We start from the raw sequence: 230,686 nt of genomic DNA, 5'->3' as shown, positions 1-230,686 counted from the left end.
ATCCGCAGCATGTTTCCTCTCCTTCCGGTCCTTTTCTTCTTCACCGGCAAAGTAGATCTTCGCGGGCGATGGCGGCTGATACCGCGCCGGACCTTTTATGGTTTCGGAGCGTATGATAAGTGCGCTTTACACGCAATATGCATTTCTAGGGACGAGATCACGATGACCCGCCGCCTTCTCCTCGGAGCCGCCTGGCCCCCGGCCCTCGTCGACCGCCTGCGCACGCTTCTCGGCGGGTGGGACATCCTCTTGTGGTCGGAGGCGAGCGAGGCCGAGCGCAAGACGGCGGACGCCGTGGTTCCGGCGGCGGCGAAGGTCGATCGCGCGCTCCTCGAAGGATCGTCGATCCGCCTCGTCCACCAGTTCGGCGTCGGGCTCGACACGGTGGATCTTGCGGCGGCGAAAGACCTCGGCGTCATGGTGGCGAACGCGCCGTCGAACCTGTCGGGCGGTGCGGCGGCGGTCGCCGAGGGTGCGGTGCTCCTCGTCCTGATGTGCGCACGCTTGCGGCCCCAGCAGGCGCGCTTCATCGCCGAGCAGCGGTGGAATTGGCAGGTTCCGCTGAACCAGGGCCTTGCCGGACGCACGGTCGGCCTCGTCGGGTTCGGCAATATCGGGCGGGAGATCGCCCAGCGCCTCAAAGCCTTCGACATGACGGTGCACGCCGTGCGCCGCTCCGGCGATCCCGACGGCGAGGCGGCGGCGCTCGGTCTCGCCTCGCTCGGCACGATGGACGATCTCAACGAGATGCTTGCGGTGAGCGATGTCGTGGTGATCTGCGCGCCGCTGAACGCTGGAACGCGCAACCTCTTCGACGCCAGGGCACTCGCCCGGATGAAGCCGGAGGCGAGCCTCGTCAATGTCGGCCGCGGCGGGATCGTCGACGAGGCGGCCTTGGTCGCGGCGCTCGATGCGGGCACCCTCCACGCCGCCGGTCTCGACACGGTCGCGGCCGAGCCCTTGCCGCTCGACTCCCCGCTCCTCTCCCACGATCGCATCGTCGTCACACCGCATGACGCGGGCGTCTCCGACGTGGCGTTCGACGGGATCGCGGCGATCCTCAAGGAGAATTTGCGGCGGATGGAGGCCGGCGAAGACCTCCTCCATCGCGCGGCCTGAGCTTCAGCTTTTGCGCACCATGTAAGCGGGCGGCTCGAAGTCCGGGTGCGGCACCTTGAGCGTGTGCTGGATGATCTCGCGCGCTGACTTCAAATGCGCCGCGAGGGCCTCCGCCGCCCCCGCGACGTCGCCGTCGGCGAGCGGGCGCAGCACGGCGAAATGCTCCGTCGCGGTGTTGTGGAGGACGCCGCGAGCTTTCTTGTCCTTGAGGGAAAAGTTCGTCGCCATCAGCGGGAGCTGACTGCGCCGTATCGCCTCCGCCATCTGCCGGCTCGGCGCATGGAGGACGATGGTGCGGTGAAGGTCGGCCTCCATCTGGTCGAGCATCTCGACCGTGATGGCGCCGGGTTCGGCGAGCGCCGCCTCCGCGTTCCGCACCGCCTGGCGAAGGACGGCATCGGGCAGCGTCGCGGCCGACTGGACGAGCGCGGACGGCTCCAGGATCCAGCGCATCTCATAATGTTCATCGATATCGCGCTCGGTGAGTTGGCCCGCATACCATCGCGCGCCCTGCTGGCGGATGAGGCCGAGACGCTCGAGCCGCACCAGCGTCTCATGCGCGAGCGTCCGGCTGACGCCCTTGTGCGCGGCGAACTGGGACACGTTGATCGCGAAGCGGCCGAAGGGAAGACAGGCCGCAATCTCCTGCTCGGTCTGCGAATAGGTCCGGGATCGCCAATTGCGCTGGCTCACGGAGCGGCGCGTGCGCGCCGGAAGGCGCAGGCCCGCGGCCGCGAGATCCTCGCGAAACGGAACGCCCGCCCGTCCGACAGCGACGCCCCGCCCCTCCGTCGGCCGGACGAGTTCGGCCTCGAGAAGGCCCTGCAACGCCTCCGTCACGGGCGTGCGCGACAGGTCGAAAAAGCGCGCGAGCGGGGCCGCTTCGAGAATGAGGCCGGCCGGCAACGTCCCGTCCTCGATCTGCTCGCGCAGCGTGACATAGACGAGCTCCGATAGCCGCGGGCGATGGTTCACGATCTCGCTCAGAAGTGGCTCCCTTGGCATGGCGACAGACGCCATCATGCGCCCTTGTCGCCATCTTAGGTAAGGATCGGCCGGCCGGCGATCGAGACGTGGCCTAACCGGAAACGGGTGCACGATTTCTGAACGGGCCGCCGGTGCGCCGTTTCGCGCGGCGGACGCGCTTCGTTCATCCGATGGCCGGCGCCGTCGGCCTTACCCGGAAGGCGAGCAGCGATGCCGCCCCGGCGACGAGGCCGAGAACGAGAAAGGTCGTGTCGAGGCTGGTCGCGGCGGTGAGCCAACCGGCCAGCAGATAGACGACGAGAAGCGCCGCATTCTGGAGGGCGAGCCCCGCGCCGAAGGCGACCTGGAGGCTGGCCGCGCCGACATTGCGGCCGATCGCGAACGCCGCCGGGGTGTGGATCAGCATCACGCCCGCGCCGATCATGATCCAGAGGACGATGAAGGCCGGATAGCTGGCGGCGACGATCCCGCCGAAGAGCCCGAGCGCGACGAGCGCGGCGCCCGTCATCATCAGCGCTCGTTCGCCGTGCCGGCGCGCGAGCCACACCCAAAGGAGCGCGCCGACGACGGCGCCGCTGCCGAACCCGGCGAACGCGACCGCCGTCGCCCGCGCGCCGAGGCCGAGGACGCCCTGAACGATCACCGGCGTCGTCGTCATCACCATCGCCGTGCCGGCGGCCATGACGAAAGCGAGATAAGGCAGCGCGCGAAAGCGCGGCTCGGTGACGAGGAGGCGGATCCCCGCAAGGCTCCGCGACACCGGCGATGCGGTCTTCGCGTGCGACAGATCGGGAAGCCCGGCCGACGAGATCCGAGCTGCCGAGATCGCGAAAGCCGCCATCGTCAGAACGAGGACGCCGCCGAGGGGAAGGAGCAGGAGGAGCCCGGCGGCGAGGAGCGGACTGGCCGCACTTTCGAGCTCGTCGACGATCTGGCTCTTCGAGAGCGCCCGCGCATAGTCCCCCTCCGCCGGCAGGAGATAGGCGACATATTCGTGATAGGTCAACTTGAAGGCGGCCGAGGCGGCGAGGAATACCGCGACGAGCACGACAAGAAGCCATTCGCTCGCCACGAAGGCGAGTCCAAGGACGGCAAGCCCCCGCAGGACGTCGATCAGCACCAGCAGGCGACCGCGCGAAAAGCGCTCGACCACCGCCGCGACGAGTGGCGGCGCCACGATGGAGGCAAGGGCTTTGATGGCGAGGGCCGTTCCGAGAAGCGCGCTCGCGTCCCGCCCCGCAATGTCGAAGGCGAGGATCGAGAAGGCGACCGTCGTCACCCCCGTTGCGACGAGGGTGAGGAGCTTCGACTGGAAGAGCCTCGCATAGCCTCTGCTCGCCGCCATCGCCCCGACGTTCCCCGGCAAGATCGCCCGACATCGCCATCAGAGCGACACAGGTCAGCTATTAGTGCAATGCGAGCAGGACGATGCCGTCATGCACAATTCGCATAACGACCAATTGCCCGCGATTCCTCTATGCATCGCCTGTCATCGCAGCCGCGTTTTCGCGGTGCAGCACCGCCGATCGCGTGCGCGACCGAGATGGAGTGTGATATAATAGATTTCTAATTTGGCGAATAATTTGCCAATTAGCAGTCATTAAAATGATAGTTAACTGGCACCCGGTGGCAGATATGACCGTTCGGCAATTCCTCACTTTCGCGGGTTTGGCGGCGGCGGTCCTGCTCGCCTCGGGCTGCACCCCGGAAGAGGAAGAGGCCCCGGAGGCCCCTCGCCTCGTCCGCGTCGTGACGGTCGAGCCCGAGGAAGAGGGGCGCACCGTCAGCCTCACCGGCACCGTGGAGGCCAAACGCGAAGTCGATCTCGCCTTTCGTGTTGGCGGGCGGATGACGGAACGGCCGGTGAATGTCGGCGATATGCTCGAAGCGGGCACGACCGTCGCGCGGCTCGATCCGATCAACGAACAGAACGCGCTGTTGTCGGCCAATGCGAACCTTGCGGCCGCCGAAGCCCGCCTCGTCGAGGCGCAACTCGATTTCGATCGGCAGTCGCATCTTTACGAGCGCAATGTCGTCGCGCGCGCACGGCTCGACAACGCCTCCCAGGTGCTGCGCTCGGCCCAATCCGCCGTCGACGACGCGCAGGCCCGGTCCGACCTCGCCCAGACCCGCCTCGACGACACCGAGCTGCGCGCCGACGCGCCCGGAACCGTCATCGCCCGCGGCGCGGAGATCGGCGAGATCGTCCAGCCCGGCCAGATGATCGTGCGCGTCGCCCGCGATGATGGGCGCGACGCGGTCTTCGACGCGCCGGCGAACCTCATGGGAACGGTGCCCCCTTATACCGAAATCGGCATCGCCCTCACGATGGATCCCGCCGTCACGGCGAGCGGCCGGATCCGCGAGGTCTCACCGCAGGCGGACGCCACGACGGGCACGTTTCGGGTGCGTGTCGGCCTCGACAATCCACCGCCCGAGATGCGGCTCGGCTCGACCGTCACGGGGCAGGTGCGGCTCGGCGGCGCGGCGGGCGTGATCATCCCGGCGACCGCCCTCACGAGCCTCGACGGCGCGCCGGCGGTCTGGGTCGTCGACCCCGCCACATCGACCGTCGCGCTGCGGCCGGTCGAAGTGGCGGAGCATCGGCCGAGCACTGTTATCGTCGCCACCGGCCTCCAATCCGGCGAGCTGGTCGTCACCGCAGGCGTTCAGGCGCTGCGGCCCGGCCAAGCCGTCCGCCTGCCCGACGCCCGGTCATGATCGGCCCCAACCTCTCCGCTTGGGCGATCCGCAGCCGGTCGCTCACGATTTACCTCATGCTCATTGCGGTGATCGCCGGAGCCGCCGCCTTTGTCGGCCTCGGGCGGGACGAGGATCCGACCTTCACCATCAAGACGATGCTCGTGACCGCCGTGTGGCCGGGCGCGACGCTCGACGAGACGTCCGATCAATTGACCGAGCGGCTCGAGCGCACGCTTCAGGAGGTGCCGGGTCTCGATGCGCTGCGCTCGATCACCCGGCCCGGCATCGTCACCATCTATGTCGATCTTGAGGGCGCATGGCCGCCCGAAGAGGTCGCCGATTCCTGGTACGAGGTGCGAAAGCGAGTCGGCGACATCCGCCACACACTCCCGCAAGGCGTCCTCGGCCCGTTCTTCAACGACGATTTCGGCGACGTCTTCGGCATCGTCTACGGCTTCACCGCAGACGGCTTCACCTTCCGCGAGCTGCGTGATGCGGTCGACGGGGTGCGCTCCGCCCTCCTCGCCGACGTTCCGGGGATCGCCAAGATCGAGTTCATCGGCGCCCAGGACGAGCGGATCTATGTCGACCTCGACCCGCAGCGGATCGCGACGCTCGGCCTCGATTATGGCCAGGTCTTCAGCGCCGTTGCCGCCCAGAACGTCGTGCGGCCGGCGGGCACCATCAACACCGGGCTCGAAAATCTCTCTTTGCGCGTCACCGGCGCGTTCGACACCGAAGCCGACGTCGCCAACGTCTCGCTGAATGCCGGCGGGCGGATGATCCGCCTCGGCGATATCGCCGATATTCGGCGCGGCTTCGTCGACCCGCCGAGCCCCCTCTTCCGCGTCAACGGCGAGCGCGCGATTGGGCTCGCGATCTCGATGCGCGAAGGCGGCGACGTTCTGGAGCTCGGCCGCAATGTCGAGGCGGCGATGCGCGGGATCGTCGCGAACCTTCCGATCGGGATCGAGACGATCCTCGTCTCCGACCAACCCGAGATCGTGACCCGCGCGATCGGCGATTTCACCGCCTCGCTGTGGCAGGCGATCGCGATCATTCTCGTCGTCAGCTTCCTGACGCTCGGCTTGCGGCCTGGCGCGGTCGTCGCGATCGCGATCCCGGTGACGCTCGCCACCGTGTTCCTCGTGATGCAGACGCTGGGGATCGACCTGCACCGGGTCTCGCTCGGGGCGCTCATCATCGCGCTCGCCCTCCTTGTCGACGATGCGATGACGACGGTCGATTCCATGCTGCGCCGCTTCGCGGCGGGCGACCGGATCGACGAGGCGGCCACCTACTCCTACCGGATGCTCGCCGCGCCGATGCTGACGGGAACGCTCATCACCATCGCCGGCTTCATCCCGATCGGCTTTGCCGAGAGCATTGCCGGCGAATACACGATCTCCCTCTTCCAGGTCGTCGCGATCGCGCTCATCGCGTCGTGGTTCGTCGCGGTCCTCTTCACGCCGATCATCGGGTCGGTGCTCCTGAAGGCCCCGCCCCGCGGGAGCGAGACGACCCGGCCGGGCGCGATCCTGCGCGCCTATCGCCGCGTGCTCGACCTTGCGATCGCCGCGCGCTGGCTCACGATCGCGATCGCAATCGGTCTCTTCGCCCTCGCCCTCCTCGCGCTCGACAGGGTCGACCGGCAATTCTTTCCGCCGTCGGATCGCAACGAGCTGATCGTCGACTTCCAGCTTCCCCGATCGAGCTCGATCTTCGCGAGCGAGGCGGCGGTGGAGACGATCGAGGCGTGGCTCTCCCAGCAGACGGAGGTCGATTTCTACTCGTCCTATGTCGGCCGGAACGCGATCCGCTTCTATCTCCCGCTCGCGATCCAGCCGCCGAGCGACCATCATTCGCAGATCGTGGTGATGGCGAACGACGTCGCCTCCCGCCTCGCGCTGGAGGACCGGCTCGCCGACTTTCTGGAGACGGCATTTCCCGAAGCGATCAGCCGCGTCAGCCCGCTCGAAATGGGGCCGCCGATCGGCTGGCCGCTCCAATATCGCCTCACCGGCCCCGATATCGAGATCCTGCGGACCGAGGCGCAGACGCTCGCCGGCGTGATCGCGTCCCACCCTGGCGCGACGCGGGTCCACTTCGACTGGATCGAGCCCTCACGCGAGGTGCGGATCGTGATCGACCAGGATCAGGCCCGGCGGCTCGGGCTGACGAGCGCGGCGCTGTCCAACGTCCTCAACGCCGCCGTCTCGGGGATGCCGATCACCCAGCTTCGCGATGGGATCTATCTCGTCGATGTCGTCGGGCGGGCGAGCGCAGGAAACCGGGTGACGCTCGACACCTTGAACACGCTGCAAGTGCCGGTGCCGGGCGGGCGCACGGTGGCGCTCAGCCAGTTCGCGACCTTCGAGCCCTCACAGGAGCAGCCGATCGTCTGGCGGCGCGACCGGATGCCGACGCTCACGGTTCTCGCCGACGTCGCCCCCGGCACGTCGCCGGAGACCGTCGTCACCGATATCGACGCGGCCGTCGCCGCGTTCGGCGCCGACCTTCCCGCGGGCTATCGGGTGGAGCTCGGCGGCACGGCTGAGACGAGCGCGGAAAGCGCGGCGGCAGTGTTCGCGGTGGTGCCGCTGATGGTCATCGTCATGGTCACGCTCCTGATGGTGCAGCTCCAAAGCTTCCGCCGCGTCGCGATCGTCGTCCTCCTCCTGCCGCTCGGGCTCATCGGCGTCGTCGCCGCGCTGCTCGCGTTCGGTCGGCCGCTCGGCTTCGTCGCGATTCTCGGTATCCTGGCGCTGATCGGGATGATCGCGAAGAATGCGGTGATCCTGATCACGCAGATTGTCGACGAGGAGCGGAACGGGCTCACGGCGCGCGAGGCGGCCGCGGTGGCGGCGATGGCGCGTCTGCGGCCTTTGATGCTGACGGCGCTCTCGACGGTGCTCGGCCTCCTGCCGATCGCGCCGACCCTCTTCTGGGGGCCGATGGCGTTCGCGATCATGGGCGGGCTCCTCGTCGCGACGATCCTGACATTGATCGTGTTGCCGGCGCTTTATGTGATCCTCGCCGGTGGCCGGCGTGGCACGCCGCTTGAAGGCAACCACAGCGAGTCGCTCGCCCCCGCCACCCCGGCGGGGGACCAGACCGACGGTGGAGCTATGGGACACGGTCCGTCATCATGACGGCCAACAGAAAATGGTCCGTCATCATGACGGACGATGGAACAGGGTCCGTCGCGACGACGGACGAGGCGGGAGCGCCCGCTTTGCGCATGGGAAAGGTCTAGCCGATGGGGCTTTTCGGCATTCTCGTCGCCCTCGCGGTCTTGATGGCGCTCGCCTTTCGCGGGTGGACGATCCTCCTCCTCGCGCCATTCGCCGCGCTGGTCGCCGCCGCCTTCTCCGGCGAGCCGCTGCTCGCCCATTGGACGCAGACCTTCATGGGGGCCGCGGCGGGCTTCGTTGCGCAGTTCTTTCCGCTCTTCCTGCTCGGCGCGCTGTTCGGCAAGCTGATGGACGATTCGGGCTCGGTGAACGCGATCGCCGCGTTCATGACGAAGACGCTCGGGCCGAAACGGGCGATCCTCGCGGTGGTGCTCGCCGGTGCGCTCGTGACCTATGGCGGGGTCAGCCTGTTCGTCGCCTTCTTCGTCATCGCCCCGATGGGCCAGGCCCTCTTCCGCGCCGGCGCCGTGCCGAAGCGCCTCCTGCCGGCTGCGATCGCCCTCGGCACGTCGACGTTCACAATGTCCGCCCTTCCCGGCACCCCAGCGATCCAGAACGCGATCCCGATGCCCTTTTTCGGCACGACCGCGTTCGCCGCGCCGGGGCTCGGCATCATCGCTTCGGTGGTCATGTTCGGCTTCGGCATGTGGTGGCTCACCCACCGCAGCCGCCGCGCCGCCGCGGCCGGGGAAGGCTATGGCGAGAGCACCGCGCCGGTGTCCGACGACGTGACGGTGCGCGAGCTCGCCACCACCGCCCGCGAGTTCGACCCCAAGGAGATCGACGCTTCGCCGAAGGCCGCCTCCGTGCCGCCCTTCGGCCTCGCGGTGCTGCCTCTCGTCGTCGTCGTCGTCACCAACCTCTTGATGGCGCAGCTCATTCTGCCGCGGCTCGACTTCGCCTTCCTCGCCGAACCGGGTTGGGGGGGAACGAGCCTCGGAGCGGTCGGCGGCGTCTGGGCGGTCGCGGTGGCGTTGTTGTCGGGCATTATCGTTCTCGTCGCGACCGCCTTCGCCCGCCTGCCGAAGATCCGCGACACGATCGACGCGGGCGCGAACGCCTCGGTGCTGCCGATCATGAGCGTCGCGAGCCTCGTCGGCTTCGGCGCGGTGGTGGCGGCGCTGCCGGCCTTCGAGCTGGTGAAAGCGTGGGTTCTCGGCATCGAAGGCGGACCGCTCGTCTCCCTCGCGGTGGCGACCAACATCCTCGCCGCCCTCACCGGCTCGGCCTCGGGCGGCATGACAATCGCGCTCGAAGCCCTCGGGCCGACCTTCATGGACATCGCCGCAACGACGGGGTTCGACCCGTCGGTGCTGCACCGCGTCGCCGTCATCTCCTCCGGCACGCTCGACAGCCTGCCCCATAATGGCGCGGTGGTGACGATGCTCGCCGTCTGCGGCTGCACCCACAAAGAGAGCTATCTCGACGTCGTGATGGCTGCCGTCGTGGGCGCGCTCCTTGCCCTCATCGTCGTGATCGTACTCGCGAGCCTCTTCGGCAGCTTCTGAACCCGCACGCCTCGGCCGACCTCGATCGTCGCGCCGATCCGCGGGATCATGGCGGAATAATTATTGTAAAGGCGCTCGTTTCTGCAATTATCAGTGCCGGGGTTCCGCGATCGATTGGAGCCCATCGATTGCGCGCGATGGCGACGCCCGCCGTCGCGCGCCGGACGTGGCAAACGAGGCGGTTGTGAAAAAAGGGTCGGCACCGAGGGACTATGAGGCCCTGATACGCGTCATTCATGAGCGTTACAGCACCATGAGCAAGACGCACCGGCGAATCTCGGAATATCTGACGCAAAATCCGAACGACGTCGCGGTGCTTTCGGTCAACACCATCGCCTCGCGCTGCGAGATCCATCCGTCGAGCTTTGTGCGTTTCGGCCAGTCGCTCGGCTATTCCGGCTTCAAGGATCTTCAGACTGTCTTTCAAAAGCGCCTGTCGACGGCTGCGCCCGGCTTCGAAGCGCGCATCAAGGCGCTCGAGCACGAGTTGATCGGCTCCAAGGAGAAGCGTCCGGCGGGCTTCCTCGCCGACCTCATCGTGCGCGATGTCGAATCCCTGCGCGGTCTCCTCTCGGACGTCACCGACACGCAGATCGACGAGGCGGCGGAGATGATGAAGCGCGCGGAGACGATCTATCTCGTCGGCCAGCTTCGCTCCGCGCCGGTCCTCGTGCTCCTGCGCTATGTCCTCACCATGCTCGCCAAACCCTCGGTGCTGCTCGACGAGAGCGGCGGCCTCGCGACGCATCGGGCCCGCCTTGCCGGCCCCAACGACCTCGTGTTCGCCGTGTCCTTCCGCTTCTACGCGCAGGAGGTGGTCAATATCGTGGAGGAAAGCGCCCAGCGGGGCGTGCCGGTGCTGGCGATCACCGATTCCACCCTCTCCCCGCTCGCGCGCGATGCCAACGTGCTGTTCTGCGTGCCGGAGCACGAATACACCTTCGCCCGCTCTCTGGCCGCGCCGATGTGCCTTGCCCAGGCGCTGACCGTGGCGCTCGCCGCCCGCCTTCAGGACGGCGACACGCCGCGGATCCCGACGGTGACGTCGCCCTAAAGGTGCATCGGCTGGGTCGGCGTCGGCGGGGCGAACGAGTAGCCGCCCCAGACCGACTGGTCATAGTGGATCACGGCGCCGGTCATCATCCCGGCATCCTCCGAGGCGAGATAGGCCACCGCCTTCGCGACCTCTTCCGGCGCGATGAGGCGGCCGAAGGGCTGCTCGGCGCCGGCCTTTGCGAGCCAGTCGGCGTCCGCCCCGTGATACTCGCGCTGGATCCGGTCCTCCCCGTCCGACGCCATCCAGCCGATATTGAGCTGGTTGACGCGGATGCGGTTGCGCAACAGCGCATAGGCGGAATTGCGCGTCACCGTCGCGAGTGCCCCCTTCGAGGCGCAATACGGCGCGATGAAGGGCTGTCCGGCGAGCGCGGAGGCCGAGCCGATATTGACGATCGCGCCCTCGACCCCCTCGCGGATCATCACCTTCACCGCCCCCTGCATCAGGAAGAACGGCGCGCGCGTGTTGACCGCGAACATGCGGTCGAAGAGCTCCGGCGTCGTGTCGATCAAATTGCCCCGGTCGGTGAGCCCGGCCGCGTTGACGAGAATGTCGATCCGGCCGAACGCCTTGTCGGCCGCCTCGACGACCTTGAAGGCGGCGTCGGTCTCGGCAAGGTCGGCGGCGACGAACTCGGTTCGCGCGCCGGTGATGCTCGAGGCGACCGCCTTCCCCTTGTCGGCGTTGCGCCCACAGATCACGATGCCTTCGGCGCCCGCCGCCGCGAACTGCCGCGCGATCGCCGCCCCGAGCCCTTGCGTGCCGCCGGTGACGACCGCGATCTTTCCATCCAGTCGGTTCATGTCATCCCTCTTTGCGCAGAGGCCACCGTGTAGCCGGCGGCGTTCATGACGCGCACGAGCTCCGCGTGACCGATTTTCGCCATCTCGAGCGGCGGGCTGACCTTCGGATCCTGTTCGGCCTCGACCACGAACCAGCCTTCATAGCCGGCCGCCTTCAGCGCCTTCACGATCGCCTCGAAGTCGAGCGAGCCGTCGCCGGGGACGGTAAAGGCGCCCTTCACGATGGCGTCCAGAAAGCTCTCTCGGCGCCGATCGAGACCGACCACGATCTCGGCCCTCACGTCCTTGGTGTGAACGTGATTGATGCGCCGATGATGGTTTTCGATGACCCGCATCACGTCGCCGCCGGCGAAGGCCATGTGGCCGGCATCGAAGAGGAGCGGCACGGAGGAGTGCTTCATCAAAAGGTCGAGCTCGGCTTCCGTCTCGATCACCGCGGCCATGTGGTGATGATAGGACAGCTCCATCCCCTCGCCCGCACACCAGTCGGCGAAATCGGAGATCTTGCGGCCATAAATGGCGATCTCCGCTTCGGTCAGCGTGGGCTTGGTCGCGAGCGGGGCGCCGCGGTCGCCCTGGATCGACCGCGCCGTCTCTCCATAGACGATCACCGGCGCGCCGGCCGCCTTGAAGAAGGCGAGCTGGGTGGCGATGCGCTCCTTCTCCCGCTCGATCTCCCCGTCGAGGAGGAGACCGGAGAACCAGCCGCCACAGACGGAAATGCCGTGACGGGCGAGGACCGGCCCGAGCTCGTCCATGTCCATCGGGAAGCGCCGGCCGGTCTCCATGCCGGTAAAGCCCGCCTCCGCGGCCTGCCGCAGACACTCGTCGAGCGAGACGTCGTCGGAAAGGTCCTCGAGGTCGTCATTCCACCACGCGATCGGCGCGATACCGAGCTTCGCCGTCGCCATCGGATCAGACCCCGACGCGCTGCTTGGCGCGGATCGCGAGCTGCGATGCATAGGCATCCTTGACCGCCTGCCGGTCGGACACCTCCGGCACGCCGACATCCCAGTCCGCATCGCCCGGCACCCACGCATAGGCGTCGCAGGCGATCGACAGGACGCTTACCCCCTCATTGCCGAGCGCCCACTCGATCGCGTGTTCGAGATCGGCGAGGCTGTCGCACGCGCGTCCCTTGGCGCCCATCGCCTCGGCGTGCTTGACGAAATCGACGTGAAGCGGCGCCTCCGGCGTTGCGATCCGACAATCGGCGAGGAGGTTGTTGAAGCTCGGAACGCCCTTGAAATTCTGTAGCCGATTGATGACCGCGAACCCGCCATTGTCGCAGACGACGACGATCATCTTGTGGCCGGTGAGGACCGCCGAATAGATGTCGGAATTCATCATCATGTAGGAGCCGTCGCCGACCATGACGATCGGTGTCCCGCCCGTCGCGCCCGGCCCCGCCTGAGCGATCGCGTTGCCCCAGCCGCCGGCGATCTCGTAGCCCATACAGGAGAAGCCGAACTCGCAATCGAACGTGTTCGGCGCCTTGACCCGCCACCCCTTCGTGACTTCGCCGGGAAGCCCGCCCGCCGCGGTGATCAGCGTATCGTTCGGGCCCGCCGCGCGGTTCACCGTGCCGACGATCTGGGCGTAGGTCGGCACCGGCGCGTTGGTCGGCGCCTGGTGCTCGTCGAGGAGCCGGTCCCACGCGGCGAAAAGGCTCTTGGCGTGCGTCAGACGATCGGCGCCGAGCGACCAGTCGCCGAGCGCGGCGTCGAGCTCGCCGACACACTCCAGCGCGTCGCCGACGACGGCGTGGGCGCGGTGCTTCACCGCGTCGAACCGGGCGGCGTTGATCGAGACGAACCGCGCATCCGCGGCGAAGGCGGTCCACGATCCGGTGGTGAAGTCCTGGAGCCGTGTGCCGATCGCGAGCACGACGTCCGCCTCCTCCGCGAGCTGGTTCGCGGAGGTGGAGCCGATGATGCCGATCGGGCCGGCATGAACGTCGCTCGCATGGGTGAGCGTGCCCTTTCCGGCGATCGTCTCGACCACCGGGATGCCGCGGCGCTTGGCGAAATCGGCCACCGCCGCCTCGGCGAGCGAATAGCGCACGCCGCCGCCCGCGATGATGATCGGCGTCTTCGCCCTTTTCAAAATCTCCGCCGCTTCGGCGACGGCCGCCCGGTCGGGGCGCGGGCGCGGGACGGCCCAGACCTTCGGCTCGAAGAAGGCGGCCGGGTAGTCGAACGCCTTTTCCTGCGTATCCTGTGCGAGGGCGATGAAGGCGGGTCCGCAATCGGCGGGATCGAGCATCGTCGCGATCGCGTGCGGGAGCGAGGACAGGATCTGCTCGGGCAGGACGATCCGGTCCCAATAGCGAGTCACCGCCTTGAAGGCGTCGTTCACCGTGACGGTCGGGTCGGAAAAATGCTCGACCTGTTGGAGGACGGGATCGGGTAGCCGGTTCGCAAAGGTGTCCCCCGACAGGAGGAGGATCGGCAGCCGGTTCGCCATCGCAACGCCCGCGGCGGTCACCATGTTGGTCGCGCCGGGGCCGATGGAGCTTGCCGCGATCATGATCTGGCGGCGGCGCTTGGCCTTCGCGAAACCGATCCCCGCGAGCGCCATCGACTGCTCGTTCTGGCCCCGATAGGTGGGCAACCGATCCTGCACGGCTTCGAGCGCTTCGGACAGGCACGTCACGTTGCCGTGACCGAAAATGCCGAACACGCCCGCAAAGAGCGGGACACGCTCGCCGTCGATCTCGATGAACTGATTGCAAAGATAGCGGACGAGGGCCTGCGCCATCGTCAGCCGGATCGTTCCCTCACGCATCGCGGCGGCCTCCTCCCCGAGTGGTTGTTCACCACCGGCAAAACCTCGGGTAGTCTTACGCTACCCTCAAAATGTTTATTGACAACTCTGACATGCTGCAATGATCATTGCAAGCAACAAGAAACCGGGGGGAAGCTCATGGTCGCCGTCGCCGTTCTGGGCTGTGGCCGCATCGGCCAGATGCATGCGCGAAACATCGCGCGCCATCCGCGCACCACGCTCGCCAGCGTGTTCGACGTTCATGGGCCGTCGGCGCAAAAGGTGGCGGAGACGCTCGGCGTGCCGGTCGCGGCGAGCCCGGAGGCGATCTTCGCGGATCCGGCGGTGGATGCGGTGGTGATCGCCTCCTCCACCGACACCCATGTCGACCTTTTGAAGATGAGCGTTGCGGCGCGGAAGCCGGTCCTGTGCGAGAAGCCGATCGACCTCAGCCTTTCCCGCGTCGAGGATTGTGCGAAGGCGATCGCGGGCACCGATATTCCGATCTTTCTCGGCTTCGTGCGGCGCTTCGATCCGACCCATGCCGCCGTCGCGCAAGCGGTGCGCGACGGGACGATCGGCACGCTCCATCAGGTGGTCGTCACCTCGCGCGATCCGGGCCTTGCCTCCGAGGCGTATCTGACGGTCTCCGGCGGCATCTTCCGCGACATGACGATCCACGATTTCGACATGGCGCGCTTCGTTCTCGGCGAGGAGGTGAGCGAGGTGGTGGCGTTCGGCGCCCGCCTCGTCGACCCGGCGCTGATGGAGCGGATCGACGATATCGACACGGTGTCCGTCCTGATGCGCACCGCGGGCGGGCGGCAGGCGATCATCAACAACTCGCGCCGCGCGGTCTACGGCTACGACCAGCGGGTCGAGGCGTTCGGATCGGCCGGAATGGTCGCCTCCAACAATTGCCGCCCCAACGCGATGACGGCGTGGGGTGAGGGCTTCACCGAAAAGGCCGCCCCGCTCCTCGACTTCTTCATCGAGCGCTACACCGAGGCGTTCAACACCGAAATCGCCGCCTTCGCCGACGCGGTCGAGGGAAAGGCCGCCCCGGCGGTCACCTTCGAGGACGGCCGGCAGGCTCAGCGCCTCGCCGAGGCCGCCACCTTGTCGGCCCGCGAAGGGCGGATCGTGAAACTCGCAGAATTGGGCTGATCCGATGTATGGCACGTTCGGACTTTTCATCTCGGGCGCATGGCGCCCCGCCGAGGGTGGCGCGACCATGGATGTCGTCAGCCCCGTCAGCGAGACCGCGCTGGGCGCCGCCGCCGCCGCCACGGTCGCCGACACCGAAGCGGCGATCGAAGCCGCCGGCGCCGGCCTCGAAGCCTGGCGCGCGACCGGCGCGTTCGAGCGCGCCGACGCCCTCCACCGGATCGCCGACGAGATGCTGTCGCGCAAGGACGAGGCGGTGCGGATGATCTCGCGCGAGACGGGCAAGCCGCTCGCCCAGTCGCTGCGCGAATGGGGCCTCGCCTGCGACCAGTTCCGCTGGTACGCGGAGGAGGCCCGGCGGATCTATGGCCGGATCATCGAAAGCCGCGTTCCGGGCGGGCGTTTCGAGGTGCATCACGAGCCGGTCGGGATCGCGGCGGCCTTCACCGCATGGAATTTCCCCGCCGCCCTTCCCGCCCGCAAGGCGGCGCCGGCGCTCGCGGCAGGCTGCTCCGTCATCATCCGGCCGTCGAGCCAGACACCGGGCACGGCGATGGTGCTCGTCGACTGCATGCGCGCGGGCGGCCTGCCGGATGGCGCGGTCGGCCTCCTCACCGGTTCCACCGCCAACACCTATGGCCCGATCATGGCCGCGCCCGAGGTGCGCAAGGTCTCGCTGACGGGCTCCACCCGCGTCGGCCAGCAGATGCTGAGGGACGCCGCCGACACGGTGAAGAAGGTGTCGATGGAGCTCGGCGGGAACGCGCCCTGCATCGTCTATGACGACGCCGACATCGAGAGGACGCTCGATATCATCGTGCCGACGAAATTCGCCAATTGCGGCCAGGTCTGCGTCAGTCCCGACCGCTTTTTCGTGCACGAATCCGTCCATGACCGCTTCGTCGACGGCTTCGTCGCCCGCGCCGAGGCCCTGACGCTCGGCGACGGGCTCGACGAGGCGACCGCGATGGGACCCCTCATCAACGGCAATCGCCTCGCCGAGATCGAGAGCGTCATCGCCGACGCGGTCGCGAGCGGGGCAACGGTCGCGACCGGCGGCAAACGGCCGAGCCAGTTCAACGCCGGTTTCTTCCACCAACCGACCGTCCTTACCGACGTCGCCGACGACATGCGCGTCTTCGCCGAGGAGAATTTCGGCCCGGTCGCCCCCATCACCCGCTTTGGCGGCGACGATGAGGTGATCGCCCGCGCGAACGCCACCCATATGGGCCTCGCCGCCTACGCCTTCACGACCAATGCGGCGCGCGCCCGCCGCACCGTCGCCGATCTCAAGGCCGGGATGGTCGGCATCAACAGCCCCGCTTTGGCCGCCTCCGAGGCGCCGTTCGGAGGCACGAAATATTCTGGCATGGGCCGCGAGGGAGGCGCCGAGGGGATCGCCGACTATCTCGACACCAAGCTCGCCCAGCTCGTGTTCTGAGGGAGCGACATGAAGAAGAACGCACTCAAGGAGATCTGGGCCGCCGGCCGGCCCGTTCTCAATGGCTGGCTGTCGATCGGCAACCCCTTCACCGCCGAGATCATGGCCGCGCAAGGCTATGACGCGGTCTCGATCGACATCCAGCACGGCGCACTCGATTATTCGGCGATGCTGCCGATGTTCCAGGCGATGCGCGCCTCCGGCGTCGTCCCGATGGCGCGGGTTCCCTGGAACGAGGCCGGCATCATCATGAAGGTGCTCGATGCCGGCGCCTATGGCGTGATTTGCCCGATGGTGAACACGCCCGAAGAGGCCGCCCGCTTCGTCAAGGCGATGCGCTATCCGCCGATGGGCGAGCGCAGCTTCGGTCCGACCCGCGCGAACTTCACCCAAGGGGCCAACATCCCCTACGAGGCCAACGAGGAAGTGCTCGCCTTCGCCATGGTCGAAACCGCCGAGGCGATGGCGAACCTCGACGCGATCGCCGCGACGCCGGGCCTCAACGGCATCTATGTCGGTCCGGCCGACCTCACCTTCTCCCTCTATGGCGGCCGGTTTCCGCCCGCCTTCGACCGGGAGGAGCCGGAGATGATCGAGGTGCTGCAGACGATCGTCGCCGCCGCGCACAAGGCCGGCATCAAGGCCGCGCTCCACTGCGGCGCCGCCGACTATGCCGCCCGCGCGATCGGCTGGGGTTTCGACATGACGACGGTGTCGGGCGATGCGCGTCTTCTCGCCGCCGCCGCCGCCGCGAGCGTCGCGCGCTTTCGCGAACTCACCGACGCGCCGGCCGAGACGGCCGCAGCGACCGGCACCGGAGCCTACTGATGGCGCACGTCCTGGTGGCTGGCAAACTCCATCCCACAGGGCGCGCTCTTCTCGATGGCGCGGCGGGCCTCACCGCCCGCTATGTCGAGGAGATTTCCGAGGCGAGCTACGCCCCCTTCATCGGCGAGGCGGACGCCCTTCTCATCCGCACCCAGCCGCTCAGCGCGGCGACGGTGGCGATGGCGGAGCGGTTGAAGCTCGTCTCCCGTCACGGCGTCGGTTACGACGCGGTCGACGTCGCCGCCCTCAATGCGCGCGGCATCGCGCTCGCGATCTGCGGCGACGTCAATTCCACCTCGGTCGCCGAGCACGCGATGATGCTGATGCTCGCCGCCGCAAAGCGCGCTTTGCGCGCCGATGGCGCAGTGCGTCGCGGCCCCTGGGATTGGCGCCAGACGCTCGAAGCGGCGGACGTGAAGGGGCGCAATCTCCTCCTCGTCGGCTATGGCCGGATCGGCCGCCATGTGGCGCGAATGGCGAGCGGCTTCGACATGACGATCCGCGCCTTCGACCCCTTCCTCGCGCAAGCGGGATGGCCGGACGGCCCCGTCGCCCCGGTCGCGACGCTCGCGGAGGGTCTCGCCTGGGCCGATATCGTCTCGCTCAGCGTGCCGCGCGGCGATCGCGCCGTCATCGGCCGTGAGGAGATCGCGATGATGCGGGACGGGGTCGTCATCGTGAACACGGCGCGCGGCGGTGTCGTCGACGAGATGGCGCTCGTCGACGGGCTCGCCTCCGGCAAGGTCGGTGCGGCGGGGCTCGATGTCTTCGAGGCCGAACCGCTGCCCGACGGTCACCCCCTCACCCGCTTTGACGAGGTGATCCTCTCCCCGCACATCGCCGGCGTCACCGAAGGCGCGGCGGAGCGCATGGCCGTCGGCGCGGTCCAGAACATCATCGACTTCTTCGCGGGACGGATCGACCCGGCGCTCGTCGTCAACAAGGACTCGCTCGATGCCCGCGCCCAAGCCTGAACTCAAGATCGGCCTCATCGGCACGGGCTTCATGGGCAAGACGCACGTGTTCGGCTTCGCGAGCGCGGCAAAGGTCTTCGACCTTCCCTATGAGATCGTCCTCCATACCGTCGCCGACGTGACCGACACGCTCGCCGAGACCGCCGCCCGCCGCCTCGGCTTTCGGCACGCGACGTTCGACTGGCGCACGATCGTCGCCGATCCGGCGATCGACCTGGTCGACATCACCGCCCCCAACGCGCTGCACAAGGAGATGGCGCTCGCGGCGATTGCGGCGGGCAAGCACGTCTATTGCGAAAAACCGCTCGCGCCGCGCGCCTCGGACGCCGCCGAGATGGCGCGCGCGGCGGCGCGGGCGGGCGTCAGGACGCAGGTCGGCTTCAACTATGTCTGCAATCCGATGCTCACCCTCGCCCGGCGCATGATCGAAGCGGGCGAACTCGGCACGATCGTCAATTATCGCGGGATCCACGCGGAGGACTATATGGCCGACCCCGCCGGCCCGTTCACCTTCCGCCACGATCCCGCCGGCGGCGGCGCGCTCGCCGATATCGGCAGTCATGCGCTCGCGACGGCGGAGTTCCTGCTCGGCCCGATCACCGAGGTGATGGGCGACACGGTGACGGTGGTGCGCACACGGCGCGACGCGACCGGCACCGATCGGCCGATCGAGGTCGACGATATCGGCCGCGCCTTCCTGCGCTTTTCCTCCGGGGCGAGCGGATCGATCGAGGCCAACTGGCTCGCCACCGGCCGGACCATGCAGCACGATTTCGAGCTCTACGGCACCAAAGGCGCCCTCGCCTTCAGCCAGGAGCGGTTCAACGAGCTCCACCATTACGACGCCGCCCGGCCCGATGGCCGCCGCGGCTTCGCCCGTATCGAGGCCGGGCCGGCCCATGCGCCCTATGGCGATTTCTGCGTCGCGCCGGGCCATCAGCTCGGTTTCAACGACCTCAAGGCGATCGAGGTGCTCGGCTATTTGCGGGCGATCGCCGGGGAGATCGACGAGCCGTTCGGCTTCGCCGCCGGCGCGCGGGTGCAAACCCTCGTCGAGACCATTGCCCGATCGGCACAGGAACGGGTGTGGCTCGCCGTGCCCAATCCGGCGGCGGCGGTGCGCGGAGAACCATAGAAACCAACCAAGGAGGATCGAACCAGAATGGACAAAGTCCGCTATGCCGTCGTCGGCGCCGGGTGGATCTCGCAGGAGGCCTTCCTTCCCGGCGCGAGCGTCGCCGACAATTCCGTCGTCACCGCGATCGTGAGTGGCAGCCCCGACAATGCGCGGCGCCTCGCCGATTTTCACGGTGTCGAGCACGTTTTCGGCTATGATCGCTATGACGAGATGCTGGCGGCGGACGTCTGTGATGCGGTCTATATCGCCCTGCCCAACTCGATGCATGCCGACTATACGATCCGCGCCGTCAAGGCCGGCAAGCACGCGCTCGTCGAAAAGCCGCTCGCCGTCAGCGTCGACGAGTGCGACGCGATGATCGCCGCGGCGAAGGCGGCCGGCGTCCATCTGATGACCGCCTACCGCCTTCATTGCGAGCCGGGCACGATCGCGGTGCTGGAGGCGATCCGCGCCGGGGAGATCGGGACGCCGCGCGTCTTCACGTCCACCTTCACGATGACGGCGGATCCGGCGAACCACCGCCTCCTCGCCGAGCATTGGGGCGGCCCGCTCCAGGATATCGGCGTTTATTGCCTCAATGCGGCACGGCATGTCTTCGCGGCGGAGCCGGTCGAGGTCTCGGCCCTCACGGCGCGCGGCGAGGATGCGCGCTTTTCCGAGGTCGAGGAGACGATCGGCGCGACGTTGCGCTTTCCGGGCGGGGCTCTCGCCCAATTCACGGCGAGTTTTGGCGCCGTCGACGTCAATTCGTACCGGGTCGTCGGCACCGAAGGCGATATCGTCCTCGAGCCCGGATACAAATTCCAGGTCGCGACACGGATGATCGTGCGCAAGGGCGACACCGTCACGATCCGCGAGTTTCCGCAGATCGACCAGTTCGGGGCGCAGACGGTCTATTTCTCCGATTGCATCTTAAGTGGAACGGCGCCGGAGCCGGACGGCGCGGAAGGTCTCGCAGACGTTGCAATCATGCGCGCACTCGAGCGGAGCGCTGCGACCGGAGCGCCGCAGCCTGTCGACCTTCCGCCGCGGCCGACGCACCCCGGGCCCGACATGGTCCGCATCACGCCGACGACGCACAAGCGACTCTTGCTGAGTTAAGGTTGCAGCATGGCCCCGCGCCGTGCAATCAGTCTTGCAAAATCTATGCGTGTACCGATGCTTAGGCCGGTGACGCCGAACAAGAACGCACACTCGCGTGCGCATATCGAAGGGAGGGTTCCGTGGCGACATTGCGTCTGACCGGGATCACGAAGAGCTTCGGCGCGATCCACGCGCTCGCCGGCGTCGACCTCGAGGTCCAGCGCGGCGAGGCGGTCGGGCTGATGGGCGACAACGGCGCCGGCAAGTCGACGCTGATGAAGATCATCGCCGGCAACTTTCGCCCCACCGCCGGAAAGATCGAAATCGATGACGAGCCGGTCGATTTCTACAAGCCGATCGACGCGCGCAACAAAGGCGTCGAGATCGTCTACCAAGACCTTGCTTTGTGCGACAATCTCACCGCCGCGGCGAACGTCTTTCTCGGGCGCGAGATCAAGCGCCGGCTCGGCCCGCTCAAGGTGCTCGACTATCCGGCGATGTACGCCAAGGCGGCCGAGCTCTTCGGGGAATTGAAATCGGAGACGCGGCCGCGCGATCTCGTCAAACAGATGTCGGGCGGTCAACGGCAGGCGGTGGCGATCGCCCGCACGCGCCTGTCCGACCCGAAGCTCGTCCTGATGGACGAGCCGACCGCGGCAATCTCCGTGCGGCAGGTGAAGGAGGTGCTCGGCCTCATCAATCGCCTCAAGGAGACCCATCACGCCGTCGTCCTCGTCTCGCACCGGATGCCGGACGTGTTCGAGGTCTGCGACCGCGTGATCGTCATGCGGCGCGGCCACAAGGTCGCCGACAAGCACATCGACGAAACGAGCCCTGAGGAAGTGACGGGCCTGATCACGGGGGCGATCGCGACCGCATGAGCACCAATCAGCAAGTCTCACCCACCGCCATGAGCGAATCGGTCGACCATGCGGCGATCGACGACACGATCACCTCGCGCCAGGAATCGTCGAGTTTCGCCGCGATCCTGAAGACGCAGCCCTTCTGGGTGTTCATCGCGATCCTCGCGATCGGCGTCGTGATGACCTTCGCCTCGGACGTCTTCCTCACCGAGCGGAACATGTTCAACGTCACGCGCAACTTCGCCTTTTTCGGCATCATGGCGCTCGGCATGTCGGCGGTGATCTGCACCGGCGGGATCGACCTTTCGGTCGGCTCGCTGATGGGCCTCACCGGCATCGTCACCGGCCTCATCATGCAGACGGGTTATGGCATCGCCTTCGGCTTCGTGGGCTGCATGGCCGCGGCGGCGACGGTCGGGCTCATCAACGGGGTGCTGATCGCCTATCTGCGGCTCGCCCCGTTCGTCGTCACACTCGGTATGCTCGCGATGGCCCGATCGATCGCGATGGTGATCTCCAACAACAAGATGATCTACGATTTCGGCCCCGATCAGGAGCTGTTCGAGTGGATCGGCGGGGAGAGCATCTTCGGCATTCCGAACCCGGTGATCGTGCTCGCTGTCCTGACGCTCGTCTTCCTCTTCGTCTACCGATACACGACCTGGGGCCGCTGGGTGGTGGCGATCGGCGGCAACGCGAAGGCCGCCAAGCTCGCGGGAATCCCGGTCGAGCGGATGGTGGTCTCGGTCTACGTCATCTCCTCGATGACGGCGGGCATCGCCGCCTTCCTCATGGTCGGCTGGTTCGGCTCCGTCACCAACGCGCTCGGCCTCACCTATGAGCTCAATGTCATCGCCGCCTCGGTGATCGGCGGGGCGAACCTCATGGGCGGCGTCGTCTACGCGGTCGGCGCGCCGATCGGCGCGGCGCTCATGGAGCTGATCCGCAACTCGCTTCTGCTGGGCGGTATCGATGCGCTCTGGCAGCAATTCTTTGTTGGCCTGTTCCTGGTGCTCGCCGTGCTCCTCGAACAGATCCGCAATCGCGAGCGGAGCGATTAATCCGCAATAACCGAATAAAACCGGAGGAAACACATGAAGAAAGTCGTATCCCTTGCGATACTCGCCGCGGTGGCGATGGGCGGGACGGCCTATGCGCAGGACAAATTGCGTCTCGCGCTCGTCCCCAAGGCGATGAACAACCCCTTCTTCGATCTCGCCCGTGACGGTTGCTACAAGGCGCAGGAAGACGACAGCTCGATCGAGTGCGTCTATATCGGCCCTGGTGAGCACACCGAAATGGAGCAGATCCAGATCGTGCAGGATCTGATTTCCCAAGGCGTCGACGGGATTGCGGTGTCGCCCTCCAACGCCCCGGCGATGGCGAAGGCGCTCAGCGCGGCGAAGGACGCCGGCATTCCGGTGATGACCTGGGACGCCGACCTTCTCGAGAAAGACAAGGACATCCGCGCCACCTTCGTCGGCACCAAGAATTACGATATCGGCGTGAACCTCGCGGAGATCGCGCAGAAGCTTCATCCGGATGGCGGCAAGCTCTGCCTTCAGACCGGCGGCGCGGCGGCGGCGAACCACAATGAGCGCCTTCTCGGCATCCGCGAGACGCTGTCGGGCGAAAAGCTCGGCGATGCGCCCGGCTCCCCGCTCGACGGTCAGAATGGATGGACCGAGATTTCCGGCTGCCCCCTCATCACCGACGATGACGGCAACAAGGCGGTCCAGGGCCTGACCGACATTCTGGCCGCCAACCCCGACCTCACCGCCTTCATCTCCACCGGCGCCTTCACCCAGTGGTACGACAACGCGTATCGCCAGGCGGTCGAGCCCTACAAGGACAAGCTCGCCTCGGGTGATCTGTCGATCATCGTCGCCGACACGCTGCCGATGCAGATGCAGCAGCTCAAAGACGGGCTGTCCAACGGCCAGGTCGGCCAGCGTCCGTTCGAGATGGGCTATAAAGCGATGTTCATCCTGAAGGATCTCAAGGACGGCAAGTCGGTCGAGGATCCGATCTATACCGGCCTCGACGTTTGCACGCCCGACAACGCCGACAACTGCGTCAGCGGCTGAGCCCCCTTCCGATGGGCGCTTCGGCGCCCATCCCTTTCGCCTCGCGGCGCCCGCCGCGTGATGACGACCGGACGATGCGCCATGCCCATCGTCGAATTCCGGTGAACGCGATGTCGACGAGAATTGCCGTGATCGGTGCGGGCGTGATGGGCGCCGACCATGCCCGCATCCTCGCCAGCGAGGTGGCCGGCGCTGTTCTCCAGGTGGTCTGCGATCAGGACGCGGAGCGCGCCGAAGCGGTCGCCGAGGCGACGGGCGCCGTCCACGCCGCCACCGACGCAGCCGCGACGGTCATCCGCGAGGATGTCGACGCCGTCCTCATCGCGAGCCCCGACAAGACCCATGCCGCCCTCACCATCGCCGCGATCGAGCGTGGCAAGCCGGTGCTGTGCGAAAAGCCGCTCGCGCCGACCTCAGCTGAAGCCTGGCCGGTGATCGAGGCGGAGGTGCGCGCCGGCCGCCGCCTCGTCCAGGTGGGTTTCATGCGCCGCTTCGACCCGCCCTATCGCGATATGCGCGCAGCGGTCGAAGCGGGCGCGCTCGGCCGGCCGATGCTGATGCACAACGTCCACCGCAACGTCGAAACGCCGTTCGCCTGGTTCACCGCGGACATGGCGATCACCAATTCCGCACCGCACGAATTCGACATTGCACGCTTCGTGCTCGGCTCCGAATTTCGCGCGATGTCGGCCTTCAAGCCGCAGCGAGACGGCGAGCGCATCCCGCCGGTCTTCATGGTGCTCGAGACCGAGGCGGGACAGCTCGTCAATGTCGAGATCAACAACAACGCCGCTTATGGCTATGACGTGCGCGGCGAACTCGTCTTCGAGAAGGGCTCCGTGCTCCTCAACGCCGCGGCGCCCACGCGCACCTATGCCGACTTCAAGTCCTACGAGCCCTACGCCCCCGACTGGCGCGACCGTTTCGCCGAGGCCTACCGCCGTCAGGCGATGGCGTGGCTCCGATCGATCGAGACGGGAAGGCCGAGCGATATCGCGGCAAACGCCTGGGACGGCTTTTGCGCGACGTTCGTCGCCGAGGCCGGTGTCGCAGCGCTCGCCGGCGGCGGACGGGTTCCGATCACCTACCCGGCGAAACCGGCGCTCTACGGGCCCGCCTGAACGGCGGGGGCGCTGACGCGCGCCCTCTCTCTGACGGCGGCGTGACGGCCGGGCCGGCGGAGGCGGTGTCACCCCCACGCGAACCAATGTTGACCGCTTTGCGTTGTTGGAGATGCGTCGATCTTTTCGGATGTTGCGCGGTTTCCCCCTGTCGGATTGGTTCAGCGACCTTATATCCGCGGACAGCCGCGCTGGCCTCGGACCGCACCTTGGTCCAAGCCACCGATCGGGTCGGCCGCGCCGTGGTCAAACCGGCATCGCCGAACGGTCGGCATGTTCGGTCGCAACACTCCATGCCCTTCGGGCGACATAAGGACGACGACGATGCTTCGCACACTCATGGTCGCAACTCTGGCTGCCGGCACCATCGCCACCGGCGCACTCGGCGCCGCAACGAGCGCTTCGGCGCAAGCCGGTGTGGAGGCGGGCGAACTGCGTTGCCGCGTGAGCGGTGGCCTGGGCCTGATCGTCGGCTCGCGCAAATCCCTGGAATGCACCTATAGCGGCGTCTCCGGCGTCACGGAGGTCTATGACGGCACGATCACCAAGCTCGGCATCGATATCGGTGAGACCCAGGAGGGCGAGCTCGTCTGGGGTGTGCTCGCACCGGCCTCCAGCGTCGAACCGGGCGCGCTCGCCGGCAAATATTACGGCGTTTCGGCGGACGTGACGGCGGGCGTCGGTGTCGGCGCGAACGTGCTCGTCGGCGGGTTCGACCGCTCGATCAGCCTGCAGCCGGTGTCGGTCCAGGGCCAGGTCGGCGCCAACATCGCCGCCGGCGTCGCCGAAATGAGCCTCGAGGCGCGCTGATCGATTGCGGGCGGCGTCTCGGGCGCCGCCCCTCTTCACTTCCTCGCGCGGCATCCCGCGATTAGGGTTCCATGCCGCGCGCCGCGGCCGCTTTACTGCAACGCCGCGCGCCGCGACCGCTTTATTGATTGACGGCGATAATCTTCACCGCCTCGTCCTCCCCGACCGGTGAGAACCAGACTTCGCCGTCGCCGACCATCGCGCCCTGATAATTGGCGAAGAGATTGTCATAATCCTGCGCGGCGATCGCCTCTTGCACGGCGGGCGTCATGATCCCGTCATAGTGATCGACGAAGCCGCTCGCATCGTCGATCGTGACGGCCTTTCCCTCGATCTCGGTCTTGAACGGATAGTCGACCATCGCTGCGACGGCCTGGTGATCGCCATCGGCCACGGCGGTTTTGAGGTCGGCGAGGAAGGCGCGGATCGGCTCATGCTCGCCGAACAGCGTGTCGAGCCGTTCGTCCACCGCCGTGTCGGCCTCTACGGTCGCGACCAGCGCGCTCCCCGCGACGAGAAGGCCCGCGAGCACGGCGACGCGCAACACCCCGGCAAGGCGATGGGCGTGAGAGACGGACGCGGACGCCGCCGGACGAGCGAGTTTGTAAACATCAATCATGGGCCGTCTCCTGTTTCTTGACGGAACAGCCCCGAGCTTGCCTGATGATGGCGGCCACGTCAGCCTCGGCGCGGCATTCTTTAGGCTGGGTCGACACCCTTTCGGCCCGAAACAGCCGGTGCCAGGCCGACCGCCGATGCCACGCTGCGATGCGTCAGGGCTTGGCGGAGGTCGTGGTCTCCGCCTCGCGCAAAGGCGCCGCGGGCGGGTGGCCCTCCATCGCGTTGGGCTGATGACCGGGGACGCCATAGGCGTTCCCGATGATGCGAATGAACGCCATGTAGAGATGCTCGAGGCGATCGAACGCGCCGGCGTCCTGGGTGATCGAGCCGGCGCTGTCGATGATCGCGATCAGTTGGACGGCGATATCGTCGACGGGAGCGCGACGGTCGATCTCCCCGCGCTGCTGTGCGGCGAAGACCGAATCCGTGACCCATCGGTTCAAGGCTTCGGTGAAACGCCGCAACACCGCCTTGCTGCGATCCGTCAGTATTTCCGATTCGAGACGCGCGCGGGAAATCATACTCCACTGCCGGCCCTTCTCGTCCTCATTGAAGGAGGAGTACCGACGGAAGTTGAAATTCTTGGTCTCGATCGTCTTCTCACGAAAGGTGAGGCTGTCGTTGGTCCACACCTGCTCGAGCTGCGCCAAGGTGTCGTTGATGTAATCCTCGATCAGCTCGTCGACGAGGTTTTCCTTGGTCCCATAATGGTAGTGAATATTCGCACGCGTCGTCCCGAGTGTCTCTGCAATGTCACCGAAGCGCATGCCACGATAGCCATGGAGGATGAACAGCCTCGTTGCCACCTGCTTGATACTGTCTCGCATTTTACTTCACCGACAATCGCTGTGAGCAAACGTTGCTCGCAGATCTCCGCATCAACTCTGGCCGAATCGGCCGATTTCGCGGCTTCCGACGCCGCGTCCTCCCTTGCCACAAACGGGCGTCGGAATGCCAGCCGACAACAAGAGGCTGTATAGAGCCGCCGGCGGAACGAACCACCGGCATCCTTGCACATGCGACGCCAATGCGCTATCTGACTTGTCAGTCAGGGCCGAAAAATAAAAGAATCGGCCGACCGTCTTGGGATTGCGGAAACGCTGGCCCGGCCCGGCCGGTGCCGCGGGAGGATATATGCGGCTCGAAGGCAAAGTCTGCCTCATCACCGGAGGTGGCTCCGGTATCGGCCGCGCGACATGCGAGTTGTTCGCCCGTGAAGGCGCGCGTCTCGTCATCGTCGAGCGGAACGAAGCGGCGGCCAAGGAAACCGCGGCGCTTTGCGGTGGCGACACCACCATCATCGTCGCCGATCTCGGCAAGGAAGACGACATCGAGCGCGCGATCGCCACCACGCGGGAGCGCTTCGGCCGTATCGATATCCTCGTCAACAATGCCGGTTACGGCATCGCCGGCAGCGTCCTCGAAACCTCCCGCTCCGACTGGGAGGCGTTGATGAACGTCAACGTCACCGGCCTCTTTTTGATGTGCAAAGGCGCCATTCCGATCATGGTGAGCGGCGGCGTCATCGTCAACGTCGCCTCGGTCGTCGCGCAGGTGGGGATCGCCAATCGCGCGGCCTATTGCGCTTCGAAAGGCGCAGTCGCCTCGCTGACTCGCGCCATGGCGATCGACCATGTGGACGACAAGATCCGCGTGAACGCGGTCGCCCCCGGCACGATCCACTCCCCTTATTTCGACGAAATCCTCGAAAAGGCGCCGGACCCGGCAGGCACCCTCAAGGGCCTTCAGGACCGCCAGCTCATGAAGCGTCTCGGCACGCCCGAAGAGATCGCGAACGCCATCCTCTACCTCGCCGGCGATGAGTCCTCGTTCTGCACCGGAGCGATTTTGACCGTCGATGGCGGCATGACAGCCTACTGACGAGTCAATGAGCATGTATAATCTATCTGGGAAGACCGCTTTTGTGACGGGCGGCGGCGGCGGGATCGGCCGCGAGATCGCCCTCCAGCTCGCCGAGCATGGATGCGATATCGGTCTTTTCGATCTCAACGCCGACGGCGTCGCGTCCGTCGCCGGCGAAATCGAGGCGAAGGGCCGCAAGGCCGCTTATGCGATCGGCGACGTCGCCGATCGCGCCTCGGTCGACAAAGGCGTCGCCGCGTTGAAGGATGCGGTGGGCACCCCCGACATTTTGATCAACAATGCCGGGATCTTGCGGGTCGGGCTGTTCCTTGAACAGTCCTACAAGGACTTCAACGACCAGTTCCGCATCAACGTGGATGGAACTTTTCACGTCTCCCAAGCGGTGATTCCGTGGATGCTCGAGAAGGGCAACGGATCCGTCGTGAACATGGCCTCTTGGCTCGGGAAGCGTGGCATGGCCCATTATTCCGGCTATTGTGCATCGAAGTCCGCGGTGATCGGGATGACCCAGACCATGGCGCTCGAGTTCGCCAAGAGCGGCATCCGGGTCAATTGCGTCTGCCCCGGCACCATCACGGAGACGACGATGCGGACCGAGGCGGAGGCGATCCACAAGAAGATCGGCTTTCCGAGCGCGGAAGAGCGGGTCGTCAACATTCCGATCGGGCGCCTCGGCAAGCCGGATGATGTCGCGCGCGTCGTCTGCTTCCTCGCGTCCGACGAGGCCGACTATATGACCGGCCAGTCCATCAATATCACTGGTGGTCTCTGGCTGAACTGAGCCCTAACGGGATGGGGTGGTCCCGTCGAAGACAACGAAGAGCGAACGGCGGCCCCCCTCGCAACGTCCACCGTCGCTAGAGTGAAGGAAACGGAACATGGCTCGCTTCAAGGACTTTTCGCCCAAAGGCGTGATCCCCGCGACGCTCCTCGCCTTCAACGAGGATTATTCGATCGACGAAGCGCAATCGCGCAAGCACCTGCGTGACGTCGCGACGACGCGCGGTCTGTCCGCCGTGACCGTGAACGGCCACGCCTCGGAGGTGCACGCCTGCTCGTTCGACGAGCAGAAGCGCATTCTGGACTTCTCGCTCGACGAGGTCGGCGACGAGATCCCGCTGATCAACGGCGTCTTCGCCGACGGCAGCCATTATGCCGCCGAGATCGCGAAGATGGCCGAGCAGGCCGGCGCATCGTGCCTTCTCGTCTTCCCGCCCCAGTCTATGTCGATGGGCGGCCAGCTTCGGCCGGAAATGGCGGTCGCGCACTTCAAGATGATCGCCGACGCCACCGATCTGCCGATGATCCTCTTCCAATATCCGATGGGCTCGGGTCTCGGCTATCCGTTCGAGACGCTCCTCAAGCTCTTCGAGGAAGTGCCGAACATCAAGGCGATCAAAGACTGGAGCAATGACGGGCTCCTGCATGAGCGTCACACGCGCGTCTTCCAGGCCCTGCCCCGCCACGTGACCGTGCTTACCACGCACTCCGCCTGGCTGATGTCCTCGCTCACGATGGGCTGCGAAGGCCTTCTGTCGGGCGCCGGCAGCGTGATCCCCGACCTTCAGGTCGAGCTCTTCGAGGCGGTGCAGGCGAAGGATCTCGCCCGCGCTGAGGCCGTCAACGACCGGATCTATCCGCTCTCCCAGGCCTTCTATTCCCCGCCTTTCCTCGACATGCACAACCGCATGAAGGAATGCCTCGTGATGCTCGGCAAGCTCGACAAGGCCGTCGTGCGCCCGCCGCTCATGAAGCTGTCGGACGCCGAGCTCGCCCGCCTGCGCAGCGCGCTGACGGAAGCCGGCCTTCTCGGCCAGGGTGCTTTCGCCCACGCGGCCGAGTAAGACTGACGACGATGCCGCGGCGCCCGCGCCGCGGCATTCCATCGAGCCCCGAACGAACGAGCCGACGATGCTTGACCTTCTGGACGGCGTGCGCGTCGTCTCCTTCAATCACTTCCTTCTCGGTCCCGTCGCGATCCAGGCGCTCGGCGATCTCGGTGCCGACGTCATCGCCGTCGAGCCCAAAGGCGGGGCGTTCCAACGCTTCTTCGCCGGGGCCGGCACATGGGTCGATGATCAGAGCGCCCTCCTCCTCACCGGCAACCGGAACAAGCGCAGCATCGCGCTCGACCTCAAGACCGACGAAGGGCGCGCGGTCGCCCGCAAGCTCGTCGAGCAGGCCGACGTGGTGTGCGAGAATTTCCGCCCCGGCGTGATGGAAAAGCTCGGCCTCGGTTATGATGCGCTGAAGGAAGCCAATCCCGGCATCATCTACGCCTCGGCCTCCGGCTACGGCTCGGACGGGCCCTATGCGAAGCTCGCCGGACAGGATCTCCTCATCCAGGCGATGTCCGGCCTCGCCAAGATCACCGGTGAAGCCTCGACCGGCCCACGCTCGGTCGGCGTTTCGGTTGCCGACCATCATGGCGCGGCGCTCCTCGCGCTCGGCATCACCTCGGCGCTGGTGCGTCGCGGACGGACGGGCAAGGGCTGCAAGGTCGAAGTCAATCTCCTCTCCGCGGCGATCGACCTGCAGATGGAATCCTTCATCTGCTACCTCAACGCCAAGCAGAAGCACGACATCACCGCCCCGGCGCGCGTCGGCGGCTGGTATTATTCGGCGCCTTACGGCATGTATCCCGTCAAGGACGGGCACATGGCGATCTCGCTCGCCAAGATCGACGATCTCGCCCGCGCGCTCGACGCGCCGGAACTGCGCGAATTCAAGGACGAGGAGGCCTTCGAGAAGGGCTCCGGCATCGTCGAAATTCTCAACCGGGTCTTGCCTCAGAAAACGTACGACGAGTGGCACGTCTCGCTCGCCGAGAACGACATCTGGCACACCCGCGTCAACGACTATGACGACGTGGTCGCCGATCCCCAGGTGCAGCACAACGGCTCGTTCATGACCGTGAAGGGCGCGAGCGGATCCGACATCACCCTCGTCAACCATCCGGTGCGCTATGACGGGCAGACGGCCGAGGTTCGCCTTCCCCCGCAGCCCCTCGGCGCCCAGACGCGCGACATCCTCGGTGAAGCCGGCTATAGCGACGCCGATATCGACGCGCTGATCTCGTCCGGCGTCGCCGTCACGACGCCTTGACCCACCGATGAGCGAGCCGTTTTTCGTCACCGCCGCGGGGCGCCGTCTTCGGGCGGTCCTCCACGGCGAACAGGCCGCCGGCAGGCCGACCATCGTGTTCTTGCACGAAGGTCTCGGCAGCATCGGCCAATGGCACGATTTTCCCGCCCGCCTCGCCGAGAAGACGGGCCTCCCGGTGCTCGTCTATGAGCGCCATGGCTATGGCCAGTCCGAGCCGCTCGACGCCCCCCGCCCGATCGACTTCATCGAGCGGGAAGCCGACACCGCGCTGCCGGACGTCCTCGCCGCCTGCCACATCGACCGGCCGATCCTCTTCGGCCACAGCGACGGCGGGACGATCGCCCTCCTCTACGCCGCCGCCTTCCCGGACAAGCCCGTCGCGGTGATCACCGAAGCCGCGCACGTGATGGTCGAGGCGGAGACCAGCGGCTCGCTCAAGCAATTGCGCGCGAAATGGAGCGAGGACGAGCGGCTGCGCAGCGGTCTCGGCCGCTATCATGGCGATCAGACCGAGGCCATGTTCTATGGCTGGATCGATGCTTGGCTGCGCCCGCAGAACCAGGCGTGGCAAATGCTCGGCCGCCTGCCGTCGATCACCTGCCCCGTCCTCGCCGTTCAGGGCATGGACGACGAGCACGGCACCCCGGCCCAGGTCGACCATATCGTCGACGACACGGCCGGCCCCGCCGAGCGGTTCATGATCCCCGAATGCGGCCACGTCCCCCATCGCGAGGCGCCCGACGCCGTGCTCGACCGCGTCGCGGCGTTCATCGCCTCGGTGGGCGCCGAGGCCTGACCACGGGGGAACGGGAGCGAAGCGCGCAGCTTCGCCCCCATCCGGGACCGACGTCAGGCCATCGCCATCAGGCCGCCATCGACGGTCAAGGTCTGTCCCGTCAGATAGCTCGACGCGTTGGAGGCGAGGAACACCGCCGCCCCCGCGATCTCTTCCGGCTGCGCCCAACGTCCGAGCGCGGTGCGGGAGGAGACGAACGCATTGAAGTCGGCGTTCTCGGTGAGCGCGGTGTTCATTTCCGTCGCGAAGAAGCCGGGCGCGATCGCGTTGACGTTGATGCCGTGCGGGCCGAGCTCGGCGGCGAGCGTCTTGATGACGCCCATCACGCCCGCCTTAGCGGCGGCATATGGGTTCACGGTCGGCCGGCCCACCTGGCCCATGATCGAGCCGGTGAAGATCAGCCGGCCATGCTTGTTCGCCACCATCGGCCGTGCGGCCTCGCGCGCGAGCGTCATCACCGAGATCAGATTGATCTCCAGCACCTTCCGGATATCCTCCGTCGAGAGCTCCAAAAACGGGGTCCGATTTTGAATGCCGGCATTGGCGATGGCGATATCGAGGCGACCGTGCGTCTTCGCGATCTCGGCGACGGAGGCGACCATCGTCGGCTCGTCGGCGGCATCGAACGCGGCATATGACGCGCTGTAGCCCTTCGCGCGCAGCGATTCGACGTTCGCCTCCAGCGCATCGACGGAACGCGCGTTGAGGACGACATGCGCCCCTTGCGCGGCGAGCCCCTCGGCCATCGCGAGCCCCAGCCCGCGCGAGGCACCCGTTACAAGGGCAACCTGCCCGGTTAATTTAAACAAATCTGGCATTCGTTCCTCCCTGGGATGGACATGGCCGTCTTTTCGGCTAACTTGCCCTACAGACTGACATGCAAGTCAGCAACAAAGACCGCCCGGATATCGGGCGTTGACGAGGAACTTAACGTCGCTTCGAGCGACCCAAGGAAGGAGAACCTGACATGCGCAGGACGAATCCGATTCTTCTGACGACACTTTTCGGGCTCGCGCTCGCGGCCTCCCCGGCTGCCGCGGAAACGCTCCGCCTCGGGCACGATCAGCCGAAGGCGCACGGCTACCAGCAGGTCGGCGTCTATCTCGACGAGAAGCTCAAGGAAGCCACCAACGGCGAATGGGGTGTCGCGATCTTCCCGAGCGCGCAGCTCGGCAACGAAATGGCGATGCTCGACAGCGTCATGTCAGGCAATCTCGACATGTCGGTCGCCGCATCGGCGAACGCCTCGACCTTCATCCCGGAGCTCGGCCTTTTCTCGGTCAGCTATATCTTCGCCGACGCCGACCATTTCCGCCGCGTCCTGAAGGATCCGGAATTCAACGCGCTGGTCGACGAGGTCGTCGCCTCGCACGATCTCGGCCTGAAGCGCCTGTGCACGTTCACCGCCGGTGTCCGCAACGTCTACAACAACGACCATCCGGTCGCCTCGCTCGACGACCTCAAGGGCATGAAGATGCGCGTGATGGCCTCGCCGGTCGAGAGCCAGGTCTGGAACCAGCTCGGCACGCTGCCGGTTTCGATCCCCTTCGGTGACGTCTACACCGGGATGCAGACCGGCCTCGTCCAGGCCGCGGAGAACGCCGCCGCCGTCTACGGGTCCAACAAGCATTACGAAGTGGCGCCCTATTATTCGCTGACGGGGCACCAGTGGCTCGTCGCCTTCCTGTTCACGAACGAGGAGGAGTTCGCCAATCTTCCCGACAACGTGAAGCAGACGATCGAGGAAAATTGCGAAGGTCTGACGGACCATGTCGTCGACTACGTGATCGAAAGCGACGCTCAATTCCTGAAGGATCTTCAGGAGGAGTATGACGTCCAGGTGAATGAGGTCGATACCGCCCCGTTCGTCGAAGCGCTCTCCGAAACACAAGACGCCGTGGCCAAGCAGCTCGGCGCGGAAGGCCTGCTGGAGCGTGTTCGCGCGCTGCAATAAGCCGCCCGCGAGCAGCTGAAGCCGTATACAGAGTGGAGGAAACATATGAACACTAGATCGATTACACGCATGGGCGCGAGCGTGCTCCTCGCAGCGGGCATGTTCTCCGCTGCGACCGCCGCGCAGGCCGAGACGCTCCGTCTCGGCCACGACCAGGTCACGAAGCATACCTATCACGCGACGACGAACTTCTTCGCCGACAAGGTCAACGAACTGACCGACGGCGAGATCACGGTGAACGTCTTCCCGTCCGGGACGCTCGGCACCGAGACGTCGATGCTGCAAGAGGTCGTCGACGGCAATCTCGACATGTCCGTCTCCACGACGGCCAACGCCTCGAGCTTCGTGCCGGCCTTCGGCATCTTGTCGGTGAGCTACCTCTTCGAGGATGCCGATCACTTCCGCCGCGCGGTGGCCGACGACACGTTCAACAGCCTCATCGACGAGATGATCGCAAACGTTGACCCGGGTTTCATCCGCGTCGCGACGATCACCTCGGGTGCCCGCTCCATGTACAACTCGCAGGGGCCCGTCACCGGCCTCGACGATTTGAAGGGCAAGAAGATGCGCGTGATGGCCTCGCCGGTCGAATCCCAGGTTTGGGGCTCGCTCGGCACGCTTCCCGTCGCCATCCCCTTCGGTGACGTCTACACGGGCATGCAGACCGGCCTGATCGGCGCCGCCGAGAACTCGCCGGGTTCCTACATCCTGAACAAGCACAACGAAGTCGCGCCCTATTTCTCCCTGACCAACCACCAGTGGCCGATCTCCTTGATCATGATGAACAAGGAAAAGTTCGAGGCGCTGCCGCAGGAACAGCAGGACGCGATCCTCGAAGCCGGCCGTGAAGCGTCCGTCTTCGGCGTCGACAACGCCATCGAGAGCGACAATGCGCTCATCGAAGAAATGGCGGACTATGGCGTGAAGGTGAACGAGGTCGAAACGGCCCCGCTCGTCGAGGCGGTTGCGCCTTTGCAGGACGAGACCGCGAAGAATCTCGGGACTGAGGACATCCTCGCTCGCATCCGCGAACTGAAAAACTAGCATCGTGGAAAGGCCGGATCGGGAGACCGATCCGGCCCGCTCGATTTCCAACAGTCCGAGTCTTTGGGAGATCTCCATGTCCACCAGCAGCGACGGCGCCGAACAGAGGCCCGTATCGCCATGGTTTCACCGCTTCCAGGCGTTCAACTATGTGATTGAAAGGCTGTTCTCGCATCTTGCGGGCGCCTTTCTCGCCCTCTTCACCGTCGTTGTCTTCATCGACGTGATCTATCGGCAGGTGCTGCAAGCACCGATGATGTGGCCTTCCGAATGGTCCGTGATGAGCTTCGTGTGGTCCGTGATGCTCGGTGCGAGCGTGGCCGCCCGGCGTAACATTCACTTCGTGGTGGAGCTGATCCCAGAGACCCGCGGCATGCTCGACACGATCCTCAAGGTGATCGTCGGCTGCCTGTCCGTGCTGTTCGGGATCATCCTGTTCTATTTCGGGCTCGAAATGGCCATCAACGGGATGCGCCGCTTCACGCCGATGATGGGCTACCCGATGGTCTACGTCTTCTCGGCTTTCCCCGTCGCCGGCGCCGCCATCACCCTCTTCACCCTCGAACGGCTGATCGGCGCCATCGTCTATCACGCCTACACCGAAGACCATGACGCGAGCGGAGGCGTCTCGTGAACCCGATTGCGATCCTCTTCATAACCTTCTTCGTGATGATCGCGATCCGTGTTCCGGTCGCCTATTCACTCGGACTGGCCTCACTCTTCGTGATCTTCCTCGAAGGACTGAAGCCCTCCCTGGTCGTCCAGCAGATGTTCCAGGGCCTCAACTCCTTCACGCTTCTCGCGGTCCCCTTCTTCCTGCTCGCCGGTCAGCTCCTCAATACGGGCATGATCACCGAGCGGCTGATGCGGCTCTCCCAGGTGCTCGTCGGTCATATTCGCGGCGGCGTCGCCCACATCAACGTCGTCGTGTCGATGATCTTCGCCGGCATGTCCGGTTCCTCGACCGCCGACACGGCGGGCGTCGGCTCGGTCATCATCCCGTCGATGATCCGCAACGGGTTCGACCGCAACTTCACGGCGGCGCTGACCGCGGCGTCCTCCACGATGGGCTCCATCATTCCGCCGTCGATCATGATGGTGGTCTATGGCGCGCAAGGCGGCGTCTCGATCGGCGGGCTCTTCCTCGCCGGCGCGATCCCCGGCATCCTCATCGGCCTGTCGCAGATGGTCTACGTCTACATCTACGCGCTGCGCCACGATGTGCCGGCAGAGCCGTTCCCGACGTTGAAGGAGGCCCTCGGCGCCATTCGTGGTGGCTTCTTCCCGCTCCTCGTTCCGGTGATCATCATCGGCGGCGTGATGACGGGTAAGTTCACCGCGACGGAATCGGGCATGGTCGCCACCGTCTATGTGATGGTGCTGATGTACCTCATCTACCGCTCGGCCAAGTTCCGGAACCTGCCGCACATCCTCTCGGAAGCGGCGGTCCTCTACTCCCAGCCGCTGCTCGCGGTGGCGACGGCGACGGTGTTCGGTTGGCTCCTCGCCTACTATCAGGCGCCGCAAGCGATCGCCGGCCTCGTCGGCGGGCTGACGGACAGCGTGACGATGACCCTGATCGGCATCATGATCCTGTTCCTGATCCTCGGAACGTTCATGGACGCCATTCCGGCGATCATCATCTTCCTGCCGATCGTGTCCGAGCTCGTGGAGCAATCCGGGGCGAACGGGATCCACGCCGGTATCGTCGTCATCATGACGCTGGCGCTCGGGCTGTGCACTCCACCATACGGGCTCTGTCTCCTCCTCTCCTGTTCGATCGCGAAGATACCCGTGATCAAGGCGATGCCGCAGATGTTCGTGTTCTACTCGTTCTTCATCGCGGTGATCCTCTTGATCGTCTTCGTGCCGTCGATCGCGCTGTTCCTGCCGCGCCTGGTGATGCCTCAGTTCGTCAACTGAGCCGGCACGACAACACCCCTCGGGGCGGGCGCCTGCCCGCCCCGAGCCGACCGCTCCGGCGGTCTTTTTTTTGTCCCGATCCCGCGCTTGCTCCGGCGAGGCGGCTGCACTATCCCTCGCGGAACAGGCTCGGCCCGCGCCTCCCCCCTCCCAAGCGGGGAAGTATCCGCACATACGGGGCAAGGACGATCATCGGACCATCCGTTCGAGCGCTCGCATGAGGGAGGGATTGCGAACACGGCTCGCAAGGAAGGTTCGCAGATGCGGTTGTCCGCTCCGATCTACCAATTGAAGCGACGCGCCAAAGCGCTCGCCCGCCAGGCCGGGATCCCGCTCCACGCCGCGCAGGATCGCCTCGCCCACGATGAAGGCTTCGCCACCTGGAGCCTCCTCGCAGCCCGCCATACGCCAGCGATCAACGCCGCTTCCCTGCTCCCGGCGCTCCGGGAGGGCGAGATGATCCTCGTCGGCGCGCGGCCCGGCCACGGCAAGACCCTCTTCGGCATCGAACTGCTCGTCGAGGCGGCCCGGGCCGGGCGGCGTGCGGTGTTCTTCACCCTCGAATATAGCGAGCGGGAGGCGCTGAGGCGGGTCGGCACGCTGGGCGGCGAGGAGGCCCGGCTCGAGATCGTGGCTTCGGATGCGATCAGCGCCGATTTCATCGTCCGTCATCTCGACGGTGCGCCGCGCGGCACGGTCGCCGTCATCGATTATCTGCAGATTTTGGATCAGCAGCGAAGCAAGCCGGTGCTCGCCGAACAAATGCGCGCCCTCAAGGCCTTCGCGGCACGCTCGGGCGTCATTTTCGGCTTCATCTCGCAGATCGATCGATCCTTCGATCCGCGAGAGACTGCGCTACCAGGCGTCGCCGATGTGCGTCTGCCGAACCCGGTGCCGGACGGCCTCTTCACCAAGGCCTATTTCCTGCACGGCGGCATGAGCCGGCTTCACGATCTCGCCTGATCGTCCCGCCCTCGTCGGGCCGGCTTTCCGATCAGCCGATCGAACGCGCCGCGTTGGCGCCGGCGATCCGGCCGGAGGTGAAGGCCCAGCCGAGATGATGGCCGTGCCCGTCGAGGATGAGCCCGCCCTGCCCGGCCGAGCCGGCCGCAAAAAGCCCGTCGATCGGCGCATCGTCGGCGCCGAGGACTTGGAGGTCGGTGTTCACCGCAAGCCCGCCTTCGGTCATGAGGATGAAACTGCGCGCCGGGCCGAGGATCGTGTAGGGCCCGCCCGACAGCGCCGGACGCTCGCCGCGCGCATCGGCGTCCGCGTTGTAGGCGGCGACCGTGTGGGCAAGGCCCGCCGGATCGACCCCGGCCTTCCCCGCCACCGCCTCCAGCGTATCGCCCTCGAAGGTGATGTCGCGTCGGTTGCGGCGATAATCGGCGAGATAGGCGTAGGCGACGCCGGGTGCGGTCGAAATGAAGTTCGGCCAGACCTCGAACCGCTCGGCGATCGCCTTGTCGAGGAGGATGAACGCCTCGCGCCCCGTCTGCTGCGGGATCGCGTCTTGCGGCCCGTCGCGTTCGTCGCAAAAGCGCGCGCCGTCACGGTTCACCAGGATCGCGCCCTGCGAAAAGAGCGTGTGGGAGGGCGCGAGATAGGTCGTCACGAAGCTCATGAGAAACGGGCGCAAGAGCCTGTCCGGCATCGCCTTGAAGGAGGCTTTGACGAGCTTCGCGAAGGGTCGGCTCGGCGGGATCTTGGCGATCAGCTTCGGCTTCGGCGGCGCGACGAAGCGGATCTCGGGACCCCACACGATGTCCCCGTTGACGATATGACCGCCGGCCGCCTCGCCGATGCGCTGGCCGTCACCCGTCGACAGCGGATTGACGCCCTCGATCTCGGCCGCTTGGGCCGCACCGAGCTTGCGTTTGATGTCGGGCGAGGAGCTGTAGTCGCCGCTCGCGAGGATCACGGCGCTCGCCTTGATCTCGACCGGGCCGCTCCGCGCCGTGGCCCTGAGGCCGGTCACGTGGCCGCCCTCCATCAGGACCTCATCGGCGCTCGTCTCCGTCATCACGGTGACGCCGAGCCGGCGCGCCTCACGCAGAAGCTGGCTGATATAGGCGCGGGAGTGCGGGACGATGTTGTGCATCCGCGGGACGCGATGGGGCGGCTCGGGCATCGGGCCGATGAACTCGATCCCGAGATCGGCGAGAAAGTGCACCGTCTCGCCGGCATTCTCCACATAGAAGCGGCGCAGAGTGAGATTGTCCCGCTCGGCGCGCGGACCGGCGAAAAGGGCCATGTCCTCGAAATGGGCGTCGGTCGTGTCGTCGACGCCCGCCGCCTTCTGCCAGCGCGTGCCCGAGGCGGTGATCGAACCGACCGAACGGCCCGTCGTCCCGCCGGGCGTCGCCCCCTTTTCGAGGAGCACGACGCGCGCTCCGGCGCGCCCGGCACCGATCGCGGCGGCAAGGCCCGCCCCGCCGGCCCCGACCACACACACGTCCGTCTCGATCGGCGCCATGAGCGTCTCCTAAAGGTCGTGTCGGCGTTCAGCCCGCGGGCTTGCCGAGAAAGAAGTCGATGAACGCCTCGACCTGGCCGATCAGCATGGCCGGCCCCTGCTGCGTCGTGCATCCCTTCGCGGCGGCGGCCGTCAGAAGCGGCGACATCGCGGGCTTGGTGATCACGTCGACGACGAGCGTGCCCGGCGTCAGGCGATCGGGATCGACCGGGAGAGGGTCGCCTTCGCGCATACCGAGCGGCGTCGCATTGGCGACGACCACGAAGCCCGACGGATCGGGCGGGCCGGTCTCGAGCGCCAGCGCGGGATGGGCGCGGGCAAGGTCGCCAGCGACCCGCGCCAGGCGGCTTTCGTCGAGGTCGGCGAGGCGAAGGCGGCTCACCCCGGCATCGGCGAAGGCATGCGCGATGGCACTGCCCGCCCCACCGCAGCCGACGAGAAGCGCGGACTTGCCGGCGATCGAGTGACCGGCATCGGTGAGGCCGCGCACGCAACCCTCACCGTCGAAATTGTCGCCCGTCCAGGTGCCGTCCGCTTCGGGGCGGATGACGTTGACGGCGCCGATCGCCTGCGCGCGCGGGGTGATGGTGTCGACCACGTCCATCGCCGTCTGTTTGTGCGGGATGGTGAGGACGATGCCGTCGAGATTTTCGAGCGGACGAAGACCGGCGAGAAACGCCTTCAACCCTTCGGGCCGCACATGGGCGGGAAAGAGGACCGCCGGAACGCCACGCCGGCGGAAGGAGGCGTTGACGAGACCCGGTGAGCCGACCTGTGCGATCGGATCGCCGATGATCATGTAAAGCCGCGTTTCCCCTGTCAGAGGCAGGGGAAGACCGAGCGGGGCGGTGCCGGTCTCAGCCATCCGTGTTGCGACGTTTGCGCGCGACGCCGACCGCAGCGTCGAAGGCGTGGAAGTAGGTCTCGATGCCGAGACCCAGGAACACGGCGACGGCCGCCGATGCGGTGACGGAATGGATGCCGCGCGCATAGTGGTTCGTCATGTGCAGCTCGACCACGGGGACCGTGACGCCGACCATGCAATCTCTCAGCGCATAGCCCGCATAAGAGAAGCCGCCGGGATTGAGGACGACGGCGTCGACCCCGTCCCGCTCGGCCGCCTGAAGCGTGTCGATCGCCTCACCTTCAATGTTGTGATAGCGGATCTCGATCTCGACATTTTGGGCCTGCGCGTGGGCGCGCAGGCGTTCATCGAGTTCGTCGGCGGTCGTGGTGCCGTATTTCTCCGGCTCGCGCTTGCCGAGCCAGTTCATGTTGGCGCCCTGGAGGACCAGAATTTTCATCTCGCTCGCGCCTCAGCTATGGGTGAAGCGCGGCGTGTCCTTCGCCAGGAAGGCCCGGACCCCCTCGCGGCTGTCGGCCGTGCGGAACACCTTGTCGCTCAGCTTGAGCGCGCCTTCGATCGCCTCGTCCTCGGTCATGTCGAACGACATGTCGATCGCCGCCTTGCAGCATTGAAGGGCGGGGTTCGACCGGCTCGCGATCTCACGGGCCAGAAGTTCCGCCTCGGCGATCACACGGTCCTTCGGGACGACGCGGTTGACGAGGCCCCAGGCGAGCGCCGTCGTCGCGTTGATGGGCTCGCCGATGAACATCATCTCCTTCGCACGGCCCTCGCCGATCCGGCGCGTCACGCGCACCGGCCCGCCGCTGCCCGGAAACCAGCCAAGCTTGATCTCGGGGAGCGAGAGGCGCACGTCCTCGTCGACGACCAGAAGATCGCAGCAGACCGCGAGTTCGAGGCCACCGCCCATCGCGAGCCCCTTGATCGCGCAGATCGTGGGCTTCGGAAAGTCGTCGACCTTGCTGTAGACGCGGTTTTCGCGGATCAGCTTCCGTTCGAGAATGACGCCCGGATCCTGCATGTCCGGGAACTCCTTGATATCGGAGCCGGCGCAGAAGCCGCGATCGCCGGCACCGGTCAAGATCATCACATGGACGTCCGGATCGGCGGCGAGACGGTCGAGCGTCTCTTCGAGCATCGCCGTCATCGGCAGGGTGACGATGTTGAGCGGCGGGTTGTTCAGTGTAACAGTCGCAATGCCGTCTTTGACATCGACCAGAACTGGATCACTCATCCTCTTATTCCTTTCGGGATGTCAGGCGGCGGGACGGGAACGGGCGCGGAAATGCGTCGCAAGGTTCATCGGCTCTTCGCGGAAGATCGCTTCGTCCATCGTCTTCAGATTGTCGGAGACGATGACGTCGAAGCCGATGCGGTCGAGAACGTCCTTCTGGAGGTCGATCCCGGGCGCAATTTCTTGCACCTCGAGCCCTCCCGGGGTCATCCGGAAGACGGCGCGGTCGGTGATGTAGAGGATCTCCTGACCCTGCTCCAAGCCGAAGCGGCCGTTGAACGTGATCTGCCCGACATTCGGGAGCCACTTCTGGACAGCCCCGTCCTTGCGGATCGTCAGCGAACCGTCGCCCGGAACGATGTCGAGACCGCCCGCCGTCAGGGTGCCGGAGAAGATCACCTTCTTCGCGCCCTGCGCGATATTGATGAACCCGCCGGGCCCGTTGATCGACTTCGCGTACCGGCTGACATTGACGTTGCCGTTCGCATCCACCTCCGCGAAGGAGAGGAAAGCGAGATCGAGTCCGCCGCCGTCATAGAAGTCGAACTGGAGCGGCTGGTCGGCCATCATGTCGTAATTGACGCCCGCGCCGGCATCTTTGCCGACGGCCGGCACGCCACCGATGATGCCCTGCTCCACGGTGAGGGTGAGCTCGCGATAAAAGCCCTCCTCCGCCGCGACGGCAGAGATACCGTTCGACACGCCGAAGCCGAGATTGACGACTGCGCCGGGGAAGAGCTCCATCGCCCCGCGCCGCGCGATCACCTTGCGCACGTCGAAGGGGATCGGCTTGATGCTCTTGTCGGGCACGCGGATCTCGCCGGCATAGGCGGCGCTGTAGCCGGTGAGATAGGTCTGCCGCTGCTCCGGCTCGACGACGACATAGTCGACCACGGCGCCCGGCACCTTGACGTGCCGGCCGTGGAGATTGCCGGCGGTGGCGACCTGCTTCACCTGCGCGATGGTGATTCCGCCATGAAGATGCGCGGCGGCGGCCATCGAGAAGTTCTCGCCGTAGAACGCCTCCTCCTCCATGGAGATGTTGCCGTTCTCGTCCGCCGTCGTCCCGCGGATGATCGATACGTTCACCGGGAAGCTCTTGTAGAGAAGGAACTCCTCGCCGTTGATCGTGATGAGATCGATCAGATCCTCCTTGGCCGAGGGCGATTGCCGCCCGCCGGACTGGCGCGGATCCATGAAGGTGTGGAGGCCGGTGCGCGTCAGAAGGCCGGGACGGCCGGCCGCCATGTCGCGGCAGAGCATCGAGAGGACACCCTGGGGCAGCGTGTAGGCCTCGATCTCGTCGGCGAAGGCGAGCGCGGCGAAGCGCGGGCAGTTGTTGAAGCCGCCGGAAATCACACGCTTCGCGAGCCCCGGCTCGGCGAGGATGTTGAACCCGGTCTCCTGCCAGTCGCCGAGCGAGACGACGCTGACGAGCGTCAGCCCCTTCGGATCCCCGGTCGACTTATACCGCGCCGCGAGTGCTTCGATGATGGCTTCCGGCACGGCGTGACCGCCGCCGGAGCCACCAAAAAGCACAGTGTCGCCCGTCGCCACGAGGTTTGCGGCCTCCGCAGCGTCGATAAACTTGACCATGATGGAATTCCGTTACTCGGCAGCGCGCAGGTCGCTGCTGTTCGGGACCCACTTCAGAATGTGGTTCGCGACGGCGACGGTCTCGCCGCGCTGGTTCGTGATCTTGATCTCCGAGTTCGAGCGACGCTTCACGTCGTCGATTCCGATGATCGTGTAGGTCACGGTGATCGTGTCGCCGAGGAAGACGGGGCCGATGAAGCGGACCCGGTCATAGCCGAGCGAGACCGGCGTTTCGTCGGCCGGAACGCCGCCGCCGCACTTCTCGACCATCAGCGTCGACGCGGTCGACATGAAGCCGACCATCAGCGCGCCGTGCGCGATGCGGCCGCCATAGGCGGTCTTCTTCATGAAGTGTTCGTTGACGTGGTTCCACGACAGGTCGCCGGTGATGCCGGCATACATGTACACGTCGCTCTCGCCGACGGTCTTCGTCACGGAGACGGTGTCGCCGATCTTCACGTAGAAATTGGACATTTTACTCCCCAGCCATTTCTGTCTTCACGGCCGGCTCATGGATGACACCGGCGTCGAACAACGAGTTGATCTCGGACGAACCGAAACCAAAATTTTCAAGAATTTCGCGCGTGTTCGCCCCTTGCTCCAGCGCGAATGGGCGATGGTCGGGGACCTTGCCGTCATAGCGGAGGGGATGGTTGAGGAGGCGAATCGTGTCGTCGTGGACGGGCACCTCGCGGAACACTTCCATGTGCTGCACCTGCGGGTTCTCGACGAGATCGTCGAAATCGTCGACGCGCGCGTACCACATATCCGCCGCATCGAAGCGGGCCGACAGATCGGCGATCGTGCGGTGCTTCAGCTCCTCGGCGAGGGTTTTCGCGTAGGCATCGCGATTGTCGTAGGCGCTCTTGCCGATGAAGGCGGCGATCGCCTCGCTTTCCAAGACCCGCGACAGCTTCTCGGGCGGATTGAGCGACACGGCGATGAACCCGTCCGCGGCCTTGTAGACACCATAGGGCGCCTCGTGGAACCAGGTGGCGAGGTGCGGGTCGCGCTTGAGAATGTCGCGCCCACGCTTCGAGGCATAATAGGTGACGAGGGATTCCATCTGAAGGTCGATCCCCGCGCCGAGGAGCGTCGACTCGACCCGCGTGCCCTCACCCGTCGTGAGCCATTTCACGTACGCGCCGAGGACGCCGAGCGCCATCAGCGCCGCGCCGTGCTGATCGGCAGCGGCGCAGCCGACGGCGACCGGCGATTCGCCGCCGCCATTGGCCGCGATGAGGCCGGACATCGCCTGGATGACGAGATCCTGGCCGGGCTTCTTGACGAGCGGCCCCGTGCGGCCGAACCCCGAGGCGGAGGCGTAAATGATGTCGGGTTTGCGCTCGCGCACGGCGTCGTAGCCGAGGCCGAGCCGATCGAGCGTGCCGGGCCGGAAATTCTCCGTCACCGCGTGGCTCTGCTCGATAAGACGCATGACGAGCTCGCGCGCCTCGGGCTTCTTGAGGTCGATCGCGATCGATTTCGCACCGCGATTGGCGGACAGATAAAAGGCCGACACGCCCGCGACCTTGGCGCGATCGGCGCCCGCCCAATGGCGTTCATACGCCCCGTGCGGCGGCTCAATCTTGATGATCTCAGCGCCCATGTCCGCCAGATACTGCATGGCGGCTGGTCCCTGAAGAAAGTGGCAAAAGCTCACGACCTTCATGCCTTGGAGAAGCAAGGATCCGTCCCCTTTCGTCGACCGGGCGTGGCCGGCGTTTCGTCCCATCTTCAGCGTCGGAGCGTCTCTCGGCTCCGATCACCAGCTCGTCTTACACGTGCATTATGCGTGTCGCCGCGTCCATGTCAGATCGAAAAAGATCGGCTCATGGGCGTTCGGAGTCTTGCCCCTACTTACATATCAGTAAGCGTGGTTCGCCAACCATTGTCAATGGGCGTGCGAGGGCGCATCGAGGCGTGCGTTCAGACGAGATGGTGCCGGTGGGAACGCCCCCGCGCATGCGCCGAGATCGAGCCGCCCCAGGGCGCCGCGGCCGTGCCGCTTCAAACCGTCACGGCATCCAACGCATCGAGCGCTTCGAGGATCTTTTCGAGCGCTTCCTCGCCGACCCGCGGCAGGCGCACATCGGACCGGCTGATCAGCCAGACCTTCATGCGGATGGGATCCGCGAGCGGGCGGTGGACGACGTCGGGATCGTAGGGGCCGGCCTGCATCAGGCTCGGCAGCAACGCGACGCCATAGCCCTCGGCGACGAGGGCATTCGCCGCCTCGGCCATCTGCACCTCCGCAACGGGTCGTAGCGGCACCCCGTCCCGCTCGAAGGCGGCGGCGGTCGCCCCATAAGACAGGTCATCCCGCCCGAGCGAAATGATGCGCTCGTTGCGCAGGTCGGCGAGCGCGATCGACTTCTCGCCCGCGAGACGATGATCACTCGGCAGCGCGCAGATGAACGAGATCTCCCGCACCGCCACGGAGTTGAGCGCCGCGCTCGGCGCCGGCAGAAGCGACAGGCCGAAATCGGCCATACGCGACAAGATCACGTCCTCCACCGAAACCGACGTCCGCGTCAGGAGCGTGATGCGGACATCGTGGCGGTCCGCAAAGAGCCTCGCGAGGACGCGCGGCACGAGCTGCATCGCGATCGCGGGAAACGCGACGACGGAAATCTCCCCCCGCTCGCGGTCGCGAATGGCGCGGGCGGCCCGTTGGACCCGAACGAGCCCGGTCTCGAGCGTCGCCGTCTCGGTGAAGAGCTGGCGCGCCTCCCGCGTCGGCGTCAGCCGGCCAGGCCGCCGCTCGAACAGGGGAAAGCCGCACGATTCCTCGAACGCCTTCAACAGCCGCGTCACCGCGGGCTGACTGACATAGAGCGTCGCGGCGGCGCCCGTCACCGAGCCGACCTTCATCACCGCGTTGAAGGCTTCGATCTGCCGAATGTTCGCCCGCGCCATGACCGCACCAACCCGATTAGAGTCGCTCCAGCCTATAACTCAATGTTATGCCAATGCCACAACTTCTGATTTGAAAGCTATGGCCGATGCTCATTTCATTCGCCTGCCCATTTTGAAGACAAAATGAGATGGAGGGGCTCTTGAACAAACTTCTCACGACCGTTGCAGCCGGCGTCCTCGTCGGCATCCCCGCGGCCGGATTGTCCGTCGCCGCCCAAGCTCAGGAAACCTTGACCGTCGGCAGTTATGGTGGCTCGTTCGAGACCCTGATGAAGGAGCTCGTCATTCCCGAATTCGAGAAGTCGCACAACGTGACGATCGAATTCGTGCCCGGCAACTCCACCGAGAACCTCGCCCGTCTCGTCGCCCAGCGCGGCAATCAGGAGCTCGACGTCGTCATCCTCGACGATGGGCCGATGTATCAGGCCGACGCGCTCGGCTTCTGCGCCCCGATCGCCGACGACGTGATCAACGCAGACATCTACGACAACGCCAAATTCTCCGACAACGCGGTCGGCCTCGGCTATGTCGCGACGGGCTTCACCTACAACACCGAGTGGTTCGAGCGCGAGGGTTGGGAGCCGCCCTCCTCGTGGATGGACCTTGCGGATCCGAAGTTCGAGGGCCTTCTCGTGGTGCCCCCGATCTCGAACACCTACGGCCTTCACACGCTCGTCATGATGGCCCGTCTCAACGGCGGCAGCGAAGAGGATATCGATCCGGGCTTCGAGGTCATGGCCGACAAGGTCGCCCCGAACGTCCTCGTGTTCGAGCCCTCCTCAGGCCGGATGTCCGAGCTCTTCCAATCCCAGGAGATCGCCCTGTCGATCTGGGGCTCGGGCCGCACCAAGAGCCTCGCCGATACCGGCTTCCCCGCCGCCTTCGCCTATCCGAAGGAAGGCGCCGTCGCGCTGATGCTCGCCGCCTGTCCGGTCGTCGAGAGCAACGCGCCGGACGAGGCGCAGGCGTTCGTGTCCTATATGCTCACCCCCGAGATCCAGGAGCGCATCGCCGACGCGATGGGCGTCGGTCCGGTGAACGCGAAGGCCGAGATCTCCGAGGATCTCGCCGCGATCGTTCCCTATGGCCCGGACGAGGTCGCCGCGCTGGTCTCCGTCGATTGGGACGTGATCAACCCCAAGCGCGAAGAGTGGACCCAGCGCTGGGCGCGTGAGGTGGAGCGGTAAGCCGCTCCCGACCCTTCGTCAGTGCGGGCGGCCGGTGCGTTCTCGCCGGCCGCCCTTCCCGCGGTTGCGGCCGCCACCATCGGCAGAGACCCGCCCCATGGCCTATCTCGAACTCGACAGCCTCACCAAGGCGTTCGGACACACCCTCGCCGTCGATCATTTCTCGCTGAATGTGGAGCGCGGCGAGTTCGTCTCCCTGCTCGGCCCGTCCGGCTGCGGCAAGACGACGACGCTTCAGATGATCGCCGGCTTCGAGGAGCCGACCTCCGGCACGATCCACCTCAATGGACGTGATCTGTCCGGCGTTCCGGCGCGCGAGCGCGGTCTCGGCATCGTCTTTCAGACCTATGCGCTCTTCCCGCACATGACCGTCTCGGAAAATGTCAGCTTCGGCCTCGAGATGCGCTCGATCCGGCGGCGCGAGCGCAAAGCGCGGATCGCCCGCGCGCTCGATCTCGTCCACCTCTCTCCGTTCGCCTCGCGCTATCCGCGCCAGCTCTCCGGCGGACAGCGCCAGCGCGTCGCCCTCGCCCGCGCGCTCGTCATCGAGCCGGAACTTCTCCTCCTCGACGAGCCCCTGTCCAATCTCGACGCCAAGCTGCGGGAGGAAATGCAGCTCGAACTGCGCCGCATCCAGCAAGAGGCCGGTGTCACGACGCTGCTCGTCACGCACGACCAGAACGAGGCGATGGCGCTCTCCGACCGGATCGCCGTCATGCAGGCCGGCCACCTCGTGCAGGAGGCCGCCCCGTTCGAAGCGTACGAGAACCCGAGCAACGTCTTCGCCTCCACCTTCCTCGGCAAGTCGAACTCGATCGAATGCCGGATCGAGAACGGTGCGATCGTCACGACCGCCGGCGTGCGCCTCGATTGCCCGGCCGGCGCCGCGCACACCGGGGCCGCGCTCGCGGCGCTGCGGCCGGAGCGGATCTCGTTCGTCGACCCCGGCGAGGCGATCCTCTCCGGGACCGTCACAGAGCGCGTCTTCCTCGGCGATCAGTGGCTCTTCAAGATCGACACGCCGATCGGTGAGCTTCTCGTCACGCGGCGCAATGCGGGACGTTCGGAGCCCGATACCGGGTCGACCGTCCACCTCGCCTGGCAGGCGGAGCACCTGCGGATCCTCGCCACCGGGGACGCGGCATGAACCCGTTCCTCCTCTCCGCCCCGGCGCTCGTCCTCTTCGCCATCATGATGGTGGTGCCGCTGGTGATGACGTTCATCCTCTCGTTCAACTCGTTCGGGTTCTACACCGGCATCGAGATGACGCTCGGACTCCACAACTATATCGACGTCCTCACCGACAGCTACTTTTACGAGATCTTCGGCCGCACCTTCGCGATCGCCCTCGCAACCACGATCATCTGCGCCATCATCGGCACGCCGCAGGCTTATTTCCTCACCCGGATGCGGCCATTCTGGCGCTCGGTGATGGTGCTCGTCACGCTGGGGCCGCTTCTCATCTCCGTCGTGGTGCGCACGCTCGGCTGGGCGATCCTTCTCGGCAATAACGGCGTCATCAACAACGCGTTGATGGGCCTCGGCCTCACCAACTCGCCCTTTCGCATGATGTACACCTCGGGCGGCATCGTGGTGGCGCTCGTGCACGTCATGGTGCCGTTCATGGTGCTCGCGGTCTGGGCCGCACTTCAGCGGCAGGATCCGGCGACGCAGAGCGCGGCCGAGTCGCTCGGCGCGAAGCCCTGGACCGTGTTTCGCCGCGTGGTGCTGCCGCAGGCCATGCCCGGCGTCCTCTCCGGCTCGCTCATCGTCTTCTCGCTCTCCGCCTCGGCCTTTGCGACCCCCTCCCTCATCGGCGGGCGGCGGGTGAAGGTCGTCGCCACCACGGTCTATGACGAGTTCCTCAACACGTTGAACTGGCCGCTCGGCGCCGCGATCGCCGTCATCCTGCTCGTCGCGGTCCTCGTCATCATGATCTCGTGGAACCGCATCGTCGAACGTCGCTTCGCCGGGGTGTTCCAATGAAAAATGGACGCTTCGCGACGGTCTGCACCATCCTGTTCGCGATCTTCATGCTCGCGCCGATCGTCGTCGTCATCGCGGTCTCGTTCACGCCCGAGGGCTATCTGGAATTTCCGCCGAGCGGGATCTCGCTGCGCTGGTACCGGGCGATCCTCGACAACCCGGATTTCATCGACGCCTTCATCATGTCGTTGAAGCTCGGCCTCGTCTCCGCGACGATCGCGACCGTCCTCACGGTGCCGGCGGCGCTTGCGATCGGGCGTGGCTCTTTCCGGGGCCGCGAGGCGCTTCAAGCGCTGTTCCTGTCGCCCCTCACGGTGCCGACGGTCGTGCTCGGCATCTCGTTTTTGCGCTTCCTGTCGATGCTCGGCGCCAACGGCACCTTCATCGGCCTTGCGCTCTGTCACGCGGTGATCATCATCCCGTTCGTGCTGCGCCTCGTGCTCGCTTCGGTGATCGGCATGGATCCGTCGATCGAGAAAGCCGCGGTCTCGCTAGGCGCGAAACCCGGCACGGTGTTCCGGCGGGTGACGTTGCCGGCGATCACCCCCGGCGTCGTGGGCGGCTTCGTGCTCGCCTTCATCACGAGCTTCGATGAGTTGACAGTCTCCATCTTCATCGTAAACCCCTCCACGACCACGCTCCCGGTGCGCCTCTTCTCCCACATCGCGCAGACGACCGATCCGCTTGTCGCTTCGGTGTCGACCATCGCGATCCTGTTTACGGTTGCTGTCATGCTCTTCGTCGACCGCCTCTACGGCCTGGACCGTCTCCTCATCGGGGAGGGCAAGCGATGAGCGACGTTCTCGTCGTCGGCGGCGGCCTCGTCGGCGCGGCGACCACCTACGGCCTCCTGCGCGAGGGCCTCTCGGTCACGATGCTCGACGAAGGCGATATCGCCTTTCGTGCCTCGCGCGGCAATTTCGGCCTCGTGTGGGTCCAGTCGAAGGGCGACGGGCGGCCGGAATACGCGCAATGGACCCGCCGGTCGGCCGATCTGTGGCCGGGTCTGCAGGATGCGCTCGGCGAAGAGACCGGCATCAACACCCATTATGAAAAGCCCGGCGGGCTGCATTTCTCGCTCTCGGAGGAGGACTTCGAGAAGCGTTGCGCGCTCATCCACCGGATGCACAATGTGCACGGCGCGGCCCATTATGGGGCCGAGATCCTCGACGCCAAACAGGTGCGGGAGCTCGTTCCGGGGCTCGGGCCGGATGTCGTCGGCGGCACCTATTGTAAGCATGACGGGCACGCCTCGCCGCTCTATCTCCTGCGCGCCCTCCACACCGCGATCGAAAAACGGGGCGGCAAGATCGTGCCGAACGCGTCCGTCAGCGCGGTCGCTCCCGACGGGAACGGCTTCCGTGCCGAGACCGCGAAGGGCACGATGCGCGGCGACAAGCTCGTCCTCGCCGCCGGGCTCGGCAATCGAAAGCTCGGCGGAGGCGTCGGCCTCGACGTGCCGGTCGCCCCGGAAAAGGGGCAGATCCTCGTCACCGAGCGCGCCCGCCCACTCCTTCCGATGCCGACCCATGTGGTTCGCCAGACCTCGGAAGGCACGTTCATGATCGGCGACAGCCACGAGGATGTCGGCTTCAACCTCACCTCGACGACCCCGACCATGTCGATGATCGCCGCGCGTGCCGTGAAGATGTTCCCGTTCCTGAAGGATCTGAGGCTCGTCAGGTCGTGGGCCGCGCTGCGCGTGATGGCGCCCGACGGCTACCCGATCTACGAGGAGTCGGCCGCCCATCCGGGCGCCTTCACCGTCAATTGCCATTCCGGCGTCACGCTCGCCGCCGCCCACGCGCTCGGGCTCGCCCCGATGATCGCGAAGGGCCAAATCGGCGACGAGCTGTCCGTCTTCACCGCAGGGAGGTTCGATGCCAACGCGCATTGACGCTTCGGGCGAGCGCATCGCCTTCACCTTCGACGGCCAGCGTGTCGAGGCCCGCTCGGGCGACACCGTCGCCGCCGCCCTGATCGCCGCCGGGATCGATGCGACGCGTCGCTCCGCCCTCTCCGGCATGGCGCGCGGTCCCTATTGCATGATGGGTATCTGCTTCGACTGCCTCGTCGCGATCGACGGGGTTCCGAACCGGCAGGCCTGCATGGTCGAGGCGCGCGAAGGCCTCGTCGTCACGACCCAGGACGGTGCGATGGAGGCCTTGTCATGACGCGCTATGATCTCGTCGTGATCGGTGCCGGTCCGGCCGGAATGGCCGCCGCGATCGAGGCCGACAAGGCCGGCCTTTCCGTCCTCGTCCTCGACGAAGCCCCCGCCCCGGGCGGTCAGATCTATCGCGCCGTCGAGGCGACCGACGCCGCGCGCCGGACGATCCTCGGCGCCGACTATGCGCACGGGGCGGAGCTCGCCAAGGCGTTCCGCGCCTCGGGCGCCACCTATCGGGCCGGCGCCTCGGTCTGGAACGTGTCGCCGGAGAAGGTCGTCGACTATTCGACCGGCGACGGGTCGCGCCAGGTCGAGGCCGGGGCGATCATCATCGCGACGGGTGCGGTCGAGCGATCGACGCCGATGAAGGGCTGGCTCCTTCCGGGCGTCACCACCGCGGGCGCGATGCAGATTCTCCTGAAGGCGCACGGCGTCGTCGAGCCCGATACGGTGTTCGTCGGCTCCGGCCCCCTTCTGTGGCTGATCGCGAGCCAGATGATCGCCGCCGGAGCCAAGCCGAAGGCGATCGTGGAGACGGTGCCGCGCGGCCGGCTCCTCGCCGCGGCGAAGCATCTTCCGAAGGCGCTGAAGGCCCAGAACTACCTCGCCAAGGGCTTTCAGATGATGAAGGCGGTGCGCAAAGCGGGTGTGCCGGTCCACCGCTATGGCGAAGATATCGTCATCGAGGGGACGAACCATGTCGAGGCGGTGACCTTCACCGCGGACGGCGAGCGTCAGCGGATCGAAACGCGGCACGTCGCGCTTCATCAGGGCGTCGTTCCGAACCAGCAGATCACGCGCCTCCTCAATTGCGAGCACCGCTATGACACGGTACAGCGCGCGTTCGCGCCGGTGCTGAGCGAGGACGGCGAGACGACGCTCAAAGGCGTCTATGTCGCCGGCGATGGCGGCGGCATCTCCGGCGCGCGGGCAGCGGCATTGACGGGCCGCCTCGCCGCGATGGCGGCCGCGACGGCCGCGGGTCGCTCCGTCGACGGCGCGATGGTCGCCTCGGTGCGCGCCGCGCTCGGCAAGGACCGGGCGATCCGCCCGCTCCTCGACACGCTCTACGCCCCCTCGCCCGAGGCGTTGGCGCCGGCCGACGACGTCGTCGTCTGTCGCTGCGAGGAGGTGACGGCCGGCGACATCCGCGCCGCCGCCAAGCTCGGCGCGCCGGGCCCCAATCAGGTGAAGTCCTATCTGCGGGCCGGCATGGGGCCGTGCCAGGGCCGGGTCTGCGGGCTCGTCGTCGCCGAGATCATGGCGGTGACGCGCGGCGAGAGCCTCGACGCGATCGGCTATTACCGGATCCGTCCGCCGCTGAAGCCTCTCCCGCTCGCCGAGCTCGCGGCGCTCGACGAGCCGATCGCCGCGGAGTGATCGGGTGACGACCGGCGCCGACCTCATCGTGATCGGCGGGGGGCTGCATGGCACCTCCGCCGCGCTCTTCTGCGCCCAGAAGGGCATGTCGGTCATCCTGATCGAGAAGGACACCGCGGGCCGTCACGCCTCCGGCGTCAATGCCGGCGGCGTGCGTCAGCTCGGACGGCACGTCGCGGAGATCCCGCTGTCGATCCGGTCGATGGCGATGTGGCACCGCATCGCCGATATCGTCGACGACGATTGCGCCTTTCAGGCCGCGCCGCAGATCAAGGTCGCGGAGAACGAGGCGGAGCTTCAGACGCTGTCGGAGCGGGCCGCTACGCTCAACCGGCTCGGCTATGATCACGAGGTCGTCCTGTCGGAGGACGAGCTGCGGCATCATCTGCCCGCCGTCGCGCCGCATTGTGTCGGCGGGCTCGGCAGCCTTGGCGACGGGTTCGCCCAGCCTTATCGCACCGTGTTCGCCTTCCAGCGCAAGGCGATCGCCGAGGGCGTCCGGGTCTTCGAGGAGACGCGCGCCAACACGATCAAGCGGGAAAACGGCCGGTTCGTCGTCGAGACCGACAAGGGCACCTTCACGAGCGACAAGCTCCTCAACTGCGCGGGCGCCTGGGCCGGCACCCTCGCCGCGCAACTCGGCGAGCACGCCCCGGTCGAGGCGATCGCGCCGATGATGCTCGTCACCGCGCGAATGCCGCATTTTTGCGACGCCGTCGTCGGCGCGACGGGCCGGCCCCTTTCGTTCAAGCAGATGCCGAACGGGACGGTGGTCATCGGCGGCGGGCGACGCGGACGCGCCGACCCGGCGACCAACGAGACGCATCTCGATTTCGCCGAGCTGAAACACACCGCCGCGACCGCGAAGGAGATCTTTCCGATCATGGCCGGCGCGACCTTGGTGCGCGCCTGGTCGGGGATCGAGGGCCGGATGCCGGACGACATTCCGGTGATCGGCCCATCCGCCACCGAGGACGGCGCCTTTCATGCGTTCGGCTTTTCCGCGCACGGCTTCCAGCTTGGGCCGGGGGTCGGCTCGGTCATCGCCGAACTCATCGTGGACGGGCAAACGAACGCGCCGCTCGAGCCCTTTTCCATCACCCGATTCGCCCACCACGCCTGACGGCGGGAGGCCGAGCAACGGCGGATCCGAGACTGAATCCGCCGCCCATTCCGACGAACCAAGGAGACATTCGTGATCAAGCGGCACTTCCAGACCCGCATCAACCACCGGGTCGTGGAGCACAACGGCGTCCTTCATTTCGGCGGCCTCACGGCGGACGACAAGACGAAGGACATGAAGGGCCAGACCGAGGAGATCTGCGGCAAGATCGACAAGCTCCTCGCCGATCTCGGCACCAGCAAAGAAAACCTCCTCACGGCGATGATCTACATCTCCGACTTCGCCGCGAAGGACGGGATGAACGAGGCCTGGCTCGCCTGGCTTCCGGCCGACCACCTGCCGACGCGCGCCACCATCGGCGTCGCCGATCTCGGCAAGGATTGCCTGATCGAAATCGTCGTCTCCGCCGCCGCGGCGTAAGGCGTCGAGGCGTCGCGGCGATAACCGCGACGCCTTTTTCTCACGACACCCCCGGCTCCGGCGACGGCGGGGTCGTGCGGATCGGGTCCATCTCGCGGATCGGTCGGCGTGATCGCTCGATCAGCCGCTCGAACTCGACGTGGAAGACCTCGAAAAAGCGGTGGGCGAAGGCGGTGTCGTGGCTGCGCCGCGGGCGGACGCAGACGAAGGTGAAGTCGGCGGGCTCGGCAAGCGGGATCGCGACACAGCCGAAGGCGGGCGCGGCCTGCGCGGTGAACCCCTCCACGATCGCCCAGCCGAGCCCCGCGCCGACGAGCCCGATGACGGCGAACGACCAGCGCGCCTCGAGCCGCATCACCCGCTCGACATTGTGCGAGGCGAAGAGCGCGTCGATGCGCTGGCGGCTCGACGTCCCCTCACCCATCGACACGAAATTCTCGCCCGGCAGCTCCCGCACCGAGACGACGTCGCGATCAGCGAGCCGGTGGTCGGCCGGCAGGATGGCGAAGGACGGCACCGTCATGACCTCGCCGACAAGAACGCGCGAGGGCGCGACCGGCGTCATCGCGTAACCGATATCGCATAACCCGCTCGCGACGAGATCGACGGCCTCTTCCGAATTGAAGGACTGGATGGACAGGCGCACCGTGTCGTCGCGCAAGGTGAGCGTGCGCACCACCCGCTGGATGAAACCGCCCGAAAAGGCCGGCAGGGTCGCGATGCGCAGCGCGCCGGAGGCACGGCTGCGGATCTGCGCGGCCGTCCACGCGATATGGTCGAGCCCGGCATAGGCGCGCTTGACCTCCTCGAAGAGGATTTCCGCCGCCTCGGTCGGCTTCAAGCCGCCATCGCGGCGGAAGAGCGAGAAGCCGAGCTCGTTTTCCATCTGCCGCAGGATCTTGCTGACCGCCGGTTGCGTGACGGACAGCATGCGCGCCGCCTCGGTCATCGACCCGCTGATCATGACGGCGCGGAATGCCTCGACCTGACGATGCGTGAAGCCGTGCACGTCGCGCGAGCCCTCATGAGTTTCAGTTATGATATCGCGATTTTTCGTCCTTTGACAGCGAGGGACAGCACTTGGATAGTTTTTAAGCGAGTTCTTAATGCGCTTAAAATCCAGGCAGCGGAGAGACCGCGAGACCTGGCCGATTGACCCCGACCCCGCCTTTCGCGGGGCGTTCCGAGAGGAGTTCGCGCTTATGGTCAAACTTGCTCCACTGTGCACCGCAATCGTCGCCGTCACGGCCGTCGTCGGTACCGCGCCGGCCTTCGCGCAAGACATGCCGCCGCTGCCCACCTCGATCGAAGAGGCCGGCGTCGTGCGTGTCGGCACGAAATGCGACTATCCGCCGGAAGGCTATCTCGACATGTCCGGCACGCCGGTCGGCGTCGAGGTCGCGATGGGTCACCAGATCGCGAAATACGCCTTCGGTGACGACGCCGAGGCGGAAATCGTGTGCGTGACCGCCGCGAACCGTATCCCCTCGCTGGTCGGCGGGAAGGTCGATCTCGTAATCGCCACGATGGGCATCAACGCCGAGCGCGAAGAGGTCATCGACTTCTCCCAGCCTTATGCCTGGTCGTCCTCCGGCGTCCTCGTCCGCGCCGACGACGACACGAACACGCTCGCCGGCCTCAACGGCAAGACCGTCGCCTTCCTGAAGGGCGCCTGGCAGATCCCGTTCTTCGACGAGAGCTATCCCGAGGTCGACAAGCTCCTCCTCGACGGCGTTTCGGACTCGCTTCAGGCGCTGATGCAAAACCGGGTCGACGGCTATGCCCACGACACGCCGGTGCTGATGTCGATCGCGGCCAACAACGACCAGGTCCGCCTGATCGACGAAGTCTACAAGATCGGCACGCGCGGCGCTGCCGTCCGCCCCGGCGAGACCGAGTGGCTCGATTATGTGAACGCCTCGCTCACCCGCATGGCCGACGAAGGCAAGTTCGTCGAGTGGTTCAAGGAACATGCGGACGACGAGAACCTCGAGGACAAGCTGAAATTCTGGGACATGTCCCAGATGCCGCAGGACTGAGACCCCGTGCCGGCGCTTCTCACCAAGCGCCGCACGCCCCGCTGCCGGACCGACAGGGTCCGGCAGACGCTCCGCTCGCCCCGTAGGCGACCGCCGGCGATCGTGCCGCCGCCTGAGTGCCCGCGAGCCCGCTCCGCATCCCCGCCGCAAGCCGCCCCGGACAGCCCATGAATTATTCGTTCAGTTTCGCGTATATCTATGGGGCCTGGCCGGACCTGATGGCCGGTCTCGCGATGACGGTGTTGATCAGCCTCCTGTCCATCGTTCTCGCGGTGATCATCGGCGTTCTGTGCGCCTCGGCGCGCCTCTTCAAGGTGCCCGTGGCGAGCCAGATCGCCACCGGATATGTCCACTTCATCCGCTCGACGCCGCTTCTCGTCCAGATCTTCTTCATCTTCTACGGCCTCGCCTCGATGGGCCTGCCGCTCGGCGGGTTCTGGTCCGGCGTCCTCGCCCTCACTTTGTGGGGCGGGGCGTACATGACGGAAAATGTGCGCGGCGGCTTCGCCGGCGTCTCGGAGGGGCTCAAAGAGGCCTCCTCCGCGCTCGGCCTGTCACGCGGGCTCTATCTGCGCTTCATCGCGCTCCCGGTCGGCCTGCGCATCTGCATTCCGACGATGCTGAACACCTCGATCTCGGTGCTCAAGAATTCGTCCTATCTCCAGGCGATCGGCGTCGCCGAGCTCACCTTTGCTGCGACCACCCGCGTCGCGATGGATTTCCGCACGCTCGAAATGTTCGCCACCATCGGCGCGCTCTACCTCGTCCTCGTCGTCGTCCTGTCCTGGTGCGTGCGGCGGCTCGAGCATCGTCTCCACAAACCCTTCCGGACGGCCTGACGCCATGGACATCATCATCCAGACCTTGCCGCTCCTCTGGCGCGGGCTCATCACCACCTTCCAGCTCGCGCTGATCACCCTCGCCCTCGTCGCGGTGATCTCGGTGGTGTTCGGCATCATGTCCGTCTCCCGCCATCGCTGGGCCCGGTGGGTGACGACGCTCTATGTGGAGTTCTTTCGCGGCATCCCGCTGATCGTGAACCTCCTCTTCACCTATTTCGGCGCGCCGCTCGTCGGCCTGTCGCTCGATCCCTTCTCCTCGGCGGTCGTCTCCCTCACTACATGGGGCGCGGCGAACGGGGCGGAGATCGTGCGCGGCGGCTTCGCCGCGATCCCCCGCCACCAGGGCGAGAGCGCGGCCGCCCTCGCGATGCGCCCGTGGGAGACGATGTGGTACATCCTCCTGCCGCAGATCATTTTGCCGGTGCTCCCGTCCTTCACCGGCCTCTTTTCGATCCTCATCCAGGCGACCTCGCTCGCCTCCCTCGTCGGCGCGATGGAGTTCCTGCGCACCTCGCAGATCATCGTCGAACGCTCGACCCTGATGACCGGCCACAGCCCCGCCTTCGTGGTCTTCGGCTTCGTGCTGATCGTCTATTTCGTCATCTGCTTCAGCCTCAACCTCTTCACGGCATGGCTGGAGCGCACCATCGGGCGACGCCGCACCCGCCGCGTCTCCGCTTCCCTCCAGACGGCTGAAACAGCATGAACGCGCCCTCGAAAGTGTCCGGCTTCCTCTCCGAGGCCCTCGCGCCCGAAATCATCGAGGGGCTTTATAAGCCTCTCCTCGAGCGCACCTTCGCCCCCTCGCTCCCCGCCTTCACGGCGATCAACCGCGCGCATATCGTGATGCTCGCCGAGGCCGGCTTGATGCCGGGCGACGTCGCCGCCGACCTTCTGCGCACCGTCGACGCCCTCGCCGCCGAGGGCCCCGCCGCCTTCACGCTCGATGGCGAGCGGGAGGACGCCTATTTCAACTATGAGGCGGAGGTTTTCGCGCGGATCGGCCAAACGGCCGGCTGGCTGCACATGGCCCGCTCGCGCAACGACCTGAAATCGACCGCCGATCGCCTGCGCGCCCGCGACCTCGCCGAGCGGCTCTATGCTGGAACGCTCGCGCTCCGCGAAGCGCTGATCGCCCGCGCCGCCCCCCATTTCGCGACGGTGATGACCGGCTACACGCACCTCCAGCACGCCCAGCCGATCACCTGGGGCTGGTATCTTCTCGGCATCGAAGCGGGCCTGCGCCGCGACAGCGCCCGGATCGCCGATGCGCTCGACCGGCTCGACGAATGCCCGCTCGGCGCCGGCGCGCAGGCCGGCACGGGCTTTCCGATCGACCGAGAGCGCACGGCGCGCCTTCTCGGCTTCGAGCGCGCCCACGCCCATCCGCTCGATGCCGTCGCCAACCGCGACGGCCTCAACGAGCTCGCTTATGCCGCGACCTCGACGGCGACGACCACGGGCCGGATGGCGCAAGACTTCTATCTCATGGCGACGTTCGAGTTCGGCACCCTCGCCTTCCCGGACCGGATCGCGATCACCTCCTCGATCATGCCGCAAAAGAAGAATCTCGCCGTCCTCGAACATTTGAAAGCGCGCCCGGCGGTGCTTCTCGGCGCGCTCACGACCGCGGTGGGTGCCGCCCGGTCGGTTCCCTTCGGCCACAGCCAGGAGGTCGGCGCGGAGGCGACGCGCTGGGTGTGGGACGCGCTCGGCGAATATGCCGACCTCTTGTCGATCGCGCGCATCGTCGTGGAAGCGGCCGAGCCCAAGGTGGAACGCATGGCCGAACTCGCCGGCGCCAATTTCGCCACCGCGACGGCCCTTGCCGACAGCCTCGTCGCGCACGGGATGACCTTCCGGGCCGCCCATCACGTGGTCGGCCGCTTCGTCCGCCTCTCGCTCGAAGGGCGCCCCCTTTCGCCGGTCGACCGGATCGCCGAGGCGGCGCGCGAGGTGGGCGAAGACTGCCCGCCCCTCGATGCGGCCGCGATCGAGCGCGCCCTCGATCCGGCGGGGATCATCACCCAAGCGGCCGGCTCCGGTCCGAGCCTCGTCCAGTCCGAACGCCTCAGCGCGGCGGCCGAGGCGGCGCTCGCCGCCGACCGTCAGCGTCTCGATGCCTGGCACGCCCGCCGCGCGGAGGCCGCCGCCGCCCTCGACGCAGCGGCCGCCCACATCGTCACGGCGAACGAGGCCGCGCCATGAGCGACAAGGTGATCGAAGTCGCCGGGCTCACCAAGACCTTCGCCAATGGGGTGACGGCGCTCGCGGGGATCGATCTATCCATCGCGCGCGGCGAGGTCGTCGCGATCCTCGGGCCCTCGGGCTCCGGCAAGTCGACGCTCATCCGGTGCATGAACGGGCTCGAGACGATCACCTCCGGCACCGTCATCGTCGAGAACGAGCAGGTCGATGGCGGCTCGGATCGGAGCTGGCGCAAGGTGCGGCGCGAACTCGGCATGGTTTTTCAGAATTACGCGCTCTTTCCGCATCTCGATGTGAAGACCAACGTCACCCTCGCGGCGATCCGCGCCGGCGTGCTCAAGAAAAAAGACGCCGAGGCACGGGCGCGCGAACTCCTCGCGATGGTGGGCCTCGAGGACAAGCTCAACTCGCGCGTTTCCGAACTCTCCGGCGGTCAGCAACAACGCGTCGCGATCGTGCGTGCGATCGCGATGGAGCCGAAGGCGATGCTCTTCGACGAGCCGACCTCCGCCCTCGATCCGGAGATGGTGGGCGAAGTCCTCGCCGCGATGCGCCGCCTCGCCAAAGACGGGATGACGATGGTCGTCGTCACCCACGAGACCGGCTTCGCGCGCGAGGTCGCCGACCGTGTCGTGCTGATGGAAGCCGGCGCGATCGTCGAGATCGCGCCGCCCGAAGCGTTCTTCACCGCACCGAAATCGCCGCGCACCCAGCGCTTTCTCGACCTCATCATCCGCCACGACTGACCACGAGCCCCGACATGCCAGGCCCTACCCCCGTTCCCGTCACGCCGGACGCTTTCGCGCAGGCGCGCGCCGCCGATATCGTCGTCATCGGTGGCGGCATCGTCGGCGCATCGACGGCGCTCGAACTCGCCGAGCGCGGGTACAAAGTGGTGTTGTGCGAGAAGGGCGAGATCGGAGCCGAGCAGTCGAGCCGCAATTGGGGCTGGGTCCGCCTCACCCAGCGCGACCCGCGCGAGATGCAGCTCATGGTGGAGAGCGTCCGCCTCTGGCAGGATCTCGACACGCGCATCGGAGGGGACACCGGCTATCGCCGATGCGGGATCACCTTCGCCTGCGCCACAAAGGCCGATCTCGACGTGATGGAGCCATGGCTCGCACGGCTGAAGGAACACCAGCTCCCCGCCCGCCTCGCCTCGGCGAAGGAGGCGTTGGCGCCCTTTCCCGGCCTCGATGTCGACATCGCCGGCGCGCTGGTGAACGAGGCGGACGGCCGGGCCGAGCCGCAAAAGGCGGCGTCCGCGATCGCGATCGGCGCTCAGCGGCTCGGCGCGAAGATCCTCACCAACACGGCCGTGCGCACCGTCGAGACGACGGGCGGCAAGGTTTCCGCCGTCCTCACCGAGCACGGGCGGATCGATTGCGGCGCGGTCGTCGTCGCGGGCGGGGCATGGTCGCGCCTCTTTCTCGGCAATCTCGGGCATCGCCTGCCGCAGCTTCGCCTGCGCAACACCGTCCTTCGCACCGCGCCGGTGCCGGGCGGGCCGGAGATGACCTTCAAGCATCCCGATTTCACGCTGAGAAAGCGCGACGATGGCGGCTACACCATCGCGAGCGTGCTCGCCAACCGATACGCGATCACACTCGATTCGATGCGCCTGATGCGGGCCTTCATTCCGGCGATCCGCAATGAGTGGCGGACGCTGAAATTCACCGTCAACGGCGACCTGATCGACGAGCTGAAGCGCAAGCGACACTGGTCGGGCGACGAGCGCAGCCCCTTCGAGGACGTGCGCATCCTCGATCCGAAGCCCGAAGAGAAGGCGATCCGCGCGATCCTCACGAACCTTGAAAAGGCCTGGCCGATCTTTGCCGGCGTGAAGGTCGAGCAGACCTGGGCCGGGATGATCGACGTGACGCCCGACGCCGTGCCGGTAATCTCTCCGGTCGAAGCAACGCCCGGCCTTTTCCTCGCGACCGGCTTCTCCGGCCACGGCTTCGGCCTCGGCCCGGCGGCGGGCCGTCTTGCCGCCGATCTCGTGACGGGCGCGGCGCCCCTCGTCGACCCGCATGCATTTCGCTTCGGTCGCTTCTTCGACGGCACGCCGATGACCCCGGTGAGCGGCGTCGCGCGGCGATAGCCGGCCCCGCTCGACCAGACGGGCGGGCCTAACGCCGATCGCCTCAAAACGCGCTGGTAGGCTGAGAGATTAGCGCCGGCGCGAGGCAAACGTTCTCCTTCCATCGACCGTCTCCCCGCCCGGCCGGGCGCGTGAGCGACGCCTTCCGTCGCCCGCGCGAAGGCGGTCGCGCAGACGATGGATCGATCCTAAATTGTCGCTGGACAGCAAAAAAGAACGATGGCAGCATCGCCTCGTCATCGTGATCTGTGATCACAGACGGGACGGGGAGGTTCCTCTCATCGTGCGCCTGACATGGGGCGGTCCGGCCCTCTTCTCGCGCATGCAGCTCGACGGGCGAGGCTTCGCGCTTCGCCGTCGCGGCCGCGCGACGACCCTCTGCCAAGGTCGAGACAAAAGAAGAGAACATGGCGAAATCCAACAAAGTCATCATCAGCTGCGCGATCACCGGGGCGATCCACACCCCCTCGATGTCGCCTTATCTTCCGGTCACGCCGGATGAAATCGCACAGTCGGCGATCGAGGCGGCGGAGGCCGGTGCGGCCGTCGTCCACCTTCATGCCCGCGATTCCGAGGACGGCAGCCCCGTCCAGACCGCCGACGACTTCATGCAGTTTTTGCCCCGCATCAAGCAGTCGACCGATGCCGTCATCAACATCACCACGGGTGGCGGACCCGGCATGCCGGTCGAGGAGCGCGTCGGCCCCGCGGCGAAGCTGAAGCCGGAGCTCGCCTCGCTCAACATGGGCACAATGAACTTCGCGCTCTTTCCGATGCTGAACCGCTTCAAGGATTTCAAATACGATTGGGAGCGCGAGCATCTCGAAAAGAGCCGCGCCGGGCTCTTCAAGAACACCTTCTCGGATATCGAGTATATTTTAACGACCTGCGCCGATAACAACAGCAAGTTCGAGTTCGAGTGCTACGATATCGGCCATCTTTATAATCTCGCGCACTTCCTCGACCGGGGCATCGTCAAGCCGCCGCTCTTCGTCCAGTCGGTGTTCGGCATTTTGGGCGGCATCGGCACGCACCCCGACGACGTGATGCACATGAAACGGACCGCCGACCGCCTCTTCGGCGACGACTATCGTTGGTCCGTCCTCGGCGGCGGCCGCAATCAGATGCCGATCGCGGCGATGTCGGCGGCGATGGGGGGCAATGTCCGCGTGGGGCTCGAGGATTCGCTGTGGGACGGGCCGGGCAAGCTCGCCGAGAGCAACGCCGCCTTGGTGCGCCGCGTGCGTCAGATCGTGGAGGGCCTCGGCCGCGAAATCGCAACGCCCGACGAAGCCCGCGAGAGCCTCGGCCTCAAAGGCGCGGACGCCGTCGGCTTCTGATCTCCCCGCTAGAAAGGACAAACCGCAATGGAAAAGATCGCGGTCATCGGAGCGGGGCTCATCGGCCGGAGCTGGGCGATCGTCTTCGCCCGCGCCGGCCATGAGGTCACGGTCTACGACCTCTTCGAGGAGGCGCTCGCCCCGTCACGGGAGACGATGCGCGGCAATCTGGACGATCTGGCCAAAATCGGCCTGCTCGCCGAGGCGCCGGAGACGGTGGCGGCCCGCGTCCGGTTCACCTCCTCCCTTCCCGAGGCCCTCGACGGCGCGGATTATGTGCAGGAAAGCGCCCTTGAGCGGCTCGACGTGAAGAAGAGCGTCTTTGCTGACCTCGACCGGCTCACCCCGCCCGAGACGATCCTTGCCAGCTCGGCCTCCTTCGCGCCGGTCACCTCCTTCGCCTCCGACCTTCCGGGCCGGGCGCGCTGCATCGTCGCCCATCCGGTGAACCCGCCTTATCTCGTCCCCGTCGTCGAGCTGGTCCCGGCCCCGTTCACCGACGAGGCGGTCGTCGAGCGCACGCACGCGCTGATGACGAAGGTGAAGCAAAAGCCCGTCATCATCCGCAAGGAGACGTACGGGTTCGTCCTCAACCGCTTGCAGGCGGCGCTCCTCAACGAAGCGTTCCGCCTGATCGAGGACGGGGTGACGACGCCCGCCGAGCTCGACATCACGGTCAGCGACGGGCTCGGCCTGCGCTGGTCGTTCATGGGCCCGTTCGAGACGATCGATCTCAACGCGCCCGGCGGCGTCGGGGACTACACCGAACGGGCAAAGGGCCCGTTCCGCCGGCTCGCCGAGGAGCAGAGCGACGTACGCGAATGGTCGCCGGCATTTCTCGAGGCGATCTTGCAGGCGGCGCGCGCCGAGCGGCCGGAGGCGATGCTCGGCCCGTTGCAAGACTGGCGTGATCGCCGGCTGATGGCGCTCGCGGCCCACAAGCAGACGGCGGAGACGGAGTTCAAGAAAACGTCGAACTGATTGGACGGATCGGCGCCGATTGGCGCAGACTTTGGACCGCGCCGCAAAATAGAACACAGGCGCGGTCCGACCCCGAGAAGAAAAAATAATCGGAGGAAACACACATGACCAAAAAAACAAGCCTCATGAGCGCGATTTCCCGCCGGTCTCTGCTGCGCGCCGGCGTGGCGGGTGGCGCGGCCGGTGCGGCCTTCTTCGGCCCCTTCAAGCACAACCGCGTCCTCGCCCAATCCGAAAAGCCGATCAAGATCGGCCTCACGATGGACGCGAGCGGCATGTACGCCAACAGCGGCCAGTCCGAGCGGCGCGGCGCGATCATGGCGATCGAGGAATTCAACGACAATGGCGGCGTCCTCGGCCGACCGATCGAGCACGTCTGGTACGACACGGAGACGACGCCGCAGACCGGCACCCGCGTCGCCGAGCGGATGATCACCCGCGACAATGTCCACTTCATGATGGGCGCGATCCAGTCGGGTGTCGCGAACGCGATCTCGCAGGTGGCGCAGAAATATGGCTGCATCTACCTCAACACCAATTCGTCTTCGCCGACCGAAGCGGGCGAGAATTGCCACCGCGTGAAGTTCGTCTTCGACGGCAATGGTGAGAACTTCACCCGCGCGACCAGCAAGAACGCGATCGAGACCTTCGGCCCGCGCTGGCTGATCATCTACAGCGACTATGTCTGGGGTCAGGACACCAAGGACGCGACGCGCGAGGTCGCGACGAGCTACGGTGCCGAGATCATGGACGAGGTGCCCGTTCCCGTCGGCACGCGCGATTTCTCCGGCTTCCTCCTGCGCATCCAGCAGGCCAAGCCCGATGTCGTCGCGACCGCGATCGGCGGCGATGACTATAAGGTGCTGCGCCAGCAGGTCCGCGACATGGGGCTCGAAGACCAGATCGCCTGGGTCGGCAATCAGCAGGACTGGCCGGACATTTACGGCCTCGGGACGGACGCGGCCTTCGGCGTCTTCGGCACGACCTTCTATCACTATCTCGACCTGCCTGGCGTTCCGGAGTTCGTCGCCAAGTACAAGGCGCGTTATCCGGAGACGCGCGTCGATGTGCCGGGCAATGTCTTCCACCAGGGCTATATGGCGGCACGCGAGATGCTGCGCGTCATCGAGGAGGTCGGCAGCACCGACAACATCAAACTGATCAAGGCCATGGAAGGACGCCGTTTCGCGGCGGAGGACCGCCTTCAGCACTTCGATGCGGTGATGGATCCCAATTCGCATCACCTGCAACAGACGATCTACCTTGCCACCGGCAACGACGCCCCGCGCGACGATACCGATTACTTCAAGATCCTCGCGCAGGCGAAACCGGAGGAGGTCCGCTCGGAGGCGGAAGCCATGTGCAACCTCGAATCCTACGAGGACACGCCGAGCTACGACCAGGGCTGAGTCCCGCGTCGGCAACGGGGCGCGGCCTGCCGGGCACGCGCCCCACCCCTCCAGTTCGAAGTTGAAGGTCCAATGTCCACCGCCACCTGGCTATTGCCGCACCTCATCAATGGTGTCGCGCTCGGCCTCCTGTTCGCGCTGATCGCGCTCGGCTTCATGCTGATCATCGGCGTGATGGAGGTCATCAACCTCGCGCACGGGTCGATCTTCGCGCTCGGGGCCTATGTCGCGCTCGCCATCATGGCGCCCGATGGCGGGCTGCCGTTTGCGTTCATGGAGCCCTTTTATGCGCTGCCCGCCTGGCCGCGCTACGCGATCGCCCTCGTCGTCGCGCCGATCCTCGTCGGGGCCGCCTGTATGCTCCTCGAGCTTTGCCTGAGACCCACTTACGGCAAGGATCCGCTCTACGGCCTTCTCCTCACCTTCGGCGCCGCCCTCGTCATCGAGGAGATGATCCGCGTCGTGTGGGGCTCGTCGGAGTATTATCTTCCGATCCCGCGGGACATCTCGGGTGGCTTCATCTTCGCCGATCTCATCTATTCGACGTATCGGATCTACGCGGCGATCTTCGCCTGCGCGATGATCGCGCTGCTCTGGTTCTTTCTCAACCGGACGCCTTATGGCGCGGTGATCAAGGCGGGCGCGCACGACAACGAGATGGTGCGCGCGCTCGGCTTCAACCTGTCGCGCCTGCGCCTTCTCGTCTTCGCCTTCGGCGCGGGGCTCGCAGCGATCGCCGGCATCATCATGGCCCCGATCTGGGGCGTGCGGCCCGTTGTCGGGATCGATGCGGTGATCCCGGCCTTCGTCATCATCGTGCTCGGCGGCGTCGGCTCGTTCTGGGGCGCGGTCACGGCGGGCGTGCTCGTCGGCCTCGCGGTCGCGCTGACGGCGGCCTTCGTGCCCGACTGGTCGATGATCTCGATGTATCTCCTGCTTCTCGCCGTCGTCACCTTCCGGCCCCGCGGCATCGCCGGCCGCGCCAGCATCCTGGAGCGTTGAGGATGAGTGACGCACGCAATCCGGTCGGCCGCTGGATCACCCTTCCGATCCTCGCGAGCTTCGCCGTCTTCGGCACCTTGCCCTACTGGGTGGAGGCGGTCGGCCTCTACCAATATCTGGGGCTTGAAATCATGGTCTGGGTGATCTTCGCCCTCGGCTACAACCTCCTCCTCGGCTATGGCGGCCTCCCGTCCTTCGGCCACGGCGCCTTTATCGGGATCGGCGCCTACGCCTTCGGCGTCGCCCAGTTCCACTTCATCCCCAATCTGTGGATCTGCCTTCTCGCCGCAATCATCATCACGGGGCTCTGCGGCCTTGCCGCGGCGCTCCTCGTCTCGCGCCGACGCGGCATCTACTTCGCGCTGATGACGATCGCGATCGGTCAGGTCTTCTTCTTCATCGCCTCGAAGTGGACCTCGGTGACGGGGGGCGAGGACGGGCTCCTCAACATCCAGCGCCTGCCGGTCGATTTCGGGCTCTTCTCGATCGACATTCAGGACACCGCCTCGCTCTATTATCTCGCCTTCGCGCTCTATGCGGTGGTGGTCGTCCTGTTGTGGCGGCTCGTCCACTCGCCGTTCGGCCGCATCCTCGGCGCGATCCGCCAGAACGAGGAGCGGGTGCGCTTCCTCGGCTACAACGTCTTCATCTACAAGGCGATCGCCTTCATCTTGTCGACGATGGTCGCCGGCCTCGCGGGCGGCCTCTTCGCGATGGCCCAGGAAGGCGCCTACATCCAGATCATGAACCTCCAATGGTCGGGGACGGTCGTCCTGATGACCCTCATCGGAGGCGGTCTCGTCTCCTTCTGGGGGCCGGTCTTCGGCGTCGTCCTCTATTTCATCGCGCGCGACATACTGGGCGCCTACACCGAGGCCTGGCTCCTCTGGTTCGGCCTCATGTTCATGCTCCTCGTGATGTTCAAGCCGGAAGGCCTCGCCGGGATCTGGCGCGACACGGTCGGCGGCCTCGTGCGCCGCAAGCCCGCCGCCGCGCCCTCTCCCCACCCCAACCAAAGCCCGGCGGAGTGACCATGGCCCTCTTGGAAGCTCATCACATCCACAAGCGCTTCGGCGATCAGGTCGTCCTCGAAAACATCACGCTCGCCTTCGAGGAGAACCGCCTCAACGGCATCATGGGACCGAACGGGGCGGGCAAGACGACATGCTTCAACGTCCTCACCGGGCGCTACAAGCCCGATCGCGGGCGCATTGTCTTCGACGGGGAGGACATCGGCGGCCTTCCCCCGCACAAGATCGCCCGCAAGGGCATCGCGCGGTCCTTCCAGCTCATGAACCTCTTCGATCAATATACGGCGATCGAAAACATCACCCTCGCGCTTCCCGAGGTCCGGGCGCGCGGCATGAGCATGATGCACGATCTCAGCACCGACGGTGAGACCGGCGACAAGGCGGCGGGGATCCTCGCCCGCATCGGCCTTGCCGGAAAGGAACGGGTCGAGGCGCGGGATCTGTCCTATGGCGAACGGCGTGCGCTCGAGATCGGCGTCGCTCTCGCCGCAGCGCCCCGGATCCTCTTTCTCGACGAGCCGACCGCCGGGCTCGGCGCGGAGGCGACCGGCAGCATCGCGGAGCTGATCGCCGAGATCCGGCGCGATCTCACCATCGTCATCATCGAGCACGACATGCAGTTCCTGTTCGGCCTCGCCGACAAGATCACCGTGATCCATTGGGGCCAGGTGATCGCGGAGGGAACGCCGGCGAGCCTGCAAGAAGACGAATGGGTGAAGCGCTCCAGCCTCGGAGGCCTCGCATGATCCTCGAGGTCGACAACATCCACACCTTCTATGGCGAGACACAGGTGCTGTTCGGCGTCTCCCTGTCGGTCAAAAAGGGCGAAGTGGTCGCCCTTCTCGGCCCCAACGGGGCGGGCAAGACGACGACGATCCGTTCGATCCTCGGCCTCACGCGCGCCCGCCGCGGCAGCGTCCACTTCAACGGGGCGGACATCACCCGCGCCCCGACGCACAAGATCGCCCAGGCCGGCGTCGGCTGGGTGCCGGACGATCGGCGGATTTTTCCGACCCTCACCGTCCGCCGCAATCTCGAGATCGCGCGCAAGACAACGGGCTTCGCCAACTGGACGATCGACGACGCGTGCAAGATCTTCGCGCCGCTCGAACACCTCCTGCCGCGCGAATGCGAGAACCTGTCCGGCGGCGAAATGCAGATGGTGGCGATCTCGCGCGCGCTCGTCGGCGCACCCGGCCTCATCCTTCTCGACGAGCCGAGCCAGGGCCTCGCGCCCAAAATCGTCAACGACGTGATGAACGTCATTCGGCGCCTTCGCGAAGAAGGTCTGTCGATGCTGATCGTGGAGCAGAACGTGAATATCGCGCTGTCGGTCGCGGACCGTGTGTTCGTGATGAATCACGGGCGGATCGTGGAAGAAGGACCGGCCGAGAATTATCGCAAACAAGGCGCCGCGCGCGCCGCGACCTTGGCGGCGGCGACATGAGCGCCCCGCTTCTCGCGGTCGACGGGCTCGTCAAGGAGTACCGGATGGGCGTCTTCAAGCCGAAGACGACCTTTCGCATCGAGGCCGATTTCACCATCGAAAAGCCGACCGTGATCGGCGTGATGGGCCCCAACGGCTCGGGCAAGACGACACTGTTCGAGTTGATGACGGGATCCAACGCGCCGACGGCCGGCCGCGTCATGTGCGCGGGTCAGAACATCCACCGGGTGAAGACGGGCGAGCGCGACCGCCTCGCGATCCACTATCACCAGTCCTATCAGGTGCGCCATTTCGATCGGTCGCGGCCCGATTTCATGCTGGAAAAGGCGAAGTCGGACTATCCGCTCATCCATCTGTTCGACGAGCCGCAGTTCAACACGCAGGACGGCTATATCGGCTTCATGCTGAACTTCTTCCGCAAATTACGCGCGGAAGAGCGCCTCGTCTTCATCTGCCTCCATCCAACGGAGACTTACCATATCGAGCTGCTGAACGACGTTTGCGAGCAGTTCATCTTCGTCCACCACGGGACGTTGACCCATGCCGACTCGCTACCCACGCTCGCCGCCGATCCCCGCTTCCAGGACTATCTCGGCAATCTCGTGACGGCGGTCGCCTGATGGGCCCGGCGCCGTCAGTCCGCGAGGCCGCCCTGATCGAGGATCACCTCGGCGGCCATATGGATATCGCGGGCGATGGCGGCACGGGCGCCGGCTTTGTCCTTCGTCTCGATCGCTTCGAGGGCCTGGCGATGGCGGTCGGTCGCGCCGCCGACCGCCAGCCATTGCGGGTTGCCCTTCGCCTCCAGGATGATGACGGGACCGGCGCGCAGCCACATCGATTCGATGATCTCGACGAGTTGGGGCAGGCGCGCGGCGCGGTAGACGGCGAAATGGAAATTCTTGTTCTGCCGCATCGCCTCGGCGAAGTCCGGCTCGTCGATCAGACAGGCGTCGCGGTGGCGCACGTCCGCCTCCGCAATCTCGCGAATGTCGTCCTCGGTCCGGGTGAGTGCGGCGGTCTCGGCGGCGAAGCCTTCGATCTCGGCGCGGATGGTGGCGAGTTCGCGAAAGGCGTTCTTGGTCATCAGCGGCACGTGGATCGCCCGGTTGGGCATGACGATCAACGCATGTTCGGCGACGAGGCGGGAAACGGCGTCGCGCACCGGCATCACCGAAACGCCGAGCGCCTCGGCGGTCGCCCTCAAAGACAGCCGATCCCCCGGCGCGATCTGCCCCGACATGATGAGATTGCGCAGATCCCGGTGAACCCGCGCGGCGAGCGTGTCCCGCTCGAGGCGGGGCAGCTTTCGGATGGCATCAATCGTCGACATGCCCCATCCCTTACGACCCCACACAACACATTTCAAGTTCTTTTAGCATTTCATCCCGAATTTTACAATTTACTTCCAGGTTTTATAAAAGAAACTCGATGAACTCCGGCAATGAACCAAAGAAACCGTAAACACATCGGAAGCAACGGATACCATGTCGATCACGTATAATCTCGGCGGCAAGGCCGCGCTGGTCACGGGCGGGGCGTCGGGCATCGGCCTCGCCACGGTCGAGCTTCTGGCACGCGCCGGCGCAGCGGTCGCCGTCAATCATCTGCCTGACGATCCGCGCGGGCTGGAGGTGGTGGATCGCCTCACCGCGGAGGGATGCACCGTCATCTCCGCCCCCGGAAGCGTCGCGGAGGCCGCCGCGGCGACGCGGATGGTCGACACGGCGATCGACGGGCTCGGACGGCTCGATCTTCTCGTCAACAATGCGGGAACGCCCGCCACCAACCGCACCATCGCCCCGACCGATCTCGATCTCATCACCGAAGCCCTGTGGCGAACGCTGATCGACACGAACCTCATCAGCGTCTTTGAATGCACGCGCCGTGCCGCACCCGCTCTGAAGGCGGCGGGCGGCGCTGTCGTCAGCACGGCCTCGATCTCCGGGCTCGACCAGGTCGGCAGCTCAATGGCCTATGGCGCCACAAAGGCGGCGGTCATCAGCCTCACCAAGAATCTCGCCCGTGCGCTCGCCCCCGAAGTGCGGGTCAATGCGATCGCGCCCGGCGCGGTCGATTCCACCTGGATGATCGACTGGACCGACAAGCAGCGCCAGGACAGCATCGACCGCGCGCTCCTCAAACGGCGCTGCGTGCCCGAAGACCTCGCCGCAACGATCGCCTATCTCGGCTTCGGCGCGCCGATGGTGACGGGACAGACCATCGTGGTCGATGGCGGCCTCAGCCTCGGCGGCTGAGCGCCCTCAGCGCGGGACGCCCTCGAACATCCGCTCCTGCGCCGCGCCGATGTGATGGCGCATCGCCGCGGTCGCCGCCTCGGCGTCGCCGCGCGTGATCGCATCGATGATCGCAGCGTGCTCGGCCTGGACGAGCTCGATCCGCGCCCCGTGATGGCGCATCGACAGGCTGCGCGACAGGTTCATACCGAACGCGATCTGCGCGGCGAGCGAGGCGAGAACGCCGCTGAAGAACGGATTGTGCGCCGCCTCGGTGATCGCCCGGTGGAGCGCCGCGTCGGCGTCCGCGCCGAGTTCGCCCGCCGCCGCCTCGGCATCCATCCGCGCATGTGTGGCGCGCAAGGCGGCAAGGTCGGCCTCGGTGCGGCGCTTCGCGGCCCATCCGGCCGCCGCCCCTTCGACGTCGATGCGAAACTCGTAGCAGCGCTGGATGTCGCTGATCGAGCCGATCGGCACGACGGAAAAGACGGCGGGGCTCGGCCGGCGCACGACATAACTGCCCGAACCGCGGCGGGAGGCGACGATGCCGTCCTCCCGCAGCCGGGCGAGCGCCTCGCGCACCACCGGACGGGAAACCGCATAGGACCGCGCGAGCGTCGCCTCGGCCGGGAGGCGGCCGTCGGCATAGGCACCGTCGGCGATCGCGCGCATGAGGTCGTCATAGACGTGGCCGGCGCGCGAGGCCTCCGCCAAGGGGCGGTCGGCGGCCGCGTTCCCGCTTCCGGCCCGCGAACTCTCCGCGTCGAACATGTACACCTCCGATCAGGATCCGATGTCCAAATGCCGATGCCGCGCCATGACAAATCTTGACCGACCTCCCCGAAAGGATCACAACTTCAGACAAATTCTGTTCGAGGGAGAATGCCATGCGGCGGACCGTAACGAAAGTGGATCTCGCACAATCAGTGATGGCGGTCCCGCCGCTCGCACTCGACAAAGACGGCGCCTTCGCGGACGAGGCGAACGCCAAGATCATCGCCCATCTCGAGGCCGGCGGCGTCGACACGCTGCTCTATGGCGGCAACGCGCTGCTCTATCATTGGCCGATGTCGCGTTATGGCGACTGGCTCGACCGTCTCGAGGCGATGTCGGGGGCCGATAGCTGGCTGATCCCGTCGGTGGGCGCCGATGCCGGCCGCCTCGTCGACCAGGCGCCGATCCTGCGGGCACGCGGGTATCCGGCCGCCCTCTTCCTGCCCGCCGCCGGCCCGACGACGCCGGACGGTGTCGTCGCCGCGCTGCGCCGCTTCTACGATGAGAGCGGCACGCAGCTCATCGCCTATGTGAAGACCGACAATGCCTTCACGCCGGATATGCTCGCCGCGCTCGACAAGGCCGGCGCCCTCCTCGGCGTCAAATATGCCGTGCCGCGCGAGACGCCGGAGACCGACCCGCTCCTCACCGCCTTCATCGACACGATCGGCGCGGACCGTATCGTCAGCGGCTTCGGTGAACCGCCGGCGGTGAACCACCTCCTCAATTTCGGGGTTGCCGCGTTCACCTCGGGCTCGGTGTGCATCGCGCCGGCTTTGTCGATGGCGATCCTCGCCGCCCTCAAGGCGGGCGACAAGGCCGAGACCGAGCGCCTGATGGCGCCGATCATGCCGCTCGAGCGCCTGCGCGGCGAGATCAACGAGATCCGCGTCCTCCACACGGCCGTGGCGCTCGCCGGAATTGCCGAGACCGGCGATCCCCTCGCCTTCTCCTCGCCGGTGCCGGAGGCCGAGCACGACCGGATCCGCACCGCCGCCCGCACCCTCCTCGATGCCGAGATGGCGCGCCGCTCGGCGGTGGCGGCTTAGAACCGACGCGGCCGCATCCGCCCGCAGCGCGCGGGCGAATGCGGCTTTCCCGTCGAGCCTCGGCCCGGCAGGTGCGCCGCCTCAAATCGTGACGCAGATCTTGCCGAAATGCCGGCCCGCCGCCTCATGCTCGAAGGCGGCCTTGAGGTCGGCAAGGTCGAAACGACTGTCGATCACCGGGCGCAGCCCCGTCGCATCGATCGCGGCGACGAACTCCTGCTGGTGCTTCCGGCTGCCGACGATGAGCCCCTGAAGGCGCTGTTGCCGCGCCATCAACAGGCCGGTCGGGACCTCGCCGGCCCGCCCCGTCAACACGCCGATCAGCGCGATGTGGCCCGCCACCTTCGCCGCCGCGATCGATTGGGCGAGCGTTCCCGGACCACCGACCTCGACGACATGATCCGCCCCGCGTCCGCCGGTGATCTCCTGGACGGCCGCGCCCCATTCGGGTGTCGTGCGGTAGTTGATCATATAGTCCGCGCCGAGCGTCTTCACCCGCTCGAGCTTCTCGTCCGAGGAGGAGGTCATGATCACCGTCGCGCCCATCGCCTTCGCGATCTGTAGCGCGTAGACCGACACGCCGCCGGTCCCGAGCGCGAGGACGACGTCTCCCGCCTTGAGCCCGCCATCGACCACCAGCGCGCGCCAGGCCGTGAGGCCGGCGGTGGTGATCGTCGCCGCTTCCTCGTGCGACCAGCCGGCGGGGCTGTGGGTGAACCATGTCGCGGGCATCGTCACCGCCTCGCGGGCATAGCCGTCGATCCCGTCGCCCGGCGTGCGCAGGAAGTTGCTCGGCGTCTCTTCCCCCGTCTGCCAATCCGGAAAGAAGCACGAGACGACGTTGTCGCCGACCGAGAACGCGGTGACGCCCTCCCCGACGGCCTCGACGACGCCCGCCCCGTCCGACATCGGGATCCGACCGTCGGCGAGTGCGCCCGGCGTCGAGACGACGCGATAATCGTGATAATTGAGCGAGCTCGCATGAATGCGGACGCGGATCTCGCCCGGCCCCGGATCGGCCGGGCCCGCCGCCTCGCCGAGGGTGAGGGCGTCGAGCCCGCCCGGTGTCTTCACCGTCATTTGCCGCATGATGGGTCTCCTCTTCGCTCGCGCATGAGCGGCCGCGCCGGTGGGCGCGCCCGTCTCCTTCAGCCATCTACGCTGGTTCGGCGAAAAACCAAGGCGGGGGTGCACACACGGGCGCCCCCGCCGATCGCCGCGCGGCGACGCCCGCCCCGAAGGACGGGCGCCTCACCTAGGGGGCGAAGCCGAACATCCGCGGCGCCCACATGAAGGTCGCCGGGAAGTAGGTGATGATCATCAACACGACGAACATGATGCCCAGCATGGGCATCAGCGGCCTCACGAGTTCCACCATCGAGATCCGCGCGATCCGGCACCCGACGAAGAGCGCCGTCCCCACCGGCGGGGTGATCAGACCGAAGGTGAGGTTCACCACCATGATCACGCCGAGATGGATGAGGTCGATCCCCATCGCCTCCGCGAGCGGCAACAGGATCGGCACCAGCATGATGAGCGCCGGCGTGAGGTCGATGAAGAGACCCGTCACCAAGAGGAGGATGTTGATGATGAGAAGCACCAGATAGCGGTTGTCCGTCAGGTGCAGGATGTTCTCTGAGATCCATTGCGGCACGTTCTCGTAAGTGAGGATGAACGTGAAGATGGATGTCGTCGCGATCAGGAAGAGGACGACCGCGGTGGTGCAGATGCTCTCCCACATCAGACCGGGAAGATCCTTCACCTTCACCTCACGGTAGATCACCATCGTCAGGAACAACGCGTAGACGGCCGCGATCGCCCCCGCCTCCGTCGCCGTGAAGACGCCGCTGGTGATGCCGCCGAGAATGATGACGAGCGTCATCATGCCGAGCCCGCCATCGACGACGCGCCAGAGCTTTTCGCGTGTCGAGAGCGGCGGCGTGCGGGTGTTGTGATAGAGCCGGCCATGGACATAGGCGACGAGAAGAAGCCCGCCGCCGATCATGAGCCCCGGCGTCAGCCCGGCGAGGAGAAGCCCGCCGACGGAGACCGAGCCCGCGATATAGGCGTAGAGGATCATCGAGATCGATGGCGGGATGATCGGTCCCATCGTCGCCGAGGCGAGCGTCAGGGAGGTCGCGAAGCGGCGGGTATAGCCGTCCTTCTCCATCGCCTCGATCATCATGCGCCCGATCGAGGAGACGTCGGCGACCGCCGAACCCGAGACGCCGCCGAACAGCATCGACGACATCACGTTGATTTGCCCGAGACCGCCCGGCAGGCGGCCGACGATCACTTCGGCGAGGCGCACGAGCCGCCCCGCGACGCCGCCATTGGCCATGATGACGCCGGTGAAGACGAAGAAGATCACGGCGAGCAGCGGGAACGAGTTGATCCCGAAGATCATCCGCCGAACGATCGTCATGTTGGTCATGACATCCATCGACATGGCGGCGATCGCCGAGGCGATCCCGATGGCGAAGGCGATCGGCATCCCGATCAGCATCAGGACGACGAAGATGGAAACCAGAACGAGGACTGTCATGGCGTCACTCGTAAAGGGGGTCGATGAGGGGACCGTGATCGATCCCGCACCAAGCGTTGAGCTGATTGCGCACCGCGAACAGGATCATCAGCGCACCCGAGACGGGCGCAGCGGAATAGAACCAGACATTCGTGTACGGAAGCGAGGTCATATAATCGCCGCCAAAGCGCTCCGTGAGCTCCATCCCGTAGATCAGGATCACCGCGCCGAAGGCGACGATGCCGAGATCGAGGAAGGTGGACAGAAGGCGGGCGGGAAGACCCTTCAGCTTGTCGAGGAGCAGCGTGAAGGCCACGTGATCCTTCGCGTCGACACCGGCCGCGGCGCCGAGAAAACCGACCCAGATCATGAGATAGCGCGGGACTTCCTCCGACCATGCGAAGACGTCGTTGAAGACGTAGCGCATCACGACGGTGACGATCACGATGAGGAACAACGCCGTCGCCTGGCACAGTGCGACGAGGCGCACCAGCCAGACGATGGCGTCGACGAAACGGTTGAACAACGCCATCGCGGCGTACGGCGGGCTAGCGCTTAAAACTGTTTGCCCTGCTCCAGGAGATATTGAACCTCGTCGGCGACGCCGAGTGCGGCGCCCTGCTCTTCGAGGAGCGGCGTCACCGCATCGATGAAGGGCTGCTTCTCGGGCTCCACGATCTCGGTGAAGAGCGGCCGGAGCTGCTCGAGCGACATTTGCGAGGATGCCGCCCAGGCCCCGCGCATATAGGCCTCAGCCTCGTCGGCGGCCTTCAGAACGGCCTCTTTCTCCTCGTCGGAGAAGCTCTGGAAGACGTCTTCCGAGACGAGAAGCATGTCCGGGATCCGGGCGTGCTCGTCGATCGTGTAATAGTCCGAGACTTCGTAGAATTTCATCGAATAGATCGACGGATGGTTGTTCTCCGCACCGTCCACGACGCCGGTCTGCAGCGCGTTGTAAAGGTCGCCCCAGGCGATCGGGACGCCGGTTCCACCCATCGCTTCGACCATCTTCACCTGAACGGGCGAGGCCATCACGCGGATCTTCTTGCCCTCGAGATCCTTGGGCGTGCGGATCGGCTGATCGGAGAAGAAGTTGCGCGCGCCCGAATCGATGAAGGCGAGAACGCGGATCCCGCGATCCTGCAGCGGGGCGACGAACTCTTCGGCGCGATCGGACGTCAGGTAGGTCCAATAGTGATCGGCGTTCTTGAAGACGAAGGGCAAGGAGAACATGTCCATGCGCCGATCGATCTGGGACAGGTTCGAGGCCGAGACGGTGACGAAGGCGAGCGTTCCGTCACGCAGGCTCTCGACCGATTCCACCGCGTCGCCCAGTGCGCGGGCGTGGTTCACGTCGATCTTGAGCGCACCGTCGGTGAGCTGCTCCACCCGGTCGGCAAAGAATTCATGTGTCATCGACACCGGGTGTGCGGGCGGCTGGACGCCGTTCAACTTGAGCACCCGTTCCGCGCTCGCCGTCGACACCGACGCCGCGAGCAGTGCGGCGATCGCCAAAGTCCGCGTCATCTGCATAGGACATTCCTCCAGAATATGTTTGCGCTGCCTTTTTTCGGCCGCTTGACCTCCACAAGAGCAAATTTGAGACGCGTCGCCAACCTTAAAGAGAGGCGAGGCGCGGCACTTCAACATCAGTTGTGTGACATCCGACCACATGCCACGCGCTCTCCGGCCCTCGCGTCGTCCCCCGCCGGGGCGAGGCCGTTCGTGGATCCGCGCCTAAGCCGTCCCCGCCGGCTCCGCGAGCGCCCGTTGGGCCGACCGCCGGCGCAGCATCGCACTGAGGCGTGCCCGCACCGGCTCGTCGAAATAGACGAGCGCGAAATAGGAGAAGGCGACCACTGCCGCGATCTGCGCCAGGTCGAGGTAAAAGGTCCATTCCGGCGCGAGGAGCGCCCGATGCTTGACCTCAAGCCCCATCCGCAACATCGGCGCCTGAAGGATATAGACCGGATAGGACAGCTTCCCGAAGATCAGAAGCACCTTCGTGACCGGCGCAATGGCATAGACCGCCCCGCCGAACCACACGAGCGCCGGCATCAACACCGCCACATAGACGACATCCATCATCCCGCCCCCCGGCAGACGCGTGAGGAGAAGGACGGCGAGCCCGGCCAACAGAAGACAACTCCACCCCGTCGATTGGCGGACGCCCGGCCGCAATCGATAAAGAAGCACGCCGAGGAAGAAGGGAAAGATCGAGCGGCTGAATCCGAAGGCCCAATTGTCCTGGTCGTACCCGCCGTCGATACCCTGCTGGAAGATGGCGTTCGCGAGGAGTGCCGCGAAGCTCAGGACGAGCGTGATCGTCAGCACGATCGCCGACAAGAACCGCGCGATGAAGGCATAAAGAATATTCACGAAGAATTCGAAGAAGAGCGACCACTCCGCCGCGTTGAACGGATAGGCGGTCGGCCATTGCGGGAAGACATAAGAGGGCAACGCCAAGAGGCCCAGCACGCCGGCGACGGCGATATCGTCCATCGCCGGAAATCCTTGCAGCACCGCCGAGACAGCGGCGAGTCCGATGCCGAGCGACACGCCGAGAAACAGGAGCGGATAAAGTCGCACCGTGCGCACCACAAGAAACCGGCGCACCGACATGTCCCCGGTCAACCGATGCTCATAGGAATAGGCGATAATAAATCCGCTGAGGATATAGAAAAAATCGACGGCAAGGCGCGCGCTGGGGAAAGCAGAAAGATCGTTCTGCTGCTCGACATGGAAGACAAGAACCACGAACGCCGCGACGCCGCGCATACCGTCTAAGACGGCATAGTGATGCTTGGTTTGCATGGGCCCGAACTTCCTCATGGGTCCGCCCGATCGCTTTGGCGGATGAAGACCCGTTACGTCACGATAGTAGAACTGAGGTCGCGACCCCGGTCTATATCGTAGATTCCGCATGCGTCTTTTAAGTTGTGCGCTCGATACTGAACCGCTTGAGACAAGACACTGACTCGGCAGAGCCGAAGACCGGGCGCGGCCCCGGCGAGCGAAGCGAACCGGCCGCGCCATAGGGGCGACCGCCTGACGCGCCGCACCCGGACGGTGTCATGTGTCGAAGGCACCGCGCGACGATGCGACGGTGATGGATAAGGCGGCCTCAGACCGCGAGCCCGACCCCCTGGCGACGGGCCCGGTCGACAGGCCGTCCCCCGAACGATCCGATCACGCCCGATCGGACGAGCGCGAGGAGGCGCCGTGTCAGCCCGGCGCGTCCTCGTTCGTTGGCATTGCCGGCGCCGCCGCGTATCCGCCGCCGGCCTTGAGGCTCGCCGCGACCGCGAGCCGTGCGAGCGCCGGCAACGAAGTCGCGCCGGTCTTCGCCATGATCGCCGCGCGATGGGCCTCCACCGTGCGCTGACTGATCCCGAGCTTGGCCGCAATCACCTTGCTCGGGTGGCCGGCGAGCACGGCGTCCATGATCTCGCGCTGGCGGGGTGTCAGAGCTGCGATCTGATGCGCCGCCTCGTTGCCCCACGCGCCGCGTTTTTTGGAATTTTCCGCATTTTCCAGCGCCTGCTTCACCGTATCGATCAAGGCGCGCCGCCCGATCGGCTTTTCGATGAACTCGAACGCCCCCGCCTTGATCGCCTCGACGGCGAACGCGACATCGCCATTGTCGGCGATCATCACGACGGGAAGCGCTCCACCCTGACGGCGCAGCTCGTGCAACAAAGCCATCGCGGCGTCATGGTCGTCATGGTCGTCGTCCGTGCCGAGAATGAGGCAGCCGATCTCGGCGGGGCGATAGGCCGAGAGGAAGGATGCCTCGTCGGCGTGAACCGATGTCGAGAAGCCCGCCGCCGACAGGATCGCCTTCAACCCCTCCCGTGTCGCCGGCCGCTTGTCGACGATATAGGCCCACGGAATCTGCGCATATCCGCGCATGTCGACCCGCTGCGCGCCGGGTGCGCCGGGCGGCAGGAGGCGGGCGATCGTATCGAGGATCTGCTCGACCCGGACCGGCTTTCCGAGCCGTTCGCAGTCGCATTTCACCCCGTCGAACGCCTCATAAGAGGGGTCGGCCGCCAGGATGACCGCATCGACGGCATCGCCGAGATAGGCCCGAACCTCGTTCACCAGTTCGACGCCGCTCATGTCCCCCGGCAGATCCTGGTCGACCAAGATGAGATCGGGCCGCGTCGGCCCATCGCGAACGAGATCGAGGGCGCTCTTCGCGTCGGCCGCCTTCAAGACGTAGTGCCCTGCCCCCTTGAGGGCTTCGCACAGCAGCCGCCGCAGGTCCGCGTCCCCCTCCACCAGCAAGATCTCGCCGATGGCCGTCTTGTCCGCGATCGGACGGTTCGAGAAATCGAACCGGGCGCCGTCGACGCGCAAATTGCGCGCCGAGAACGGGACCGTGACCGAGAACACGGACCCGAGGCCGCTTTCAGAACTCACGTCGAGCGTATGGTTCAAGATCGCCGCGAGCTTTCTCACGATCGCGAGCCCGAGGCCGAACCCCATCCCGCTCTCCTCGCCCGACGCCACCTGCTCGAACTCGTCGAAGATCGTCGGCAGCTCGGACGCGGAGATCCCGATCCCGGTGTCGAGCACCTGAATTTCGAGCCCACTCTCGCGCCGCCGACACCCGATCAACACCTTACCCTTCGGCGTATATTTGATCGCATTGGCGAGGAGATTGCGCAGGATCGCCTCGAGGAGCTGCGGATCCGTCGTCACGATGGCGTTGGACGGCAAGACCCGCAGGCACAGCCCCCGTGCCGCGGCCACGTAGGTAAATTCGTCCCGCAAGCGCTTCAGGATGACATTGACCGGCGCGTCCGAAATCTTCGGTGTGATCTCCCCCGAGTTGATGCGCCGGATATCGGTGAGCACGTCGAGCATCGACGACATCGTCGACAATGTCCGATCGACTTGCGAGAGGAGCTCGCTGCCCCGCTCGTCGGTCACGCACTTCGACAGCATCGAGCTCAGAATATTCAGCGACTGAAGAGGCTGGCGCAGATCGTGGCTGATCGCGGCGAGACCTTGGCTTTTCGCCCGCGCCGCGGCCTTCTCGGCCTGCTTGGCCGCCTTCAACTCTTCGGCGCGGCGCTTTTGGTCGGTGATGTCGACGAAACTCACCACGACACCGTCCGGCTCTTCCAGACGCGAGCCGTAGGTGCGGATCTTGCGGCTATACCAGGTGCCGTCATGGGCCTGGATCTCGCGCGAGATCGGATAGCGTGTGTGGAGGACCGCTGTCGCATCCGGGATCAGCGAATCGTCCGGCGCGAGCGGCCGCAGGTCGTCGAGCGGCCGGCCGATATCTTGGGGCCGCACACCGAAAATCGCCCGCATCGCCTTCGTGAAAAGCCGGATCTTGAGGTCCCCGTCGAGGAACAAGGTCGGCTGATCCACGATGTCGAGGAGATTGCGCATCTCCTCATTGTTGCGACGCTGAAATTCGAGCGCGGCCTGGAGCCGGCCGACATGCTGGACGAGACCGTCGACCTGATGGCGCAGATCGGTGTCGGCGAGCGAGAACTGGGTGTTCGACTGTTGGAGCTCGTCGATCAGCGAGACGGCTTGGTCGAGGAGCGCGGCGTGCTCCTCTTCGATCGACTTCTGGCGCGCGTCCCGTGTGTCCAACTCCGCACGGAGCGATGCGACCTCCCGCTCTAATGTCTCGGCGCGGTCGCTCTCGAAGTCCCGCTCGGCGGGGCGACTCTTGCCGTCCCAAGTGGGAAAACACACGAGCGCGAGGCTTCTGTTTCGCAGCCGCAGGTGATGGATGACAATATTGCGGGCGCCGCCATCGCCGGCGTCCCCACGCGGCAGCGGCACGTCGACCCGTTTGTCCTGCGACAGGGACGTTGCGATCGCCGCGTCGAGACCGGGGCAGAATTCCGGCGGGAGCATATCGATGACGCTCCGCTCTCCGCGCCGGGTCGACAGGTCGAGATAACGTTCCACCGGCCCGACATAGAGCCGGGGCATGCATTGCGCGTCGACGAGGACGGCAGCCGAGGCGTCGGTCGCTGCCGCCATCGAGCGGGCGAGCGCCTCCCATTCCTGCAGCGCGACGATGTCGCCCCCCTCGCCGACATAGCCTGTCCCGCGAACGGCATGGTCGCCCGGCGAGCGCCCCTCGCCCGGATCCGGCAGGTTCGCGTGGCGATAGAACGCGCCGCCGGCCTCCGCCGCGAAGCGCTTGCTGGCGTCGAGCACCGGCTCCGGCTCGCCGGTCCACAGCACGCCGTGTCGGTCGAGCACGCGGCTAAAGGTGGCCGTCAGGCTGTCCTGACTGCGGGGGTCGAACGCGCTCAACCCATTCCGGCACGCGATCAGGTTGGCGTGCGAGAAGAACGGCGCGTTCAGCCGGCTCTGCACCATATAAAGGATCGAGCGGCGCAGCTCGCCGCGCACCCGAAAGCCGGCCACCTCCGGCGTGAAAAAGCGCGAAATCCGGTCGGGATCGAGGTCCGCGACCGCGTGATGCGGATAAAGTCCGGCCCGTGCCGCAGCGATCGCGAGCGGATCCTCGTCCGAGGCGAGGATCCGAAAGCGGATGTCGCGCCCGGACTGGGTGATCGCATCCGACAACAGGATCGCGAGCGTGAACACGTCCTCACCGCGGCCGCAATTATGGACCCAGACCCGGAACGGCACGTCGACCGGGTGGCGGGCCAGGAGATCCGGAAGGATCTTCTGCGCAAGGCCGTCGAATGCTGCCGGATCGGACAGGAATTTTCCCTCCCGCCCCCGCGCCGATCGAGGCACGCGTTGCTGATCGATCGTCAGTTTTCGCTCGATCCCGGCAGGTTCTGCCGGGATGGGCGCCGTGTGCGGTCCTTCGTTCCAACTGAGGTTGGACTTCAGGTCAGTATAAAGGTCCATCGAGACGAATAAGCCAGATGTCTCTGCATTTCTTTTCATCACCTCACACCCCGCACGACAAACAGAACGCGAGCCGCAACGAGAAAAGGGCCCGAGAAGAACCATCTTCACGACGAGTAAATATAAAACCCCATAGATCGAACAACATTTTTACAAACTCGCTATGCAACAACTATAATATCACACAGACGCCTCGAGAATGATCGATGAGCTCTAGCTCTAAAAATTTATTTCTGCAGTGATCCGCCGATGATTCACATTTTTCAAATCATCGAAACCGGAAATAGGCGATCAATCCTATAACATCACCGCGTCACACAATCGATACTTAAGTATGAACTCCCCGCCTTAAAGTGGACGAGAAAAATTCCCATTTCCACGAGGGCGGCCGACCCAACCTTCCCATCCCGGGAAACTTCTCCCGTGGTGAGACTAGGTGAATACCGATCGCCACATTTCGACCATCTTTATTCCACCATTGGTACAATTTTATCTTAGGAACGTTTTTAACGCTTTGGCAACCAATATTGCCCTGGCAGCGCGGTCACGAAGCGGTGCACTCGCCCCGATGGCACGCCATTTCGGGGCCGCCTCCGCCCCACTCGGCCCCCGCTCCACGCCTCGTAAACGCTTGGGAATAGACGCAATTCCGCCCAGAGAAACGGGGCGGGGCCGGATCAACTTGGGGCTATTCGTATACTCCGAGTCTATGCCCGCCGCGTGGCGACACGCTACGATCCCAGTCGACTGATCAAGCCGGAAGCATCCTCAAGGCAACACAACAGAACGCCCGTTTCCTTACAAAGATTTCATTACGACGCTTCCCGAGACCAACCTAAATACGACTCCGATTTACGTTGATGAATACCTTTATAGCGATCCACTTCATTGAACGACTTTAGACGATAAAGCAGTTACGCCGATGGACCGGCAGGCCACCCACAAGCGGCCCGCGATCGCTCCATCGACCTCGACCGGCCTCGATGCCGAGAAATCTGTTTTCGCCCGCTGCGAGCGCCGCCGATGGCGTGCGTTCGCCGCAACGACCCGTCGCGCCCCATGGACCTCGAATTCTTTGCGAGGCGCCGGCGGATCGATCCGTTTGTGGCTGGAGAGGGACGATGTCTCAGCGGTTTTCCGACAACCAATTTGACAAGAGCGCAGTTGAGGAAATCTTCCTACTCACCGACACCGCCCCTCTCAAATTGTACCCGACGGAACCGCGCGGCATCTATCGCAACGGTCTCAAGCGGGCGCTCGACCTTCTCGGTGCGGCAAGTCTTCTCCTCGTTTTCGCGCCGTTCTTCGTCGTGGTCGCGATCGCCATCGCTTCGTCCGACGGGCGCCCCCTCTTCTTCGGCCACGAGCGCACCGGCCGGAACGGCAAGACGTTCCGCTGCCTGAAGTTCCGCACCATGGTGCGCGACGCCGACGGGCAGCTCACCCGCCATCTCGATGCCAACCCGGACGCGCGCCGCGAATGGAACGAGACGCGCAAATTGCGCAACGATCCGCGCGTCCACCCGATCGGCCGCCTCCTGCGCATCTCGAGCCTCGACGAGCTCCCCCAGCTCTTCAACGTCCTGCGCGGCGACATGAGCCTCGTCGGCCCGCGCCCCGTCCCCCGCGACGAGCTCTTCGCCCACTACGACGCCGACAGCCGGCACGCATACCTGTCCGTTCGGCCGGGAATGACCGGGCTCTGGCAAGTCAGCGGCCGAAGCAACACGACGTATCTCCAGCGCACTCAACTCGACGAGACGTATATCCGCACAATCAGCTTCAGTGGAGACCTGTCTATACTATGGAAAACAGCAAAAGTTCTGATTTCGCGGGATGGGTCATGCTGAATCATCCGCACGCCTTCGAGGCCGGCCACAGCGCCCTCACGAGGAATACGCCAACGATGCCCCAAGACGACGACCGCCCTGCGAGCGGCCGGGGCCGCGTGACCCCACCGCGCCATCGCCACGCCAAACCCGCGGAACGCGAGCGTTTCGGCTACGATCCTCGCTTCACCGTCCTCCAATGTTTCGAGCCGTGGGTGCGCGCGACACCCGACGCGGTCGCGATCCTCACCAAGTCCAGACAGGTCACCTACAAGGCCCTGTCCGACCGCGCCGAGGCCATCGCGGAGCGGCTTCTCGCGGAGAATGTCGCCCCCGGCGATCTCGTCGCAATCGCGGTCGGCCGCTCGGTCGATGCCGTCGCCGCGATGATCGCGGTGTTGCGATGCGGCGCGACCTACGTGCCGCTCGACCCGGCCTATCCGGCCCATCAGCTCCGCTCGATCGCGTCCGACTGCAAGCCGAAGGTCGGCCTCATGGCGGAGGGGTCGACGTCGCTGTCCGAAGCGATCGACCCGGCGGTCACCACTCTCATTCCGCTGGAGGCGATCCCCTCCAAGCCGATCGGCGCCCCCACCGCGCCGCCCGCCATCAACGCAATGAGCGCGGCCTACGTCATGTACACGTCCGGCTCGACCGGCCGGCCGAAGGGCGTCCTCGTCCCCCATCGCGGCATCGTCCGTCTGGTGCGCGAACAGACCTATGTCGACTTCGGGCCCGAGCAGGTGATGCTGCACACCGCCCCGCTCGCCTTCGACGTCAGCACGTTCGAGATCTGGGGCGGGCTCCTCAATGGCGGCCGTGTCGCGATCGTGGAGGACGCGCAACCTTCGCTCGACGAGATCGCCAACGCCGTCACGCACTTTAAAGTGACGTTCGCGACCCTCACCGCCGCCCTCTTCCACCTCATCGTCGACCATCGGCTCGACGCCTTCGCCAACCTTCGCCAGCTCGTCGTCGGCGGTGACGTGATGTCGCCGCGCCATGCCCGGCGGGCGGTCGAGGCGTTGCCGGGCTGTCGTCTCGTCAACGCTTACGGGCCGACCGAGAACACCACGATCACCTGCACGTTCGAGGTCTCGCGCTCGGGCTGGGCCGACGGGCCGGTGCCGATCGGCACGCCCATCGCGCACGACGAGGTGGTGATCCTCGATGATCGCCTTCGCCCACTGCCGCAAGGCACGGTCGGCCAGCTCGCCGTGATGGGGGACGGCCTCGCCCTCGGTTATTTCGACCGTCCGGCCGAGACCGGGGCGAAGTTCATCACCTTCGAGCGCAACGGCAAGCGGGAGCGCGCCTATCTCACCGGTGATCTCGCCTGGCAGCGCGCGGACGGCGTTCTCGAATTCTGCGGCCGGGCCGACCGGCAGGTGAAGATCGCCGGCCGCCGCATCGAGCTCGGCGAGGTCGAGGAGGCGATCCGCAAGGACCCGGAAGTCGCCGAGGTGTGCGTCCTTGCCGAGGTCGACAAGGAATATTCCAAGGAGCTCGTCGCCTTCGTGCGACGCCTCGATGCCGGGGGGACGACCTCGGACGAGGCGTTCATCTCCGGGCTCGCGACGCGGCTCCTTCAGAAGCTGCCCGCCTTCATGGTCCCCTCCCGCTTCGACATCATCGACGAGTTTCCGCTGAACACGGTCGGGAAGATCGACCATGCGAAGCTGTCGGAGCGCTACCGCACGGCGCGCGAGGACAGTTACGCGCCGGGTGCCTCCGGCGGCTTCCAGTCGAACGGTCTCGACACGATCGAGGGCCTCGAGCGCGCCATCGCCCGCGTCTGGCGTTCCGTCGTCAACTGCAGCGACATCCGGCCCGACCAGTCCTTTTTCGATATCGGCGGCCGCTCGATCCAGCTCATCGAGGCCCACGTCCTTCTCGAGCACGTCATCGGACGGCCGTTCGACATCGTGTTGATGTTCAAGCATCCGCGCCTCCACGACCTGGCCGAGGCGCTGCTCGAGAACCTGCGCCAGGGCAGCATCCGGCACGCCGGTCATACGGGCGACGCGGACGGTTCGGGCGACGGATCGGCCCGCCGGCTCGGCGACGTGCGGAGGCGTCGATGAACGCGGCGCCCCCTCTCGCGCACGAGCGCGCCGAGCCGATCGCGATCGTCGGCATGGCCGGACGCTTTCCGGGCGCGGCGGACGTCGCCACCTTCTGGCGGCGGCTGAAAGCGGGCGACGATCTCATCACCCGCTTCACGCCGGACGTGCTCGAGGACGATCCAGCCCAACGGGTCGGCAACGGCTATGTCCCGGCTCGCGCGGTGATCGACGGCATCGAAGCGTTCGACGCCGAATTCTTCGGCATGTACCCGCGCGAGGCGGCGATCACCGACCCGCAGGCTCGCCTTCTGATGGAGGTCGCCTGGGAGGCGCTGGAGGATGCCGGGCTCGTTCCGGCGCGGTTCGGCGGCGCCGTCGGCATCTTCGCCGGATGCAGCCTCAGCACCTACTTCCTGCACCACATTCTGCAGGATCGGGCGACGCTCGAGAATTGCACCACACACTATCACACCCTCGAAGCACCGACGCTTCTCGGCGCGATCACCGACACGCTCGCGACCCGCATCGCCTACAAGCTCGACCTGCGCGGCCCGGCGCTCACCGTCCACACCGCCTGCTCGACCTCGCTCACCGCCGTGGCGCTCGCCTGCGAGAGCCTTGCGAGCGGGGCGAGCGACGCCGCGCTCGCCGGCGGCGTCTCCGTCACCTTCCCCCAGTACCGCGGCTATGTCGCGCAAAGTGGCGGCATGGTCTCCACCGACGGGGTTTGCCGGCCGTTCGACGCGGCGGCAAACGGCACGGTCTTCGGCCATGGCGCCGGCATCGTCGTCCTCAAGCGGCTCGCGGACGCGATCGCGGCGGGCGACCGGGTCCACGCGGTCATCCGCGGCTGTGGCATCAACAATGACGGGAGCGACAAGGTCGCCTTCACCGCCCCCAGCGTCGGCGGCCAGGCCGAGGCGATCGCCCTCGCCCATGTCCGCGCCGGCATCGATCCGGCTGATATCGGCTATATCGAGTGTCACGGCACCGCGACGCCGCTCGGCGACCCGATCGAGTTTCGCGGCCTCCTCGACGCCTTCGGCGAGACCGGCACGATCGGCCGCTGCGCCCTCGGCTCGGCAAAGGCGAATGTCGGCCATCTCGACGCCGCCTCCGGCGTCACCGGCCTCATCAAATGCGCGCTCGCGGTCTCGGAAGGCGCGATCCCGCCGATGGCTCATTTCGAGCGGGCCAATCCCGCGATCGATCTCGACGCCTCGCCCTTCTTCGTCCCGACGACCTTGCAGCCCTTTCCCGAACGCGCCGGTCCGCGCCTTGCGGGCGTCAGCTCGTTCGGCGTCGGCGGCACCAATGTCCATGTGGTCGTGGAGGCCGCCCCGGTGGGTGAGGCGACCGACCGGACGGATGATGGACGCGCGGCGATCCTCCCGCTGTCGGCCCGTTCGGCCGATCAGGTGGACACGATGCGCGCGGCGCTCGCCGAGCGGCTCGCCGATCCGGCCGTGAGCCTCACCGACATCGCTCACACGCTCGCTTGCGGGCGCACCACCTTCCCCGTCCGCTTCGCCGCCGCCGCGCGAACCCGCGACGCTGCGATCGCGGCACTGCGCGATCCGGCGCAGACGCCCCGCAAAGCAGCGGATGCGACGCGCGTGGTGTTCCTCTTTCCGGGCCAGGGTTCACAATATCCGGGCATGGGGAGCGGGCTTTATCGGAGCGAGCCCGTGTACCGCGAGGCGATCGAGGCGGGGCTTGCCGTCCTCGACACGGAGACGGCGACGGCGCTGCGCGCGCTCCTCGACGCCGATCCGGCGGACGACGAGGCCGCCCAATCCCTCGCCGCGACGCACCATGCCCAGCCCGCCCTTTTCCTGACGAGCTACGCCCTCGGCAAGCTCTGGCTCTCGCGCGGCATCGTACCGTCCGCCATGGCCGGCCACAGCGTCGGCGAGTTCGCCGCCGCCGCGCTCTCCGGGATCCTTCCCTTCGAGACGGCGCTTCGCCTCGTCGCCGCGCGCGGCAGGCTGATGAGCAAGGTCGAACGCGGCGCGATGCTCTCCGTGCGGGCGCCGATGGAGCGGATCGAGCCCTTCCTCACGGACCACGTCGACGTCGCCGCCCGCAACGCGACCGATCTCGTCGTCCTCGCCGGCCCCTTCGATGCGATCGAGGCGATGGAGGCCGCGCTCACCACGGCCGACATCGCCGCAAAACGGCTTCAGACCTCGCACGCCTTCCATTCGGCGATGATGGACGAAGTCGTCGGAGCGATGCTCGCCGAAGCGGACGGGATCACCTACGCCGCGCCGCAGATTCCGATGGTCTCCTCGGTGCACGGTCGCTGGATCGATGCGGCGGATCCGTGGTGCGCTCCCTATGTCGCGGACCATTGCCGCGCCACGGTCGCCTTCGCCGACGCGGTCGAGACGCTCGCGGAGGGCGCCCCGCCCATCTTCCTCGAGGTCGGCGCCGGACGGACGCTCCTCACCTTCGCGAGCCGCGCGCTCGGGCGCGAGCGGGCGTCGGGCTTCGTCGCCTCCCTCCCCGGACCGGCGCGCGAGAGCGATGACGCCACGGCCTTCGCCGCCGCGCTCGGCCAGCTCTGGAGCCTCGGCGCCGGCATCGAGACCACCGGCCTCGCGCCGCAGAATGGCGGCCGGATCGTGTCGCTGCCGACCTACCCGTTCGCCCGCAAGCGCCACTGGATCGACCCGCCGCCACACGCGAGCGGCCGGCCCGCCGCGCCGACGCCCCCCACCATGGCGACCGAGACGCCGCCCGTCGCCGCCTTTTCATCGTCAGAGAGCCAAGCCGCTCCCCTTCCAATGGATCAGCCCATGACGCTCGCTTCATCGACGGCGGATGCGCTCCTCGCCGCCATTCGCAACCGCCTCGTCGCGATCCTCGAAGATCTGTCCGGCGAACCGCTGGAGGAGGAGAACGCGAATGCGAGCTTCCTCGAACTCGGCTTCGATTCCCTCTTTCTCGGCCAGTTCGCCCAGCGGATCGGACGCGAGCTGAAGGTCGACGTGACCTTCCGCCAGTTCCTCGCCGAGCTGCCGACGATCGGCGCGATCGCCGCGCATGCCGCCCCGCTGGTGCCGGCAGAGATCGCCGCGCGTCTCGCCCCACCCGCCGCACCGTCTCCGGCCGATCCCGCCACCCAGACCGTCGCGGCGGTGGCGATGGCCGTCACGGCTGCGCCGACAAGCGCCATTCCAGCCGCCCTCCCAGCCGAGACCCGGCCGTTGCCGGCGGCGGTGGGATCGGGCGTCGAAGCCGTGCTCCTCGCACAGCTTCAGACCATGCAGACCCTCTTTCACGAACAGCTGAGCACCCTCGGCGTGGCCCCCACCGCGCCCGCTGGGAGCTCAGCCCGGGCGTCCTCCGGCTTGCCACACCCGGCGGACGCTCCTTCCTCCCGCCAGATTGCGACCGCGCCGCACACCCCGGACGCCATCGCAACGGCCGAGGAAGTGGCGAGCGCGGAGCCGGTCAATCCGCGCTTCGCGCTCGCCAGGATCACCTCGCGTCAGACGAGCGAGAGGTCGCCTTCCCAGGACCGTTTCCTGCAAGACCTCATCGCCCGCTATGCGAGCCGACACGCCGGGTCGAAGGCCTATACCGGGCGTCACCGTCAGACGCTCGCCGACCCACGCGCCGCCGGCGGATTCCGCGCCGAATGGAAGGAGATGACGTTCCCGATCATCGCCGAGCGCTCGAAGGGCGCGCGGATCTGGGACGTCGACGGCAACGAGTTCGTCGACCTCGTGAACGGCTTCGGCCAGACGGCGTTCGGGCACGCGCCCGATTTCGTCCTCGAAGCGCTCGCCCGGCAGATGGAGAAAGGCTTCGCGATCGGCCCGCAGGCCGAGCTCGCCGGACCGATCGCCGCCCGTATCGCGGCGATCACCGGCATGGACCGCGTCACCTTCTGCAACACCGGCTCAGAGGCCGTGATGGCCGCGATGCGCGTCGCCCGCGCGATCACCGGGCGCGAAAAGGTCGTCGTCTTCCAGAACGACTATCACGGCCAGTTCGACGAGGTGCTCGTGAAGGGACGGCGCGACAACGGCGCTCTGCCGATCGCGCCGGGCATCCCGAAATCGTCGGTCGGCAACATCGTCGTCCTCGCCTACGGCGATCCGGCGAGCCTCGATTTCATCCGCAACGCGGCCGACGACATCGCCGCCGTCGTGATCGAGCCTGTCCAGAGCCGGCATCCCGAGCTGCGCCCGGCCGAATTCGTGCGCGAGTTGCGAACCCTCGCCGATCACGCCGGCTGGGCGCTCGTCTTCGACGAGGTCGTCACCGGTTTCCGCGTGGCGCGCGGCGGTATGCAAGAGCTTTGGGGCATCCGCGGCGATCTCGCGACCTACGGCAAGGTGGTGGGCGGCGGCATGCCGATCGGCATTCTCGCCGGCTCCTCCCGCTTCATGGACGCGCTCGACGGCGGCAACTGGTCCTACGGCGATCAGTCGATGCCCGAGACGCCGCCGACCTTCTTCGCCGGCACCTTCGTGCGGCATCCGCTGGTTCTCGCGGCGGTCGACGCGGTCCTCGACCATATCGAGACGAGCGGCGCCGCGCTCTATGACGGCACCATCGCCCGCACCAAGTCGCTCGTCGAGACCATCAATCGCGACCTCGCCGCCCGCGACGTGCCGGTCAAGGCGGAGACCTTCGCGAGCTGGTTCATCATCGATTTCGGCTCCAAGCACCCGCTCGGCAGCCTCGTCTATCCGACGATCCGAATGCGCGGCGTCCACGTCCAGGAAGGCTATCCCTGCTTCCTGACCACGACGCACGGCGATGCCGAATGCGCCCTCGTCGCCGAGGCCTTCCGCGAGGCGATCGACGAGGTGCGCGCCGCCGGCATCTTCGCGTCCGAAGGCGCCGCCCCGATCGCTCCGAAGGCCGCCACCGAGCAGCCGGTCGCCCTGGCGACGCCGGAACCGGAGCCGGTGCCGGGCGACATCCCCCTCACCGAAGTCCAGACCGAGGTCTGGCTCGCGGCGCAAATGGGCAACGAAGCCTCCTGCGCCTTCAACGAATCCGCCTCGATCACCTTTGACGGGCCGCTCGACGCCGAGGCGCTGCACGGCGCGCTCGACGCGCTGATCGCGCGGCACGACGCGCTGCGCCTCGTCTTCGCCCGCAACGGCGAGACCTTCCGCGTCGCCGAGCCCGGCCCGATGCCGTTCGAGGCCGTCGACCTCTCCGCCTTGGCGAACCCCGAGGCGGATCTCGCCGACCTCCTCCACGAGGATGCCGAGACCGCCTTCGACCTCACCGTCGCGCCGGTGCGGGCCATGCTCATCACCCTCGCGCCGGAGCGGCACGTTCTCGTCCTCACCGCGCATCATATCGTGTGCGACGGCTGGTCGACGACGATCCTGATCGAGGATCTTTGCGCCCTTTATGCCGCGAGGATCGAAGGGCGCGAGGCCGCGCTTCCTCCCGCGCCGAGTTTTGCCCGCTACGCCCTCGGGCGCGCTGCGGCGGGGCCGGACGCCCACCGCGCCGAGGAAGAGTATTGGCGCGGAACGTTCGCCACCGTCCCGAGCCTTCCCGAGATGCCGCAGGACCGGCCGCGCCCCGCCGTGCGCAACTTCGCCGGCGCCACCACCACTGCCTTCATCGACCGCGACCTCTATCGCGCGATCAAAAAGGCCGGAGCGCGCCAGGGGGCGACGCTGTTCACCACCCTGTTCGCGACGCTTCAGGCCCTCGTCGGCCGCCTATCCGGCGAGAGCGACGTGGTGCTCGGCTGCCCGACCGCCGGTCAAACGCTCCTCGACGATCAGCGCCTTGTCGGCCACTGCGTGAACTTCCTGCCGATCCGCGCGCCCTTCACCTTCGAGACGACGCTCGCCGATCACCTGAAGGCCGCGCAGGACAAGATCCTGGGCGCCTTCGAGCACCAGGATTTCACTTACGGCACCCTCGTCCGCGCGCTCGGGATCGAGCGGAACGTCAACCGCCTTCCCCTCACCGAGCTGCAATTCAACCTCGAACGGGTCGCCTCGATCAACGATCTGCCGGGCCTGGCGGTCCACGTCGCGCCGAACCCCAAATCGCGGTCCAATTTCGACGCCTTCTTCAACGTGATCGAAAGCGCCGACGGGCTTCGCATCGACGTCGACTTCAACACCGAGATCTTCGACCGGGAGACGATCGAGCGCCGGCTCGGCCATTATCGCACGCTCCTCGCCGCCTTCGCCGAGGACGCGGCGCGTCCGATCGCCGACATGCCGATCCTCTCGGCAGGCGACCTCACGGCGATCCTCGACGTTCCGAACCGGACCGAGGCGAAGGTCGATCGCACGGCCAACGCGCTCGACCTCATATTGGCCGAGATCGCCCGGACGCCGGACGCCGTCGCCGCCGAGCACCGGGGCGAGCGCCTCACCTATGCCGAGCTCGGCACGCGCATCGATGCGCTCGCCGGCGCTCTCGGCGACGCGCTTGGCGAACGCGAAGGCCCGGTCGCCGTCGCGCTCGAACGTTCGCTCGACATGCTGGTCGCCCTTCTCGCCGTGTGGCGGAGCGGGCGCGCCTATGTGCCACTGGATCCCCGGCACCCGCCCGCACGCCTTGCTGCGATCCTCGAGGAGGCGGCGCCCGTCGCCCTCATCGCCGACCGCGAGGAGATCACCGCCCTTGCCGGCGATATCGCGATCGTGCGCCCCGATGCGGCAGGCGATGCGATCACGGCCTCCCGCGCGGCTCCGTCGGATCCGGCCTATGTGATCTTCACCTCCGGCTCGACCGGAAAGCCGAAAGGGGTGGTCGTCCCGCATCGCGCGGTCGTCAACTTCCTCGCTTCGATGGCGCGCGAGCCGGGCATCACGGCAGAGGATACGCTCCTCGCCGTCACCACCGTCTCCTTCGACATCGCCGTTCTCGAGCTGATGCTTCCCCTCACCGTCGGTGCCCGCGTGGTGATCGCCGACACCGCCGACGTCCTCGACGGCTTTCGCCTCGTCGCGATGATCGGCGAGACCAATGCGACGATCATGCAGGCGACGCCGACGCTCTGGGGAATGCTCCTCGAAGCGGGGCTCAAGGCGCAACCCGCGCTCAAGATCCTCGCCGGCGGCGAGCCGCTTCCGGCCGACCTCGCCCGGACGCTGTGCGGCATCGGCCGCGAGGTCTGGAATATGTACGGCCCGACCGAGACGACGATCTGGTCCTCGCTCGAGCGGATCGTGGACGGGGCGCCCATCACCATCGGCCATCCGATCGCGAACACCGAGCTGCACATTCTCGGCGACGGGCTTGCCCCGGTGCCCTTCGGGGTCGTCGGCGAGCTGTGGATCGGCGGCGACGGGCTGGCGAGCGGCTACCACGCCCGTCCCGACCTCACCGAGGCCGCCTTCCAGATGGTGGCGCTGCCCGGCCACGCGCCGCGCCGGCTCTACCGGACCGGCGATATCGGCCGCCGCCTGGCAGACGGAAGGGTTCAGCTTCTCGGCCGGCGCGACAACCAGGTGAAGCTGCGCGGCTTCCGCATCGAGCTCGGCGATGTCGAGACGGCGATGCGCGGCATGGAGGGCGTCGCCGCCGCGGCCGCCGACGTGCGCACGAACGCGGCCGGCAACCGCCAGCTCGTCGGCTACTATGTCGCCGCCGACGGCGCGGACATCGCACCGGCCGGCCTCGCGGCCCACGTCGCCGGGATGGTGCCGCAATACATGGTGCCGACGGCCTGGGTGGCGCTCGACGCGCTCCCACAGACCGGCAACGGCAAGCTCGACCGCAAGGCGCTGCCCGATCCGTCGAGCGGAAGCGTCGAGACGGAGCGGACCTATGTGGCCCCGGCGACGCCGCTCGAAGCAACGCTTGCCGAGATCTGGAGCGAAGTCCTCGGCATCCACCCGATCGGGACGACGGACAATCTCTTCTCCCTCGGGGCGGACTCGCTGAACGTCTTCCGCATCTCGGCCCGGATGCTCGACCGCAATCTCGGCCTCGAAGCCCGCCACCTCATCCAGCACCCGACCATCAAGGAACTCGCCGCCTTCGCCGAGACGGGTGCGCACACCTCGACCGCCCCCTCCCTCAAGGCGTTCCGCGGCGGCCAACGGCGCAAGGAGGCCGCTGTCGCATGACGACCCCCGAACGCGATCATCCCGTCGAGGCGCCGGCGCCCGACAGTCTCGGCACCTTCCCGCTGTCGGCCGGCCAGGAGCGCTGCTGGTTTCTCGACCAGCTCTCCCCCGGCAACCAGGCCCTCAACGTCGCGATCCGCTGGCACGTCAAAGGCCATGTCGCCGCCAAGAGCATCGAGGGCGCCTTCCGCGCCGTGATCGCCCGGCACGAGATCCTGCGCACCCGCTTCGTCGAGAAGGACGGGCGGCCGGTGCAGGAGGTCCTGACGCGCGCCGATTTCGTGCTCTCCGAGATCGACATGCGCGGCACCCGCGGACCGGCCGACGAGGCCCGCGTCGACGAGATCGCCCTCGCCGACGCCGCCAAGCCCTTCGACCTCACCAAGGCGCCGCTGATCCGCGCGATCCTGATCCGCCTCGACGCCGAGCGCGCGATCCTCGCGATCACGATCCACCAGATCTGTTTCGACGGATGGTCGATCCGCCTTCTCGGCCGCGAGATCGGCGCGTTCGCCGCCGCGATCGAGGCCGGACGCCCGGCCGAGCTCCCCGAACTCCCGCTCCAATACGCCGATTACGCCCTCTGGCAGCGCGACTATCTCGATAGCGGCGCCTTCCAGGAGGACGCCGACTATTGGCGGCAAAAGCTCGGCGGGATGACCTATTTCGAGCTCCAGCCCGATTTCCCGCGCCCGCTTCAGCGCACCACCGAATGCGGATCGGTGCACGCGGACGTTCCCGTCACCTTCGGCGCGCGCATCGAGGAGGCGGCGAAGGCGCGCGCGATGTCGCCCTTCGCCTTCGGGGCCGCCATCCTCTCGGCGATGCTCGGACGGCTGACGGGCGCCAACGACGTCATCTTCGCGACCCAGGTCGCCGGGCGGATCGATGTCGATATCGAGGCGCTGATCGGCGTCTTCATCAACAATCTCGTGCTGCGCTTCGACGTGCCCGGCGAGCGGACCTTCGAGGACCATCTCGCCCACGCCAAGGCGACCGTCCAGGATGCGGTGACGCACCAGAGCGTCCCGTTCAACCGGCTCGTCGAGATCATCAATCCGGCCCGCGATCCGTCCCGCACGCCGCTCGTCTCGGTGAACCTCATCCAGCAGAACGCCTTCATGGAGACGGCGCGCTATGGCGGCTTCGAGCTGTCGAGCGCCCCTTCGCACGCGCCGGGCGCGATCTACGATCTCAATTTCATGGTGGTCGGCCGGCCGAGCGGCTGGCGCATCTCGATCGAGTACAAGTCCGACCTCTTCCGCAAGGAAACGGCCGAGACCCTCCTTGCGATGTGGCGGGACACGATCGCCTTCGCGCTCGACCACCCGGACCGCCCCCTCGCCGATCTTCCCCGCCCGGACGGCTTCGGCGAAAGCGGCGCCCCGGCCGGCGAGATCGGCCGGATCGAGGCGGCGCTTCGCGCCCATCCGCTCGTCGAAGACGCCGCGGCCCTCGCCTTCGCCGCGCACGACGGAACGGCGAAGCGCTACGCCTTCGTGACGCCCTCGGACGCTGCGACGATGCCCCTCGAAACGCTCCCGGCCCGGCTCGTCAAAGATCTCACCCGCGCCGATGCCGGCACCGCCCCGGACGGGATCAGCGTCCTCAAGGCGCTCCCGCGCGATGGAACGGGCCGTATCGCCCGCACCCGCCTCACAGTTCCGGCGAGCGCACTCGCGCCCGCGGCGCCCTCCACGGCGAAAGGGCCGGCCGAGGACGCGGTCGTCCGCCGCCTCGCCGCCATCTGGGAAGAGGTGCTCGGCGTGACCGGCATCGGCGTCACCGCCAATTTCTTCGATCTCGGCGGCCATTCGCTCCTGTCGATCCGGATGCTCGCCCGCGTCGCGGAGGAGTTCGGCGTCGCCCCCTCCCTCGCCGCGACCTATCGCAGTCCCGATCTCGGCGCGCTCGCCGGCGAAATCGCCGCTCTCGTGCGCCCCGCGGCCGCCATCGATGACGCCGCCGCCGATTGGCGGATCGTCGAACTCTCCCCCGCCGGGCCCGGCGTGACGATCGTCTGGATCAACCATATCGGCACAGTCCACGCGCTGTCCCGCATGAGCGCGGGCGAGCGTCGGATCCTGTGCCTTCGCACCTTCGAGCCCGGCCGCGAGCACGGCCTCAAGGGGCTCCCGATGGAAAAGATCGCCGCGATTTACGTCGACCTCATCCGCAAGGCGAAGGTCGAGGGGCCCATCGTCCTCGGCGGCGGCTGCTGGCACGGCGTCCTCGCTTACGAGATCGCACAGCAATTGAAGCCCCTCGGCATCGAGGTCGCGCTCCTTATCGGCATCAACATGTGGCACCCGGCGCTGAAGGCGCGGATGTCGGCCCGCCAGCGCTGGGCAATGCGCTTTACCGATCTAGGCAAGAACCTCGCCGCCGTTCGGGCGGGCGAAAAGTCGATCGTCGCGGCCGCCGGCAACTACGCACTTCCCCACAAGCTCGGCGTCTTCCGCACCGCCCGCGCGCTCGGCCTCATCCGCGAGATCCCCGCCCGCACCGGGTTACCCGACGAAGACGATTTCATCGTCACCCTCGTCGCCGCCCGCGATGCCTACGTGCCGCGGGCCTATGACGGGGCGTTCATGCAGATCCTGGTGCCGGAATCGCCGCGTGGGCCGGGGATCGACCCGCTCCTCGGATGGGTCGGCCTCGTCAAAGGCCCGGTCGAGACCGCCGAGATCCGGCGCAACGCCACCTCCATCGAAGACGATCCGGACCACCCCCTCGGCGTCGAAGTCGTGTCGCAGACGCTGCAGGAGATCGATCGTCGCACCGGACGGCGCGGGACGCGTTGAGATGACGGCAGCGCGCTTCATCATCTTCCTCATCTTGATCGTCGTGCTCGCCGGCATCCTCTTCCTATGGGTGGCGGCGGGCGGGGCCACGGTCGCGAAGGAACATGCGCGCCGCGTGCTGTCGCCGGCGGTCAGCGTGCCTCACCCGACCGGGGCGCACAGGGTTGGACTGCAGACGCTGACCCTTTCGATCGACGGCACCGCCATACCCGTCGACGTGTGGTATCCGTCGGCCACGCCCACAGCCTCGCTGTCGCAGAAGGCACGCGGGGCGATGCGGACCGTGACGCACCCGACCCACGCCTCCGCGCAGCCCGGCGCGCCGCTCGCCCGCGCGACGAAGCGCCTTCCCCTCATCGTCTACTTCCCCGCCTGGTTCTCGACGCGGGAGGACAACAGCTACCTCCTCGCCGATCTCGCGAGCCACGGCTTCGTCATCCTCGCGCTCGACGACATCGTGCACAATCGCGGCCTCGGCGATCCGCGCCTTCTCGATGCGAGCCTCGATTACGGCTCCGACGAGGGCTTTGCCCGCTCGCTCGTCCTCGCCGGGGCCCGCGTCCACCTCGCGGGGGTGACGGCCGCACGCGCGGTCGACGATTTCGCCCGGCAAAGCCCCTGGGCCGAAGCCGTCGACACGGGGCGGATCGGCGCGCTCGGCTTTTCCTTCGGCGGATCGAGCGCGGCCGAGTTCAGCAAGATCGATCCCCGCGTCGCCGCCGTCGTCAATATGGAGGGCTCGACCTACGGCGCGTCCGGCGAGAGTGGGGTCGACGTGCCTTATCTCTTCCTGTCGGGCGGCGCGTTCTTCACCCCGGTCTCCGATCTCGCGAGCCCCGACGGGGCGATCCGCTACGAAGCGCAGCTCACCAAGATCGAGCTCGCCCGCCTCTTCGCCGCGCCGGAGACCACCGAGACGCTGGTCATCCCGCCCGCCTCCCATGTCGATTTCTCCGACCGCCGCGTCTGGCCGGGTCGCGCCGACGCCGCCGGCGACCCGCTCGCCCGGGCCGCACTCTCCGAAGCGATCCATGGCGCGGTGATCGGCTTCTTTGAAACGACGCTCGGCGACGAGCGCCACGCGCCCCTCGCCGAAAGCCTTCCAGACGTCCTCGACCTCGATACCGCACGGGCGCTCGCCCGCGAACGCGGGAGCATCCTTCCATGAGAACGATCGACATTCCTCACGATTTCTGTGTCACGACGCGGCGGCGCTGGCTCGTCGGGGCGGCCGCAACGGTCGCCGGCACGCAGGCGCTCGCGAGCGCATCACCCGCCGACGCCGCCCCCCAGCGCGATGTCGCCTCCTGCACGCCGCACCAGGCGATCGGCGACGGCGCCTCTCACCCGCTCTCGGAGCGTTATCAGAGCCTCGAAGCCGCACGCGCCGACTTTCCGGCCGCCACGAGCCTCGACGATGAGATCGACTGGTGCGCGATCCAGAGCGCGCTCGACGCCACCGCCCGAACCGAGGCCGGCGGCGGGGTCTACCTTCCCAATACCGGGGCGGCCTATGTCCTCAACCGGGGCCTCCGCCTCAATCCGGCGCGAACCTCGGTCTATGGCGACGGCACGCGGCTCGACTTCACCCGGCTCCCGGAAAAGTCGAACGCCGTTCACTTCGCCGCCGACAGCAGCCCGCAATACGGGCACGAGCGGACCGCCTTTCAAGGCTTCGAGCTGATCGGGCCGGGACGCGCCTCGACCTACACCGCCGGGCTCTTCTTCCACACGGATCTGCCGGCCCATTCGAGCCGGACGGTGATCCGCGACTGCGCGATCCACGGCTTCTATACCGGGATCCTGATGGGCGACCGGGCCTATATCATCAGCTTCGACCACATCTCCGTCTATCATTGCCGCTCGGCGCTCGACTGTCCCTATGACCTCGAGGACGCCGGCGAAGGCGTGTCCTTCAATCAGTCGGCGCTCTTCAACTGCGAAAATCTCGTGGTGAACACGGCGGGCTTCGAGCTGCGCTTCGTGAGCTGCTCGCTCGATTATTGCGAGCGCGTCGTCTGGGACAATAACGGCATCATCGACTTCGTGAGCTGCCGGATCGAGATCCGGCCGCCATCGACGCCCCCCTTCCACATCGCGGTCGGCCGCATCGACTTCTTCGGCGGCTTCTTCCTGATCAACGGGAAGGAGCCCCCGAAGGTCGACCAGCTCTTCGCTTTCAACGACCCCGGCGCCGCCGTCCACATGACGAGCCTTCGCGGCTGGAATTGGAAGACGACGAGCGGCCGCCTCACCAAGGGGCCGGGCAAGATCTACTGGGTCGAAGGGCGCGAGATCGACATGCCTCCCGGGCGGACCTGGGGGGATTGAACGATGGCCCGCACCAAGACCGACACGCCGACACGATCGCCCCTCGCCCCCCGGCGAGACCGACCCGGCGCGCCGAATAAAACCCGATTGGAGGACGGAATGGGCACGTGGCGACCCGACAGTTTCGCGTTCAAGGCCCGATCGTCGGGTCCGCACAGGTGCGCAGTTTCTCGCAGCCGCGAGGGCGCACCGCTCGGCACCGACGTTCGGCAGACCGGCATCCCGGTCGATCTCGTCACCCTTCTCGCGCCGAGGGACGAGCCGTCCGACCTCACCATCGCCGTCGGAATTGCGACGCGCGGCCGGGCGCCGATCCTGCAGGAGACGCTGCACGAGCTCGACCGGCAATATCGCCGGCCCGACCGGGTCATCATCTGCGCCACCGAGCCCGCCGACCTCGACGGTATCGCCTTCGGGCCGGGCACCCTCACCGTCCTCTACAGCGATCCGGGCCTGCCCCGGCAGCGCAACAAGATCCTCGACGAGGCGGGCGACGCCGATATCGTCGTCTTCCTCGACGACGACTTCCTTCCCGCGCCCGACTATCTGTCCGAGATGGAAGCGGCGTTCGCGAACGACCGTTATCTCGCCGTCGCCACCGGCACCGTGATCGCCGACGGCATCACCGGCCCCGGCTTCAGCGCCGAGGAGGGCCGCGCGGTCCTCCTCGACGACTGGATCGCCCACGGCCCGATCGACAAGCGGATGGATCCGACCTTTTGCGGCTATGGCTGCAACATGGCCGTGCGCATGGAGACCGTTCGCCGGCACGGCGTGCGCGTCGACGAGCGGCTGCAGCTCTACGGATGGCAGGAGGATGTCGACTTTACCCGCCGGCTCGGCCGGCATGGCGGGATCGCGCGCCTCTCGGCCGCGCGTGGGGTGCATCTCGGGACCAAATCGGGCCGCGGCTCGGGCCTCAATCTCGGCTACTCGCAGATCGCGAACCCGCTCTATCTCGCTTATAAGTCGAGAGGCGGCGCCTATCCGCTCAGCTACGCGCTGATCCGCATCAGCCGCAATCTCGCGGCCAATGTCGGAAAGGCGCTGACGCCCGAGCCGTTCGTCGATCGGCGCGGCCGCCTCAAGGGCAATCTCCTCGCGATCAAGGATCTCGTGTCCGGGCGCCTGCGGCCCGAGCGTGCGGGGCGGCTATGATCGGCTCCGTCGCCACGACCGCGCGGGCCCTCGGCCCGACACTGAAGGCTCCGCTCAAGTCCGCCTATCTCGCGAGCTGCCGCACCCTGGCGCACCTGCGCCTCGGCCGGGAGGACGCACGACGCGACCTCTCGCGTCTCGCGGTCGTCGGGATGCTCGGCCGGCGCAACGGCATCGGCTCCGGCGCGAAACTCCACTTCGACGCCCTCGCCCGCGAGCATCCCGGAACGCAATTGATCGACGGCACCGCGGCGCTGCGCAATCCGCTCGCTCACGTCCCGCACGAGACGGCGACGGCCTACATCTTCCACTGCGCCGCACCGCAGACGGCGACACTCGTGCAATCGGTCCTGCCGGAGGCGGCGAAGGCGTACCGGATCGGCTATTGGGCCTGGGAGCTGCCCGACCCGCCGCCCGGCTGGCGCGAATTCGGCTCCCTCGTCTCCGAGATCTGGGTGCCCAGCCACTTCGCAGCCCACAGCCTCGGCCAACTGTTCGACCAGCCGATCCACGTCGTCCCCCATCCGATCGACCCGGCGACGCCCCGCCAGCACCGGCAAGGGGATCCTTTCACCGTCCTCGTGATGGCCGACAGCCGGTCGAGCCTCAGCCGCAAGAACCCGGTGGCCGCCATCGCCGCCTTCGAGCAAGCCTTCGGCGCCGATCCCAAGGCCCGCCTCGTCGTCAAGCTCCATGGCGGCGGTTCCGAGGCGCGGCGCCTCCTCGAAAAGGTCGAGGCGATGGCGAACGCGACGGTCATCACCGGCTTCCTCGACGAGGCCGCGCTCGTCGCGCTCTACCGGGAGAGCGACGTGATCTTGTCGATGCACCGGGCGGAGGGGTTCGGCCTTCCCCTTCTCGAAGCGATGGCGCAGGGCGTGCCGGCGATCGCCACCGGCTGGTCCGGCAATGTCGACTTCATGTCGCCGCGCGATAGCGTGCTCGTGCCGTATACGCTCATCGATGTCGTGGACGATGCGGGGATCTATGGCGGCAGCCAATGGGCCGATCCGAGCGTCGACGCGGCCGCCGAAGCTCTCGTGCGCCTCGCGAACGACCGCCACGCCTACGAGGCGCTCGCCGCGCGGGCTCACGCCGCCGCCCATGACGCGCGCCGCCGCTTCTCGACGGAGACGCTGTCATGACCGGCCCGCGCACCGTGGCGCGCCGGCCGGACGCCTGCCGGGCCTACAGCAGAAAAGCGAGCGCGACCGCGCCCCAGAAGACGATCAATGCAACGAAAACGGCAAGGCGGATCCGCCTGCCGTTCCAGAACAACAGGTCATTGTCGTTCGGCAATAGTCCGCTCCCCCTGCTTTCGGCCATGCGTCGCACCGTCATCGGCGGTCCGTCCTTCACCCTCGCTTCGTCGCGGCCAAACACCCGCACGTCCGGGGCGCGGCGATCCACATCCCGGCATACGCGACCTTTCGAGGAGAAGCACGGACACGCCGACAAGTTCCACCCCCGCTCGCAACAGGCCGCACGCCGCGATTCGATCGCCCCGACGGCGAAAGAGCCGTGCATATGAACATCCTTAATCGCAACGATATCGTGCCGCTGAAGACCGTCGAGCACGAAACTCAAACCGCCGAGACCGTCGATCTCGGTCGCGTGATCCAGATCATCTGGGCCGGCAAGTGGACGATCGCGGCCTGCCTCGTCGTAACGATGCTCGTCGCCCTCTACGCCTTGCGCCAGGTGACGCCGCAATATTTCGCCGCGGCGACGGTCCTCCTCGACGATCGGCAGAAGAACGTCACCAACGTCCGCGCGGTGGTGGCCGACCTGTCGCTCAGCGCCTCCGTGGTCGCGGGCGAGGTGTCGGTGATCCGGTCGAACCTTCTTCTCGGCAAGGTGGTCGATCAGCTCGATCTCGTCGACGATCCCGACTGGGATCCGCGTATCGAGCGGCCGAAAGGCGCCGTCGACCGCATCGTCGAAACGTTGCGCGGCTGGATGCTGTCGGCGAAGACCAATCTCGGCCTCGCCGAACCCGCGGCGCCGCTGCCGGAAAAAGCGCCCGACCCCCGCGACCCGCGCGATCTCGTGATCGGCATGCTGCAACAGCGCCTGTCGGTGAACCGCGAGGGCATCTCGCACGTCCTCAATATCGGCTTTACCGATCCCGACCCGCAGACCGCGGCCCGCTTCGCCAACGCGATCGCGAAACGCTATATCCAGGATCAGATCGACCAGAAGCGCCAAACCACCGAGGACGGCAGCGTCTGGCTGAACGAGCGCATCGCGCGCCTCAAGGATTCGGTCGAGCGGACCGAGGCGGACGTCGTCGCCTTCAAGGCCTCGCAGGCGCTGACGGTCGGCAGCGAAGACACGATCAACCAGCAGCTCGCCCAGCTCAACCAAGAGCTCACCCGCGCCCGCGGCGCCCGCGTGATGGCCGAAGCGCGCTATGACCAGGTCCACGAGCTCCTCGAAAGCGGCGGGATGCCGGCCGCCGCCTCCGCCCTCACCTCGCCCCTCATTCTGACCCTCAGCCAGCAAAAGGCGGAGCTCCAACGCCGTCAGGCCGAGCTCGGCAAGAAATACGGGCGCGAGCATCCCGACCAGGTCGCCGTCGCCGCCGAACTCGAGGATATCGACCGCGCCTTCGACGTCGAAGTCGGCAAGGCGGTCGCCGCGCTGAAGAGCGATGTCGCGGTCGAACTCGCCCGCGAGCGGGAGCTCGACGCGGCGATCAAGGAGCACGAGGAGCGCCTCGTCGAGATTTCGCGCAACTCGGTGCGGCTGCGCCAACTCGAACGGTCGGCCGACGCGACGCGCGCGATCTACGAGATGTTCCTCAACCGCTACATGGAGACGACGCAGCAAGCCGAACTCCAACAGGCCGACGCGCGCATCATTTCGGTCGCCAACGCACCCTTCTCCCCCGCCTATCCGCGCTCGAAGCTGGTGCTCGCGGCGGCGGGTGGGTTCGGCCTCTCGATCGGCATCGCGCTCGTTTTCGCGCTGGCGCTGACGGCGAACCGGGTCGAGACACCGCACGAGGTGCGCACGCGCCTGCGCCTGCCGGTGCTGGCCGCGCTCCCCAATGTCAGCCGGGTGCGCGGTCGCGGCTGGATCCTGCGCCAGCTCTCGCGCCGCTCCCTCACCCCGTTCGCCGAGGCGGTGCGGGCGCTCCGCGCGGCGCTCAACCTCGAACAGCTCGGCGGGGAGAGTCTCGTCCTCATGGTCTGCTCGGCCGAGACCGGCCAGGGCAAGACGACGACTTCGACTTCCCTCGCCTCGGTGATGCAAGTGATCGGCCGGCACGTCGTGATGGTCGAATGCGACGTGCGCCGCCCGGTGTTCTGGGAGGTGTTCGGCAATCGTGCGAACCGCACGGCGCGCGTGCCGTGCCTTGCGGACTATCTGAAGGGCACTGTCGAGCCCGACCAGGTGATTCAGCACCATAAGCCGACCGGGATCGACTACATCCCCGCCGCCGTCCACCCGATGGGCGGGGCCGATCTCTTCTCGACGCCACGCTTTCAGATCCTCCTCGACCATCTCGCCGACATCTACGACGTCGTCATCCTCGACACGCCGCCCCTCGTCGAAGCCTCCGACGCGCGCGTCGTCGCTCGCTATGCCGACGTCGCCCTCCTCGTGGTCGCCTCCGGGCAGGAGAGCCTGCCGATGGTCGAGCGGGCCCTTCGCATCCTCGCTGACAGCGACGTTCGCGTCGCCGGCGTCGTCCTCAACCGCGCAAAGCGCGCCGTCCTCAGCGGCGGATCGGTGGGAGCCTGAGCCATGCAATATCCATTTGGAATCGCATCCGAGACCGAAGGCGGCCCGCACCTCGATCATGACGGCCGCACGCGGACGCGGCGCAAGATCGCCATCATCTATTATTGGCTGGTCAAGATGCGCGGCGGCGAGCGCGTCCTCGAGGAGATGCTGAAGCTCTACCCGCAGGCCGACATCTTCACCCATGTCGCGATCCCGGAGCGCCTCTCCGACATCATCCGCGCCCACCGGATCACCGAGACATTCATCGGCCGGCTTCCAGGGGCGCGGGCCCATTACAAGGCCTATCTGCCGCTGATGCCGCGCGCGCTCGAAGAGCTCGACCTGTCGGGCTACGACCTCGTGATCTCGGTGGAATCGGGCCCCGCGAAGGGGGTGATCGTGCCGCCGGGCGTGCCGCACATCTGCTATTGCAACACGCCGATGCGCTATATCTGGGACCAGTACGGCTTTTATTGCCGGTCCATGGGGACGGTGCAGCGCTTCGTCTTCGGTCACGTCGCCCATCAGCTTCGCCAATGGGACGTGTCGACGGCGGCGCGGGTCGATCATTTCGTCGCCAATTCGAGCTTCGCGGCCGAACGGATCCGCCGGTATTATGGCCGCGAGTCGACGGTCATCAATCCGCCGGTCGACCTGTCGATCTATCGGCCCGGCCCGCAGCGCCGCGGCGCGCACTTCCTCTTCATCTCCGAGCTCGTGCCCTATAAGCGCGCCGACATCGCCATCGAGGCGTTTTCGCGGCTCGGCCTGCCCCTCACCGTCGTCGGCTCGGGTGACGGCGCCGCCGCGCTGAAGCAGAAGGCGGGGGACAATGTCCGCTTTCTCGGCCGCGTCCCGAACGAGGAGCTCGCCGTGCTCTATCGCACCGCGCGGGCCGTCATCTTCCCGCCGCTCGAGGATTTCGGCATCGTTCCGGTCGAGGCGATGGCCTCCGGCGTGCCGGTCATCGCCTATGGCAAAGGCGGCGTGCGCGACAGCGTCATCGACGGGGAAACCGGGCTCTTCTTCGACACCCAGTCGACCGAGGCGCTCATCGAAGCGGTCGAGCGGTTCTGCACGATCGAGGACCGCTTCGATCCGGAGCGGATCGTCGCCCAGGCGCGCCTCTTCTCCCAAGAGAGTTTCCGCCAGCGCTTCGGCGCGCTCGTCGAGCGCACGATGCATGCGCACGAGACGCGGCCCTTCCTGCTTCCCGTGACCCTTCCCCCCCAAGAGGCCGCCCGCGCTCAAGGAGCCGAGCCGGCCCTTTCGACCTGGTGAGCGACAGTGGCGCCGTCGGTCGGTTTCCCGGATTTCCGCCGCCCCGTCCGGGGGCGGCGACCTCGTCCATAATCAAAAGGAATACGACCATGAATACGTCAGAGGCGCGTCTCACCACCCTCGATCCGGCCGAGATTTCCAAAGAGCTCGACCGCAATGGCGTCGCCATCATCAGAAATTTTGTCCCAGCCCAAGAGCTGAAGCGGACGCAGGACACTATAAAGTCCATCGCCAGCGCCAATAACGGCGAGTACGTCTTCATCGAAGGCACCGACGGGCTCGACGGCACCTTCCTCGAGACCTGGGCCCGCGATCCGGCGATGCTCGCCTTCGGCCGTGCGGTCTGCGAACACGCGCTGAGGCGCTCTTTGCCCAGCATCGCGGGGCGGCAGACCGTGCGGATCCTGTGCGGGGAAAGCGGTCAGGCCGAGTCGCTGATCTTCCATTACGACTCCTACGTCCTCACCGCGCTGATCCCGGTCATCGCCCCGGAGGCCGGGAGCGGCGGCGACTTCGTGATCTTCGCCAACCGCCGCCCGCTGCGACGGACCTATCTGCGCAATCTCGTCGACCGGATCGGCCTCGACAACAAGATCGTCCAGCGCTCGCTACGCCATCGCTATGCCGACGGCGCGTTCGTCCGTGTGCCGCTCGAGCCCGGCAGTCTCTGCCTCTTCTGGGGCTATCGCTCGGTCCACACCAACGACCGCTTCCGGCCCGATCAGATCCGTTGCACCGCGATCCTTCATTTCGTCGATCCGCACGCCAACAGCGTCTTCAAACGCGCTCTACGCCGCTCGGGCCGCGCAAAGCCGCCGCGATCGCAGCCGCTATCAGACAAAAACCATGAACAATATCATAATCTTACGCGATAGACGCCGACCGAGGCGCGTCCCGTGCCGCAATGAGGAGGTGCGGTCAGTATGTCGAACTTCATCCTGGTGACGGGCGGCGCCGGTTATGTCGGCTCCCACACGTGCAAACGCCTCGCCGCGCGCGGCTTTCGGCCCGTCACCTACGACAATCTCGGCCAAGGCCATGCCCGCGCCGTGCGATGGGGACCGCTCGAAGTCGGCGACGTATGCGACACCAAGCGTCTCATCGAGGTGATGCATCGATACCAGCCGGCGGCGATCGTCCATTTCGCGGCGAGTTCGCTCGTCGGCGAGTCGGTCGCCAATCCGGTGAAATATTATCGCGCCAATGTCGGTGGCACGATCTCGCTGATCTTCGCCGCCCTCCAGGCCAACGTCGACCGCCTCGTCTTTTCGAGCACCTGTGCGGTCTATGGGACGCCCGAGCGCCTTCCGATCACCGAGAGTGAGGCGAAGGCGCCCGTCAGCCCCTATGGGCGCTCCAAGCTGATGATGGAAACGATCCTGCGCGATTGCTGCACGAGCTACGGGCTCGATGTCGTCGCGCTGCGTTATTTCAACGCTGCGGGCGCCGATGCGGACGGCGAGATCGGCGAGGCCCACGACCCCGAGACCCACCTCGTCCCGCTCGTCCTCGGCGCGGCGCTCGATCCGGCGCGGCACATCACCGTCTTCGGGACCGACTATGACACGCCGGACGGGACCTGCATCCGCGACTATATCCATGTCGAGGATCTCGCCGCGGCGCACGTCGCGGCCGTCGAGCGGCTGATCTCCGGCGATCTCAACGGCTTCCGCACGTTCAATCTCGGCAGCGGGACGGGGATTTCGGTGCGCGAGATCATCGACTTCGTTCAGGCGATGACCGGCCGGGCGATCAACGTGCGCGAAGGCCCTCGGCGGGAGGGCGACCCGCCGATCCTCGTCGCCGATCCCTCCCGTGCCGAGACCGCGCTCGACTGGCGGGCCGAGCGGTCCGACCTTCAGACCATCATCGGATCCGCCTGGGCCTGGATGAAGCGCACCGCGCCCCAATCCTCCGGCGATCCCGACCCTGATCCGGCCGACCGCGTCCAACCCCGCACCGCCGTCGGAGAGCATTAGATGGCCGACATCGCCCGAAAATTCGGCGGAACCACCGTCCTCGGCTCGGGTGTGGCGACGGCGGTCGCCCGGGGCCTCTCCCAGCTCGCCCAACTCGCGGTCCTCATCGTCGCGGCACGCTATCTCACCCCGGAACAGTTCGGCGTCTTCGCCCTCGTTTCGGCCTTCGCGGTGATCGCCCTTCAATTCTCGGAGGCGGGGTGGAGCGAACTGATCATCAGCTGGAGCGACACCGAGGAGACGATCCGGGAGATCACCCTGGTCGCCTGGCTGACGGGCCTCGCAATCGGAGCGCTCGGCATCGGCGCCGCGCTTATCGCCAACGCGCTCGACGCGGCGCACCCGATCGCCCAGCTCATCGCGCTCTTCTCGGTGTGGATCTTCCTGTCGACGGTCGCGGCGACACAGAGCGGCATCCTCATCCGCCGCGAGCGCGTCGTCTATTGGGCGGGCTTCCAGATCTGCGGCGATCTCGCGGGGCTGGTGACGGCCATCGCCCTCCTCCATCGCGGCCATGACGTCACCGCCCTCATCTGGGGCCGCCTCGTGCAGCAGACCTTGCTGGTCGGCGGGGCGCTCACCGTGAGCCGGCTTTTTCCGGCGGCCCGCGTCGGGCGGGAGACGGCGATCTATATCGTCCGCTTTTACGGGAGCGTTCTTGCGACCCGCGTCCTTGCGACCTTGCGCTCCTATGTGGCCACGATCTTCATCGGCATGTTTCTGGGGCTCGCGAGCGCCGGCCTCTACCGGGCCGCCGATCGGCTGATCGGCGCGATCTCGGAGTTGATCGTCGATCCGGTCCGCGTCATCGCCTGGGTCGTGTTCCGCCGCGCCGCGACACGGGCGAGCGCGGCGGGGCGGCCGGCATCGGAGGGCCTTCGCGAGAGCGCCAACACCTTCCTGCCGATCATCCTCGCCGTCGCGACGCCGGCCTTCTTCCTCGTCGGCTGGTTCTCCACCGAGCTCGTGGCCTTCGTCTTCGGCGACCGCTGGAAGGAGGCCGGGCTGATCATGGCGATCCTCGCCGCCTCCCGCCTCCTCTTCATCCCGAGCAGCGTCACGCTGATCCTCCTCTCCCTCGTCGGCGAGGTGCGGCGCTTGCCGCCGATCTCGTTGCTGAACTGCCTCGTCGCCATCGCCCTCGTCTTCGCGACGGCGCATTTCGGCCCGGCGGCGGTGGCCCTCGGCGAGGTCGGCGCGGGGGTCGTCGCGATCGCCACCTCGATCTATCTCCAGGCCCGCTATGCGGGCATCGACTGGCGCACCATCCTGCTGCGCTCTGTCTTCATCGTGCCGACCCTGGTGCTCGGCCTCCTCGGCGGGATCGGCCTCACCTCGGTCATTGCCCGTCTCGGCTGGCCCGACATCATGACGGCCGCCCTCGCCTCGCTCTGCGCCCTCGCGATCTATGCGCTCTGTGTCGCCCTCGTGCGTCCCCGCGTCGTGCGCAACGCCGCTCATCACATCGGAGGACGATCATGAGTCTTGCAAAGTCGACCTTGCTCCCTCTCCCGCTCGAACGGGACCGCTCGCCGCGGCGCCTCCTGTCGCGCCTCAAGAGCCTTCCCGCGATCGCCGCGTGTCGGAGCGAGTTCTGGCTGCGGCCGCATCATCGCTCCTTCATGGGCGCCTACCGCACCTTCGCCGAGGCGATCGCCGCCGCCCCGACGTCGAGCCTTGCGGGCTGCGACCATGCCGAAATCGCCGAGATCGGCTTCGCGACGATGTGCGAGCTCGCCATATGGGACTATCCGGTCCTCTTCTGGCTCGACCGGCTGGGGGACAGCGTGACCGACATCCTCGATGTCGGCGGCCATATGGGCACGAAATTCCGCGCCTTCGACCCGCACCTCGACGTGCGCTCCCGCTACCGCTGGACCATCGTCGAGACACCGGCGATCTGCGCGGCCGGCCGGCGACGCGCCGAGGCCGACGGTCTCGCCGGCGCGCTCGCCTTCATCGACGATCCGGCGAAGGCGCCGGCCGCCGATCTCCTCCTCGCCTCCGGCGTTTTCCAATATATCGACGCCTCGTTTGGCGATCTCGTCGCCCGCCTCGAACGGCCGCCCGCCCACATCCTCCTCAACAAGGTCGCGACCCGGACGGGGCCGACCGTCGTGACGCTGGAGCGGATCGGGGCCGCGCACGTGCCCTATCAGATCCGCTCGCTCGGCCCGTTCCTCGACGATGCGGCGGCGGCCGGATACGAGGTTGTCGACGAATGGACGATCCCCGACCTTTCCCACCGCGTCCGCTCCCATCCCGAGCTCGGTCGCAGCGTGAGCCGCGGCTTTTATCTGCGCCGCCGGGACGAGACGGGAGCGGCGTCATGATCCGCCTTGCTTTCCTTCTGCCGGCACTCCTCGCGTTCCTCGGCGCGGTGACACCCGCCGCCGCACAGGTCGACTACCGCCTCGCCGTCGGCGACATCGTCGAGTTCGACATCCTCAACGACGATGACGCCCCGCGAAAATTCGTGATCGACAACAATGGCGAGGTGCAGCTTCCCTTTGTCGGCGGCGTCAGGATCGCCGATCTCAGAATCTCCGAGGCGCATGACGCGATCACCGACAGCTATGTCGGGAACGAGATCCTCGTCGATCCGATGATCAGCCTCTCGATCGCCGAGTATCGCCCCGTCTTCGTCCTCGGCGACGTGAAGACGCCGGGCTCCTACGGCTTTCAGCCCCTGATGACGGTCGAACAGGTGATCGGTCTTGCGGGCGGCGTCTCGACCCTCCTCAACAACGAGGAGGAGCGGATCCTGTCGCGCGCCACGATGCGCGGCCAGCTCCAATCGATCGAGGCCGATATCGCGCGCCAGGCGGTCTGGATCGCCCGCGTCCGGGCCCAGCTCGCAGGCCGCAACAGCATCGCCGAGGACGATCTGCCGACGATCGCCGGGATCGAGCTCGATCCCGAATTCGTGGGCCAGCTCAAGGTCACCGAGGAGAAGATCATCTCCGTCGAGGCGAGCGCGTTCGCCCAGGATACCGGCGCCCTCAAAGCCTCCGTCAAGGCGGCGACCAACGAGGTCGAGTTGATCGAAAAGCTGGTCGAGAACCAGGAAAAGACGATCGCGTTCTACGAGGAAGAGGTCGATCGGTCGAAACAGCTCCAGGATCGCGGCCTCACCGCGCGGGCCGAAGTCGGCCGGCGCGGACAGGAACTGATGAACGCACAGAGCGGTCTCCTCCAGATCTACGGCGAGATTTCCCGCGCCCGCCGCAACCAGGGTGAGCTCGAGCGGAGCCTCGCCCAAAAGATCGCCGAGCGCACGCAAACCCTCCTTCAAGACCAGCAGGAGCGGCAATTGATGCTCGAAAAGCTCACGAAGGAGTACCGCTCCGTCGAGGGCCAGCTCTCGCTGCTGACGAGTTGGAGCGAGGCGGAGAGCGTTCGGGCGAGCACGGCGAAGGTCTTCATGTCGATCCGCCGCAACACCGGCGGCACCTCGACGGTGATCAAGGCGGGACCGACGACGGGCCTTGCGCCCGGCGACACCCTCACCGTGACGGTGGAGCGCGAACGGCAGATCGCGCTCGACCTCGAGCCCTGAGGCGATCCGGTGCAGATCTTCCCGATCACGCCGATCATCTTCCTCCTGTGGGCCTTCACGGCGGTGCGCAGCGTGGAGCGGGCCTTCGCGGTGTCGGCGCTCACGCTGCCGTTCGGGATGATGGCGATCTTCACCCTCCCTTCGGTCGGCGGGCTCACCCTCCTCGCGGTCCACGTCATGATGGCGCTCACCATCGGCCTCATCATGCTGCGTCTCACGGTCGATGCCTTCGACGGGCAGCCGGTCCACCTGCCGCAGAAGGCGATCCCGCTCGCGATTTTCTCGATCTACGCCGTGTTCTCCGCCGTCATCCTGGTGCGCCTCTTCGCCTATCAGTTCGACGTCTTCTCCCTGTCGCGCAGCACGGAGGGAACGGCCGTCAGCATCTACTTCAAGTCGTCGCTGACCCCGCTCCAGCCGGGCAGCTCCAACATTTCGCAGACGGCCTATATCCTCCTCAGCACGGGCGTTTTCCTCGCCTCCTGGGGCGTCATCCGGCGAACGGGCCTGTCTTATTTCGAGCGGATCATGCGCGGGATCGCCTATGTGAATATCGTGCTCGGCGCGATCGGCCTCGCCGGTGCCGACGCGATCCTGGCGCCGGTCCAGACGGCGACCTACGCGCTCGCCGACTCGCAATTTTCCGCAGGCTTTCCGCGCAATATTGGTGGCTTTTCCGAACCCTCTTCATTCGGCGGCTTCAGTTCGGCGATCTTCGCTTATTTCGCCGCGAGCTATCTCACCTCGCGCCGCCCGATCGAGGGGCTGATCGCGCTCGCGACCCTCGTGATGACGCTGTCGTCGTTGTCCGCCAGCGGGTTCGTCGGCCTCGCCGCCGCAGCGCTCATCCTCGCATGGCAAGCGCGATGGGCCGTGTTCGGGCCCTATCCGCGCGGGCTCGCCCTCGGGTTCGGGCTCGTCTTGTGTCTCCTCGTCGCGCTCGTCTGTGTCATCCTGATCGCGACGCCGCTGCCGGACATGATCGCAAAGCTCTTCGGCGAGATCATCCTCGACAAGGCGGAGAGTGAATCCGGGCTCGAACGCGGCGCGTGGGCGGCGAACGGCATCCTCGCCTTCGGCGAGACCTACGGCCTCGGTGCCGGCGTCGGCTCCCTGCGCTCCAACGGGCTCGTCTCGGTGATCCTCGGCAGCGTCGGCATTCCGGGGCTGATCGCCCTCACCGCCTTCATCGGCAGCACCTTCGCCCTGCCCGTGACACTCGCGGCAGGCACCACCGCACGGCGCGTCTTTCTCGGGACTCGCGCCGCGGCCGCCACCCAGCTCGCTGTCATGCTGACGAGCGGAACGGTGCCCGATCTCGGCATCCTCTTCATGCTGATCGCCGCCGCCGCCATCGTCGCCCGCGAGGCCGGATACCGAGACCGGCCGGCCGGCTATCTCGCGATCACAGCGGGATAGACCAGACCCCGCGGCCGGGTGTCGGCGCCGCCGCGAGGCCGGCTCGGCGCCCACCGATCGTTCCGCAACGCCGCAGCCCTCCGCCCATGACCGCCGCACCATTCGCGGCACGTCTTTGTTCAAAATGGACATGTCGTGCCTTGGTGTTGCGGTGTGCCTGCGCCTACGCTTTCGGCCTTCATTGGCGATCGCGAATCGCGTCGGACAAACGCGGAGAGCCACGGCGTTGCGGATTGGAATTCTCGGCCTCGGAACGATCACCTCGGCGCTCGTCGAGAGCATCGCCGGCGACGGTCACGCGATCACCGTGTCACGCCGCAGCGCCGCCAACGCAGACCGTCTCACCGCGCGTTTCACCAATGTCGAGGCGGCCGACAACCAGGCCGTTCTCGACGAGAGCGACGTCGTCTTCATCGGCCTCATGGCGGATGCTGCCGACGCGATTCTCGCGCCTTTGCGGTTTCGGGAGGGCCAGACCGTCATCTCGCTGATGGCCGACGCGTCCTTCGCCCACACCGAGGCCGCGATCGCCCCCGCGAGGATGGCGGCGCGAATGATCCCCTTTCCGCCGATCGCCGCCGGCGGCTCGCCCATTCTCACCTTCGGCGACGACGCGCTCGTCCATGCCCTGTTCGGCGCTCGCAACGCGATCTTCCCGCTGGCGAACGAGGCCGAGCTCGCGGCCTATCTGTGCGCGCAGGCGGTGCTGTCGCCCGCGACGAGCCTCGTCGCGAGCGCGGCGGCGTGGCTCGGCCCGCACGTGTCCGATCAGGAGACCGGCGAGGCGTTCCTGCGCACCCTCGTCGGCTCGAGCCTTCTCGGCACGCCGTGCCATGCGCTTCTGCGCGCCCTCGACACGCCGGGCGGCTACAATCAGCGCCTTCGCGACCACATGCTTGCAAGCGGGATGGACAAGGCCGTCAGGTCCGGGCTCGACGATCTGCGCGGGCCGCCGGACGAGGAAACATGACCCGTGCCGCTCGGCCGGGCCTGCTCGCGCCGTCAGGTCCGTTTCTGAGGGTCACGATTCAATGACTCACCGTTGTTGCACAAACCGTATAGTTTCAACCTTGCAACGCAGGCCAATCGCTACGGCCTTACTTCAACGAAGGAAGGCCGTCTCCCCTCTCCCCTTCTCGATGCGGGAAACCTGTCGCCGATCCCGCTCTCATCCCAGCTCGACTGTGACCGACGGTGGCGCGTCCGGATGTGGCGGGCTGAACGGTGACGCCTCGCCTTTTGCCAATAAACCGCGAAACGAACCAAGGAGCGCACGATGCCTGACGGTTTTCCCATCAGCCCCGTTACACTCAAAGTCAATAATTTCATGTTCGGCCCGAACTTCGTCAAAGGTTTGGCCGATCAGAACAACGAATACACGATCGTCTCCGACACGCTGGCGGTGCTGGAGTTTTCCGGCGGCTTCGACGGCACGACGACCTACGTCCAAGAGCTTCATGGCAGAGGCTTCGGCATCGACGCCAATGGCCGCTATACGGGCGTCGTGACCTCGTGGACCGGTTATGACAAGGCCAACCCCGAGAACTCTTGGACGATGTCCAAGCTCAACTCGTCGCTCGATCGTCTCAACGAACAGGCATCGGATCCCGGCGTCACCTTCCAGGATCTGCTCGTCATCCCGCTCGCCTATCGCTTTATCGGCGACGAATTCGCCGACGTCTTCCTGACCGGCTCGTTCGACGATTTCGCCCGCGGCTTCGGCGGCGACGACGAGTTCAACGGCCTCTCGGGCAACGACACCCTGATCGGCGACGACGGCAACGACTTCCTGACCGGCGAATCCGGCAACGACATCCTGCGCGGCGGGACCGGAGACGACACCCTCGTCGGCAATCTCGACAACGATACGCTGATCGGCAATTCCGGCGACGACCTGATCGACGGCGGCGAGGACAACGATCTCATCCGCGCCGGCAGTGGCAATGACAGCGTCATCGGCGGCACGGGCGACGATATCATCATCGCCGGCGCGGGCCATGACACCGTCTCCGGCGGCACCGGGGCGGATCGCATTCTCGGCAATGGCGGCGACGACCGGCTCATCGGCGGCCGCGGGGCGGACACGATCGACGGCGGGGCGGGCAACGATTCGGTTGCCGGCGGCATCGGCGACGACCGACTCCATGGCGGCGACGGCAACGACATCGTGCGCGGCCAGAGCGGCGCCGATCGCATGTTCGGCGACGATGGCGACGACACGCTCGTCGGCGGTCACGGCTCGGACAAGTTGTTCGGCGGGGACGGCAACGACAAGCTGTTGGGCGGTCAGGACGAAGACACGATCCGCGGCGGCGGTGGCGACGATGTGATCAATGGCGGCGACGGCACGAACTATCTGTTCGGCGACGACGGCGATGATTTCATCCGCAGCGGATCGGACACCGACCAGCTCTTCGGCAATCGCGGCGATGATCGGCTCGTGTCGGGCGCCGGCGCCGATTTCCTGAACGGCGGCGCCGGCAACGACATCCTGTCCGCCAACAACGCCGACGGCAGTGGCGACAAGGCGGCGGACTTCTTCATCTTCGAGGCGACGTTCGGCCATGACGTCATCACCGATTTCGAGATCGGCTTCGACGGCCTCATCATGATCGGCGTTGCGGAAACGGACGTGACGACCACGATCTCCGGCGACGATGTTTTGATCACCGCGGCTATCGGGACGGGACAGAGCATCCTCATCGAAGGCGTCGCCGGCGAGTTCAACCCGGACACCGATATCGTCTACGCCTAGGACGCGACCGGGGTCCCTCGTTCGCGACGACGACCCGCCCGGCGCCATCGCCGGGCGGGTCGCGATCCGGCCGTCATTCGGCCGCCTTGCGCCTCAGTCGCTCGCCTTCAGCATCGCCGCCTTCATCTTGGCCTTGTCGGCGTCCGAGATCTGCGGCCGCTGGAGCTTGATCGTCAGTTTGTCGAGCGTCGCGGTCAGCGGGAATGGCGGGGTATAGTCGGCATCATTCACGCCGGTGAGCGTGTCCGATCCGATGTCGAAACTCTCGTCCCACTGAAGAATGATCGGAATGGACTTTTCGATCCGCTTGGTGTCGACGACCGCACCGTCGACTTTCAGCGTGCCGGTGCCGGGCCGGCCGAGCCCGCTCATGTCGTTATAAGCGAGCGTTCCGAGCCCGAGCCCTTCATAATCGAACGCGAACTCAATGGTGTGCCGGCCGGGGGTCAGCGCCGTCTTCCCCTCCCATTTCACCCGATCGAGATCGACCAGATTCCAGAGAAAAACCGGCTTGCCGTGGAGAAGATAGAAGCCGTATCCGGCGAAGCGGCCCCCCGAGGTGAGGATCATGCCCTCGCCGCCTCCCTCCGGCACGTCGATCTCCGCGGTGATCGTGTAGGAGGTGTCGAGGAGGACCGGCGAGTCACCTTGCGGCAAGCCCACCATCGGCCGCGTATAGACGAACTCGTCCCGGCCGGCGGTGATGTTCGGTCGTGGCGCGATCAGTCTCTGGCCCACCGACGCGTCGAGCGGGAAGACCTGATAACGGGTCGCCTCGCGGATGAACGCGTCCTTCAGGCGCTGCACAATGTCGGGATGCTGGGCGGCGACGTTGGTGGTCTGGGTCGGATCGGACTTGAGGTCGTAAAGATCCAGGACCTGGTTGTTGAGCGGGTCGAGGTTCGGGGCGACGAAGGCCTCCCATGGGGCGCGGTTCACCTCGGTGCTCAAGAACCAGCCGTCCTGCCAGAGCGCCCATTGGCCCATCATCTCGAAATATTGGGTGTCGCGCGGCGGCGAGGCGTCGGCGTTCGCCGGGTCGAACAGATAGGCGAAGCTCTTGCCGTCCATCGGCGCCTGGGTGATCCCGTCGACGCTCTCGGGCGCGGGAATGCCGGTCACATCGAGAAGCGTCGGAACGATATCGATGACATGGAGGAATTGATCGCGCCGCGCGCCCTTGTCCCGGATCCGCTTGGGCCAGGAGACGACCATGTTCTGCTTGATGCCGCCGAGCTGCGAGGCATTCTGCTTGAACCATGGGAACGGTGTGTCGAACGCCCAGGACCAGCCGGCCGCCATGTGATTGTAAGTCTCTTCCGTCCCCCACACGTCGTACCACTTCATCTGGTCTTTGACGGGGATCGCGTTGATCCCGTTGAAGTACGCCACCTCGTTCGGGGTGCCGAGCAGGCCGCCTTCGGCGCTCGTTCCGTTGTCGCCGTTGATGTAGATGATCAGCGTGTCGTCATATTCCCCGATGTCCTTCAGGAATTGCACGACGCGGCCGATCTCATGATCGGAATAGGCCGAATAGGCCGCAAAGACGTTCGCTTGGCGCACGAAGAGCTTTTGTGCGTCCGCATCGAGCTGATCCCAGGTGTCGATGTGCTCGGTCGGCCAGGGATTGAGCTTCGTGTCGGCCGGAAAGAGGCCGAGCGACTTCTGGTTCTCGAAGATCGTCTCCTGCAACGCATTCCACCCCGCATCGAAGAGGTGCATACCCTCGATCGTGTCGACCCATTCGCGCGTCGGATGGTGCGGGGCGTGCGTCGCGCCGGGGGCGTATTGGATGAAGAACGGCTTCGACGGGTCGGTCTGATGGACCCGGCCGATCCAGTCGATCGCATCGTCGGCCATCGCCGTGACGAGATTCCAGCCCGGCTTACCCTCGAACGGATAGATCTGGGTGGTGTTGCGGAAGAGGTTCGGCTGCCACTGGTTCGCGTCACCGCCGACGAAGCCATAGAAATACTCAAAGCCCATGCCGCTCGGCCATTGCGTGAACGGGCCGACCTGGCTCGCTTCGAACGCCGGCGTGTTGTGGTTCTTGCCGAACCAGGCGGTCGCATACCCGTTGTCGAGGAGGATCCGGCCGACGGTCGCTTTGTCGTCGGCGATGATGCTGTTGTAGCCGGGAAAGCCGGTCGACTGCTCGGAGATCACGCCGAAGCCGGCATTGTGGTGGTTCCGCCCGGTGATCAGCGCGGCCCGCGTCGGCGAGCAGAGCGCCGTCGAATGAATGTTGGTGAAGCGGATCCCGTCCTTCGCGAGGGCGTCCATCGTCGGCCATGGGACCACGCCGCCGAAGGTGCTTGGAATGCCCCAGCCGGAATCGTCGATCAGAATGAGAAGAACGTTCGGCGCATCGGCCGGCGGCGCGGCGCGCGGCGGCCACCAGGGCACCGAGTCGATGGCATCGGTCTCGATCGTGCCGCCGAAGGCCGGCGGCGGCGGCGGTAGCTGCAATCCGTTCAGCGTCGTGGTCGCATTCGGTGCGCCCGCCGGCTGTTGCGCCTCGGCCGAACCACCGAGGTGAAAGACGAGCGTAACGGCGAACGCCGCGACGAGCTTACGCAAGTGGCGCATCCTCCCCTCCCTATCCTGGCCGCGCTTGGATGTCGGCAAGACCTGCTCAATAAAAAATGCACCGCATCGGTAAATTGATGAAAATCAATATTCGGCGCGGCTGCCCATTTGAGCAAACCGACAAGTGATGACGTCTTTGTATATTTGCACGATCCACGCGAGCCGAAATCCATGAGAATTGGCAATATGTTCTAAAGTAGTAGACAGCCGAATTGGATAGATTTACTTTTTCATCCCTGGTGAGACAGCCGGCACGGCGTCGTCGCCCGCCTTCGGGGCCGCCGCGATCACGCGGCGCCCAACAGGTGCACATCGAGTCGAACGAGCGAATCCAGTTTCACGCGTGCGCTCCGCTGCGCTTCAGCGGCCATGGGAGGGTTCGATGCAAAACGACATGACACGGCGCATCGTTGCGGAGTTTCTCGGAACATTCTGGCTGGTGTTCGGCGGATGCGGCGCGGCGATCTTCGCCGCCGCGTTCCCCGAGCTCGGGATCGGCTTCGTCGGCGTTGCCTTCGCCTTCGGCCTCACGGTGCTCAGCATGGCCTACGCCGTCGGGCACGTCTCCGGCGGCCATTTCAATCCGGCGGTGACGCTGGGGCTCTGGGCGGCAAATCGGTGCCTCAACAAGCATGTGCTGCCCTATATCGGGGCGCAGGTTCTCGGCGCGGTCCTCGCCGCCGCACTGCTGTGGTTGATCGCGTCGGGCAAGCCCGAATGGGTACCGGGCTCCTTCGCCGCGAACGGCTTCGGGGCGCTCAGTCCCGGCAAATACAGCTTCGCCGCCTGCTTCAGCGCCGAGCTCGTCGCGACCTTTTTCTTTCTCCTCATCATCGTCGGCACGACGTCGAAGGGCGCGGCAAGCGGGTTCGCCGGCATTCCGATCGGCCTCAGCCTCACGCTGATCCACCTCGTGACGATCCCGATCACCAACACATCGGTCAATCCGGCGCGCAGCACCAGCCAGGCGCTCTTCGCCGGCCCCGATTATATCGGCCAACTCTGGCTGTTCTGGCTGGCGCCGATCCTGGGGGCGATGATCGCCGGCCTCGCGACACGGCTCATCTACGAGCCCGAAGCCCTCGTTTCGACGACCATCGTGGAATCGCGCAGCGTCTCGGCCTGAACCCGGCCGGGCGCGTCAGACGAGGGCCGAGCCGATCGCCCATATCCCGAAGGCGATCAGCACGGCCCCCGACAGACGCGAAACCCAGCCGGCGAAGCGCTCCGGCAGGCGGTGGCGGGCGAGCGCCACTCCGCCGCTGAGGACGCACCACCACAGCATCGAGCCCGCAAAAACCCCCGACACGACGAGAGCGGCGCCCCCCGCTCCCGTCCCCGAGGCAAGGCCGAGGCCGGCGAAGATCGCCGCGAAGGAGAGGATCGTCATCGGGTTGGTGATCGTGAGGAGGAATGTCGCCCCCGTGATGCCGAGGAGGTCGCGCGCGGAGACCGCCGCCGCCGCCGTTCGCTCCGTCGGCGTCATGCTCGTCAATCCGAGCCACACCATGAAGGCGCCGCCCACGAGGCGAAGCGGCGTATCGATCTCACCGAGGATGCCGGAAAACGTCGCAAAGCCGAGCGCGGCGAGCGCCGCATAGACCCCATCCGCCAACGCCGTGCCGAACCCGCCGGCGATCCCGGCGACATAGCCCCGCTCCAGCGTCCGGTTGATGCAAAGCGCCCCGATCGGCCCAAGTGGCGCCGCGACGGCGAGCCCGAGGATGAGGCTCTTGAAGAACAAGACCGGTTCCATCAGCCGCCCTCCGCCTCCCCTTTCTGGACATAGGCCCCGGCAACCGGGGACGAGAGCGCGATCACCGTCTCGCTGCGGCCCAAGAATTTACGCCCCTTGAGGTTGGCCAAGACGCCTTCGATCGACGCGGTTTCCCCGACACGGATCTTCATCAGATAGGACCAGCCCCCCGTGACGTGGTGACATTCGAGGATCGCCGGCTCGGCCTCGGCATAGCGGCGGAATGCGGCCTCGTCCGCGTCCTCGCGCAGGGCGATCCACACGAACACCAGCGTATCGAGCCCCATCGCGGCCGGGTCGAGCTCGACCGTGAAGCGGCGGATCGCGCCCGCGGCCGTCAGGCGCCGGATCCGCTCGTTGACGCTCGACGGCGACAAGCCGACGGTTCCGCCGATATCGGCGAGCGAGCGCCGCGCATCCGCGGACAACAGGTCGATGATTTTGCGGTCAAGGTCATCCATATCCACAAAATATGCGGATATGGAAACATTTTCAATTCATTTTAAGGTTCGGAGCGCGACATTCCGAGATATCTTCATTACCCGGAGTGGCCGCCCCGCAAGGGCGTCCCAAACCCCCGCCGAGCCACTCGACAGGCTCTGCCCGTGCCTCCCGAGGCGTCATCCCGTGAAAATTGCTCGGACGAGACCCACAACGCCGGGTGGCAACTTGTCGCGGACATTCATCCTGCGGTGTCAAACGGCAAGCCGCGCGCGACGGCCACCCGTCCGATCCCGCATCGGCATTGACCCGCCCTTTCGCGGGCGGACGACATGGGGCCGACCGCGCCCGGCGGCCTCGCGGTGATCTTCGCCGTGCCGCCCTTGCGTCCCGTTCCGCGCCGGGCGATAGCGACATCATGACACTCATCCCTGCTACCGCGGCTCCCGCTGGTGAAACCAACACAGTGCGCGGGGTCGCCTTCATGGTGGCCTCGACGATCATTTTCGCGGCACAGGATGGATTCTCCAAGGCGCTGGCGGACAATCACTCCGCCGTCTTCGTGACCATGTGGCGCTATTGGGCGTTCGGCGCGGTGTGCTTGCTCCTCCTATGGCGCACCGGCTTTCGCGCCGGGCTCACCTCCGGGCAACCGCGCCTCCAGATCCTGCGCGGCGTGCTGCTCGCGCTCGAGATCTGCGTCGCGATCGCCGCCTTCGCGCTTCTCGGTCTTGCGGCCAGTCATGCGATTTTCGCCTTCATGCCGCTGCTCGTCGTCGCCCTCTCCGGCCCGATCCTCGGCGAGAAGGTCGGCTGGCGGCGATGGACGGCGGTGGGCGTCGGGCTCATCGGGATGATGCTGATCATTCAGCCGGGCGCGCGTGCGCTGACGCCCGAGCTCGGCGTCGCGCTGCTCGCGATGTTCATGTTCTCGGCCTATCAGCTCATGACCCGCCGCGTCGCCCGCACCGACACGGCGATGACGAGCTTCTATTATACCGGCGTCTTCGGCGCGGTGACGATGACGCTGATCGGCCCGTGGTTCTGGTCGTGGATGACGCCCACCGAGGTGATGATGATGCTCGTCCTGTGCATGACCGGCATGGGCGGCCATTATCTTCTCATCAAGGCGTTCGAGGCGGCCGAAGCCTCGGCGATCCAACCCTTCACCTACCTTCAGACGGTGGCCTCCTCCGCCATCGGCGTCGCCATTTTCGGCGAGATCGTCAGCCCCTGGACGATCCTCGGCGGCGCGATCGTGATCGGCGCCGGCCTATTCGCCTTCTGGCGCGAGCGGGTCCGCGCAAAGGCGGCGAAGAGCGTCTAGCATGTGGCGCCGGCGGGAACGCGCGCCGGGCGTTCTCTAAGCCGCCGCGATCAGCTCGGCTGACAGGTCCATCGCCGGCGACCAGTTCTCCCCGGCACGCCGAACGAGGCCGATATCGCGATAGATCGGCTCGGGAGTCACCGGCAGCGCGCGCACCGTTTCGGGAAGCGGCAACAGCGCTTCCGAGAGCGGCACGAGCGCGACGCCGAGCCCGTTCGCAGCCATCGCCACCATGCCGGCGAGGTCGTCGACCTCGAGCCCTTCGCGCAATTTGACCGAGGATTCGCGCAAGAAACGGTCGAGATGACGGCCGGCGAACGAGCCCCGGTCATACCGGATGAACGCGTGCTCCTCGATCAGCACACGCCAGTCGTCCCCCTCGATCCCGGCCGGCACGACAAGCGCGTAAGGCTCGCGGACGAGCGTCGTCCATTGAAGATCGCGCGGCAGGTCGAAGGTCGGCCGGGTGATGATCGCAAGGTCGAGCAGCCCGGTCTCGATCCGGTCCATGAGATGCAATGAGAGATCGGGCGCGACATGGATCCGGCAGCGCGGAAACCGCTGCCGGAACGGCACCAGCGCCCGGGCGAGGATCGTCGGCTGCGCGGAGTTGATCGCGCCGATCCGCATCATGCCCGGCGCCGTCTCCTCCGCCTCGGGCGCGGCGAGCGCGTCGACGCTCTGCAGAATCTCTTCGGCGCGCTTCACCGTCCGCCACCCGGCCTCGTTGAGCACCGCCGACCGGCCCGTCCGCTCGAAGAGGGGAAAGCCGAGGGTGTCTTCCAAGCGGCGGATGTGACCGCTGACGGCAGCCTGCGTCAGGCCGATGCGGTGACCGGCGGCGGCGAAAGTGCGGTGGCGCGCGACCGCCACGAGTGTACGCAATTCGGCGAGCATGACGATTGATAACGTGGCGTGATGCTCAGAGCAAAGAGATATTGATTTTCGTTATCTGTTCGGCACGTTACATCCCTCCCGCTTGATCTCGGCAGCACGACGCCGATCCCGAGAGGCCGCCCGAACGCTCGTCCGGGCGGGTCGCTGCCACGCGTGTCCGGGGAGAATGCCATGCAGACATGTCGCGTCGCGATCGCCGGCTTCGGCCGCGTCGGCCGGGCGACCGCCTCCATGCTGCTCGCCCGGCGCGAGCGTTACCGCGATCTCTACGGCACCGAGGTCGCCCTCGTCGCGGTCGTTGGATCGCGCGCCGGCCTGATCGACCAAGACGGCATCGCCGAGGCCCGCTTCGCCGACCTCGAGGCCGGCGTCAGCGGGCCGGACGTCATCGCCGCGAGTGGCGCCGACGTGGTGATCGACGCCGGGCCGAGCGACCACCGCACCGGCGGACCGGGCCTCGCCTACCTCATTCAAGCCCTCGCCGCCGGGCACGATGCCATTGCAATCTCCAAGGGCGCATTGGTCCACTCGGGCGCGGCGCTCATGGAGACCGCCCGGGCGACGGGCGCGATGCTGAAGGTGAGCGGGGCGAGCGGCGCGGCGCTGCCGACCATCGACCTCATCGAGCACAGCCTCAAGGGCGCTGCGATCCTCGGCCTCGAAGGCATCCTCAACGCGACGACCAATTACCTGCTCGACGCCATGATGGCGCGCGGGATCGAACTGTCCGACGCCCTCGCCGAGGCGCAGGCCGGCGGCTTCGCCGAGCGCGATCCGCGCGGCGACGTGGAAGGCTGGGACACCGCGTCGAAGCTCGTGATCCTCGCCAATTTCGGCCTCGGCGCGCCCCTTGCGATCGACGATGTGAGGGTCGGCGGCATGGAGGCCGTCACCTCGGCCGAGATCGCCGGCTGGCGGCGCGATGGCCGCGTTCCGAAGCTCGTCGGCCGCCTGTCGCGCGAGGGCGAGACATGGCGCGCTGCGGTCGGGATCGAGACCTATTGCGCCGACGATCCGTTCGCGCGCGTGCCCGGCAAAACCAAAGCGATCCGCATCGCGACCGACACCATGGGCGAGATCGTCGCCCTCGGATGCGGGGAGGAGCCGGTCGCGACCGCCGCCGCCGCGCTCAAGGATCTCGAACACATCCTTGCCGCGCGCCGTCGCGCCCGCGGAACGTGAGGACGCGCCGGATGCCCCGCCCCACCGTTCAAGCCATCCGCCATATCCATTTCGAGGATCTCGGCCGCTTCGCCGCGCCCCTCGCCGAGGCGGGTTACACGATCGACTATGTCGAGGCCGCCGAGCGCGACCTCGCCTCACTCGACCCGCTCGCCGCCGACCTCCTCGTGGTCCTCGGCGGGCCGATCGGGGTCGGCGACGCGGCCGCCTACCCGGTGATCGCCCAGGAAATCGCCCTCTTGAAGGCGCGCCTCGCGGCGGACCGGCCGACGCTCGGCATCTGCCTCGGCGCGCAATTGATGGCGCGGGCGCTCGGCGCCGCCGTCCACGCGGGCGCGGGGCGGGAAATCGGATGGTCGCCCGTCACGCTGACGCCCGAAGGGATGGCAAGCCCGCTCGCCGCGCTCGATGGCACGCCCGTTCTCCACTGGCACGGCGACAATTTCGACCTCCCCGCCGGGTGCCACCGGCTCGCCGCGACCCCGGTCTGTCCGACGCAAGCCTTCGCGCGCGGGCCGAACGTGTTGGCGCTGCAATTCCACGCCGAGGCCGCGGCGGAGCGGTTCGAGCACTGGTTGATCGGCCATGCCGCCGAGATCGCGCACGCCGGCATCGATCCGGTCACGCTGCGCGCCGATGCCGAGGCGCACGGCGAACGCCTCGGCGTCGCGGCGGCCGCGATGCTGCGCGCATGGCTCACCGCCCTCCGCCCTTCTTTGCAAGACCCCGCCGCATGACGAGGCCGCCCGGCGCGCCGGTCATGCCGGCCGGCCCCTCCGTTCAGCCCCCCGAACCTTTGAGTGACGAGCAAACCATGCACGATCCGAAACTCGAACAGCTCACCCCGCAGAACAGCCAGATGATCTTCATCGATCATCAGCCGCAGATGGCCTTCGGCGTCCAGTCGATCGACCGGCAGACCCTCAAGAACAACACCGTCGCACTGGCGAAGGCGGCAAAGCTCTTCGCCGTCCCGGTGACGCTCACCACCGTCGAGACCGACAGCTTTTCCGGCCACACCTATCCCGAGCTCCTCGCGGTCTTCCCCGAGCATCCGTTGCTGGAACGCACCTCGATGAACTCCTGGGACGACCAGAAGGTGCGCGATTCACTGGCGGCGGCGGGCCGCAAGAAAGTGGTCGTCTCGGGCCTCTGGACGGAAGTCTGCAACACCACCTTCGCGCTCGGCGCGATGCTGGAGGGCGGCTACGAAATCTACATGGTCGCCGACGCCTCCGGCGGAACCTCCGCGGAGGCGCACCAATATGCGATGGACCGCATGGTGCAGGCCGGCGTCGTCCCGGTGACGTGGCAGCAGGTGCTCCTCGAATGGCAGCGCGATTGGGCGCGCCGGGAGACCTATGACGGCGTCATCGGCATCGCGAAGGAGCACTCCGGCGCCTACGGCATGGGTATCGACTACGCCTATACGATGGTCCATGGCGCGCCCGAGCGCGTCGCCCATGGGCCGCGCCAGGCCGCCATTCCCGCCGCCGTCACGGCCGCCGAGTAAGCCGGCGCCGCCGCGGCGATCCGCGCCGCTCGCGCCGCCTCGATCGCCGAGCGCGCCCCCCGATCGCGCCGCCTTTGCCCCGATACGCGCCGCGGCTCGCGAAGCGACCGCCGCGGCGCGCCCGACCGGACCCGCGTGAACACACAGGAATTCATCCATGTCCTTCACACGACGCACCGTCATGAAGGCGAGCAGCGCGCTCGCCGGCCTCGCCGCCATGCCACGCCTCGCCCGATCCCAGACGGACCCCGCCATGACGACGCTCATCCACAATGCCCGCATCACGACGCTCGACCCCGCGGCGCCCGAGGCGGACGCGCTGGCGGTTCGTGACGGCCGCATCCTCGCCACCGGGACGGAGGCGGCGGTGCGAGAGGCCGCCGGCCCGATCGACCGCGTGATCGATGCGGGCGGCCGGCGCGTCATTCCGGGCCTCAATGACAGCCACACCCACCTCATTCGCGGCGGGCTCAACTACAATATGGAGCTGCGGTGGGAGAACGTGCCCTCCGTCGCCGACGCGCTGCGCCTCCTGCGCGAACAGGCCATCCGCACCCCCGCCCCCCAATGGGTGCGCGTGGTGGGCGGCTGGTCGGAATTCCAGTTCGCCGAGCGGCGGATGCCGACCCTCGAGGAGATCAACGCCGCGGCGCCGGACACGCCGGTCTTCATCCTGCACCTTTATGCCCGCGCGCTCCTCAACCGCGCCGCGCTCACCGTGCTCGGGATCGACCGCGATACGCCGAACCCGCCGGGCGGCGTGATCGAGAAGGACGCGGCCGGCAACCCGACCGGCATGCTGATCGCCAAGCCCTCCGCGCTCATTCTCTATTCGACGCTGTCGCGTGGGCCGAAGCTGCCGCGCGAATACGCCGTCAACTCCACCCGCCATTATATGCGCGAGATGAACCGGCTCGGCATCACCTCGGTGATCGATGCCGGCGGCGGGGGCCAGAATTATCCCGACGACTACGACGTCATCGACGAGCTGCACGCGGCCGGCGACCTCACCGTGCGGATCGCCTACAACCTCTTCGCCCAGACCGCCGGCGAGGAGCTGACCGATTACGAGCGCTGGGTGGAGATGACCGAGCCCGGCGCCGGGGATGCGATGCTGCGCATGAACGGCGCCGGCGAGAACCTCACCTGGTCGGCGGCGGATTTCGAGAACTTTTTGGAGCCGCGGCCCGAACTCGGCCCCGTGATGGAGACCGAACTCGAGCGCGTGGTGGAGCTCCTCGCCGAACGCCGCTGGCCGTTCCGCATCCATGCGACCTATGACGAATCGATCGACCGCTTCCTCACCGTGTTCGAGCGGGTGAACCAGCGCCAACCCTTTGAGGCGCGCTTCATCATCGACCATGCCGAGACGATCACGCCGAAGAATATCGAGCGGATCCGTGCCCTCGGCGGCGGCATCGCCATCCAGCACCGCATGGCCTTCCAGGGCGAATATTTCGTCGACCGCTACGGCGCCGAGGCTGCCGAGGCGACGCCACCGATCGGCCGGATGCTGTCGATGGGCGTCCCCGTCGGGGCGGGGACCGACGCGACGCGGGTCGCAAGCTATGATCCGTGGGTGGCGCTCTACTGGCTCGCCACCGGCAAGACGCTCGGCGGCCTGCCGCTTTATGGCGAGGACAACGTCCTCCCGCGCGAGGAAGCGCTTCGCCTGTGGACCCACGGCTCGGCCTGGTTCTCCGGCGAAGAGACGGTGAAGGGCACGCTCGCGCCCGGCATGTACGCCGACCTCGCAATCCTCTCGGCCGACTATATGCGCGTTCCGGCCGAAGAGATCCGTTCGATCGCAAGCGTCCTCACCATGGTCGACGGCCGCGTGGTCCACGGGGACGGCGACTTTGCCGGCCTTGCCCCGCCGCTGCCCGCGGCGATGCCCGACTGGTCGCCGGTGCGAGACATTCCCTCCCCGGCGCAGCGGCCGCAAATGGCGCTGGAACGCGCCTGCCATGACGGCTGCACCAATCATTGCGGCCTCCACGGCCACCGCCACATCGCCTGGACGAAGCCGATTCCGGCCGCCGACCTCAATTCGTTCTGGGGCGCGCTCGGCTGCTCCTGCTTTGCGGTATGAGGCCGAACAGGAGCATCATGACCACGACAGAATGCCCGAGGCGTTCCGAACGACGAGGTCCGCCGCGCCCGCCCTCGATCCGCCCGCCGGATACGCCGGCTTTCGCCCGGAGCGTCGAAGCCGGGAGCGCTCGTAACCTCCGCTCGCGGCCGGCAACCGTGCGCCTTGCCTTTGCCGCCGTTTCGGTGGCGGCGCTGATCGACGGGGCGGCGGCCGACGCCGCGCCGCGCGTTCTCGCCTTCGAGGGCACGGTGGTGCCCTCGCGCACCGTGGTGGTCGCGAACCACGTGAATGGCGTCGTCGAGGATCTGCGCTTTTCGGGGGGCGAGGACGTCGCCGCCGGCGATATCCTCGCGCTGATCGATCCGGCGGAGTTCGAGATTGCGCTGCGCGCCGCCAAGGCCGCGCTCGCTGAGGCCGAAGCGGTGCTTCGCCTCGCCGAGGACGATGCGGCGCGGCAGACGCAACTCCTCTCCCGCGGCACCGGCTCGCGCGTGGCGACGCTCCGGGCCGAGGTGGCACGCGACACCGCCCTCGCCCTGCGCGACAAGCGCCGCGCCGAAGAGGACGCGGCCGCCCTCGCGCTGAGCCGCACCCAGGTGTCCGCCCCGATCGACGGCGCCATTTCGCCGCCGCGTGTGACCGAAGGCGCCTTCGTGGAGGCGAAGGCCGGGACCGCGCTCGCCGAGATCGTCGTGCTCGACCCGATCCGCGTTGCCTACCGCGTCCCCTATGCCGACCGGACCCGCGCCCTCGCTCTCGCCGGCGCCGCCGATCCCGCCGAACTGTTCGAGCGCATCCGACTCGACATCACACTGCCCTCCGGCGCCCGCTATCCCCATGCCGGCCGTCCGCTGTTCGAGAGCGCCGCGATCGATCCGTCGACCGACGCGCTGACGGTCTGGGGCCTCTTCGCGAACCCCAACCGGACGCTCGTGCCGGGCCTTGCCGTCACCGTTCACGCCTCGATCCCGGAAGAGACTTTGCCATGACCGTGACAGCCCGACCGAGCGCGGCGCCGGGTGCGTTCGCCCCGTTCGGCCACGTCGCCTTCACCGTTTTGTGGATCGCGACCGTCGCCTCCAATGTCGGCACGTGGATGCACGATGTCGGCGCGGCCTGGCTCATGACGGAGCTGTCGCCCTCGCCGCTGGTGGTCGCCGCTGTGCAGGCGTCCACCACGTTGCCGATGTTCCTCTTCGCGCTCTTTGCCGGCGCGGTCGCCGATATCGTCGACCGGCGCAAGCTCATCCTTGTCGTGAACATCGCGCTCGCCGGGGCGGCGGTGGCGCTCGCCACCCTCACCGCGTCCGGCGTGATGACCCCCGCCCTACTCCTCGCCTTCACTTTCGCGTTCGGGACCGGCGCGGCCTTCATCGCGCCGGCATGGCAGGCGATCGTTCCGCAGCTCGTCCCGCGCGAGGCGCTGACGTCGGCGATCGCGCTCAACTCGATGGGCATCAACGCGGCGCGTGCCATCGGGCCGGCGATGGCCGGCGTCCTCATCGTCGCGGCCGGTGTCGCCGCCCCGTTCGCGGCGAACGCGGTCTCTTATGCGGGGATCGTGGTGGCGCTCCTGTGGTGGCGGCCACCGCCACGGGCGGAGAACATGCTGCCGCGCGAACGGCTCGGCGGCGCACTCGTCGGCGGTCTGCGCTTTGCGTTCGCGAGCCGCGCGCTGAAGGCGACCCTCGTGCGGGCCGCCGCCTTCTTCCTGTTTGCGAGCGCCTATTGGGCAATGCTCCCCCTCGTTGCGCGCTTCGTGCTCGATGGCGGGCCGGGGCTCTATGGCAGCCTGATGGGAGCCGCCGGCGCGGGAGCGGTCGCCGGGGCGCTGGTGATGCCGCGTCTCAAGGCGCGCCTCGGCGCCGACGGGCTCGTCGCCGCCGGAACGCTCGGCATGGCGGCGACGCTCGTCGTCTTCGCCCTCGTGCACGAGCCGGCGGCGGCGATCGCCGCCTCGCTGGTCGCCGGTGCGTCGTGGATCGCGGTGCTCGCCAACCTCAACGTCTCGGCGCAGACCGCCTTGCCGGATTGGGTGCGCGCGCGGGGCCTCTCCGTCTTCATCACTGTGTTTTTCGGATCGATGACGGTCGGAAGTCTCGCCTGGGGCCAGGTGGCGAACGCCGCCGGCATTTCAATGGCGCTGCTCGCCGCCGCCGCCGGGGCGGTGATCGCGATCCCGCTGACATGGCGCTTCAAGCTGATGCAGGGCGCGCAGGTCGATCACACCGCCTCGGCGCACTGGCCGGAGCCGATCGTTTCCGACAGCGTGGAGCCGGACCGCGGCCCGGTCCTCGTCACCGTGGAATATGATGTCGACCCGGACGATGCCCCCGCGTTCGTGGCTGCAATGGCAGAGGTCCGCGAGGAGCGGCGCCGCCATGGCGCGATCGGCTGGTCGCTGCACCAGGACGTCGCCGCGCCGCATCTGTGGCTCGAGACCTTCCGCCATGGCTCGTGGTTGGAGCACCAACGCCAACACGCGCGCGTCAGCCACGCCGAGGCCGACACGGAGGCGCTCGCCCGCGCCCACCATCGCGGCGCCGAGCCGCCGCGCGTGCGTCACCTTCTCGCTCCCGCCGCGACGCGCCCCCTATGGCGCGACGGGACATCCTGACGAACAATGCCGCTCCCTCAACCCACGCGCAAGGACACGAGCATGGACAAGCCGATCCCCGGACTTCACCACGTGACGTCCATCTGCGGCAGCCCGCAGGCCAATCTGCGCTTCTATACGGGCGTGCTCCGCCAGCGCCTCGTAAAGAAGACCGTAAACTTCGACGATCCGGGCACCTATCACCTCTATTATGCCGACCGGGTCGGATCGCCGGGCACCGTCCTCACCTTCTTCCCGTTCGCCGATGCGGGACCGGGCCGCGCCGGACCCGGGATGGCGAGCGCGGTGGCCTACGCGGTCCCGCCGGGCGCCCTCGATGCGTGGATGACAGCGCTCGCCGAGGCGAACGTCGCCATTGACGGCCCGCACGAGCGGTTCGGCGCGCGCATGATCGGGCTCAGCGACCCCGACGGGATGCGCATCGAGCTGATCGAGGGCGACGTCGCGTCCGTGACCACGGTGCCGGCGGGGCCCGCCCCTCAGATCGGCGCTTTCCATTCCGTAACGCTGGGGCTTGCGAACCCCGAGCGAACCGCCCGCCTCCTCACCGATCTGTTCGGCATGAGCATGGCGGGCAGCGAGGCGGACGGCGACGGCGAAAGGCTGCGGTTCGCCGCTGACGGCTATGCCTCGGTCGACCTCGTTCACGCTAGCGCGTCGGCCTATGGCGAACAGGGAGCCGGAACCTACCACCACGTCGCCTTTCGCGCCCGGACACGAGAGGATCAGCTCGCCTGGCGCGAGGCGCTCCTCGCCGCGGGTCATCAGGTCACGCCGGTGATCGACCGGCAATATTTCGATTCGATCTATTTCCGCGAGCCCGGCGGCGTCCTCTTCGAGGTCGCCACCGATCCGCCGGGCTTCACCCTCGACGAGGACGAGGCCCATCTCGGCGAGGCCCTCAAGCTGCCGCCGCAATACGAATCCCGCCGCTCGTCGATCGAGCGCATATTGCCGCCCCTCACCGCGCCGCGCGCCGACGAGACGGCGTGAGGCTGCCACAGCGGCCAAGGGCCGCCTTTTTATGCGCCGGAGCCGAGATCAACGGGTGGTCCGATCGGCCTAACCTGCCCGAATGTGGAGCGTGCGCCGTGCGGGAGCCGCGCGCCGTGACCGTTCCGCAAAGCCACGATGAGAGGTTGAACCCATGAGTTGGTCCCCCTGCCCCGATCCCACGCCCGGTGACGCCGCCTCGGTCGACGCCGTGGAAACTCTGATCGTGCCGCGTGCCGTCGATCTCGGCGAGATGACGGTGCGCCGCGCGCTTCCCTCCACCAAGCGGCAGATGGTCGGCCCCTTCATCTTCTTCGACCAGATGGGGCCCGCCGAATTCCTGACCGATCAAGGCATTGATGTGCGGCCCCATCCGCACATCAACCTGTCGACGCTGACCTACCTGTTCGAGGGGCAGATCCTGCACCGCGACTCCCTCGGCACCGAGCTCGCGATCGAACCCGGCGCGGTGAACTGGATGAAGGCGGGCCGAGGCATCGTGCACTCGGAGCGGACGGCGGCGGAGCGCAAGAGCACCGGACAGCGCCTTTTCGGCATCCAGACCTGGATGGCGCTGCCCCAGCACGAGGAGGAATCCGATCCGGCCTTCATGCACCACGGCGCCGAATCCCTCCCGATCGTCGAGGCGGAGGGGTTCTCCGCGCGGCTGATCGCCGGATCCGCCTTCGGCGCGCGCTCGCCGCTCGTCACCGCCTCCGACACGCTCTATGCCGACATCGAGCTCGCCCCCGGCTCCCGCGCCCCCATCGAGGCGAACACCGAAGAGCGTGCCCTCTACACCATCAGCGGCACGATCGAGATCGCCGGCGACACGTTCGAGCCCGGCCAGCTCCTGGTGCTGCGCCCCGGCGACCCCGCGACGGTGATCGCACGCGACGACGGCACCGGGCACGGCGCGCGGTTCATGCTGTTCGGCGGCGCGCCCATGGAGGGGCCGCGTTATATCTGGTGGAATTTCGTGTCCTCCCGGCGCGAGCGCATCGAAGAGGCCAAGGAGGAATGGCGGCGCGGCCGTTTCCAGACCGTTCCCGGCGACGAGGCGGAGTTCATTCCGCTGCCCGAGACCGCACGCGAGGTCATGCGCGCCGAAGGGGGCGTGCGCTACCCGTAAGGAACGCCGGGATCGCGCCTCGATGATCCGAGCACCCGCGCGGCCATGTCCGCGCGGGTGAGCGATCCATCCCTCTCATCGGTTGCAAGGAGGCTCGCAGACACGGGATGCCGCAACAGACAGACGGTCCGAACGACACCGTCGGCACGACGCTCGTCCTCGGTGCGACCGGCCAGCAAGGCGGCGCCGTCGCGAACGCTCTGCGCGCACGAAACGCGCCCGTCCGCGCCATGGTCCGCGATCCGAACACGGCGGCGGCGACGGCATTGGCGGCGGGCGGTCGCCGATATCGCGGTCGAGGCCGGTCTCGAGCATCTCGTCTATTCCTCCGCCGCTATCCTCGCTGGTGGGCCGACCGGCGTCGCCAATCTCGATTGCAAGCTCGCGATCGAGGACCATGTCCCCCCCGATGCGTTTCGAGGCGTGGCTGTCCGGCGCCGGCGGGCGGCTGATGCGCTCCGCCCTTTCGCTCGCCGGTGACACGGCCGGATCGTGAGGCCTTGCCGGCACGATCATTGCCTGGACCCGCCCCAACCATGGGAGACATCATGCCGATCGACCGTCAGCGCGTGACCTTCACGAGCCAACAGAACGAACTCGTCGGCCACCTCCGCCTCCCGGAGGGGTTCGACGCCAATGCACGTCACGCTTCGGTCGTCGTCGTCGGACCCGGCAGCAGCGTCAAAGAGCAAGCCGGCGGCATCTATGCGGAAAAGCTCGCCGCGGAGGGATATGTCACCCTCGTATTCGATCCCTCTTATCAGGGCGAGAGCGGCGGCGAGCCACGTGATCTCGAAAGCCCGGCGGCGCGGATCGAGGACATCCGCAGCGCCGTCGATTTCCTCGTCACGCTTCCTTTCATCGACGAGGCGCGGATCGGCCTTCTCGGCATCTGCGCCGGGGGTGGTTATGCGATCGGCGCCGCGATGATCGAGCGCCGCTTCAAGGCCGTCGGCACCGTCGTCGCCAACGATATCGGCACCGCGTTCCGGCGCATGTCACCCGAGGCGGACGCCGTGGAACGCTTGCTGGTGGCGATCGGCGAGCAGCGCACCGCCGAAGCGCGGGGCGCGGAGCGCCAGCGGGCGCCATGGCTTCCGAACCCTGAGGAGGCGAAGGCCGCCGGGATCGACGATCCGTCGACGCTCAACGCCATCGACTTCTACATGACCGCGCGCGGGCAGAGCGATCACCGCACCAATCAGCGCCTCGCCACCAGCGATGCGCTCCTCGTCGGCTATGACGCGTTCCACCTCGCGGGCGAGTTGCTGGTGCAGCCGCTGCAAGTCATCGTCGGCGGCAAGCTCGGCACGACCTTTTCCTATGAAGGCGGCAAGTCGCTTTGGGAGCGTGCCCGCAATCGCAAGGATTTCGTCGTCATCGAAGGTGCCGATCATTACGACATGTACGACAGGGAGCCGTATGTCTCGCAAGCCGTCGAGAGCCTGACGGCGCTCTATCATGCGCATCTCGCACCGGCCGAGGGACGTTGACCGGGTGCGCCGCCTCACCGGCGCGCGGCGTCTTCAGATGGGAAGCGCCGGGGTCGGCCCCGATTTCTCAAGATCCCACACCGCTTCCCATGCATCCCCCTCACGGGTGAGGACGAGGAAGTTGCGCTCGGCGATATAACGCGCCCACTGGCCCGGCAGGGGCTCGATCCGGATCGGATGACCGGGGAGCGGCGCTTCGCCGAACGAGGCGAGCGCCCCGAGGACCTTCGCATAGGCCGCGGGCGGAGCGGGATGGGCGATCCCGGAGGCGACGAGCTGGTGAAGCGCGCCCGCCGCCGTCTCCATGTGCGCCCGCGTCGCGAGGTGGATCTCGCCGGAGAGCACCGTGACGCTCGCCCCGTCGCGCTCGTGGACCCTCATCAATTCGGAGAGGAAGTCGCACCATTCCTCGCGGTGGGCATGGCTTTGCCACTGGTCGCGAAGGTCGTCCTCGTATTTCTCCATCCAGGGCGTGAGGCTCATGAGGCGCTCGACCACCGACAGGCGCGGGCCGAGCGCGGGTACGGAGGAGACGAGCAGCACCTTGCCGCCTTCGACCCCGCCGAGACAGGCCCGCAGGCCCGACCATCCGGCCTCCCCCATCACCCGGTCGGGACGGCGCTCTGAGCGAAGATCCGGGGCGACGACCATGAGGCCCGGAAGATCGACCGCCCAGCCAAGACTGCGGCCGGTTCGGTCGATGGCGATCTCGGGCACCTCGTCCGGCCGCGCGCCGAACTGGAAGATTAGAGCCATGTCGCGCGCCGCATCGAAGATCGTCCGGCCCACCACCGAATCGAGCTTCCTCGCGCGCAGCGAGCCCCAGCCATCGCAAATGTCGTGATCGTCCCAGATCGCGAGCGAGGGGATGCGCGCTGCGACCCAGGCGAATTCGGCATGGATGAACTGGTCGACATAGCGGCGGAAGAAGCCGTCGCGCAGCGCCTCGGCGAGCGCCTCCGCCTCCGGGCCGGACACGTCGGGGATCTCGTCCGGCCACTCGGCGGACGCGGGATGCGCGAGGGAGACCTCGTCCGCGTAGATCTGGTCGCCGCCATGGAGGAGGAGATTGAAGGGGCGCGCGCGATGGCGCTCGCCGAGGCGGCCCCACATCAGATTGCGCTCGGCCTCCTCGCGCGCCTCGTCGCCATGCTCCTGCCCGTTGCACGAGGCGAAGGCGATCGCGAGATCGCCCTCGAACGCGGCGTTCACCGGATAGCGCTCGTCCCCCACCTCGTACCAGGCCTCGGCGGTGGCGGGCACGTCGAACGTATAGCGGACGACGTCGCGGCCGAGACGGGAGGCGAGCCGTTCGCCGGGAAACTGGCCGAACGGCGTGCGCACCTCACCCGCCTCGAACCCCTCCGGCCCGACGCGGATCGCCGCGAGGGTGACACGGTCCGGGCGGTGGGAGCGCATGAAGAGGAAGGGACCGGCGACGGGTATCGGGGTATCGGGTGCAGCGTACGAGGCCATGGCTCCGGGAGGCGGTGGACGAACAGGACGAGAGGTAAGTAGGTGCGCCATACGCCGTGTGCGATGCCCCCGGCGCGCGGGCGGGATGTCGCGCCCTCCCCGCCGAGGGCAAACGAACCGTTTCGCAAAGGTGGAGGAGATGGTGGGCGGTGAGGGATTCGAACCCCCGACCTACTGGGTGTAAACCAGCCGCTCTAACCAGCTGAGCTAACCGCCCGGACCGCGAAGGCCATAGCGCGCCCTGACCGACCGGCCAAGTGTCGCCCGCGACAAATCCAGGATTTCCGCGGGCGCGAGCGGCGCCGACGCCGCTTCGATCGCCCGGCTCGCTTTATCCGACCACCGCCTCGACATAGGGCGGAAGCGCGAAGGCGGCTGAATGGACCTGCGGCGACCAATAGCGCATGCGCAGCCCGGTCCTCGCGTGTCGTTCGGCGAGGACCTCGACCGGGACCGCCTTCAAGGCGGCATCGTCGGTCGAGAAGCCGTGCGCCATCGGGCCGCCGGTATAAGTCGGCACCGTGGTGAGGAAAAAGGCGACGTCGGCGAACACGCTCCGCAAATTCGCCGCGTGGCCCGGCAGCCAGTCGGCCGCCAGGAAGGGCATACCCGACTGCGTCACCATCACCCCGCCCGGCCGCAGCATCGCGCGGCAACCGGCATAGAAGGCGGGCGTGAAGAGGGCCGCGCCTGCGCCGATCGGATCGGGCGCATCGACGATGATCACGTCATAGCGCCCCTCGGCCCGCGCGGCGAAGGCGGCGCCATCGTCGATCACGAGCGCAAGTCGCGGGTCGTCGAACGCGCCGGCCGACACCTCGGGAAAGATCTCGAGCGCGAGATCCACCACCGCCCGGTCGATCTCGACCATCGTCAGCGACCGGACGGTGTCGTGGCGCAGGATCTCCCGCGCCACCCCGCCGTCACCGCCGCCGATGACGAGCACGTCCCGCGCCGCGCCATGGGCGAAGAGCGGCACGTGCGCCATCATCTCGTGATAGACGAACTCGTCGGCCGTGGTGATCTGATAGGCGCCGTCGAGGATCATGACGCGGCCGAAGGTGGGGTTCTCGAAGACGGCGAGCTGCTGCGCGCTGTCGATCATGCGAACCCCGCCGACCGCCTTCAAGGCGGTGCGGAAGCCGAACGCGTCATTGATGTGCTCGACGACCCAATCCTCTTCGCTGCCCACGATCAGACGCCGCGACCGCGCAAGAACTCGCTGACGGCGATCCGGTCGGGAGAGAAGGCCTCGCGCAACACGTCGACACAGGCCTCGGGCTGGGTATCGCCGCACATGAAGATGTCGAGCGCGGCGTAACTGTGCTCCGGCCAGGAGTGGATCGAGATATGGCTTTCCGCGAGCACCGCGACGCCGGACACGCCTCCATTCTCGTCGAAATGGTGGAGGTGCACATGGAGGAGCGTCGCCCCGGCGACCTCGACACAGCGCTTCAGCGTCGTCTCGATATGCTCCAGATCGTCCAGACGATCGCCACCATACACGTCCACGATGAGATGTGCCCCGGCGCAGCGCACACCACGGCGCAGCATCAAGTGATCCTCACTCGACGCGATCGCCGCAGGCGCTTCGTCAGTTGCATCAAGCTCCACGACAACGTCCGTCGCGTCAGCAGAAAGGCGGTGTTGTGCCATCCGCGCCCCGTTCACCCCAGAAATGTTTCGAGTGAAAGCAGGATAAGCAACATATCCGGCGATTTCAAGGAAAAAAGGCGCACTCAGCGCGCACGGTTACAGCGTGACACACCCTTGAGTTTTTATATCGACCCGCCATATCGGGCTGAGATATATCGGTCGAGTATATACCGCCTTGGGAGAGACGCCTTTGTCCGCCGACCAATTGAGCCCCGTCAGCACCTTGTGTCTCGCGATCCTCCACCACGGGGAAGCGACGGGTTACGAGATCAAGAAAGGATCGGTCGAGGGCGACTATCGCTATTTCGTCGATGCGAGCTACGGGTCGATCTACCCGGCACTTTCGCGCCTCGCCAACGAGGGTTATGTGACGGTTCGGGAAGAGACTCAAGCCGGCAGACCCGCGCGGAAAGTCTACGCGATCACGGAGACCGGACACCGCGCTCTGGTTGATGCGCTCTCCCGCGAGCCGGGGCCGGACCTCTTTCGCTCCCGCTTCCTGCTGGTCGCGAAATTCGCGGCCGAACTGCCCGAGGAGGTGGTGCGCGATGCGATCGACCAGCGTCGCAAAAACCTTAGGGACGAACTCGCCCATCTCGAACGCATCGAGAAGGAGGCGTGCGAGAACCCCGCCGTCGGATGGATCACCGGCTATGGCCGAAGCTGTATGACCGCCTCACTCGACTATCTCGACGCCAATCGCGACCGGCTGATCGCGATGGCGCGACAAGATATCCCACAAGCGGCCGAATGAACCGGCAGGCGAAAGCAGATCAATGAGAACCCAACTGATCCTTTCCCTCGCGATCGCCGGCGCGATCACGGCCTGGATGGTGACGGGCGACATGATCGTCTCCGGCACCGCCGAGGAGGCGGTCCGACGGCCGCCGGCCGAGCGGACCGAGGCGCAGGCCGCCCCCTTCCGCGTGCGCGTCAAGTCGATCGAGGCCGAAGAGCGGCCGCGGGCCCTCACCATGCGCGGTCGCACGCGCGCCGATGCGCTCGTCACCGTCGCCGCCGAGACGGCGGGGCGGGTCGACGAACGGCCGGTCGATCGCGGCACCGCCGTCGAGGTCGGCGACGTGCTGTGCCGGATCGACGAGGGCGTCCGCCAGGCCCAGCTCGCCCAGGCGAAGGCCGAAGCCGAAAAGGCCGAACTCGACTTCGCCGCCGCCAGCAAATTGCGCGGACGAGGCTTCGAATCGGATACCCGCGTCGCCGCCACCAAAGCCGCGCGCGATGCCGCCGTCGCCGTCGTCGCCGCCGCCGAGCAGGAGCTCGCCCGCACCATCGTCACGGCCCCGATCGCCGGCATCGTCCAGGATCCGCTCACCGATGTCGGTTCGGTGGTCGCCGTCGGCGGCCTCTGCGCGACGATCGTCGATGCCGACCCGATCGTGGTGACGGGACAGGTCTCGGAACGCGAAATTCCGCTCGTGTCACCCGGCGTCGAGGCGGAGGTCCGGCTCCTCACCGGCGAGACCGTCAACGGCACGGTCCATTATGTGTCGAGCACCGCGAACACTGACACGCGCACCTTCACGGTGGAAATCCGCGTGCCCAATTCCGATCGCGCGCTGCGCGACGGCGTCACCGCGGAGGCACGCATTCCGCTGCCCCCGATCACAGCGCACCGCGTCTCCCCCGGCGTCCTCACGCTCGACGATGCCGGACAGCTCGGCGTGCGCACCGTCGATGCGGAGAACCGCGTGAGTTTCGCGCCGGTGAAGATCGTCACGCAAGACACCGACGGTTTCTGGGTGTCCGGCCTTCCCGAAACGGTCAAGCTGATCACCGTCGGCCAGGATTATGTGGTGGACGGACAGCTCGTCGACCCGGTCGCCGAGAGTGAGGGGGCATGAGGTCCATTCTCGACGGGTTTCTCGACCGTCCGCGGACGGTCGTCACCCTCCTGATCTTCCTGCTCCTCAGCGGCGCGGTCGTCTACACGACGATCCCGAAAGAGGCGAACCCCGATATCGACGTCCCGGTCTTCTATGTCTCGGTGACGCAGCAGGGCATTTCGCCGGAGGACGCCCAGCGCCTCCTCGTCAAGCCGATGGAGACCCAGCTTCGCAGCCTTGACGGGCTGAAGGAGATCCGCGCCACCGCGTCCGAGTCCCATGCCGGCATCATCCTCGAATTCGAAGCCGATTTCGACAAGGACGAGGCCCTCGCCGACGTGCGCGACAAGGTCGACCGCGCCAAGGCCGAGCTGCCGGCCGATGCCGACGAGCCGACCATCACCGAGACCAACTTCTCGCTCGTGCCGACCATCATCGTCGCCCTTTCCGGCGACGTGCCGGAGCGCACGCTGTTCCAAAACGCCCGGCGGCTGAAGGACCAGATCGAGGCGATCCCGAGCGTTCTCTCCGCCGATTTGTCGGGCGAGCGCGAGGAGCAGCTCGAGGTCATCATCGATCGCACCTTGATGGAGAGCTACCGGCTCGAGCCGGTCGACCTTCTCCAGCGCCTCTCGCGCAACAACGCCTTGGTGCCCGCCGGCTTCCTCGACACCGGCGAGGGCCGCTTCTCGGTGAAGGTCCCCGGCCTCGTGGAAGAGCCGAGCGACGTCGCCAACATGGTGGTGAAGCAGGACGCGGACGGGATCGTCACCGTCGGCGACATCGCGCAGGTGCGCCGCTCGTTCAAGGATCCGACCAACTTCACCCGCGTCAACGGGCGGCCGGCGATCACCATCAACGTCGTCAAGCGTCTCGGCGAGAACATCATCGAGAACAACGACGCGGTGCGCGCCGTCGTCGACGAGGCGACCGCCGATTGGCCGGAGACGATCAAGATCGACTATCTGCTCGATCAGTCGAGCTTCATCTACGAGGTGCTCGGCGGGCTCGAAGCCTCGATCTCGACGGCGATCGTCCTCGTGATGATCGTGATCGTCGCCGCGCTCGGCTTCCGCTCCGCCCTTCTCGTCGGTATCGCGATCCCGACCTCGATCCTTCTCGGGTTCCTGGTGCTGTCCGGGCTCGGGATGACGGTCAACATGATGGTGATGTTCGGCCTCGTCCTCACCGTCGGCCTTCTCGTCGACGGCGCGATCGTGATGGTCGAGTTCGCCGACAGGCGCATCGCGGAGGGCGACAGCCGGAGCGAAGCGTTCCGCCAGGCCGCGCACCTCATGTCGTGGCCGCTGATCTCCTCCACCGCGACGACGCTGATCGCGTTCTTGCCGATGCTCTTGTGGCCGGGCGTCGCGGGCGAGTTCATGAGCTACCTGCCGATCATGGTGATCATCGTCCTGACGATCGCCCTGATCACCGCCCTCGTCTTCCTGCCGGTGGTCGGCTCGGTGCTGTCGAATGCCGTCATCATCGGCCTCGTCGCCGGGATGGCGGCGGGTGCGGCCGCGATGATCGCCCTCGCCGCCGCCGGTCCCCTCCAATACGTGGCGGCCGCGGGCGCCTTCCTGGTCGCGACGATCGTCGCGTCGCGCCTTGCCAAGCGCTGGGGGAGCGATCGTGCTCCCGCCCGCTCCGCCGCGCACACCGGTCCGTTCGACGTCGACAATGTTCGCGGGCCGACCCGGATCTATGTCCGCCTCCTGCGCGGGCTCGCGGGCAGCGTCGGCGGCTTCGTCGTCACGGTGGTCTTCGTGGTCGGCGTCGCCGCGGCCATCATGGCGGCCTTCATGGGCAACAATTCCGGCGTCGAATTCTTCGTCGAGGAGGAGCCGGACGTCGCGGTCGTGATGGTCTCCGCGCGCGGCAATATGAGCGCGCGACAGGCCCTCGCCCTCGTCTCCGAGGTCGAGGCGGAGGTGCTCGCGATCGACGGCGTCGACAATGTGGTGACGAACGCCTTCCCCTCCGGCGGCGAGGCCACCGGCGGCGGTCTTCTCGACGGCGGCGGCGAGAAACCGGCGGACGTGATCGGAACGTTGCAGATCGAGCTTGTCGAATATTGCTGCCGCCGTCCCGCGAGCGAAATCTTCGACGACATCCGCGCCCGGACCGACTTTGCCGGCACCAAGACCGAGGTGCGCGAGATCCAGGGCGGCCCGCCGACCGGCAAGGATATTCAGCTCCAGGTCTCGGCCAGCAACTATGCGACCCTCGTCGAGACGATCGAGCGCGTTCGCGCCCATGTCGATACCGTCGAGGGTCTGCGCGACATCGAGGACGACCGGCCGCTCCCCGGCATCGAGTGGCAGCTCGAGATCGACCGCCAGGAGGCCGGCCGTTTCGGCGCGGACGTGCAGACCGTCGGCCAGATCATCCAGTTCGTCACCAACGGCGTGCTCCTTTCGGAGTATCAGCCGGATGATTCGGAGGATCAGATCGATATCCGCGTGCGCTTCCCGGAGGCGGACCGCACGCTCGCCCAGTTCGGCGATCTGCGCATCCAGACCCCGAACGGCCAGGTGCCGGTCTCGAACTTCCTCCACATCACGCCGCAACAGCGCGTCTCGTCGATCACCAGCATCGACGGGCTCTTCGCCATGACGGTGAAGGCCGACGTGCTCGGCGAGGAAGGCTATGACCTCAACGCCAAGATCGCCGAGCTCGACGAATGGGTGAAGGCGCAGGATTGGCCCGCCGGCGTCCACTTCAAGTTCCGTGGGGCGAACGAGGACCAGGCCGAGAGCTTCTCCTTCCTGATGAAGGCGATGATCGCGTCTTTGGTGATGATGTTCCTCGTCCTCGTGACGCAGTTCAATTCGTTCTACCAGACGGCGCTGACGCTCCTCACGATCATCCTCTCCGTCTTCGGCGTCCTCCTCGGGATGCTGATCACCGGACAGAAATTCTCCGTCATCATGACCGGGACGGGCGTGATCGCGCTCGCCGGCATCGTCGTGAACAACGCGATCGTCCTCATCGACACCTACAATCGCGAACGGCTCGAACAGCCGGACAAATTGACCGCCGTGCTCGCCACCGCGGCCCAGCGTGTCCGGCCGATCCTCCTCACGACGATCACCACGATCGCCGGCCTCATCCCGATGGCGACACAGGTGAACCTCGACTTCTTCACCCGCACGGTCGCCGTCGGCGGCATCACCGCGATCTGGTGGGTGCAGCTCTCGACCGCGATCATCGCCGGCCTCGCGTTCTCGACGATCCTCACCCTCGTGGTCGTCCCGGTGATGCTCGCCATGCCGGAGACGGTGTCGCGCGCCCTCGCCCGGGCCCGTGGCCGCGCGTGGACCCCGGCCACGGCTGGAGGCGCCGGGGCGGCAGGAATGGGCCCGGCGGATGCGGTGGCGGCCTCCGCCGCCCTGCCGGCGCCGTCGCTGAGGCGGATCGAGCCGCGAACGCCGCCCGCGCCGGAGCCGGATCGCGAACCGCACGAAGAGCGCACGCCGCCCGACGTCTATGCCCCCGTCCTCGCTCGGACCAAACGGCCCGACGAAGAGGCCGCGACGCGCGCCGACAAACGCGGACGGGACGGAACGATCACCGAAGCGGCCGAGTAATTTGATGGCGCGCCGGCTCCGACGGCCGGCGCGTCACCGATCACCTTCCCGTGCCGGACCCTTTCGGACCGATATGGAATTGGTCTAAGTCGAGCCCGACACCTCTCTTGCGCGGACGGCATGACGATTTCCGAACACTCCAACGTCTCCGCCGATCGCGGTGAGACCCTGCGCGCGATCCGTCGCCTCTGGCCCTATATGTGGCCGAGTGACCGGCCGGATCTGAAGGCGCGCGTCGGCATCGCGATGGCGCTGTTGATCCTCGCCAAGATCATCACCGTCCTCGTCCCCTATCTCTACAAATTCGCGACCGACGCCCTCACCCGCGACGAGTTCGGCCCCGCCGCGAAAGAGGCGGCCGAGCGGGCCGATGGCTGGGCCCTTCCGGCCTTTCTCGTCGTCCCGGTGATGCTCGTCATCGCCTACGGCATGGGCCGCATTTTGCTGATGGCGTTCAATCAGCTTCGCGACGCCCTCTTCGCCCGGGTCGGCCAACACGCCGTCCGCGAGCTCGCCCGCAAGACCTTCATCCACTTGCACGGCCTTTCGCTGCGCTTCCACCTCCAGCGGCGAACCGGCGGCCTCAGCCGCGTGATCGAGCGCGGGATCAAGGGGATCGAGACGCTGGTGCGTTTCACGATCCTCAATTCGCTGCCGACGGTCGTGGAGTTTTTGCTGACGGCGGTGGTCCTCGCCTATCAATTCTCCTTCTCCTATCTCGGCGTGATCGTCGTCGTGGTGGTGCTCTATGTCTGGTTCACGGTGCGCGCCTCGCAATGGCGCATCACCATCCGGCGGGAGATGAACGAGTCCGACACGGACGCGAACTCGAAGGCGATCGACAGCCTCCTCAACTTCGAAACCGTCAAATATTTCAACAATGAACGGATGGAGACGGATCGCTTCGACCGCTCGATGGAGCGCTACGAGGACGCGGCGATCCGCACCTGGACCTCGCTTGCCTGGCTCAACATGGGCCAGACGGTCATCTTCACGGTCGGTCTCACCATCATCATGGCAATGTCCGCCCATGCGGTGATGCGCGGCGAGCAGACCATCGGCGACTTCGTCCTCGTCAACACGCTCCTGATGCAGCTCGCCATTCCGCTGAACTTCATCGGCTTCGTCTATCGCGAGATCAAACAGGCGCTCGCCGATATCGAAGCGATGTTCGGCGTCCTCGGCATCGATCAGGAGGTGAAGGACACGCCGGATGCGACGGACCTCGCCGTCACCCGAGGAACCGTGCGGTTCGACGATGTCGTGTTCCACTATGACCCCGAACGCCCGATCCTCCACGGCATCTCCTTCGAGGTGCCGGCCGGGACGACCCTTGCGATCGTCGGCCCGTCGGGCGCGGGCAAGTCGACGATCTCGCGCCTCCTCTTCCGCTTCTATGACGTGGTGGACGGACGCATCACGATCGACGGGCAGGATATCCGCTCCGTCACGCAGGAATCGCTGCGCCGGAAGATCGGCATCGTTCCCCAGGACACCGTCCTCTTCAACGATACGATCGCCTACAACATCGCCTATGGCCGCCCCTCCGCGAGCCGCGAGGAGATCGTACGCGCCGCCGAGATGGCCCAGATCTCCGACTTCATCGCCATGCTGCCGCACGGCTTCGACACCGAGGTCGGCGAACGGGGCCTCAAACTCTCCGGCGGCGAAAAGCAACGCGTCGCGATCGCCCGCACCATCTTGAAGGCGCCGCCGATCCTCATCCTCGACGAGGCGACGTCCGCCCTCGACACCAAGACCGAGGAGGAGATCCAGGCCGCGCTCGACGAGGTGGCCGAGGGGCGCACCACGCTGATGATCGCGCACCGCCTGTCGACCGTCGTGAAGGCGGATCAGATCATCGTCGTCGAGGCGGGGCGGATCGTCGAGCGGGGCACGCATCCGAGCCTCATCGCCGAAGGCGGGCTCTATGCCGAGATGTGGAACCGGCAGCTCCAGGACCAGGCCGCCGCGGAAGCCGCCGCCGCGATCGAGGGCAAAGGCCCCACGATCCGCGAGCGCGAAGAAAGTTTCAGCAAGTAGGCGACGGATCGATGCAGCCGCTCAAATGCTTTACAGGGAGACCACAGGGGCTGTATCGCGGCATCATGGTTCGTCTCGTGTTGAACTGTCTGGCACTCATCGCCACGATCGCGCCGCTCGCGGCGATGCCCTTCGATGGAGCGAGAGTGCCGTTCCCCTCCCCGGCCCCGTCCACCGGCCTCGTCGAAATCCATGGTTGCCACTCGAACCCGTTTTTCGACGAGAACGGCAAGCTCCACCGGCACGATCGTGAAACGTGCGAGCTGAAGCCGATCGAGCCGATGCTCGGCGTCGATATCTGCTCGACGGTCGCCCAGCTCTGCGTGGAGCGGTGCGAGGAACGGGACCGGCCGATGCGGTGCCTGCGCCGCTGCTATCGGTATAACGCGCCGCCCGTCTGCTGACGCCGGACGGTCCCGGCACGCCGCAATCGCCGCGCCGGGACCAACGAGGGCGGCCTCAACGAATGACGGCGTGCCGCTTGCGGCCGAGCGAGAGGCGCACCGGCACATCCTCGCCGCCTATCCGCGCCTCGGCGTCCTCGGTGATCTCGCCGTCGAGACGGACCCCGCGCCCCGCGATCGCCCGGCGCGCCTCGCTCTTCGACACCGCGAGCCCCGCCCGGATCATGAGGTCGACCAGCGTCGCCCCCGCCCCCCGCTCCACTTCGGTGAGCGTGACGCTCGGCAGCCCGTCCGAGGCCTCGCCGTGGGCGAACGCCCGCACCGCCGTCTCCCGCGCCGCGTCCGCAGCGGCGGCGCCGTGGGCGAGTGCCGTCACCGCCGTCGCAAGCGCCTCCTTCGCGGCGTTGATCCCGGTGCCGCCATCGGCGCAACGCGCGGCATGGGCGGCGATCTCCTCGGCCGACATGTCGGTGAAGAGGTTGAGGAACCGCACGACGTCGCCATCGTCGGCGTTCCGCCAGAACTGCCAGTAGTCATAGGCGGAGAGACGGTCGGCATTCAGCCACACGGCGCCCGCCGCGGTCTTGCCCATCTTGACGCCCGAGGCCGTGGTGAGGAGCGGCGCGGTGAGGCCGAACACCTCCGCCCCCTCGACCCGGCGCACGAGCTCGATCCCGTTGACGATATTGCCCCACTGGTCCGATCCGCCGAGCTGGACGCGGCAGCCGGTGCGGCGGAACAGCTCCAGGAAGTCGTAGGCCTGGAGGATCATGTAGTTGAACTCCAGGAAACTCAGATTGTCCTGCCGATCGAGCCGCTCCTTCACGCTGTCGAAGGTCAGCATCCGGTTGACGGAAAAGTGCCGGCCGATATCGCGCAGCATCTCGACCCAGCGCACCGCGTCGAGCCAGACGGCATTGTCGAGGAGGATGGCGTCGCTCGGCCCGTCGCCGAAGGTCAGAAACTTGTCGAACACGGTCCGAATCCCGGCAATGTTGCGGGCGATCTCCGCGTCGCTCAGCATCGGGCGTGCGTCGGCGCGAAAGCTCGGATCGCCGACCCGCGTCGTACCGCCGCCGACGAGGACGATCGGTTTGTGGCCGGCCTGCTGTAGCCGGCGAAGCGTCATGATCGGCAGAAGATGGCCGACATGGAGGCTGTCCGCCGTCGCATCGAACCCGGCATAGACCGGCACGGCGCCCCCCGCGAAGGCCTCGTCGAGACCCTTGAGATGGGTGACCTGATGGACGTGACCGCGCGCGATCAGCGTGCGCAGCGCCGCCGAGCGGGGCTCGAATTCGGCAAGGGTCGGATTGTGTCGAGACACGGTAGGGCTCCTGATCGTGCCGTCAGGAGGGCCCAAACATGAAAAAGCCGCCCGACGGCGGCTTTGGCTTCAAGACATGATCGAACCGCGCCGCTCCTTATGGAAACGTCGCATAGTAGCGGGCGGCGATGGGCGCGGTCGTGATCATGCGCGGGGAGGTATAGGCTTCCCGCGCATCGTGCAAGCGCGAATTCGCATGGCTGCGCGGCGCGTCAGATCACCTTGAGGACGCCGTCGCCTTCGGGCGGGCCCGGCAGCGGAATGTCGTCGAGCGTCAGCCCGCTGTTCAGCAGCGCGATCAGGATCACGAGCGCCACGGCGGCCGCGATCGAGGTGATCAACGCCTTGAACCACAGGCGTGGGCGCGCGGGGGCGCCCCGCTCGGTCCCCGCGACCCGCTCGCGTTCGGGCACAGGATCGCGGTTGCCCCAGGGCAGAACGGCAAAGAACAGGACCCACCAGAAAACAAAGTAGATCGCGATGGCACTTCCGATTTGCATCAGACCTCTTCAAGCTCGGTCAGAACGCCGCCAATATCCTTGGGGTGAATGAACAGGACCGGTTTGCCATGCGCGCCGATCTTCGGCGTGCCGTCACCGAGGATCCGGGCGCCGGTCTTCGCCAAAGCGGCGGCCGCGGCGCGGATGTCCTCCACCTCATAGCACACATGGTGAAGCCCGCCCGATGGGTTGCGCTCCAAGAAGGGCGCGATGGGCGAGGCGTCCCCCAACGGCTCCAAGAGTTCGATCTTGGTGTTGTCGAGGGTCACGAACACCACCGTCACCCCGTGATCGGGCAGGTCGACCGGCGCAGAGACGGCCGCGCCCAAGGCGTCGCGGTAGATCGCGGCGGCGGCCGCGACACTCGGCGTCGCGATCGCCACATGGTTGAGACGGCCGATCATGTTTTTCTCCCTCCCCGCGTCCGCGCCTTTTGTGGACCATATCCGGCGCGAAGACGAGTGAACGAGAGGCCGCGCCCCCCGCTCCTCAGGCGAGCGTCACCACGAAGACGTGGCACGTCGGCTTCTTGCCCCAGCGCTGGGACATATGGGAGCGGATCGCGCGGCGGGCGGCCTGCGCCACCACGTCGCGATCGCGCCGACGATGGCGCGGAATGCTCTCCACCGCGCTCGCCACCTCGTCGACGAGCTGCTCGCTGAAGGTCTCGCCGTCATCGTCGCGTGCGGGAATGCCGATGAGGACGATCTGCGGATCGTCCTCGAGCTCGAACCGCTCGTCGAGGGTGACGACGGCACTGACGACGCCGGCGACGGCGAGCGAACGGCGCTCGCGCACATTGGAATCCTCAGGCGAGCGGAGAAGCCGGCCATCGAGCAGCAAAACGTCGACCGGCACCTCGTCGACCACTTCCGCCGGTTGCGGCGAGAGGCGGAGCATCTTGCCGTTCTCGGTGACGACCACCTCCGGCACGCCGGCGTCTTTGGCGAGCTGGGCCTGGGCCATCAGGTGCATCGGCTCGCCATGGACGGGAACGAGCACGCGCGGCTTCAGCCACTTGTACATCTCGACGATCTCGTCCCGCCGGGGATGGCCCGAGGTGTGGACGAGCCCATCGGCATCCGTCACCACCTCGATGCCTTGCATCGACAGGCCGTTGATGATCGCGTTCACGGCCTTCTCGTTGCCCGGAATGGTGCGGGAGGAGAAGATCACCCGGTCACCGGGCGCAAGGTTCACGCGTGGATGCTCGTCGTTCGCGATGCGTGCGAGGGCGGCCCTGTCCTCACCCTGACTGCCGGTCAAGAGGACGAGCACCTTGTCCCGGGGGAGATGGCCGAAATCATCCTCCGTGAGGAAGCGCGGCAGGCCGTCGAGAAAGCCGCATTCGGTGGCGACCTCGATCACCCGCCGCATCGACCGGCCCATCACGACGACGTGCCTGTCGGCCGCGGCGGCCGCCTCGCAGATCGCCCGGATCCGCGCGACATTGGAGGAAAATGCCGTCACCGCGACACGGTTCTCGGCCGAGGCGACCATCGCCTTCAGCCCCTCGGCGACATCGTGTTCGGACGGCGAGCGGCCGGGCCGCGTCGCGTTCGTCGAATCGCTCATCAGGGCGAGGATGCCGTTCTCGCCGACGCGCTTCAGACGCTCCACATCGATCGGGATGCCGACGCCCGGCGTCGGATCGATCTTCCAATCGCCGGAATGGACGATCACGCCGTGCGGGGTCGTGATGGCGAGGGCGTTGGGCTCCGGGATCGAGTGGGAAACGGGGATGAAATCGACCTTGAAGGGGTCGAGATCGATCGAATCGCCCTGCTCGACGACCGTCACCTCCGGCCAGATCTGCCGCCCGTTCTCGATCGCCTTCGCGCGGAGGAGACCCGCGGTGAAGCGCGTCGCATAGACCGGACATTCGAGGCGCGGCCACAGGTCGAGGACGGCACCATAATGGTCCTCGTGCGCGTGGGTCAGCACGAGGCCGACGAGGTCGCGCCGCTCCTCCTCGATGAAGCCGATATCGGGCATGATCAGATCGACACCCGGCGTCACGCGCGCATCGGCGAAGGTGACGCCGCAATCGACCATCAGCCACTTTTTGTTGTGCGGCGGACCGAACCCGTAAAGGGCCAAATTCATGCCGATCTCGCCCACACCGCCTAGCGGCAGGAAGACGAGCTCATCACCGGCATTGCTCATACACGCTCCGAGCGGACAAAAACGTCACCGGCGGTAATTAGGGAAACGCCGCCCGCGCCGTCGACCAAAATCAACCGGCCCGTCGGATCGAGACCGTCGAATCGGCCTTCACGCGTATCCTGGTCGAAGCGCACGATGACGTGTTCGCCCAAGCCGACCGCGCGCGCAAGCCATCGATCGCGAATTGCCCCGATGCCATTCGGCGCATCCAATGTCGCAATGACGTCGGCAAGTGCCGGTTTCAGGTGCGAAAAGACGGTCTCGGCGTCGATTTCCGGGCAATGTTCCGACAGACAAGTCACAGGAATCTGGCTCGTCGTCCCCTCCGGCGCGTGGCCGACATTGACGCCGATGCCGATCACCACGCGGCGCATCGGCTCCGGCGGGCCGCTGATCTGCGTTTCGACGAGGATGCCGCAGACCTTGCCGCCTTCGACGAGGACGTCGTTCGGCCATTTGACGCGCGTTGAGAGGCCCGTCGCCGCGTCGATCGCATCGGCGACCGCGACCGCGACCGCGAGCGGCAGCAGGCCGAACGCGTCGGTCGGAAGGTCGGAGATGAAGGCGAAGGAGGCGTAGAGATTGCCGGCCTCCGAGACCCAGGGCCGGCCGCGCCGACCCCGGCCCGTCAACTGCCGCACGGCGAGAACCCAGACGGGAACGCCTCCGTCACGGAGGCGCTCCATCGCTTCGTCATTCGTGGATCCGACATCCCCGAGGCGGACGAGCGCCGCCGAGGACGGGTCGATCGCGGTCAAAAGAGGCTCTGCGCCGCGGCCGTCGCCGCCGAGAGGATCGGCGTCCATACGAGGAAGAAGAGGACGCTGAAGCCGCCGCTCACCGCGAGGACGAGTCGCAGCTCGCCGGCCATCGGCTCGAGCCGGTCCTTCGGTTCGTCGAACACCATCACCTTGATGATGCGCAGATAATAGAAACAGCCGACCGCGGAGGACAGGACGCCGATGATCGCGAGCGGAATGAGGTCCGCCTCGACCGCGGCGAGGAAGACGTAGAACTTACCGAAGAAGCCCACCAGCGGCGGGATGCCGGCCAGCGAGAAGAGCAGCGCGGTGAACGCCGCCGCCATCCACGGATTGGTCTTCGCAAGGCCCGCAAGGTCCGCAATGTCCTCGACCATCCCCTCGTCGGTCCGCCGCATCGCGATGATGCAGGCGAAGACGCCGAGCGTCGTGACGAGATAGACGGTCATGTAGATGACGACGCCGATCACGCCCTGCTCGGTGCCGGCCGCGAGGCCGATCAGCGCGTAGCCGATATGGCCGATCGAGGAATAGGCCATCAGCCGCTTGATGTTCGACTGACCGATCGCCGCGAACGCGCCGAGGATCATCGACATCACCGAGAGGAAGATGATGATCTGCTGCCACTCGATGAGGGCGGGCTGGAAGGCTTCCATCACGACGCGCACGAGGAGCGCCATCGCGGCGACCTTCGGGGCGGCGGCGAGGAAGGCCGTCACCGGGCTCGGTGCGCCCTCATAAACGTCGGGCGTCCACATATGGAACGGCACGGCCGAGATCTTGAAAGCGACGCCCGCGAGGATGAAGACGAGGCCGAAGATGACGCCGAGGCCGGCACCGTCGACGCTGATCGTCTCGGCGATCGAATAGAAGTTCGTGCCGCCGGTGAAGCCGTAGATGAGGCTGATGCCGTAGAGGAGCATGCCCGAGGACAGCGCGCCGAGGACGAAATATTTCAGCCCCGCCTCGGTCGAGCGGACCGAGTCGCGGTTGATCGAGACGACGATGTAGATCGCCAGCGACTGCAGCTCGAGGCCGAGATAGACGGCGATCATGTCGCTCGCCGAGATCATCAGCATCATGCCGACGGTCGAGAGCAGGATGAGGACCGGATACTCGAAGCGCGAGAAGGATTGGAACCGCGCATACGACATCGACATCATGATCGATACCGCGCCGCCGATCAGCACCAGCACTTTGAGATAGCGGGCGAAATTGTCGAACTGGAAGGCGCCGTCGAAGGTCGACGAGCCACCGCTCAAGGTGCACACCGCGACGATCGCCCCGATCATCGCGAAGATCGCGAGGAGGTTCAGCGTCGGGACCGCCTCTTCATCGGTGAAGGCGCCGGCGATCAGGAGGATGATCGCGACGACCGCGAGGATGATCTCCGGCAGGACCGGGACGAGATTGGGAAAGAGGTGAAGCTCAGACATCACTCCTCCTCCCCGTCCGCGGCATCGGCCGGGCTCGCGTGATCGGTGTCGCCCGTCGCGGCCTCACCGTGGCTGTTCTCATCGAGTTGGCTTTCTTCTGCGCCATGATCGGATCCGCTCGCCGCGCCGTGGCCGTCTCCGGCCGCGGGCGCCATGCCGGCCGCTTCGAGCCCGCGGTTCACCGCATCGGCCGAAGAGCCGGTTTCGTTGGTGAAGGCGGCGCCGTCGACCGCGGGTCCGGGCTGCGCGCCGATCGATTGCGACAGGTCGCTGACGAGCGCGTTCACCGAGGCGTCGGTCACGTGGAGGACGGGGTTCGGATAGACGCCGAAGAGGATGGTCAGGATCACCAGCGGGACCAAGATCACCTTTTCCCGCAGCGAAAGGTCCTGCATCCGGCGCATCGATTCCTTTTCGAGCGGGCCGAGCACCACGCGGCGATACAGATAGAGCGCGTAGGCGGCCGACAGGATCACGCCGGTCGTCGCGCCGACGGCGGCGAGCGTGTTCACCTTGTAGGTGCCGATCAGCGTCAGGAACTCGCCGACGAAACCCGACGTCCCCGGCAGGCCGACATTGGCCATCGTGAACACCAGGAACACCGTCGCATACCACGGCATCCGCTGAATGAGGCCGCCATAGGCGGAGATCTCGCGGGTGTGGGTCCGGTCATAGACGACGCCGACGCACAGGAAGAGCGCGGCCGACACGATACCGTGCGACAGCATCAGATAGATCGCGCCCTGGATGCCCTGCACGTTCATCGCGAAGATGCCCATCGTCACGAAGGCCATGTGCGCGACCGATGAATAGGCGATCAGCTTCTTCATGTCCTGCTGGGCGAGCGCCGTCAGCGAGGTCACGACCACGGCGATCACCGACAGGGTGAAGATCAGCCAGGCGAACTCCGACGAGGCGTCCGGGAACATCGGCAGCGAGAAGCGCAGGAACCCGTAACCGCCCATCTTCAGAAGGATGCCGGCCAGCAGGACCGAGCCCGCCGTCGGCGCCTCGACGTGCGCGTCGGGAAGCCAGGTGTGGACCGGCCACATCGGCATCTTCACCGCGAACGACGCGAAGAAGGCGAAGAAGAGCCAGGCCTGCATGTCGGCCGGGAACTGATAGGCCATCAGATCCGGGATCGAGGTCGTGCCCGCCTGCCAGTACATCGCGATGATGGCGATGAGCATCAGGAGCGAGCCGGTCAGCGTGTAGAGGAAGAACTTGAACGTCGCGTAGATCTTCCGCGGGCCGCCCCACACCCCGATGATGAGGAACATCGGGATCAGGCCGCCTTCGAAGAAGACGTAGAAGATCACGATGTCGAGCGAGCAGAACACGCCGATCATCAGCGTCTCGAGCACCAGGAAGGCAACCATATATTCGCGGACGCGAACCGTCACCGACTTCCAGGAGGCGAGAATACAGAACGGCATCAGGAAGGTCGTGAGGATCACGAACAGCATCGAGATGCCGTCGACGCCGAGATAGTAGCTGATCAGCCCCGGGATCCACTCGCGCCGCTCCACGAACTGGAAGCCGGGATTGGCCGGATCGAAGCCGATCCAGATCCAGAGCGAGAGGATGAAGTTGAACGTCGTCGCGATGAGGGCGACGCGGCGGATATTCTCGACCGCCGCCTCGTCGTTGCCGCGCACCGCGAGGATGAAGGCGACGCCGACGAGCGGCAGGAAGATGAGGATCGAAAGGATCGGCCAGTCGGACATCATCGGCCGGCCTCCCCGGTCAGGCGCACGGCCTCAGGTTTGGCATTGGCCATCATAGGTAGCCCCTGTCGAGGGCGATCATCACGGTCACGAAAACGGCGATCCCGGTCAGCATCACGAACGCATAGTGGTAGAGGTAGCCGGACTGGAAGCGGTGCGCGACGACCGACAGATCCTTGACCCGCGCGGCGATCCCGTCGGGACCGACGCCGTCGATGACACGGCCATCGCCGCGCCAGAACGTACGACCCAGCCAGCGTGCCGGCCGCACGAAGATGGTGTCGTAGAGCTCGTCGAAATACCACTTGTTGAGGAAGAAGCGGTGCACGCCCGGCATCGCCTCGATGAATTGCTTGGGCAGGCTCGGCTTGAGCACATAGGCGAACAGCGCGATCACGAAGCCGATCACCATGGCGATCGCCGGCGACAGGATCACCCAGGTCGGCACCTCGTGCATCGCATGGAGCACGTGATTGGCGGCCGACGCGAAGATCGCCCCGTTCCAGAAATCACCCGTCGGCTCACCGAGGAACTGCGTCGCGAAGACGTAGCCCGCGCCGAGCGCGCCGAGCGTCAGGACGCCGAGCGGCACGAGCATCGTCCACGGCGATTCGTGGGCGTGCTTGAAGGTGTCGGCCGGCGCGCGGGTGTGGCCATGGAAGGTCATGAACACGAGACGCCAGGAGTAGAAGGACGTCAGCAACGCCGCCCCCACCGTCATGACGAAGGCGTAGATCGCGAAGGCGTTCTCGCCGGCGAAGGTCGCCTCGATGATCGCGTCCTTCGAGAAATAGCCGGCGGTCAGCGGGAATCCGGTCAGCGCGAGCGTCCCCGCCATCATGCCCACATAGGTGTAGGGGATCTTCTTCCAGAGCCCGCCCATGCGGCGCATGTCCTGCTCGTCGTGCATGGCGTGGATCACCGAGCCGGCCGAGAGGAAGAGCAGCGCCTTGAAGAAGGCGTGCGTGAAGAGGTGGAAGATCGCGATGCCGTAGGCGCCGACGCCGAGCGCGGCGAACATGTAGCCGAGCTGCGAGCACGTCGAGTAGGCGATGACGCGCTTGATGTCGTTCTGGGCACAGCCGATCGTCGCCGCGAACATCGCCGTCGACGCGCCGATGAAGGTCACGAAGGCGAGCGCGGACGGCGCGAACTCGAACAAAGGCGACATGCGGGCGACCATGAAGACGCCAGCCGTCACCATCGTCGCGGCGTGGATGAGGGCCGAGACCGGGGTCGGGCCTTCCATCGCGTCGGGCAGCCAGGTGTGCAGCCCGAGCTGCGCCGACTTGCCCATCGCACCGATGAAGAGAAGGAAGCAGGCAAGCTCGATCGCCGGGATCTGCATGCCGAGGAAGCCGAAGGTCTGCTCCGAGATCGTCGGCCCGGCCGCGAACAGCGCGTCGAAGGTGACGACGCCGGACATCGCGAACAGCGTGAAGATGCCGAGCAGGAAACCGAAATCGCCGACGCGGTTGACGACGAAGGCCTTGATGGCCGCCGCGTTCGCGGACGGACGGTCGCTCCAAAAGCCGATCAGCAGATAGGAGGCGAGACCGACGCCCTCCCAGCCGAAGAACATCTGGACGAGGTTGTCCGACGTCACCAGCATCAGCATCGCGAAGGTGAAGAGCGAGAGATAGGCGAAGAACTTCGCCTTCGCCTTGTCGTGCGACATGTAGCCGAACGAATAGAGGTGAACGAGCGAGGAGACCGTGTTCACCACGACGAGCATCACGGCGGTGAGCGTGTCGATGCGCAAGCGCCAGGCGATCTCGAGGTCGCCGGAGACGATCCACTGGGCGATCAGGATCCGCTGCGTGTCGGCTCCGTTATAGCCCCAGCGGAAGAACACGATCCACGACAGGACGGCGCAGATAAAGAGGAGGCCGGTGGTGACGACCTGTGCCGTAAGCGCGCCGACCTGACGGCCGAACAGGAAGGCGAACAGGAAGCCGATCAGCGGCAGGAAGACGATGAGCTCCACCATCGGATCAGCCCTTCAAAGTATCGATATCTTCCACCGCGATGGAACCGCGGTTTCGGAAGAAGGCCACGAGAATGGCGAGGCCGATCGCCGCCTCGGCGGCAGCGACGGTGAGCACGAACAACGCGAACACCTGACCGACCAGGTCGTTGAGCGCGGCCGAGAAGGCGATGAAGTTGATGTTCACCGCGAGCAGGATCAGCTCGATCGACATCAGGATGACGATGACGTTCTTGCGGTTGAGGAAGATCCCGAAGACGCCGAGAACGAACAGGATCGCGGCGACGGTGAGATAATGCGACAGTCCGATCACAGCTGAAGTCCCCGGCCGGAGGCCACCTCACGGACTTCCACCGCGTCCTCGGGGCGACGCCGCACCTGGGCGCCGACGTCCTGCCGCTTGGCGCGGGTGGTGTGCCGCAGGGTGAGCACGATCGCCCCGATCATCGCGACGAGGAGGATCAATCCGCAGATTTGGAAATAGAAGGCGTATTTCGTGTAGAGCACGTTGCCGAGCGCCTCGGTGTTCGTGACCGCGGCTGGATCCGGGATCGGCAGAACGCCTTGCGACGCGATCTCCGGCGACAGCGTATAGGCGCCGAGAACCAGGATCAGCTCGACCAGAAGAACGAGCCCGATGGCCGCCCCGACCGGCAGGTACTGCATCACGCCTTGCCGCATCGCAACAAAGTCGACGTCGAGCATCATCACGACGAAGAGGAAGAGGACGAGGACGGCGCCGACATAGACGACGACCAGGATGAGGGCCAAGAACTCCGCCCCGGCCAACATGAAGAGGCCCGCCCCGTTCAGGAATGCGAGGATCAAAAAGAGGACGGAGTGGACGGGATTGCGCGAGGAAATGACCATCAGCGCTGAGGCCACCATGATGGCGGCAAAGAGGTAGAAAAACAACGCAACCAGGGTCATTCGGCGTCTCTCACGCGCGTGTCGGACGGGGAAGCGCAGCGGTGGGCTCGCCGCGGCCACTGACCTCTTAGCGGACGCACCATGGCACGTCCACCGCCCCCATTGCGTTGAACCATTCCAAACGGCTCCTGTCCCTGTGGAAGTCGGCCCCGAACAAGCTTGCGGCCCGCAACGATCGCCATCTCGCCATAAAGGCCGCAGCCACGTTGCGGGTTCTCCTCGGTCGGGCGCCCCGCGGCGATCGCGGCCGCACGCGCATAGTTCAGAATTTGAAGATCGCCAGGAAAGCCGTGATCGACCGGCCTGACGGGCCCCACAGGCACACCGCCCCATCCGATCCGCGATCCGGTCGAGGATCGCGCGGGCCGCCCGGCCACGATGCTGTGACGTGAGACCGGCCGCGAGACGGTGGGATGAACGAAGGCCACGCCCACGGGAAAAGCCTAAACCGGCGAACAGTCAAGCCGCGATCGCGTATTCCGCCCCGCTTTTGCGCACCGCAGCATCGCCGAATGGCCGGCTTTGCCCGGTGGATCGGCCGGTTTCGGCGGGCAGCTTCGGTCAATCTCGTCTGAATTCGGCCGGCCCGGCGCAAGCGGGGAACGCGGCGCGGCGGCGGCGCGAACGGCAAAACGAATCATCGAGGATGCGGTGGAAAAATCACAGCGCCCGAACCGGGGCGGCGTCTCTCGAATGGACCGTCCAGCATTGCCGCGCGCAAAATCGCCGGGCGCCCTCTCCTTCACACGGCTTTGATCGCGGCCGGCGCTCGTCGCTCGGCAAGGGCGGGCTCGCGGGCGCGATCGGCCCGCCGAGGCTCGGCACGACCGTCGCCGATCAGAAATTGTCCTGATAGTGGCCGACCGACGTTTCCATCATGCCGCCGACGCGGATGCTGGTGTCCGAGGTGGTGCAGCCCGACAGCCCGGCGAAGACGATGCCGAAGGCGACGACCGCACCGACCCGGTACGCCGTCCGGCGCGGCCGATCGGGCGGCAGGAGCCACCACCGCGCGTCGTGTCTTGTCGCGGCACGTTGCCGCCTTGAACGATATTCCACGCGACCACCTCTCGATGGGCCCTCGGGCCGATTGACCGCTCGCGAGGTCATGACGCATCGCCACAATAACCGCGCGTTATCAAGAAGAAGCGGACATCGCCCGCCGTCAAGAGACCATCGCTCGCCTTCCCACCAAGGCGGAATGGCGGGCGCCGATCGCCTCGCGCCAGCTCTTCCTTTCGACGCAGGAACACTCGGTCGCAGGGCCCCGCTCTTGGGCGCACCCCGCCCGGCACCATATTGTCCCGCAACCACCAATTAGAATCGACCCGTTCGAGATCGACCAAGGGGACTTCATGCGCTTCTTTCATCGCCTTCGTGGGCTCGTCGTGCTTCTGACGCTCGCGACCGGCCTTTGTCTCGTCGCGACCGACTTCGCCGAAGCCCGCCGTGGCGGCTCGTTCGGCAGCCGTGGCGCGCGCACCTACAGCCCGCCCGCCGCGACGCGGACCGCGCCCACCCAATCCCAGCCCGTGAACAATTCGATGACGCCGCGCCAGCAGACGACGCAGCAGCCGGGCACCGCCGCCAACCAAGCCGGCGCACAGACGCGGCGCGGCGGCATGTTCGGCGGGATGGCGGGCGGCCTTCTCGGCGGCCTCATGCTCGGCGGGTTGATCGGGATGCTGATGGGCAACGGCCTCGGCGGCATGGCTGGCCTTCTCGGCCTCCTCCTTCAGGTCGGCATCATCGTCCTCATCGTGACGCTCGCGATGCGCTTCTTCCGCAGCCGCGGCAACAAGCCCGCCTTCGCCGGTGGCGACTCGCGCGGCAGCGGCATGGGCCCGCGGCCGGTTCCCGACCAGTATGAAGAGCGCGGCGGCTCGAGCCACGCTTATGAAGCAGCCCCCAACGCTTCGATGGGTGGCGCGGCTCCGATGGGCGGCGATGCGCCGATGGCCGCGAGCGGAACCGACGAAATCGGCATCACCGCCGACGATCTCGATGCGTTCGAACAGCTCCTCGTCGAGGTCCAGGCCTGCTTCACCCGCGAGGACTATGCCGGCCTTCGCGAGCGCTGCACCCCGGAGATCGTCTCCTTCCTCTCCGAGGAGCTCAGCCAGAATGCCGTCAACGGCGTGCGTAACGAGGTGACCGACGTCGCCCTCCTCCAGGGTGACCTGTCCGAAGCCTGGCGCGAGGGCTCGACCGAATACGCGACCGTCGCGCTGCGGTATTCGAGCGTCGACATTCTGCGCGACCGCCAGACCGGCGATATCGCCGAAGGCTCGACGGAGCCGACCGAGACGGTCGAGATCTGGACCTTCGTCCGCCCGGCCGGGGGCCGCTGGCAGCTCTCCGCCATCCAGGAGACCTGATCGGCGCCCTTCCCCTACCGCGCGCAATCGAAACGGCCGGGCCCTCAGCCCGGCCGTTTTTTGTTGCAAGCCTCGCGCACCCGTCCCGACCCACAATCGCCCCGCTTTTGTCATGCAAACACGCAAAAAAGCGCACTGACGTCGCCTACGCCTCTTGATTTTGCGCACACAATGCGCTTTATAGAATGCATGACGTCACGACGGCGTCACATTCGAACGACGTGAGCAGAGGACGACGGGGAGCCATCAACCAGCTTCGGGACCGTGCAGCGGAGGGGACCCTGTCCCCCGGGCGCCGATCCCAGTCAGCCGCAGCGTGTCACATGTCGGTGGGCCGCTTTCCCGAGGGAAAGCCTAGCAATTGGGAGGGACGAACATGATGTGTCGCTTTCTGTTGGTGGGTCGCTCCAGCACCTACCCGCGCCACAAGGACGCCGAAGCCGCGCACAGCTTCGAGGAGCTGCGCCGCGTGAACCGCCAGCGAGAGGACGAGGAACGCCGCGCCTGGCACCCGGCGCACGACGTCCATTTCCGTAGCCCTGCCGCGACCGCGGCCCGCTATCTCGACCCCGCCGAATAGGCGATCGACGGGCCGCCACCCTCGGCCCGTCTCACCCCGCCCCGATCACCAATAGATCGCGCGTTTCGCGACGGTTTCTGTTCGCCCGAGGTGAAGGTCCGTGAGCTCCCGCGCGAGGCGGAGCGCCGGCTTCACCGCGAACAGGATCGAGCCGATCAGGAACGCCCAGGTACCGGCCGTCCGCAACGCCTCCGAGAAGAACAGCACCGAGCCGGTGATGAACGAGATGGCGGCGCCGAAATCCACGAGCGTGTAAATGAGCTCATAGGTGGCATAGACCCGCCGCCGCCGCGGGCTCATCTCGTAGCCGCGCGGATAGAAGAGCCGCTCGTCCTGCTCTCTGTGTTGCAGTGTGTCCATCGTGCTTTGCCTCTCCGTCACTCTGCACCGAGGGAGGGAGGTGAAGCGGGCATGTGGAACGTCAAGGCGCGGCGAAAAACTCTCTCGACCGCGGCCGACCGGGGCCTGCGTCTTGCCCCTCATTGCGGCCCTGGGGCGGAGGCGACGGCGACGTCAGTTCCGCGGCCGGCAGCTATATTGGGTGAGCGTCGACGTGATGATTTTGCTCGCCGGACCCATCCACCGCTCGCAGCTCGCCTGATCGGGAAAGCAGCCGACGAACGAGACCGGGATCGATTGATCCAGAATCCCTTGCGTGTTGCCGGCGACCCGCCCGATCCACGGCGCCTGCGGGTTATCCCGGCAGGAGGGCGTGTTGTTCCGGATGTTGTTGATGTCCTGCATCGTGTCGATCTGAGCCGAGGCCGGCGCGCCGCCGACGAGGACGAGACCCGCGACGAGGAGCGCCGCCGCGCGGACCGCTCCGCTCATCTGTCTTGCCATGGCGTGCCTCCTCCATCGTCTCTCACGGCCGAGCCGCGCGCGATCATGCGGGAAATCGCGCGCGTTGTCTCGTGCCGAACCGACGATCAGTCCGCGAAGACCCGCGCGAAGATCGTATCGACATGGCGCACATGGGCCGCGTCGTCGAAGGCGGCGTCGAGCGTTGCCTGGTCGAGATTGGCGGTGATGTCCGCATCGGCCTCGACGAGGGCGCGGAACGTCCCCTCCCCGGCATGGGCGCGCATCGCGTTGCGCTGGACCATGCGATAGGCATCCTCGCGCGAGACGCCGGCGACGGTGAGCGCCAGCAGGATCTGCTGCGAGTGGAAGAGCCCGCCGAGCATGTCGAGATTGGCCTTCATCCGCTCCGGCTTCACGACGAGCCCCTCGATCACGCCGGTGAGGCGCGCGAGCGCGAAATCGAGCGTCACCGTCGCATCCGGGCCGATCATCCGCTCGACCGAGGAGTGCGAAATGTCCCGCTCGTGCCAAAGGGCGACATTTTCCATCGCCGGCAGCGCATAGGCCCGGACCATGCGGGCAAGGCCCGTGAGGTTCTCGGTCAGCACCGGGTTCTTCTTGTGCGGCATGGCCGACGAGCCCTTCTGGCCCGCGCCGAACGCCTCCTCGGCCTCACCGACCTCGGTGCGCTGAAGGTGGCGGATCTCGGTCGCAAGGCGCTCCACCGACGAGGCGACGACGCCGAGTGTCGCGAAGAAGGCGGCGTGACGGTCGCGCGGGATGACCTGGGTCGAGATCGGCTCGACGGTCAGCCCCATCTGCTCGGCGACGTGCGCCTCCACCCGCGGATCGATGTGGGCGAAGGTGCCGACCGCGCCGGAGATCGCACAGGTCGAGATCTCCGCCTTCGCGACGAGAAGGCGGGCGCGAGCGCGGCTGAACTCGGCATAGGCTTGGGCGAGCTTGAGGCCGAAGGTCGTCGGCTCGGCGTGGATGCCGTGGCTGCGGCCGATCGTGGGGGTGAGCTTGTGCTCCAGCGCCCGCCGCTTCAGCGCCGCGAGCAACTTTTCGACATCGCTGATCAGAATGTCGCTCGCGCGGGAGAGCTGGACGGCGAAGGTCGTGTCGAGCACGTCCGAGGAGGTCATGCCCTGGTGGACGAAGCGGGCGTCGGGGCCGACGATCTCGGCGAGATGGGTGAGGAAGGCGATGACGTCGTGCTTGGTCTCGCGCTCGATCTCGTCGATCCGATCGATATCGAAGACGGCGGCGCCCCCTTTCTCGCGGATCGTGCGCGCCGCTTCGGCCGGGATCTTGCCGAGCTCGGCCATCGCGTCGGCGGCATGCGATTCGATCTCGAACCAGATGCGGAACCGCGACTCGGGGCTGAAGATGTTCGCCATCTCGGGACGGGAATAGCGGGGGATCATGGTTCGCTCCTCAAGCCGGGGCTTCGCGCGGCCCGGCGGCGAGCCGCTGTCCGAGCGGCTGCAGCAACAGTGGAAACAGGAAAATCGGAAGCTGTCCCAACGCGAAGAACAGCCAGACCGTATCGTCGATCTGCATCGTCCCCAAGGCGGCGACCATCAGACCCGAATTGCGGTTGCCCGCGGCATACGCGATCGCGATCGCGTCCGCACCCACAAAGGGCCGAAAAAGCGCATACGCAATGCCGGTCTGCACGAGCGCAAAGCCGAGCGCGCCGAGACCGGCGAGAACGGTGAAGACCGGCGCGGCGAAAAAGGCTTCGCTCACCCCGTCCATCGCGCCGAGGGCGAAGATCATCGCGATCGCGACGCTGATCGTGTCGAACACCGTCTTGCCGGCGGCGATGCGCCGGGCGCCGAAGAACCGCCTGAGGACGAAGGCGGCGAGCGAAGCCGCGCCGAGAATGACGGCGAGCCGCACCGCGAGATCGAGCGCGCTGATCGGAAGTTGATCAGCGACGAAGAGCGAGGCGATCACCGGCGCGGAAATCGGGATCGCGATCGTGCTGATCAGCGTCACCGCGAGGACGAGCGCGCCGTCGAGCCCCATCAGCATCGCGAAGGCCGGCGCCGAGACGATCGGCGACGGCGCGGCAAAGAGAAAGAGGACCGCGAGCACCAGCGGGTGCGATGCCGGTGGCCCCCAGGCGAGCGCGAGCGACAGGACGATCAGAGGAAAGACGACCGAGGTCCATAACGCCGCGACCGCCGCCGATTGCGGCCGGCGCATCCGCCCGACGAAGGCGGTGAGGTCGACCCGCAAGAGCGAGACGCACAACATCACCATGACGCAGTAGCCGAGATAGGGTCGGACCGTCCCGGCGAAGGTGGGAAACAAAATTCCCACAATTGCCGAAAGAGCGATGATCCGCGTCCCGTTACGACTGATGAATGCAAACAAGCCCATGGGACGCATCTCATTCCCGCTCTGGCTTGAATGTGCAAGGACTGAGTGGGATCGGCCCGCGCCCGCGAACGGGGCCCGCGTCTCGCCCCCGAAATTGCCCGCGCCGCGCGCCGATTTCACGCAACGCCCCACCGTGAAATTGCTCACCGCACTCAATTGCGGAACGCTCTTTCGTCCCTTTTAGATTGCAATTCGATTGTACCCCCACAATGCCACACTCGGGCGCGCGCGGGGCGATCGCATGCAAGGGCCCGCCGTAAAACCAAGCCGATTTTGGTAGACTTTTCGCATGGTAGATCGTTCTCCCCGCGCGAGGGGGGCGGTCATTGTCTTGCCATAAACTGTGTGTCTGTAGCGCTTTAGGTCTAGCGCTGGTTGTAAGATTGAACTATTTTGATCTGACCAAACGGTGGAACGATACTTTGGATCGGCCCCCCGTTTGGCGGTAAGTCAACTGGGCGGCCGAGGCATGGAACAGCAACCGTGGTGTTCGCACAGCATGATTGAATGGCGATCGCGCCTGCGTGGGTGCCTTGTAAAAAGCGGCAAAACCCGCGCGCAAGTTTGCAGCGAGGCAGGCCTTAATCCTGCCTATCTCACCCAAATCCTAGAACAAAAGGGTGCAACGCCGAGGATCGACAACCTCCAGAAGCTGGCCAAGGTTCTCAACACGACCGTCACCTACCTCGTCGACGGCGTGGACATGGGCCCCGAGGCGACGGAGTGCCTGTCGCTCTACGCGTCACTCTCGCAGGAGCGGAAGGGTGCGGCGTTGTTGATGTTGCGAGATATGGCAGCACGCTCACATCAGTGAGCTTTGCCACTGGCATAGTGTTTGGTTAGACCATGGAGCCCGCGCGTCCGTGCGTGCCGATAAGGCGGTGCGGGCGCTCCTGGGTTGCCGATAATTCCTGTCCAATCTCGGTGGGTGTTGTGGCAAGTTCCCGTCAACCCCACCCGGATCGGACATGACCGACACACAAACCGTCATCTGCATGAAGTGGGGCACCGCCTACGGGACGGACTATGCCAACACCCTTCACAGCATGGTGCGCCGCCATACCGATCGCCCGCTCCGCTTCGTCTGCTTTACCGACGATGCCGACGGGCTCGATCCCGGCATCGAGCCGAAACCGCTTCCCGCGATCGACCTTCCCGAATCCCACCGCTGGAAAGCCTGGCGCAAGATCGCGCTGACCCAGGCGAGCCTCGGTGACGTGACCGGAAACGTTCTGTTCCTCGATCTCGATGTCGTGATCACCGGCGGGATCGACGACTTTTTCGACTTCGCGCCCGACGCGACCTATTGCGTCATCGAGAATTGGACGCAGATGGGCAGCGGCATCGGCAACACGAGCGTCTTCCGCCTCACCGTCGGCGCCCACACCGAAGTCTACGACACGCTGATGGCCGATCCCGCGGGGACGGTGCGCGCCCATCCCAACAGCCAGACCTTCCAATCGCGGACGATCGCCTCCCGCACGTTCTGGCCGAAGCCCTGGTGCGTCTCCTTCAAGCACACGCTCCTCCCCCCCTTCCCGCTCAATTATGTGAAGACCGCGCCGTTGCCGGATGACGCCAAGGTCATCTGCTTCACCGGCTTTCCCAATCCCGACCATGCGCGCGACGGGGTGTGGCCGGAAAAGAGTTGGGTGAAGCGGATCCGCAAGCACGTGAAACCGACACCATGGATCCGCGAGCACTGGCGTTGATCGACGTCCTCGTCCTCACCGACGGGGTCGCCGGGCACGACCGGTCGTCCGACGGCGTCGTCGCCGCCCTCGCCCGACATCACGATGTGCGGCCGAGCTGGCTCGGGATCCGCGAGATCCGCCCGCGCTCGCGCCGCATCGCCCGCTTCAGCGCCGCCTTGATGCCGCCGGACCGCTGGATCGCCGACCGCGTGGCCCTCGCGCCGGAGCGGGTTGCGACCGCTTGGCGCGAGAGCGCGGTCGACGCCTTCCCGGAACACGCCGACATCGTCGTGTCGACCGGGCCGGCAACGGCAGCGGCGAACATCGCCATTGCCCGGCGCTATCGGGCGAAAAACATTTATTGCGGCTTTCCGAAATGGCCGGTGCGCGGATTCCACGTGATCGTCAGCCCGATCCCCTCCGGCTCGGCGGCCGTCCTCGAAGCGCCCCGCCCCTCCAATATCGACGCGACGGCGCTGCCTGCCCCTCGCCCGTTGAAGGAAACCGGGCCACGCACGCTCGCCCTCCTTTTCGGCGGCGAGAGCAAGCATTACGCCTATACGCACAGCGACATGACGCGCCTTGCCGCCTCGTTGCGCGCCATCCTCGAGCGCGAGACCGACTGGACGCTCGACGTCTATGATTCGCGCCGCACCGCGACCGGCCTGTTCGACGCCTTTCTCGACGCCCTCGCCCCGCTCGGCCCCCGCCTCACGGCCCACCGCTTCGCCGCCGGCGGTGTCGCGTCGAATGCCGACGCCTATGCCGCCGATCTCGTCATGGTGACGGCCGACAGCCTGTCCATGGTGACGGAATCGATCTCAGCCGCGCGGCCGACCCTCGTCATCCGGGCGGAAAATTATGTAGGCCCGGCGCGCGACCGGCTGGAGATCGACACGCTGATTTCGCGCCGGCTCGTCGCCGCTACGGATTTTGCCGCGCTCGATCACGATGTCCTGATCGCAACGCCGTGTCCGCCGCGCGTCTCACAGCCGGAGGCGCTGAGCCGCCTCCTCGCCGAGCGCGGTCTCTAAGCCGCCCTCAGTCGTACCGGCCGCCTTTCCAGCGCCAGGCCTGATAACGCGCCTCGGCGGGCAGGAATTTCGACCAATAGGCCGCCCATTCGGCGGGCGAGGAGCGATAAGTTTTGAAGGCGCAGCGTCCCTTTCGGAACACCGGGATCGCGACTGCCTCGCCGAATGCCGCTTTCAGCATCTTGCCCCACGCCGAGCCCGGTTGCAGCATCGTGTGGGCGTTGCGGCCGTCCGGCAGGATCGCGCGGGCGGGCTGCGTGTCGATGATGAAGACCGCGCGCCGGGTGAGGCTCGCCACATGGGCGAGGACACCCTCCACCTCATCCGGCTCCAGATGCTCCATCACGTCGATGCAGATCGCGAAGTCATAGGCGTTGCGCTTCAACGTCGCGATTTCCGGGATCGCCGGGTCGTAGCTGTCGCGCACCTTGAGCGACGGCGCCGTCAGAATCTCGCCGAACCGGCCCTGTCCCGCGCCATAGTCGATCAGCGTCTCGGGCGCGTCGATCTGCACCCAAGGCTCGACGAACCGGCGCATCCGCACCGCGGTGTTGCCATAGGTCCGTTGCCGGTGCAGCTCGGCATAGGCGTCGATATTCTTCGTCTTCATGATCCGTCCATATGGGCCGCATCGCACGCGCCCGTCGAGCGCACGCGATCGCGTACCGGCTCTTTACATCACATGAAGCGCCGTTCGGAACGTTGCGCACACATCTTTGGCGACCGAGCCGCTTGGAAGGACGCGCGAGTGCTCCATTTTTCACCCAGCGGTGCATGGCCACACCCACGGCCGATGCCCGCCACACTATCGTGGGGTTGCCAAAATAAAGTCATATGATTGCGCGACGTTCAAAGGGAGTGCAGTACACATATGACAATTTCATCGATGATCCGAATCGCCCCCGGCACCCGAGGGGTGATATACTGAGTTACGAGCCGATTATGACCGCACGCATCGTCACCCATCCCGCCGGCAGGGACGACATCATGGGTCCGTTGTGAGCGATCGAGACGGCGCCGCCACCGCGATCCCCGACTGGGCGGCCGAAGGGACGATCTACGTTCCCGCCCGTGAGGATGGCCCGACCAGCCGTCAAATCGCCAGCGAAAGCGATCGCTCTGTCCTCACCGCGCTGCTTGCCGCACCGCGGCTCTATGGTGGGCGCACCATCGCGCTCGAGGACGGCGAGGGGCGCATCCTCACCTACACCGAACTCGTCCGATCGGTCGCCGCGCTCTCGCGCGTCATCCAACGCGAGACCAAAGGCGACGTGATCGCCATCATGCTCCCCTCGAGCATCGCCGCCGTCATCGCCTATTTCGCCGTGCTCGCGGCCGGTCGCATTCCGGCAATGCTCAACTTCACCGCCGGTCGTCCGACGCTGCTCGCCGCCTGTGAGGTGGCGAATGCCGGCGCGATCCTGACGGCCGAGCGCTTCATCACGATGGCGAAGCTCGAACCCCTTGCCGCCGCGCTCGGCGAGGCTGCGCCGGTGATCGAGCTCGAAACGTTGCGGCCCAAGGTGACGTGGCGCGACAAGGCGTTCGCCGCCATCGCCCCGCATCTTAACCTCTTGCCCCGCGCCGATCCCGACGCGGCAGCGGCCATCGTGTTCACCTCCGGCGCCGAGGGCGATCCGAAGGCGGTGATGCTGTCGCATCGCAACCTTCTCGCCAACATCAACCAGGTGATCCACGGCCTCCCGCTCGACCGGGTGAAGGTGTTCTTCAATCCGCTGCCGATCTTCCACAGCTACGGCCTCGGGCCGGGCATGGTGCTGCCGCTGATCACCGGCCGCCGGCTCGTGCTCCACCCCTCCCCGCTGCGCGCGAAGGAGGTGACGAAACGGATCGCTGAGACGCAGGCCAACGTCCTCCTCGCGACCGACACCTTCCTGCGCCAGTACGCCCGCGTCGGCGATGCCGGCAGCCTCTCCTCACTCCATTTCGCCGTGTGCGGCGCGGAGCGCGTGCGCAGCGAGACGCGCACCCTCGTCCGCTCGCGCTTCGGCTTCGCGGTCGTCGAAGGCTACGGTGTCACCGAGACGAGCCCGGTGCTCGCCGCCAACCATCCCGACGATATCCGCGACGGAACGGTCGGCCGCCTCCTTCACGGCATCGAGGCGCTGCTCGAGCCGGTGGTCGGCCTTCATGACGGTTACCGCCTCTATGTGCGTGGACCGAACGTGATGGAGGGTTATCTCGGCGCCGACGGCGCGCTGACGCGCCCGCGTGACGGCTGGCACGACACCGGCGATGCCGTCGTGATCGAGGACGGTTTCCTGTCGATCCGCGGCCGTCTGAAGCGCTTCGCCAAGATCGGCGGCGAGATGACCTCTCTGGTGACGGTCGAGAATCTCGCCGGCGCCGTCTGGCCCGAATCGCACCATGCCGCCGCCGCCCTGCCGGACGGGCGGAAGGGCGAGATTATCGTCCTTCTCACCGACGAGCCGGACCCCGATCCCTCCGAGCTTCATGCGCGGCTGAAGGAGGACAAGCTGTCGGAGCGCTTCCTGCCGCACCAAGTGTTCGAGGTCGAGGCGATCCCGCTTCTCGGCACCGGCAAGCTCGACACCGTCGCCGTGACGGCGCTCGCCGCGCGGATCATGCAGGAAAAACAAGCCGCGAAGGCCGACAAAACCGCCTGAACAAGGCGCAGCCGGACGAGACGGCGAAAGCGGTGGGGCGGTCGCCCGGCCCGCTTCAGTTCCGCACGGCGCCGATCACGATCAGGATCCCGACGACGATCGCGCCGACCAGCAAGAGCGTGAAAAAGGCGGCGCCCTTCGCGCGGCGCGCGTTCTTGTTCTGCTTTTCGAGTTCGTCAGACATGCAACGCGCCTTTCACGCGGGTGGAGCTTTGCGCTCCCGCCCCGGCTCGGTGACCGGGCGCGTTCCATCCGAAGGCGCGTCTCGACGCGCATCCTTGCCGTGTGAGGCGCGCGGGGCGCTCAGCGATAGGGGGAATCGGCGGCGATGTTCGCGGCGATCTCGCGTTCCCAGCGGTCGCCGTTCGCGAGCAGCTTGTCCTTCGTGTAAAGGAGCTCCTCGCGGGTTTCGGTGGCGAATTCGAAATTCGGGCCCTCGACGATCGCATCCACCGGGCAGGCCTCCTGGCACAGGCCGCAATAGATGCACTTCACCATATCGATATCGTAGCGCGTGGTGCGACGCGTGCCGTCATTGCGGCGGGGGCCGGCCTCGATGGTGATCGCCTGGGCCGGACAGACCGCCTCGCACAGTTTGCAGGCGATGCAGCGCTCTTCACCGTTCGGATAACGGCGCAGCGCGTGCTCGCCGCGGAAGCGCGGTGAGATGGGGTTCTTCTCGTACGGATAATTGATCGTCGCCTTCGGGCTGAAGAAGTAGCGCATGCCCAGGAAAAAAGCCGAGACGAACTCCGTCAGGAAGATCGATCGGGCTGTGCCTTGGAGGGTTGCCATGTCCGTTCAGCTTTCTTGCGTCATATCGTGAGACACGCCGTGCGGCGCGCCGCACGACTTTACAACAATTCTACATGGCGCCGATGGCCGCGCTCGCAATGGGCGCGACCGAAATTCGGTGCCGGGGCGACCCGCGGTCAGGCGCGCCAACCCGTGAGTTTCAGCACCAGCGCGACGACGACGACAGCGCCGAGCGACAGCGGCAGGAAGACCTTCCAGCCGAGGCGCATGAGCTGGTCATAGCGGTAGCGGGGGACGATCGCCTTCACCATGGCGAACATGAAGAAGACGCCGAGGCACTTCACCGCGAACCAGATGACGCCCGGAATCCAAGTGAACGGCGCGATCGCCAGCGGCGGAAGCCAGCCACCGAGGAACAGGATCGTCGTCAGCGCGCACATCAGCCCGATCGAGACATACTCGCCGAGCATGAACATCATGTAGGGGGTGGAGCCGTATTCGACCATGAAGCCGGCGACGAGCTCGGATTCGGCTTCCGGAAGATCGAAGGGCGGCCGGTTGGTCTCCGCGAGGGCGGAGATGAAGAACACCACGAACATCGGGAAGAGCGGCAGCCAGTACCAGTTGAGGATCGACAGCCACGGCAGGCCGAGCATCGTCGCAAGGCCGCTCTCCTGGGCGATCACGACGTCCTGGAGGTTCAGCGAGCCGACGCACAGAAGCACCGTGATGATCACGAGGCCGATCGACACCTCGTAGGAGATCATCTGTGCGCTGGAGCGGAGCGCGCCGAGGAACGGATATTTCGAGTTCGACGCCCAGCCGCCCATGATCACGCCATAGACGCCGAGCGAAGAGATCGCGAGCACGTAGAGGATGCCGACATTGATGTCGGCGATCACCCAGTTCGGCGCGACCGGCACGACCGCCCAGGCCGACATCGCAAGGAGCGTGGTGACGAACGGGGCGAGAAGGAACACCGTCCGGTCCGCGCCCGCCGGGATCACCGGCTCTTTGAAGACGAACTTCAACAGGTCCGCGAAGGATTGGAACAAGCCGAACGGTCCGACCACGTTCGGACCCCGTCGCATCTGCACCGCGGCCCAGACCTTGCGGTCGGCCAGCAGGATGTAGGCGATGATGACGAGCAGGACCACGAGGAGGACCAAGCTCTGCAAGATGATCAGCAGCGTTGGCGCAGCGTAGTTGCTCCAGAACTCAGGCATCAATCAATCCTTCGAACGCCGCTCAACCGGCGGTGACTTTTACCCGGTCCGCCGGCAGCCAGCCGGACAGGCACGGGCCATTGTATGTTTGGCGCGTCGGGATCGGGTCCGACACGCCACATTCGCCGTCGCCATAGACGACCGCGAGCCAGCCGCCGCGCGTCTCGCAAATGTAGACGCTGGTGCCATCCTTGAGCTGGTCGACATAGCCGTAATCGTCGGACGGGCCGCGGCGGACGGTGATCCCGTCGGCCCCGGCACCGGCGATCGCGCCGCTCTCGCCGCACGCCGCCTTCTGCCCGTCGCCGCCGACCTCGACGAGGACGTCGTGGGGATCGACGATATCGTCGGCGAATGCCGGCGCGGTCATCATCGAGGCGGTGAGGGTCGCGGCGAGAATGCTGGCGAGGAGACGGCGCATGGCTTTACTCCGCGGCTTGAGCGGGGCTCGCCCGCTCCTCGAGAAGGCGGGCGCATTCGGCCATCACCTTCGAGGCGCGGGTGATCGGGTTGGTGAGATGGAAGACCTCGATCGGGTTGACGAACGGGGCGCTGTCCATCACGCCGCCGCGCGCCGCGAGGCGGCCGACGCCGGCCGGATCGGCGGGGACGACCCTATCGACCTCGCCGAGCACCGGCACGGCCGCGACCATCGCACGGGTCAGGGCGGCGAGGCTGTCATAGGGGAGCTGGGCCCCGAGCTCGGCCGAGAGCGCGCGCAGGATCGCCCAATCCTCGCGGGCCTCGCCCGGCGGGAAGGCGGCGCGATAGCCGCGCTGCGGACGGCCTTCGAGGTTCACCCAGGTGCCCTGCTTTTCGGTATAGGCCGCACCGGGAAGGATCACGTCGGCCTTGTGGGCCCCGCGATCGCCATGCGTGCCGATATAGACGACGAAGGGCGCTTCGAGCGCGTCCGACGCGATCTCGTCCGCGCCGAGCAGGAAGATCACATCCTCGCTCCCCGCGGACGCGAGGATCTCGCGGGTGGTGCGACCGCCCTCACCCGGCAGACAGCCGACATCGAGACCGCCGACGCGCGCCGCCGCCGTATGCAAAATGCCGAACCCGTTCCAGTCCGCCGAGACGGCGCCCACCGCGTCGGCGAGCTTGGCGGCCTCGGCCAGCACGGCCTCGGCATCGTCGCGCGCGAGGGCCGCGCCGCCGACCATGATGATCGGCTTCTCGGCCTTCTCGAGAACCTCGCGGAACGAGCCGAGATCGGACAGCGTGGACGGACCCGCGCCCAGATACTGATGGGGATAGGTGAGATCGAGCCGCTCGCCGATCAGGCCGACTTTGGTGCCGTTGTGCACATAGGCCTTGCGGATCCGGGCGTTGAGCACGGCCGCATCCCAGCGCGGGTTCGCGCCGATGATGAGGATCGCGTCCGCCTCTTCGATGCCGGCGATGGTCGGGTTGAAGGTGTAGGAGGCCCGGCCGAGCGCGGGATCGAGCGGCGCACCGTCCTGGCGGCAATCGACCGAGGCGACGCCGAGCCGGTGCATCAGATCCTTCAGCGCGAAAAGCTCTTCGGCGGAGGCAAGATCACCGCCGATCGCAGCGATCCGCTCTTTCTTCGTCGCCTTCACCTTGGTGGCGATCGTCGCGAAGGCCTCGCGCCAGGTCGCCGGACGCAGGCGCCCATTTTCGCGCACATAGGGGCGATCGAGACGCTGGGTCTTGAGGCCGTCCCAGATGAAGCGGGTCTTGTCGGAGATCCACTCCTCGTTCACCGCCTCGTTGAGACGCGGCATCACGCGCATCACCTCACGCCCGCGCACGTCGACGCGGATGTTGGAGCCGACGGCGTCCATCACGTCGATCGTCTCGGTCTTGGTGAGCTCCCAGGGGCGGGCCTGATAGGCGTAGGGACGCGAGGTCAGCGCGCCGACGGGGCAGAGGTCGATCACGTTGCCCTGAAGCTCGGAGCCCATCGCGGTCTCGAGATAGGTCGTGATCTCCATGTCCTCGCCGCGGCCGATCGCACCGAGATCGGGAACGCCTGCCACCTCGGTGACGAAGCGAATGCAGCGGGTGCACTGGATGCACCGATTCATGATCGTTTTGACCAGCGGGCCGATATATTTGTCCTCGACGGCGCGCTTGTTCTCTTTGAAGCGCGAGCCGGAGACACCGTAGGCCATCGCCTGGTCCTGAAGGTCGCATTCGCCGCCCTGGTCGCAGATCGGGCAGTCGAGCGGGTGGTTGATGAGGAGGAACTCCATCACCCCTTCCCGCGCATTCTTCACGAACTCGGTCTTGGTGTTGACCATCGGCGGCGTGCCGTCACGACCGGGACGCAGATCCTTGACGCCCATCGCGCAGCTCGCGACCGGCTTCGGCGGGCCGCCCACGACCTGGACGAGGCACATGCGGCAGTTGCCGGCGATCGACAGCCGCTCGTGAAAGCAGAAGCGCGGGATCTCTGCGCCGGCCGCCTCGCATGCCTGCAGGATCGTGTAGTGATCGGGCACGTCGATCTCTTGCCCGTCGATGATCAGCTTCGTCATCGTGTCATCCTCACGCTACGCTTCGTTCCACGGGTCGCCCCCAAAGCCGCCGGGGAGCCGGCAGCGCCGTGCGCGCCACACGCGCTGCGAGCGTTGGCATTGGCCTTCTCATTATTCAAATTCGTGCCCCGCGCAAACTCCCCTCGGCCCGAACGCGGTGGGCAATTGCCCCGCACAAAGCCAACGAGCGCCCACCCGGAGGCGGCTTGCGCGGTCATGATCGCCGCGCCGCCGGTCATGACCGATCCCCCGCGGGACCGTCGCGCATCATAGCGTAGGCGGCGAGGAGATCGGCGAGCGGGATGCCGTTGATGCGCATCCCCTCCGTTTGTGCGTTGTCGACGCGCACATTGCTCATGTTCACGTTGGTGAAGTGCGCGTTCGACAGGTTCGCGTCCTCCACCGTCGCGTTGGCGAGGTTCGCCCGCGTGATCGACGCCGCCGACAGATCGACCTCGTCGAACTTGGCGTTCGAAAGGTTCACGTCCTCGAATGTCGAGTTCGCGGCGCTGACACGGCGCACGTGAAGCGCTTCGCGGGCATCCTCCAGATCCATCGCCTTACTCGGCCGCCATGGGCGCCGGAGCGACGTGATTGGCCGAAAAGCTTGCGATGCGCTTCTCCATCTCAGGCCGGAAATGGCGGATGAGGCCTTGGATCGGCCAGGCCGCCGCGTCGCCGAGCGCGCAGATGGTGTGGCCCTCGACCTGCTTCGTCACCGACAGGAGCTGGTCGATCTCGCGCGGATCGGCGCGACCCTCGACCATCCGCTCCATCACGCGCCACATCCAGCCGGTGCCCTCGCGGCACGGCGTGCACTGGCCGCAGCTCTCGTGCTTGTAGAAGTAGCTGAGCCGGCTGATCGCCTTGATGATGTCGGTCGACTTGTCCATCACGATGACCGCCGCCGTGCCGAGACCGGATTTCTTGTCCCGCAGGGTGTCGAAATCCATGTAGAGGTCGTCGCACTCCCAATGCGGGATCAGCGGCACGGACGAGCCGCCCGGGATCACCGCGAGGAGATTGTCCCATCCCCCGCGCACGCCGCCGCAATGCTTCTCGACGAGCTCGCGGAAGGTGATGCCCATCTCTTCCTCGACCGTGCACGGCTTTTCGACGTGGCCGGAAATGCAGAAGAGCTTTGTGCCGACATTGTTCGGCCGGCCGAGATCGGCGAACCAGGTCGCCCCGCGGCGCAAAATGTCCGGAATGACGGAAATCGTCTCGACATTGTTGACGGTCGTCGGGGCGCCATAAAGGCCCATATTGGCCGGGAATGGCGGCTTGAGGCGCGGCATCCCCTTCTTGCCCTCGAGGCTTTCGAGAAGGGCCGTCTCCTCGCCGCAAATATAAGCGCCCGCGCCGTGATGGACGACGATATCGCAGTCCCAGCCGTGAACGTTGTTCTTGCCGATCAGCTTGGCGTCATACGCCTGGCGGACGGCGGCCTCGAGATGCTCGCGCTCGCGGATATATTCGCCGCGGACATAGATATAGCAGTGGTGCGAATCCATCGCGCGGCAGGCGAGCAGGCAGCCCTCGATGAGGAGCTGCGGGTCGTGCCGCATGATCTCGCGGTCCTTGCAGGTGCCGGGCTCCGACTCGTCGGCGTTGACGACGAGATAATGAGGCCGCCCCTCCTCGCCTTTCGGCATGAAGCTCATCTTGAGGCCGGTCGGGAAGCCCGCGCCCCCACGACCGCGCAGGCCCGACGCCTTGAGCTGCTCGATCAGCCAATCACGCCCCTGATCGATGAAACCCTTCGTTCCGTCCCACTGACCACGCCCCCGCGCCGCCTCGAGACCCCAGTCCTCGAATCCATAGAGGTTGGTGAAAATGCGGTCCTGATCGTTCAGCATCATTCAGCTCCCACTCGCTGGGGTATCTGCGGCGGACGGGCCGTCGGCGACATGAAGGTCAGACGCGCGCGCGTTCACGAGGCGTCCGATCGGTTGGCGAACTCGGCCGCCTGCTCGACCCAGCGCTCACGGTCGATCCGCCCCTTGAAGGCGAGATAGGCGTTCACCCAGTCCTTGTTCTCCTGCGTCCAGCCGGCGATCTGGGCGAAGGTGAAGATGCCGAGGCGATTCAGCGTCTTTTCGATCACGGGACCGACACCGGAGATCGTCTTGAGATCGTCCGACGCCTCGACCGTGTCGGCCATCACGCCATGCGGGCGGACACCGGCGGCATCGGCGCGCTTCGCGGCGACCCGATCGGGCGGCGCGGGCATCGTCGGCGCCGGCTCCGCCGCGGCGGGCGTTTCGGCAGGCGCAGCGGCTTCTTCCGGCTTCGGCTCGACCGGCGCCTCAGGCGCAGCGGCCTCCTCCGGCTTCGGCTCGACCGGAGCCTCAGGCGCAGCGGCCTCTTCCGGCTTCGGTTCGACCGGAGTTTCGGGCGCAGCGGCCTCCTCCGGCTTCGGCTCGGCCGGCGCCTCAGGCGCAGCGGCCTCCTCCGGCTTCGCTTCGACCGGAGCCTCAGGCGCAGCGGCCTCCTCCGGCTTCGGCTCGATCGGCGCCTCAGGCGCAGCGGCCGCCTCCGGCTTCGGCTCGACCGGCGCCTCAGGCGCAGCGGCCTCTTCCGGCTTCGCTTCGACCGGAGCCTCGGGCGCAGCGGCCTCCTCTGGCTTCGGCTCGGCCGGAGCCTCGGGCGCGGCAGCGTCTTCCGTCTTAGCCTCGGTCGGGGCCTCGGCAGGCGCGGCGGCCTCCTCCGGCTTCGTCTCGGCGGGGGCCTCTTCCGGTTCCGCGGCGAACTCCGCGCCCGGCGCCGCGCGATCGGCGGCGTCTTTCTCGGCTTCGTCGTCGGACGGGGGGCTCAGCTCGATCTCATCGTCATTTGCGGCGGTCGTCGTGCGCTCCACCGGCGCGCCGGTGCCGACGGCGGCATGGTCCGGCTTCACATCGGACGCGTCCGCCGGCTTCTGCTTCGCCGCCTCTTCGGGCGTCTCGGCGACACGGCCGTTGGTCTTCGCCTCGGGGGCGGCGGGGCTCGGCTCGCTGGCCGGCTCATCGCTCGAGCGCGTCGCTTCGACTTCCGGGCGGTCAGAGCCGCTCGGCACGCCGGCCTGCTCGCGATGGGCGGCAGGCGATGCGGGGCTGACGCCCTGGTCGGGCGCGGCGTCGCCGGGGGCCTCGCCGGTCGACGGCTTCGGCCGGCGCTGCTCGCCGAGAAGCGTCGTCGCGCCGCTGATCGGCTCGGAGGCCTTGCGGGCGCTCTGCGGACCGGGCGTCGGCGTCTCCCCACGGGCGAGCGCGTCGAGGAGCGCCTCGAAGCTTTCCGGCGTCAGATCCTCGAACGTGTCGGAGCCGATCTGCACCATCGGCGCGTTCACACATGCGCCGGCGCACTCGACCTCTTCCCACGAGAACTTGCCGTCATTCGACAGCTCGAACGGATGGCCGGCGATCCGCTTCTTGCAGACGCCGACAATGTCCTGCGCCCCGCGCAACATGCACGGCGTGGTGCCACACACGCCGATATGGGCGACTTTGCCCACCGGCTGGAGCTGGAACATCGTGTAGAAGGTCGCGATCTCGAAGACGCGGATATAGGGCATCGAGAGCATATCCGCGACGAGGCGGATGGCGGGCTCGGGAAGCCAGCCGTCATGCTGCTCCTGCGCCTTCCACAGGATCGGGATCACGGCGCTCGCCTGCCGGCCTTCGGGGTAGTCGGTGATCTTGCCCTTTGCCCAGGCGAGGTTCTCCGGCGTGAACTCGAACGAGGCGGGCTGTTCGCTCGCAAGACGCCTTACGGCCATGGGCTAGCTCCGGAACTTACGGCAGGTCGGGTCATCACTATCATTGTGCGTCGCAAAAGAAAGCGGGTCCGCACCCGCGCGCGGCATCGGGCCGGCGCCGGTCGCGTTCCCACATCGTCGATGCCGACGCATCGAGCGCCGGCTTGGCAGTCGCGAGGGCGGCACCCGTGTCGCCCCTGATCGGCCCGCGATCGCACCACCCTCCGCGCGCGCCGCCCCGACGGGACGGCATCGTCAGCATGGACGGGCGGAGCGTATCGGCGAACACGTGCATCGAAGGCCTATCGGTCCACCTCGCCGAACACGATATCGAGCGAGCCGAGGATCGCCGCGACGTCGGCCAGCATGTGCCCCTCGCAAATCGTGTCCATCGCCTGAAGGTGGGCAAATCCCGGCGCCTTGATCTTGCAGCGATAGGGCTTGTTGGTACCGTCCGAGACGAGATAGACGCCGAATTCGCCCTTCGGCGCCTCGACGGCGGCATACACCTCGCCCTCGGGCACGCGAAAGCCCTCGGTGTAGAGCTTGAAGTGGTGGATCAGCGCTTCCATCGAGCGCTTCATCTCCGCCCGCTTCGGCGGCGCGACTTTACCGTCGAGCGTGTGCACCGGGCCTTTGGTGGTGCGCAGCTTCTCGCAGCATTGGCGCATGATCGAGGTCGACTGACGCATCTCCTCCATGCGGATGAGATAGCGGTCATAACAGTCCCCGTTCTTGCCGACGGGGATGTCGAATTCCATTTCCTCGTAGCACTCGTAAGGCTGCGACTTGCGCAGATCCCACGCCGCGCCCGAGCCGCGGACCATCACCCCGGAAAAGCCCCACGCCCAGCACTCGTCGAGCGAGACGACGCCGATATCGACGTTGCGCTGTTTGAAGATGCGATTCCCGGTGATGAGCCGGTCGAGATCGTCGACGACCTTGAGGAAGGGCTCGCAGAACGCGTCGATATCCTCGACGAGCTGGTCGGGAAGGTCCTGGTGGACGCCGCCCGGACGCACATAATTGGAGTGCATCCGCGCCCCGCACGCGCGCTCGTAGAACATCATCAGCTTTTCGCGCTCTTCAAAGCCCCAGAGCGGCGGGGTGAGCGCGCCGACGTCCATCGCCTGCGTGGTGACGTTGAGAAGATGCGACAGGAGCCGGCCGATCTCGCTGTAGAGGACGCGGATGAGCTGCGCCCGCTTCGGGATCTCGATGCCGAGCAGCTTTTCCGTCGCGAGGGCGAAGGCGTGCTCCTGGTTCATCGGGGCGACATAGTCGAGCCGATCGAAATAGGGCACGGCCTGCGTGTAGGTCTTGTGCTCGATCAGCTTCTCGGTGCCGCGATGGAGCAGGCCGATATGCGGATCGACACGGGTGACGATCTCGCCGTCGAGCTCCAGAACGAGGCGCAGAACGCCGTGCGCCGCCGGATGCTGCGGGCCGAAATTGATGTTGAAGTTGCGGACCTGTTGCTCGGCCATCAACCCTGTCCTTGAAAGAGCGCGAAGACCTCGGCGCTCGTCATCGTTTGCGTGTCGCCGGCGAAGGCGTAGTCGGCCGGCTTCTCGTCGATGAAGACTTCGTCGGTCAGCGGAAGGTCGAGCGGCGGCTCGAACGTGTAGGCCGCGATGAAGGCCATGTCCTGCCCCTTGAGGCGGTAGGCAAGGCTCGTCCCGCACCGGGTGCAGAAGGTGCGATCGGCCCACTCGGACGAATCGTAGGCGCCGACCGGCGCCCCTTCGGCGTAGGTGAGACCGTGCCCTGTCGCGACGATGAACGGCCCGCCATTGATCCGCCGGCAGGTCGTGCAATGACAGGCGCTGACATGATCGCCAGGAATCTCGGCCGTGAAGGTGACGGCGCCGCAGGCGCAGCGCCCATGCCGCTCAGCCATCAGTTCGCCTTCTCGTCGCCCGGGAGAACATAGTCCGTGCCTTCCCAGGGCGAGAGGAAGTCGAAGTCACGGAATTGCTGCACGAGGTTCACCGGCTCGTAGACGACGCGCTTGGCCTCGTCGTCATAGCGGACCTCGACGAAGCCCGTCAGCGGGAAGTCCTTGCGCAGGGGATGACCGTCGAAGCCATAGTCGGTCAGGAGACGGCGCAGATCGGGATGGCCGGAAAAGAGGATGCCGTAGAGGTCGTAGGCCTCGCGCTCGTACCAGTCCGCGGCGGGGAAGATGCCGGAGAGCGAGGGAACGGGCGTGCGCTCGTCCGTCATCACCTTGAGCCGGATCCGCAGATTATGGACCGGCGACAGGAAGTGATAGACGACATCGAACCGCTCGGCCCGCGCCGGCCAGTCCACGCCGCAAATGTCGACGAGATTGACGAAGGCGGTGCGCGGATCGTCCCGCAGGAAGCGGACGACCTCGACGAGACCCGAGCGGGTCAACATCACCGTGAGCTGCCCGAACTCGATCTTGTGCTCGATCACCGCGTCGGCCTGCGCGACGCGAATCATCTCGACCAAGTCGACCAGGGAATCGATCTGAACCGTATCTGCCATGATCAGCGCTCGATCGTGCCGGTGCGGCGAATTTTGCGCTGCAACAGGAGGACGCCATAAAGGAGCGCCTCCGCCGTCGGCGGGCAACCGGGCACGTAGATGTCGACCGGCACCACGCGGTCGCAACCGCGCACCACCGAATAGGAATAGTGATAATAGCCGCCGCCATTGGCGCACGAGCCCATCGAGATGACGTAACGCGGCTCCGGCATCTGGTCGTAGACCTTGCGCAGCGCCGGGGCCATCTTGTTGGTCAGCGTGCCGGCGACGATCATCACGTCCGACTGGCGCGGCGAGGCGCGCGGCGCGAAGCCGAACCGCTCGACGTCATAACGCGGCATCGAGAGCTGCATCATCTCGACCGCGCAGCAGGCGAGACCGAACGTCATCCACATCAGCGACCCGGTGCGCGACCATTGGATCAGCGCTTCCGAGGAGGTGACGAGAAAACCCTTGTCGGCAAGCTCGTCGCTCACCGAACGGAAGAACGTGTCCTCGGGCGCATTGGGCTCGTTCGGCGAAACGTTGCGCTGATCGAGCAGCGGCTTTTCGGTCGTCAATTCCATTCGAGCGCCCCCTTCTTCCACTCATACATGAAGCCGATGGTCAGGATCGCGAGGAAGAGCATCACCGAACCGAAGCCGAACCAGCCGATCGAATCGAACGAGAGGATCCACGGAAACAGGAACGCCACCTCGAGATCGAAGATGATGAAGAGGATGGCGACGAGGTAGAACCGCACGTCGAACTTCATGCGCGCATCGTCGAACGCGTTGAAGCCGCATTCGTAGGCCGACAGCTTCTCTCGGTCCGGGCTCTTGTAGGCGATGATGAACGGCGACACCAAGAGCGCCAGGCCGATCACGGCCGCGACCCCGGCGAAGATGACCACCGGCAAATAGCTGGCGAGAAGCTCTTCCATATCGATCCTTGCTGCGGCGCACCCAGCGCCACTTCAAAACCACCTCGAGGGCTGCCCTTGGAATGACTCAAACGAGGTTCGGCCGCAACCGGCCTTGTGCCTCGCGCCCACCGCGGAGCGCCCCTCCGTCGTCCAGGCGCAAGCTTCACGCGCCGCAGCAATCGACGGGGCAGCCTCGTTAAGAACCGATCCGCCCGCTTTTTCAAGCACCCGGCGCGATCTGATCACCGACGATTGGCGGTCTAGCGTCGCCGGGAGGCAAAAGACGGCCCGGCAAGTCCCCGTCATCCAACGGGTTCGGACATCGCCCTCATGCGCCTCAATGTGATGCCCGAATTCCTCCGTTTCTAGGGAGAGTGGGCAAAGAGTTATGAAATTGCATCGATTTCGCCGCGACCGGATGCGCCGCGCCGCAGCCGGTCTGTGGCGGTCGGGCCACGATTTTGGGCAAATCGCCCGCCCCATACCGCACCGCAGCGGCCATCGCACGATTGCGCGAGCGCGCCTCAGTCGACCCGCTGCATGAAGTCCGCAAGGACGGCGTCGAACCGCGCCGGCTCCTCGGCGAACGGGAAGTGACCGCTCTCCTCGAACATCACGACCTCCGCCTTCGGCTGCACCGATGCGAAATGCGCGGCGAAATCCGGGCTCACGATGCCGTCCTTCGCCCCTTGGATGACGAGGAGCGGCTTCGACAGATGCGCATAGGTAACGCTGTGATCGGCTTTGCGGCCGAGATAGGCGTCGCGAACATAGCCCGGCGTCGCCCAGAAGCGGGACAGGACGCCGCGCAACCGGCGATCGAAGGGCAGCCGCGCGAGGGCGGAGAACAGCGACGGGCCGGAGCCGCGCGCGACCGCGTTCATCTTCTCCGTGCCGAGCCCCACGAGCGCCCCCACGGTGACGACGCCGGAAATCTCTCCATCGCCATAGCGGTGGAGATAGTCGCCGATCACGACGCCGCCATAGGACCACCCGACGAGAACCGGCGCGTCGAGATCATAGGCCTCGATCACCGCGTCGACGTCTCGCGCCATCAGTGCGCCGTTTTGATAGAGGGCGGGCTCATCCGGCGCGCCCGACCGGCCGTGACCGCGAAGGTCCATCGCCACCATGTGATAACGCGCCGCGAGAGGCCCTCGCATCTGCGCGGCCCACGAATCGCTCGATTGCGCCCAGCCGTGAATGAAGAGGATGTCCGGCCCGTCGGGATTGCCCGCCTCCACGGTAAAGATCTCGAGCCCCCCGCCGCCGTTCACCATGCGCGAGGCGAACGCGCCCCCGTCCCCATCCGCCCGCGCGTCCGCGCGGATCACGACGCCACAGACCATGATCGATAGAAGAAGCCGCAACAGCCGCATCGGCGCCCCCGCGCGAAGGCCATGGCCGAACGCCACGCCCTCCCGACAATGCACGACGCGCCCCTCCCGTTGCAGGAAAACACGGCGCGACCACCACTGACGGCGACGGCGACGGGCCGGACGCGGGCCCGGCACATGAGGGCGAACGGGACGCACGCAAGCGGACGCTCGATCGTTCGGGGTCGAACGGATCGCGCCGTGGCGTGCGATATCGGAATATTTAGAGAAGGATCGACCGCGCTGCCTCTATCGGGACGGGCGGGAATGACTGGCGGGAGTGACGGGGCTCGAACCCGCGACCTCCGGCGTGACAGGCCGGCACTCTAACCAACTGAGCTACACCCCCAGACGCTGCGCTGTTCGGCGCGGCGTGTGGGGGAAGTACTCGGCGCTCCGGGGGAAGTCAAGCGGGTTCACGACGGAAAAACGTCAATCTCGAAACCCGATTAGTTGTCCACAGGCTCGCCTTCGAGCGGGCCGATCAGACGCTCGAAAATTTCCCGCACGGCGGCGCCCCGCTGGGTGAGATCGGCGTTCAGAAAATCGATGTCGGGCGCCTCCCCGGCCCGCACCAGAACCCGCTGAAGGGCAAGCGGCGCGTCGGTCAGACGGATCGAACCCGACGAGGCGATCGAAATGAGCTGCGACAGGCGCTCGAAGAGGCGATAGGCCGAGACCAGCGTGTCGTGATCATCCTCCGAAAGGTCCCCCGCCGCACGCGCCCGGTCGAGAGAGGCGACGGTGCCGGTCTCTCCGACCGGCGGGACGAGCCCGTTCTTCAGCGTCAGGAACTGGGCGATGAACTCGATGTCCACCTGGCCGCCCGGCATGTGCTTCAGCCCGCCGCGCCCCTGCTCGCTGATTCGCCGCCGCATCGATGCGATCTCGGTGCGCAAGGACGCGACGTCGCGCGCGATGGTGATCGCCCGATCGACCGCCGCCATCGCACGCGCGCAGAGCCCGTCCTCGCCAGCGACGACGCGCGCCCGCGTCAGCGCCATGTGCTCCCACACCCAGGCGCTTTCCTCATGATAGCGCTCGAACGAGCGGATATGCGTCGCGATCGGCCCGGATTTACCCGATGGCCGAAGCCGCAGATCCACCTCGTAAAGCGTCCCCCGCGCCGTCGGCGCGGAGAGAGCCGCGATGAAGCGCTGTGCGAGCCGGGTGAAATAATGGCCCGGCGAAAGCGGCTTCTCGCCGTTCGATTCGCCGACACCCTCCGGGCAGTCATAGAGGAAGACGATGTCGAGATCGCTCGTCGCCGTCATCTCACGGCTGCCGAACTTGCCGAGCGCGAGGAGCGCGACGCCGCCGCCCTCGAAATCGCCATGGCGCTCGGCGAACGCTTCGCTCGCGACCGCGAGGGCCCGGCGCACCAGAACGTCGGCGAGACGGGTCGTCGCGGACGCCGCCTCCGGGCCGAGAACGGAGCCCGTCAGGATCCGCACATTGATGAGAAGCGCCTGCTCCTGGCCGAAGACGCGCAGGGCGTCGAGCTTGCCTTCATAGTCCATCGCCGCGTCGAGGCTCGCATCGAGCTGCGTCTCGAGCGTTTGGACGCCGGGCAGATTGCCGAAAAAGGCCGGGTCGACCAGCACATCGAGAAGGTGCGCGCGCAATGCGAGCTCGCCCGCGAGGCGCGGCGCCGTCGCCACGATGAGGACGAGCACCGACACGAGATCGCGCTGAAGATCGAGACGGGACAGAAGGTCGATCCCGGCCGGAAGGCGCGCGAAGAAGCCGTCGAGCTCGACGAGCGTCGCCTCGGGGTCGGTGGAGGCGGCGATCGCGCGGGTGATGTCGCCCCGCAGCCCCTTGAGGAGGTCGCGCGCCCGCTCGGTCTTGAGCGAGGCCCGGTCGCCCGAAAGCCAGCGCTCGAACGTCGTGTCGATCGAGCGCTCCAGCTCGTCCGACATCGAGACCCCGCCGGTCCGCATCGAGGCGAGCGTCGGGTTGCGCTGGCCAACGACGTCGTTCAGCGAGACGAAGTGACGGTGCACGACCTCGAAGACCGGAACGAGCAGCCCTTCGAGATCGTCGGTCCGCATCATCCGGGCAATGCGGGCGAGGCCGTCCGCCTCGGGGAGCGCGTGGGTCTGCTCGTCGGCGACCATCTGGACGCAATGCTCGGCCTTGCGCAGCGTCTCATAGGCGGCGGTCAACTCGTCCCGCGTCTGCGGCTCGATCCAGCCCGTCTCGGCGAGCGCGGCGAGCGCCTCGACCGTTCCGCGCGCGCGCAAATGCCGGTCACGCCCGCCGGCGACGCGCTGAATGCTCTGCACGAAGAACTCGACCTCCCGGATCCCGCCCCGTCCGAGCTTCAGATTGTGGCCCGGAAGGGTGAGCGTCCCCGCCCCGCGCACCATCGCGATCTGCTCGCGCATCTCCATGGTGTCGTCGATCGCGGAAAAGTCGTAGGCGGCGCGCCAGACCGAGCGCTCGATCGCCTGGAGGTAGGCATCGCCCGCTTCATAGTCGCCCGCCACCTGCCGCGCCTTGATGCGGGCTTGCCGCTCCCATGGCCGCGCGCGGGTTTGGAAATAGGCGATCGCGTTGCGCGTCGAGACGGCAACCGGGGTCGAGCCGGGATCGGGGCGCAGCCGCAGATCGATGCGGAAGACGTAACCGTCGGCCGTCCGCTCTGCGAGCATCTTGGCAAGGCGCTGGACGATCCGCACCGCGCGGCCGCCATCGATCCCGCGCGCACCGGCACGCGACGGATTGTAGAGGGCGACGAGATCGACATCGCTCGAATAATTGAGCTCGTGCGCGCCGAGCTTGCCGAGGGCGAGGATGATGATGCCGCTCTTCGCCGGGTCGGGATCGTCGATCGCCCCGCGCCGCGCGGCGTCGATGAGCTGACTTTCGAGCGCGACGGAGATCGCGTGATCGGCGATGTCGCTGAGTGCGCCCGTCACCGTCGCAACACTCGCCCCGCACAGGAGGTCGGCGAGCGCCACGGCGAGCGCGACGCGCGTCTTCGCCTGCCGCAGCTCGGCCGAGACGCGATCGAGGTCGGCATCGGGGGTGACGGTGCACGCGGCAGCGACCGTTTCGGCGAGCGAGGCCGTCAGCACCTCGGCGAGGAGCTCGGGCCGGGCGAGCATCAGATGCCGCAGGAACGGCGACACCGACGCGGCCGAGGCGAGCGCGGCGACGGTGCCCTCACCCGCTCCGTCGAGGCCCGCGACGGCCGGCGCGATCTCATCGGCGAACGCCTCGTCGACCGGCCCCGGCAATGCGGTGAGGCGCGCGAGCAGCGGCCCCGTCATGCGAGAACCGGAAGCGTGATCCGCGCGGCGAAACCCGGCTCGGCGTCCTTCAGCTCCAGCGTGCCGCCATGGTGGCCGACGATCGCCTTGACGAGCGACAGGCCGAGCCCCGCGCCAGGCTTGGAGCGCGCGGCATCCATCCGCACGAAACGGTCGGTGAGACGGGCGCGATCGCCCTCCCCGACCCCCTCGCCATAATCGCGCACGCTGATCACCGCCTCGCTCCCCTCGCGCACCAAATGGAGGTCGACCTGCCCGGATTCGCTGAGGCCATATTTCAGCGCATTGTCGAGGAGGTTCGCGATCATGTTGCGCAACAGCGTCGGCTCGCCGGCGATGGCGATGTCCGGGTCGATCCGGGTTTCGAGACGCATCCCGACATCTTCGGCAGCCGGCTCGTAGAATTCGGCCATATCCCCCACCAGCGCGGACAGATCAGTCCGCTCCAACGTCACCCCGGCGGAGTGACTCTCGACACGGGCGATCGTCAGGAGCGCCTCGAACGTGCGGATGAGCTGGTCGCATTCTTCGAGCGCACGGGCAAGCACCGCCTCGCTTTCTTCAGGGGACGGGCGGGTGCGCAGAATTTCGTCGAGCCTGTTGCGCAGGCGCGTGAGCGGCGTCTTCAAGTCATGTGCGATATTCTGCGAAACTTCTTGCAGCCCGGCGTGGAGCCGCTCGATCTCGTCGAGCATCGCGTTGACGCTCTGGGCAAGGCGATCGAACTCGTCGCCCGAATGGTCGGTCGGCAGGCGGCGCGCGAGGTCGCCCGCGACGATACGGCGCGAGCTCGCCGCGATCGCGTCGACCTTGCGCAGGACCGAGCGCGACAGAAAGATCCACGACACCAATGCGAGCGCGACGACGACGACGATCGCCCCCCGGATCGAACGGCGGATGATGGCCGAGAACTCGATCCGGTCCTCGACGTCGCGGCCGACGAGAAGCCGGTAGCCGCCGCCGAGAACCGACAGCTTGGCGAGCGCGCGATGGGCCGGCTCGTCCGCCTCTGCCGCGCGCGACAGGCGCGTATAGCGGACCGGGAAGATCTCCCCCGCCACCGCTTCGGCCGGATCGTAGATCAGTTCGCCGACATTGCCGACGATCGGGTTGCCGGAAAAATCCGTAATCAGATAGACGCTCGCGTCCGGGCGCATCGCGCGCCGCTCGATCGTCGCCATCAGGCGGAAGAGATTGCGGCTCTGGAACTCGGAAATCAGCTCCGCGCTCTCCCCGTCGATCGAGGCTTCGAGCTGACGGTCGATCAGGTCGGCCGTCGTCGAGGAGATGTAGGCGATGAGGCCGAGCGAGAGGACGACGAAGACGGTGAGATAGACGAGCGTGAGCTTGAACGCCGTGGTGCGGACGAGGCGCAGGCGCCGCGCGATGCCCCGATGGCGGTCCGCCTCGCCGCGCTCGGTCGGCGTTCGCCCTTCAGCCCGACGCTCGCCCTCCGGCGGCGCATCGGCCACCGTCTCGGCCATGGATCGTCCCCCTATTCCGCATCCGCGCGGATCACATAGCCCGCGCCGCGCACCGTATGAAGCAGCGGACGCTCGAAGGCTTTGTCGATCTTGCCACGAAGACGCGAAATGTGGACGTCGATCACGTTGGTCTGCGGGTCGAAATGGTAATCCCACACATTCTCGAGGAGCATCGTGCGCGTCACCACCTGACCGGCATGGCGCATCAGATATTCGAGGAGCCGGAACTCGCGCGGCTGGAGCACCACCGGCTTGCCGGCCCGGTTCACCGTGTGGGACAGCCGGTCGAGCTCGAGATCGCCGACACGATAGACCGCCTCGAACTCGGCGGTCTGCTTGCGCCGGGCGAGCGCTTCGACGCGGGCGAGCAGCTCGGTGAAGGCGTAGGGCTTCGTCAGATAGTCGTCGCCCCCGGCGCGCAGGCCCTTGACGCGATCATCGACCTGGGAGAGCGCGGACAGGACCAGGATCGGCACCTGCCTGTCCTTCTTGCGCAGGCTCTCGATCATCGAGAGGCCGTCGAGTTCGGGGAGCATCCGGTCGACGATCAGAACGTCATAGTCGTTGTCGAGCGCCATCTCGAGGCCGAGCGCCCCGTCGCCTGCGCTGTCGCTTGCGTGACCGGCTTCTGTCAGGCCGCGGGCGAGGTAGGCCGCGGCGTCGGAGTCGTCCTCAACGATCAGAACTTTCATAGCGCCCGCTCATGGATAGGAAGGGCCGGACGCATACGCCCGGCCCTCTCGTGGATATGGGGGCCTCGCGGCCGTTCAACCGCGCTCGCCGGTCGGCAGAGCGACGAAGCGGGTGTTCTCCCCGCTCTGGAGCTTCAGAAGGACATTCTTGCGCCCTTCGGTGTCGGCCTGACCGATGCCGTTCTCAAGGTCGCCGGCCGAGGCGACATCGACACCGCCGGCCTGGAGGATCACGTCACCGACGCGGATGCCGCTCTCGGCCGCCGCACCGTCCGGGTCGACCTCGACCACCGCGAGACCGGGCCCGTCGATCCCGACATCGGAGGTCGGGGCGAGGGTCATGCCGAGGAGATCGGCGGCATCGCTGCCCTGCTCGCTGTTCGAACTCGTGCGGGTCGACGTTTCGGACTCGTCGGCGGAGAGCTTTCCGAGCGTCACGTCGACCGTCTCGGCCTTGCCGTCACGCCAGATCTGGAGCTTCACCGTCTCGTCCGGCGAGCGGCCCGAGATGGTGCGGGCGAGATCGCGCGGACCTTCGACGTCGGTGCCGTCGACCGAGAGGATCGCATCACCCGCCTTGAGGCCGGCCTTTTCGGCGGGGCTGCCCGCCTGCGGCTCGGTCACGAGGGCGCCGATGACGGTATCACGGCCGAGGCTTTCGGCGATCTCCGGCGTGATCGGCTGGATCTGAACGCCGAGCCAACCGCGCGTGACGACGCCGTCATCCTTGAGATCGTCGATCACGTCGGAGGCGATCGACGCCGGGATGGCGAAGCCGATGCCCACCGAGCCGCCGGACGGCGAGTAGATCGCAGTGTTCACGCCGACGACATTGCCGTTGAGGTTGAAGGTCGGACCGCCGGAATTGCCGCGGTTGATCGGGGCGTCTATCTGCAGGAAGTCGTCATAGGGACCGGCGCCGATCTCGCGGCCGCGGGCCGAGACGATACCGGCGGTCACGGTGCCACCGAGGCCGAACGGGTTGCCGACCGCGACCACCCAGTCGCCGACGCGGGTTTCATGATCGGCGAAGGAGACGAACGGAAGATCGGTGTCATGGTCGACCTTCACGAGGGCAAGGTCGGTCTTGTCGTCGACACCGACGACGGTCGCATTGATGACTTCGCCATTCTGCAGAATGACGTCGACTTCCTCCGCCCCGTCGACGACGTGACCGTTGGTCACGACATAACCGTCGGCGGAGATGATGAAGCCGGAGCCCTGACCCATCGAGTACTGGCGCCGGTTGTTATCGGGGCGACGACGCGAATTGTCGTTGGGGGTCCCGAAGCGCTCCTCGAAATTGTCGAAGAAGTGCTCGAAGGGGGACCCCTCGAAGCCACGGAAGCCGGAGAGCTGCGGCCGGGCGCGGCTCTTCACCTGGATCGACACGACCGCGGGGCTGACGCGATCGACGATATCGGCAAATCCCGGAGCGCGCTGCTCGGCGGTGCTCTGCGGGATCTGTTCAGAGAGATTCTGCGCGAACGCGGGGGTCGACGTCTGCCCCTCGAAGAAGGCCGCACCCGCCGCACCCAACAGAAAGGTCCCAACGAGCAGGGCACTGGTCCGCTGCTTCGCCGCCTTGGTCAGGTTGAATGCCATTGAGATCTCCTATCGGAATCGGAATACCCGTCCAGCGGGCTCGCGATGAAGGTAGGAAGGAGTACATTACATCGCGCTGTCCGCCGCGTGACGATTTCGTAAGATCTGGAACGAAACCGGCCGCATGACGCGCCTGCCATAAGATCGGCAAATCATTTACCAACAATTCACACGGCGACCGCCGCCGACGCATTGCTCGTCGTGACGACGCCGGCGCCGCGTTCGAGCGTCCGGTGGACCGGGCAGCGATTGGCGATTTCCACGAGCCGCGTCCGGTGCTCCGGGTCGGTGCCGGGACCGAAGACGATGTGCCGATCGAATCGGTCGACACGCCCGTCCGCCCCCGCTTCGACATCGGCGCAGGCGGCGCAATCGTCCTTGTGGACTTTTCCGTGATCGACACTCACGGTCGCGTCGACCGTCCATCCCTTGCGCTCGGCATAGAGCCGCATCGTCATCAAGCTGCAGGCCGCGAGAGCCGACGACAGGAGGTCGTAAGGCGTCGGCCCGGTGTTCTCGCCGCCGGCCTCGATGGGCTCGTCGACCCGCAAAGGGTGCTCGTTGACGCGAACGTCCGTGCGGAACGGGCCGCCCGCAGTGCGCGCCACCGCGCTCTCGCGCCGCATCTTCGCCGGCCCCGTCTCGATATAACGCGCCGCCCACGCGGCGATCACGCCGGCCACATAGGCCCCGTCTTCGTGACGTTTGAGCAGATGATCGGCATCGTCGAGCGAGACGAAGCTCTTCGGGTGATGCGCCGCGAGAAAGATCCGGGTCGCATTCTCGATCCCGACCCGTTCATCGCGCGGGGCGTGCATGACGAGAAGCGCGGCCTTCAACTCTTCGGCCGCCCGGGTGACGCTCTGGCTCTCGAGATCGTCGAGAAACGACTTGCGGATCGTGAAGGGGCGGCCCTCGATCTTCACCGCGGCCTCGCCCTCGCTCTGGATGCGCGACAGGTCCATCTCGAAATTCTTCGTCACATGCTCCGCATCGGCCGGGGCGCCGATGGTCGCCACCGCCTTCACCTCCGGGATCCGCGGCGCGGCGACGAGGACGGCCGCACCGCCGAGCGAATGGCCGACGAGAAGCTGCGGCGCACCGATCGTCTCGCGCAGCGCATCCGCGACGCGGACGAGGTCGTCGACATTGGAGGAGAAATCGGTCGAGGCGAATTCGCCTTCCGACGAGCCGAGCCCCGTAAAATCGAATCGGACGCAGACGATCCCCTCCGCTGCGAGCTGGCTCGAGATCGCGCGGCTGGCGAAGATATCCTTGTTGCAGGTGAAGCAGTGGGCAAAGAGCGCGACCGCGACGGGCTCGCCCTCCGGCCGATCGATCCGGACCGACAATTTGGCGCCGAGCGCGCCGTCGACCTTGAGTTCTTCCACCCTCACCTCCTTACGGGCTTTCGACCGTCTCGGTGAGACGGTGCGTCTATCGCTCCTTCCGCTCGGCGAGAAGCGCGGCGAGCGCGGCTTCCTCCTCGGCGGACAAGGGCACCGCCTCGCTCGCGTCGTCCGGCCTGCGTCGGCTGCGCAGATAAAGGCCGCCCGCCAGGAGCGCGATCACCACGACCACGAACGGCGCGCCCCACAGGACCACCGTCTCCGCCGTCAGCGGCGGCTTCAGCCGGACGAACGCGCCATAGCGATCGGTGAGATAGGCGAGCACCTCGTCGTCCGTGTCGCCGGACTGGATGCGCTCGCGCACGAGGAGGCGCAGATCGCGCGCGAGATCGGCGTCCGATGCGTCAATCGACTGATTTTGGCAGACGAGACAGCGCAGCTCCTTCGACAACTCGCGCGCCCGCTCCTCCAGAACCGGATCGGCGAGCATCTCGTCCGGATTGGCCGCGCGGGCGCCCGCCGCGAAGAGAAGGACGAGCGCGACCACCGCGAGGAGCCGGCTCATGCCGACGCCTCCGCGTTTGCCGGGGTCGCCATCGGCGCGCGACGGCGCGCGGGCGCCGGAAGGCCGATGCGGAAGCGCCGGTCGGTCAGCGACACGACACCGCCGAGGGAGGCGACGACGGCGCCGAGCCAGATGAGCAACACGAGAGGCTTATAAAAGAGGCGCACGACGACCGTGTCGCCGTCGACTTCACCGAGCGTCACATAAAGCTGCGAAAGGCCGAAGGTCTTGATCGCGGCTTCCGTGGTCGGCATCTGCCGCACCGGATAGAAGCGGCGGGCCGGCTCCATGCGGGCGACCGGGACGCCGCCTTTGGTGACGGTGAAGATCGCGACGGCGTCGGTATAATTCGGCCCTTCGCGCTGTTCGGCGCTGCGGAAATCGAGCCGGTAGCCGGCGATCTCCGCCGTATCGCCGACTTTCATGTCGCGGATGATCTCGGTCTCGAACGCCGAGAGGGCGACGATGCCGAGCACCGTCAGCCCGACGCCGAAATGGCCGAACGCCGCGCCCCATGTCGCCCGCGGCAGGTTGACGAGACGGCGCAGCCGCCCCCCGAAGGACGACGCCCGTTCCGTGCGCAGAGCGACCTCGGCGAAGCTGCCGACGATCAGGAACGCCGCGAGCGCGGTGCCGAGGGAGGCCGTCAGCGCCGTCTCCGTCCCGGCGAGCCAGCCGGACACGGCTCCGGCGAGAACGGCGACGATCGCCGCCGCGATCATCCGCTCCGCCGCGGCCGCCGCATCGCCCCGTTTCCAGGCGAGCAGCGGTCCGAACGGCATCGCGACGAGGAGCGGCACCATCAGCGGAATGAAGGTGAGATTGAAGTAAGGCGGGCCGACGGAGATCTTGTCGCCCGTCAGCGTTTCGAGAACCAGCGGGTAGAGCGTGCCGACGAGAACGGTCGCGCACGCCGTCGTCAGGAAGACGTTGTTGAAGACGAGCGCCCCCTCGCGGCTCATCGGCGCGAACGCCCCGCCCGCCTTCAGCGCCCCGGCCCGCACCGCGAACAGCGTGAACGCCCCGCCGATGAAGATCGCCAAAATCGTGAGGATGAAGACGCCGCGCGTCGGGTCGGACGCGAACGCGTGCACCGAGGTGAGGACGCCGGACCGCACCAGGAACGTGCCGAGCAGCGACAGCGAGAAGGTGATCAGCGCGAGAAGCACCGTCCACACCTTCAAGGCGTCGCGCTTTTCCATCACGGCGGCCGAGTGCAGGAGCGCCGTTCCCGCGAGCCACGGCATGAAGGAGGCGTTCTCGACCGGATCCCAGAACCACCAGCCACCCCAGCCGAGTTCGTAATAGGCCCAGTAGCTCCCCATCGCGATACCGAGCGTCAGGAAGAGCCAGGAGACGAGCGTCCACGGCCGAACCCAGCGGGCCCACGCCGCATCGAGCCGACCCTCGATGAGGGCGGCGACCGCGAACGCGAACACGATCGAGAAGCCGACATAGCCGACATAGAGAAGCGGCGGATGGATCGCGAGGCCGATATCCTGCAGAAGCGGGTTGAGGTCGCTTCCCTCCATCGGGGCCGGCAGCATCCGCTCGAACGGGTTCGACGTCATCACGATGAAGAGGAGGAAGGCGGTCGCGATCCAGCCTTGCACCGCGACGACGCAGGCGCGCAGGCTCGCCGGCATCTGTTTGGCGAGCACCGCCGCGAGCATCCCGAACAGCGCCAGGATGAGGACCCACAACAGCATGGATCCCTCGTGATTGCCCCACACGCCGGAGATCTTGTAGATCATCGGCTTGGCCGAATGCGAGTTCTCGACGACGTTCGCGAGCGAGAAGTCGGAGCGGATATAGGCGACCGTCAGCGCCGCGAAGCTGAACGCGACGAGGACGAAGGTCGCGACGGCGCTCGGGCTCGCAAGGCCCATCAGGCGCGGATCGCGCAACCGCGCTCCGATCAGCGGCACCACGGATTGGATGATCGCCACTCCGAGCGCGAGGACGAGCGCATAGTGACCGAGCTCGTTCAGCATGGGCGATCTTTCGTCGGCTTGTTCATCGGCGCCCCACGATCAATGGCGGTCACAGTCCGGGCGCATCGTTCGCGGGGGCAGCGGGAGCGGTCGTGCCAATCATGCCGGCTTCGTTCTCCCCCTCCTGCCAGCGCCCTTGCGCCTTCAAGGAATCGACGACCTCTTTCGGCATATAGGTTTCGTCATGGCGGGCAAGGACGGTGTCCGCCGCGAGGTGTCCCGACGGCTCGAAAATCCCCTCCGCCACGACGCCCTGCCCCTCCCGGAAGAGGTCCGGCAGAATGCCGACATAGGTGACGGCGACCCGGTTCACGGTGTCGGTGACGGCAAAGCTCACCGCGCCGTCGGCCCCCCGCTCGACCGATCCCTCCTCGACGAGACCGCCGAGCCTGATGCGCGTGCCCGCCTCGACATGGCCTTCGGCCAGCTCGGTCGGGGTCGGCGCGTAAGTGATCCGGTCGCCGAGCGCGAAGAAGACCAGCGCCGCCGCGAGCGCCAATGCGCCGCCCGCCGTCCCGATCAACACCAAACGGCGTGCTTTGCGGCCGCGCCCTCTCATTGCGCTCCCCCCATCGGATCGACGCCCTCATTTGCTTCGACAGCCTCGGCGAAGGCGGCGCGCTCGGCCTCCGGGAGCGCCTCCAGCGCCCGCGCGGCCGCGTCCTGCGCGTCCGCCTCGCGGCCCAACACGCGATAGGTGCGGACGAGGCGAAGCCATTCTTGCGGCGTGCCCCCTTCGGTGTCGAGCCGCGTCGCGAGACCCGTGACCATCCCCTCGATCATCGCCCCGCGCTGTTCGTCGGACAGACCGGCCGCAGCCTCGATATCGGCCGCGCTCGGCCCCCTCGGCGCATTCGGCAGCGCGATGTCCGCGCCCGGAAGCTGGGCGATCTCGGCACGGGCGATCGGAAGCCAAGGCTCGGTCCCGTCACTCGACGCCAAAAGCGTGCGCCAGCGGGCGGCGGCGCCTTCGATATCCCCCGCCTCGCGCTCGCCGATCGCAAGGAAGATCATGGGCGCGGCGGCGTCGGGCTCGATCGCATGGGCGCGTTCGAGGCGCGTCCGCGCGGTGTCGGTCATCCTGCCCTCGTTCGCGAGCATCAGCGCCTGGGCCTCGCCGGTGAGGAAACTCGCATTCTCGCCGAGAAGCGCGTTCGCCCGCGCATAGGCGTCGGCGGCATCATCGAACCGGCCGATCCGCAGGAAAACCGGCGCGACGGCGGCCCAGCCGCGTCCGTCGTCCGGATTGGCGGCGAGTTTTTCCTCCGCCGCGGCGAGCATCGCCATGAGGTCTCCCTCACCCTGTGGCGACACGGGCTCCCGCAGCGCCAGCGGCTGATCGCCATAAGACGGGGAGCCGACGGCGAAATAGGCCGCGAACGAGAAGACCGGCAGAAAGATCGCGACGAGACCGGCGACGACCCAGCTCCGCCGTCCGGCGCGCGGGCCGTCCGAGACCGAGCGCGAGACCCTCAAAAGGCGGCGCGCGATCTCCGTGCGGGCGGCCGCCGCCTCCTCCGCGCCGATGAGGCCCCGCTCACGGTCAGCCTCGACCTCGTCGAGCTGGGCGGCATAGACGTCGGCGTCCTCGCCCTCCGCTTGGCCGCCCGATGGACCGAGGAGCGGACGTGCGAGCGCGAGTAGCGTCACGAGGAGGATGGCGGCGAAGGCGAACCAGACGAACATGACCCCTAACTGCGTCGGCGCGGGATCGGACGCAAGCGGCTTCGAACGCCTCTAGGGTGGCCCCATCGTCGCGCCCGGCGCGAGAGTGTCCCGAGCGTTGCGCGCGGCGCCGATCAGCGGCCGCGCGTCACCCGGTCGATCTCCTGGCGCACCTGCCGCTCGACGATGTCGGGCAGGTTCGCCTCGAGCCAGTCGCGCAGCAGCGGACGGACCATGTCCCGCACCAGATCTTCGATCGTGCGGGGATTGTTGGACAGGATCGTCCGTGACAGCTGGTCGAACGAGTTCGTCACGTTCTGACGCGTCTTGGTGCTCGTCAGACCGTCGTCCCCGTCCATCTTGGCAGTGCGGCGGAACACGTTGCCTTCGGCGTCCGGCTTCGAGTCCATGACGGTATCGCTCATGTCGGCCATCCTGTGATCGCTGGCGAAAGGGGGGATCTTGTTGTCGCGTGTGGCGTTGCCCGGCGCGGGCTCGTCGTCCCTCGCAGCCGGATCCGCCTTGAACGGTTCGGCGTCGTCCTCGGGATCGGCGTGGCGCGGGCCGAACGGGCTCGGACGCGGCCGCATCGACGTGCGCGGGGGAAATGCGTCCCGCAGGCTCGCCAACTGACTTTGCACCGGCGCGGGCTGCGCATTGCGCGGGGCGGCCTCCGCCCTGTCGTCATCGATCGCCTCGTGCTCGGCCGTCATGTCTTGTGCCGTTCCGGCGTGGGCGAAGGTCGCGTCGTCCTCGTCGATCGGGATATCGTCGGCCGCGACGTGGCCCTCGACATCATCCTCGTACGGCGCCTCGTCGATATCGGGCTCGCTGAGGACGACGGGCGTCCACCCGGGCCGCCGATCGCTCTGCGACCACCGACCCTGCGGGCGGGCGCGGCGCACCTCGCACTCGGCGGCGATGGCGCGGGCGATCGAGGAGAGCGCGTCGCTATCGGGATCGTCGTCGACTTCGGGAAGCGAGGCGAGCGCCTCGTCGATCTCGTCGAATTCGGCGGCGTCGAGCTCGTCGAACGCATCGCCGATCGAGCGCTCCACGAGCTCGGGCAGCCGGTCGGCGTCGCTGAGAGGCGAATTCGGGCGGGATGATCGAATCGACGACGTGGGCTCGCCGCGCGGTGCGGCCGTCTGCTGCACGCCATTCTCTTCGGCGATGATCTTGCGGATCGAAGCCAACAGATCCTCCATCGTCCCTCCCCCGGCCGGCCACTTCGGCCGCGAATCATCTTCGGAGGTTCGATGGTATCAGGCGCGATTTCCGATGAAGCGTTGCCATCGCGTAAACGGCGCTTCGTTCACAGATGATGCACGCCGGCGGGGCCGAACGCCTGGCGTTTCGACCAGCCGGCCGGACGATGCCCCATGATCCGGGCCCATGAACGAGAAAAGGCGGCCCGCCGGGCCGCCTTTCGGAAGCGAATCGGGCGCGCCCGATTCGCGATCTCACCGGTAGGCGTCAGCGCCCGTCGGGGGTGCGGAAGCCGATCCACTTGTCGCGTACGGCGTCGGTATGCTCCTGCGGGCGGTAGATCGCGACCTGGATGCCGAGGGTCTGCACGCCGAGGCGGCCGATCGCCGACAGGAGCGAGAAGGCGGCGACTTTCTTGTCGCGCTCGGACTGGACGAGGGTCACCTGCGCGGAAACGAGATCGCGCTGAGCGTCGAGAACGTCGAGCGTGGTGCGCTGACCGACGCGCTGCTCTTCGACGACGCCCTGCAGAGCGAGCTGCGCAGCGAAGACGCCGGTGCGCGCTGCGAAGATCGAGCGGACCGAGGCCTCGTAGTTGGCCCAGGCGGCGACGGTGTTCTGGCGCACCTGGTCCCGCGTGGAATCGACCTGGATGCGCGCCGTGCCGAGCTGCTCCTTCGCCTGGCGAACCCGCGCCGAGACGAGACCGCCCTGATAGATCGGCACCGACACATTGAGGCCGAGCTGGGCTGAATCCTGACGGTCGATGCTGGAGGTCGTCTGCGGGTTCCAGGTGGTCGACAACTGCCCCGTCACGCTGACGGTCGGCAGCGCCTGGCCCTCGATCGCCTTCACGTTGAACATCGCCGTGTCGACGTCGAACAGTGTCGCGGTGATCGCGGGATGGCCATTCTGGCCGGTGGTGACGGCCGTATCGAGCGTCTTCGGAAGGAGGCGCTCGACGTCGAAATTGCTGCGCAGGCTGCCGGCGGTGAGGCCGGTGAGCTGGCGGTAGGTCGCTTCGCTGGAGGTCAGGTTCGCGCGGGCGAACGCCAGGGCGGACACGGCTTGCGCCCGGCGCGCCTCGGCCTGGCTGACGTCGGTGCGGGTGCCCTCACCCACCTCGAAACGGTCTTGCGCGGCCTGCACCTGGGCGGTCAGAAACTCGACATCGCTTTCGCGCAGCGACACGATCGAGCGGTTCTGGATGACATCCTCGAACGCGGTCGCGACATCGAGAAGGACGCTCTGTTCGGTGTTCTGGAGCGATGCGCGCTCGGCCTTCACCGCCGATTCGGCCTGACGGATCGAGTTGCGAACCTGGAAGCCCTGGAACAGCGGCTGCGTGAGCTGAAGTGCGATCTGGGTCGGGTTCGTGCCGCCGGTGCCGCGAAAACCGCGCTCACCGATGCTGCGCGTCGTGATCGTCTGCTGGGAAAAGGCCGCTTCGAGACGGGGACGATTGCCGGCGCGAGCGATTGAAATATTTTCGTCGATGCCGCGCAGGCGCGAACGCGCGGCGTTCAATGTCGGGTTCGTGTTGTACGCTGCTGCGAGCGACTCCGTCAGCGTCTGTGCATTGGTCGTCGGGGCCACCGCCCCGAAGACCAGACAGACCGCCGCCGCAATGCCGACTCGATTTACCCTCACCATTGCGCTCGTACCCTCAGTGACTACGCCACCTTCCTAAGGCCGCGGCGGGGTCAGAGGCCAGTGTCACGGTGGCTTCAGCGGTGAAGCGAGCCAATCGCGAAGAGCCTGTGAGGCATTTGAGCAACGCCCGTTAACATCTCGGAAAGATCCCGAAACGCGCTAAAATACAAAGCTCGGCTCGACGGTGAATCCAGGGAGCGTTCCCGCCGCCGCGTTGAACGCCGTGCGGGAGGAGACCGACGTGCTTCCCTTGACGTAAAGTTTCGCCCGTCCGGCCAGGCCTTCGCCTTCGATCGCCACCAAACGGCCGCCGATCTTGAGCTGATCGAGGAGTTCCGCGGGCTCGGTCTGGATCGCTCCGTCGACGAAGATCACGTCATACGGCGCCTCCGACGCATAGCCTTCGGGCAACGCACCCACGACGACGGCGACGTTGGTGACGTCCGCCTCTTCGAGCGCGTTGGTCGCCCGCTCGGCAAGGTCGGGATCGCTCTCGAGCGCGATCACCGAGCCGGCGATCTGGCCGAGAACGGCGGCCGTGTAGCCGAGCCCCGCGCCGACGAGCAGGACGACGTCCTCCTCGCCCACCTGGGCGAGTTGGATGAGACGGCCGAGAATGGCGGGCCGCGTCATCGTGCGCGTCGGCCGGCCGATTTCGTCGCGAACGATCGGGATCGCCTCGTCGGAATAGGCGATCGCCCGTTCCTCGACGGGCGCGAACCGCTCGCGCTCGACAGCCAGCATCGCATCTTGCACACGATGATCGGTCACATCGAACGTGCGAAGCTGATTGTTGACCATTCGCGTGCGAAGCAGCGCCTCGTCGCCCATGCCCATCTCCAAGTGGCGCGCGAGCCGGGCTCGCGGGTTGTGGGGTGGAGGCGACGGCCGGAATCGAACCGGCGTACACGGATTTGCAGTCCGCTGCGTAACCACTCCGCCACGTCGCCGCGCGGTGTTCCCTACGCCAAACGTCGGGGCGCGACAAGCCTTCCCCCACCGATCACGCACACCTGGGGGCAAGGTCTCGAGAGTGGTCAACAGCATTTCAGCCGTGTCAGAATTGCGGTGAGGGCGCGAACGGCCCTTCCGTCCACCTTGCGCAATCCGAGGCAACCCTTCGTGTTTTCAAGCCGCACGCTGCATTCGTTCCGCAATGTCCGCATCTTGACCCTCGCGGTGACGGCGCTCGCGGCCGTCTTGATGCCGCGTCCCGCCGCCGCCTTCGACATCGCCGAAGCGAGCCTCACCACCGAGGTGGCGCGCGTCGATGCGCGCCTGCGCGAGGGATGGGGCACCGGCGGCCTCGTCGACCTCACCCTTTCGGCGCGCCAGTCATTGTCCGACTGGGTCGTCGAGATCGATGTCGGCGGGCAGATCATCAATCTGTGGAACGCTGAAATTCTCGACCGCAGCGGCACGCGCTACCGCGTCGGCGCGGTCGACTATAACCGCGAGCTCGCCGCCGGAACCGTCTCCGAATTCGGATTTCAGGCCGAGGGGGACGGGTCGGTCCGCGTCCTCTCGGTGACGTCGAACGAAGGCGCGGTGCCAGCCGGTCCGCCGCCCGCCACGCCGGCCTCGCCGCCGGCGATGAACGAGGCGCCACCGGTCGCCGGCATCCCGGCACCGCCACGCGTCGGGGCGCCGCCGCTCGACAGTTTGCGGCAATCGACCGCACCAGCATCGCCGCAGGCCGGCGACCGCACCCGCCTCGGCCAGGTCTCGGCGACACCGACGCCGCCGGCCGGCCCGCTCGCCGTCGATGACGTCACCGTCGCCCGCACCGTGGGAACCCGCGCCGGCCTACCGGGTGCGACCTTCGCGCCGGGTCCGTTCCAAACGCGCGGCGCTGCGATCGTGGACGCCTCCGGAACGCCCGCCATCATCAACGGCGTCAACTGGTTCGGCCTCGAAACCGACATCCACGCCCCGCACGGGCTGTGGGCGCGCAATTGGCGCACGATGATGGACGACGTGAAGTCGCAGGGCTTCAACCTGATGCGCATCCCGTTCTCGGGCGAACTCGTCCGCTCAGGCGGGGGAACGCCGTCGGGGATCGATTCGGCGCTGAACCCCGACCTCGTCGGGCTCGACGGGCTCCAGATCCTCGATGCGATCGTCGACTATGCCGGACGGATCGGTCTGCGCATCCTTCTCGATTATCATCGCGGCCCGGCCGGCGACGGACCCAACGACAACGGCCTGTGGTATGGCGACGGCTTCACCGAGGCCGACGTCATCGCGATCTGGCAGACGATGGCCCGCCGCTATAGCGACGCGCCGGCGGTGATCGGTGCCGATCTCGTCAACGAGCCGCATGCCGGCACCTGGGGCGACGGGGCGCCGACGGACTGGGCCGCGGCGGCCGAGCGGATCGGCAATGCCGTCCTCGCCATCGCGCCGCAATGGCTGATCGTCGTCGAAGGCATCGGCACATATGAGGGCGATCCCTATTGGTGGGGCGGCAATCTGCAAGGCGCGGCGGACCGGCCGGTCCGCCTGTCGCAGCCGAACCGGCTCGTCTATTCGGCGCACGATTATCCGCCCTCGGTCTATCCCCAGCCTTGGTTCGAGGACGGCAGCGACCTTGAAGACAAGTTCCGCCAGAACTGGGGCTATCTCGTCGAGGAGGACCGCGCGCCGGTCTTCATCGGCGAGTGGGGCTCGCTCTTTCAAACCCCCGCCGACCGCGCCTGGGCGGACGCCATCGCCGCCTATATGGAGCGCCTCGAAATCCCGTGGAGCTGGTGGGCGCTCAACCCCAATTCGGGTGACACCGGCGGCCTCTATAACGACGATTGGACGACTTGGCGGCGGCCGATCTTCACCCTTCTCGACCCGTTCCTCGCAAGGACGCGGCCCGATATCGGCTTCAGCGACGTCGCGGGCAAAACCAACAGCGCCGACTTCGTGGTGAGGCTCGACGCCCCGGCACAAAGCGAGACCGTCCTCAAATATGCGACGACCGACGGGACGGCGAAAGCCGGCCTCGACTATGTCGCGAGCGCCGGAACGCTGACCTTTCCGCCCGGCGCGCAGGAAGCGATCGTGAGCGTCCCGATCCTTCCCCTCGACGGCGCCGAGGGCGACCGCTTCTTCCATCTCGTGATCGGCGGCGCGGGCTCGACCGGATCCGGCACCGCCGTGATCACCGGCGCGAACGCGGCGACCACCGAGCCGTTCGTCGATGTCGCGAGCACGGTCATTCCCGATGCCGGAGGAACGGCCCGCTTTCGCGTCGCCCTCTCCGCGGCCGCCGACCGCCCCGTGCGGATCGACTTCACCTTGCAAGGCGGCGAGGACGGCGCGGCCACAGCGGCGTCGCTGACGATCCCGCCCGGCGAGCGCAATGCCGTGGTTGAAGCCCGCCTCCCGGCGCGTGACGCGGCCGACGGCCTCGTCCTCACGCTGACCGGCGCGGACGGCGCGGCCGTGCGCAACGGCCAAGCCGTCGCCCACGTCGCGGCGGCGCGGGCCGAAGGCGGCGAGATCGGCCTCGCCCCGTCGAGCGAGGCGCCACCGCAACTGACCATCGACATCGTGATGCAGGACGCCTGGTCGGACGGGGCGCTGTTCAATGTCGTGATCCGCAACATTTCGCAGACGCCAGTCTCGGCTTGGGAGCTGTCGATCGCCCTGCCCTTCACGCTCACGGAGATCTGGAACGCGGAACTCGTCGAACGAGCCGGCGATCGCATCACGCTGCGAAATATCGACTGGAACGGCACGATCGGGCCGAACGAGTCGATCAACTTCGGTTTCATTTCCGACAGAGGAAATATCAGCCTCGATCGCGTCCTGTCTGAGGCGGATGTTGAGCTGGCGGTGCAGTAGACGAAGCCTGCGACGCAATTTCCGTGCGCGTCGCCCTGTGACGCGTTCGACGCCAGGTTGCTCATCGGCTATGCTTTCGGCGGCCGATCCTCGTGGGACACCCCGTCTCGACGCTCTCGCGTTCCGGCCGTGGTGAACGGTTGCCGCCCTTTCCGCGTTAGCATTGCGGCGTGGCGCGGGTGCGCGATCGCCTAAGCGCCGTTTCACGGATGGCGTATAACCTGCGGTCCGGTGCGCGCCGGAACCGCCGATCTGGAGCGAGACCCTTTATGAGCGTGAGCAACATCATCGTCACCCTCGTCATCATCGCATTGATCATCGTCGGCGGTGCCTATTTCTTGGGCTACTTCGATGCTGCCCCCACCCCACCGCCCGCGGCCGAAACGCCGGCGCCCGCAACCACGCCGTCACCGACCACGAACTAGGCCATTCCGCGTCGATCGGGCCTCGCGCCCGATCGACGCTTCCCACGCGCTCTATCCGCACGCCCGGCCGTCAGAATCTGATGCAAGCGCCGGGGGCACGTGCTAGCCTTCCGCCTATGCATGACTTGAAAAGCGTATGTGTCTATTGCGGATCGTCCACTGGCCATGATCCGGCGTTCGTCGCCGCGGCGGACGCGTTGGGAGTGGCCCTCGCCGAAGCGGGGATCACGCTCGTTTATGGTGGGGGATCGCTCGGCCTCATGGGCCGGATCGCCCACACCGTTCTCTCCTCCGGAGGGAATGTCATCGGCGTCATCCCGCAATTCCTGCACGATCGCGAGGTCATGCTGCGCGACGTCTCCGAATTGATCATCACCGAGGACATGCATGAGCGAAAGCGCATCATGTTCGAGCGGGCGGACGGGTTCGTCGCGCTACCAGGCGGCATCGGCACCCTCGAAGAGGTGGTCGAGATGATGACCTGGTCGCAGCTCGGCCAGCACGAAAAGCCCATCGTCCTCGCCAACATCGCGGACTTCTGGGCCCCCCTCAACGATCTCATCGTTCACATGTCGGCTTCCGGCTTCATTCGGCCGGGCTGGGACGTCAGCTACGACGTGGTGGACGATATCGCGGAGGTGATCCCCACCCTCACCTCGCGTCAGGCCGCGCTCCACGCCGATCGCAGCCCGCGCGAGGCGATGCTGCGCCGCCTCTGATCACCCGAAGGCGTGGCGCCCGACCGGGCGCCGCTCGCTCACCCGGTGAACGACCAGGTCGTCACCGGGGCGCCGGTGGCGTCCTTACCGTCCTTCAACACGATCCCTTCGGCGAGAAGCGCGTCGCGGATCCGGTCCGCCTCGTCGAAGCGCTTGGCCGCGCGGGCGGCGAGGCGTTCGGCGATCATGGCGTCGACATCGACCGACAAGGCCGCGGTCTTCGCCGCTGCTTCAGCCGCCCCGCGCGCGGCGATGCGGCCGAGATCGATGCCGATCAGCCGCGCCGTCGCGCCGAGATCGGGCGATTTCGCGCGCTGCAGTTCCGACAGGCGCGCCACCACCGCGGGCGTGTTGAGATCGTCCTCCAACGCAGCGAGCGCCACGGCGTCGACCGCCCCGTTTGGCAGCCCGGCGGCGGTCTCCGCCCAGCTCGCGAGGAGGCCGCGCGCCTCGGCGACGCGGCGCTCCGTCCAGTCGATCGGCTGGCGATAATGCGTCATCAGCATCGCAAGACGCAGCGTGTCGCCGTCGATCGTGCGCAGCGCGTCGCGGATGGTGATGAAGTTGCCTTCCGACTTCGCCATCTTGCGCCCCTCCACCTGGAGGAAGCCGTTGTGCATCCAGACCGAGGCCATCTCCTCGACCCCGAAGGCGCAGCACGATTGGGCGCGCTCATTCTCGTGGTGGGGAAAGGCGAGATCGATGCCGCCACCATGGATATCGAACGTCTCGCCGAGATAGCGCGCGGCCATCGCCGAGCACTCGATGTGCCAGCCGGGCCGGCCGTCGACCGCAATGCCAGCCGGGCTCGGCCATCCGGGCTCGCCGGGCTTCGAGGGCTTCCACAGCACGAAATCCATCGGATCGCGCTTATAGGGCGCGACGTCGACGCGGGCGCCCGCCATCATGTCGTCGACGGAGCGCTTTGAGAGGCTCCCATAAGTGTCCATCGAGGCGACGGAAAAGAGGACGTGGTCGGCCGCCACATAGGCGTGCCCCTTGTCGACGAGGCGGTCGATCATCGCCGTCATCTCGTCGATATTCTCGGTCGCTCGCGGTTCGAACGTGACGGGCAGGATATCGAGCTGGCCGATATCGGCATGGAAGTCGGCGAGCGTCGTCTCGGTGAGCTCGCGGATCGAGATGCCGCGCTCGGCCGCGCGCGCGTTGATCTTGTCGTCGACGTCGGTGATGTTGCGGACGTAGGTGACGGCCGTCTCGCCATAGCGCGCCCGCAGGAGACGGAAGAGCACGTCGAAGACGAGGATCGGCCGCGCGTTGCCGATATGGGCGAGGTCGTAAACGGTCGGACCGCAGACATACAGTCGCACATTGGCAGGATCGGCCGGCGTGAACGCCACTTTGGCGCGGGTGCGGGTGTCGTAGAGATAAAGCGGTTCCATGCCGCTTGCCGTACAGCGTGATGCTGGTCATGGCAACGCACGGCCAGCCTTGCGATCCGGCCATTCCATAGAATTTGAGCGAAGGCCACAAGGGGCCGGAAACGCCAACTCCACGTGCCCCCTCGCACCCCCCTTCAGAATGAGGGACAAAGGCGCACCTCAATATGCGCGGCCTATGCCAATGGGCCGAAGACGACTTGATCCGACGCACGAGCTTCTGCGAAGGGTACGGTCAGCGAACGGAGAATGTGATGCAACGTGCGCTGGGTGCATTAACCGCGGTGGCGGTCCTGGGCGTGATTTTGGTGGGCCCCGTCGCCCTCGCCGTGTCCTCGGCCGACTATACGTCCGTGGGACGTTGCGGCGGTCAGATCGGGTGCGACACGGGTGGCAACACCAGCACGCTAAACGGCGGCTGACGCCGTAACCGGGCGAACCGCGCTTTCCTCGTGCGGTTCTGAACGCCCGCGGGCTTTATAGCCCCTGTGGTGACCACGTGATCGGATGATCACGTGATGAGAGAGGCGGCGGCGGAATGATCCGCCGCCTTTGCCGGCCCCCGTCTCAGCGCCGCGCGATGATCCAGAGCGCATGGATCATGCCGGGGAAGAAGCCGAGCAGCGTCAACAAGATGTTGATGAAGAACTGCAGCGTCAGCCCCACCTGCAGGAAGACGCCGAGCGGCGGCAGGAAAATCGCACACAAAATGCGGATCAGATCGGCCATAGGGTCACTCCTTCGTTTGTTTCACTAACGAAGGAAACGCCCGAAAGATCCATTCCTTGTGGTGATGGATCCTTACGGAGCCGGATAACCAATCGAACCGTCGCCATCGCGTGCATCCACACCCGATGACCGCGCCCGTCCCCACCGAGCCGATCGTGCTTAACAACGCGCGAGGCGAGCCGCCGGTTGCCGGCGGCGTCGATTTTTGCTCAGCGCACGCCGCGCATCATCCGCACGTCGAGATCGCGGATCTTCTTGCGCAGGGTGTTGCGGTTGACGCCGAGAAGCTCAGCCGCCTTGATCTGATTGCCGCGCGTCGCCGCGAGGGCGGCGCTCACCAGCGGATACTCCACCTCGCGCATGATGCGGTGATAAAGGCCCGGCGGCGGCAGGGACGGCCCGAACTCGGCGAAATAGTCGTTGAGGTGCCGCTCGACCGCCTCTTGCAGCGACTCGCTCATGCCGCCTGCCGGCGACGCCGGTGTGGCGGTGGCCGGGCCATCATCGAGCTCGTGCTCGATATGGGCTGCGGTGATCACGTCCTCTGGATAGAGCGCGGCGAGGCGGCGGACGAGATTTTCGAGCTCGCGCACATTGCCCGACCAGCGATGCGCCTGAAGCGCCGCCACGGCGTCGGTGTCGAGCCGCTTGGGGGGAAGCCCCTCGGACTCGCAGGCGGCGAAGAAGTGCCGGGCGAGATCGGCGATATCCTCCTTGCGCTCACGCAGCGGTGGCAGGCGAAGGGGAACGACGTTGAGGCGGAAATAGAGATCCTCGCGGAAAAGCCCCTGCCCGATCCACTGCCGCAGATCCCGGTTGGTCGCGGCGACGATCCTCACATTGGTGCGGATCGGCGAGCGGCCGCCGACGGTCGTATACTCGCCCTCCTGGAGGACGCGCAGGAGCCGCGTCTGCGCCTCCATCGGCATGTCGCCGATCTCGTCGAGGAAGAGCGTACCGCCTTCGGCTTGCTCGAAGCGGCCGGAATGCCGGCTGGTCGCGCCGGTGAAGGCGCCCTTTTCGTAACCGAACAGCTCGGCTTCGATGAGATCCTTCGGGATCGCCGCCATGTTGATCGCGACGAACGGGCCTTTGCGGCGCTTGCCATAGTCGTGGAGCGCGCGGGCGACGAGCTCTTTGCCGGTGCCCGATTCGCCGTGGATCAGCACCGTGAGGTCGGTCTGCATCAATCGCGCGAGGACGCGGTAGATGTCCTGCATCGCGGCGGAGCGGCCGACCAGCGGCATCGGCTCCATCGCATCGCCCGCACGATCGACCGGCTTGGCGCGCGGCTCCGACAAGGCCCGTCCGACGACATTGATGAGCTCTTTGAGGTCGAAGGGCTTCGGCAGATATTCGTAAGCGCCGCGCTCTGAAGCGCGGATCGCGGTCATGAAGGTGTTCTGCGCGCTGATCACCACCACCGGAAGATCGGGGCGGCGGCGCTTGACGCGGGGGAGAAGCTCGAAGGCGTTCTCGTCCGGCATGATCACGTCGGTGATGACGAGGTCGCCGTCCCCCTGGTCGATCCAGTTCCACAGGGTCGCGGCGTTGGATGTACAGCGCACGTCGAACCCAGCGCGGGACAGAGCCTGGTTCAGCACCGTGCGGATCGCGCCGTCATCATCCGCAACCAGGATCGTGCCTGTCATGATTCTGCGTCTCCTTGGGTACTGCCGGTTTGATAGGCCGGCATCAACACACGCACCGTGGTTCCCGCGTTGGAGTCGATCTCGATGACCCCACCATGGTCGCCCACGATCTTCGCCACGAGGGCAAGACCGAGGCCAGTTCCGTTTGTTTTCGTCGTCACGAACGGCTCGAAGAGATGCGGCACGAGATCCTCCGGCACGCCGGGGCCGTCATCCTTCACGCAAAACTCCAGCGGCAGGCTGACCTTGTGGGGCGAGCCCGGCGCGGCGACGCGCATGCCGGGGCGAAACGCCGTCGTCAGCGTGATCGAGCCCCCCGTCGCCCCGACCGCTTCGGCCGCGTTCTTCACGAGGTTCAGGAAGACCTGAACGAGCTGGTCCCGATTGGCGTGGACCGGCGGCAGTGACGGATCATAATGCTTGCGGATCTCGATCCCGCGGGCGAACCCCGACCGGGCGAGACGCTCCACATGGTCGAGCACGTCATGGATGTTGACGGGTGCGCGCTGGACGGGCCGGGCATCGCCGAACACCTCCATGCGGTCGACGAGCTTCACGATCCGGTCCGTCTCGGCGGTGATCAGGCGGGCGAGCGCGCGGTCGTCCTCCTCGAGCGTCGGCTCGATGAGCTGCGCGGCGCCGCGGATGCCCGACAGCGGATTGCGGATTTCGTGGGCCAGCATCGCCGCAAGGCCCGAGACCGAGCGCGCGGCGCTGCGGGAGGTGAGCGCCCGGTCGATCTTCTCCGCCATCGACGGCGGGTCGAGCGTCAGGACGACGATGGTCGGATCCTCCGGCAAGGGGATCGCGTGGATGTCGACGATCTGGCCGGTGCCGAGACGCGGCGAGGAGAGGTCCACCCGATATTCGACCATACCCGCCTCTTCCTGGCGCACCTTGGAGGGCAAGGTGAGGAGCGGGCTGCCGAACGGCACGAACGCCGACAAGGGCCGCTTGCGCAGATGGGAAAGCGAGGCGCCGAAAAAGGCCTGAGCGGCATCGTTCGCCGCGATGATGTCGTCTTCGCCGTTGAGGACGAGAACGGCGTGGGGAAGCGCGTTGAGGATCGCCGAGGATGTCACCCGGCGCATCGGCGCGGTCATGCGGCCTCCGCGAAGCTGGTTGTGGATCGGGGGGCGATTGCGGCGCGATCGCCGAGGAGGCCGTCCGCCGCGGCGAACATCGCCAACATGGTGCGCCGCGCGTCCTGTGGGTTTTGCGCGGTGAGCGCGGCGCGGACGAGCGAAGGCGGCACGTTGGCAAGGTGCGCCGCATAGGCGGCCGTGTGCTTGCGCGCACATCGCACGCCGAGCTCGACGCCCTGGTGCACGAGGAGACGCTCGTGATGATCGAGCGCGAGGGCGGCGAGCGCGGCCGGCGTCGCCGGGATCCCCTCGGGCGGCTCGGCACCGGCGAGCGCCGCGCCGACGAGCCCCGGCAGCCATGGGGCGCCGAGCGCCGCGCGGCCGATCATCACCCCGTCCGCCCCGGACTGGGCGAGCATCGTGCGGGCGGTGGCAAGGTCGGTCACGTCGCCATTGCCGACCACCGGGATCGACACGGCGTCCTTGACGGCGCGGATCGCCGACCAGTCCGCGACGCCCTTATAACGCTGGCACCGCGTCCGCCCATGGATGGTGACGAGCTGCGCCCCCTCCGCCTCGGCCCGGCGCGACAGTTCCGGCGCATTGCGCATCGATTGATCGAAGCCGAGCCGCATCTTCACCGTGACAGGCACCGCGACCGCCTTCACGGTCGCCGCGATCAGCGACGTCGCATGGTCGACATTGCGCATCAGCGCCGATCCCGCCCAGCCGCCGACGACCCGCTTGGCGGGGCAGCCCATGTTGATGTCGATGATATCGGCGCCGGCGGCCTCGGCGAGACGGGCGGCTTCGGCCAGCTCGTCCGCCCGGCAGCCGGCGAGCTGGACGGCGTGGACCTTCAGCCCCTCGCCTTCCATTTTAAGCCGTGCTTCGGTCTTCTTGGCGAGGAGCCGGTCGCTCGCGACCATCTCACTGACGACGAGGCCGGCCCCAAACCGTGCCGCGATCTGGCGAAACGGCCAATCGCTGATCCCCGACATCGGCGCCAGGATCGCGCGGTTCGCGAGTGCGACAGGGCCTATCGTCGGACCGAGCATACAGAGATCACGCATTTCCTGTTCAACATGCCCATCTTTTGACCATGAACTCAAAATTGGCAAGTGCTAGTTCGCACTGCAACATGCTTGTCGTCGCTCCACCCGCGCGTTTTGATGTGCAGGTTGCACACGCGGTGACTGTTCGCCACAAAAACAACACGCACAGATATGCATCAGATCATACTTTTCGCACGGAAATCGGGACCGCCACCCGATGGCCGCTCGAGGCGGTGCATCGCCGGAGCGCTGCCCATACCGCACGGGCGCGACCTTAACGCCGCGGCATAAAGCGATATGATCGAGCGTCTCGCCCGGCCCACATTCTCGCCACGCCCGCGACCTCCATTTCTGCACATGGCACTTTAATGACCAACCCTTTAATTGTGCGCCGCGACGCGTTCGCCGCGCGCTGCCCTGAGGAACGGGTTCGCCTGAACGGGCGCGACTGGGGCGTCATCGAGGCGGGCGATGCCGGCCCGGTGCTCGTCCTCATTCCCGGAACGCTCGGGCGGGCCGATATATTCTGGCAACAGATCGAGGCGCTCGAAGATCGGGCCCGCCTCCTCGTGCCGACCTATCCGGTCACCGGCGGCATCGCCGAGTGGAGTGCCGATCTCCTCGCCCTTTTCGACCAGCGCGGCATCTCACGCGCGCGCCTGCTCGGCACCTCGCTCGGCGGATATCTCGCCCAGTATTTTGCATCCGTGCACCCCGAACGCGTCGAAACGCTCCTCCCCGCCAACACGATGGTCGCGACGGAGGCGAGCCGGGCGCGCATCCCGGCCGCGTTCGATCTCGATCATGGCCCGGTCGCAGAGTTGCGCGCGACATTCCACACACGGCTCGAGGCCTGGCGCACGGCGCATCCCGATCAGTCCGACCTCGTCGACCTCCTCCTCGGCGAGGTCGATGGCCGCATCCCCGAAGCCGAGCTTCGCACGCGACTGCGTGCGCTGATGGATCCGCCGCCGCTCGGCCCGGTCACGATCCCGCCCGAGCGCGTCGCGACGATCGAAAGCGCCGACGACCCGCGAATATCCGAAGATCGCCGGAACGGCGTGCGCGCGCGTCACGCCCCCGCCACAGTCTATCGCTTCCTGTGGGGCGGCCATTTTCCCTATGTCGTGCGGCCGGAGGCCTATACGGGGCTCCTCGAAACCGAGCTCGGCCTTTCTCTCACCGGCGCGCCGTGGCCCGGCGGACCGATTCGCGAGGCTTGAGCCCCGCGCTCGTCCTCGCTGCAAGGCTGCGATGTGGCCCCGAGATTGTGGCGACTTGGCCGACGGGCGGAGACTTGGCCGACGGGCGGAGACGGGCTAACTCTTCGCCGACACGACGACGCCATGCGAGGACGGATGCCCATCGAACGCTTTCCCCTGCGCCACCAGCCCAATATCGCGCTCGATCGCGGCCGGGCCTATGGGGGCGAAGCGGCCGCCATCTTGAACGAGACGGGCCTTGCCGCCGCAAAGCGCGAGATCGCGAGCTGGCCGGATTATCGGCCGACCCCGCTCGTCGCCCTTCCGGGTCTGGCCGCCCGAACCGGTGTCGGCGCGGTGCATTATAAAGACGAGAGCCAGCGCTTCGGCCTCAAGAGCTTCAAGGCGCTCGGCGGAGCCTATGCCGTTCTCGTCATCCTGCAGGATGCCGTCGCGGCGACCGGACCGCGCCCCAGCGCCGCGGACCTCATGGCGGGCGAGCATCGGGCGATCGCCGGCGGCGTCACCGTCGCGTGCGCGACCGACGGCAATCATGGACGCTCGGTCGCCTGGGGTGCGCAGATGTTCGGCTGCCGCTGCGTCATCTATCTGCACGAGCATGTCAGCGCGACGCGCGAGCGCGAAATCGCCCGCTATGGTGCCGAAATCCGCCGGGTCCGCGGCAATTATGACATGTCGGTCCACCAGTGCGCCGCCGACGCGCAGACGAATGGCTGGCAGCTCGTCGCCGACACCTCCGCGGGCGGCTCCCATCGCGTCCCGTCGCTGGTGATGCAGGGTTATACGGTGATGACGGACGAGATCCTCACCGCCCTCGGAACGCCGCCGACCCATGTCTTCGCCCCGGCCGCTGTCGGCGGGCTCGCGGCCGCGATCGTCGGCCCGCTCTGGGAGCGGTTCGGCGCCGCGCGCCCGCGCGTCATCGCGGTTGAGCCCTTTCAGGCGGACTGCGTTTCGCTCTCCCTCGCACAGGGCCACCTCACCCCGGCGACCGGCGATGTCGAAACCTTCATGGCCTGCCTTGCCGCGGGCGAAGTCTCGCCGGCCGCCTGGCCCATCCTCGGCCCGGCGCTCGACGATGCGATCGCGATCCCCGACGATGCGGCCGTCGCCGCAATGAGCCTCCTTGCGAACGGCGTCGACGGCGATCTGCCGCTCGTCGCCGGCGAATCGGGTTGCGCGGCGACCGCCGGCCTCATCGCCGCGACCTTCGATCCGGCGGCCAAGGCGGCGCTCGGGCTGGATGCCGGGTCGGTGGTTGTCGTGATCGGCAGCGAAGGGGCGACCGACGCCGACACCTATCGCGCCGTCGTCGGCCGGACCGCCGAAGAAGTCGCGGGCTGAGGCCCTCGCCTCACCCCGCGAGCGCCATGCGCCGGGCGCGGGCGACGACGATGAGGCCGATGGCGGCGAGCGCTGCCATCAGCCAATAGGTCGCCTCGCCCTGCGCCCCATAAAGGAGGCCCGAAAGGGTGGTGAAGCCCGCCATCATCGCGGCGCTCGTCGCCGAGAGCCAGCCTTGCGCGCGCACCTCCATCCCGGCCGGCGCATAATAAGCGATCGCCATCATCGCCCCGAGATGGGTTGCGCCGAAGGTGATCGCGTGGGTGAACTGGAGAAGCACGAGAACGGCGATGCCGGGATCGAACGACATCGCGGCCCATCGCCCGATCGCCATCGCCGCTCCGAGTGAAATGAGCGCGAAGGGCCCGCCGATCCGCACCGCGATCGGCCGCGCATAGAGAAAGAAGAGCACCTCGGCGACGACGCTGCCGGCCCACAGCGCCCCGATCATCTCCCCGGAATAGCCGATCTCGGCCCAGTGGAGACTGCCGAAACTATAATACATCGCGTGCGTCGCCTGGATCATCGCCGTTCCCGCGATCAGCACGGCGATCGGCCCGATCGCCCCGCTGCGCACCGCCGGCTCGTTGACGGCGCCGACATCGCGCTCCGGTACGCGAACGAGCGAGAAGGCCGACAAGGACGCGACGACGCCCGCCGCGAGGATCAACCAGATCAGCGCCCCCGCATCGAAAAGCCCCAAAAATTGACCGGCGACGAGATTGGCCGCGATGAACCCGACCGAGCCCCATAGTCGGATCCGCCCATAACGATGCTCGTGCAGGGCCGGATCGAGCCGCAGCCGCAAATGCCGCCAGGTGACCGCGTCGCTGAGCGCCACGAAGGGGCCCTTGGCCAAGCCCATCACGACGACGAGGACGAGGATCGGCCAGAAGCCGTGGGCAAAGCCGAGCGCGACAGTGACGAAGACAAATACGATCGTCGCCCCCCAGAGCACCGGGGCGATCGCACCGACCCGGTCGGCGATCGTGGTGATCGCGGGGCTCGCCAGCATCTTGGCAATGAGCGGGGCAGCGAGAATGATGCCGATTTCGCCGGGGTCGAGAGCGCGAGCGTTCAGCCAGATCGAGAAGAACGGAAGATAGATGCCGCTCTCAAAGAAGATCGCGGCGGAGAGGAGCGCGAGGCGGCGATTGGGCAACGGAGACAAGACCTCGGAGGCGACGACGAGCGACACCGCGCGGCCCGCTGCCTCCCCTCGAGGTCGGCGCCGAAAGCCGGCGGCATCCACACAGCTCGCGGCGCGAGCGCATACCGCCGGTCATAGCGCATCCGGCGTCCGATTGGCATCGATCAAATCGGGGAAAGGACGCCGGTTGCCATGCCCTCGCGGCGTCGGCGCCTCTGGCCTACGCCTCAGTGCGAGGCGAGCATCGTCTCCTCGACAACCTCGCGCACGTCCTGATCCGGGACGGGGGTGAAGTCGTCATAATGGTCGCTGACGTCGAGGAAGGGTTGCGGCTCGCTCAGCGTGATCACCTCGTCGGCCACCTCGCGCAACAGAAGGATCGCGCTGTGGGAGGCGACGGGAACGGCGACGACGATATGCGCCGCGCCCTGCTGGTCGACCGATTCGACCGCGGCGCGCATGTCCGCCCCCGTGGCGACCCCGTCATCCACCAGGATGACATGGCGACCATTGAGGTCGGGCGCAGGGCGACCGCCGCGATAGAGCGTGTTGCGCCGGGCCAATTCCCGCCAGGCGCGCGCCGTGACGGTTTCGATCACGCGGTCGGGAACCTGGTGGGCGTCGATCACCGAATCGTTGAGGACGATCACATCGCTGTGCGCGATCGCGCCCATCGCCAGATCGTCCTCGCCGGGGACGACGAGCTTGCGCACGAGCATCAGATCGAGCGGCAGACGCATGGCGCGCGCGATTTCCCGGCCCACCGGCACCCCGCCGCGCGGCAATGCGAGGACGAGGGCGTCGGGCCGGTCATAATCGGCCAACGCTGAGGCGAGGCGCCGCCCGGCGTCTCTACGATCCTTGAAGCGCATATCGTGCTCCCTACTCCGTCCACGCCCCCGCACGGCGCGGTGCCGACGGGGTGATCGCGAACGTCTCCGAGAATACGGCTCGGAGGCTTTTCTGTTCAAAAGCACGTCACGCTTGGCCCTTCCTGACCAGAGCGGACGCACGGGTTTCATCTCATCCGGCGGTGGCGCGCCGGATGATCCTCCATCCGGCGACGGCCAAACGCAGCGGGTCGCGTCAATCGCATCGACAATCGCCGCGGACGGCTCGATCGGGAGCCGTCGGGCGGCGTTCGGGAATCGCTACCATAGAGCGCGCAAAACTCTCAACTCAACCCAAGAGAATTTTCACGAGGCGCCTCGTCATTCGACCACTATGTGGTCGTCGATCGCGGTGACACCAGGGGCGGTCCAGACGGCTTTCTTCACGATATCTTTCTCGTAGAGCGCGTGGACACGGCCGAAGAGCCGGACCGTGCCGCCCTCGACACTGACATCGATATGCGACGCCTCGATGTCGGCATATCGGTGCAGCGCGCGGACGATCTCGCGCTTGATGTCGACCGGGCTGGGGCGCGGCATGATCTCGATCCGATTGAGGATCGAGCGGACGCCCGCGAGCCGCCCGACGCGATGCTCGGCGGTCTCGCGCTGGTGCGCGGTGGTGGCCGTGCCCATCAAGGTGACGGCGCCGTCCCGGACGCTCGCCTGCATCTCCTCGTGCTTCAAGGCGGGATCACCGGCGAGGATATGGGCGATGCGCTCGCCGAGCGTCGCGTCTGTGACGACCTCCTCCGCCAGCTTGACGACGAGATCGTCCGAAACGCTGCGCACGCCGTCGACGCGCAGGACCGCCGCCTCCGCCGCCTGCTGCGCGACATAGGTCGGCACCGCGCCGACGAGGGTGACCGCGCCGTCGACGACCGTCACCCCGACATCGCTGATTTCGACGGCTGGATCGTTGTCGAGCTCGTTCAAGATTGCGGCTTTCAGATCGTGATCGGTGCGCACCGCGGCCCCCCGTCCAGGCGAACGATACGGTTTTCTCGCCCAGCCTCGCCTTTTCTTCGTTGATGGAAATCAAGCCTGCCGGGCACGATGCGCCGATGCCGGCGGCTCGTCCGCCGATCCGGGTGAACGATTTTTTTCCAACCGAGATCGGTGTTACTTTTATTGTGATGGTTCCGGCCGACCTCGACCGATCCGCCTGGTCGGCGCGTCCCCGAGCCCGCGACAGAGGAGCGCGCCATGTTCACCGAAAGCACCGCCGGCGTCGCGCGATGGTGGCCGGCGGACGGAACGAGCACGGTCGACATCGCGGATCGAAGCCACCTCCTCCACGAAGGCGACGATGCGGTCGCGCTCTACGAGATCATCGACGGCGCGGCCATGATCTATCGCACGTCGATCGACGGTCGGCGTACGATCCTGGGCCTGCGCACCCAAGGCGCGCTGGTCGGCCTCTCAAGTGGGCGGCGGTATGTATGCAGCGCGGTCGCGATCGAACCGACGCGGGCGCGGCGGATCTCCTATGCCGCCCTCGAACGGGCGATCGACAATGACCCGCGCCTCGCCCGCCGCCTCCTCAATGTGTGCACGGAGGAGCTGTCGCGCTCGCGCGAGCGGCTTCTCATTCTCGGCAACCGCACCGCGCTCGGCCGTGTCGCCGCGCTCCTCCTTGAGCTCGCGCAGAGCACGGGCGGGGCGAAGCGGCCGATCCTCCTGCCCCTCACTCGGCTTGAAATGGGCGAATCGCTCGGCCTGACGCTCGAGACGGTGAGCCGCTCGATGAGCCGCCTCCGAACCGCCGGCATCATCGATCTGCCGCGCAGCGGGGTGGTAATCATCCGCGATCGCGCCCGCCTCGAAGCGATCGCGGACGGATCGGGCGACGGGACCTCCGGCAGCCGGCTTTGCGCCTGACACGTCGGGAGTATCGCGCGCCACCGTGTGCGCCCTCCCGGCCGGACGAGGCTCGCGCGGTCCGATATTGCACCGCACGACCGCCGCCCAACTCACGCGGCGCATTTAAGCAAAACGACCTGACGACGACACGGCCGCGCGCCATCGCACGGCCGCTTTATTTATCGAATCCGACAAAACCTTATACACAAAAGAATAAACTCCACGGCGACCGGGGGTCTGAGAACATTTTCAGGCACCACCCGCACCCTGCGCCGATCGTCATTTTTCCACAGACACGATGTTCGCGTGCAAAATTCAAAGCACGCAACCTACCGCATCGCACAATTTAACATCGATTTTTCCAAGAAATCCGGACGTTGCACCGCCCTAAAACACCACCCTTGAGAGCATTTTTCAACGTCTCCCGCGGCCCCTCTCCGGCCCGGATATCGCCGGAAATCCGCATGTCCCGTGGGTTCCCCCTCTCATACGAGGCCTTGACCTTGGTCGGCCCGCAGCGTTTGATGCCGACAACCAGATGGTGTGGGTCATCGAGCGATGGCGCATGCCCAAAAGACACGCGAGTGCCGGACCCGTGAGCCGGACAATGGGAAGGAAGGGCGCGTATGGCGTCCGTCGGAATACACGACGTCCGCAAGTCTTTCGGCTCCGTGGAGGTAATCCATGGTGTCGACATCTCGATCTCCGACGGTGAGTTCGTGGTTCTCGTCGGCCCGTCCGGCTGTGGGAAATCCACGCTTCTCAGAATGATCGCGGGGCTGGAACAGATCACCGGCGGCGAGATCAGCATCGGTGAGCGAGTCGTGAATCTCGTGCCGCCCAAAGAGCGCGATATCGCGATGGTTTTCCAGAACTACGCGCTCTATCCGCACATGACCGTCCAGGACAACATGGCCTTCAGCCTCAAGCTCGCGAAGGCCGAATCGGCCGAGATCGAGCGCCGGGTGAAGGAAGCGGCCGAGATCCTCGGCCTCGGCGCCTATCTCGAGCGTTATCCGCGCCAGCTTTCGGGCGGCCAACGTCAGCGCGTGGCGATGGGACGGGCGATCGTGCGCGATCCGCAGGTCTTCCTGTTCGACGAGCCGCTGTCCAACCTCGACGCGAAATTGCGCGTCCAGATGCGCACGGAAATCAAGGCGCTCCATCAGCGCCTGACAACCACCTCGGTCTACGTCACGCACGACCAGATCGAGGCGATGACGATGGCCGACCGCATCGTCGTCATGCACGACGGGATCGTGGAGCAGATCGGCTCGCCGCTCGAACTCTATGACCATCCCGCCAACATGTTTGTCGCAGGCTTTATCGGTTCGCCGGCCATGAATTTCATCGAAGGGCGCGTCGCACGGGATGCCGGCGAAACGCGCATCGTCTCCGCCGACGGGGTGAGGCTTCCGGTGCCGCAGACACTTCAGGCGGCGGACGGGCACAAGGTCGTCTACGGCGTCCGGCCCGAACACATCGAACTGGCGAACGGCGCCGGCGGCGTGCCGGCCGAGGTCAGCGTCATCGAGCCGACCGGGGCCTACACCCTCGCCTTCGTGAAGATGGCCGACGCCGAGGTCTGCGCGATGTTCGACGAACGCCATGCCTTCCGACCGGGCGAGACCATCAGTCTCGCTCCGCGCACCGACCTCGTCCACGTCTTCGACGCGGAGACCGGTCGCCGGCTTTGACGAGTTCCCGGCTCGTCCGGGACGAACGAGCGCGCCGGCATCACGACCGGCCGCCACCCAGAGGGAGGAGACCATGAGCTTTACGAGACGTCGGTTCTTGCAAACATCCTCGGCCGTGGCCGCGGGCGCTGCCGGGAGCCAATTGTTGGGCGTTCGTCGCCCATTCGCTCAGGACACGATGTCCTTCGAGCCCGAACCCGGCGCAGAACTGCGTCTCCTGCGCTGGTCGAAATTCGTCCAGGGCGATGAGGATATGTGGATCGCCAACACCAAGAAGTTCACCGAGCAGACGGGCGTGCCCGTGCGCATCGACAACGAATCTTGGGAAGACGTCCGCCCGAAGGCCGCCGTCGCGGCCAATGTCGGCTCCGGTCCCGACGTGATTCTCGGCTGGTTCGACGACCCGCACCAATATCCCGACAAGCTGGTCCCGCTGACCGACCTCGCCGAATATCTCGGCAACAAATATGGCGGCTGGTACGACGCGGCGCAGAAATACGGGATGCGTGATGGCGAGTGGATCGGCCTGCCGCTCGGTGCGTCCGGCGCGCGCATGGTCTACCGCCAGAAGTGGGTCCAGGATGCCGGTTACGAGGAATTCCCGACCGACTATCAGGAAGTCCTCGACATCGCGAAGAAGCTGAAGGCCAACGGCCACCCGATGGGCATGGCGCTCGGCCACGGCGTCGGCGACGCCAACGGCTGGACCCACACCATCCTGTGGGGCTTCGGCGGCAAGATGGTCGACGAGGACAACAATGTCGTCCTCAACAGCCAGGAGACGGTCGACGCGCTCGAGTATGTGAAGGAGCTCTATCAGAGCTTCATTCCGGGCACGCTGTCCTGGCTCGACCCGAACAACAACAAGGTCTATCTCGCGGGCGACATCGGCGCGACCAACAACGGTATCTCCGTCTGGTACGCGGCGAAGAACTCGGAAGATCCGGCCATGCAGGCGATCGCCGAGGACACCTATCACGCCGAGATGCCGGTGGGCCCGGTCGGCAAGCCGACGGAACTTCACCTGTTCACCCAGGCGATGGTGTTCAAATACTCCAAGTATCCCAATGCGGCGAAAGAGTATCTGCGCTTCATGTGGGAGAAAGAGCAGTACGAGCCCTGGCAGCTCGCGGCCACCGGCTACATCTCCCATCCGCTCGCCGATTACGCGAACAACGCGGTGTGGACGGAGATCCCGAAGTCGACGCCGTACCGCGACTGCGTGAAGAACATGCTCTGGAACGGCTATTCGGGCGACCTCAGCTACGCCTCTGCGGCCGCAATGGCGGACTATATCATCGTCGATATGTTCGCCCAGGCCGCCGCAGGCGAGCGCTCGCCCAAGGAAGCGGCCGAATACGCCGCCCGCCGCGCCGAGCGTTATTACCGCGTCTGATCGCGAACATGGCCGGCGCGCGGGTTCGCTCGCGCGTCGGCCGTCTTGATCCGACAATCGAAGATCGGTCGTTCCGGGTGGGCACGCGGTGCCCGCTCGGGGCGAAACGCGCGGGGATATCGGCCGCGCGCGAGGCGTCACCGAAGGAGTGAGGATGGCCGTCGACGTCAATCAAAGAAGAGCGCCCGCCGCGATCGAGCAGCCGGGGCGCCTCAAGCGCCTTTCACGGTCGAAGGGCATGATGAGCCTGTGGTTCATGATGCCGGCGGCGACGATCCTTCTTCTGTTCCTCGCCTATCCGCTCGGCCTCGGCGTCTGGCTCGGCTTCACCGACGCGAAGATAGGCCGCTCCGGCGTCTTCATCGGCCTCGAGAATTATGCCTGGCTGTTCGACGACCCGGTCTTCTGGCTCGCCGTCTTCAACACCTTCCTCTACACGGTGGTCGCGAGCATCGTGAAGTTCGGGCTCGGCCTGTGGCTCGCGCTCATCCTCAACCATCACCTCCCGTTCAAGGCGATTTTGCGCGCCGTCGTGCTGCTGCCGTGGATCGTGCCGACGGTGCTGTCGGCAATCGCCTTCTGGTGGATCTACGATGCTCAGTTCTCGATCATCTCGTGGACGCTGGTGAAGCTCGGCATCCTCACCGAATATATCGACTTTCTCGGCGACCCCGCGAACGCACGGGCGAGCGTGATCGCCGCCAATATCTGGCGCGGCATCCCCTTCGTCGCCATCACGCTGCTCGCCGGCCTGCAGACGATCCCGCAATCGCTCTATGAGGCGGCGGTGATCGACGGCGCCTCGCCCTGGCAGCGCTTCCGCTACGTGACGTTCCCGATGCTGACGCCGATCATCGCGGTCGTGATGACCTTCTCCGTGCTGTTCACCTTCACGGACTTCCAGCTCATCTACGTCCTCACCCGCGGCGGGCCGCTCAACGCCACGCACCTCATGGCGACTTTGTCCTTCCAGCGCGCCATTCCCGGCGGTCAGCTCGGCGAGGGCGCGGCGATCGCCGTTTCGATGATCCCGTTCCTGCTCGCGGCGATCCTGTTCTCCTATTTCGGCCTGCAGCGTCGCCGCTGGCAGCAGGGCGGTTCGGACTAAAAGGGGCGTATCATGGCCATCGACGAAGAAGAACGCCTCACCCGGGCCTCGGCCCGCTTCTGGAAGTGGGGCCGGCAGAACCCGAAGTCGGAGCCCGAAGGCGCGAGCACGGACTATCTGATCTCCATGCCGCGGAAGGTGGTGACGGTTTATATCCCGCTCCTCATCTTCCTCTTCGTCCTCCTCTTCCCGTTTTATTGGATGACGATCACGACGCTGAAGTCGAACGAGGAGCTCTACGACTACGAGAATTACAGCCCCTTCTGGGTGGCCAAGCCGACGCTCGACAACATCTACAAGCTGTTCTTCGAGACGAGCTATCCGCTGTGGCTGTGGAACACGATGCTCGTTTCGGTGGTGGCGACGTTCCTGTCGCTCGTCTGCGCGGTGTGCGCGGCCTATGCGATCGAGCGCTTGCGCTTCAAGGGCGCGCGCCTGACGGGCATGGCGATCTTTCTTGCCTATCTCGTGCCGCCGTCGATCCTCTTCATTCCGCTGGCGTTGATCGTCTTCAATTACGGCCTGTTCGACACGCCGTTTGCGCTGATCCTCACCTATCCGACCTTCCTCATCCCGTTCTGCACCTGGCTTCTGATGGGCTATTTCCGCTCCATCCCCTACGAGCTCGAAGAGTGCGCGCTGATCGACGGGGCGAGCCGGTTTCAGATCCTCGTGAAGATCCTGTTGCCATTGTCGATACCGGGGCTGATCTCGGCCGGCATCTTCGCCTTCACGCTGTCGTGGAACGAGTTCATCTACGCCCTCACCTTCATCTCCTCGTCGGAGAACAAGACGGTGCCGGTCGGCGTGATCACCGAGCTCGTGGAGGGCGACGTCTATCACTGGGGCTCGCTGATGGCGGGCGCGCTGATGGGCTCGCTGCCGGTCGCGATCCTCTACTCGTTCTTCGTCGAGCATTATGTGTCGTCGATGACGGGCGCGGTGAAGGAATAGATCCGCGCCGGGCCGACGCCTTCCGAGGTCGCGGCCCGGCCGAAGCTTGACCGGCGCGCCGCGCCCACCCCGCCGCGCTCGCCCCGGCCGCTTGCGGCGCGGGGCCTTCGCCGGAATGCCTCAGACAGTGTGCGCCCACGCCTCTTGCACGAGGCGGTAGCCCGCCCCCTCGCGCAGGATCCGCGCAAAGCCCGGAAAATGGACGTGCATCCCGGCGACCGGGATGTTGTCCGTCGCCACCATGTCGAGCGCGCGCTTGCGGCTCGCGACGGCATCGTCATGGTCCCAGTCGAAGAGCACGCCGACATCGGGCCGCGGGATCTGAATGCCCGGCACATGCACCGTGTCGCCCCAGACGAAGACGCTCTCCCCGCCCGAGGCGATCAGATAGCCGCAATGGCCGGGCGTATGGCCGGGAAGCGGTACGGCGGTGATGCCCGGAAGAACCTCCCCCTCGGCCCAGCGCAGGCGCCCACGATAGGGCGCGATCTGCGCGCGTGAGGCCTCGAAATAACGCAGCCGCCGGCGCTCGTCCGCCGTCGCCATGGCCGCATCGTCGTGCCAATGGCGGTGTTCGGCCTCGGCAAGGATCACCTCCGCGTTCCCGAACGCCGCCGCCTTGCCCTCGTCGAGGAGGCCGGCCGAATGGTCGGGATGCATGTGGGTGAGGAGCACGGCGTCGATGTCGCCATAAGCGAGGCCGGCATCGGCGAGCCGCGCGCCGAGCTTGCCGCACGTCTCCCCCATCATATCCGCCGACCCGGTGTCGATCAGCGCCGTATACCCGTTGCCGCGCACGAGGAAGGTGTTGACGGACAGGCGCGGCGGAGACGGCTGGCCGCCCGCTTCGAGGAGCGCGGTCGCCGCCTCGGGATCGATCCCGACGAAAATGTCGGTCGCCGCATCGGCGTATCCGTCGAGAAGGGTGGTGATCACGAGATCGCCGACCCGGCGGTGATAGATTTCTCGAACCTGTTCGCTCGGCTGCATTATCGCCCCTTGAAGTGTGGTGGCCGCTTCTCGTTGAAGGCGTCGACGCCTTCGCGGCGGTCCTCGGTCGGCACCATACGGTGATAGGCCTCGATCTCGAAGGCGAGGCCGTCCCAAAGGCTGAGATCGAGCCCGCGATTCACGGACTGCTTGATCTGCCGTGCCGCGATCGGCGCGTTGCGCGCGATGCGCCGGGCGGTGGCGAGCGTGTCGTCCATGAGGGTCTCATCCGCGCAGACGCGGTTGACGAGCCCCCAGCGCTCGGCCTCCTCGGCGCCGAACGGGGCGCCGGTCAGGAGGATCTCCTTGGCGCGCCGCGCGCCGACCGCACGGGCGAGGTTCTGCGTTCCCCCGAGGCCCGGCATGATCCCGAGCGTCACCTCGGTGAGCGCAAAGCGCGCGCCTTGCGCGGCATAGATGAAATCGCAGGCCGCCGCGATCTCGCAACCGCCCCCATAGGCCGCGCCATTGATGGCGGCGATCACCGGGACCGGGCACGCGAGGAGCGCCCGCACCATCCGCTCGAAGATCAGATGCTGCTTCGTCCAGGTCGCGTCCGACATGCCCCGCCGCTCCTTGAGATCACCGCCGGCGCAAAAGGCCTTGTCACCCCGGCCGGTCAGGATCACCGCGCGGGTTTCTTCGGCGGACACCTGGAGCCCCTCGAAGAGGTGCATGAGATCGAGGCCCATCTGCGTGTCGAGGGCATTGCGCGCCGCGGGCCGATCGAGGGTCACGCGGAGGATGTCGGGATCCGGCCGATCGAGGGTGAGGGTCGCGAAGGTGTTCGTCACGGGTGGGGTCGGGATGTCGGACACGCCGCGTCCTTCCTTATCGGGCGAGATCGTTGCGGATCGGGCCAGAGCGTTGACCGCAGCCGCCATCGGGCGCGGCGGCACCGCCTCCATAACCGTCCGCCATCGGAACGGAGACCCGGCCCGCGCGTTCCACAATGTCCGACGGTTGCGGGTTCATCGTGTCGGGATCCCGTTCGGGGATCGATCGCCTGCAGTCCCGTTCGGCGATTGGCCATCACCATGCGCAGAGAGCAAGACCGGGTCACCATTCGAGACGTCGCCGAGAAGGCGGGCGTTTCGATCGGCACGGCCTCGCGCGTCGTCAACGGACGGACGATCGCGCGGCCTGAATTAAGGGCGGCGGTGCTCACCGCGGTGGAGGCGCTCGGTTATCGCGCTGGAACGTTCGGGGCGGGCCGCAGCGGCGGCGGCCCGTCCTGCGATATCGTCGGCTGCATCGTGCGTGACATCAACATTCCCTCCCTCGCCGCGTTCGTCCGCGCGGCGCACGAGACGCTCGAAAAGGCCGGCTACACCTTCGTCATTTCCAATTCCGAAGGCGCGCGCGAGCGGGAGCTCGAACTGATCCGCAGTTTCTCGCGTGAGCGCCTCGATGGGCTGATGCTCGGCGCCTACACGCCGATGGATCTCGAATTCGAGACCGCCCTTCTCGATTTTCGCGCCCCCCTCCTCCTCATCGACAGGGACACGCCGCGCTGGGCCGATTGCATCCTCGTCGATCACAGGTCTTCGACGAGGGCGGCGGTCGGCCGTCTCATCGGGCTCGGCCACCGGCGCATCGCGCTCCTCACCGGGGCGCCGAAGATCTTCCCCGCGAACGAACGCGTCCGCGGCTATCGGGACGCCTTCGAGGCAGCGGGTCTGCCGGTCGAGGAGGGCCTCATCCGCGCATCGAGCTTCCTGCGGGCGGACGGATTTCGCCTCACGATCCAGCTTCTGGAGGCCGCCAAGCCACCGACGGCGATCATCGCCGGCGGTCTCGATCTGTTGTCCGGGGTGTTGCGGGCGGTGCGGACGCAGCGGCTCGCGGTGCCGGCCGACATCTCGATCGTCGGCGCGGGCGAAAGCGAGCTCGCCGAATTCCATACCCCGGCGATCAGCGTGCAGCGCTGGGACCAGGAGGCGCTCGGCCGGCGCGCGGCGGCGATGTTGCTGCAACGAATGGGCGCGGACGCCGACGCACCGCCCGTGCACGCGGACGTGGCGGCGGAGTTCGTCGAGCGCGGGTCGATCGGCCCACCGCGCGGCTGACGAACGCGTCAGTCCGCAGCGCCCTGCCCGACCGCCGCCTTGATCCGGGTGAGCTCTGCGATCCGGTCGCGATAGAGCTTGGTGAGGCACGCATCGTCCGCCCCGCAGGCGGCACGGTGCTCCAGGAACGCCTCCTGACTGTCGCGCGTCTCGCCCGAAACGCCCATCAAAGCGTGCGATTCGATGTCGTCATAGAGGGCGGCCATCTCGTCGTCGAGCGCGGACAACGCCCCCGATTGGCAGACGGCGTGTTCGTCCGCCGCCGCGGCCTTCGCACAATCGAAGCTCTGCGCCGCCGCCGGACCGGCGAGAGCGAGGAGCGCGAGCGCTCCGATGGCCGTCGCGGCCGTGCGGGTGATGATCGGTCGTGTCACGGCGTATCCTTCCGGGTCGTTCTTGAGGGGCGATGCCGAGCCGACGAAGCGATGGCGGCCGGTTCGCACTCATAACAAATGGTGGTGCATCTTTCCCTCATAGGGACGACACTGCGCCGTGTTCCTCAACACATTTGCAAGACAAGGCGCACGCACATGGCGACGAAAGACCGGATCGCCTGGCTCGATGTCGCCAAAGGTGCATCGATCCTACTTGTCGTTACCCTTCATGCGACACTTTATATGCGGCAATACGATCTCGCATCGTATGGCTATGCGCAACTCAACAACCTTTTCGCCCCGGTTCGGATGCCGCTCTTCTTCGCTGTCTCGGGGCTTCTCGGCATGCGCGCGGTGACGCGGGGCTTCGGCGACCTCTTCACCGGCCGGATCGCGGCCCTCCTCTATCTCTTCGCGCTCTGGACGCTGATCCGCTGGGTCTATTTCGGCAACGTGCAGACCAATGTCCTGACGCCGGAGGAAGGGCGCACGATGTCAGAGCTCGTCACCGCCTGGATCGCGCCCAATACGGGGATCTGGTTCATCTGGGCCCTCGCGATCTTCTTCCTGCTCGCGAACCTTCTTTATCCGGTGCGCCATGTGGCGTTTCCGATTTTCGTGGTGCTCGCGTTCCTCACCTTCGGCGGCGTCATCGAGCCGGCCGCCTATTCGCAGCGCAATCTCATCTGGTACGCGCCCTTCTTCCTCGGCGGCGCGTGGTATGGCGCCTCGATCCTCCACGTGATCACCGCGCGCCCGGTGACGATCGGGCTCGCCGGCGGGCTCGTCTTCGCCGCGCTCAGCATCGCGGTCGCCCATCTCGACGGGTTGAGTTTCGGCGCCGCGCGATTGGCTCTTTCGGCCGCCGGATTGGCGCTCGGCGCAGCCGTTTCGATGGCGCTCGCCGCGTTCCTTCCGTCGCGCGTGGTGTTCACCTATCTCGGCCGCAACACGCTGGCGATCTATGTCGCGCACGTGATGATCGTCGCCGCCCTCGCCGCCCTCCTCGCGACATATGCGGCCGACGCGCCGATGGTGCGCTATTGGGGCGTTCCGGCGATCGTCGCCGCTGCCGTCGCACTGACATTGGGCCTTCGCATGATCGTCGAGGCGGGCGGGCTCACCTGGCTCTACACGCTGCCGCGCGCGCCCTTCACCCGCTCGCGGCGCGGCGATCGACGGACCGCTCAGACCGCGCAGAGCGTGTAGTCCGGCGCCCCGTTCCAGACGAAGCGCCACGTCGCGCCGGGCCGGACATTCTGGATGATGCCCGGATCGAACGCCACGAGACAGCGCCCGCCCGGCGCCCGCACCGACGGATAAAGGAGCCCCCGATAGCCCTCCCGCCGCAAGGAAAGGGCAAGCGTCTGGCCGGCCGGATAGCCGATCTCGGGATCGGCATCGAGGGCGGGATGGGCCGGCTCGTCGGCAAGATCGGGGAAGGTCCCGATGAAGTCGGCGAGGAGCTCCACATAGAGCGCTTCATCCTCGAAGAGGCCGATATAAGCGAGCTCACGAGTACGGTGATAGCCGACCTCGGCCGCCGAGGTGAGCACGTGGTAGCTCGCATACCACGCGCCGCGATCGCCGCTATTGAAGCGGTTCCCGCTGGCCCGTGTGTAGGTGAACGCCGCGTTGATGTGCGTGTCGCCATAAAGGGTGAGATCGCGGGCGCGGCGCGCGAAGACGAGTTCGCGCCGGTCGAGCGCCGGACTGCCCTCACGCTCGGCAATGAGGCGGGCGCTCGTCTCCCCTTCGAGCCTTGCAAGGACCTCCGCCTCCTCGTCGCTGTCGACGAGGGCGCGAAGGACCGGCGGTTTGTGGTGGGTCGCGGAAATGAGGCGGACGAGGGCTCGTTCGCTGATCTCGGTGAACCTCAAACCCCGCCTCGCAACGCATCGATATAGGTTCGGACCCGCAAGATCTTCGGCAAGCCGCCCTCGATCATCGCATCGATCGGGCGGCGTCCGTCGAATTCGGGGCCACGATTGGGGCGCTTCACCCAGCTTTCGGCGATCGGCGAACTGAAATAAAGTTCCAGCCCCTTATAGAGGCCGATGAGGGCGCTGAGACGAAGCAGCTGATCGCGCGTGAGGTCGCCGGCAAAACCCGGCCGGCGGGCCCGCTTCCATGTCGATTCCGACATGTCGGCGAGGGCCGCCGCCTCCTTGACGGTCAGCGACCAGTCGTCGGCGATGCGGCCGAAGGCCTTGAGCGCCACGGCGCGGACATCGGCATTTTGACGATCTTGAAGAGCCTGTTCCATCGCATTGTCTCCAATGCTCTCAATTTAGACCATCTGGAACGCATTACAAGTCCATATGGCCCATACCTACCCTTGATTTGCCTTCCAGGCGAGGCAACACTCCCGCTCCAGGGACCGGGACGACAGGATTGCGCAACGGTAACGAGGGTTCCGCGATGAAACGACGGTCTCTCCTGATCGGCGCCGGAGCCGGCGCGGCGCTTGCGGCAAGCGGCGCCCTCTGGTGGCGGTCGGCGACGGGATCGATGGCGACTTATGACGCACTCACCTCGCGCCTGCGCACCCCGCTCCCCGCCGAGCCGACGACCGCCGGACTTCTGCGCTATGCGACGCTCGCCGCCAACGGGCACAACACGCAGCCCTGGCGCTTTCGGGTGCAGCCAGACGAGATCACGATCGAGCCGGACTATTCCCGGCGCACCCCCGTCGTCGACCCGGACGATCATCATCTGTTCGTCAGCCTCGGCTGCGCGGCGCAGAATTTGGCGCTCGCCACCGCCGCCGCCGGCCTATCGAGCGACGTCGAGGTCGGCGCCAATGGCAGCGTACGCCATCGCCTGGCGCCGGGCGCGCCGATGCGCGATCCGATGTTCGCCGCGATCCCTCGGCGCCAAACGACCCGCTCCCTCTACGATGGCAAGCCGGTGCCGCCGGCGATGATCGACGCCTTGCGCCGCGCGGCGGAGGGGCCCGGCGTGCGCGTCGTCATCCTGACCGATGCGGCGATCGACGCGGTTCGCGATCTCGTCGTGGAGGCCAACACGGCGCAGATCGCCGATCCCGCCTTCGTCGCCGAATTGAAGACCTGGCTTCGCTTCAACCCGCGCGAGGCGATCGCCCACGCCGACGGCCTCTTCGCGGCGACGACCGGAACGCCGCCTGTCCCCGGCCCACTCGGCCGGGCCCTCTTCGACCGCCTTTTCACCGCCGCGAACGAAAACGACAAACATGCCCGCGCGATCCGTTCCTCATCGGGCTTTGCGGTCTTCTTCGCCGAAACCGAGAGCCCGGCGGGGTGGGTCGCCATCGGAGGCGCCTGCCAAAGGTTCGCGCTGACCGCGACCCGGCTCGGCCTCAAGCAAGCCTTCCTCAATCAGCCGGTCGAGGTCCCCGCCTTTCGCCCGGCTCTGGCCGCCCTCGCCGGCGAAGCGACGCTCCGCCCGGATCTCCTGATGCGCTTCGGCTCGGGACCGGATCGCCCTTACGCCCTTCGCCGCCCGGTCACCGCCGTCCTCGACTGAGCCCCCGTGCGAACGGTCACCGCGAGGACCGCCACAGGGAAACGATCGGCCGCCCCTCCCCCGAGACGGCGCGGGAACTTTTTTTCGGCCTCGGCGATTATTTTTTCGGCCGACGCGGACGTTTTTTTGCTCGCCGCCGCTCGCACGGCGCCGAGCGCAAAAAAACCCAAGCCCGTCAGAATGGCGAAAAGTCCAGGAAACCTGCCGCTCCCAACATCCGTGTGACAGGGATTGCAGTTATCCACAGCCCCAAAAATCGATCCGTGTTGACACCCTGAGCGGTGATCCGTATATCCCCATCCACCGACGGGGCAGCGACGCCAACGAGCGGCGCACCTGGAAGGTTTCAGGGACAGAATGACCGGGCCAACCCGAGAGATCGGGCCGGTGTTTTTGTCTCTCCAAGTTTGGGAAGACGGGTTCTTCCGGCGAGGTTTCGGCCTCGGGTTCTTTGACAATCGCATAGATGAAGAAAGAGAAACGTGGGCGGCGTTGTCTCTGCGGATCGCGGCTCGGACCTTTCGGGGTTTGGAGCGGATCAACAAGACAATGGCGGACACGTTTTCAAGACGGACCGCTCCGATGAGATATCGGAGAGTGTGTCCTCGTCAAACGGGCTTCTCTTTATGGGAAGTTCGTCGCAAACGTGATCTTGCCGGATCAGATTGTCTCAACTTGAGAGTTTGATCCTGGCTCAGAACGAACGCTGGCGGCAGGCTTAACACATGCAAGTCGAACGCACCCTTCGGGGTGAGTGGCAGACGGGTGAGTAACGCGTGGGAACCTACCTATCGGTTCGGGATAACTTCCGGAAACGGAAGCTAATACCGGATACGCCCTTTGGGGGAAAGATTTATTGCCGATGGATGGGCCCGCGTTGGATTAGCTAGTTGGTGAGGTAACGGCTCACCAAGGCGACGATCCATAGCTGGTCTAAGAGGATGATCAGCCACACTGGGACTGAGACACGGCCCAGACTCCTACGGGAGGCAGCAGTGGGGAATATTGGACAATGGGCGAAAGCCTGATCCAGCCATGCCGCGTGAGTGATGAAGGCCTTAGGGTTGTAAAGCTCTTTCGCTAGGGATGATAATGACAGTACCTAGTAAAGAAGCCCCGGCTAACTTCGTGCCAGCAGCCGCGGTAATACGAAGGGGGCTAGCGTTGTTCGGAATTACTGGGCGTAAAGCGCGCGTAGGCGGATCATTAAGTCAGGGGTGAAATCCCGGGGCTCAACCTCGGAATTGCCTCTGATACTGGTGATCTTGAGTCCGTGAGAGGTGAGTGGAACTCCGAGTGTAGAGGTGAAATTCGTAGATATTCGGAAGAACACCAGTGGCGAAGGCGGCTCACTGGCACGGTACTGACGCTGAGGTGCGAAAGCGTGGGGAGCAAACAGGATTAGATACCCTGGTAGTCCACGCCGTAAACGATGATAGCTAGCCGTCGGGGTGCATGCATCTCGGTGGCGCAGTTAACGCATTAAGCTATCCGCCTGGGGAGTACGGTCGCAAGATTAAAACTCAAAGGAATTGACGGGGGCCTGCACAAGCGGTGGAGCATGTGGTTTAATTCGAAGCAACGCGCAGAACCTTACCAGCTCTTGACATCCCCTGCTCGCTGGAGAGATCCAGTTTTCCCTTCGGGGACAGGGTGACAGGTGCTGCATGGCTGTCGTCAGCTCGTGTCGTGAGATGTTGGGTTAAGTCCCGCAACGAGCGCAACCCTCGCCTCTAGTTGCCATCATTCAGTTGGGCACTCTAGAGGGACTGCCGGTGATAAGCCGAGAGGAAGGTGGGGATGACGTCAAGTCCTCATGGCCCTTACGGGCTGGGCTACACACGTGCTACAATGGCAGTGACAATGGGTGAATCCCAAAAAGCTGTCTCAGTTCGGATTGTCCTCTGCAACTCGAGGGCATGAAGTCGGAATCGCTAGTAATCGTGGAACAGCATGCCACGGTGAATACGTTCCCAGGCCTTGTACACACCGCCCGTCACACCATGGGAGTTGGTTCTACCCGAAGATGCTGTGCTAACCCGCAAGGGAGGCAGGCAGCCACGGTAGGGTCAGCGACTGGGGTGAAGTCGTAACAAGGTAGCCGTAGGGGAACCTGCGGCTGGATCACCTCCTTTCTAAGGATGTTTGGGATTAAGGCTTGCCTTTCCCGAACGCTTGGAAACACGCCTGGATCTTCGGATCACAGGCATTGGCGAGACGACGCCGCCTTCGTTTCTCTTTCTGAACAGAACGGTTGGGACCGGCCCTCCCCTCTCGGCGACGAGAGGACGGGCTGGGCGCGAACCAGCGTTGTGTGATGCGCGCATCTTGTGTATGCGAGCGTTGCCGGCGGGGCCTGTAGCTCAGGTGGTTAGAGCGTACGCCTGATAAGCGTAAGGTCGATGGTTCGAGTCCATCCAGGCCCACCACGGATTTGGCTGGTCTGGCTTGTTTTGGCTGATCGCCGACGACGCAAACAGAGGGGCCTTAGCTCAGCTGGGAGAGCACCTGCTTTGCAAGCAGGGGGTCGTCGGTTCGATCCCGACAGGCTCCACCAAGTTTACCGTTCTGGAACAGAACCGAATTCCTGCTTTGCAGGATACGCCGCGGATGCGGCGCCGGGCTCGAGCACTTTGTGCGGCCCAAGCTCAGACTGACATCGTGAAGAGAAGATGTGTTCGCCCATCGGGATCGATGAGGAGACGAAACGCGCGAGCGTTGCGTTCCTCGACGGATCGGTTTCGATGCGACGGGCGGAGGGTATCTCCGACATCCTGTGGCTCAGCTGCAGACATGTACCCCTCCCCTGCCCCGATGGTCCTGACCGGCCATTTGGGGATGATGCGAACAGATCTCGTGAAACTGGTCTTTCCTTATCGAAGCACCATTCGACGTTGAACGACGTCGCGCCTCCGCAGGGCGTTTGATCCGATTGGATCTCGGGTGGGCATCGATAATGAGAGTGATCAAGTGCCTTAAGAGCATCTGGTGGATGCCTAGGCATCGAGAGGCGATGAAGGACGTGGTACGCTGCGAAAAGCCGTGGGGAGTTGCGAACAAACTTTGATCCATGGATGTCCGAATGGGGAAACCCACCCGTTAAGGGTACCCGAAAGGGAGCGAACCCGGGGAAGTGAAACATCTCAGTACCCGGAGGAAAGGAAATCAACCGATACTCCGCTAGTAGTGGCGAGCGAACGCGGACCAGCCGAGCAACTTAGGAAAGCAGAACCATCTGGAAAGGTGGGCCATAGTGGGTGACAGCCCCGTATGTGGATCCGACGTTGACGTATCAAGTAGGGCGGGACACGTGAAATCCTGTTCGAAGATGGGGGGACCACCCTCCAAGGCTAAGTACTCCTCGATGACCGATAGTGAACCAGTACCGTGAGGGAAAGGTGAAAAGCACCCCGACAAGGGGAGTGAAAGAGTTCCTGAAACCGGATGCTTACAAACAGTGGGAGGGCGCAAGCCTGACCGCGTACCTTTTGTATAATGGGTCAGCGACTTAGTCTGACGAGCAAGCTTAAGCCGGTAGGTGTAGGCGTAGCGAAAGCGAGTCTGAACAGGGCGTTCAGTTCGTCGGATTAGACCCGAAACCGGGTGATCTAGCCATGAGCAGGTTGAAGGTTGGGTAACACCAACTGGAGGACCGAACCGTTGAATGTTGCAAAATTCTCGGATGACTTGTGGCTAGGGGTGAAAGGCCAATCAAACTCGGTGATAGCTGGTTCTCCGCGAAATCTATTTAGGTAGAGCGTTGGACGTATTCCTCGGGGGGTAGAGCACTGGATGGGCTATGGGGGCTTACCGCCTTACTGATCCTAACCAAACTCCGAATACCCGAGAGAATTATCCAGCAGACACACGGCAGGTGCTAACGTCTGTCGTGGAGAGGGAAACAACCCTGATCACCAGCTAAGGCCCCCAAATCGTGGCTAAGTGTGAAAGGATGTAGAGACCCCAAAACAACCAGGATGTTGGCTTAGAAGCAGCCATCATTTAAAGAAAGCGTAACAGCTCACTGGTCTAAATAAGGGTCTCCGCGCCGAAAATGTAACGGGGCTCAAGCCACGTGCCGAAGCTGTGGGCTTGTCTTTGACAAGCGGTAGCGGAGCGTTCCGTAGGTCCGTGAAGGGATACTCGTGAGAGGTCCTGGAGATATCGGAAGTGCGAATGCTGACATGAGTAACGATAAAGGGAGTGAGAGACTCCCTCGCCGAAAGTCCAAGGGTTCCTGCGTAAAGTTAATCTGCGCAGGGTTAGTCGGCCCCTAAGGCGAAGCCGAAAGGCGTAGTCGATGGGAATGCAGTTAATATTCTGCAACCTGGTGGTAGTGACGAATGCCGTGTGTTGTCAGTCCTTATTGGATTGGTCTGGCAGCGAAGGTGTTCCGGGAAATAGCTCCACCGTATAGACCGTACCCGAAACCGACACAGGTGGACTGGTAGAGTATACCAAGGCGCTTGAGAGAACGATGCTGAAGGAACTCGGCAAATTGCCTCCGTAAGTTCGCGAGAAGGAGGCCTTGGGTTTGCGCAAGCAGATCCGAGGGGCACAGACCAGGGGGTAGCGACTGTTTATCAAAAACACAGGGCTCTGCGAAGTCGCAAGACGACGTATAGGGTCTGACGCCTGCCCGGTGCCGGAAGGTTAAAAGGAGGAGTGCAAGCTCCGAATTGAAGCCCCGGTAAACGGCGGCCGTAACTATAACGGTCCTAAGGTAGCGAAATTCCTTGTCGGGTAAGTTCCGACCTGCACGAATGGCGTAACGACTTCCCCGCTGTCTCCAGCATCGACTCAGTGAAATTGAATTCCTCGTGAAGATGCGAGGTTCCTGCGGTCAGACGGAAAGACCCCGTGCACCTTTACTATAGCTTTACACTGGCATTCGTGGCGGCATGTGTAGGATAGGTGGTAGGCTTTGAAGCGTGAGCGCCAGCTTGCGTGGAGCCACCCTTGAAATACCACCCTTGCTTTCATGGATGTCTAACCGCGGCTTACGCCCGGGACAGTGTATGGTGGGTAGTTTGACTGGGGCGGTCGCCTCCCAAAGAGTAACGGAGGCGTGCGAAGGTGGGCTCAGAGCGGTCGGAAATCGCTCGTTGAGTGCAATGGCATAAGCCTGCCTGACTGCGAGACTGACAAGTCGAGCAGAGTCGAAAGACGGCCATAGTGATCCGGTGGTCCCGAGTGGAAGGGCCATCGCTCAACGGATAAAAGGTACGCCGGGGATAACAGGCTGATGACACCCAAGCGTCCATAGCGACGGTGTTGTTTGGCACCTCGATGTCGGCTCATCGCATCCTGGGGCTGGAGCAGGTCCCAAGGGTTTGGCTGTTCGCCAATTAAAGCGGTACGTGAGCTGGGTTCAGAACGTCGTGAGACAGTTTGGTCCCTATCTGCCGTGGGTGTCGGAGAATTGAAAGGATCTGCCCCTAGTACGAGAGGACCGGGGTGGACGTACCTCTTGTGGACCTGTTGTGGCGCCAGCCGCATTGCAGGGTAGCTACGTACGGACGGGATAACCGCTGAAAGCATCTAAGCGGGAAACCCACCTTGAAACGAGTTCTCCCTTGAGAGCCGTTGTAGACGACGACGTTGATAGGCTGGATGTGGAAGCGTGGTGACATGCGTAGCTTACCAGTACTAATCGCTCGATCGGCTTGATCACTCTCATTAGTTCATGCCCATTCGCCAATGGCGAACGGTTCTCTGCTGATTGCTCTGCAATGAGCCTGGCCTTCGGGCTGCTTGTTGTGAGGCGGTGGCGAGAACTGAAACGAATACGATTGAGGAAAGACCGGCTTTTGCCGGACGGGTTCAACCCGCCAGTTTCACGATCTGATCGCAGCGCAACGAGCGTGTGCGTGGCTCCTCATCGGCGCCCCGCACGGCCGGACGGCCAGGCTCATTGCGCGGCCATCAGAACACATGAACGTCCTCCGCTGGCCTGGTGGCCTTTGCGAGGGGTCCCCACCCGATCCCATTCCGAACTCGGCCGTTAACCCCCTCAGCGCCAATGGTACTTCGTCTCAAGACGCGGGAGAGTAGGTCGCTGCCAGGCCTGCCGAGGACGTTCAAACATCTTCTCTTCATCGATGCA

General features: G+C 66.5%; 194 protein-coding genes, 5 tRNA genes, 3 rRNA genes and 1 pseudogene (1 of these 203 cut by a window edge). 112 read left to right on the top strand and 91 right to left on the bottom strand.

Features of this window, described 5'->3' with window-relative positions:
- On the bottom strand, positions 1-11 hold the beginning of the coding sequence (locus L1787_RS17775; protein ID WP_235710428.1) for a TRAP transporter substrate-binding protein. The gene continues 988 nt to the left of window position 1, outside the view; the window shows 11 of its 999 coding nt (coding positions 1-11); the start codon lies at positions 9-11; the stop codon falls past the left edge of the window.
- A gap of 151 nt (positions 12-162) precedes the next feature.
- Between L1787_RS17775 and L1787_RS17770 the strand changes: the two genes are divergently transcribed.
- Positions 163-1,119: an NAD(P)-dependent oxidoreductase gene (locus L1787_RS17770; RefSeq protein ID WP_235710426.1), complete on the top strand. Its 957-nt coding sequence runs from the start codon at positions 163-165 to the stop codon at positions 1,117-1,119.
- A gap of 3 nt (positions 1,120-1,122) precedes the next feature.
- Here L1787_RS17770 and L1787_RS17765 read toward each other — a convergent pair whose 3' ends face one another.
- Together L1787_RS17765 and L1787_RS17760 are read right to left on the bottom strand one after the other, a co-directional pair.
- Positions 1,123-2,094 carry a GntR family transcriptional regulator gene (locus L1787_RS17765; RefSeq protein WP_235710424.1) on the bottom strand — a complete coding sequence of 324 codons (972 nt, stop codon included), beginning with the start codon at positions 2,092-2,094 and terminating at the stop codon, positions 1,123-1,125.
- A gap of 175 nt (positions 2,095-2,269) precedes the next feature.
- Complete coding sequence (locus L1787_RS17760; RefSeq protein ID WP_235710422.1) at positions 2,270-3,451, bottom strand: MFS transporter; 1,182 nt, start codon at positions 3,449-3,451, stop codon at positions 2,270-2,272.
- A gap of 290 nt (positions 3,452-3,741) precedes the next feature.
- Between L1787_RS17760 and L1787_RS17755 the strand changes: the two genes are divergently transcribed.
- The 4 genes from L1787_RS17755 to L1787_RS17740 all read left to right on the top strand — a co-directional run bounded on the left by L1787_RS17755 (position 3,742) and on the right by L1787_RS17740 (position 10,565).
- Complete coding sequence (locus L1787_RS17755) at positions 3,742-4,827, top strand: efflux RND transporter periplasmic adaptor subunit (protein ID WP_235710420.1); 1,086 nt, start codon at positions 3,742-3,744, stop codon at positions 4,825-4,827.
- Complete coding sequence (locus tag L1787_RS17750) at positions 4,824-7,961, top strand: efflux RND transporter permease subunit (protein ID WP_235710419.1); 3,138 nt, start codon at positions 4,824-4,826, stop codon at positions 7,959-7,961. Before L1787_RS17755 ends, L1787_RS17750 begins: the two co-directional genes overlap by 4 nt.
- Before the next feature lie 107 nt (positions 7,962-8,068).
- Positions 8,069-9,511, top strand: coding sequence for a GntP family permease (locus L1787_RS17745; protein WP_235710417.1), 1,443 nt, complete (start codon positions 8,069-8,071; stop codon positions 9,509-9,511).
- Between the two features lie 166 nt (positions 9,512-9,677).
- Positions 9,678-10,565, top strand: coding sequence for a MurR/RpiR family transcriptional regulator (locus L1787_RS17740; RefSeq protein ID WP_369415110.1), 888 nt, complete (start codon positions 9,678-9,680; stop codon positions 10,563-10,565).
- On the opposite strand, the gene L1787_RS17735 is transcribed toward L1787_RS17740, so the two are convergent.
- The 3 genes from L1787_RS17735 to iolD are packed head-to-tail and all read right to left on the bottom strand — an operon-like array spanning position 10,562 to position 14,158.
- Positions 10,562-11,371 carry an SDR family oxidoreductase gene (locus L1787_RS17735; protein WP_235710412.1) on the bottom strand — a complete coding sequence of 270 codons (810 nt, stop codon included), beginning with the start codon at positions 11,369-11,371 and terminating at the stop codon, positions 10,562-10,564. The genes L1787_RS17740 and L1787_RS17735 overlap by 4 nt on opposite strands.
- On the bottom strand, positions 11,368-12,282 hold the full coding sequence (iolE, locus tag L1787_RS17730) for a myo-inosose-2 dehydratase (RefSeq protein ID WP_235710410.1): 915 nt from the start codon (positions 12,280-12,282) through the stop codon (positions 11,368-11,370). The genes L1787_RS17735 and iolE overlap by 4 nt, the downstream gene beginning before the upstream one ends.
- A 4-nt stretch (positions 12,283-12,286) precedes the next feature.
- Entirely contained in the window at positions 12,287-14,158 is a 1,872-nt protein-coding gene (iolD, locus tag L1787_RS17725) for a 3D-(3,5/4)-trihydroxycyclohexane-1,2-dione acylhydrolase (decyclizing) (RefSeq protein WP_235710408.1), read from the bottom strand.
- Positions 14,159-14,296: 138 nt separating this feature from the next.
- Between iolD and iolG the strand changes: the two genes are divergently transcribed.
- From iolG to L1787_RS17670, 11 genes are all read left to right on the top strand, one after another.
- On the top strand, positions 14,297-15,304 hold the full coding sequence (iolG, locus tag L1787_RS17720) for an inositol 2-dehydrogenase (RefSeq protein ID WP_235710406.1): 1,008 nt from the start codon (positions 14,297-14,299) through the stop codon (positions 15,302-15,304).
- 4 nt (positions 15,305-15,308) lie between these two features.
- Positions 15,309-16,745, top strand: coding sequence for an NAD-dependent succinate-semialdehyde dehydrogenase (locus tag L1787_RS17715; RefSeq protein ID WP_255720601.1), 1,437 nt, complete (start codon positions 15,309-15,311; stop codon positions 16,743-16,745).
- A gap of 9 nt (positions 16,746-16,754) precedes the next feature.
- Complete coding sequence (locus L1787_RS17710) at positions 16,755-17,573, top strand: HpcH/HpaI aldolase family protein (protein WP_235710402.1); 819 nt, start codon at positions 16,755-16,757, stop codon at positions 17,571-17,573.
- Positions 17,573-18,547, top strand: a complete 975-nt coding sequence (locus tag L1787_RS17705; RefSeq protein ID WP_235710400.1) for a hydroxyacid dehydrogenase — start codon at positions 17,573-17,575, stop codon at positions 18,545-18,547. The genes L1787_RS17710 and L1787_RS17705 overlap by 1 nt, the downstream gene beginning before the upstream one ends.
- Positions 18,528-19,682, top strand: a complete 1,155-nt coding sequence (locus L1787_RS17700; protein ID WP_235710398.1) for a Gfo/Idh/MocA family protein — start codon at positions 18,528-18,530, stop codon at positions 19,680-19,682. Before L1787_RS17705 ends, L1787_RS17700 begins: the two co-directional genes overlap by 20 nt.
- A gap of 27 nt (positions 19,683-19,709) precedes the next feature.
- Entirely contained in the window at positions 19,710-20,786 is a 1,077-nt protein-coding gene (locus L1787_RS17695; RefSeq protein ID WP_235710396.1) for a Gfo/Idh/MocA family protein, read from the top strand.
- Between the two features lie 122 nt (positions 20,787-20,908).
- Positions 20,909-21,649: an ATP-binding cassette domain-containing protein gene (locus tag L1787_RS17690; RefSeq protein ID WP_235710394.1), complete on the top strand. Its 741-nt coding sequence runs from the start codon at positions 20,909-20,911 to the stop codon at positions 21,647-21,649.
- Positions 21,646-22,692: an ABC transporter permease gene (locus tag L1787_RS17685; RefSeq protein ID WP_235710392.1), complete on the top strand. Its 1,047-nt coding sequence runs from the start codon at positions 21,646-21,648 to the stop codon at positions 22,690-22,692. Before L1787_RS17690 ends, L1787_RS17685 begins: the two co-directional genes overlap by 4 nt.
- Positions 22,693-22,725: 33 nt before the next feature.
- Positions 22,726-23,718 (top strand): sugar-binding protein, encoded by a 993-nt coding sequence (locus tag L1787_RS17680; RefSeq protein WP_235710391.1) that lies wholly within the window; start codon positions 22,726-22,728, stop codon positions 23,716-23,718.
- A gap of 110 nt (positions 23,719-23,828) precedes the next feature.
- Complete coding sequence (locus L1787_RS17675; RefSeq protein WP_235710389.1) at positions 23,829-24,839, top strand: Gfo/Idh/MocA family protein; 1,011 nt, start codon at positions 23,829-23,831, stop codon at positions 24,837-24,839.
- A gap of 324 nt (positions 24,840-25,163) precedes the next feature.
- Positions 25,164-25,649 (top strand): DUF992 domain-containing protein, encoded by a 486-nt coding sequence (locus tag L1787_RS17670; RefSeq protein ID WP_235710387.1) that lies wholly within the window; start codon positions 25,164-25,166, stop codon positions 25,647-25,649.
- A gap of 121 nt (positions 25,650-25,770) precedes the next feature.
- Here L1787_RS17670 and L1787_RS17665 read toward each other — a convergent pair whose 3' ends face one another.
- Positions 25,771-26,268: a hypothetical protein gene (locus L1787_RS17665; protein ID WP_235710385.1), complete on the bottom strand. Its 498-nt coding sequence runs from the start codon at positions 26,266-26,268 to the stop codon at positions 25,771-25,773.
- 154 nt (positions 26,269-26,422) lie between these two features.
- A complete protein-coding gene (locus L1787_RS17660) occupies positions 26,423-27,097 on the bottom strand; it encodes a TetR/AcrR family transcriptional regulator (RefSeq protein ID WP_235710383.1) in 675 nt (224 codons plus the stop codon).
- 307 nt (positions 27,098-27,404) lie between these two features.
- On the opposite strand from L1787_RS17660, the gene L1787_RS17655 reads away from it, so the two are divergent.
- From L1787_RS17655 to L1787_RS17635, 5 genes are all read left to right on the top strand, one after another.
- Entirely contained in the window at positions 27,405-28,151 is a 747-nt protein-coding gene (locus L1787_RS17655) for an SDR family oxidoreductase (RefSeq protein WP_235710381.1), read from the top strand.
- Between the two features lie 13 nt (positions 28,152-28,164).
- Positions 28,165-28,935, top strand: a complete 771-nt coding sequence (locus L1787_RS17650; protein WP_235710379.1) for an SDR family NAD(P)-dependent oxidoreductase — start codon at positions 28,165-28,167, stop codon at positions 28,933-28,935.
- A 97-nt stretch (positions 28,936-29,032) separates the two neighbouring features.
- On the top strand, positions 29,033-29,998 hold the full coding sequence (locus tag L1787_RS17645) for a dihydrodipicolinate synthase family protein (protein WP_235710377.1): 966 nt from the start codon (positions 29,033-29,035) through the stop codon (positions 29,996-29,998).
- A 67-nt stretch (positions 29,999-30,065) separates the two neighbouring features.
- A complete protein-coding gene (locus L1787_RS17640) occupies positions 30,066-31,259 on the top strand; it encodes a CaiB/BaiF CoA transferase family protein (RefSeq protein ID WP_235710375.1) in 1,194 nt (397 codons plus the stop codon).
- Between the two features lie 7 nt (positions 31,260-31,266).
- Entirely contained in the window at positions 31,267-32,055 is a 789-nt protein-coding gene (locus L1787_RS17635; protein ID WP_235710373.1) for an alpha/beta fold hydrolase, read from the top strand.
- A 53-nt stretch (positions 32,056-32,108) separates the two neighbouring features.
- Here L1787_RS17635 and L1787_RS17630 read toward each other — a convergent pair whose 3' ends face one another.
- Positions 32,109-32,873 (bottom strand): SDR family oxidoreductase, encoded by a 765-nt coding sequence (locus tag L1787_RS17630; protein ID WP_235710371.1) that lies wholly within the window; start codon positions 32,871-32,873, stop codon positions 32,109-32,111.
- A gap of 149 nt (positions 32,874-33,022) precedes the next feature.
- Here L1787_RS17630 and L1787_RS17625 point away from each other — a divergent pair, with 149 nt between their 5' ends.
- The 5 genes from L1787_RS17625 (at position 33,023) to L1787_RS17605 (ending at position 37,939) form a co-directional block, all read left to right on the top strand.
- Positions 33,023-34,009 (top strand): TRAP transporter substrate-binding protein, encoded by a 987-nt coding sequence (locus tag L1787_RS17625; protein WP_235710369.1) that lies wholly within the window; start codon positions 33,023-33,025, stop codon positions 34,007-34,009.
- A 45-nt stretch (positions 34,010-34,054) separates the two neighbouring features.
- Complete coding sequence (locus L1787_RS17620; RefSeq protein WP_235710367.1) at positions 34,055-35,053, top strand: TRAP transporter substrate-binding protein; 999 nt, start codon at positions 34,055-34,057, stop codon at positions 35,051-35,053.
- Positions 35,054-35,129: 76 nt separating this feature from the next.
- Positions 35,130-35,687: a TRAP transporter small permease gene (locus L1787_RS17615; RefSeq protein ID WP_235710365.1), complete on the top strand. Its 558-nt coding sequence runs from the start codon at positions 35,130-35,132 to the stop codon at positions 35,685-35,687.
- Positions 35,684-36,976, top strand: a complete 1,293-nt coding sequence (locus tag L1787_RS17610) for a TRAP transporter large permease (protein WP_235710363.1) — start codon at positions 35,684-35,686, stop codon at positions 36,974-36,976. Before L1787_RS17615 ends, L1787_RS17610 begins: the two co-directional genes overlap by 4 nt.
- A gap of 261 nt (positions 36,977-37,237) precedes the next feature.
- Positions 37,238-37,939, top strand: a complete 702-nt coding sequence (locus tag L1787_RS17605; RefSeq protein WP_235710361.1) for a DNA helicase — start codon at positions 37,238-37,240, stop codon at positions 37,937-37,939.
- 31 nt (positions 37,940-37,970) lie between these two features.
- Here L1787_RS17605 and L1787_RS17600 read toward each other — a convergent pair whose 3' ends face one another.
- From L1787_RS17600 to L1787_RS17565, 8 genes are all read right to left on the bottom strand, one after another.
- Complete coding sequence (locus L1787_RS17600; protein ID WP_235710359.1) at positions 37,971-39,452, bottom strand: FAD-dependent oxidoreductase; 1,482 nt, start codon at positions 39,450-39,452, stop codon at positions 37,971-37,973.
- Positions 39,453-39,480: 28 nt separating this feature from the next.
- Positions 39,481-40,317, bottom strand: a complete 837-nt coding sequence (locus L1787_RS17595; protein ID WP_235710349.1) for a shikimate dehydrogenase family protein — start codon at positions 40,315-40,317, stop codon at positions 39,481-39,483.
- A complete protein-coding gene (locus tag L1787_RS17590) occupies positions 40,310-40,756 on the bottom strand; it encodes a type II 3-dehydroquinate dehydratase (RefSeq protein ID WP_235710348.1) in 447 nt (148 codons plus the stop codon). The genes L1787_RS17595 and L1787_RS17590 overlap by 8 nt, the downstream gene beginning before the upstream one ends.
- Before the next feature lie 12 nt (positions 40,757-40,768).
- Positions 40,769-41,551 carry an enoyl-CoA hydratase/isomerase family protein gene (locus L1787_RS17585; RefSeq protein ID WP_235710346.1) on the bottom strand — a complete coding sequence of 261 codons (783 nt, stop codon included), beginning with the start codon at positions 41,549-41,551 and terminating at the stop codon, positions 40,769-40,771.
- A gap of 21 nt (positions 41,552-41,572) precedes the next feature.
- Positions 41,573-43,147 carry an acyl CoA:acetate/3-ketoacid CoA transferase gene (locus tag L1787_RS17580; protein ID WP_235710344.1) on the bottom strand — a complete coding sequence of 525 codons (1,575 nt, stop codon included), beginning with the start codon at positions 43,145-43,147 and terminating at the stop codon, positions 41,573-41,575.
- 12 nt (positions 43,148-43,159) lie between these two features.
- Entirely contained in the window at positions 43,160-43,621 is a 462-nt protein-coding gene (locus tag L1787_RS17575; RefSeq protein WP_235710342.1) for a MaoC family dehydratase, read from the bottom strand.
- Between the two features lies 1 nt (position 43,622).
- Positions 43,623-44,819: a CaiB/BaiF CoA transferase family protein gene (locus tag L1787_RS17570; protein ID WP_255720616.1), complete on the bottom strand. Its 1,197-nt coding sequence runs from the start codon at positions 44,817-44,819 to the stop codon at positions 43,623-43,625.
- Between the two features lie 338 nt (positions 44,820-45,157).
- Complete coding sequence (locus tag L1787_RS17565) at positions 45,158-46,066, bottom strand: LysR substrate-binding domain-containing protein (protein ID WP_235710338.1); 909 nt, start codon at positions 46,064-46,066, stop codon at positions 45,158-45,160.
- A gap of 140 nt (positions 46,067-46,206) precedes the next feature.
- Here L1787_RS17565 and L1787_RS17560 point away from each other — a divergent pair, with 140 nt between their 5' ends.
- The 9 genes from L1787_RS17560 (at position 46,207) to L1787_RS17520 (ending at position 54,332) form a co-directional block, all read left to right on the top strand.
- Positions 46,207-47,253, top strand: a complete 1,047-nt coding sequence (locus L1787_RS17560) for an ABC transporter substrate-binding protein (protein ID WP_439648298.1) — start codon at positions 46,207-46,209, stop codon at positions 47,251-47,253.
- A gap of 97 nt (positions 47,254-47,350) precedes the next feature.
- A complete protein-coding gene (locus L1787_RS17555; protein WP_235710334.1) occupies positions 47,351-48,400 on the top strand; it encodes an ABC transporter ATP-binding protein in 1,050 nt (349 codons plus the stop codon).
- Positions 48,397-49,239, top strand: a complete 843-nt coding sequence (locus L1787_RS17550) for an ABC transporter permease (RefSeq protein ID WP_235710332.1) — start codon at positions 48,397-48,399, stop codon at positions 49,237-49,239. Before L1787_RS17555 ends, L1787_RS17550 begins: the two co-directional genes overlap by 4 nt.
- Positions 49,236-50,033 carry an ABC transporter permease gene (locus L1787_RS17545; protein WP_235710330.1) on the top strand — a complete coding sequence of 266 codons (798 nt, stop codon included), beginning with the start codon at positions 49,236-49,238 and terminating at the stop codon, positions 50,031-50,033. Before L1787_RS17550 ends, L1787_RS17545 begins: the two co-directional genes overlap by 4 nt.
- A complete protein-coding gene (locus L1787_RS17540) occupies positions 50,030-51,136 on the top strand; it encodes an NAD(P)/FAD-dependent oxidoreductase (protein ID WP_235710328.1) in 1,107 nt (368 codons plus the stop codon). The genes L1787_RS17545 and L1787_RS17540 overlap by 4 nt, the downstream gene beginning before the upstream one ends.
- Positions 51,120-51,413, top strand: a complete 294-nt coding sequence (locus L1787_RS17535; protein ID WP_235710326.1) for a (2Fe-2S)-binding protein — start codon at positions 51,120-51,122, stop codon at positions 51,411-51,413. Before L1787_RS17540 ends, L1787_RS17535 begins: the two co-directional genes overlap by 17 nt.
- A complete protein-coding gene (locus L1787_RS17530; protein ID WP_235710324.1) occupies positions 51,410-52,789 on the top strand; it encodes an FAD/NAD(P)-dependent oxidoreductase in 1,380 nt (459 codons plus the stop codon). The genes L1787_RS17535 and L1787_RS17530 overlap by 4 nt, the downstream gene beginning before the upstream one ends.
- A gap of 4 nt (positions 52,790-52,793) precedes the next feature.
- Positions 52,794-53,912, top strand: a complete 1,119-nt coding sequence (locus L1787_RS17525; RefSeq protein ID WP_235710321.1) for an NAD(P)/FAD-dependent oxidoreductase — start codon at positions 52,794-52,796, stop codon at positions 53,910-53,912.
- 72 nt (positions 53,913-53,984) lie between these two features.
- Positions 53,985-54,332, top strand: a complete 348-nt coding sequence (locus tag L1787_RS17520) for a RidA family protein (protein WP_235710319.1) — start codon at positions 53,985-53,987, stop codon at positions 54,330-54,332.
- 40 nt (positions 54,333-54,372) lie between these two features.
- Here the strand turns inward: L1787_RS17520 and L1787_RS17515 are convergent, their stop codons facing one another.
- The gene (locus tag L1787_RS17515) at positions 54,373-55,341 is read right to left on the bottom strand and encodes a LysR substrate-binding domain-containing protein (RefSeq protein ID WP_235710317.1); all 969 of its coding nucleotides are present in this window, start codon (positions 55,339-55,341) and stop codon (positions 54,373-54,375) included.
- Positions 55,342-55,534: 193 nt separating this feature from the next.
- Between L1787_RS17515 and L1787_RS17510 the strand changes: the two genes are divergently transcribed.
- The 14 genes from L1787_RS17510 to L1787_RS17445 all read left to right on the top strand — a co-directional run bounded on the left by L1787_RS17510 (position 55,535) and on the right by L1787_RS17445 (position 69,355).
- Positions 55,535-56,371: a transporter substrate-binding domain-containing protein gene (locus L1787_RS17510; protein WP_235710315.1), complete on the top strand. Its 837-nt coding sequence runs from the start codon at positions 55,535-55,537 to the stop codon at positions 56,369-56,371.
- A gap of 167 nt (positions 56,372-56,538) precedes the next feature.
- A complete protein-coding gene (locus L1787_RS17505) occupies positions 56,539-57,210 on the top strand; it encodes an amino acid ABC transporter permease (RefSeq protein WP_235710313.1) in 672 nt (223 codons plus the stop codon).
- A 4-nt stretch (positions 57,211-57,214) separates the two neighbouring features.
- Positions 57,215-57,919: an amino acid ABC transporter permease gene (locus L1787_RS17500; RefSeq protein WP_235710311.1), complete on the top strand. Its 705-nt coding sequence runs from the start codon at positions 57,215-57,217 to the stop codon at positions 57,917-57,919.
- The gene (gene argH, locus L1787_RS17495) at positions 57,916-59,421 is read left to right on the top strand and encodes an argininosuccinate lyase (RefSeq protein WP_235710309.1); all 1,506 of its coding nucleotides are present in this window, start codon (positions 57,916-57,918) and stop codon (positions 59,419-59,421) included. The genes L1787_RS17500 and argH overlap by 4 nt, the downstream gene beginning before the upstream one ends.
- Positions 59,418-60,167 (top strand): amino acid ABC transporter ATP-binding protein, encoded by a 750-nt coding sequence (locus tag L1787_RS17490; protein ID WP_255720598.1) that lies wholly within the window; start codon positions 59,418-59,420, stop codon positions 60,165-60,167. Before argH ends, L1787_RS17490 begins: the two co-directional genes overlap by 4 nt.
- A 14-nt stretch (positions 60,168-60,181) precedes the next feature.
- Positions 60,182-61,525, top strand: coding sequence for an NAD(P)/FAD-dependent oxidoreductase (locus tag L1787_RS17485; RefSeq protein ID WP_235710307.1), 1,344 nt, complete (start codon positions 60,182-60,184; stop codon positions 61,523-61,525).
- A gap of 407 nt (positions 61,526-61,932) precedes the next feature.
- Entirely contained in the window at positions 61,933-62,865 is a 933-nt protein-coding gene (gene kce, locus L1787_RS17480; protein WP_235710304.1) for a 3,5-dioxohexanoate:acetyl-CoA acetone transferase, read from the top strand.
- 27 nt (positions 62,866-62,892) lie between these two features.
- Positions 62,893-63,846, top strand: a complete 954-nt coding sequence (locus L1787_RS17475; protein WP_235710302.1) for a 3-hydroxyacyl-CoA dehydrogenase — start codon at positions 62,893-62,895, stop codon at positions 63,844-63,846.
- Positions 63,847-63,950: 104 nt separating this feature from the next.
- Complete coding sequence (locus tag L1787_RS17470; RefSeq protein WP_235710301.1) at positions 63,951-65,255, top strand: ABC transporter substrate-binding protein; 1,305 nt, start codon at positions 63,951-63,953, stop codon at positions 65,253-65,255.
- Positions 65,256-65,327: 72 nt separating this feature from the next.
- Complete coding sequence (locus L1787_RS17465) at positions 65,328-66,257, top strand: branched-chain amino acid ABC transporter permease (RefSeq protein ID WP_235710300.1); 930 nt, start codon at positions 65,328-65,330, stop codon at positions 66,255-66,257.
- A gap of 2 nt (positions 66,258-66,259) precedes the next feature.
- Positions 66,260-67,288: a branched-chain amino acid ABC transporter permease gene (locus L1787_RS17460; protein WP_235710299.1), complete on the top strand. Its 1,029-nt coding sequence runs from the start codon at positions 66,260-66,262 to the stop codon at positions 67,286-67,288.
- 2 nt (positions 67,289-67,290) lie between these two features.
- On the top strand, positions 67,291-68,034 hold the full coding sequence (locus L1787_RS17455; protein WP_235710298.1) for an ABC transporter ATP-binding protein: 744 nt from the start codon (positions 67,291-67,293) through the stop codon (positions 68,032-68,034).
- The gene (locus L1787_RS17450; protein ID WP_235710297.1) at positions 68,031-68,735 is read left to right on the top strand and encodes an ABC transporter ATP-binding protein; all 705 of its coding nucleotides are present in this window, start codon (positions 68,031-68,033) and stop codon (positions 68,733-68,735) included. The genes L1787_RS17455 and L1787_RS17450 overlap by 4 nt, the downstream gene beginning before the upstream one ends.
- Complete coding sequence (locus L1787_RS17445) at positions 68,732-69,355, top strand: ATP-binding cassette domain-containing protein (protein WP_235710296.1); 624 nt, start codon at positions 68,732-68,734, stop codon at positions 69,353-69,355. The genes L1787_RS17450 and L1787_RS17445 overlap by 4 nt, the downstream gene beginning before the upstream one ends.
- A 14-nt stretch (positions 69,356-69,369) precedes the next feature.
- Here the strand turns inward: L1787_RS17445 and L1787_RS17440 are convergent, their stop codons facing one another.
- Positions 69,370-70,068 (bottom strand): GntR family transcriptional regulator, encoded by a 699-nt coding sequence (locus tag L1787_RS17440; protein WP_235710295.1) that lies wholly within the window; start codon positions 70,066-70,068, stop codon positions 69,370-69,372.
- A gap of 154 nt (positions 70,069-70,222) precedes the next feature.
- On the opposite strand from L1787_RS17440, the gene L1787_RS17435 reads away from it, so the two are divergent.
- Entirely contained in the window at positions 70,223-70,993 is a 771-nt protein-coding gene (locus L1787_RS17435) for an SDR family NAD(P)-dependent oxidoreductase (RefSeq protein WP_235710294.1), read from the top strand.
- 6 nt (positions 70,994-70,999) lie between these two features.
- On the opposite strand, the gene L1787_RS17430 is transcribed toward L1787_RS17435, so the two are convergent.
- Positions 71,000-71,743, bottom strand: coding sequence for a FadR/GntR family transcriptional regulator (locus L1787_RS17430; protein WP_235710293.1), 744 nt, complete (start codon positions 71,741-71,743; stop codon positions 71,000-71,002).
- A 116-nt stretch (positions 71,744-71,859) separates the two neighbouring features.
- Here L1787_RS17430 and L1787_RS17425 point away from each other — a divergent pair, with 116 nt between their 5' ends.
- Entirely contained in the window at positions 71,860-72,795 is a 936-nt protein-coding gene (locus L1787_RS17425) for a dihydrodipicolinate synthase family protein (RefSeq protein ID WP_235710292.1), read from the top strand.
- Between the two features lie 81 nt (positions 72,796-72,876).
- Here L1787_RS17425 and L1787_RS17420 read toward each other — a convergent pair whose 3' ends face one another.
- The 6 genes from L1787_RS17420 to L1787_RS17395 all read right to left on the bottom strand — a co-directional run bounded on the left by L1787_RS17420 (position 72,877) and on the right by L1787_RS17395 (position 82,186).
- On the bottom strand, positions 72,877-73,884 hold the full coding sequence (locus L1787_RS17420; RefSeq protein ID WP_235710291.1) for a zinc-dependent alcohol dehydrogenase family protein: 1,008 nt from the start codon (positions 73,882-73,884) through the stop codon (positions 72,877-72,879).
- Between the two features lie 166 nt (positions 73,885-74,050).
- Positions 74,051-75,340, bottom strand: a complete 1,290-nt coding sequence (locus L1787_RS17415) for a TRAP transporter large permease (RefSeq protein ID WP_235710290.1) — start codon at positions 75,338-75,340, stop codon at positions 74,051-74,053.
- Between the two features lie 4 nt (positions 75,341-75,344).
- Positions 75,345-75,851: a TRAP transporter small permease gene (locus tag L1787_RS17410; protein WP_235710289.1), complete on the bottom strand. Its 507-nt coding sequence runs from the start codon at positions 75,849-75,851 to the stop codon at positions 75,345-75,347.
- A gap of 23 nt (positions 75,852-75,874) precedes the next feature.
- Positions 75,875-76,846 carry a TRAP transporter substrate-binding protein gene (locus tag L1787_RS17405; protein ID WP_235710288.1) on the bottom strand — a complete coding sequence of 324 codons (972 nt, stop codon included), beginning with the start codon at positions 76,844-76,846 and terminating at the stop codon, positions 75,875-75,877.
- A gap of 210 nt (positions 76,847-77,056) precedes the next feature.
- A complete protein-coding gene (locus L1787_RS17400; protein WP_235710287.1) occupies positions 77,057-78,133 on the bottom strand; it encodes an acyltransferase family protein in 1,077 nt (358 codons plus the stop codon).
- Positions 78,134-78,544: 411 nt separating this feature from the next.
- Positions 78,545-82,186, bottom strand: coding sequence for a CheR family methyltransferase (locus L1787_RS17395; RefSeq protein ID WP_235710286.1), 3,642 nt, complete (start codon positions 82,184-82,186; stop codon positions 78,545-78,547).
- Between the two features lie 1,121 nt (positions 82,187-83,307).
- On the opposite strand from L1787_RS17395, the gene L1787_RS17390 reads away from it, so the two are divergent.
- The 19 genes from L1787_RS17390 (at position 83,308) to L1787_RS17300 (ending at position 115,177) form a co-directional block, all read left to right on the top strand.
- Entirely contained in the window at positions 83,308-84,036 is a 729-nt protein-coding gene (locus tag L1787_RS17390) for a sugar transferase (protein ID WP_235710285.1), read from the top strand.
- A gap of 56 nt (positions 84,037-84,092) precedes the next feature.
- Positions 84,093-86,099 carry a non-ribosomal peptide synthetase gene (locus tag L1787_RS17385; protein ID WP_235710284.1) on the top strand — a complete coding sequence of 669 codons (2,007 nt, stop codon included), beginning with the start codon at positions 84,093-84,095 and terminating at the stop codon, positions 86,097-86,099.
- Positions 86,096-94,159 carry a non-ribosomal peptide synthetase/type I polyketide synthase gene (locus L1787_RS17380; protein WP_235710283.1) on the top strand — a complete coding sequence of 2,688 codons (8,064 nt, stop codon included), beginning with the start codon at positions 86,096-86,098 and terminating at the stop codon, positions 94,157-94,159. Before L1787_RS17385 ends, L1787_RS17380 begins: the two co-directional genes overlap by 4 nt.
- A complete protein-coding gene (locus tag L1787_RS17375) occupies positions 94,156-96,963 on the top strand; it encodes a condensation domain-containing protein (protein WP_235710282.1) in 2,808 nt (935 codons plus the stop codon). The genes L1787_RS17380 and L1787_RS17375 overlap by 4 nt, the downstream gene beginning before the upstream one ends.
- A 1-nt stretch (position 96,964) precedes the next feature.
- Positions 96,965-98,131, top strand: a complete 1,167-nt coding sequence (locus tag L1787_RS17370; protein WP_235710281.1) for a dienelactone hydrolase family protein — start codon at positions 96,965-96,967, stop codon at positions 98,129-98,131.
- Entirely contained in the window at positions 98,128-99,294 is a 1,167-nt protein-coding gene (locus L1787_RS17365) for a hypothetical protein (RefSeq protein WP_235710280.1), read from the top strand. Before L1787_RS17370 ends, L1787_RS17365 begins: the two co-directional genes overlap by 4 nt.
- A gap of 99 nt (positions 99,295-99,393) precedes the next feature.
- Positions 99,394-100,452: a glycosyltransferase family 2 protein gene (locus L1787_RS17360; RefSeq protein ID WP_235710278.1), complete on the top strand. Its 1,059-nt coding sequence runs from the start codon at positions 99,394-99,396 to the stop codon at positions 100,450-100,452.
- Positions 100,449-101,597, top strand: a complete 1,149-nt coding sequence (locus tag L1787_RS17355) for a glycosyltransferase family 4 protein (RefSeq protein WP_235710277.1) — start codon at positions 100,449-100,451, stop codon at positions 101,595-101,597. Before L1787_RS17360 ends, L1787_RS17355 begins: the two co-directional genes overlap by 4 nt.
- Positions 101,594-101,983, top strand: a complete 390-nt coding sequence (locus L1787_RS17350) for a hypothetical protein (protein WP_235710276.1) — start codon at positions 101,594-101,596, stop codon at positions 101,981-101,983. Before L1787_RS17355 ends, L1787_RS17350 begins: the two co-directional genes overlap by 4 nt.
- On the top strand, positions 101,980-104,202 hold the full coding sequence (locus L1787_RS17345; protein WP_235710275.1) for a GumC family protein: 2,223 nt from the start codon (positions 101,980-101,982) through the stop codon (positions 104,200-104,202). Before L1787_RS17350 ends, L1787_RS17345 begins: the two co-directional genes overlap by 4 nt.
- A gap of 3 nt (positions 104,203-104,205) precedes the next feature.
- A complete protein-coding gene (locus L1787_RS17340) occupies positions 104,206-105,465 on the top strand; it encodes a glycosyltransferase (RefSeq protein ID WP_235710273.1) in 1,260 nt (419 codons plus the stop codon).
- 89 nt (positions 105,466-105,554) lie between these two features.
- Positions 105,555-106,340, top strand: a complete 786-nt coding sequence (locus tag L1787_RS17335; RefSeq protein WP_235710271.1) for a hypothetical protein — start codon at positions 105,555-105,557, stop codon at positions 106,338-106,340.
- A gap of 48 nt (positions 106,341-106,388) precedes the next feature.
- Positions 106,389-107,444: a UDP-glucose 4-epimerase GalE gene (galE, locus tag L1787_RS17330; RefSeq protein WP_235710270.1), complete on the top strand. Its 1,056-nt coding sequence runs from the start codon at positions 106,389-106,391 to the stop codon at positions 107,442-107,444.
- Positions 107,445-108,926, top strand: a complete 1,482-nt coding sequence (locus L1787_RS17325; protein ID WP_235710268.1) for an oligosaccharide flippase family protein — start codon at positions 107,445-107,447, stop codon at positions 108,924-108,926.
- Complete coding sequence (locus L1787_RS17320; protein ID WP_235710267.1) at positions 108,923-109,777, top strand: methyltransferase, TIGR04325 family; 855 nt, start codon at positions 108,923-108,925, stop codon at positions 109,775-109,777. Before L1787_RS17325 ends, L1787_RS17320 begins: the two co-directional genes overlap by 4 nt.
- A complete protein-coding gene (locus L1787_RS17315) occupies positions 109,774-111,003 on the top strand; it encodes a polysaccharide biosynthesis/export family protein (protein ID WP_235710265.1) in 1,230 nt (409 codons plus the stop codon). The genes L1787_RS17320 and L1787_RS17315 overlap by 4 nt, the downstream gene beginning before the upstream one ends.
- Before the next feature lie 9 nt (positions 111,004-111,012).
- Complete coding sequence (locus L1787_RS17310) at positions 111,013-112,422, top strand: hypothetical protein (RefSeq protein WP_235710263.1); 1,410 nt, start codon at positions 111,013-111,015, stop codon at positions 112,420-112,422.
- A gap of 226 nt (positions 112,423-112,648) precedes the next feature.
- Positions 112,649-113,392 carry an NAD(P)-binding domain-containing protein gene (locus L1787_RS17305; protein ID WP_235710262.1) on the top strand — a complete coding sequence of 248 codons (744 nt, stop codon included), beginning with the start codon at positions 112,649-112,651 and terminating at the stop codon, positions 113,390-113,392.
- Between the two features lie 306 nt (positions 113,393-113,698).
- Positions 113,699-115,177, top strand: a complete 1,479-nt coding sequence (locus L1787_RS17300) for a calcium-binding protein (protein ID WP_235710260.1) — start codon at positions 113,699-113,701, stop codon at positions 115,175-115,177.
- Between the two features lie 93 nt (positions 115,178-115,270).
- Here the strand turns inward: L1787_RS17300 and L1787_RS17295 are convergent, their stop codons facing one another.
- Positions 115,271-117,766, bottom strand: a complete 2,496-nt coding sequence (locus L1787_RS17295; RefSeq protein ID WP_235710258.1) for an arylsulfatase — start codon at positions 117,764-117,766, stop codon at positions 115,271-115,273.
- A gap of 382 nt (positions 117,767-118,148) precedes the next feature.
- Between L1787_RS17295 and aqpZ the strand changes: the two genes are divergently transcribed.
- On the top strand, positions 118,149-118,892 hold the full coding sequence (aqpZ, locus tag L1787_RS17290) for an aquaporin Z (protein ID WP_235710256.1): 744 nt from the start codon (positions 118,149-118,151) through the stop codon (positions 118,890-118,892).
- A gap of 15 nt (positions 118,893-118,907) precedes the next feature.
- On the opposite strand, the gene L1787_RS17285 is transcribed toward aqpZ, so the two are convergent.
- Positions 118,908-119,522 (bottom strand): LysE family translocator, encoded by a 615-nt coding sequence (locus L1787_RS17285; protein ID WP_235710254.1) that lies wholly within the window; start codon positions 119,520-119,522, stop codon positions 118,908-118,910.
- Entirely contained in the window at positions 119,522-119,983 is a 462-nt protein-coding gene (locus L1787_RS17280; RefSeq protein WP_235710252.1) for an Lrp/AsnC family transcriptional regulator, read from the bottom strand. Before L1787_RS17280 ends, L1787_RS17285 begins: the two co-directional genes overlap by 1 nt.
- Positions 119,984-120,381: 398 nt before the next feature.
- Here L1787_RS17280 and L1787_RS17275 point away from each other — a divergent pair, with 398 nt between their 5' ends.
- On the top strand, positions 120,382-121,290 hold the full coding sequence (locus L1787_RS17275; protein WP_235710250.1) for a DMT family transporter: 909 nt from the start codon (positions 120,382-120,384) through the stop codon (positions 121,288-121,290).
- Positions 121,291-121,326: 36 nt separating this feature from the next.
- Here the strand turns inward: L1787_RS17275 and L1787_RS17270 are convergent, their stop codons facing one another.
- Positions 121,327-122,175, bottom strand: a complete 849-nt coding sequence (locus L1787_RS17270; RefSeq protein WP_235710248.1) for a LysR family transcriptional regulator — start codon at positions 122,173-122,175, stop codon at positions 121,327-121,329.
- A gap of 183 nt (positions 122,176-122,358) precedes the next feature.
- Between L1787_RS17270 and L1787_RS17265 the strand changes: the two genes are divergently transcribed.
- The 10 genes and pseudogenes from L1787_RS17265 to L1787_RS17225 all read left to right on the top strand — a co-directional run bounded on the left by L1787_RS17265 (position 122,359) and on the right by L1787_RS17225 (position 133,212).
- Complete coding sequence (locus tag L1787_RS17265) at positions 122,359-123,369, top strand: homoserine dehydrogenase (RefSeq protein ID WP_235710247.1); 1,011 nt, start codon at positions 122,359-122,361, stop codon at positions 123,367-123,369.
- An 11-nt stretch (positions 123,370-123,380) separates the two neighbouring features.
- Positions 123,381-124,106, top strand: a complete 726-nt coding sequence (locus L1787_RS17260) for a glutamine amidotransferase (protein ID WP_235710245.1) — start codon at positions 123,381-123,383, stop codon at positions 124,104-124,106.
- Between the two features lie 77 nt (positions 124,107-124,183).
- A complete protein-coding gene (locus L1787_RS17255) occupies positions 124,184-124,882 on the top strand; it encodes a hydrolase (protein WP_235710243.1) in 699 nt (232 codons plus the stop codon).
- Between the two features lie 157 nt (positions 124,883-125,039).
- Positions 125,040-126,974, top strand: a complete 1,935-nt coding sequence (locus tag L1787_RS17250) for an amidohydrolase (RefSeq protein WP_439648297.1) — start codon at positions 125,040-125,042, stop codon at positions 126,972-126,974.
- A gap of 158 nt (positions 126,975-127,132) precedes the next feature.
- The gene (locus tag L1787_RS17245) at positions 127,133-127,966 is read left to right on the top strand and encodes an efflux RND transporter periplasmic adaptor subunit (protein ID WP_235710241.1); all 834 of its coding nucleotides are present in this window, start codon (positions 127,133-127,135) and stop codon (positions 127,964-127,966) included.
- Positions 127,963-129,594, top strand: a complete 1,632-nt coding sequence (locus L1787_RS17240; protein ID WP_235710239.1) for an MFS transporter — start codon at positions 127,963-127,965, stop codon at positions 129,592-129,594. Before L1787_RS17245 ends, L1787_RS17240 begins: the two co-directional genes overlap by 4 nt.
- A 42-nt stretch (positions 129,595-129,636) precedes the next feature.
- Positions 129,637-130,587, top strand: coding sequence for a ring-cleaving dioxygenase (locus L1787_RS17235; RefSeq protein ID WP_235710237.1), 951 nt, complete (start codon positions 129,637-129,639; stop codon positions 130,585-130,587).
- Between the two features lie 154 nt (positions 130,588-130,741).
- Positions 130,742-131,719 carry a pirin family protein gene (locus L1787_RS17230; RefSeq protein ID WP_235710235.1) on the top strand — a complete coding sequence of 326 codons (978 nt, stop codon included), beginning with the start codon at positions 130,742-130,744 and terminating at the stop codon, positions 131,717-131,719.
- A gap of 107 nt (positions 131,720-131,826) precedes the next feature.
- Positions 131,827-131,985: pseudogene (locus L1787_RS26115) on the top strand (NmrA family NAD(P)-binding protein); the annotation flags it as partial.
- 282 nt (positions 131,986-132,267) lie between these two features.
- Positions 132,268-133,212, top strand: a complete 945-nt coding sequence (locus L1787_RS17225; protein ID WP_235710233.1) for an alpha/beta hydrolase — start codon at positions 132,268-132,270, stop codon at positions 133,210-133,212.
- A 33-nt stretch (positions 133,213-133,245) separates the two neighbouring features.
- On the opposite strand, the gene L1787_RS17220 is transcribed toward L1787_RS17225, so the two are convergent.
- The 4 genes from L1787_RS17220 to speD all read right to left on the bottom strand — a co-directional run bounded on the left by L1787_RS17220 (position 133,246) and on the right by speD (position 136,242).
- Positions 133,246-134,688 carry an alkaline phosphatase D family protein gene (locus L1787_RS17220; protein WP_235710231.1) on the bottom strand — a complete coding sequence of 481 codons (1,443 nt, stop codon included), beginning with the start codon at positions 134,686-134,688 and terminating at the stop codon, positions 133,246-133,248.
- A gap of 140 nt (positions 134,689-134,828) precedes the next feature.
- Positions 134,829-134,905, bottom strand: a tRNA-Val gene (locus tag L1787_RS17215).
- A 114-nt stretch (positions 134,906-135,019) separates the two neighbouring features.
- Positions 135,020-135,880 (bottom strand): polyamine aminopropyltransferase, encoded by an 861-nt coding sequence (speE, locus tag L1787_RS17210; RefSeq protein WP_235710230.1) that lies wholly within the window; start codon positions 135,878-135,880, stop codon positions 135,020-135,022.
- A 2-nt stretch (positions 135,881-135,882) separates the two neighbouring features.
- Positions 135,883-136,242, bottom strand: a complete 360-nt coding sequence (gene speD, locus L1787_RS17205; RefSeq protein ID WP_369415109.1) for an adenosylmethionine decarboxylase — start codon at positions 136,240-136,242, stop codon at positions 135,883-135,885.
- A gap of 292 nt (positions 136,243-136,534) precedes the next feature.
- On the opposite strand from speD, the gene L1787_RS17200 reads away from it, so the two are divergent.
- From L1787_RS17200 to L1787_RS17180, 5 genes are all read left to right on the top strand, one after another.
- Positions 136,535-137,098: a PadR family transcriptional regulator gene (locus tag L1787_RS17200; protein ID WP_235710226.1), complete on the top strand. Its 564-nt coding sequence runs from the start codon at positions 136,535-136,537 to the stop codon at positions 137,096-137,098.
- 22 nt (positions 137,099-137,120) lie between these two features.
- Positions 137,121-138,206, top strand: a complete 1,086-nt coding sequence (locus tag L1787_RS17195) for an efflux RND transporter periplasmic adaptor subunit (RefSeq protein ID WP_235710224.1) — start codon at positions 137,121-137,123, stop codon at positions 138,204-138,206.
- Positions 138,203-141,781 (top strand): efflux RND transporter permease subunit, encoded by a 3,579-nt coding sequence (locus tag L1787_RS17190; protein ID WP_235710222.1) that lies wholly within the window; start codon positions 138,203-138,205, stop codon positions 141,779-141,781. Before L1787_RS17195 ends, L1787_RS17190 begins: the two co-directional genes overlap by 4 nt.
- Before the next feature lie 120 nt (positions 141,782-141,901).
- On the top strand, positions 141,902-143,824 hold the full coding sequence (locus L1787_RS17185; protein WP_235710220.1) for an ABCB family ABC transporter ATP-binding protein/permease: 1,923 nt from the start codon (positions 141,902-141,904) through the stop codon (positions 143,822-143,824).
- 65 nt (positions 143,825-143,889) lie between these two features.
- The gene (locus L1787_RS17180) at positions 143,890-144,228 is read left to right on the top strand and encodes a hypothetical protein (RefSeq protein WP_235710218.1); all 339 of its coding nucleotides are present in this window, start codon (positions 143,890-143,892) and stop codon (positions 144,226-144,228) included.
- Positions 144,229-144,283: 55 nt separating this feature from the next.
- On the opposite strand, the gene tyrS is transcribed toward L1787_RS17180, so the two are convergent.
- The 11 genes from tyrS to L1787_RS17125 all read right to left on the bottom strand — a co-directional run bounded on the left by tyrS (position 144,284) and on the right by L1787_RS17125 (position 156,121).
- Positions 144,284-145,555, bottom strand: coding sequence for a tyrosine--tRNA ligase (tyrS, locus tag L1787_RS17175; RefSeq protein ID WP_235710217.1), 1,272 nt, complete (start codon positions 145,553-145,555; stop codon positions 144,284-144,286).
- A 212-nt stretch (positions 145,556-145,767) separates the two neighbouring features.
- A complete protein-coding gene (locus tag L1787_RS17170) occupies positions 145,768-146,055 on the bottom strand; it encodes a DUF1467 family protein (protein WP_235710215.1) in 288 nt (95 codons plus the stop codon).
- Positions 146,055-146,459, bottom strand: coding sequence for a methylmalonyl-CoA epimerase (gene mce, locus L1787_RS17165; protein WP_235710213.1), 405 nt, complete (start codon positions 146,457-146,459; stop codon positions 146,055-146,057). Before mce ends, L1787_RS17170 begins: the two co-directional genes overlap by 1 nt.
- Before the next feature lie 85 nt (positions 146,460-146,544).
- The gene (locus tag L1787_RS17160; RefSeq protein WP_235710211.1) at positions 146,545-148,221 is read right to left on the bottom strand and encodes a ribonuclease J; all 1,677 of its coding nucleotides are present in this window, start codon (positions 148,219-148,221) and stop codon (positions 146,545-146,547) included.
- Positions 148,218-148,979 (bottom strand): biotin--[acetyl-CoA-carboxylase] ligase, encoded by a 762-nt coding sequence (locus L1787_RS17155; protein ID WP_235710209.1) that lies wholly within the window; start codon positions 148,977-148,979, stop codon positions 148,218-148,220. Before L1787_RS17155 ends, L1787_RS17160 begins: the two co-directional genes overlap by 4 nt.
- Positions 148,976-150,418: an NADH-quinone oxidoreductase subunit NuoN gene (gene nuoN, locus L1787_RS17150; RefSeq protein ID WP_235710207.1), complete on the bottom strand. Its 1,443-nt coding sequence runs from the start codon at positions 150,416-150,418 to the stop codon at positions 148,976-148,978. Before nuoN ends, L1787_RS17155 begins: the two co-directional genes overlap by 4 nt.
- A complete protein-coding gene (locus tag L1787_RS17145; RefSeq protein ID WP_235710479.1) occupies positions 150,418-152,145 on the bottom strand; it encodes an NADH-quinone oxidoreductase subunit M in 1,728 nt (575 codons plus the stop codon). Before L1787_RS17145 ends, nuoN begins: the two co-directional genes overlap by 1 nt.
- 52 nt (positions 152,146-152,197) lie before the next feature.
- Complete coding sequence (gene nuoL / locus L1787_RS17140; protein WP_235710206.1) at positions 152,198-154,135, bottom strand: NADH-quinone oxidoreductase subunit L; 1,938 nt, start codon at positions 154,133-154,135, stop codon at positions 152,198-152,200.
- 4 nt (positions 154,136-154,139) lie between these two features.
- Positions 154,140-154,445: an NADH-quinone oxidoreductase subunit NuoK gene (gene nuoK, locus L1787_RS17135; protein ID WP_235710204.1), complete on the bottom strand. Its 306-nt coding sequence runs from the start codon at positions 154,443-154,445 to the stop codon at positions 154,140-154,142.
- The gene (locus tag L1787_RS17130) at positions 154,442-155,062 is read right to left on the bottom strand and encodes an NADH-quinone oxidoreductase subunit J (protein WP_235710202.1); all 621 of its coding nucleotides are present in this window, start codon (positions 155,060-155,062) and stop codon (positions 154,442-154,444) included. The genes nuoK and L1787_RS17130 overlap by 4 nt, the downstream gene beginning before the upstream one ends.
- 837 nt (positions 155,063-155,899) lie before the next feature.
- Positions 155,900-156,121: a hypothetical protein gene (locus L1787_RS17125; protein WP_235710200.1), complete on the bottom strand. Its 222-nt coding sequence runs from the start codon at positions 156,119-156,121 to the stop codon at positions 155,900-155,902.
- A gap of 296 nt (positions 156,122-156,417) precedes the next feature.
- On the opposite strand from L1787_RS17125, the gene L1787_RS17120 reads away from it, so the two are divergent.
- Positions 156,418-157,440: a Tim44 domain-containing protein gene (locus L1787_RS17120; RefSeq protein WP_235710198.1), complete on the top strand. Its 1,023-nt coding sequence runs from the start codon at positions 156,418-156,420 to the stop codon at positions 157,438-157,440.
- Between the two features lie 376 nt (positions 157,441-157,816).
- Entirely contained in the window at positions 157,817-158,020 is a 204-nt protein-coding gene (locus L1787_RS17115; RefSeq protein WP_235710196.1) for a hypothetical protein, read from the top strand.
- A 45-nt stretch (positions 158,021-158,065) separates the two neighbouring features.
- On the opposite strand, the gene L1787_RS17110 is transcribed toward L1787_RS17115, so the two are convergent.
- The 4 genes from L1787_RS17110 to L1787_RS17095 all read right to left on the bottom strand — a co-directional run bounded on the left by L1787_RS17110 (position 158,066) and on the right by L1787_RS17095 (position 161,218).
- Positions 158,066-158,380, bottom strand: a complete 315-nt coding sequence (locus L1787_RS17110; RefSeq protein WP_235710194.1) for a YrhK family protein — start codon at positions 158,378-158,380, stop codon at positions 158,066-158,068.
- A 153-nt stretch (positions 158,381-158,533) separates the two neighbouring features.
- A complete protein-coding gene (locus tag L1787_RS17105; protein WP_235710192.1) occupies positions 158,534-158,863 on the bottom strand; it encodes a hypothetical protein in 330 nt (109 codons plus the stop codon).
- Between the two features lie 86 nt (positions 158,864-158,949).
- Positions 158,950-160,254 carry an adenylosuccinate lyase gene (purB, locus tag L1787_RS17100; RefSeq protein WP_235710190.1) on the bottom strand — a complete coding sequence of 435 codons (1,305 nt, stop codon included), beginning with the start codon at positions 160,252-160,254 and terminating at the stop codon, positions 158,950-158,952.
- 10 nt (positions 160,255-160,264) lie between these two features.
- A complete protein-coding gene (locus tag L1787_RS17095) occupies positions 160,265-161,218 on the bottom strand; it encodes a sodium:proton symporter (RefSeq protein WP_235710188.1) in 954 nt (317 codons plus the stop codon).
- A gap of 469 nt (positions 161,219-161,687) precedes the next feature.
- On the opposite strand from L1787_RS17095, the gene L1787_RS17090 reads away from it, so the two are divergent.
- The 3 genes from L1787_RS17090 to L1787_RS17080 all read left to right on the top strand — a co-directional run bounded on the left by L1787_RS17090 (position 161,688) and on the right by L1787_RS17080 (position 163,946).
- Positions 161,688-162,032, top strand: a complete 345-nt coding sequence (locus tag L1787_RS17090) for a helix-turn-helix domain-containing protein (protein WP_235710186.1) — start codon at positions 161,688-161,690, stop codon at positions 162,030-162,032.
- 154 nt (positions 162,033-162,186) lie between these two features.
- Entirely contained in the window at positions 162,187-162,930 is a 744-nt protein-coding gene (locus tag L1787_RS17085) for a hypothetical protein (RefSeq protein WP_235710184.1), read from the top strand.
- Positions 162,906-163,946: an ELM1/GtrOC1 family putative glycosyltransferase gene (locus L1787_RS17080; protein WP_235710182.1), complete on the top strand. Its 1,041-nt coding sequence runs from the start codon at positions 162,906-162,908 to the stop codon at positions 163,944-163,946. The genes L1787_RS17085 and L1787_RS17080 overlap by 25 nt, the downstream gene beginning before the upstream one ends.
- A gap of 7 nt (positions 163,947-163,953) precedes the next feature.
- Here L1787_RS17080 and L1787_RS17075 read toward each other — a convergent pair whose 3' ends face one another.
- Positions 163,954-164,556: a methyltransferase domain-containing protein gene (locus tag L1787_RS17075; RefSeq protein WP_235710180.1), complete on the bottom strand. Its 603-nt coding sequence runs from the start codon at positions 164,554-164,556 to the stop codon at positions 163,954-163,956.
- Positions 164,557-164,944: 388 nt separating this feature from the next.
- Between L1787_RS17075 and L1787_RS17070 the strand changes: the two genes are divergently transcribed.
- Positions 164,945-166,594, top strand: coding sequence for an AMP-binding protein (locus tag L1787_RS17070; protein WP_235710178.1), 1,650 nt, complete (start codon positions 164,945-164,947; stop codon positions 166,592-166,594).
- Positions 166,595-166,649: 55 nt separating this feature from the next.
- On the opposite strand, the gene L1787_RS17065 is transcribed toward L1787_RS17070, so the two are convergent.
- The 28 genes from L1787_RS17065 to L1787_RS16930 form a co-directional block, all read right to left on the bottom strand.
- Positions 166,650-166,778: a DUF983 domain-containing protein gene (locus L1787_RS17065; protein WP_235710176.1), complete on the bottom strand. Its 129-nt coding sequence runs from the start codon at positions 166,776-166,778 to the stop codon at positions 166,650-166,652.
- 119 nt (positions 166,779-166,897) lie between these two features.
- Positions 166,898-167,389, bottom strand: coding sequence for an NADH-quinone oxidoreductase subunit NuoI (nuoI, locus tag L1787_RS17060; RefSeq protein ID WP_235710174.1), 492 nt, complete (start codon positions 167,387-167,389; stop codon positions 166,898-166,900).
- Positions 167,390-167,526: 137 nt separating this feature from the next.
- Positions 167,527-168,576: an NADH-quinone oxidoreductase subunit NuoH gene (gene nuoH, locus L1787_RS17055; RefSeq protein WP_235710172.1), complete on the bottom strand. Its 1,050-nt coding sequence runs from the start codon at positions 168,574-168,576 to the stop codon at positions 167,527-167,529.
- A gap of 22 nt (positions 168,577-168,598) precedes the next feature.
- Positions 168,599-168,997 (bottom strand): SH3 domain-containing protein, encoded by a 399-nt coding sequence (locus L1787_RS17050; protein ID WP_235710170.1) that lies wholly within the window; start codon positions 168,995-168,997, stop codon positions 168,599-168,601.
- Between the two features lie 4 nt (positions 168,998-169,001).
- The gene (gene nuoG, locus L1787_RS17045; protein ID WP_235710168.1) at positions 169,002-171,086 is read right to left on the bottom strand and encodes an NADH-quinone oxidoreductase subunit NuoG; all 2,085 of its coding nucleotides are present in this window, start codon (positions 171,084-171,086) and stop codon (positions 169,002-169,004) included.
- A gap of 235 nt (positions 171,087-171,321) precedes the next feature.
- Complete coding sequence (locus tag L1787_RS17040; protein WP_235710166.1) at positions 171,322-171,642, bottom strand: pentapeptide repeat-containing protein; 321 nt, start codon at positions 171,640-171,642, stop codon at positions 171,322-171,324.
- Positions 171,643-171,646: 4 nt separating this feature from the next.
- Complete coding sequence (nuoF, locus tag L1787_RS17035; RefSeq protein WP_235710164.1) at positions 171,647-172,945, bottom strand: NADH-quinone oxidoreductase subunit NuoF; 1,299 nt, start codon at positions 172,943-172,945, stop codon at positions 171,647-171,649.
- Positions 172,946-173,019: 74 nt separating this feature from the next.
- The gene (gene nuoE / locus L1787_RS17030) at positions 173,020-174,846 is read right to left on the bottom strand and encodes an NADH-quinone oxidoreductase subunit NuoE (protein WP_235710162.1); all 1,827 of its coding nucleotides are present in this window, start codon (positions 174,844-174,846) and stop codon (positions 173,020-173,022) included.
- 281 nt (positions 174,847-175,127) lie between these two features.
- On the bottom strand, positions 175,128-176,312 hold the full coding sequence (locus L1787_RS17025; RefSeq protein ID WP_235710160.1) for an NADH-quinone oxidoreductase subunit D: 1,185 nt from the start codon (positions 176,310-176,312) through the stop codon (positions 175,128-175,130).
- Positions 176,312-176,725 (bottom strand): GFA family protein, encoded by a 414-nt coding sequence (locus L1787_RS17020; protein WP_235710158.1) that lies wholly within the window; start codon positions 176,723-176,725, stop codon positions 176,312-176,314. Before L1787_RS17020 ends, L1787_RS17025 begins: the two co-directional genes overlap by 1 nt.
- Positions 176,725-177,339: an NADH-quinone oxidoreductase subunit C gene (locus L1787_RS17015; RefSeq protein WP_255720592.1), complete on the bottom strand. Its 615-nt coding sequence runs from the start codon at positions 177,337-177,339 to the stop codon at positions 176,725-176,727. Before L1787_RS17015 ends, L1787_RS17020 begins: the two co-directional genes overlap by 1 nt.
- A 2-nt stretch (positions 177,340-177,341) precedes the next feature.
- Positions 177,342-177,905, bottom strand: coding sequence for a NuoB/complex I 20 kDa subunit family protein (locus L1787_RS17010; protein WP_235710156.1), 564 nt, complete (start codon positions 177,903-177,905; stop codon positions 177,342-177,344).
- Positions 177,896-178,261, bottom strand: a complete 366-nt coding sequence (locus L1787_RS17005; protein WP_235710154.1) for an NADH-quinone oxidoreductase subunit A — start codon at positions 178,259-178,261, stop codon at positions 177,896-177,898. Before L1787_RS17005 ends, L1787_RS17010 begins: the two co-directional genes overlap by 10 nt.
- Positions 178,262-178,767: 506 nt before the next feature.
- Entirely contained in the window at positions 178,768-179,613 is an 846-nt protein-coding gene (locus L1787_RS17000; protein ID WP_235710152.1) for an alpha/beta fold hydrolase, read from the bottom strand.
- A 278-nt stretch (positions 179,614-179,891) separates the two neighbouring features.
- Positions 179,892-179,968, bottom strand: a tRNA-Asp gene (locus tag L1787_RS16995).
- Positions 179,969-180,068: 100 nt separating this feature from the next.
- The gene (locus tag L1787_RS16990) at positions 180,069-182,897 is read right to left on the bottom strand and encodes a bifunctional [glutamine synthetase] adenylyltransferase/[glutamine synthetase]-adenylyl-L-tyrosine phosphorylase (protein ID WP_235710150.1); all 2,829 of its coding nucleotides are present in this window, start codon (positions 182,895-182,897) and stop codon (positions 180,069-180,071) included.
- Positions 182,894-184,381, bottom strand: coding sequence for a sensor histidine kinase (locus tag L1787_RS16985; RefSeq protein WP_235710148.1), 1,488 nt, complete (start codon positions 184,379-184,381; stop codon positions 182,894-182,896). Before L1787_RS16985 ends, L1787_RS16990 begins: the two co-directional genes overlap by 4 nt.
- Before the next feature lie 11 nt (positions 184,382-184,392).
- Positions 184,393-185,073, bottom strand: a complete 681-nt coding sequence (locus L1787_RS16980) for a response regulator transcription factor (protein ID WP_235710146.1) — start codon at positions 185,071-185,073, stop codon at positions 184,393-184,395.
- Positions 185,074-185,148: 75 nt separating this feature from the next.
- Positions 185,149-186,678 (bottom strand): Do family serine endopeptidase, encoded by a 1,530-nt coding sequence (locus L1787_RS16975; protein WP_235710144.1) that lies wholly within the window; start codon positions 186,676-186,678, stop codon positions 185,149-185,151.
- 167 nt (positions 186,679-186,845) lie between these two features.
- Positions 186,846-188,069, bottom strand: a complete 1,224-nt coding sequence (locus tag L1787_RS16970) for a bifunctional alpha/beta hydrolase/OsmC family protein (protein ID WP_235710142.1) — start codon at positions 188,067-188,069, stop codon at positions 186,846-186,848.
- A gap of 46 nt (positions 188,070-188,115) precedes the next feature.
- Positions 188,116-188,592 (bottom strand): cytochrome c-type biogenesis protein, encoded by a 477-nt coding sequence (locus L1787_RS16965; protein WP_235710140.1) that lies wholly within the window; start codon positions 188,590-188,592, stop codon positions 188,116-188,118.
- A complete protein-coding gene (locus L1787_RS16960; protein ID WP_235710139.1) occupies positions 188,589-190,586 on the bottom strand; it encodes a heme lyase CcmF/NrfE family subunit in 1,998 nt (665 codons plus the stop codon). Before L1787_RS16960 ends, L1787_RS16965 begins: the two co-directional genes overlap by 4 nt.
- 49 nt (positions 190,587-190,635) lie before the next feature.
- Positions 190,636-191,145 (bottom strand): cytochrome c maturation protein CcmE, encoded by a 510-nt coding sequence (gene ccmE, locus L1787_RS16955; protein ID WP_235710137.1) that lies wholly within the window; start codon positions 191,143-191,145, stop codon positions 190,636-190,638.
- Positions 191,142-192,272, bottom strand: coding sequence for a c-type cytochrome biogenesis protein CcmI (gene ccmI / locus L1787_RS16950; protein WP_235710135.1), 1,131 nt, complete (start codon positions 192,270-192,272; stop codon positions 191,142-191,144). The genes ccmE and ccmI overlap by 4 nt, the downstream gene beginning before the upstream one ends.
- Positions 192,273-192,385: 113 nt before the next feature.
- Entirely contained in the window at positions 192,386-193,459 is a 1,074-nt protein-coding gene (locus tag L1787_RS16945; protein ID WP_235710133.1) for a PopZ family protein, read from the bottom strand.
- A gap of 268 nt (positions 193,460-193,727) precedes the next feature.
- A complete protein-coding gene (locus tag L1787_RS16940) occupies positions 193,728-195,110 on the bottom strand; it encodes a TolC family outer membrane protein (protein ID WP_235710132.1) in 1,383 nt (460 codons plus the stop codon).
- Positions 195,111-195,272: 162 nt separating this feature from the next.
- Positions 195,273-195,944, bottom strand: a complete 672-nt coding sequence (locus L1787_RS16935; protein ID WP_235710130.1) for a protein-L-isoaspartate O-methyltransferase family protein — start codon at positions 195,942-195,944, stop codon at positions 195,273-195,275.
- Between the two features lie 45 nt (positions 195,945-195,989).
- A tRNA-Cys gene (locus L1787_RS16930) sits at positions 195,990-196,063 on the bottom strand.
- Positions 196,064-196,235: 172 nt separating this feature from the next.
- Between L1787_RS16930 and L1787_RS16925 the strand changes: the two genes are divergently transcribed.
- The 3 genes from L1787_RS16925 (at position 196,236) to L1787_RS16915 (ending at position 200,094) form a co-directional block, all read left to right on the top strand.
- Positions 196,236-198,950 carry a cellulase family glycosylhydrolase gene (locus L1787_RS16925; RefSeq protein WP_235710128.1) on the top strand — a complete coding sequence of 905 codons (2,715 nt, stop codon included), beginning with the start codon at positions 196,236-196,238 and terminating at the stop codon, positions 198,948-198,950.
- Between the two features lie 269 nt (positions 198,951-199,219).
- Positions 199,220-199,375 carry a hypothetical protein gene (locus L1787_RS16920; RefSeq protein WP_235710126.1) on the top strand — a complete coding sequence of 52 codons (156 nt, stop codon included), beginning with the start codon at positions 199,220-199,222 and terminating at the stop codon, positions 199,373-199,375.
- Between the two features lie 116 nt (positions 199,376-199,491).
- Positions 199,492-200,094 carry an LOG family protein gene (locus tag L1787_RS16915; protein WP_235710124.1) on the top strand — a complete coding sequence of 201 codons (603 nt, stop codon included), beginning with the start codon at positions 199,492-199,494 and terminating at the stop codon, positions 200,092-200,094.
- 38 nt (positions 200,095-200,132) lie between these two features.
- Here the strand turns inward: L1787_RS16915 and cysS are convergent, their stop codons facing one another.
- Complete coding sequence (gene cysS / locus L1787_RS16910) at positions 200,133-201,497, bottom strand: cysteine--tRNA ligase (RefSeq protein ID WP_235710123.1); 1,365 nt, start codon at positions 201,495-201,497, stop codon at positions 200,133-200,135.
- A 251-nt stretch (positions 201,498-201,748) separates the two neighbouring features.
- Between cysS and L1787_RS16905 the strand changes: the two genes are divergently transcribed.
- Entirely contained in the window at positions 201,749-201,916 is a 168-nt protein-coding gene (locus L1787_RS16905; RefSeq protein ID WP_235710121.1) for a hypothetical protein, read from the top strand.
- Positions 201,917-202,061: 145 nt separating this feature from the next.
- On the opposite strand, the gene L1787_RS16900 is transcribed toward L1787_RS16905, so the two are convergent.
- The 4 genes from L1787_RS16900 to dusB form a co-directional block, all read right to left on the bottom strand.
- Positions 202,062-202,223: a YqaE/Pmp3 family membrane protein gene (locus L1787_RS16900; RefSeq protein ID WP_235710119.1), complete on the bottom strand. Its 162-nt coding sequence runs from the start codon at positions 202,221-202,223 to the stop codon at positions 202,062-202,064.
- Positions 202,224-202,432: 209 nt separating this feature from the next.
- Positions 202,433-203,878, bottom strand: coding sequence for a nitrogen regulation protein NR(I) (ntrC, locus tag L1787_RS16895; RefSeq protein ID WP_235710474.1), 1,446 nt, complete (start codon positions 203,876-203,878; stop codon positions 202,433-202,435).
- Positions 203,872-204,978, bottom strand: a complete 1,107-nt coding sequence (locus L1787_RS16890; protein ID WP_235710117.1) for a two-component system sensor histidine kinase NtrB — start codon at positions 204,976-204,978, stop codon at positions 203,872-203,874. Before L1787_RS16890 ends, ntrC begins: the two co-directional genes overlap by 7 nt.
- Positions 204,975-206,033 carry a tRNA dihydrouridine synthase DusB gene (dusB, locus tag L1787_RS16885; RefSeq protein WP_235710115.1) on the bottom strand — a complete coding sequence of 353 codons (1,059 nt, stop codon included), beginning with the start codon at positions 206,031-206,033 and terminating at the stop codon, positions 204,975-204,977. The genes L1787_RS16890 and dusB overlap by 4 nt, the downstream gene beginning before the upstream one ends.
- A 350-nt stretch (positions 206,034-206,383) precedes the next feature.
- Between dusB and L1787_RS16880 the strand changes: the two genes are divergently transcribed.
- Positions 206,384-207,238, top strand: a complete 855-nt coding sequence (locus L1787_RS16880; RefSeq protein WP_235710113.1) for an alpha/beta fold hydrolase — start codon at positions 206,384-206,386, stop codon at positions 207,236-207,238.
- Between the two features lie 135 nt (positions 207,239-207,373).
- The gene (locus L1787_RS16875; protein WP_235710111.1) at positions 207,374-208,582 is read left to right on the top strand and encodes a diaminopropionate ammonia-lyase; all 1,209 of its coding nucleotides are present in this window, start codon (positions 207,374-207,376) and stop codon (positions 208,580-208,582) included.
- A 10-nt stretch (positions 208,583-208,592) separates the two neighbouring features.
- On the opposite strand, the gene L1787_RS16870 is transcribed toward L1787_RS16875, so the two are convergent.
- The 3 genes from L1787_RS16870 to L1787_RS16860 all read right to left on the bottom strand — a co-directional run bounded on the left by L1787_RS16870 (position 208,593) and on the right by L1787_RS16860 (position 211,591).
- Positions 208,593-209,780: an MFS transporter gene (locus tag L1787_RS16870; protein ID WP_235710109.1), complete on the bottom strand. Its 1,188-nt coding sequence runs from the start codon at positions 209,778-209,780 to the stop codon at positions 208,593-208,595.
- A gap of 179 nt (positions 209,781-209,959) precedes the next feature.
- Positions 209,960-210,604 (bottom strand): phosphoribosyltransferase, encoded by a 645-nt coding sequence (locus L1787_RS16865; protein WP_235710107.1) that lies wholly within the window; start codon positions 210,602-210,604, stop codon positions 209,960-209,962.
- A gap of 339 nt (positions 210,605-210,943) precedes the next feature.
- Positions 210,944-211,591 (bottom strand): BON domain-containing protein, encoded by a 648-nt coding sequence (locus L1787_RS16860; RefSeq protein ID WP_235710105.1) that lies wholly within the window; start codon positions 211,589-211,591, stop codon positions 210,944-210,946.
- Positions 211,592-211,828: 237 nt separating this feature from the next.
- Between L1787_RS16860 and L1787_RS16855 the strand changes: the two genes are divergently transcribed.
- From L1787_RS16855 to L1787_RS16835, 5 genes are all read left to right on the top strand, one after another.
- Positions 211,829-212,503 (top strand): Crp/Fnr family transcriptional regulator, encoded by a 675-nt coding sequence (locus L1787_RS16855; RefSeq protein ID WP_235710103.1) that lies wholly within the window; start codon positions 211,829-211,831, stop codon positions 212,501-212,503.
- A 608-nt stretch (positions 212,504-213,111) separates the two neighbouring features.
- Complete coding sequence (locus L1787_RS16850; RefSeq protein WP_235710101.1) at positions 213,112-214,182, top strand: ABC transporter ATP-binding protein; 1,071 nt, start codon at positions 213,112-213,114, stop codon at positions 214,180-214,182.
- A 73-nt stretch (positions 214,183-214,255) separates the two neighbouring features.
- The gene (locus L1787_RS16845; RefSeq protein WP_235710099.1) at positions 214,256-215,578 is read left to right on the top strand and encodes an ABC transporter substrate-binding protein; all 1,323 of its coding nucleotides are present in this window, start codon (positions 214,256-214,258) and stop codon (positions 215,576-215,578) included.
- A gap of 154 nt (positions 215,579-215,732) precedes the next feature.
- The gene (locus tag L1787_RS16840; RefSeq protein ID WP_235710097.1) at positions 215,733-216,686 is read left to right on the top strand and encodes a carbohydrate ABC transporter permease; all 954 of its coding nucleotides are present in this window, start codon (positions 215,733-215,735) and stop codon (positions 216,684-216,686) included.
- Positions 216,687-216,812: 126 nt separating this feature from the next.
- Complete coding sequence (locus L1787_RS16835; protein ID WP_235710472.1) at positions 216,813-217,640, top strand: carbohydrate ABC transporter permease; 828 nt, start codon at positions 216,813-216,815, stop codon at positions 217,638-217,640.
- Between the two features lie 120 nt (positions 217,641-217,760).
- Here L1787_RS16835 and L1787_RS16830 read toward each other — a convergent pair whose 3' ends face one another.
- Positions 217,761-218,630 carry an MBL fold metallo-hydrolase gene (locus L1787_RS16830; RefSeq protein WP_235710095.1) on the bottom strand — a complete coding sequence of 290 codons (870 nt, stop codon included), beginning with the start codon at positions 218,628-218,630 and terminating at the stop codon, positions 217,761-217,763.
- Complete coding sequence (locus L1787_RS16825) at positions 218,630-219,448, bottom strand: enoyl-CoA hydratase/isomerase family protein (RefSeq protein WP_235710093.1); 819 nt, start codon at positions 219,446-219,448, stop codon at positions 218,630-218,632. The genes L1787_RS16830 and L1787_RS16825 overlap by 1 nt, the downstream gene beginning before the upstream one ends.
- Positions 219,449-219,667: 219 nt before the next feature.
- Between L1787_RS16825 and L1787_RS16820 the strand changes: the two genes are divergently transcribed.
- A complete protein-coding gene (locus tag L1787_RS16820) occupies positions 219,668-220,699 on the top strand; it encodes a substrate-binding domain-containing protein (protein WP_235710091.1) in 1,032 nt (343 codons plus the stop codon).
- 8 nt (positions 220,700-220,707) lie between these two features.
- Here L1787_RS16820 and L1787_RS16815 read toward each other — a convergent pair whose 3' ends face one another.
- The gene (locus L1787_RS16815; RefSeq protein ID WP_235710089.1) at positions 220,708-221,073 is read right to left on the bottom strand and encodes a lysozyme inhibitor LprI family protein; all 366 of its coding nucleotides are present in this window, start codon (positions 221,071-221,073) and stop codon (positions 220,708-220,710) included.
- A 156-nt stretch (positions 221,074-221,229) separates the two neighbouring features.
- Here L1787_RS16815 and L1787_RS16810 point away from each other — a divergent pair, with 156 nt between their 5' ends.
- Positions 221,230-222,282: an acyltransferase family protein gene (locus L1787_RS16810; RefSeq protein WP_235710087.1), complete on the top strand. Its 1,053-nt coding sequence runs from the start codon at positions 221,230-221,232 to the stop codon at positions 222,280-222,282.
- On the opposite strand, the gene L1787_RS16805 is transcribed toward L1787_RS16810, so the two are convergent.
- On the bottom strand, positions 222,261-222,953 hold the full coding sequence (locus tag L1787_RS16805; RefSeq protein WP_235710085.1) for an RES family NAD+ phosphorylase: 693 nt from the start codon (positions 222,951-222,953) through the stop codon (positions 222,261-222,263). The genes L1787_RS16810 and L1787_RS16805 overlap by 22 nt on opposite strands.
- Positions 222,950-223,339 (bottom strand): MbcA/ParS/Xre antitoxin family protein, encoded by a 390-nt coding sequence (locus L1787_RS16800; RefSeq protein ID WP_235710083.1) that lies wholly within the window; start codon positions 223,337-223,339, stop codon positions 222,950-222,952. Before L1787_RS16800 ends, L1787_RS16805 begins: the two co-directional genes overlap by 4 nt.
- Before the next feature lie 155 nt (positions 223,340-223,494).
- On the opposite strand from L1787_RS16800, the gene L1787_RS16795 reads away from it, so the two are divergent.
- From L1787_RS16795 to rrf, 6 genes are all read left to right on the top strand, one after another.
- Positions 223,495-224,580: an Acg family FMN-binding oxidoreductase gene (locus L1787_RS16795; RefSeq protein ID WP_235710081.1), complete on the top strand. Its 1,086-nt coding sequence runs from the start codon at positions 223,495-223,497 to the stop codon at positions 224,578-224,580.
- Positions 224,581-225,251: 671 nt separating this feature from the next.
- Positions 225,252-226,715, top strand: a 16S ribosomal RNA gene (locus L1787_RS16790).
- Positions 226,716-226,932: 217 nt separating this feature from the next.
- Positions 226,933-227,009 (top strand) — tRNA-Ile (locus tag L1787_RS16785).
- Positions 227,010-227,061: 52 nt separating this feature from the next.
- Positions 227,062-227,137: transfer RNA gene (locus L1787_RS16780), tRNA-Ala, on the top strand.
- 407 nt (positions 227,138-227,544) lie between these two features.
- Positions 227,545-230,254: ribosomal RNA gene (locus L1787_RS16775) — 23S ribosomal RNA — on the top strand.
- A 278-nt stretch (positions 230,255-230,532) separates the two neighbouring features.
- Positions 230,533-230,647: ribosomal RNA gene (gene rrf, locus L1787_RS16770) — 5S ribosomal RNA — on the top strand.
- The 16S, 23S and 5S rRNA genes sit together here with 2 tRNA genes alongside, the layout of an rRNA operon.
- The last annotated feature ends 39 nt before the right edge of the window (positions 230,648-230,686 follow it).

It is taken from the genome of Acuticoccus kalidii (assembly GCF_021556395.1).
Lineage (GTDB): Bacteria > Pseudomonadota > Alphaproteobacteria > Rhizobiales > Amorphaceae > Acuticoccus > Acuticoccus kalidii.
Note: the sequence above shows the minus strand (reverse complement) of the source record. Positions and strands in the feature narration are given on the sequence as shown.

Excerpts from the sequence above, each read along its gene's own strand:
- L1787_RS17770 (WP_235710426.1), top strand. The coding sequence starts at position 163 with ATGACCCGCCGCCTTCTCCTCGGAGCCGCCTGGCCCCCGGCCCTCGTC.
- L1787_RS17760 (WP_235710422.1), bottom strand. The coding sequence starts at position 3,451 with ATGGCGGCGAGCAGAGGCTATGCGAGGCTCTTCCAGTCGAAGCTCCTC.
- L1787_RS17755 (WP_235710420.1), top strand. The coding sequence starts at position 3,742 with ATGACCGTTCGGCAATTCCTCACTTTCGCGGGTTTGGCGGCGGCGGTC.
- L1787_RS17750 (WP_235710419.1), top strand. The coding sequence starts at position 4,824 with ATGATCGGCCCCAACCTCTCCGCTTGGGCGATCCGCAGCCGGTCGCTC.
- L1787_RS17745 (WP_235710417.1), top strand. The coding sequence starts at position 8,069 with ATGGGGCTTTTCGGCATTCTCGTCGCCCTCGCGGTCTTGATGGCGCTC.
- L1787_RS17735 (WP_235710412.1), bottom strand. The coding sequence starts at position 11,371 with ATGAACCGACTGGATGGAAAGATCGCGGTCGTCACCGGCGGCACGCAA.
- iolE (WP_235710410.1), bottom strand. The coding sequence starts at position 12,282 with ATGGCGACGGCGAAGCTCGGTATCGCGCCGATCGCGTGGTGGAATGAC.
- iolD (WP_235710408.1), bottom strand. The coding sequence starts at position 14,158 with ATGCGTGAGGGAACGATCCGGCTGACGATGGCGCAGGCCCTCGTCCGC.
- iolG (WP_235710406.1), top strand. The coding sequence starts at position 14,297 with ATGGTCGCCGTCGCCGTTCTGGGCTGTGGCCGCATCGGCCAGATGCAT.
- L1787_RS17715 (WP_255720601.1), top strand. The coding sequence starts at position 15,309 with ATGTATGGCACGTTCGGACTTTTCATCTCGGGCGCATGGCGCCCCGCC.
- L1787_RS17710 (WP_235710402.1), top strand. The coding sequence starts at position 16,755 with ATGAAGAAGAACGCACTCAAGGAGATCTGGGCCGCCGGCCGGCCCGTT.
- L1787_RS17705 (WP_235710400.1), top strand. The coding sequence starts at position 17,573 with ATGGCGCACGTCCTGGTGGCTGGCAAACTCCATCCCACAGGGCGCGCT.
- L1787_RS17700 (WP_235710398.1), top strand. The coding sequence starts at position 18,528 with ATGCCCGCGCCCAAGCCTGAACTCAAGATCGGCCTCATCGGCACGGGC.
- L1787_RS17695 (WP_235710396.1), top strand. The coding sequence starts at position 19,710 with ATGGACAAAGTCCGCTATGCCGTCGTCGGCGCCGGGTGGATCTCGCAG.
- L1787_RS17685 (WP_235710392.1), top strand. The coding sequence starts at position 21,646 with ATGAGCACCAATCAGCAAGTCTCACCCACCGCCATGAGCGAATCGGTC.
- L1787_RS17680 (WP_235710391.1), top strand. The coding sequence starts at position 22,726 with ATGAAGAAAGTCGTATCCCTTGCGATACTCGCCGCGGTGGCGATGGGC.
- L1787_RS17675 (WP_235710389.1), top strand. The coding sequence starts at position 23,829 with ATGTCGACGAGAATTGCCGTGATCGGTGCGGGCGTGATGGGCGCCGAC.
- L1787_RS17670 (WP_235710387.1), top strand. The coding sequence starts at position 25,164 with ATGCTTCGCACACTCATGGTCGCAACTCTGGCTGCCGGCACCATCGCC.
- L1787_RS17665 (WP_235710385.1), bottom strand. The coding sequence starts at position 26,268 with ATGATTGATGTTTACAAACTCGCTCGTCCGGCGGCGTCCGCGTCCGTC.
- L1787_RS17660 (WP_235710383.1), bottom strand. The coding sequence starts at position 27,097 with ATGCGAGACAGTATCAAGCAGGTGGCAACGAGGCTGTTCATCCTCCAT.
- L1787_RS17655 (WP_235710381.1), top strand. The coding sequence starts at position 27,405 with ATGCGGCTCGAAGGCAAAGTCTGCCTCATCACCGGAGGTGGCTCCGGT.
- L1787_RS17650 (WP_235710379.1), top strand. The coding sequence starts at position 28,165 with ATGTATAATCTATCTGGGAAGACCGCTTTTGTGACGGGCGGCGGCGGC.
- L1787_RS17645 (WP_235710377.1), top strand. The coding sequence starts at position 29,033 with ATGGCTCGCTTCAAGGACTTTTCGCCCAAAGGCGTGATCCCCGCGACG.
- L1787_RS17640 (WP_235710375.1), top strand. The coding sequence starts at position 30,066 with ATGCTTGACCTTCTGGACGGCGTGCGCGTCGTCTCCTTCAATCACTTC.
- L1787_RS17635 (WP_235710373.1), top strand. The coding sequence starts at position 31,267 with ATGAGCGAGCCGTTTTTCGTCACCGCCGCGGGGCGCCGTCTTCGGGCG.
- L1787_RS17630 (WP_235710371.1), bottom strand. The coding sequence starts at position 32,873 with ATGCCAGATTTGTTTAAATTAACCGGGCAGGTTGCCCTTGTAACGGGT.
- L1787_RS17625 (WP_235710369.1), top strand. The coding sequence starts at position 33,023 with ATGCGCAGGACGAATCCGATTCTTCTGACGACACTTTTCGGGCTCGCG.
- L1787_RS17620 (WP_235710367.1), top strand. The coding sequence starts at position 34,055 with ATGAACACTAGATCGATTACACGCATGGGCGCGAGCGTGCTCCTCGCA.
- L1787_RS17615 (WP_235710365.1), top strand. The coding sequence starts at position 35,130 with ATGTCCACCAGCAGCGACGGCGCCGAACAGAGGCCCGTATCGCCATGG.
- L1787_RS17605 (WP_235710361.1), top strand. The coding sequence starts at position 37,238 with ATGCGGTTGTCCGCTCCGATCTACCAATTGAAGCGACGCGCCAAAGCG.
- L1787_RS17600 (WP_235710359.1), bottom strand. The coding sequence starts at position 39,452 with ATGGCGCCGATCGAGACGGACGTGTGTGTGGTCGGGGCCGGCGGGGCG.
- L1787_RS17595 (WP_235710349.1), bottom strand. The coding sequence starts at position 40,317 with ATGGCTGAGACCGGCACCGCCCCGCTCGGTCTTCCCCTGCCTCTGACA.
- L1787_RS17590 (WP_235710348.1), bottom strand. The coding sequence starts at position 40,756 with ATGAAAATTCTGGTCCTCCAGGGCGCCAACATGAACTGGCTCGGCAAG.
- L1787_RS17585 (WP_235710346.1), bottom strand. The coding sequence starts at position 41,551 with ATGAGTGATCCAGTTCTGGTCGATGTCAAAGACGGCATTGCGACTGTT.
- L1787_RS17580 (WP_235710344.1), bottom strand. The coding sequence starts at position 43,147 with ATGGTCAAGTTTATCGACGCTGCGGAGGCCGCAAACCTCGTGGCGACG.
- L1787_RS17575 (WP_235710342.1), bottom strand. The coding sequence starts at position 43,621 with ATGTCCAATTTCTACGTGAAGATCGGCGACACCGTCTCCGTGACGAAG.
- L1787_RS17570 (WP_255720616.1), bottom strand. The coding sequence starts at position 44,819 with ATGAAGGTCGTGAGCTTTTGCCACTTTCTTCAGGGACCAGCCGCCATG.
- L1787_RS17565 (WP_235710338.1), bottom strand. The coding sequence starts at position 46,066 with ATGGCGCGGGCGAACATTCGGCAGATCGAAGCCTTCAACGCGGTGATG.
- L1787_RS17555 (WP_235710334.1), top strand. The coding sequence starts at position 47,351 with ATGGCCTATCTCGAACTCGACAGCCTCACCAAGGCGTTCGGACACACC.
- L1787_RS17550 (WP_235710332.1), top strand. The coding sequence starts at position 48,397 with ATGAACCCGTTCCTCCTCTCCGCCCCGGCGCTCGTCCTCTTCGCCATC.
- L1787_RS17545 (WP_235710330.1), top strand. The coding sequence starts at position 49,236 with ATGAAAAATGGACGCTTCGCGACGGTCTGCACCATCCTGTTCGCGATC.
- L1787_RS17540 (WP_235710328.1), top strand. The coding sequence starts at position 50,030 with ATGAGCGACGTTCTCGTCGTCGGCGGCGGCCTCGTCGGCGCGGCGACC.
- L1787_RS17535 (WP_235710326.1), top strand. The coding sequence starts at position 51,120 with ATGCCAACGCGCATTGACGCTTCGGGCGAGCGCATCGCCTTCACCTTC.
- L1787_RS17530 (WP_235710324.1), top strand. The coding sequence starts at position 51,410 with ATGACGCGCTATGATCTCGTCGTGATCGGTGCCGGTCCGGCCGGAATG.
- L1787_RS17510 (WP_235710315.1), top strand. The coding sequence starts at position 55,535 with ATGGTCAAACTTGCTCCACTGTGCACCGCAATCGTCGCCGTCACGGCC.
- L1787_RS17505 (WP_235710313.1), top strand. The coding sequence starts at position 56,539 with ATGAATTATTCGTTCAGTTTCGCGTATATCTATGGGGCCTGGCCGGAC.
- L1787_RS17500 (WP_235710311.1), top strand. The coding sequence starts at position 57,215 with ATGGACATCATCATCCAGACCTTGCCGCTCCTCTGGCGCGGGCTCATC.
- argH (WP_235710309.1), top strand. The coding sequence starts at position 57,916 with ATGAACGCGCCCTCGAAAGTGTCCGGCTTCCTCTCCGAGGCCCTCGCG.
- L1787_RS17490 (WP_255720598.1), top strand. The coding sequence starts at position 59,418 with ATGAGCGACAAGGTGATCGAAGTCGCCGGGCTCACCAAGACCTTCGCC.
- L1787_RS17485 (WP_235710307.1), top strand. The coding sequence starts at position 60,182 with ATGCCAGGCCCTACCCCCGTTCCCGTCACGCCGGACGCTTTCGCGCAG.
- kce (WP_235710304.1), top strand. The coding sequence starts at position 61,933 with ATGGCGAAATCCAACAAAGTCATCATCAGCTGCGCGATCACCGGGGCG.
- L1787_RS17475 (WP_235710302.1), top strand. The coding sequence starts at position 62,893 with ATGGAAAAGATCGCGGTCATCGGAGCGGGGCTCATCGGCCGGAGCTGG.
- L1787_RS17470 (WP_235710301.1), top strand. The coding sequence starts at position 63,951 with ATGACCAAAAAAACAAGCCTCATGAGCGCGATTTCCCGCCGGTCTCTG.
- L1787_RS17465 (WP_235710300.1), top strand. The coding sequence starts at position 65,328 with ATGTCCACCGCCACCTGGCTATTGCCGCACCTCATCAATGGTGTCGCG.
- L1787_RS17460 (WP_235710299.1), top strand. The coding sequence starts at position 66,260 with ATGAGTGACGCACGCAATCCGGTCGGCCGCTGGATCACCCTTCCGATC.
- L1787_RS17455 (WP_235710298.1), top strand. The coding sequence starts at position 67,291 with ATGGCCCTCTTGGAAGCTCATCACATCCACAAGCGCTTCGGCGATCAG.
- L1787_RS17450 (WP_235710297.1), top strand. The coding sequence starts at position 68,031 with ATGATCCTCGAGGTCGACAACATCCACACCTTCTATGGCGAGACACAG.
- L1787_RS17445 (WP_235710296.1), top strand. The coding sequence starts at position 68,732 with ATGAGCGCCCCGCTTCTCGCGGTCGACGGGCTCGTCAAGGAGTACCGG.
- L1787_RS17440 (WP_235710295.1), bottom strand. The coding sequence starts at position 70,068 with ATGTCGACGATTGATGCCATCCGAAAGCTGCCCCGCCTCGAGCGGGAC.
- L1787_RS17435 (WP_235710294.1), top strand. The coding sequence starts at position 70,223 with ATGTCGATCACGTATAATCTCGGCGGCAAGGCCGCGCTGGTCACGGGC.
- L1787_RS17430 (WP_235710293.1), bottom strand. The coding sequence starts at position 71,743 with ATGTTCGACGCGGAGAGTTCGCGGGCCGGAAGCGGGAACGCGGCCGCC.
- L1787_RS17425 (WP_235710292.1), top strand. The coding sequence starts at position 71,860 with ATGCGGCGGACCGTAACGAAAGTGGATCTCGCACAATCAGTGATGGCG.
- L1787_RS17420 (WP_235710291.1), bottom strand. The coding sequence starts at position 73,884 with ATGCGGCAAATGACGGTGAAGACACCGGGCGGGCTCGACGCCCTCACC.
- L1787_RS17415 (WP_235710290.1), bottom strand. The coding sequence starts at position 75,340 with ATGACAGTCCTCGTTCTGGTTTCCATCTTCGTCGTCCTGATGCTGATC.
- L1787_RS17410 (WP_235710289.1), bottom strand. The coding sequence starts at position 75,851 with ATGGCGTTGTTCAACCGTTTCGTCGACGCCATCGTCTGGCTGGTGCGC.
- L1787_RS17405 (WP_235710288.1), bottom strand. The coding sequence starts at position 76,846 with ATGACGCGGACTTTGGCGATCGCCGCACTGCTCGCGGCGTCGGTGTCG.
- L1787_RS17400 (WP_235710287.1), bottom strand. The coding sequence starts at position 78,133 with ATGCAAACCAAGCATCACTATGCCGTCTTAGACGGTATGCGCGGCGTC.
- L1787_RS17395 (WP_235710286.1), bottom strand. The coding sequence starts at position 82,186 with ATGGACCTTTATACTGACCTGAAGTCCAACCTCAGTTGGAACGAAGGA.
- L1787_RS17390 (WP_235710285.1), top strand. The coding sequence starts at position 83,308 with ATGTCTCAGCGGTTTTCCGACAACCAATTTGACAAGAGCGCAGTTGAG.
- L1787_RS17385 (WP_235710284.1), top strand. The coding sequence starts at position 84,093 with ATGCCCCAAGACGACGACCGCCCTGCGAGCGGCCGGGGCCGCGTGACC.
- L1787_RS17380 (WP_235710283.1), top strand. The coding sequence starts at position 86,096 with ATGAACGCGGCGCCCCCTCTCGCGCACGAGCGCGCCGAGCCGATCGCG.
- L1787_RS17375 (WP_235710282.1), top strand. The coding sequence starts at position 94,156 with ATGACGACCCCCGAACGCGATCATCCCGTCGAGGCGCCGGCGCCCGAC.
- L1787_RS17370 (WP_235710281.1), top strand. The coding sequence starts at position 96,965 with ATGACGGCAGCGCGCTTCATCATCTTCCTCATCTTGATCGTCGTGCTC.
- L1787_RS17365 (WP_235710280.1), top strand. The coding sequence starts at position 98,128 with ATGAGAACGATCGACATTCCTCACGATTTCTGTGTCACGACGCGGCGG.
- L1787_RS17360 (WP_235710278.1), top strand. The coding sequence starts at position 99,394 with ATGGGCACGTGGCGACCCGACAGTTTCGCGTTCAAGGCCCGATCGTCG.
- L1787_RS17355 (WP_235710277.1), top strand. The coding sequence starts at position 100,449 with ATGATCGGCTCCGTCGCCACGACCGCGCGGGCCCTCGGCCCGACACTG.
- L1787_RS17350 (WP_235710276.1), top strand. The coding sequence starts at position 101,594 with ATGACCGGCCCGCGCACCGTGGCGCGCCGGCCGGACGCCTGCCGGGCC.
- L1787_RS17345 (WP_235710275.1), top strand. The coding sequence starts at position 101,980 with ATGAACATCCTTAATCGCAACGATATCGTGCCGCTGAAGACCGTCGAG.
- L1787_RS17340 (WP_235710273.1), top strand. The coding sequence starts at position 104,206 with ATGCAATATCCATTTGGAATCGCATCCGAGACCGAAGGCGGCCCGCAC.
- L1787_RS17335 (WP_235710271.1), top strand. The coding sequence starts at position 105,555 with ATGAATACGTCAGAGGCGCGTCTCACCACCCTCGATCCGGCCGAGATT.
- galE (WP_235710270.1), top strand. The coding sequence starts at position 106,389 with ATGTCGAACTTCATCCTGGTGACGGGCGGCGCCGGTTATGTCGGCTCC.
- L1787_RS17325 (WP_235710268.1), top strand. The coding sequence starts at position 107,445 with ATGGCCGACATCGCCCGAAAATTCGGCGGAACCACCGTCCTCGGCTCG.
- L1787_RS17320 (WP_235710267.1), top strand. The coding sequence starts at position 108,923 with ATGAGTCTTGCAAAGTCGACCTTGCTCCCTCTCCCGCTCGAACGGGAC.
- L1787_RS17315 (WP_235710265.1), top strand. The coding sequence starts at position 109,774 with ATGATCCGCCTTGCTTTCCTTCTGCCGGCACTCCTCGCGTTCCTCGGC.
- L1787_RS17300 (WP_235710260.1), top strand. The coding sequence starts at position 113,699 with ATGCCTGACGGTTTTCCCATCAGCCCCGTTACACTCAAAGTCAATAAT.
- L1787_RS17295 (WP_235710258.1), bottom strand. The coding sequence starts at position 117,766 with ATGCGCCACTTGCGTAAGCTCGTCGCGGCGTTCGCCGTTACGCTCGTC.
- aqpZ (WP_235710256.1), top strand. The coding sequence starts at position 118,149 with ATGCAAAACGACATGACACGGCGCATCGTTGCGGAGTTTCTCGGAACA.
- L1787_RS17285 (WP_235710254.1), bottom strand. The coding sequence starts at position 119,522 with ATGGAACCGGTCTTGTTCTTCAAGAGCCTCATCCTCGGGCTCGCCGTC.
- L1787_RS17280 (WP_235710252.1), bottom strand. The coding sequence starts at position 119,983 with ATGGATGACCTTGACCGCAAAATCATCGACCTGTTGTCCGCGGATGCG.
- L1787_RS17275 (WP_235710250.1), top strand. The coding sequence starts at position 120,382 with ATGACACTCATCCCTGCTACCGCGGCTCCCGCTGGTGAAACCAACACA.
- L1787_RS17265 (WP_235710247.1), top strand. The coding sequence starts at position 122,359 with ATGCAGACATGTCGCGTCGCGATCGCCGGCTTCGGCCGCGTCGGCCGG.
- L1787_RS17260 (WP_235710245.1), top strand. The coding sequence starts at position 123,381 with ATGCCCCGCCCCACCGTTCAAGCCATCCGCCATATCCATTTCGAGGAT.
- L1787_RS17255 (WP_235710243.1), top strand. The coding sequence starts at position 124,184 with ATGCACGATCCGAAACTCGAACAGCTCACCCCGCAGAACAGCCAGATG.
- L1787_RS17250 (WP_439648297.1), top strand. The coding sequence starts at position 125,040 with ATGTCCTTCACACGACGCACCGTCATGAAGGCGAGCAGCGCGCTCGCC.
- L1787_RS17240 (WP_235710239.1), top strand. The coding sequence starts at position 127,963 with ATGACCGTGACAGCCCGACCGAGCGCGGCGCCGGGTGCGTTCGCCCCG.
- L1787_RS17235 (WP_235710237.1), top strand. The coding sequence starts at position 129,637 with ATGGACAAGCCGATCCCCGGACTTCACCACGTGACGTCCATCTGCGGC.
- L1787_RS17230 (WP_235710235.1), top strand. The coding sequence starts at position 130,742 with ATGAGTTGGTCCCCCTGCCCCGATCCCACGCCCGGTGACGCCGCCTCG.
- L1787_RS17225 (WP_235710233.1), top strand. The coding sequence starts at position 132,268 with ATGCCGATCGACCGTCAGCGCGTGACCTTCACGAGCCAACAGAACGAA.
- L1787_RS17220 (WP_235710231.1), bottom strand. The coding sequence starts at position 134,688 with ATGGCCTCGTACGCTGCACCCGATACCCCGATACCCGTCGCCGGTCCC.
- speD (WP_369415109.1), bottom strand. The coding sequence starts at position 136,242 with ATGCTGCGCCGTGGTGTGCGCTGCGCCGGGGCACATCTCATCGTGGAC.
- L1787_RS17195 (WP_235710224.1), top strand. The coding sequence starts at position 137,121 with ATGAGAACCCAACTGATCCTTTCCCTCGCGATCGCCGGCGCGATCACG.
- L1787_RS17190 (WP_235710222.1), top strand. The coding sequence starts at position 138,203 with ATGAGGTCCATTCTCGACGGGTTTCTCGACCGTCCGCGGACGGTCGTC.
- L1787_RS17185 (WP_235710220.1), top strand. The coding sequence starts at position 141,902 with ATGACGATTTCCGAACACTCCAACGTCTCCGCCGATCGCGGTGAGACC.
- L1787_RS17180 (WP_235710218.1), top strand. The coding sequence starts at position 143,890 with ATGGTTCGTCTCGTGTTGAACTGTCTGGCACTCATCGCCACGATCGCG.
- L1787_RS17170 (WP_235710215.1), bottom strand. The coding sequence starts at position 146,055 with ATGCAAATCGGAAGTGCCATCGCGATCTACTTTGTTTTCTGGTGGGTC.
- mce (WP_235710213.1), bottom strand. The coding sequence starts at position 146,459 with ATGATCGGCCGTCTCAACCATGTGGCGATCGCGACGCCGAGTGTCGCG.
- L1787_RS17160 (WP_235710211.1), bottom strand. The coding sequence starts at position 148,221 with ATGAGCAATGCCGGTGATGAGCTCGTCTTCCTGCCGCTAGGCGGTGTG.
- nuoN (WP_235710207.1), bottom strand. The coding sequence starts at position 150,418 with ATGTCTGAGCTTCACCTCTTTCCCAATCTCGTCCCGGTCCTGCCGGAG.
- L1787_RS17145 (WP_235710479.1), bottom strand. The coding sequence starts at position 152,145 with ATGTCCGACTGGCCGATCCTTTCGATCCTCATCTTCCTGCCGCTCGTC.
- nuoL (WP_235710206.1), bottom strand. The coding sequence starts at position 154,135 with ATGGTGGAGCTCATCGTCTTCCTGCCGCTGATCGGCTTCCTGTTCGCC.
- L1787_RS17130 (WP_235710202.1), bottom strand. The coding sequence starts at position 155,062 with ATGACCCTGGTTGCGTTGTTTTTCTACCTCTTTGCCGCCATCATGGTG.
- L1787_RS17120 (WP_235710198.1), top strand. The coding sequence starts at position 156,418 with ATGCGCTTCTTTCATCGCCTTCGTGGGCTCGTCGTGCTTCTGACGCTC.
- L1787_RS17115 (WP_235710196.1), top strand. The coding sequence starts at position 157,817 with ATGATGTGTCGCTTTCTGTTGGTGGGTCGCTCCAGCACCTACCCGCGC.
- L1787_RS17110 (WP_235710194.1), bottom strand. The coding sequence starts at position 158,380 with ATGGACACACTGCAACACAGAGAGCAGGACGAGCGGCTCTTCTATCCG.
- L1787_RS17105 (WP_235710192.1), bottom strand. The coding sequence starts at position 158,863 with ATGGCAAGACAGATGAGCGGAGCGGTCCGCGCGGCGGCGCTCCTCGTC.
- purB (WP_235710190.1), bottom strand. The coding sequence starts at position 160,254 with ATGATCCCCCGCTATTCCCGTCCCGAGATGGCGAACATCTTCAGCCCC.
- L1787_RS17095 (WP_235710188.1), bottom strand. The coding sequence starts at position 161,218 with ATGGGCTTGTTTGCATTCATCAGTCGTAACGGGACGCGGATCATCGCT.
- L1787_RS17090 (WP_235710186.1), top strand. The coding sequence starts at position 161,688 with ATGGAACAGCAACCGTGGTGTTCGCACAGCATGATTGAATGGCGATCG.
- L1787_RS17085 (WP_235710184.1), top strand. The coding sequence starts at position 162,187 with ATGACCGACACACAAACCGTCATCTGCATGAAGTGGGGCACCGCCTAC.
- L1787_RS17080 (WP_235710182.1), top strand. The coding sequence starts at position 162,906 with ATGGATCCGCGAGCACTGGCGTTGATCGACGTCCTCGTCCTCACCGAC.
- L1787_RS17075 (WP_235710180.1), bottom strand. The coding sequence starts at position 164,556 with ATGAAGACGAAGAATATCGACGCCTATGCCGAGCTGCACCGGCAACGG.
- L1787_RS17065 (WP_235710176.1), bottom strand. The coding sequence starts at position 166,778 with ATGTCTGACGAACTCGAAAAGCAGAACAAGAACGCGCGCCGCGCGAAG.
- nuoI (WP_235710174.1), bottom strand. The coding sequence starts at position 167,389 with ATGGCAACCCTCCAAGGCACAGCCCGATCGATCTTCCTGACGGAGTTC.
- nuoH (WP_235710172.1), bottom strand. The coding sequence starts at position 168,576 with ATGCCTGAGTTCTGGAGCAACTACGCTGCGCCAACGCTGCTGATCATC.
- L1787_RS17050 (WP_235710170.1), bottom strand. The coding sequence starts at position 168,997 with ATGCGCCGTCTCCTCGCCAGCATTCTCGCCGCGACCCTCACCGCCTCG.
- nuoG (WP_235710168.1), bottom strand. The coding sequence starts at position 171,086 with ATGACGAAGCTGATCATCGACGGGCAAGAGATCGACGTGCCCGATCAC.
- L1787_RS17040 (WP_235710166.1), bottom strand. The coding sequence starts at position 171,642 with ATGGATCTGGAGGATGCCCGCGAAGCGCTTCACGTGCGCCGTGTCAGC.
- nuoF (WP_235710164.1), bottom strand. The coding sequence starts at position 172,945 with ATGCTGAACGATCAGGACCGCATTTTCACCAACCTCTATGGATTCGAG.
- nuoE (WP_235710162.1), bottom strand. The coding sequence starts at position 174,846 with ATGGCCGTAAGGCGTCTTGCGAGCGAACAGCCCGCCTCGTTCGAGTTC.
- L1787_RS17025 (WP_235710160.1), bottom strand. The coding sequence starts at position 176,312 with ATGGCCGAGCAACAGGTCCGCAACTTCAACATCAATTTCGGCCCGCAG.
- L1787_RS17020 (WP_235710158.1), bottom strand. The coding sequence starts at position 176,725 with ATGGCTGAGCGGCATGGGCGCTGCGCCTGCGGCGCCGTCACCTTCACG.
- L1787_RS17015 (WP_255720592.1), bottom strand. The coding sequence starts at position 177,339 with ATGGCAGATACGGTTCAGATCGATTCCCTGGTCGACTTGGTCGAGATG.
- L1787_RS17010 (WP_235710156.1), bottom strand. The coding sequence starts at position 177,905 with ATGGAATTGACGACCGAAAAGCCGCTGCTCGATCAGCGCAACGTTTCG.
- L1787_RS17005 (WP_235710154.1), bottom strand. The coding sequence starts at position 178,261 with ATGGAAGAGCTTCTCGCCAGCTATTTGCCGGTGGTCATCTTCGCCGGG.
- L1787_RS16990 (WP_235710150.1), bottom strand. The coding sequence starts at position 182,897 with ATGACGGGGCCGCTGCTCGCGCGCCTCACCGCATTGCCGGGGCCGGTC.
- L1787_RS16985 (WP_235710148.1), bottom strand. The coding sequence starts at position 184,381 with ATGGCCGAGACGGTGGCCGATGCGCCGCCGGAGGGCGAGCGTCGGGCT.
- L1787_RS16980 (WP_235710146.1), bottom strand. The coding sequence starts at position 185,073 with ATGAAAGTTCTGATCGTTGAGGACGACTCCGACGCCGCGGCCTACCTC.
- L1787_RS16975 (WP_235710144.1), bottom strand. The coding sequence starts at position 186,678 with ATGGCATTCAACCTGACCAAGGCGGCGAAGCAGCGGACCAGTGCCCTG.
- L1787_RS16965 (WP_235710140.1), bottom strand. The coding sequence starts at position 188,592 with ATGAGCCGGCTCCTCGCGGTGGTCGCGCTCGTCCTTCTCTTCGCGGCG.
- L1787_RS16960 (WP_235710139.1), bottom strand. The coding sequence starts at position 190,586 with ATGCTGAACGAGCTCGGTCACTATGCGCTCGTCCTCGCGCTCGGAGTG.
- ccmE (WP_235710137.1), bottom strand. The coding sequence starts at position 191,145 with ATGAGAGGGCGCGGCCGCAAAGCACGCCGTTTGGTGTTGATCGGGACG.
- ccmI (WP_235710135.1), bottom strand. The coding sequence starts at position 192,272 with ATGTTCGTCTGGTTCGCCTTCGCCGCCATCCTCCTCGTGACGCTACTC.
- L1787_RS16945 (WP_235710133.1), bottom strand. The coding sequence starts at position 193,459 with ATGGAGGATCTGTTGGCTTCGATCCGCAAGATCATCGCCGAAGAGAAT.
- L1787_RS16935 (WP_235710130.1), bottom strand. The coding sequence starts at position 195,944 with ATGGGCGACGAGGCGCTGCTTCGCACGCGAATGGTCAACAATCAGCTT.
- L1787_RS16920 (WP_235710126.1), top strand. The coding sequence starts at position 199,220 with ATGAGCGTGAGCAACATCATCGTCACCCTCGTCATCATCGCATTGATC.
- L1787_RS16915 (WP_235710124.1), top strand. The coding sequence starts at position 199,492 with ATGCATGACTTGAAAAGCGTATGTGTCTATTGCGGATCGTCCACTGGC.
- cysS (WP_235710123.1), bottom strand. The coding sequence starts at position 201,497 with ATGGAACCGCTTTATCTCTACGACACCCGCACCCGCGCCAAAGTGGCG.
- L1787_RS16905 (WP_235710121.1), top strand. The coding sequence starts at position 201,749 with ATGCAACGTGCGCTGGGTGCATTAACCGCGGTGGCGGTCCTGGGCGTG.
- L1787_RS16900 (WP_235710119.1), bottom strand. The coding sequence starts at position 202,223 with ATGGCCGATCTGATCCGCATTTTGTGTGCGATTTTCCTGCCGCCGCTC.
- L1787_RS16890 (WP_235710117.1), bottom strand. The coding sequence starts at position 204,978 with ATGACCGCGCCGATGCGCCGGGTGACATCCTCGGCGATCCTCAACGCG.
- dusB (WP_235710115.1), bottom strand. The coding sequence starts at position 206,033 with ATGCGTGATCTCTGTATGCTCGGTCCGACGATAGGCCCTGTCGCACTC.
- L1787_RS16880 (WP_235710113.1), top strand. The coding sequence starts at position 206,384 with ATGACCAACCCTTTAATTGTGCGCCGCGACGCGTTCGCCGCGCGCTGC.
- L1787_RS16875 (WP_235710111.1), top strand. The coding sequence starts at position 207,374 with ATGCCCATCGAACGCTTTCCCCTGCGCCACCAGCCCAATATCGCGCTC.
- L1787_RS16865 (WP_235710107.1), bottom strand. The coding sequence starts at position 210,604 with ATGCGCTTCAAGGATCGTAGAGACGCCGGGCGGCGCCTCGCCTCAGCG.
- L1787_RS16855 (WP_235710103.1), top strand. The coding sequence starts at position 211,829 with ATGTTCACCGAAAGCACCGCCGGCGTCGCGCGATGGTGGCCGGCGGAC.
- L1787_RS16850 (WP_235710101.1), top strand. The coding sequence starts at position 213,112 with ATGGCGTCCGTCGGAATACACGACGTCCGCAAGTCTTTCGGCTCCGTG.
- L1787_RS16845 (WP_235710099.1), top strand. The coding sequence starts at position 214,256 with ATGAGCTTTACGAGACGTCGGTTCTTGCAAACATCCTCGGCCGTGGCC.
- L1787_RS16840 (WP_235710097.1), top strand. The coding sequence starts at position 215,733 with ATGGCCGTCGACGTCAATCAAAGAAGAGCGCCCGCCGCGATCGAGCAG.
- L1787_RS16835 (WP_235710472.1), top strand. The coding sequence starts at position 216,813 with ATGCCGCGGAAGGTGGTGACGGTTTATATCCCGCTCCTCATCTTCCTC.
- L1787_RS16830 (WP_235710095.1), bottom strand. The coding sequence starts at position 218,630 with ATGCAGCCGAGCGAACAGGTTCGAGAAATCTATCACCGCCGGGTCGGC.
- L1787_RS16820 (WP_235710091.1), top strand. The coding sequence starts at position 219,668 with ATGCGCAGAGAGCAAGACCGGGTCACCATTCGAGACGTCGCCGAGAAG.
- L1787_RS16810 (WP_235710087.1), top strand. The coding sequence starts at position 221,230 with ATGGCGACGAAAGACCGGATCGCCTGGCTCGATGTCGCCAAAGGTGCA.
- L1787_RS16800 (WP_235710083.1), bottom strand. The coding sequence starts at position 223,339 with ATGGAACAGGCTCTTCAAGATCGTCAAAATGCCGATGTCCGCGCCGTG.
- L1787_RS16795 (WP_235710081.1), top strand. The coding sequence starts at position 223,495 with ATGAAACGACGGTCTCTCCTGATCGGCGCCGGAGCCGGCGCGGCGCTT.